At 73.2% G+C, this 228,009-nt stretch carries 213 protein-coding genes and 1 pseudogene (2 of these 214 running past the window's edge); 111 read left to right on the plus strand and 103 right to left on the minus strand.

All coding sequences use genetic code 11. The annotated features are described in order from the left end of the window. Positions 1–506: the 5' portion of a TetR family transcriptional regulator gene (locus FHU28_RS18525; protein WP_184685811.1), read on the minus strand. 211 nt of this gene lie to the left of the window's left edge; 506 of the gene's 717 nt are visible here — the first part of the coding sequence; its start codon is at positions 504–506; the stop codon falls past the left edge of the window. A gap of 48 nt (positions 507–554) precedes the next feature. Between FHU28_RS18525 and FHU28_RS18530 the strand changes: the two genes are divergently transcribed. Then, positions 555–1,457 carry an AurF N-oxygenase family protein gene (locus FHU28_RS18530; RefSeq protein WP_184685812.1) on the plus strand — a complete coding sequence of 301 codons (903 nt, stop codon included), beginning with the start codon at positions 555–557 and terminating at the stop codon, positions 1,455–1,457. 44 nt (positions 1,458–1,501) lie between these two features. Here the strand turns inward: FHU28_RS18530 and FHU28_RS18535 are convergent, their stop codons facing one another. The 5 genes from FHU28_RS18535 to FHU28_RS18555 all read right to left on the minus strand — a co-directional run bounded on the left by FHU28_RS18535 (position 1,502) and on the right by FHU28_RS18555 (position 4,625). After that, positions 1,502–2,953: a cellulase family glycosylhydrolase gene (locus FHU28_RS18535; RefSeq protein ID WP_184689689.1), complete on the minus strand. Its 1,452-nt coding sequence runs from the start codon at positions 2,951–2,953 to the stop codon at positions 1,502–1,504. A 139-nt stretch (positions 2,954–3,092) separates the two neighbouring features. Next, the gene (locus tag FHU28_RS18540; RefSeq protein ID WP_073829645.1) at positions 3,093–3,383 is read right to left on the minus strand and encodes a BON domain-containing protein; all 291 of its coding nucleotides are present in this window, start codon (positions 3,381–3,383) and stop codon (positions 3,093–3,095) included. Between the two features lie 22 nt (positions 3,384–3,405). Further along, on the minus strand, positions 3,406–3,942 hold the full coding sequence (locus FHU28_RS18545) for an STAS domain-containing protein (RefSeq protein ID WP_184685813.1): 537 nt from the start codon (positions 3,940–3,942) through the stop codon (positions 3,406–3,408). Then, positions 3,939–4,250 carry a hypothetical protein gene (locus tag FHU28_RS18550; RefSeq protein ID WP_073829643.1) on the minus strand — a complete coding sequence of 104 codons (312 nt, stop codon included), beginning with the start codon at positions 4,248–4,250 and terminating at the stop codon, positions 3,939–3,941. Before FHU28_RS18550 ends, FHU28_RS18545 begins: the two co-directional genes overlap by 4 nt. A gap of 9 nt (positions 4,251–4,259) precedes the next feature. Beyond that, on the minus strand, positions 4,260–4,625 hold the full coding sequence (locus tag FHU28_RS18555) for an STAS domain-containing protein (protein WP_184685814.1): 366 nt from the start codon (positions 4,623–4,625) through the stop codon (positions 4,260–4,262). 150 nt (positions 4,626–4,775) lie between these two features. Between FHU28_RS18555 and FHU28_RS18560 the strand changes: the two genes are divergently transcribed. From FHU28_RS18560 to FHU28_RS18575, 4 genes are all read left to right on the plus strand, one after another. Continuing rightward, on the plus strand, positions 4,776–5,450 hold the full coding sequence (locus tag FHU28_RS18560) for a response regulator transcription factor (RefSeq protein WP_073829641.1): 675 nt from the start codon (positions 4,776–4,778) through the stop codon (positions 5,448–5,450). Beyond that, the gene (locus tag FHU28_RS18565) at positions 5,447–6,796 is read left to right on the plus strand and encodes a HAMP domain-containing sensor histidine kinase (protein WP_184685815.1); all 1,350 of its coding nucleotides are present in this window, start codon (positions 5,447–5,449) and stop codon (positions 6,794–6,796) included. Before FHU28_RS18560 ends, FHU28_RS18565 begins: the two co-directional genes overlap by 4 nt. Next, positions 6,793–7,356, plus strand: a complete 564-nt coding sequence (locus FHU28_RS18570; RefSeq protein ID WP_311773614.1) for a GerMN domain-containing protein — start codon at positions 6,793–6,795, stop codon at positions 7,354–7,356. Before FHU28_RS18565 ends, FHU28_RS18570 begins: the two co-directional genes overlap by 4 nt. 142 nt (positions 7,357–7,498) lie before the next feature. Further along, a complete protein-coding gene (locus tag FHU28_RS18575) occupies positions 7,499–8,308 on the plus strand; it encodes a SigB/SigF/SigG family RNA polymerase sigma factor (RefSeq protein WP_184685816.1) in 810 nt (269 codons plus the stop codon). Positions 8,309–8,361: 53 nt separating this feature from the next. Here the strand turns inward: FHU28_RS18575 and FHU28_RS18580 are convergent, their stop codons facing one another. Continuing rightward, a complete protein-coding gene (locus FHU28_RS18580) occupies positions 8,362–10,359 on the minus strand; it encodes a glycosyl hydrolase family 28-related protein (protein WP_184685817.1) in 1,998 nt (665 codons plus the stop codon). A gap of 199 nt (positions 10,360–10,558) precedes the next feature. On the opposite strand from FHU28_RS18580, the gene FHU28_RS18585 reads away from it, so the two are divergent. The 7 genes from FHU28_RS18585 (at position 10,559) to FHU28_RS18615 (ending at position 24,014) form a co-directional block, all read left to right on the plus strand. Then, the gene (locus FHU28_RS18585; protein ID WP_184685818.1) at positions 10,559–11,560 is read left to right on the plus strand and encodes a LacI family DNA-binding transcriptional regulator; all 1,002 of its coding nucleotides are present in this window, start codon (positions 10,559–10,561) and stop codon (positions 11,558–11,560) included. A gap of 519 nt (positions 11,561–12,079) precedes the next feature. Continuing rightward, the gene (locus FHU28_RS18590; protein WP_184685819.1) at positions 12,080–13,456 is read left to right on the plus strand and encodes an ABC transporter substrate-binding protein; all 1,377 of its coding nucleotides are present in this window, start codon (positions 12,080–12,082) and stop codon (positions 13,454–13,456) included. Between the two features lie 60 nt (positions 13,457–13,516). After that, on the plus strand, positions 13,517–14,476 hold the full coding sequence (locus tag FHU28_RS18595) for a carbohydrate ABC transporter permease (protein WP_184685820.1): 960 nt from the start codon (positions 13,517–13,519) through the stop codon (positions 14,474–14,476). Between the two features lie 3 nt (positions 14,477–14,479). Next, on the plus strand, positions 14,480–15,367 hold the full coding sequence (locus FHU28_RS18600; RefSeq protein ID WP_184685821.1) for a carbohydrate ABC transporter permease: 888 nt from the start codon (positions 14,480–14,482) through the stop codon (positions 15,365–15,367). 74 nt (positions 15,368–15,441) lie between these two features. After that, positions 15,442–17,067: a glycoside hydrolase family 13 protein gene (locus tag FHU28_RS18605; RefSeq protein WP_184689695.1), complete on the plus strand. Its 1,626-nt coding sequence runs from the start codon at positions 15,442–15,444 to the stop codon at positions 17,065–17,067. Positions 17,068–17,219: 152 nt separating this feature from the next. Further along, a complete protein-coding gene (locus FHU28_RS18610) occupies positions 17,220–19,628 on the plus strand; it encodes a discoidin domain-containing protein (RefSeq protein ID WP_184685822.1) in 2,409 nt (802 codons plus the stop codon). A 99-nt stretch (positions 19,629–19,727) separates the two neighbouring features. Next, complete coding sequence (locus FHU28_RS18615; RefSeq protein WP_184685823.1) at positions 19,728–24,014, plus strand: discoidin domain-containing protein; 4,287 nt, start codon at positions 19,728–19,730, stop codon at positions 24,012–24,014. Between the two features lie 244 nt (positions 24,015–24,258). Here the strand turns inward: FHU28_RS18615 and FHU28_RS18620 are convergent, their stop codons facing one another. Next, a complete protein-coding gene (locus FHU28_RS18620; protein ID WP_184685824.1) occupies positions 24,259–25,650 on the minus strand; it encodes an aminotransferase-like domain-containing protein in 1,392 nt (463 codons plus the stop codon). A gap of 40 nt (positions 25,651–25,690) precedes the next feature. Between FHU28_RS18620 and FHU28_RS18625 the strand changes: the two genes are divergently transcribed. Continuing rightward, positions 25,691–26,686, plus strand: a complete 996-nt coding sequence (locus FHU28_RS18625) for a DMT family transporter (protein WP_184685825.1) — start codon at positions 25,691–25,693, stop codon at positions 26,684–26,686. Here the strand turns inward: FHU28_RS18625 and FHU28_RS18630 are convergent. Continuing rightward, positions 26,624–27,838 (minus strand): hypothetical protein, encoded by a 1,215-nt coding sequence (locus FHU28_RS18630; RefSeq protein WP_184685826.1) that lies wholly within the window; start codon positions 27,836–27,838, stop codon positions 26,624–26,626. The two genes, FHU28_RS18625 and FHU28_RS18630, sit on opposite strands and share 63 nt — an antisense overlap. 329 nt (positions 27,839–28,167) lie before the next feature. Here FHU28_RS18630 and FHU28_RS18635 point away from each other — a divergent pair, with 329 nt between their 5' ends. Further along, positions 28,168–29,748, plus strand: a complete 1,581-nt coding sequence (locus tag FHU28_RS18635) for a pectate lyase family protein (RefSeq protein ID WP_184685827.1) — start codon at positions 28,168–28,170, stop codon at positions 29,746–29,748. Positions 29,749–29,809: 61 nt separating this feature from the next. Here FHU28_RS18635 and FHU28_RS18640 read toward each other — a convergent pair whose 3' ends face one another. The 5 genes from FHU28_RS18640 to FHU28_RS18660 all read right to left on the minus strand — a co-directional run bounded on the left by FHU28_RS18640 (position 29,810) and on the right by FHU28_RS18660 (position 36,380). Beyond that, a complete protein-coding gene (locus FHU28_RS18640) occupies positions 29,810–31,540 on the minus strand; it encodes a cellulose binding domain-containing protein (protein ID WP_184685828.1) in 1,731 nt (576 codons plus the stop codon). 27 nt (positions 31,541–31,567) lie between these two features. Then, positions 31,568–32,998: a non-reducing end alpha-L-arabinofuranosidase family hydrolase gene (locus FHU28_RS18645; RefSeq protein WP_184685829.1), complete on the minus strand. Its 1,431-nt coding sequence runs from the start codon at positions 32,996–32,998 to the stop codon at positions 31,568–31,570. A gap of 281 nt (positions 32,999–33,279) precedes the next feature. Beyond that, positions 33,280–34,347 carry an SRPBCC domain-containing protein gene (locus FHU28_RS18650; protein ID WP_184685830.1) on the minus strand — a complete coding sequence of 356 codons (1,068 nt, stop codon included), beginning with the start codon at positions 34,345–34,347 and terminating at the stop codon, positions 33,280–33,282. A gap of 21 nt (positions 34,348–34,368) precedes the next feature. Then, positions 34,369–35,700: a low temperature requirement protein A gene (locus tag FHU28_RS18655; protein WP_184685831.1), complete on the minus strand. Its 1,332-nt coding sequence runs from the start codon at positions 35,698–35,700 to the stop codon at positions 34,369–34,371. Between the two features lie 89 nt (positions 35,701–35,789). Next, positions 35,790–36,380 carry a TetR/AcrR family transcriptional regulator gene (locus FHU28_RS18660; RefSeq protein ID WP_184685832.1) on the minus strand — a complete coding sequence of 197 codons (591 nt, stop codon included), beginning with the start codon at positions 36,378–36,380 and terminating at the stop codon, positions 35,790–35,792. A 123-nt stretch (positions 36,381–36,503) separates the two neighbouring features. Between FHU28_RS18660 and FHU28_RS18665 the strand changes: the two genes are divergently transcribed. Together FHU28_RS18665 and FHU28_RS18670 are read left to right on the plus strand one after the other, a co-directional pair. Further along, on the plus strand, positions 36,504–38,144 hold the full coding sequence (locus FHU28_RS18665; RefSeq protein ID WP_184685833.1) for an MDR family MFS transporter: 1,641 nt from the start codon (positions 36,504–36,506) through the stop codon (positions 38,142–38,144). Between the two features lie 74 nt (positions 38,145–38,218). Further along, positions 38,219–39,067 carry a phosphatase PAP2 family protein gene (locus FHU28_RS18670; protein WP_184685834.1) on the plus strand — a complete coding sequence of 283 codons (849 nt, stop codon included), beginning with the start codon at positions 38,219–38,221 and terminating at the stop codon, positions 39,065–39,067. 7 nt (positions 39,068–39,074) lie between these two features. On the opposite strand, the gene FHU28_RS18675 is transcribed toward FHU28_RS18670, so the two are convergent. Continuing rightward, positions 39,075–41,132: a cellulose binding domain-containing protein gene (locus tag FHU28_RS18675; protein WP_184685835.1), complete on the minus strand. Its 2,058-nt coding sequence runs from the start codon at positions 41,130–41,132 to the stop codon at positions 39,075–39,077. A 246-nt stretch (positions 41,133–41,378) separates the two neighbouring features. Here FHU28_RS18675 and FHU28_RS18680 point away from each other — a divergent pair, with 246 nt between their 5' ends. The 5 genes from FHU28_RS18680 to FHU28_RS33090 all read left to right on the plus strand — a co-directional run bounded on the left by FHU28_RS18680 (position 41,379) and on the right by FHU28_RS33090 (position 46,119). After that, a complete protein-coding gene (locus FHU28_RS18680) occupies positions 41,379–42,128 on the plus strand; it encodes a lytic polysaccharide monooxygenase (protein WP_184685836.1) in 750 nt (249 codons plus the stop codon). Then, the gene (locus tag FHU28_RS18685; protein ID WP_184685837.1) at positions 42,113–42,745 is read left to right on the plus strand and encodes a DUF305 domain-containing protein; all 633 of its coding nucleotides are present in this window, start codon (positions 42,113–42,115) and stop codon (positions 42,743–42,745) included. Before FHU28_RS18680 ends, FHU28_RS18685 begins: the two co-directional genes overlap by 16 nt. Before the next feature lie 311 nt (positions 42,746–43,056). Further along, on the plus strand, positions 43,057–44,646 hold the full coding sequence (locus FHU28_RS18690; RefSeq protein ID WP_184685838.1) for a DHA2 family efflux MFS transporter permease subunit: 1,590 nt from the start codon (positions 43,057–43,059) through the stop codon (positions 44,644–44,646). A 127-nt stretch (positions 44,647–44,773) separates the two neighbouring features. Further along, positions 44,774–44,998: a hypothetical protein gene (locus FHU28_RS18695; protein WP_073829615.1), complete on the plus strand. Its 225-nt coding sequence runs from the start codon at positions 44,774–44,776 to the stop codon at positions 44,996–44,998. A gap of 35 nt (positions 44,999–45,033) precedes the next feature. Continuing rightward, complete coding sequence (locus FHU28_RS33090) at positions 45,034–46,119, plus strand: NYN domain-containing protein (protein ID WP_184685839.1); 1,086 nt, start codon at positions 45,034–45,036, stop codon at positions 46,117–46,119. Between the two features lie 185 nt (positions 46,120–46,304). Here the strand turns inward: FHU28_RS33090 and FHU28_RS18705 are convergent, their stop codons facing one another. Beyond that, positions 46,305–47,543: a hypothetical protein gene (locus FHU28_RS18705; RefSeq protein ID WP_311773615.1), complete on the minus strand. Its 1,239-nt coding sequence runs from the start codon at positions 47,541–47,543 to the stop codon at positions 46,305–46,307. A 91-nt stretch (positions 47,544–47,634) separates the two neighbouring features. On the opposite strand from FHU28_RS18705, the gene FHU28_RS18710 reads away from it, so the two are divergent. Next, entirely contained in the window at positions 47,635–48,108 is a 474-nt protein-coding gene (locus tag FHU28_RS18710; RefSeq protein WP_184685840.1) for a molybdenum cofactor biosysynthesis protein, read from the plus strand. 152 nt (positions 48,109–48,260) lie between these two features. After that, positions 48,261–48,827: a sigma-70 family RNA polymerase sigma factor gene (locus FHU28_RS18715; RefSeq protein WP_184685841.1), complete on the plus strand. Its 567-nt coding sequence runs from the start codon at positions 48,261–48,263 to the stop codon at positions 48,825–48,827. Positions 48,828–48,946: 119 nt separating this feature from the next. Here FHU28_RS18715 and FHU28_RS18720 read toward each other — a convergent pair whose 3' ends face one another. Then, positions 48,947–49,684, minus strand: coding sequence for a zf-HC2 domain-containing protein (locus FHU28_RS18720; protein WP_116505560.1), 738 nt, complete (start codon positions 49,682–49,684; stop codon positions 48,947–48,949). A 49-nt stretch (positions 49,685–49,733) separates the two neighbouring features. After that, positions 49,734–51,134, minus strand: coding sequence for an acyl-CoA synthetase (locus tag FHU28_RS18725; RefSeq protein ID WP_184685842.1), 1,401 nt, complete (start codon positions 51,132–51,134; stop codon positions 49,734–49,736). A 116-nt stretch (positions 51,135–51,250) separates the two neighbouring features. Here FHU28_RS18725 and FHU28_RS18730 point away from each other — a divergent pair, with 116 nt between their 5' ends. Next, positions 51,251–52,378: a CaiB/BaiF CoA transferase family protein gene (locus FHU28_RS18730; protein WP_184685843.1), complete on the plus strand. Its 1,128-nt coding sequence runs from the start codon at positions 51,251–51,253 to the stop codon at positions 52,376–52,378. Between the two features lie 25 nt (positions 52,379–52,403). Here FHU28_RS18730 and FHU28_RS18735 read toward each other — a convergent pair whose 3' ends face one another. Both FHU28_RS18735 and FHU28_RS18740 read right to left on the minus strand, forming a co-directional pair. After that, entirely contained in the window at positions 52,404–52,820 is a 417-nt protein-coding gene (locus FHU28_RS18735) for an ASCH domain-containing protein (protein WP_184685844.1), read from the minus strand. 60 nt (positions 52,821–52,880) lie between these two features. After that, positions 52,881–53,756: an alpha/beta hydrolase family protein gene (locus FHU28_RS18740; RefSeq protein WP_184685845.1), complete on the minus strand. Its 876-nt coding sequence runs from the start codon at positions 53,754–53,756 to the stop codon at positions 52,881–52,883. 108 nt (positions 53,757–53,864) lie between these two features. On the opposite strand from FHU28_RS18740, the gene FHU28_RS18745 reads away from it, so the two are divergent. Then, positions 53,865–54,401, plus strand: coding sequence for a GNAT family N-acetyltransferase (locus tag FHU28_RS18745; protein WP_184685846.1), 537 nt, complete (start codon positions 53,865–53,867; stop codon positions 54,399–54,401). Between the two features lies 1 nt (position 54,402). On the opposite strand, the gene FHU28_RS18750 is transcribed toward FHU28_RS18745, so the two are convergent. Next, positions 54,403–54,813, minus strand: a complete 411-nt coding sequence (locus tag FHU28_RS18750; RefSeq protein ID WP_184685847.1) for an MmcQ/YjbR family DNA-binding protein — start codon at positions 54,811–54,813, stop codon at positions 54,403–54,405. Positions 54,814–54,977: 164 nt separating this feature from the next. Between FHU28_RS18750 and FHU28_RS18755 the strand changes: the two genes are divergently transcribed. The 3 genes from FHU28_RS18755 to FHU28_RS18765 all read left to right on the plus strand — a co-directional run bounded on the left by FHU28_RS18755 (position 54,978) and on the right by FHU28_RS18765 (position 58,384). Beyond that, positions 54,978–56,093 carry a WD40/YVTN/BNR-like repeat-containing protein gene (locus FHU28_RS18755; RefSeq protein WP_116505569.1) on the plus strand — a complete coding sequence of 372 codons (1,116 nt, stop codon included), beginning with the start codon at positions 54,978–54,980 and terminating at the stop codon, positions 56,091–56,093. Then, a complete protein-coding gene (locus tag FHU28_RS18760; protein WP_184685848.1) occupies positions 56,090–56,386 on the plus strand; it encodes a MoaD/ThiS family protein in 297 nt (98 codons plus the stop codon). Before FHU28_RS18755 ends, FHU28_RS18760 begins: the two co-directional genes overlap by 4 nt. 84 nt (positions 56,387–56,470) lie before the next feature. Continuing rightward, positions 56,471–58,384, plus strand: coding sequence for a beta-propeller domain-containing protein (locus FHU28_RS18765; RefSeq protein ID WP_184685849.1), 1,914 nt, complete (start codon positions 56,471–56,473; stop codon positions 58,382–58,384). A gap of 49 nt (positions 58,385–58,433) precedes the next feature. Here FHU28_RS18765 and FHU28_RS18770 read toward each other — a convergent pair whose 3' ends face one another. The 9 genes from FHU28_RS18770 to FHU28_RS18810 all read right to left on the minus strand — a co-directional run bounded on the left by FHU28_RS18770 (position 58,434) and on the right by FHU28_RS18810 (position 67,111). Beyond that, on the minus strand, positions 58,434–59,048 hold the full coding sequence (locus FHU28_RS18770; protein ID WP_184685850.1) for a hypothetical protein: 615 nt from the start codon (positions 59,046–59,048) through the stop codon (positions 58,434–58,436). Then, positions 59,045–60,394: a hypothetical protein gene (locus FHU28_RS18775; protein WP_184685851.1), complete on the minus strand. Its 1,350-nt coding sequence runs from the start codon at positions 60,392–60,394 to the stop codon at positions 59,045–59,047. The genes FHU28_RS18770 and FHU28_RS18775 overlap by 4 nt, the downstream gene beginning before the upstream one ends. Further along, on the minus strand, positions 60,394–61,188 hold the full coding sequence (locus FHU28_RS18780) for an ABC transporter ATP-binding protein (RefSeq protein WP_184685852.1): 795 nt from the start codon (positions 61,186–61,188) through the stop codon (positions 60,394–60,396). Before FHU28_RS18780 ends, FHU28_RS18775 begins: the two co-directional genes overlap by 1 nt. A 74-nt stretch (positions 61,189–61,262) precedes the next feature. Beyond that, positions 61,263–62,078: a zf-HC2 domain-containing protein gene (locus FHU28_RS18785; RefSeq protein WP_184685853.1), complete on the minus strand. Its 816-nt coding sequence runs from the start codon at positions 62,076–62,078 to the stop codon at positions 61,263–61,265. Continuing rightward, positions 62,075–62,659, minus strand: coding sequence for an RNA polymerase sigma factor (locus tag FHU28_RS18790; RefSeq protein ID WP_311773616.1), 585 nt, complete (start codon positions 62,657–62,659; stop codon positions 62,075–62,077). The genes FHU28_RS18785 and FHU28_RS18790 overlap by 4 nt, the downstream gene beginning before the upstream one ends. A 64-nt stretch (positions 62,660–62,723) precedes the next feature. Further along, entirely contained in the window at positions 62,724–63,890 is a 1,167-nt protein-coding gene (locus FHU28_RS18795) for an SGNH/GDSL hydrolase family protein (protein ID WP_184685855.1), read from the minus strand. A gap of 73 nt (positions 63,891–63,963) precedes the next feature. Further along, the gene (locus FHU28_RS18800) at positions 63,964–64,803 is read right to left on the minus strand and encodes a sugar phosphate isomerase/epimerase family protein (protein WP_184685856.1); all 840 of its coding nucleotides are present in this window, start codon (positions 64,801–64,803) and stop codon (positions 63,964–63,966) included. Continuing rightward, entirely contained in the window at positions 64,800–65,963 is a 1,164-nt protein-coding gene (locus tag FHU28_RS18805; protein WP_184685857.1) for a dihydrodipicolinate synthase family protein, read from the minus strand. The genes FHU28_RS18800 and FHU28_RS18805 overlap by 4 nt, the downstream gene beginning before the upstream one ends. Further along, the gene (locus FHU28_RS18810; protein ID WP_184685858.1) at positions 65,960–67,111 is read right to left on the minus strand and encodes a Gfo/Idh/MocA family protein; all 1,152 of its coding nucleotides are present in this window, start codon (positions 67,109–67,111) and stop codon (positions 65,960–65,962) included. The genes FHU28_RS18805 and FHU28_RS18810 overlap by 4 nt, the downstream gene beginning before the upstream one ends. A gap of 104 nt (positions 67,112–67,215) precedes the next feature. Here FHU28_RS18810 and FHU28_RS18815 point away from each other — a divergent pair, with 104 nt between their 5' ends. Further along, on the plus strand, positions 67,216–68,238 hold the full coding sequence (locus tag FHU28_RS18815; protein ID WP_184685859.1) for a LacI family DNA-binding transcriptional regulator: 1,023 nt from the start codon (positions 67,216–67,218) through the stop codon (positions 68,236–68,238). A 39-nt stretch (positions 68,239–68,277) separates the two neighbouring features. Next, on the plus strand, positions 68,278–68,787 hold the full coding sequence (locus FHU28_RS18820; RefSeq protein ID WP_184685860.1) for a pyridoxamine 5'-phosphate oxidase family protein: 510 nt from the start codon (positions 68,278–68,280) through the stop codon (positions 68,785–68,787). Between the two features lie 72 nt (positions 68,788–68,859). Here FHU28_RS18820 and FHU28_RS18825 read toward each other — a convergent pair whose 3' ends face one another. Together FHU28_RS18825 and FHU28_RS18830 are read right to left on the minus strand one after the other, a co-directional pair. After that, positions 68,860–69,480, minus strand: coding sequence for a class I SAM-dependent methyltransferase (locus FHU28_RS18825; protein WP_184685861.1), 621 nt, complete (start codon positions 69,478–69,480; stop codon positions 68,860–68,862). Between the two features lie 107 nt (positions 69,481–69,587). Continuing rightward, a complete protein-coding gene (locus FHU28_RS18830; RefSeq protein ID WP_184685862.1) occupies positions 69,588–70,532 on the minus strand; it encodes a sugar phosphate isomerase/epimerase family protein in 945 nt (314 codons plus the stop codon). A gap of 160 nt (positions 70,533–70,692) precedes the next feature. On the opposite strand from FHU28_RS18830, the gene FHU28_RS18835 reads away from it, so the two are divergent. Next, positions 70,693–71,103, plus strand: a complete 411-nt coding sequence (locus FHU28_RS18835; protein ID WP_184685863.1) for an NUDIX hydrolase — start codon at positions 70,693–70,695, stop codon at positions 71,101–71,103. On the opposite strand, the gene FHU28_RS18840 is transcribed toward FHU28_RS18835, so the two are convergent. The 3 genes from FHU28_RS18840 to FHU28_RS18850 form a co-directional block, all read right to left on the minus strand. After that, a complete protein-coding gene (locus FHU28_RS18840) occupies positions 71,100–71,990 on the minus strand; it encodes an arginase family protein (RefSeq protein WP_184685864.1) in 891 nt (296 codons plus the stop codon). The genes FHU28_RS18835 and FHU28_RS18840 overlap by 4 nt on opposite strands. A 37-nt stretch (positions 71,991–72,027) precedes the next feature. Further along, complete coding sequence (locus tag FHU28_RS18845) at positions 72,028–72,759, minus strand: class I SAM-dependent methyltransferase (RefSeq protein ID WP_184685865.1); 732 nt, start codon at positions 72,757–72,759, stop codon at positions 72,028–72,030. A 230-nt stretch (positions 72,760–72,989) separates the two neighbouring features. Beyond that, positions 72,990–75,986, minus strand: coding sequence for an N-6 DNA methylase (locus tag FHU28_RS18850; RefSeq protein ID WP_221453239.1), 2,997 nt, complete (start codon positions 75,984–75,986; stop codon positions 72,990–72,992). A 348-nt stretch (positions 75,987–76,334) separates the two neighbouring features. On the opposite strand from FHU28_RS18850, the gene FHU28_RS18855 reads away from it, so the two are divergent. Genes FHU28_RS18855 through FHU28_RS18865 form a run of 3 tightly spaced genes read left to right on the plus strand, consistent with a single transcriptional unit; the run spans position 76,335 to position 81,005 of the window. Next, positions 76,335–76,925, plus strand: coding sequence for a DUF7019 family protein (locus tag FHU28_RS18855; RefSeq protein WP_184685866.1), 591 nt, complete (start codon positions 76,335–76,337; stop codon positions 76,923–76,925). Between the two features lie 32 nt (positions 76,926–76,957). Beyond that, the gene (locus FHU28_RS18860) at positions 76,958–80,389 is read left to right on the plus strand and encodes a WD40 repeat domain-containing serine/threonine protein kinase (protein ID WP_184685867.1); all 3,432 of its coding nucleotides are present in this window, start codon (positions 76,958–76,960) and stop codon (positions 80,387–80,389) included. Positions 80,390–80,393: 4 nt separating this feature from the next. Further along, the gene (locus FHU28_RS18865) at positions 80,394–81,005 is read left to right on the plus strand and encodes a hypothetical protein (protein ID WP_184685868.1); all 612 of its coding nucleotides are present in this window, start codon (positions 80,394–80,396) and stop codon (positions 81,003–81,005) included. 70 nt (positions 81,006–81,075) lie between these two features. On the opposite strand, the gene FHU28_RS18870 is transcribed toward FHU28_RS18865, so the two are convergent. Genes FHU28_RS18870 through FHU28_RS18880 form a run of 3 tightly spaced genes read right to left on the minus strand, consistent with a single transcriptional unit; the run spans position 81,076 to position 83,722 of the window. Beyond that, on the minus strand, positions 81,076–81,735 hold the full coding sequence (locus tag FHU28_RS18870; RefSeq protein WP_184685869.1) for a response regulator: 660 nt from the start codon (positions 81,733–81,735) through the stop codon (positions 81,076–81,078). Further along, positions 81,732–82,886: a sensor histidine kinase gene (locus FHU28_RS18875; protein ID WP_184685870.1), complete on the minus strand. Its 1,155-nt coding sequence runs from the start codon at positions 82,884–82,886 to the stop codon at positions 81,732–81,734. Before FHU28_RS18875 ends, FHU28_RS18870 begins: the two co-directional genes overlap by 4 nt. Further along, positions 82,886–83,722 (minus strand): CPBP family intramembrane glutamic endopeptidase, encoded by an 837-nt coding sequence (locus FHU28_RS18880; RefSeq protein WP_184685871.1) that lies wholly within the window; start codon positions 83,720–83,722, stop codon positions 82,886–82,888. Before FHU28_RS18880 ends, FHU28_RS18875 begins: the two co-directional genes overlap by 1 nt. Positions 83,723–83,914: 192 nt before the next feature. Between FHU28_RS18880 and FHU28_RS18885 the strand changes: the two genes are divergently transcribed. Then, complete coding sequence (locus tag FHU28_RS18885) at positions 83,915–84,721, plus strand: class I SAM-dependent methyltransferase (protein WP_184685872.1); 807 nt, start codon at positions 83,915–83,917, stop codon at positions 84,719–84,721. Positions 84,722–84,731: 10 nt separating this feature from the next. Here the strand turns inward: FHU28_RS18885 and FHU28_RS18890 are convergent, their stop codons facing one another. The 5 genes from FHU28_RS18890 to FHU28_RS18910 form a co-directional block, all read right to left on the minus strand. Then, positions 84,732–85,016: a hypothetical protein gene (locus tag FHU28_RS18890; RefSeq protein ID WP_184685873.1), complete on the minus strand. Its 285-nt coding sequence runs from the start codon at positions 85,014–85,016 to the stop codon at positions 84,732–84,734. A 190-nt stretch (positions 85,017–85,206) separates the two neighbouring features. Then, positions 85,207–85,527, minus strand: a complete 321-nt coding sequence (locus FHU28_RS18895; RefSeq protein ID WP_184689702.1) for a hypothetical protein — start codon at positions 85,525–85,527, stop codon at positions 85,207–85,209. After that, positions 85,527–86,723, minus strand: coding sequence for a WXG100 family type VII secretion target (locus FHU28_RS33095; RefSeq protein ID WP_184685874.1), 1,197 nt, complete (start codon positions 86,721–86,723; stop codon positions 85,527–85,529). Before FHU28_RS33095 ends, FHU28_RS18895 begins: the two co-directional genes overlap by 1 nt. Continuing rightward, on the minus strand, positions 86,720–87,043 hold the full coding sequence (locus FHU28_RS18905) for a type VII secretion target (protein ID WP_184685875.1): 324 nt from the start codon (positions 87,041–87,043) through the stop codon (positions 86,720–86,722). The genes FHU28_RS33095 and FHU28_RS18905 overlap by 4 nt, the downstream gene beginning before the upstream one ends. Further along, complete coding sequence (locus FHU28_RS18910; protein ID WP_184685876.1) at positions 87,027–87,431, minus strand: YbaB/EbfC family nucleoid-associated protein; 405 nt, start codon at positions 87,429–87,431, stop codon at positions 87,027–87,029. Before FHU28_RS18910 ends, FHU28_RS18905 begins: the two co-directional genes overlap by 17 nt. A gap of 164 nt (positions 87,432–87,595) precedes the next feature. Between FHU28_RS18910 and FHU28_RS18915 the strand changes: the two genes are divergently transcribed. Genes FHU28_RS18915 through FHU28_RS18935 form a run of 5 tightly spaced genes read left to right on the plus strand, consistent with a single transcriptional unit; the run spans position 87,596 to position 90,159 of the window. Then, a complete protein-coding gene (locus FHU28_RS18915; protein ID WP_184685877.1) occupies positions 87,596–88,423 on the plus strand; it encodes a hypothetical protein in 828 nt (275 codons plus the stop codon). 19 nt (positions 88,424–88,442) lie between these two features. Next, positions 88,443–88,769, plus strand: a complete 327-nt coding sequence (locus tag FHU28_RS18920) for a hypothetical protein (RefSeq protein ID WP_184685878.1) — start codon at positions 88,443–88,445, stop codon at positions 88,767–88,769. Between the two features lies 1 nt (position 88,770). Next, positions 88,771–89,265, plus strand: coding sequence for a WXG100-like domain-containing protein (locus tag FHU28_RS18925; protein ID WP_030502360.1), 495 nt, complete (start codon positions 88,771–88,773; stop codon positions 89,263–89,265). Positions 89,266–89,293: 28 nt separating this feature from the next. Next, the gene (locus FHU28_RS18930; protein WP_184685879.1) at positions 89,294–89,743 is read left to right on the plus strand and encodes an EndoU domain-containing protein; all 450 of its coding nucleotides are present in this window, start codon (positions 89,294–89,296) and stop codon (positions 89,741–89,743) included. A 2-nt stretch (positions 89,744–89,745) separates the two neighbouring features. Next, positions 89,746–90,159: a hypothetical protein gene (locus FHU28_RS18935; protein ID WP_128136620.1), complete on the plus strand. Its 414-nt coding sequence runs from the start codon at positions 89,746–89,748 to the stop codon at positions 90,157–90,159. 6 nt (positions 90,160–90,165) lie between these two features. On the opposite strand, the gene FHU28_RS18940 is transcribed toward FHU28_RS18935, so the two are convergent. Continuing rightward, positions 90,166–91,533, minus strand: coding sequence for a pyridoxal phosphate-dependent decarboxylase family protein (locus FHU28_RS18940; RefSeq protein ID WP_184685880.1), 1,368 nt, complete (start codon positions 91,531–91,533; stop codon positions 90,166–90,168). A gap of 200 nt (positions 91,534–91,733) precedes the next feature. Here FHU28_RS18940 and FHU28_RS18945 point away from each other — a divergent pair. Then, positions 91,734–92,611 (plus strand): IS5 family transposase gene (locus tag FHU28_RS18945; protein WP_376700818.1). Its coding sequence is split into 2 segments (ribosomal slippage): positions 91,734–92,099 and positions 92,102–92,611, totalling 876 coding nucleotides; the frame shifts between segments, so codons are not numbered across the junction. A gap of 18 nt (positions 92,612–92,629) precedes the next feature. Here FHU28_RS18945 and FHU28_RS18950 read toward each other — a convergent pair. Then, a complete protein-coding gene (locus tag FHU28_RS18950; protein WP_184685882.1) occupies positions 92,630–94,585 on the minus strand; it encodes an AfsR/SARP family transcriptional regulator in 1,956 nt (651 codons plus the stop codon). Between the two features lie 97 nt (positions 94,586–94,682). On the opposite strand from FHU28_RS18950, the gene FHU28_RS18955 reads away from it, so the two are divergent. Then, positions 94,683–95,561 (plus strand): alpha/beta fold hydrolase, encoded by an 879-nt coding sequence (locus FHU28_RS18955; RefSeq protein WP_184685883.1) that lies wholly within the window; start codon positions 94,683–94,685, stop codon positions 95,559–95,561. A gap of 50 nt (positions 95,562–95,611) precedes the next feature. Here FHU28_RS18955 and FHU28_RS18960 read toward each other — a convergent pair whose 3' ends face one another. Together FHU28_RS18960 and FHU28_RS18965 are read right to left on the minus strand one after the other, a co-directional pair. Further along, positions 95,612–96,583, minus strand: a complete 972-nt coding sequence (locus FHU28_RS18960; protein ID WP_184685884.1) for an ABC transporter permease subunit — start codon at positions 96,581–96,583, stop codon at positions 95,612–95,614. Continuing rightward, positions 96,580–97,413 (minus strand): ABC transporter ATP-binding protein, encoded by an 834-nt coding sequence (locus FHU28_RS18965; protein ID WP_184685885.1) that lies wholly within the window; start codon positions 97,411–97,413, stop codon positions 96,580–96,582. The genes FHU28_RS18960 and FHU28_RS18965 overlap by 4 nt, the downstream gene beginning before the upstream one ends. 118 nt (positions 97,414–97,531) lie before the next feature. Here FHU28_RS18965 and FHU28_RS18970 point away from each other — a divergent pair, with 118 nt between their 5' ends. The 4 genes from FHU28_RS18970 to FHU28_RS18985 all read left to right on the plus strand — a co-directional run bounded on the left by FHU28_RS18970 (position 97,532) and on the right by FHU28_RS18985 (position 101,137). Next, entirely contained in the window at positions 97,532–98,650 is a 1,119-nt protein-coding gene (locus tag FHU28_RS18970; RefSeq protein ID WP_184685886.1) for a sensor histidine kinase, read from the plus strand. Continuing rightward, on the plus strand, positions 98,650–99,297 hold the full coding sequence (locus FHU28_RS18975; RefSeq protein ID WP_184685887.1) for a response regulator: 648 nt from the start codon (positions 98,650–98,652) through the stop codon (positions 99,295–99,297). Before FHU28_RS18970 ends, FHU28_RS18975 begins: the two co-directional genes overlap by 1 nt. A 65-nt stretch (positions 99,298–99,362) precedes the next feature. Further along, positions 99,363–100,331 carry an ATP-binding cassette domain-containing protein gene (locus FHU28_RS18980; protein WP_184685888.1) on the plus strand — a complete coding sequence of 323 codons (969 nt, stop codon included), beginning with the start codon at positions 99,363–99,365 and terminating at the stop codon, positions 100,329–100,331. Next, positions 100,328–101,137, plus strand: coding sequence for an ABC transporter permease (locus FHU28_RS18985; RefSeq protein WP_184685889.1), 810 nt, complete (start codon positions 100,328–100,330; stop codon positions 101,135–101,137). Before FHU28_RS18980 ends, FHU28_RS18985 begins: the two co-directional genes overlap by 4 nt. A gap of 42 nt (positions 101,138–101,179) precedes the next feature. On the opposite strand, the gene helR is transcribed toward FHU28_RS18985, so the two are convergent. Then, complete coding sequence (gene helR, locus FHU28_RS18990; RefSeq protein WP_184685890.1) at positions 101,180–103,351, minus strand: RNA polymerase recycling motor ATPase HelR; 2,172 nt, start codon at positions 103,349–103,351, stop codon at positions 101,180–101,182. A 221-nt stretch (positions 103,352–103,572) separates the two neighbouring features. On the opposite strand from helR, the gene FHU28_RS18995 reads away from it, so the two are divergent. From FHU28_RS18995 to FHU28_RS19015, 5 genes are all read left to right on the plus strand, one after another. Continuing rightward, complete coding sequence (locus FHU28_RS18995) at positions 103,573–104,364, plus strand: TetR/AcrR family transcriptional regulator (RefSeq protein WP_184685891.1); 792 nt, start codon at positions 103,573–103,575, stop codon at positions 104,362–104,364. A gap of 107 nt (positions 104,365–104,471) precedes the next feature. Next, the gene (locus FHU28_RS19000) at positions 104,472–104,618 is read left to right on the plus strand and encodes a hypothetical protein (RefSeq protein ID WP_184685892.1); all 147 of its coding nucleotides are present in this window, start codon (positions 104,472–104,474) and stop codon (positions 104,616–104,618) included. Next, complete coding sequence (locus tag FHU28_RS19005) at positions 104,618–105,838, plus strand: YeiH family protein (RefSeq protein WP_184685893.1); 1,221 nt, start codon at positions 104,618–104,620, stop codon at positions 105,836–105,838. The genes FHU28_RS19000 and FHU28_RS19005 overlap by 1 nt, the downstream gene beginning before the upstream one ends. Before the next feature lie 36 nt (positions 105,839–105,874). Then, positions 105,875–106,414, plus strand: coding sequence for a flavin reductase family protein (locus tag FHU28_RS19010; RefSeq protein WP_184685894.1), 540 nt, complete (start codon positions 105,875–105,877; stop codon positions 106,412–106,414). A gap of 33 nt (positions 106,415–106,447) precedes the next feature. Continuing rightward, positions 106,448–106,759: an NIPSNAP family protein gene (locus FHU28_RS19015; protein WP_184685895.1), complete on the plus strand. Its 312-nt coding sequence runs from the start codon at positions 106,448–106,450 to the stop codon at positions 106,757–106,759. 32 nt (positions 106,760–106,791) lie between these two features. Here the strand turns inward: FHU28_RS19015 and FHU28_RS19020 are convergent, their stop codons facing one another. After that, the gene (locus FHU28_RS19020) at positions 106,792–107,802 is read right to left on the minus strand and encodes a helix-turn-helix transcriptional regulator (protein WP_184685896.1); all 1,011 of its coding nucleotides are present in this window, start codon (positions 107,800–107,802) and stop codon (positions 106,792–106,794) included. Between the two features lie 86 nt (positions 107,803–107,888). Here FHU28_RS19020 and FHU28_RS19025 point away from each other — a divergent pair, with 86 nt between their 5' ends. Together FHU28_RS19025 and FHU28_RS19030 are read left to right on the plus strand one after the other, a co-directional pair. Then, positions 107,889–108,467 carry a DinB family protein gene (locus FHU28_RS19025; RefSeq protein WP_184685897.1) on the plus strand — a complete coding sequence of 193 codons (579 nt, stop codon included), beginning with the start codon at positions 107,889–107,891 and terminating at the stop codon, positions 108,465–108,467. A 7-nt stretch (positions 108,468–108,474) separates the two neighbouring features. After that, positions 108,475–109,566 carry a winged helix DNA-binding domain-containing protein gene (locus FHU28_RS19030; RefSeq protein WP_184685898.1) on the plus strand — a complete coding sequence of 364 codons (1,092 nt, stop codon included), beginning with the start codon at positions 108,475–108,477 and terminating at the stop codon, positions 109,564–109,566. Between the two features lie 8 nt (positions 109,567–109,574). On the opposite strand, the gene FHU28_RS19035 is transcribed toward FHU28_RS19030, so the two are convergent. Next, a complete protein-coding gene (locus FHU28_RS19035) occupies positions 109,575–110,783 on the minus strand; it encodes a MalY/PatB family protein (protein ID WP_184685899.1) in 1,209 nt (402 codons plus the stop codon). A gap of 34 nt (positions 110,784–110,817) precedes the next feature. Here FHU28_RS19035 and FHU28_RS19040 point away from each other — a divergent pair, with 34 nt between their 5' ends. Then, positions 110,818–111,372: a GNAT family N-acetyltransferase gene (locus FHU28_RS19040; RefSeq protein WP_184685900.1), complete on the plus strand. Its 555-nt coding sequence runs from the start codon at positions 110,818–110,820 to the stop codon at positions 111,370–111,372. Positions 111,373–111,381: 9 nt separating this feature from the next. On the opposite strand, the gene FHU28_RS19045 is transcribed toward FHU28_RS19040, so the two are convergent. Both FHU28_RS19045 and FHU28_RS19050 read right to left on the minus strand, forming a co-directional pair. Further along, the gene (locus FHU28_RS19045) at positions 111,382–112,206 is read right to left on the minus strand and encodes an MOSC domain-containing protein (RefSeq protein ID WP_184685901.1); all 825 of its coding nucleotides are present in this window, start codon (positions 112,204–112,206) and stop codon (positions 111,382–111,384) included. 7 nt (positions 112,207–112,213) lie between these two features. Continuing rightward, a complete protein-coding gene (locus tag FHU28_RS19050; protein WP_184685902.1) occupies positions 112,214–113,842 on the minus strand; it encodes an acyl-CoA dehydrogenase family protein in 1,629 nt (542 codons plus the stop codon). A 177-nt stretch (positions 113,843–114,019) separates the two neighbouring features. On the opposite strand from FHU28_RS19050, the gene FHU28_RS19055 reads away from it, so the two are divergent. The 6 genes from FHU28_RS19055 to FHU28_RS19080 are packed head-to-tail and all read left to right on the plus strand — an operon-like array spanning position 114,020 to position 121,232. Beyond that, the gene (locus tag FHU28_RS19055) at positions 114,020–115,558 is read left to right on the plus strand and encodes an ABC transporter substrate-binding protein (RefSeq protein ID WP_184685903.1); all 1,539 of its coding nucleotides are present in this window, start codon (positions 114,020–114,022) and stop codon (positions 115,556–115,558) included. Next, positions 115,558–116,502, plus strand: coding sequence for an ABC transporter permease (locus FHU28_RS19060; protein ID WP_184685904.1), 945 nt, complete (start codon positions 115,558–115,560; stop codon positions 116,500–116,502). The genes FHU28_RS19055 and FHU28_RS19060 overlap by 1 nt, the downstream gene beginning before the upstream one ends. Beyond that, entirely contained in the window at positions 116,499–117,380 is an 882-nt protein-coding gene (locus FHU28_RS19065; protein ID WP_116505649.1) for an ABC transporter permease, read from the plus strand. Before FHU28_RS19060 ends, FHU28_RS19065 begins: the two co-directional genes overlap by 4 nt. Then, positions 117,377–118,399: an ABC transporter ATP-binding protein gene (locus FHU28_RS19070; RefSeq protein ID WP_184685905.1), complete on the plus strand. Its 1,023-nt coding sequence runs from the start codon at positions 117,377–117,379 to the stop codon at positions 118,397–118,399. The genes FHU28_RS19065 and FHU28_RS19070 overlap by 4 nt, the downstream gene beginning before the upstream one ends. Then, on the plus strand, positions 118,396–119,433 hold the full coding sequence (locus tag FHU28_RS19075; protein ID WP_184685906.1) for an ABC transporter ATP-binding protein: 1,038 nt from the start codon (positions 118,396–118,398) through the stop codon (positions 119,431–119,433). Before FHU28_RS19070 ends, FHU28_RS19075 begins: the two co-directional genes overlap by 4 nt. A gap of 11 nt (positions 119,434–119,444) precedes the next feature. Next, entirely contained in the window at positions 119,445–121,232 is a 1,788-nt protein-coding gene (locus FHU28_RS19080; protein WP_184685907.1) for a gamma-glutamyltransferase family protein, read from the plus strand. Between the two features lie 127 nt (positions 121,233–121,359). Here FHU28_RS19080 and sthA read toward each other — a convergent pair whose 3' ends face one another. Together sthA and FHU28_RS19090 are read right to left on the minus strand one after the other, a co-directional pair. Continuing rightward, entirely contained in the window at positions 121,360–122,763 is a 1,404-nt protein-coding gene (sthA, locus tag FHU28_RS19085) for a Si-specific NAD(P)(+) transhydrogenase (protein WP_184685908.1), read from the minus strand. A gap of 81 nt (positions 122,764–122,844) precedes the next feature. Further along, entirely contained in the window at positions 122,845–124,206 is a 1,362-nt protein-coding gene (locus FHU28_RS19090; protein ID WP_184685909.1) for a glycosyl hydrolase family 18 protein, read from the minus strand. A 144-nt stretch (positions 124,207–124,350) separates the two neighbouring features. Here FHU28_RS19090 and FHU28_RS19095 point away from each other — a divergent pair, with 144 nt between their 5' ends. Further along, positions 124,351–125,595 carry an ROK family transcriptional regulator gene (locus FHU28_RS19095; protein WP_184685910.1) on the plus strand — a complete coding sequence of 415 codons (1,245 nt, stop codon included), beginning with the start codon at positions 124,351–124,353 and terminating at the stop codon, positions 125,593–125,595. Positions 125,596–125,622: 27 nt separating this feature from the next. Here FHU28_RS19095 and FHU28_RS19100 read toward each other — a convergent pair whose 3' ends face one another. From FHU28_RS19100 to FHU28_RS19140, 9 genes are all read right to left on the minus strand, one after another. Beyond that, positions 125,623–127,035, minus strand: coding sequence for a GH1 family beta-glucosidase (locus FHU28_RS19100; RefSeq protein WP_184685911.1), 1,413 nt, complete (start codon positions 127,033–127,035; stop codon positions 125,623–125,625). A gap of 38 nt (positions 127,036–127,073) precedes the next feature. Beyond that, positions 127,074–128,081 carry an ABC transporter ATP-binding protein gene (locus tag FHU28_RS19105; protein ID WP_184685912.1) on the minus strand — a complete coding sequence of 336 codons (1,008 nt, stop codon included), beginning with the start codon at positions 128,079–128,081 and terminating at the stop codon, positions 127,074–127,076. Next, entirely contained in the window at positions 128,078–129,145 is a 1,068-nt protein-coding gene (locus FHU28_RS19110) for an ABC transporter permease (protein WP_184685913.1), read from the minus strand. Before FHU28_RS19110 ends, FHU28_RS19105 begins: the two co-directional genes overlap by 4 nt. Positions 129,146–129,148: 3 nt before the next feature. Then, positions 129,149–130,126 carry an ABC transporter permease gene (locus FHU28_RS19115; RefSeq protein ID WP_073829545.1) on the minus strand — a complete coding sequence of 326 codons (978 nt, stop codon included), beginning with the start codon at positions 130,124–130,126 and terminating at the stop codon, positions 129,149–129,151. Beyond that, positions 130,123–131,229, minus strand: a complete 1,107-nt coding sequence (locus FHU28_RS19120) for an ABC transporter ATP-binding protein (RefSeq protein WP_184685914.1) — start codon at positions 131,227–131,229, stop codon at positions 130,123–130,125. The genes FHU28_RS19115 and FHU28_RS19120 overlap by 4 nt, the downstream gene beginning before the upstream one ends. A gap of 88 nt (positions 131,230–131,317) precedes the next feature. Next, positions 131,318–132,994 (minus strand): ABC transporter substrate-binding protein, encoded by a 1,677-nt coding sequence (locus tag FHU28_RS19125; RefSeq protein WP_184685915.1) that lies wholly within the window; start codon positions 132,992–132,994, stop codon positions 131,318–131,320. A gap of 118 nt (positions 132,995–133,112) precedes the next feature. Further along, positions 133,113–134,183 carry a LacI family DNA-binding transcriptional regulator gene (locus FHU28_RS19130; protein ID WP_184685916.1) on the minus strand — a complete coding sequence of 357 codons (1,071 nt, stop codon included), beginning with the start codon at positions 134,181–134,183 and terminating at the stop codon, positions 133,113–133,115. Positions 134,184–134,411: 228 nt separating this feature from the next. Beyond that, positions 134,412–135,134 (minus strand): FkbM family methyltransferase, encoded by a 723-nt coding sequence (locus FHU28_RS19135; RefSeq protein ID WP_184689704.1) that lies wholly within the window; start codon positions 135,132–135,134, stop codon positions 134,412–134,414. A gap of 468 nt (positions 135,135–135,602) precedes the next feature. Beyond that, positions 135,603–135,983 carry a YccF domain-containing protein gene (locus FHU28_RS19140; RefSeq protein ID WP_184685917.1) on the minus strand — a complete coding sequence of 127 codons (381 nt, stop codon included), beginning with the start codon at positions 135,981–135,983 and terminating at the stop codon, positions 135,603–135,605. Positions 135,984–136,075: 92 nt separating this feature from the next. Here FHU28_RS19140 and FHU28_RS19145 point away from each other — a divergent pair, with 92 nt between their 5' ends. The 5 genes from FHU28_RS19145 to FHU28_RS19165 all read left to right on the plus strand — a co-directional run bounded on the left by FHU28_RS19145 (position 136,076) and on the right by FHU28_RS19165 (position 140,246). Continuing rightward, positions 136,076–137,080 (plus strand): FUSC family protein, encoded by a 1,005-nt coding sequence (locus FHU28_RS19145; RefSeq protein ID WP_311773617.1) that lies wholly within the window; start codon positions 136,076–136,078, stop codon positions 137,078–137,080. Positions 137,081–137,209: 129 nt separating this feature from the next. Then, a complete protein-coding gene (locus FHU28_RS19150) occupies positions 137,210–138,319 on the plus strand; it encodes a M24 family metallopeptidase (RefSeq protein ID WP_184685918.1) in 1,110 nt (369 codons plus the stop codon). After that, entirely contained in the window at positions 138,316–139,458 is a 1,143-nt protein-coding gene (locus FHU28_RS19155) for an acyl-CoA dehydrogenase family protein (protein WP_184685919.1), read from the plus strand. The genes FHU28_RS19150 and FHU28_RS19155 overlap by 4 nt, the downstream gene beginning before the upstream one ends. Before the next feature lie 9 nt (positions 139,459–139,467). Further along, the gene (locus FHU28_RS19160) at positions 139,468–139,683 is read left to right on the plus strand and encodes a DUF433 domain-containing protein (RefSeq protein WP_030502405.1); all 216 of its coding nucleotides are present in this window, start codon (positions 139,468–139,470) and stop codon (positions 139,681–139,683) included. A 59-nt stretch (positions 139,684–139,742) separates the two neighbouring features. Next, positions 139,743–140,246: an Lrp/AsnC family transcriptional regulator gene (locus tag FHU28_RS19165; RefSeq protein ID WP_184685920.1), complete on the plus strand. Its 504-nt coding sequence runs from the start codon at positions 139,743–139,745 to the stop codon at positions 140,244–140,246. Here the strand turns inward: FHU28_RS19165 and FHU28_RS19170 are convergent. Next, positions 140,179–140,790, minus strand: a complete 612-nt coding sequence (locus FHU28_RS19170) for a histidine phosphatase family protein (protein WP_184685921.1) — start codon at positions 140,788–140,790, stop codon at positions 140,179–140,181. The genes FHU28_RS19165 and FHU28_RS19170 overlap by 68 nt on opposite strands. 161 nt (positions 140,791–140,951) lie before the next feature. Here FHU28_RS19170 and FHU28_RS19175 point away from each other — a divergent pair, with 161 nt between their 5' ends. Further along, entirely contained in the window at positions 140,952–141,146 is a 195-nt protein-coding gene (locus tag FHU28_RS19175; protein WP_073829538.1) for a CsbD family protein, read from the plus strand. A 64-nt stretch (positions 141,147–141,210) separates the two neighbouring features. Here the strand turns inward: FHU28_RS19175 and FHU28_RS19180 are convergent, their stop codons facing one another. Continuing rightward, positions 141,211–142,617: a KamA family radical SAM protein gene (locus tag FHU28_RS19180; protein ID WP_184685922.1), complete on the minus strand. Its 1,407-nt coding sequence runs from the start codon at positions 142,615–142,617 to the stop codon at positions 141,211–141,213. A 143-nt stretch (positions 142,618–142,760) separates the two neighbouring features. Between FHU28_RS19180 and kdd the strand changes: the two genes are divergently transcribed. The 6 genes from kdd to FHU28_RS19210 are packed head-to-tail and all read left to right on the plus strand — an operon-like array spanning position 142,761 to position 149,482. Continuing rightward, entirely contained in the window at positions 142,761–143,822 is a 1,062-nt protein-coding gene (kdd, locus tag FHU28_RS19185) for an L-erythro-3,5-diaminohexanoate dehydrogenase (RefSeq protein ID WP_311773618.1), read from the plus strand. A 4-nt stretch (positions 143,823–143,826) separates the two neighbouring features. Next, entirely contained in the window at positions 143,827–145,398 is a 1,572-nt protein-coding gene (locus tag FHU28_RS19190) for an amidohydrolase (RefSeq protein ID WP_184685923.1), read from the plus strand. Then, positions 145,395–146,954: a lysine 5,6-aminomutase subunit alpha gene (kamD, locus tag FHU28_RS19195; RefSeq protein WP_184685924.1), complete on the plus strand. Its 1,560-nt coding sequence runs from the start codon at positions 145,395–145,397 to the stop codon at positions 146,952–146,954. The genes FHU28_RS19190 and kamD overlap by 4 nt, the downstream gene beginning before the upstream one ends. After that, positions 146,951–147,706: a lysine 5,6-aminomutase subunit beta gene (gene kamE, locus FHU28_RS19200; protein ID WP_184685925.1), complete on the plus strand. Its 756-nt coding sequence runs from the start codon at positions 146,951–146,953 to the stop codon at positions 147,704–147,706. Before kamD ends, kamE begins: the two co-directional genes overlap by 4 nt. After that, the gene (gene kal, locus FHU28_RS19205) at positions 147,703–148,095 is read left to right on the plus strand and encodes a 3-aminobutyryl-CoA ammonia lyase (protein ID WP_184685926.1); all 393 of its coding nucleotides are present in this window, start codon (positions 147,703–147,705) and stop codon (positions 148,093–148,095) included. Before kamE ends, kal begins: the two co-directional genes overlap by 4 nt. Before the next feature lie 52 nt (positions 148,096–148,147). Further along, positions 148,148–149,482: a glutamate mutase L gene (locus tag FHU28_RS19210; RefSeq protein WP_184685927.1), complete on the plus strand. Its 1,335-nt coding sequence runs from the start codon at positions 148,148–148,150 to the stop codon at positions 149,480–149,482. Positions 149,483–149,899: 417 nt separating this feature from the next. Here the strand turns inward: FHU28_RS19210 and FHU28_RS19215 are convergent. The 3 genes and pseudogenes from FHU28_RS19215 to FHU28_RS19225 form a co-directional block, all read right to left on the minus strand. Then, positions 149,900–150,652 (minus strand): annotated as a pseudogene (locus tag FHU28_RS19215) (ABC transporter permease); the annotation flags it as partial. A 23-nt stretch (positions 150,653–150,675) separates the two neighbouring features. Further along, the gene (locus FHU28_RS19220; protein WP_184685928.1) at positions 150,676–151,644 is read right to left on the minus strand and encodes an ATP-binding cassette domain-containing protein; all 969 of its coding nucleotides are present in this window, start codon (positions 151,642–151,644) and stop codon (positions 150,676–150,678) included. 68 nt (positions 151,645–151,712) lie between these two features. Then, positions 151,713–154,823: an ATP-binding protein gene (locus tag FHU28_RS19225; protein ID WP_184685929.1), complete on the minus strand. Its 3,111-nt coding sequence runs from the start codon at positions 154,821–154,823 to the stop codon at positions 151,713–151,715. A gap of 129 nt (positions 154,824–154,952) precedes the next feature. Between FHU28_RS19225 and lnt the strand changes: the two genes are divergently transcribed. Genes lnt through FHU28_RS19240 form a run of 3 tightly spaced genes read left to right on the plus strand, consistent with a single transcriptional unit; the run spans position 154,953 to position 157,962 of the window. Then, entirely contained in the window at positions 154,953–156,551 is a 1,599-nt protein-coding gene (gene lnt, locus FHU28_RS19230) for an apolipoprotein N-acyltransferase (RefSeq protein ID WP_184689708.1), read from the plus strand. A 26-nt stretch (positions 156,552–156,577) separates the two neighbouring features. Beyond that, on the plus strand, positions 156,578–157,369 hold the full coding sequence (locus FHU28_RS19235; protein WP_184685930.1) for a polyprenol monophosphomannose synthase: 792 nt from the start codon (positions 156,578–156,580) through the stop codon (positions 157,367–157,369). Positions 157,370–157,422: 53 nt separating this feature from the next. After that, on the plus strand, positions 157,423–157,962 hold the full coding sequence (locus FHU28_RS19240) for an FxsA family protein (RefSeq protein ID WP_184685931.1): 540 nt from the start codon (positions 157,423–157,425) through the stop codon (positions 157,960–157,962). Positions 157,963–158,885: 923 nt separating this feature from the next. Here FHU28_RS19240 and FHU28_RS19245 read toward each other — a convergent pair. Further along, complete coding sequence (locus FHU28_RS19245) at positions 158,886–159,227, minus strand: RNA polymerase-binding protein RbpA (RefSeq protein ID WP_007070998.1); 342 nt, start codon at positions 159,225–159,227, stop codon at positions 158,886–158,888. A 224-nt stretch (positions 159,228–159,451) separates the two neighbouring features. Between FHU28_RS19245 and FHU28_RS19250 the strand changes: the two genes are divergently transcribed. Then, on the plus strand, positions 159,452–160,933 hold the full coding sequence (locus FHU28_RS19250; RefSeq protein WP_184685932.1) for a peptide MFS transporter: 1,482 nt from the start codon (positions 159,452–159,454) through the stop codon (positions 160,931–160,933). A 6-nt stretch (positions 160,934–160,939) separates the two neighbouring features. Here FHU28_RS19250 and FHU28_RS19255 read toward each other — a convergent pair whose 3' ends face one another. The 3 genes from FHU28_RS19255 to FHU28_RS19265 are packed head-to-tail and all read right to left on the minus strand — an operon-like array spanning position 160,940 to position 164,182. After that, complete coding sequence (locus tag FHU28_RS19255; RefSeq protein WP_184685933.1) at positions 160,940–161,530, minus strand: pyridoxamine 5'-phosphate oxidase family protein; 591 nt, start codon at positions 161,528–161,530, stop codon at positions 160,940–160,942. Positions 161,531–161,590: 60 nt separating this feature from the next. Next, a complete protein-coding gene (locus FHU28_RS19260) occupies positions 161,591–162,817 on the minus strand; it encodes a hypothetical protein (RefSeq protein ID WP_184685934.1) in 1,227 nt (408 codons plus the stop codon). Between the two features lie 12 nt (positions 162,818–162,829). Next, complete coding sequence (locus FHU28_RS19265; RefSeq protein WP_184685935.1) at positions 162,830–164,182, minus strand: MFS transporter; 1,353 nt, start codon at positions 164,180–164,182, stop codon at positions 162,830–162,832. Positions 164,183–164,261: 79 nt separating this feature from the next. Here FHU28_RS19265 and FHU28_RS19270 point away from each other — a divergent pair, with 79 nt between their 5' ends. Genes FHU28_RS19270 through FHU28_RS19285 form a run of 4 tightly spaced genes read left to right on the plus strand, consistent with a single transcriptional unit; the run spans position 164,262 to position 167,666 of the window. Further along, positions 164,262–164,906, plus strand: a complete 645-nt coding sequence (locus FHU28_RS19270; protein ID WP_184689710.1) for a TetR/AcrR family transcriptional regulator — start codon at positions 164,262–164,264, stop codon at positions 164,904–164,906. Positions 164,907–164,960: 54 nt separating this feature from the next. After that, positions 164,961–166,268 (plus strand): flavin-containing monooxygenase, encoded by a 1,308-nt coding sequence (locus FHU28_RS19275; RefSeq protein WP_184685936.1) that lies wholly within the window; start codon positions 164,961–164,963, stop codon positions 166,266–166,268. Next, positions 166,265–167,146 (plus strand): SDR family NAD(P)-dependent oxidoreductase, encoded by an 882-nt coding sequence (locus tag FHU28_RS19280; protein WP_221453244.1) that lies wholly within the window; start codon positions 166,265–166,267, stop codon positions 167,144–167,146. Before FHU28_RS19275 ends, FHU28_RS19280 begins: the two co-directional genes overlap by 4 nt. Positions 167,147–167,156: 10 nt before the next feature. After that, the gene (locus tag FHU28_RS19285; protein ID WP_184685937.1) at positions 167,157–167,666 is read left to right on the plus strand and encodes an NUDIX hydrolase; all 510 of its coding nucleotides are present in this window, start codon (positions 167,157–167,159) and stop codon (positions 167,664–167,666) included. Here FHU28_RS19285 and FHU28_RS19290 read toward each other — a convergent pair. The 5 genes from FHU28_RS19290 to FHU28_RS19310 form a co-directional block, all read right to left on the minus strand. Next, a complete protein-coding gene (locus FHU28_RS19290; protein ID WP_184685938.1) occupies positions 167,663–169,840 on the minus strand; it encodes a glycoside hydrolase family 95 protein in 2,178 nt (725 codons plus the stop codon). The genes FHU28_RS19285 and FHU28_RS19290 overlap by 4 nt on opposite strands. Further along, complete coding sequence (locus FHU28_RS19295; RefSeq protein WP_184685939.1) at positions 169,837–170,856, minus strand: LacI family DNA-binding transcriptional regulator; 1,020 nt, start codon at positions 170,854–170,856, stop codon at positions 169,837–169,839. Before FHU28_RS19295 ends, FHU28_RS19290 begins: the two co-directional genes overlap by 4 nt. Next, the gene (locus FHU28_RS19300; protein WP_184685940.1) at positions 170,853–173,261 is read right to left on the minus strand and encodes a beta-glucosidase family protein; all 2,409 of its coding nucleotides are present in this window, start codon (positions 173,259–173,261) and stop codon (positions 170,853–170,855) included. The genes FHU28_RS19295 and FHU28_RS19300 overlap by 4 nt, the downstream gene beginning before the upstream one ends. 237 nt (positions 173,262–173,498) lie before the next feature. Continuing rightward, positions 173,499–174,698 carry an ROK family transcriptional regulator gene (locus FHU28_RS19305; protein WP_184685941.1) on the minus strand — a complete coding sequence of 400 codons (1,200 nt, stop codon included), beginning with the start codon at positions 174,696–174,698 and terminating at the stop codon, positions 173,499–173,501. A 48-nt stretch (positions 174,699–174,746) separates the two neighbouring features. Further along, positions 174,747–177,110: a TIM-barrel domain-containing protein gene (locus FHU28_RS19310; protein ID WP_184685942.1), complete on the minus strand. Its 2,364-nt coding sequence runs from the start codon at positions 177,108–177,110 to the stop codon at positions 174,747–174,749. A 115-nt stretch (positions 177,111–177,225) separates the two neighbouring features. On the opposite strand from FHU28_RS19310, the gene FHU28_RS19315 reads away from it, so the two are divergent. Continuing rightward, positions 177,226–179,235: a beta-galactosidase gene (locus FHU28_RS19315; protein WP_184685943.1), complete on the plus strand. Its 2,010-nt coding sequence runs from the start codon at positions 177,226–177,228 to the stop codon at positions 179,233–179,235. 54 nt (positions 179,236–179,289) lie between these two features. Here the strand turns inward: FHU28_RS19315 and FHU28_RS19320 are convergent, their stop codons facing one another. Further along, entirely contained in the window at positions 179,290–179,940 is a 651-nt protein-coding gene (locus tag FHU28_RS19320) for a LysE family translocator (RefSeq protein ID WP_184685944.1), read from the minus strand. A gap of 152 nt (positions 179,941–180,092) precedes the next feature. Between FHU28_RS19320 and FHU28_RS19325 the strand changes: the two genes are divergently transcribed. Then, positions 180,093–180,629: a GNAT family N-acetyltransferase gene (locus FHU28_RS19325; RefSeq protein ID WP_184685945.1), complete on the plus strand. Its 537-nt coding sequence runs from the start codon at positions 180,093–180,095 to the stop codon at positions 180,627–180,629. Between the two features lie 37 nt (positions 180,630–180,666). Here the strand turns inward: FHU28_RS19325 and FHU28_RS19330 are convergent, their stop codons facing one another. Beyond that, positions 180,667–181,056, minus strand: a complete 390-nt coding sequence (locus FHU28_RS19330) for a YkvA family protein (protein ID WP_184685946.1) — start codon at positions 181,054–181,056, stop codon at positions 180,667–180,669. Between the two features lie 132 nt (positions 181,057–181,188). Here FHU28_RS19330 and FHU28_RS19335 point away from each other — a divergent pair, with 132 nt between their 5' ends. Beyond that, complete coding sequence (locus FHU28_RS19335; RefSeq protein ID WP_184685947.1) at positions 181,189–181,659, plus strand: DnaJ family domain-containing protein; 471 nt, start codon at positions 181,189–181,191, stop codon at positions 181,657–181,659. Between the two features lie 6 nt (positions 181,660–181,665). Here FHU28_RS19335 and FHU28_RS19340 read toward each other — a convergent pair whose 3' ends face one another. Beyond that, positions 181,666–182,196, minus strand: a complete 531-nt coding sequence (locus tag FHU28_RS19340; protein ID WP_184689714.1) for a hypothetical protein — start codon at positions 182,194–182,196, stop codon at positions 181,666–181,668. 47 nt (positions 182,197–182,243) lie between these two features. After that, complete coding sequence (locus FHU28_RS19345) at positions 182,244–183,020, minus strand: class I SAM-dependent methyltransferase (protein WP_184685948.1); 777 nt, start codon at positions 183,018–183,020, stop codon at positions 182,244–182,246. 70 nt (positions 183,021–183,090) lie between these two features. Here FHU28_RS19345 and FHU28_RS19350 point away from each other — a divergent pair, with 70 nt between their 5' ends. Then, complete coding sequence (locus tag FHU28_RS19350) at positions 183,091–183,948, plus strand: MBL fold metallo-hydrolase (RefSeq protein ID WP_184685949.1); 858 nt, start codon at positions 183,091–183,093, stop codon at positions 183,946–183,948. Between the two features lie 28 nt (positions 183,949–183,976). On the opposite strand, the gene FHU28_RS19355 is transcribed toward FHU28_RS19350, so the two are convergent. Then, positions 183,977–184,957 (minus strand): HEAT repeat domain-containing protein, encoded by a 981-nt coding sequence (locus tag FHU28_RS19355; protein WP_184685950.1) that lies wholly within the window; start codon positions 184,955–184,957, stop codon positions 183,977–183,979. Continuing rightward, positions 184,951–185,622, minus strand: coding sequence for a HEAT repeat domain-containing protein (locus tag FHU28_RS19360; RefSeq protein ID WP_184685951.1), 672 nt, complete (start codon positions 185,620–185,622; stop codon positions 184,951–184,953). Before FHU28_RS19360 ends, FHU28_RS19355 begins: the two co-directional genes overlap by 7 nt. Positions 185,623–185,854: 232 nt before the next feature. Between FHU28_RS19360 and FHU28_RS19365 the strand changes: the two genes are divergently transcribed. Next, positions 185,855–186,601: an SDR family oxidoreductase gene (locus FHU28_RS19365; RefSeq protein ID WP_184685952.1), complete on the plus strand. Its 747-nt coding sequence runs from the start codon at positions 185,855–185,857 to the stop codon at positions 186,599–186,601. Here the strand turns inward: FHU28_RS19365 and FHU28_RS19370 are convergent. Next, positions 186,581–187,174: a TetR/AcrR family transcriptional regulator gene (locus tag FHU28_RS19370; RefSeq protein WP_184685953.1), complete on the minus strand. Its 594-nt coding sequence runs from the start codon at positions 187,172–187,174 to the stop codon at positions 186,581–186,583. The genes FHU28_RS19365 and FHU28_RS19370 overlap by 21 nt on opposite strands. A gap of 126 nt (positions 187,175–187,300) precedes the next feature. Here FHU28_RS19370 and FHU28_RS19375 point away from each other — a divergent pair, with 126 nt between their 5' ends. Further along, positions 187,301–188,488, plus strand: coding sequence for a macrolide family glycosyltransferase (locus FHU28_RS19375; RefSeq protein ID WP_376700874.1), 1,188 nt, complete (start codon positions 187,301–187,303; stop codon positions 188,486–188,488). 69 nt (positions 188,489–188,557) lie between these two features. Here the strand turns inward: FHU28_RS19375 and FHU28_RS19380 are convergent, their stop codons facing one another. Next, a complete protein-coding gene (locus FHU28_RS19380) occupies positions 188,558–189,094 on the minus strand; it encodes a DUF1062 domain-containing protein (protein WP_311773620.1) in 537 nt (178 codons plus the stop codon). A gap of 333 nt (positions 189,095–189,427) precedes the next feature. Between FHU28_RS19380 and FHU28_RS19385 the strand changes: the two genes are divergently transcribed. Together FHU28_RS19385 and FHU28_RS19390 are read left to right on the plus strand one after the other, a co-directional pair. Beyond that, positions 189,428–190,045, plus strand: a complete 618-nt coding sequence (locus FHU28_RS19385; RefSeq protein WP_184685956.1) for an acyl-CoA-like ligand-binding transcription factor — start codon at positions 189,428–189,430, stop codon at positions 190,043–190,045. A gap of 63 nt (positions 190,046–190,108) precedes the next feature. Next, a complete protein-coding gene (locus FHU28_RS19390) occupies positions 190,109–191,677 on the plus strand; it encodes an MDR family MFS transporter (RefSeq protein ID WP_184685957.1) in 1,569 nt (522 codons plus the stop codon). Positions 191,678–191,735: 58 nt separating this feature from the next. On the opposite strand, the gene FHU28_RS19395 is transcribed toward FHU28_RS19390, so the two are convergent. The 3 genes from FHU28_RS19395 to FHU28_RS19405 form a co-directional block, all read right to left on the minus strand. Next, complete coding sequence (locus FHU28_RS19395; protein WP_184685958.1) at positions 191,736–192,044, minus strand: hypothetical protein; 309 nt, start codon at positions 192,042–192,044, stop codon at positions 191,736–191,738. A gap of 147 nt (positions 192,045–192,191) precedes the next feature. Next, positions 192,192–193,010 (minus strand): TIGR04222 domain-containing membrane protein, encoded by an 819-nt coding sequence (locus tag FHU28_RS19400; protein ID WP_184685959.1) that lies wholly within the window; start codon positions 193,008–193,010, stop codon positions 192,192–192,194. A gap of 12 nt (positions 193,011–193,022) precedes the next feature. Continuing rightward, entirely contained in the window at positions 193,023–194,564 is a 1,542-nt protein-coding gene (locus FHU28_RS19405) for an ArnT family glycosyltransferase (RefSeq protein WP_184685960.1), read from the minus strand. A gap of 107 nt (positions 194,565–194,671) precedes the next feature. On the opposite strand from FHU28_RS19405, the gene FHU28_RS19410 reads away from it, so the two are divergent. The 4 genes from FHU28_RS19410 to FHU28_RS19430 all read left to right on the plus strand — a co-directional run bounded on the left by FHU28_RS19410 (position 194,672) and on the right by FHU28_RS19430 (position 196,991). Continuing rightward, complete coding sequence (locus FHU28_RS19410; protein ID WP_184685961.1) at positions 194,672–195,160, plus strand: GNAT family N-acetyltransferase; 489 nt, start codon at positions 194,672–194,674, stop codon at positions 195,158–195,160. A 289-nt stretch (positions 195,161–195,449) separates the two neighbouring features. After that, a complete protein-coding gene (locus FHU28_RS19420; protein ID WP_184685962.1) occupies positions 195,450–195,977 on the plus strand; it encodes a DUF2087 domain-containing protein in 528 nt (175 codons plus the stop codon). Then, positions 195,974–196,483 carry a GNAT family N-acetyltransferase gene (locus FHU28_RS19425; RefSeq protein WP_311773621.1) on the plus strand — a complete coding sequence of 170 codons (510 nt, stop codon included), beginning with the start codon at positions 195,974–195,976 and terminating at the stop codon, positions 196,481–196,483. Before FHU28_RS19420 ends, FHU28_RS19425 begins: the two co-directional genes overlap by 4 nt. 73 nt (positions 196,484–196,556) lie before the next feature. Then, positions 196,557–196,991, plus strand: a complete 435-nt coding sequence (locus FHU28_RS19430) for an Hsp20/alpha crystallin family protein (RefSeq protein WP_184685963.1) — start codon at positions 196,557–196,559, stop codon at positions 196,989–196,991. A 4-nt stretch (positions 196,992–196,995) separates the two neighbouring features. Here FHU28_RS19430 and FHU28_RS19435 read toward each other — a convergent pair whose 3' ends face one another. After that, positions 196,996–198,009 carry a helix-turn-helix transcriptional regulator gene (locus FHU28_RS19435; RefSeq protein WP_184685964.1) on the minus strand — a complete coding sequence of 338 codons (1,014 nt, stop codon included), beginning with the start codon at positions 198,007–198,009 and terminating at the stop codon, positions 196,996–196,998. A gap of 82 nt (positions 198,010–198,091) precedes the next feature. Here FHU28_RS19435 and FHU28_RS19440 point away from each other — a divergent pair, with 82 nt between their 5' ends. Both FHU28_RS19440 and FHU28_RS19445 read left to right on the plus strand, forming a co-directional pair. Continuing rightward, positions 198,092–199,081 (plus strand): tyrosine-type recombinase/integrase, encoded by a 990-nt coding sequence (locus FHU28_RS19440; RefSeq protein ID WP_184685965.1) that lies wholly within the window; start codon positions 198,092–198,094, stop codon positions 199,079–199,081. A 30-nt stretch (positions 199,082–199,111) separates the two neighbouring features. Then, positions 199,112–199,957: an LLM class flavin-dependent oxidoreductase gene (locus tag FHU28_RS19445; RefSeq protein ID WP_184685966.1), complete on the plus strand. Its 846-nt coding sequence runs from the start codon at positions 199,112–199,114 to the stop codon at positions 199,955–199,957. A 7-nt stretch (positions 199,958–199,964) separates the two neighbouring features. Here FHU28_RS19445 and FHU28_RS19450 read toward each other — a convergent pair whose 3' ends face one another. After that, positions 199,965–200,336 carry a VOC family protein gene (locus FHU28_RS19450; RefSeq protein WP_184685967.1) on the minus strand — a complete coding sequence of 124 codons (372 nt, stop codon included), beginning with the start codon at positions 200,334–200,336 and terminating at the stop codon, positions 199,965–199,967. Between the two features lie 122 nt (positions 200,337–200,458). Here FHU28_RS19450 and FHU28_RS19455 point away from each other — a divergent pair, with 122 nt between their 5' ends. Continuing rightward, a complete protein-coding gene (locus FHU28_RS19455) occupies positions 200,459–200,917 on the plus strand; it encodes an Rv0361 family membrane protein (RefSeq protein WP_184685968.1) in 459 nt (152 codons plus the stop codon). A 60-nt stretch (positions 200,918–200,977) separates the two neighbouring features. Here the strand turns inward: FHU28_RS19455 and FHU28_RS19460 are convergent, their stop codons facing one another. From FHU28_RS19460 to FHU28_RS19470, 3 genes are all read right to left on the minus strand, one after another. After that, positions 200,978–201,664 (minus strand): thymidine kinase, encoded by a 687-nt coding sequence (locus FHU28_RS19460; protein ID WP_370013478.1) that lies wholly within the window; start codon positions 201,662–201,664, stop codon positions 200,978–200,980. A gap of 83 nt (positions 201,665–201,747) precedes the next feature. Then, on the minus strand, positions 201,748–203,139 hold the full coding sequence (locus FHU28_RS19465; RefSeq protein ID WP_184685969.1) for an MFS transporter: 1,392 nt from the start codon (positions 203,137–203,139) through the stop codon (positions 201,748–201,750). A 20-nt stretch (positions 203,140–203,159) separates the two neighbouring features. After that, entirely contained in the window at positions 203,160–203,927 is a 768-nt protein-coding gene (locus FHU28_RS19470) for a glycerophosphodiester phosphodiesterase family protein (protein ID WP_184685970.1), read from the minus strand. 88 nt (positions 203,928–204,015) lie between these two features. Here FHU28_RS19470 and FHU28_RS19475 point away from each other — a divergent pair, with 88 nt between their 5' ends. Both FHU28_RS19475 and FHU28_RS19480 read left to right on the plus strand, forming a co-directional pair. Continuing rightward, positions 204,016–204,459: a helix-turn-helix domain-containing protein gene (locus tag FHU28_RS19475; RefSeq protein ID WP_260413065.1), complete on the plus strand. Its 444-nt coding sequence runs from the start codon at positions 204,016–204,018 to the stop codon at positions 204,457–204,459. Between the two features lie 4 nt (positions 204,460–204,463). Further along, positions 204,464–204,820 carry a DUF4180 domain-containing protein gene (locus FHU28_RS19480; protein WP_221453246.1) on the plus strand — a complete coding sequence of 119 codons (357 nt, stop codon included), beginning with the start codon at positions 204,464–204,466 and terminating at the stop codon, positions 204,818–204,820. A 135-nt stretch (positions 204,821–204,955) separates the two neighbouring features. Here the strand turns inward: FHU28_RS19480 and FHU28_RS19485 are convergent, their stop codons facing one another. Then, positions 204,956–205,606: a flavodoxin family protein gene (locus tag FHU28_RS19485; RefSeq protein ID WP_184685972.1), complete on the minus strand. Its 651-nt coding sequence runs from the start codon at positions 205,604–205,606 to the stop codon at positions 204,956–204,958. A 62-nt stretch (positions 205,607–205,668) separates the two neighbouring features. Beyond that, entirely contained in the window at positions 205,669–206,439 is a 771-nt protein-coding gene (locus FHU28_RS19490; protein ID WP_184685973.1) for a lysophospholipid acyltransferase family protein, read from the minus strand. 195 nt (positions 206,440–206,634) lie between these two features. Here FHU28_RS19490 and FHU28_RS19495 point away from each other — a divergent pair, with 195 nt between their 5' ends. Both FHU28_RS19495 and cydB read left to right on the plus strand, forming a co-directional pair. Next, positions 206,635–208,047 (plus strand): cytochrome ubiquinol oxidase subunit I, encoded by a 1,413-nt coding sequence (locus FHU28_RS19495; protein ID WP_184685974.1) that lies wholly within the window; start codon positions 206,635–206,637, stop codon positions 208,045–208,047. A 17-nt stretch (positions 208,048–208,064) separates the two neighbouring features. Beyond that, the gene (gene cydB / locus FHU28_RS19500; protein WP_184685975.1) at positions 208,065–209,063 is read left to right on the plus strand and encodes a cytochrome d ubiquinol oxidase subunit II; all 999 of its coding nucleotides are present in this window, start codon (positions 208,065–208,067) and stop codon (positions 209,061–209,063) included. A 70-nt stretch (positions 209,064–209,133) separates the two neighbouring features. Here the strand turns inward: cydB and FHU28_RS19505 are convergent, their stop codons facing one another. After that, positions 209,134–209,820 carry a hypothetical protein gene (locus FHU28_RS19505; RefSeq protein WP_184685976.1) on the minus strand — a complete coding sequence of 229 codons (687 nt, stop codon included), beginning with the start codon at positions 209,818–209,820 and terminating at the stop codon, positions 209,134–209,136. Between the two features lie 65 nt (positions 209,821–209,885). Continuing rightward, positions 209,886–210,350 carry a peroxiredoxin gene (locus FHU28_RS19510; protein WP_311773622.1) on the minus strand — a complete coding sequence of 155 codons (465 nt, stop codon included), beginning with the start codon at positions 210,348–210,350 and terminating at the stop codon, positions 209,886–209,888. A 90-nt stretch (positions 210,351–210,440) separates the two neighbouring features. Here FHU28_RS19510 and FHU28_RS19515 point away from each other — a divergent pair, with 90 nt between their 5' ends. Then, entirely contained in the window at positions 210,441–210,833 is a 393-nt protein-coding gene (locus tag FHU28_RS19515; RefSeq protein WP_184685977.1) for a YciI family protein, read from the plus strand. 19 nt (positions 210,834–210,852) lie between these two features. After that, positions 210,853–212,073: an RNA polymerase sigma factor gene (locus tag FHU28_RS19520; RefSeq protein ID WP_184685978.1), complete on the plus strand. Its 1,221-nt coding sequence runs from the start codon at positions 210,853–210,855 to the stop codon at positions 212,071–212,073. 18 nt (positions 212,074–212,091) lie between these two features. On the opposite strand, the gene FHU28_RS19525 is transcribed toward FHU28_RS19520, so the two are convergent. Then, positions 212,092–212,925 carry a patatin-like phospholipase family protein gene (locus FHU28_RS19525; protein WP_184685979.1) on the minus strand — a complete coding sequence of 278 codons (834 nt, stop codon included), beginning with the start codon at positions 212,923–212,925 and terminating at the stop codon, positions 212,092–212,094. Between the two features lie 75 nt (positions 212,926–213,000). Here FHU28_RS19525 and FHU28_RS19530 point away from each other — a divergent pair, with 75 nt between their 5' ends. Next, positions 213,001–213,729, plus strand: a complete 729-nt coding sequence (locus FHU28_RS19530) for an SDR family NAD(P)-dependent oxidoreductase (protein WP_184685980.1) — start codon at positions 213,001–213,003, stop codon at positions 213,727–213,729. A 49-nt stretch (positions 213,730–213,778) separates the two neighbouring features. Here FHU28_RS19530 and FHU28_RS32755 read toward each other — a convergent pair whose 3' ends face one another. Both FHU28_RS32755 and FHU28_RS19535 read right to left on the minus strand, forming a co-directional pair. Then, positions 213,779–213,904, minus strand: coding sequence for an MFS transporter small subunit (locus FHU28_RS32755; RefSeq protein ID WP_260413066.1), 126 nt, complete (start codon positions 213,902–213,904; stop codon positions 213,779–213,781). Beyond that, positions 213,901–215,319 (minus strand): OFA family MFS transporter, encoded by a 1,419-nt coding sequence (locus FHU28_RS19535; RefSeq protein WP_184685981.1) that lies wholly within the window; start codon positions 215,317–215,319, stop codon positions 213,901–213,903. Before FHU28_RS19535 ends, FHU28_RS32755 begins: the two co-directional genes overlap by 4 nt. 180 nt (positions 215,320–215,499) lie before the next feature. Between FHU28_RS19535 and pdxY the strand changes: the two genes are divergently transcribed. From pdxY to FHU28_RS19560, 5 genes are all read left to right on the plus strand, one after another. After that, positions 215,500–216,351: a pyridoxal kinase PdxY gene (gene pdxY / locus FHU28_RS19540; RefSeq protein WP_184685982.1), complete on the plus strand. Its 852-nt coding sequence runs from the start codon at positions 215,500–215,502 to the stop codon at positions 216,349–216,351. Positions 216,352–216,448: 97 nt separating this feature from the next. Beyond that, a complete protein-coding gene (locus FHU28_RS19545; protein WP_184685983.1) occupies positions 216,449–216,913 on the plus strand; it encodes a helix-turn-helix transcriptional regulator in 465 nt (154 codons plus the stop codon). A gap of 5 nt (positions 216,914–216,918) precedes the next feature. Beyond that, a complete protein-coding gene (locus FHU28_RS19550; protein WP_030503949.1) occupies positions 216,919–217,329 on the plus strand; it encodes a VOC family protein in 411 nt (136 codons plus the stop codon). A gap of 8 nt (positions 217,330–217,337) precedes the next feature. Next, positions 217,338–217,787 (plus strand): pyridoxamine 5'-phosphate oxidase family protein, encoded by a 450-nt coding sequence (locus FHU28_RS19555; RefSeq protein ID WP_184685984.1) that lies wholly within the window; start codon positions 217,338–217,340, stop codon positions 217,785–217,787. A gap of 28 nt (positions 217,788–217,815) precedes the next feature. After that, the gene (locus FHU28_RS19560; protein ID WP_184685985.1) at positions 217,816–220,191 is read left to right on the plus strand and encodes an ATP-binding cassette domain-containing protein; all 2,376 of its coding nucleotides are present in this window, start codon (positions 217,816–217,818) and stop codon (positions 220,189–220,191) included. A 15-nt stretch (positions 220,192–220,206) separates the two neighbouring features. Here FHU28_RS19560 and FHU28_RS19565 read toward each other — a convergent pair whose 3' ends face one another. From FHU28_RS19565 to FHU28_RS19575, 3 genes are all read right to left on the minus strand, one after another. Further along, the gene (locus FHU28_RS19565) at positions 220,207–220,914 is read right to left on the minus strand and encodes a response regulator (RefSeq protein ID WP_184685986.1); all 708 of its coding nucleotides are present in this window, start codon (positions 220,912–220,914) and stop codon (positions 220,207–220,209) included. 98 nt (positions 220,915–221,012) lie between these two features. Next, the gene (locus tag FHU28_RS19570; protein ID WP_184685987.1) at positions 221,013–222,275 is read right to left on the minus strand and encodes a sensor histidine kinase; all 1,263 of its coding nucleotides are present in this window, start codon (positions 222,273–222,275) and stop codon (positions 221,013–221,015) included. Positions 222,276–222,282: 7 nt separating this feature from the next. Continuing rightward, the gene (locus tag FHU28_RS19575; RefSeq protein ID WP_184685988.1) at positions 222,283–222,852 is read right to left on the minus strand and encodes a hypothetical protein; all 570 of its coding nucleotides are present in this window, start codon (positions 222,850–222,852) and stop codon (positions 222,283–222,285) included. A gap of 285 nt (positions 222,853–223,137) precedes the next feature. Here FHU28_RS19575 and lanKC point away from each other — a divergent pair, with 285 nt between their 5' ends. The 3 genes from lanKC to FHU28_RS19590 all read left to right on the plus strand — a co-directional run. Continuing rightward, complete coding sequence (lanKC, locus tag FHU28_RS19580; protein ID WP_184685989.1) at positions 223,138–225,747, plus strand: class III lanthionine synthetase LanKC; 2,610 nt, start codon at positions 223,138–223,140, stop codon at positions 225,745–225,747. A gap of 335 nt (positions 225,748–226,082) precedes the next feature. After that, positions 226,083–227,348: an MFS transporter gene (locus FHU28_RS19585; RefSeq protein WP_184685990.1), complete on the plus strand. Its 1,266-nt coding sequence runs from the start codon at positions 226,083–226,085 to the stop codon at positions 227,346–227,348. A 134-nt stretch (positions 227,349–227,482) separates the two neighbouring features. Next, positions 227,483–228,009 carry the 5' portion of a hypothetical protein gene (locus tag FHU28_RS19590; protein ID WP_184685991.1) on the plus strand. The gene runs 214 nt beyond the window's last position, so 527 of the gene's 741 nt are visible here — the first part of the coding sequence; its start codon is at positions 227,483–227,485; its stop codon lies beyond the right edge, outside the window.

The following is a 228,009-nucleotide window of genomic DNA, read 5'->3' on the forward strand; positions in this document are numbered from 1 at the left end:
AGGCCGAGCGCGCGCAGCCGGTCGCCGATGACCCGGGCCAGTCCGGTGGCGACCTGCCGGCTGGTGCCGGTGACCACCTGCTGGATGCCGGGGTGGCCGGACTCGTGCACCAGGAACCGGTAGAGCGAGGGCTCGAACTCCACCACGCTCAGGTACGCGTCGATGGTCGCCTCGACCAGCGCCCGCTCCTCGCGGACCTGCTCCACGGCGGGCGCGACCGCGGCCACCACGCGCTCGGCGACCATCTCGCTGACCGCCAGCCAGAGCTGCGCCTTGTCGGCGAAGTAGCGGTAGAGCACCGGTTTGCTGACCCCGGCGGTGGCCGCGACCTGGTCCATGTCGACGCTCGGGCCGTGCCGCAGCAGCGCCTGGACGGCGGCGGCGATGAGTTCCTGCCGGCGCTGCTCGCGGTGGTCCGCCCAGCGGTCGCGCCGCCCACCGGAGCGGGGCGGGGACGGCTCGCGGGGAGCGTCGGGGCCATTGACATCGGTGGTGGTGCGTCGCATGCTACCACTCGTAACAGTTACTGGAAGTTACGTCAACATGGAGGGGCCATGGAGCGGACGACGGCCGGATTCCCGCGCGAGGCGGTCGCCGATCGCCTCCTCACCGCCTCCGTGCGCACCAGCTACGACCCCATGGTGGACATCGACTGGTCGGCGCCGCCCGCGCCCGGCGCGTACTGGCTGCCGCCGGAGCGCAGCAGCCTCTACGGCACGCCCCTGTGGGACGCGATGACCGAGGAGCAGCGGATCGAGCTGACCAAGCACGAGGTCGCCAGCGCCGCCAGCGCCGGGATCTGGTTCGAGACGATCCTCATGCAGATGCTGATCCGGCAGTACTACGACGCGGATCCGACCAGCCGGCACGCCCAGTACGCGCTCACCGAGGTCGCCGACGAGTGCCGGCACTCCATCATGTTCGGCCGGCTCATCGAGGCCACCGGCGCGCCCGTCTACCGCGCCGAGCCCGTCGACCACCTGCTCGGGCGCTGGCTCAAGGCCACGGCGACCGGCCCGCAGATGTACGCGGCCATCCTCATCGCCGAGGAGATCCTCGACGCGTTCCAGCGCGAGATCATGGCCGACGAGTCGCTGCAGCCGCTGATCCGGATGGTGTCCCGCATCCACGTGGTCGAGGAGGCCCGGCACGTGCGCTTCGCCCGCGACGAGCTGGCCCGGCAGGTGGAGGCGTCCGGGCCGGTCGCGCTCGCGTACGCACGGCTGGTGATCGGGCGGGCCGCGTACTCGATCACGCGGCGGCTGGTGCACCCCCGGGCGTACGCGGCGGTCGGGATCGACCCGGCGGCCGGTCACGCCGCGGCGCGGGCCAACCCGTACTGGCGGGCCACGCTGCGCTGGTCGGCCCAGCGGATCGCCGACCACCTGACCGAGCTGGGCCTGGTGGCCGGGCCGGGCCGGCTGCTGTGGCGCCGGGCCGGGCTGATCGAGGGCTGACCGGCGGCGACCCGAAGGGGAAAGGATCGCCGCCGGTCGCCCGGTCAGGAGGTCGGGAAGTTGTCGGGGGTACGGATGCGGTCGCGCATGTACGCGCCGGACTGCGTCAGCACCGACGTCCCGCTGAACGAGCCGGACGCGCACGTGCCCGGCCGCAGCGCGGCCGAGCCCTCGGGGGCGTCGGAGAACGTCCAGTTGGCGTAGCTGATCTTCAGACGGTCGAGCAGGTCGAGCCAGGCGTTGCTGCTGGCGGTGTCGACAGCGCCGTCGCCGGTGTAGGTGACGGTGCCGAACTCGGTGACGAACAGCGGCAGCCGGGAGGCGGCCCGCTGCACCTCGTTGCGGTAGTTGTCCTGGTGCGAGGCGGCGTAGAAGTGGAACGTGTACATGATGTTCTGCGCCCGCACCGGGTTGTTCACGATCTCGTCGGAGTTGCTGCCGTCGGACACGCCCAGCGAGGACCAGCCGCGGGTGCCGACGATGACCACCGCGTCCGGGTCGTTGGCCCGGATCACCGGGATGACCTGCTCGGCGTAGTTGCGGATGGTCGACCAGCTGACCCCGTTGGGCTCGTTGGTGATCTCGTAGATCACGTTCTTCTTTGCCGCGTTGCGCGCCGACACGTTGGCGAAGAACGTCTTGGCCCGGTCCAGGTTGTACATCGGGTCACCGGGAGTCAGGGTGTGGAAGTCGATGAGCGCGTACATGCCGCGGGCCTCGGCCTTGTCCACGAGCGTGTTCACCTGGGCGGTGAAGGCGGCCGGGTTGGTCTCGTAGCCCTGCTCCTGCACGTACATCGAGATGCGCAGCAGGTCCGACTGCCACTCGTCGGCCAGCACGTTGAGCGAGGTGTCGGTGTAGCAGTTGGCGAACCACTGCAGGCCGTGGGTGCTCATGCCGCGCAGCTGGATCGGCCGTCCGTACTGGTTGCAGAGGTTGACCCCGCAGACCTGGAGCTGGCCGTTGATCGCGACCGGGGTGGTGCCGGTCGGCGGCGGCGTCGTGGGCGGGGGAGTGGTCGGCGGCGGGGGCGTGCTGGGCGGCGGGGTGCTCGGCGGCGGCGTGCCGGTGCCGCCGGTGCAGACCGTGCCGTTGAGCGTGAACGAGGTGGGGCTCGGGTTCGACCCGGTCCAGGAGCCGTTGAAGCCCACCGTGGTGCTCGCGCCGGTGCCGAGCGCGCCGTTGTAGTCGACGCTGCGCGCGGTGACCGAGGAGCCGCTCTGCTGCCAGGTCGCCGACCAGCCCTGCACCACGCGCTGGCCCCCGTCGGGGAAGGTGAAGCCCAGCGTCCAGTTGCTCACCGGGTCGCCGAGGTTCTTCACCGCGACGGTGGCGGTGAAACCGCCGGGCCACGAGTTGGTGGTGTAGGTGACGGCACAGCCGGTCGCGGCCATCGCGTTCGCCGACGGCAGGACGGCCGTCGCCGCCAGGGCGAGCGCGCCGACCGCGCCGCCGACGAGCAGGTGCCGCCGCGACGGCCGGGGAATTGAGAACATGCGGGAAGGTCCCATCTGGTGGATGGTGATCGGACGATGCCCGTCGTGAACCTGCCCGGAAAGTCCGACGCGGCGACCTGGGGAGCGCTCCCACGGCCGAGCGTAGAGGCGGATGCCGATGCGTGCAACCGCCGGCGGCTCAGCGGCCGCCGCGCCGCCCGCCGTAGAGCCGCAGCGCGTTGCAGACGTCGAACACACCCGGCACGTCCCAGGCCAGCTCGGCGGCGACCAGGCGGGTCTCCGGGTCGGCCACCAGGCCGGCGAGGATCACCACGCGGTTCTGCACGGTGACGGTGATCTGCTGCCGCCGGGTGGTCCAGTCGGCGCTGAGCCGCTGGGCGACGAGGGAGGCGAGCCGGCTGTCCGCGTCGTCGGGCTCGGGTCCGCGGCCGGTGTACGGGAACTCGGGGTACGGCCAGGGCATCACCACGGGGAGGGCTCCTTCTGTTCGGTCATGACCGCGCGCCGGACGCGGATCGCGGCGCCGGGACGCGGCCGTCGACGACTGTGAAGACGCCGTCGAGCCGCATGGTGTGCAGCACGGTGAGCACGAAGCGCGACGGCGACAGCAGGCACAGCCGGCGACCGTCGCGCCGGGCGTCCTGGTGCGCGCGCACCAGCAGGCCGAGACCGGCCGAGTCGATCACCTCGAGCGCGGACAGGTCGACCAGCTCGCGGTCGCCGCGTACGGAGCGCTCCGCGAGCGCGCGGCGTACCGCCTCGGCGGGATCGACGTCGGCGACGGCCGGGCTGCCGCCCACCTGCTCCAGGTCCTCCGTGCCGAGGCCGTCCTCGGCGACCGTGGCCCGGACGCTGCACCGGGGGCAGTGGTGCGGGCCGGACGCGAAGGGCGAGCCGACCCAGTCGTGCTCGAACACGAGCGTCCACACCACCTCGGCGTCGGGCAGCGTGGCGCCCGCGCCGGTGACGCTGTCGCCGCAGCCGTCGCAGATGAGCATCATCAGGTGGTCCGCGGGGACGACTGTCACACCTCCTCCTTCCGTCGGGCGCCCGGATCGGGCGCCTGCCCGTCCGTCTCCGTGCGGCCCGCCGCCACCACGGCCAGCACGACCGCCACGGCGGCGAACGCGGTCTGCGTCATCAGGGACAGCAGCGGCGAGGTGTCGGGACGGCGGTCCACCAGGCCGACCACGATCGCGCCGAGGAGCGCGGCGGCCACGCCGAGCGCCAGCGTCAGCCAGACCGGGACGGCCTTGCGTCCCGGCACGACGAGACGGCCCACGCCGCCGACGGCGAGGCCCACCACGAGCGCTCCGACAAGCGTGCTTCCGGTCACGGCCCCTCCTCAGCGGGGTGCGGACGCGACCCGGGCCCGGCCGCGCGCGGCCGGACGGGGCGTGTCGACGACGGGTACGGCGCCCAGCCCGGAGGTCTGCAGGATGCGCCGGATCCGCGGGTGCGGGTTGCTCAGCGTGAGCACGCCGTCCTGCCGCGCCAGCCGCCGGTGCACGTCCAGCAGCAGCGCCACCGCGGCGGCGTCCACCTGTCGGCACTCGGCGAGGTCGATCGTCAGCTCGCGGGGACGGAGCGCGAGGATGCGGTCCAGCACGTGCGCGACCTCGGGCAGCCCGGCGAGGTCCAGCTCGTCGGTGATGTCCACCCGCACGTGCGGCACGGCGGACTCCGGCGGGGACGGCAGGGTTGCGGGCATCAGGTCGCTTCCGTGGTGGGATCAGTGTCGATCCCCACTCTGCGCAGCGATCTTGGAGGTCGCCGGACGGTTGTATGACGGTTCGATGACAAAAACCACGAACGGCCCACGCGATTGGGCGACCCGTGACCGGCCGGTCATGATGCCCATATGACGGCCGTACTGGTGATCGAGGACGACGACCGCATCCGGCTCGCGCTGCAGCTCGCCCTGGAGGAGGAGGGCTACGAGGCGTACGGCGCCCCGACCGCGGAGGACGGGCTGCGACGGCAGCGGGAGAAGCCGGCGGACTACGTGCTCGTCGACCTGATGCTGCCCGGCATGAACGGGTTCGACTGCATCCGTCAACTGCGCCGCGACGACGACGTGCCGGTCGTGGTGATCAGCGCCCGCGACGACACCCACGACATCGTCGCCGCGCTGGAGGCCGGCGCCGACGACTACGTGGTGAAGCCGGTCGCGATCAAGGAGCTGTCCGCCCGGCTGCGGGCGCTGCGCCGGCGGGTACGCACCGTGTCCGGGCCCGCGCCCGCCCAGTTCTTCGGCGACCTGGAGATCAGCGCCGAGGCCGGCGAGGTGCGCCGTTCCGGACGGCCGGTGCCGGTCACCCGGACCGAGTTCCGGCTGCTCTGCGAGCTGGCCGAGCACGCCGGCCGGGTGCTGTCCCGCCAGCAGCTGCTCAGCCGGGTCTGGGGCTACGAGACCGGCGACGAGCGGCTCGTCGACGTGCACGTCGGCCGGCTGCGGCAGAAGATCGAGTCGGACCCGGCGAACCCCCGCCACCTGGTCACCCTCCGCGGCCTCGGCTACAAGCTGCAGCGATGACCCGTCCCGGACTGCGCGCCCGCGTCACCGCGGCGTTCGCCGTCGGCGCGCTGCTGCTGTCCGCGCTGATGGCCCTCTTCTCGTACGACCTGACCCGGCGCTCGCTGCTCGACGAGCGGGAGCGCACCGCGGTGCGGGCCGCCTACTACGACGCGGCGGTGGTCCGCTCCGGGCTGGACACCGGCACCCCGGACGTGGTGGCGGTGCTGCGCTCGCTCGACACCGGCAGCGCCCGCCGGCCGCTGCTGCACCTGCCCGACGGCTGGTACGCCCGCACCGCCGACGTGGGTGCCAGCTCGGTGCCGATGGAGTTGCAGCGCATGGTCGCCGAGGGCAAGCCCGCGGTGCAGCGGATCCGGCTCGACGGTCAGCCCGCGCTGCTGGTCGGCGTGCCGCTGCCCGGCGCGCTCGGCTACTACGAGCTGACCTCGCTGCGGGAGGTGGAGGAGACCGTCCAGGTGGTGGGGCTGGCGCTGATCGCCGTGGCGATCATGGTCGCCGGGGCCGGCGCGGCGCTCGGCTGGTATGCCACCCGGCACAGCCTGCGGCCACTCACAGCGGTCGCCGACGCGGCGGAACGCATCGCGGGAGGCGACTTCGCCACCCGGCTCGACCCGACCACCGATCCGGATCTCACCCGCCTGTCCAGCTCGTTCAACGAGATGGTCGACAAGCTGGTGCAGCGCATCGACCGGGACCGCCGCTTCGCCGCCGACGTGAGCCACGAGCTGCGCTCGCCGTTGCAGACGCTGGCCGCGGCGGCGAGCGTGCTGCACCGCCGCCGCGAGCACCAGGACGAGCGCACCGCGACCGCCGCCGGCCTGGTGGCCGACGAGGTGACCCGGTTCCAGCGGCTGGTCGACGACCTGATCCAGCTGGCCCGCACCGAGCAGCCCGCGCACCGCGAGACCGTCGACGTGGTCGAGCTGGCCCGGGCCACCTGCCGGGAGCGGTCGCTGCCGGTGAGCCTGGTGGAGGTGGCCGACGGCGTCCCGCGCGAGTGGTGGGTCGACCGGCGCCGGTTCGCACAGACGCTGCTGAACCTGGTGGAGAACGCCGAGCGCTACGGCGGCGGTCCGGTCGCCGTACGCCTGGGCGGGCGCGACGGCGTGGGCGTGCTGGAGGTCGACGACGACGGACCGGGCGTGCCGCCGGGCGACCGGGAGATCATCTTCGACCGGTTCGTGCGGGGCCGGGCGGCGCACGATCGGGCCGGCACCGATGGCACCGGTCTCGGCCTCGCCCTGGTGGCGCAGCACGCCGACGCGCACGGCGGGTCGGCGCGGGTGCTGGACCGCGGGCCCGGCGCCCGTTTCCGGGTCGAGTTGCCCGGAGCGCTCCGGTGAGCCGGCGGCGGCTCCTGCCCGGCCTGCTCGCCGTGGCGCTGCTCGTCGGCTGCGGGGTGCCGGTGGACGACGAGCCCCGGCTCGTGCAGACGCCGCCCGGGGCGTTCCCGACGCCGGCGGTGTCCTCGACCGTCGACGGGGACGGGCGGGTGGACGAGCCGTTCTGCTTCGTCCGGGACGACGGACTGGTCGTGGTGAACCGCCGGGTGGACGGCCTGCCGGGGGTGGACACGCACCTGCAGCACCTGCTTGCCGGGCCGGGTCCCGGCGAGCGTCGTCAGGGGCTGGCCACGGCGCTGCCGGGCACGGTGGCGGTGGCCGGGGCCACACTGGCCGGCACCGTGGCGACAGTCGACGTGCGCCAGGCCGGGGAGGAGACCGGCCGCAACGACGAGGTGCTGGCCTTCGGGCAGATCGTGTGCAGCCTCACGCAGCGGCCGGACGTGTACAGCGTCGCGTTCCGCCGGGGCGGGCAGCCGCTCGAGGTGCCGCGCGCGGACGGAAGCCTCTCGGTGTTGCCGCTCACCGCTGCCGACTATCGGCCGTTGATGCCACGCTGATCGCCGTTGCTCGCCCCTATGTCCGGATATGAGGGTAAAACTCCATCGTCCGTTCGGTTGATTTGGCCATGGCCTTTGGTCTAGTGTGGCTGGCACGACCGGTGTGGGAGGCCACCCGTTCTCCGAGGACAGGAAGGGCAGCATGACCACGATGACCATGGCACCGACCGCGACCGAGGTGCAGCGCGCGCCGCAGACCGGTGAGGAGTCCCGTGCCAGCGAGCTGATCGCGGCGCTCGCCGCGCTGCCCGCCGGCCACCCGCAGCGGGCCGCCCTGCGCAACCAGGTCATCGAGGCGTGGCTGCCGCTGGCGAACCACCTGGCCGCCCGCTACAGCGGGCGCGGCGAGCCGGCCGGTGACCTGGCGCAGACCGCGGCGCTGGGCCTGATCAAGGCGGTGGACCGGTTCGACGCCTCGCGCGGCGTCGACTTCGCCGGGTTCGCCATCCCGACCATCCTCGGTGAGATCAAGCGGCACTTCCGCGACCGCACCTGGAACATCCGGGTTCCGCGCCGCCTCCAGGAGCTGCGGCTGCGCATCTCCGAGGCGAACAGCACGCTGACCCAGACGCTCAACCGGGCCCCGACCGTCGCCGACATCGCCGCCCACCTCGACGTCACCGAGGAAGAGGTGCTCGAAGGTCTGGAAGGCGCCCGCGCCTACAACGCGGTGTCGCTGTCCACCCCGATCGGCGACGGCGACAGCGCCACCGAGCTGGGCGACACCCTCGGCGCCGAGGACAACGAGTACGAGCTGGCCGACCTGCGCGCCTCCCTGGGCCCGGCGCTGGCCACGCTCGACGAGCGCGAGCAGAAGATCCTCACGCTGCGCTTCTACGGCAACCTGACCCAGAGCGAGATCGCCGCTCGGGTCGGCGTCTCCCAGATGCACGTGTCCCGGCTGCTCGCCCGCGCCCTGACCAAGCTGCGCGGCCAGCTCACCGAGGCCTGAGCCACACGTACCGCGACCCCCACCGGCCCGGCCGGTGGGGGTCGCGTCGTGTGTCACCAGTGCGAGGGCGGGGGCGGCGGTACCACCGGCGGGCGGTCGTCGCACGTGATGGTGTTCGGCAGCAGCCACGGGGCCAGCCAGCCGCCGTCGTTGCCGCCGAGGTCGGTCAGGGTGAACTCCGACCCGGCCGGGGTGAAGTGGAACGACCCGCAGTTGTTCACGCCGACCGCGCCCACGTGGCGGGCGTCGACGTCGGCGAAACGCGCCCCGCCGGCCGCGCGCGCGCTGACCACCGACGTCCCGGCGCCGTCGACCCGGATGCCGCGGAAGCGGACGTTGTCGATGCGGACCCGGTCCTTCACCGGCCAGTCGCTGACCAGCATGATCGCGTTGTAGGTGCTGTCCAGGTACGCGTCGCCGCTCACCAGGACGTCCGCGTCGATGCTGCGGTCGAGCGCGTAGAACCAGATCGCGCCGAGGCCGATGTTCCAGTTCAGGTCGTACGTGCCGGCCCGCACGGTGGTGTTGCCGGTGATCCGCAGCCGGCCGGCGAACGGCTCCGCACCGAAGCGGGCGCCCACCTGGATCGCGCTGCCCTCGCGGACCGGATCGGCGATCAGGTTGTGCGCGACGGTCAGGTCCGTGCCGCCGTACAGCGCGATGCCGTTGGCGAGCACCGGTGACTGCACGGTGTTGTACGCGAACGTGTTCGACGCGTTCGCCGTCCCCTCCGACCACATCGCCAGCGCGTCGTCGCCGCTGTTGCGGACCACCGAGTTCGTCACCGAGGAGTGGGTGACGCCGGTGTGGAAGTTCAACCCGTCCGCGACCTGGTCCGCGATCACGGTGTTCGTGACCCGCAGCCCGGTCATCGGCCCGTCGAACCACATGCCGACCTTCGTGTGGTGCAGGTAGAGGCCGTCGATGGTGCTGTGGCTGAGCGCCCCGCCGATGGCGTTGACCTGGTCGGTGTCGATCCGCTCGCGTACGTCGCCCTCGATCGCGAAACCGGACAGGTGCACGTTGCTGCTGCCGCCGTCGGCGGCGTCGCGGCCGTAGAAGCCGACGCCCGTGTGCCGGGAGCCGTCGGGCGCGGGCGTGTCCAGCGCGACCTCACGCCCCCGCACGATCGTGTGCCAGCTGCCCGCCCCGGCGATCGTCACGTCGTCGACGACGATGTGCCGGTTGACCTGGTAGGTACCCGGCGGCAGGTAGAGCGGGCGGTCCACCCGTCGGGCGTGCGCGATCGCCCGGTCGAACGCGTCGGCGGACTCCCGCCGGCCGGTCGGGTCGGCGCCGAACGACAGCGCGTTCACCGCGCGGGGGACCGCCCGGGGCGGCGCGACCAGATGCGCGTCCACCAGGTCGATCACCGTCCAGGCGGCGGCCGTGCCGCGCGGCGCGGTCAACCGGACCACCTCACCGGCCCGGTGGGTACGGCCGAGCAGCAGCCGCTGCTCCTCGTAGAAGTGGTGCGGCCGGAACGGCTTGGTGATCACCGGCGCGGGCGTGGTGGCCGCCGGGACGCAGGAGCACTCGGTGATCCACCAGTCCGGGTGCAGCAGGTCGGCGCCGGGGTCGTTGGTGAACGGGTACTGGTTGTAGAGCCAGGCGTACTGCGAGGTGAGCGTCACGGTGCGGGCGGGCGAGCGGCCGACGGAGACCCGCAGCGGCGCGGTGATCCCGCCGCCGCCCGGCGCGTCCGGGATGCTGTACCGCACGGTGAGCGCGTTCGTCGGCCGCGGGAGTGTCAGCTCGACGTACTGGCCGGGCAGCAGGCGCACGGCCCGGCGGCCGGACGCCTCACCTGCGAGTGCGTACGCCGACCGGTCCGGCCCGATCACGACGCCGGTGGTCCGGCCGTGCTCGGCCTCCTGCTCGACGTAGTCCACTGTGGCGCCGCGACCGGCAACCAGCGCGGGGTCGAGCCCGGCGCGTGTCACCACCGGGGCCGGTCCGCGCGGCGGGCCCGCCGCGGCGGCGCCGGGCGGGATGAGCAGGGCGGCGGTGACCAGCGCCGCCGCGAGGATCCTCGGCACGCTCCGCGACATCGGAGCACCCACTTTCTCGGGGGACGGGTGGCCTCGGCGGCGCAGGCCATCGACAAGGGTCCTCATGTTATTCCGGCGCTCTGTTCCCTTTCAAGCATCAATCTGCTCGCATCTTTCGGGCCGGTTGCCGCCCTTCGGGGCAAGAAGTGACCCGTCCGGTTGTTCATTTCTTGCAAGAATCCGACGTACGATTGCCGCCGTGACGAAGCGCCTGACCGAGGTCGCCCGCAAGGCGGGTGTCAGCGAGGCCACCGTGAGCCGCGTACTGAACGGCCGCGGCGGCGTGTCCGAGGCGACCCGGACCGCCGTGCTGACCGCCCTCGACGTGCTCGGCTACGAGCGCCCGAGCAAGCTGCGCGGCGAACGCGCCCGCCTGGTCGGCCTGGTGCTTCCGGAGTTGCAGAACCCGATCTTCCCGGCCCTGGCCGAGGTGGTCACCGGATCCCTCGCCCAGCGCGGCTTCACCCCGGCGCTGTGCGCCCGCACCATCGGCGGCGTGCCGGAGTCCGGGTACGTGGAGATGTTGCTCGACCACCAGGTCAGCGGCGTCATCTTCGCCGGTGGCTCGTACGCGCTCGCCGACGCCTCGCACGAGCACTACCGGCGCCTCACCGACCGGGGCCTGCCGGTGGTGCTGGTCAACGCCGGCGTCGAGGAACTGGGCTTCCCGCGCGTGTCCACCGACGACGCGGTCGCCGTCGAGCAGGCGTACGGGCACCTGCGCTCGCTCGGCCACGACCGGATCGGCCTGGTGCTCGGCCCGGCTGACCACGTGCCCTCGCGCCGCAAGCTCGACGCGATGGTCCGGGCCGCCGGCTGGGGAGACGACCGCTCCCTGGTGGAGCGGTCGAGCTTCTCGATGGAGGGGGCGCGGGTCGCCGCCACGAAGCTGATCGAGCGCGGCGTGACCGGCATCGTCTGCGCCAGCGACGTGCTCGCGCTGGGCACCATCCGGGCCGCCCGGCGCCTGGGCTGCGCGGTGCCGGCCGACGTCTCGGTGGTCGGCTTCGACGATTCGGCGTTCATGACCTGCACCGACCCGCCGCTGACCACTGTGCGGCAGCCGATCGAGACCATGGGACAGGCCGCTGTGGACCTGCTGGTCACCCAGATCGAGGGCGCCGGGGTGCTGCACGACGAGCTGCTGTTCGAGCCCGAGCTGGTGGTACGCGGCTCCACCGCCCCCGCCCTCCGCCGCTGACCCCCGGGCCTACTCACTCACCCACCTCGGCCGGCTACGCCCCGTCGGGCGGTGCCCGGCACTGCCGCCCCGGCGCCGGCGGCCCTCGACCTCTCCGGTGTCCCGTCCCTCGTGGAGCCACACAAACGCCGCATCCGTCGATCTTGGAGTTGTGGCGCCCGGAATGTGGCCCTAATCCCGGTATCTGAGGTGCCACAACCCCAAGATCGACGGTTTCCCGACGGCGACTGCGGCGTCGGGAGGCCGTGCACCAGGGCTGAGGCCGTATGGCCGCGCTCCCACGGTGGCAGCTGGCCGCCTCCGGGCTTTCCGTCGTCGAGTTCATTTCTTGCATGCAAGCGTCCGCATCTTGCTGCGATTCGTTCGCGTCGCTACAGTGACTCCACTCACACCTGACCCGGGCCGCGGTTTCCGGAGGCAGGGCGCGTGCCGGCTGCCGTTGCACCACCAGAGGCAGCCGCGCGGTCACCGCACATCAGTGAAGGCCATGGATACACCCGTTCCCGAAGGGATGGACAGATGTCCGTACCGCAGTATCGGAAGGTCGCGGCGCTCGCGCTCGCGACCGGCCTCGGGCTCAGCCTTGCGGCGTGCTCCACCAAGAGTGACGACAGCAGCGACGCCGGCGGCAAGGTCACCATCACCGTCGACTGCCAGCCGGTCGGCGCGCAGAAGGAGCTGCTGAAGAACTGGAACGACGACGTCGCCGAGTTCCAGCGGCAGAACCCGGACATCGTCGTCAAGAGCGTCAGCGTCGGCGAGCAGTGCAACAACCCGCCGGACTTCACCGCCCGCCTCGCCGGCGGCACCGTCACCGACGTCTTCTACGGATACATGACCGACGTGCAGCAGGTGCTGGACTCCGGCCAGGCGATGGACATCGGCCAGTACGCCACGAAGGACACCATCCCCACCTGGGACAGCGTCGACCCGGCGCTCAAGGAGGTCTTCACCGACGGCGGCAAGCTGTACGCCGTACCGGTGAAGAACTACTCGATGGGCCTGATCTACAACAAGGCGCTGTTCCAGCGGGCCGGGCTCGACGTCGACAACCCGCCGAAGACCTGGCCGGAGGTGCGGGCCGCGGCCAAGAAGATCGCCGCGCTCGGCGACGGCATCGCCGGGTACTCCGAGTACAGCGCCGGCAACACCGGCGGCTGGCACTTCACCTCGCTGCTCTACTCCCAGGGCGGCCAGGTGCTCAGCGCCGACGGCAAGAAGGCCGACTTCAACAACGCGATGGGCAAGCAGGTCCTGCAGAACCTCAAGGACATGCGGTACGGCGACAACAGCATGGGCAGCCGGCAGCTGCTCCAGTGGGGTGACCTGCTCACCAACGCCGGCGCCGGCAAGGTCGGCATGTTCATCGGCGCGCCGGACGCGACCCAGGCGATCGTCAGCCAGTTCCAGGGCAAATACCAGGACTGGGCGATGGGCCCGCTGCCCGGCCAGGACGGGCAGGCCAAAGCCACGCTGGGCGGCGGCGAGGGCTACTTCTTCAAGGAGGGCCTGAGCCCGGAGCAGGTCAAGGCCGGACTGAAGTGGCTCGCGTACCAGAAGCTGACGCCTGGTAAGGGCCAGTTCGACTACGTGCGCGCCAAGCCGCAGAACTATCCGGTCGGCCTGCCCCAGCCACTGCTGTTCACGAACGGCAGCGACGCGCAGAAGCAGGAGCTGGACCTGCGCAAGGCAAACGCCAACGTGGACACCACCAACTTCGCGGTCTTCGAGGCCAACCCGGTGCCGATCAAGGGGGAGCCGCGCAACGCGCAGGCCGTCTACGCGGTGCTCGACGCGGCGATGTCCGGGGTGCTGACCAACCCGAACGCGAACATCGACGCGCTGCTCAAGACCGCCGAGGACAAGGTCAACCAGCTGCTGGCCGCCGGCAGCTGACCCGACCGGAGGTGGGGCCGGCGAACCGGCCCCACCTCCCCGAGCACCGCAGGAGTCGCCTTGGCGCTCACCACCGCCCCCGGCGCCACCCGCCGTACCGGCCCGGTCGCGCCGACGCCGTCGCGTACCGCCGCACGCCGCGCCGGCCTCGGCCGCAAGGTACGGGACAACCTCACCGGGCACGCGTTCCTCATCGGCGCGGTCGCGTGCTTCGCCGTCTTCTCCTGGTACCCGATGGTCCGCGGCGTCGTGATGAGCTTCCAGCGCACCCGGCGCGGCGAGACCACCTGGGTCGGCTGGGACAACTACAGCCGGATCATCGCCGATCCGAGCTTCTGGACCGCCTGGAAGAACACGTTCGTCTTCACCGGCCTGGCGCTGGTGCTCGGCTACGCCGTGCCGTTCTTCGTGGCGATCCTGCTCAACGAGCTGCGCCACGCCAAGGGCTACCTGCGGGTGCTCGTCTACCTGCCGGTGATGCTGCCGCCGGCGTCCGCGTTGTTCCTGTTCAAGTTCTACGCGTACGACCCGAGCGAGGCGGGGCTGTTCAACGCGATCCTCACCGCGCTGGGACTGCCCACGTCGGAGTGGATGCAGTCGCCCACGATGACGATGCCGGCCATGGTGATCGCGTCGACCTGGATGAACATGGGCGGCGCCGTGCTGATCTACCTGGCCGCGTTGCAGAACATCCCCGGCGAGCTGTACGAGGCCGCCGAGATCGACGGCGCCGGGGTGTGGCGGCGCATCCTGCACGTGACGATCCCGCAGACCCGGCTGATCCTGGCGCTGCTGGCGATGCTCCAGATCGTCGCGACCATGCAGTTGTTCATCGAGCCGTTGATCCTCGCCAACGGCGCCGGCACGCAGGACTCGGCGACCTCCGTGGCGTACCTGATCTACCAGCACGGGTTCTTCCAGAACGACCTCAACGGCGCCGCCGCGCTCGGCGTGATCATGCTGGTGGTGCTGGCCGGGTTCTCCGCCGTCTACCTGCGACTGACCGCGAGACAGGACTAGGACATGGCCGCCGACAGCACCACCCGCACCCTCATCTCCCACGCCCAGCTACGCCGTGGTCGCGGCCGCGTCCTCTACTGGGCGGTGCTCTCCGTGGTCGTCGCCGGGTTCACGCTGGTCTTCCTCGGCCCGCTGTACTGGATGGTCACCGGCGCGCTGAAGTCCGGCCAGGAGATCGCCCAGACCCCGCCGACGCTGTTCCCGCGCGATCCGCAGCCGCGCAACTACGTGGACGCCTGGACCAACCTGGAGCTGGCGAAGCTGCTGTTCAACACGTTCTACTACGCGACCGGGGCGGTGCTGTTCCAGCTCGTGTTCGACACCGCCGCGGCGTACGCGCTGTCGAAGCTGCGCCCGGTGCTGGGCAAGCTGATCCTCGGCATGATGCTGGCGACGCTGATGATCCCGGCGATGGTGCTCATCGTCCCGCAGTACGTCACGGTGATCGACCTGCCGATCGTGCACGTCAACCTGCTCGACTCGCCGTTCGCGATCTGGCTGCCGCTGGTGGCGAACGCGTTCAACATCTTCCTGCTGAAACGGTTCTTCGACTCGATCCCGGAGGACCTGATGGCCGCCGCCGTGATGGACGGCGCCTCGCCGCTGCGCACGCTCTGGTCGATAGTCCTGCCGATGTCCCGCCCGATCCTCGGCGTGGTGGCGATCTTCGCGGTGACGGCGGTCTGGAAGGACTTCCTCTGGCCGAAGCTGGTCATGCCGTCGCCGGAGACGCGGACCGTCAGCGTCGGCATCTACGCCTTCGCCGGCGGCACCCCGATGAACGTGGTCATCGCCGCGTCGGTGATCGCCGCGATCCCCACTGTCGTGCTGTTCCTGATCTTCCAGCGCAACATCATGTCCGGCCTGACCACCGGCGGCCTCAAGGGCTGACCGGGCGCCGCCGCAAGCCCGCCGCATGCCCGCCGCCGCAGTACCGACCCCGCAGAAAGCAGGTGCCCGTGTCCATGGCCGACAACAGCCCGTGGTGGCGCTCCGCGGTTATCTACCAGGTCTATCCGCGCAGCTTCGCCGACGGAAACGGCGACGGGATCGGCGACGTCGCCGGCATCCGGTCCCGCCTGGAGCACCTCGCCGCGCTCGGCGTCGACGCGATCTGGTTCAGCCCCTGGTACCCGTCGCCGATGGCCGACGCCGGCTACGACGTGTCCGACTACCGCGACATCGACCCGGTCTTCGGCACGCTCGCCGAGGTGGAGGCGCTGATCGCCGAGGCGCACGCGCTCGGCATCCGCAGCATCGTCGACGTGGTGCCCAACCACTGCTCCGACGCGCACCAGTGGTTCCGGGCCGCCCTGGACGGCGGGCCGGGCGCGCCCGAGCGGGACCTGTTCTGGTTCCGCCCCGGCCGGGGACCGGGCGGTGAGCTGCCGCCCACCGACTGGACCGGCGAGTTCGGCGGACCGACCTGGACCCGCACCACCGACCCGGACGGCACGCCCGGCGACTGGTACCTGCACCTGTTCGCCCCGCAGCAACCCGACTTCAACTGGGACCACCCCCGGGTACGCGACGAGTTCGAGGACATCCTGCGGTTCTGGTTCGAGCGGGGCGTGGACGGCATCCGCATCGACTCGGCCGGGCTGCTGGTCAAGGACGGCGCGCTGCCGGAGGTCCACCCGGACCGGCCGCACCCGTTCCGCGACCGGGACGGCGTGCATGACGTCTACCGCGCCTGGCGGCGCATCGCCGACTCCTACCCGGGCGGGCGGGCGCTGGTCGGCGAGGTGTGGCTGCCCGACCGGGAGCGGTTCGCGAACTACCTGCGCCCGGACGAGCTGCACACCGCGTTCAACTTTGACTTCCTCGGCTGCGCCTGGGACGCCACGGCGCTGCGGGACAGCATCAACGGCACGCTCGCCGCGCACGCCCCGGTCGGCGCCCCGGCCACCTGGGTGCTGTCCAACCACGACGTGACCCGCCACGTCACCCGGTACGGCCGCGCCGACACCCGGTTCAGCTTCGCCGCCAAGCGTGAGGGCATCCCCACCGACCTGGAGCTGGGTACCCGACGGGCCCGCGCCGCCGCGTTGCTGTCCCTCGCGCTGCCCGGCGCAGCCTACGTCTACCAGGGCGAGGAGCTGGGCCTCTGGGAGGTCGAGGACATCCCGTACGAGCTGCGGCAGGACCCGATGTGGGAGCGGTCCGGGCGGGTCGACCCGGGCCGCGACGGCTGCCGGGTGCCGCTGCCCTGGCAGGGCGACACGCCGCCGTTCGGGTTCAGCCCCGATGGCGCGGCCGCCGCGCCCTGGTTGCCGCAGCCGGCCGACTGGAAGGACCGCACCGTCCGCGCCCAGACCGGCGACCCGCACTCGATGCTGGAGCTGTACCGGGCCGCGCTGGCGTTGCGCCGTGCCGAACCCGCGCTCGGCGACGGCACGCTGGCCTGGCTGCCCGCACCGGACGGCGTGCTCGCGTTCGCCCGCGAGCCCGGCTTCACCTGCCTGGTCAATTTGCGCGACGCAGCAGTGCCGCTGCCCGGGCACGACGAGCTGCTGCTCGCCAGCGGGCCACTCGACGACGACCGGCTGCCGCCGGACACCGCGGTCTGGCTGCGTACCCGATCGGCCTGACCGCGGCGCCGGCGGCCCCGTCCCGCCGCCGGCGCCGCAGCGACACCCGGCGGCCCGTCCCGGCCGCCGCCACGCCGCACACCTGGGGAGGAGGAAGGAGAGGCAACGCCGCACGGGGGATCTGGCCACCGACGAAAGGGAGCACACCCCGCATGGCCGAGCACCGCACCGCCCACCGCCACCGCACCACAGGCGTGGCCGCCCTGGCCGCCGCCGCGCTCGCCGCCTCGACACTCGTCGTGGTGGCGCTGACCACGACCGCCACTCCGGCGTCCGCCGCCGGACTGTCCCCGTTCGACATCGCCGGCCGCGGCGCCACCGTGCCGTTCCGGGAGCAGGAGGCCGAGCAGGCCGCCCACAACGGCACGAAGATCGGCCCCGACCGGCGCTACGGCACGCTGCCGTCCGAGGCGTCCGGCCGCGAGGCGGTCACCCTCGACGCCGTCGGCGAGTACGTCGAGTTCACGCTCACCGCCCCGGCGAACGCGGTCACGTTCCGGTACAGCCTGCCGGACAACGCCGCCGGCACCGGCCGGGACGCCACCATCGACCTGCGCGCCAACGGCACGCTGGTCAAGGCGGTGCCGGTCACCTCCCGGTACGGCTGGTACTACGGCGGCTACCCGTTCAACAACAACCCGGGCGACACCAACCCGCACCACTTCTACGACGAGACCCGCACCATGTTCGGCGCCACCTACCCGGCCGGCACGAAGATCCGCCTCCAGGTCTCCTCGACCGCCCAGTCACCCACGTTCACCATCGACCTGGCCGACTTCGAGCTGGTCGGGGCGCAGATCACCAAGCCGTCCGGCGTGCTGGACGTGGTGACCGACTTCGGCGCCGACCCGACCGGCGCCACCGACTCGACGGCGAAATTCCAGGCCGCAGTGGACGCCGGCAAGGCGCAGGGCCGGGCGGTGTGGATCCCGGCCGGCACGTTCACGCTCTGGGACCACGTGGTGGTCGACGGCGTGACGTTGCGCGGCGCCGGCCCCTGGTACTCGGTGCTCGGCGGCCGGCACCCCACCGACCGCAAGCGTGCCGCCGGCATCTACGGCAAGTACGTGCCGGGCGGCGGCTACTCCGGCGAGATCCGGCCGCACGAGGCCGGCGGGCCCAGCCGCAACGTCACGCTGCGGGACTTCGCGATCATCGGCGACATCCGCGAACGCGTGGACGAGGACCAGGTCAACGCCGTCGGCGGCGCGATGACGAACTCGGTGGTGGACAACCTGTGGTTGCAGCACACCAAGGTCGGCGCCTGGATGGACGGCCCGATGGACAACTTCACCATCCGCAACAGCCGCATCCTCGACCAGACCGCCGACGGGGTGAACTTCCACTGGGGCGTCACCAACTCCACAGTCACCAACACGTTCGTCCGCAACACCGGTGACGACGCGCTGGCCATGTGGGCGCAGAGCGTGCCGAACGTCGGCAACTCCTTCACCCGCAACACCATCGGCGTCACGATCCTGGCCAATCACCTGGTCACCTACGGCGGGCGGGACATCACCATCGCCGACAACGTCACCGCCGACTCGGTCACCAACGGCGGCGGCATCCACGTGGCCAACCGCTACCCGGGCGTCACCGGGCCGACGGCGGTGGCCGGCACGATCACGGTGGCCCGCAACACGCTGATCCGTAACGGCAACTCCGACTACAACTGGCAGTTCGGCGTGGGCGCGATCTGGTTCTCCGCGCTCAACGAGCCGATCCAGGGTGCCACCGTCACCGTGACCGACACCGACATCCTGGACAGCTCGTACGCGGCGCTGCACTGGATCGAGGGGCAGACCAGCGGCATCTCGTTCGACAACGTGCGCATCGACGGCGCGGGCACGTACGCGCTCCAGGTGCAGGCGCCCAGCCAGGTCCGGTTCACGAACGTGCGGGCCACCGGCATCGCCCAGTCCAACCCGATCCACAACTGCGTCGGCAGCGGCTTCCAGATCACCCAGGGCACCGGTAACTCCGGCTGGTACACGTCCACCCCGTACTGCGGGCCGTGGCCGCAGCCGCAGTGGGGCAACGGCCCGTCCAGCCCGCCGCCCACCAGCCCGCCGCCGCCCACCACCGCGCCGCCGACGACAGCGCCCCCCACCACGGCACCACCGACCACGCCGCCGCCGGCCGGCGGGAACCTGGCCCTGGGCCTGCCGGCGACCGCCACCAGCACCACCCAGACGTACGCCGCCGGCAACGCTGTCGACGGCAACGCCGCCAGCTACTGGGAGAGCGCCAACAACGCGTTCCCGCAGTCGGTGACGGTCGACCTGGGCAGCGCCCGGCCGGTGGCCCGGGTGGTGCTGAAGCTGCCCCCGTCGGCGGCCTGGCAGACCCGTACCCAGACAGTGGCGGTGCTCGGCTCCACCGACGGCTCGTCGTTCTCGACGCTCAAGACGGCGGCGGGCTACACGTTCGACCCGGCGGGCGGCAACAGCGTGTCGATCGCGCTGCCCGCCGGTGACAGCCGCTTCGTGCGGCTGACCTTCACCGGCAACACCGGCTGGCCGGCCGGCCAGCTGTCCGAGTTCGAGGTGTACGCCTCCTGACCCGGCGCGGCGGGGGCCACCGCCGGTCCCCGCCGCGCCACCGCACCCCCACCCCCGAACGCCTCTCCACCTCCCCCGGGAAGAAGGTGTCCGTCCACCATGTCCAGACTCCGTACCGGAATCGTCGCGGTGCTCGCTGCGGTCGGCCTGGTCGTCACCGCGGCCCCCGCCCCACCGGCCCTCGCCGCCGGCGGCCCGAACCTCGCCGCCGGGCGCACCGCCGCCGCCAGCAGCGTCAACGGCCCCTACGTCGCGGCCAACCTGACCGACGGCAACCAGGGCAGCTACTGGGAGAGCAGCGGCGCGCTGCCGCAGTGGGCGCAGGTCGACCTCGGCACCGGCCGCGCCGTCGACCAGGTCGTGCTCAAACTCCCGGCCGCCTGGGAGGCCCGCAACCAGACGCTGTCCGTGCAGGCCAGCGCCGACGGCAGCGGCTTCACCACTGTCGTCGCGTCCGCCGCCCGCACGTTCAGCCCGGCCGCCGCCAACACCGTGACGCTCGGCTTCACCGCCACCGACGCCCGCTACCTGCGGGTCGTGATTACCGCGAACACCGGCTGGGCCGCCGCGCAGCTCGCCGACCTGGAGGTGTACGGCGCGGCCACCTCCTCGACCAACCTGGCGCTCGGCCGGACCATGACCGAGAGCGGCCACGCCGACGTGTACGGCGCGGGCAACGCCAACGACGGCAACGCGGCCACCTACTGGGAGAGCCCGAACAACGCGTTCCCGCAGTGGATCCAGGCCGACCTGGGCGCCGCCACCAGCGTCAACCGGCTGGTGCTGCGGCTGCCGTCCGGCTGGGGCGCACGCACCCAGACGATCACCGTGCAGGGCAGCACGAACGGCTCCACGTTCGGCACGCTCGTCGGCTCCGCGTCGTACGCGTTCGACCCGGGCGGCGGCAACACGGTGACGGTCACCGTGCCCACCGCCTCCACCCGCCACCTACGGCTGCTGTTCACCGCGAACAGCGCCTGGCCCGCCGGGCAGCTCGCCGAGCTGGAGATCTACGGCCCGGTCACCGGCGACACCCAGGCGCCCAGCGCGCCGGGCAATCTCGCGTTCACCGAGCCGTCCACCGACCAGGTGCGGCTGACCTGGACCGCGTCGAGCGACAACGTCGGCGTCACCGGTTACGACGTGTACGCGAACGGCGTGCTGCGCACCACTGTCGGCGGCTCCACGCTGACGTACACCGACACCCAGCCGGCCGGGACCACAGTGGCCTACCACGTGCGGGCGCGGGACGCGGCCGGGAACGTGTCGGCGAACAGCAACACGGTGACCCGTACCGGCAACACCGGTGACACGGTTGCCCCGACCGCGCCCGGCAACCTGGCCTTCACCCAGCCGGCGAGCGGGCAGGTCCGGCTGACCTGGACCGCGTCGAGCGACAACGTCGGCGTCACCGGCTACGAGGTGTACGCCAACGGCACGCTGCGCACCACAGTCAGCGGCTCCACGCTCACGTACACCGACAGCCAGCCGGACAACGCCACCGTCTCGTACCACGTGCGGGCCCGTGACGCCGCCGGGAACGTGTCGGCGAACAGCAACACCGTCACCCGTACCGGCAGCAGCACGGGCGGCACCAACCTGGCGGCCGGCAAGCCCGCCACCGCGTCGTCGATGGTGCACGTGTTCGCCGCCGCCAACGCCGTCGACAACGACGTCACCACGTACTGGGAGGGCGCGCCCGGCGCATACCCGAGCACGCTCACCGTCGCGCTCGGCGCCAACGCCGCCATCAGCGCGGTAGTGGTGAAGCTGAACCCGGACCCGGCGTGGGGCGCGCGCACCCAGACGTTCCAGGTGCTCGGCCGGGAACAGTCCGCGTCCGGGTTCACCAGCCTGGCCGGCTCCGCCACGTACTCCTTCAACCCGAACAGCGCCAACACGGTGACCGTCCCGGTCTCGGCGACCGCCGCCGACGTCCGGCTCCAGTTCACCGCGAACTCCGGCTCCTCCAACGGCCAGGTCGCCGAACTCCAGGTCATCGGCGTCCCGGCGCCGAACCCGGACCTCACCGTCACCGCCGTCACCGCCGCGCCGTCCGCGCCGGTGGAGACAGACGCGATCACGCTGTCCGCCACCGTGCGCAACGCCGGCACCGCGGCCTCCGCCGCCACCACTGTCAACCTCTACCTGGGTACGACGAAGGTCGGCACCGCCGCCGTCGGCGCGCTCGCCGCCGGGGCGTCGAGCACCGTCTCGGCGACCATCGGCGTACGCGACGCCGGCAGCTACCCGCTCACCGCGAAGGTCGACGAGGCGAACGCGGTGATCGAGCAGAACGAGGCGAACAACTCGTACACCAGCCCGACCCCGCTGACTGTCAGCCCGGTCGCCAGCTCCGACCTGGTCGCCTCCGCCGTCACCTGGTCACCCGGCACGCCGAGCGCCGGCGCGGCCGTCTCCTTCGCGGTGACGCTGCGCAACCAGGGCACCATCGCGTCGGCGAGCGGCGCGCACGGCATCACGCTGACAGTGCGCGACCAGTCCGGCGCGGTCGTCCGCACGCTCACCGCCTCGTACAGCGGCACGATCGCGGCCGGGGGCACCGCCGGCCCGGTGTCGCTTGGTACCTGGACGGCCGCCAACGGCCGGTACACGGTGCGGGTGGTGCTCGCCGACGACACCAATGAACTGCCGGTGAAGCGGCAGAACAACACGAGCGAGCGCGCGCTGTTCGTCGGCCGCGGGGCGAACCTGCCGTACGACGCCTACGAGGCCGAGGACGGCACGACCGGCGGCGGCGCGCAGGTGATCGGCCCGAACCGCACCATCGGCGACCTCGCCGGGGAGGCGTCCGGCCGCCGCGCGGTCACGCTCAACACCACCGGCGCGTACGTCGAGTGGACCACCCGCTCGGCAGCGAATGCGCTGGTCGCCCGCTTCTCCATCCCGGATGCCCCGGGCGGCGGCGGGATCGACTCGACGATCAACGTCTACGTCAACGGGGTGCTGCACAAGCCGATGAGCCTCACCTCGAAGCACATCTGGCTGTACGGCGCCGAGGCCGGGCCGAGCGACTCGCCGAGCGCGGGCGCGCCCCGGCACCTGTACGACGAGGCGAACGTGCTGCTCGACGCCACGGTCCCGGCGGGCAGCCGGATCCGGCTCCAGAAGGACCCGGCGAACACCACCACGTACGCGATCGACTTCGTCAACACCGAACTGGTGTCGCCGCGCGCCAACCCCGACCCGGCCCGCTACAAGGTGCCCACCGGGTTCAGCCACGCCGATGTGCAGAACGCGCTCGACGCGGTACGGATGGACACCACCGGCACGCTGATCGGCGTCTACCTGCCCACCGGCACGTACGAGACGGCGCAGAAGTTCCAGGTGTACGGCAAGGCGGTGCAGGTCGTCGGCGCCGGCATGTGGTTCACCCGGTTCCAGACGCCACGCAACCAGCAGAACACCGACGCCGGCTTCCGGGTCGAGTCCTCGGCGAGCGGGTCGACCTTCGCGCACCTGGCGTTCTTCGGCAACTACACCAACCGGATCGACGGTCCCGGCAAGGTGTGGGGCGAGCTGAAGGACGTGGACGACCTGACGCTGGACAGCGTCTGGGTGGAGCACACCGTCTGCGCGTACTGGGGGGTGAGCGTGGACGGGCTGACCATCCGGGACAGCCGGTTCCGCAACACCTTCGCCGACGCCGTGAACATGACAAACGGCAGCACGAACAACCTGGTCACCAACTCGGAGGGCCGCTCCAACGGCGACGACGCGTTCGCGTTGTTCTCCGCCACCGACCAGGGCGGCTCCGGCGGCAACCACGGCAACGTGTTCGAGAACCTGACCGCCACGCTGACCTGGCGGGCGGCCGGGCTGGCGGTGTACGGCGGCCACGACAACGTGTTCCGCAACCTGTACATCGCCGACCAGCTCACGTACTCGGGCATCACGATCAGCTCGCTGGACTTCGGCTACCCGTTCGTCGGGTTCGGCGCCAGCCCGCCCACCCGGTTCGAGAACATCTCGCTGATCCGCTCCGGCGGGCACTTCTGGGGGGCTCAGACGTTCCCCGCGATGTGGTTGTTCTCCGCGTCGAAGGAGTTCCGTGGCATCCGGGTGAGCGATGTGGACATCGTCGATCCGACGTACTCGGGGATCATGTTCCAGACCAAGTACAACGGCAGCCAGCCGGAGAACCCGATCACCGACACGGTGCTGACGAACGTGTCGATCTCCGGGGCGCGGCGCAGCGGTGACGCCTTCGACGCGAAGTCCGGCTTCGGTATCTGGGCAAACGAGATGCCCGAGGCGGGCCAGGGCCCCGCTGTCGGCGCGGCGACCTTCACCAACCTCCGCTTGACCGACAACGCCCAGGACATCAAGAACACCACAACAACCTTCACCCTCACCCGCAACTAACCCCACCCCCGCCCCGCCCCTTCCCACCCCCGCGATCTTGCACTTCCGGCCCCGGCGATGCCGGATTGCTCCTGGTATGAGGGGCACCAAACTGCAAGATCGCGGGCTTGGGGGCGGGGTGGGCGTGAGGGCGGGCGGGCCGAACGCCGATCTTGGAGTTGTGGCACCTCTGATAGCGGGGCGAAGTCGACAATATGAGGCACCACAAGTCCAAGATCGACGGCGGTGTGAGCCGTCGCCGCGGTCAGTGGGGGAGGGTGGTGGAGAGGCGGCGGATCGCCTCGTCCATCTGCTCGGGTGGGGCGGCGGCGTAGGTGAGGCGCAGGTGCGGGGCGGGGGGTTCTGCCGCGTGCCAGGGGCGGCCGGGGAAGACGGTGACGCCCGCCGCGGCGGCCGCCGCTGTCACCGCTACGTCGTCGGCGCCGTCGGGCAGGCGTACCCACAGGTGCAGGCCGCCGCGCGGGACGTCGCGCGGGGTCAGCGACGGCAGATGTCGGTCCAGCGCGGCGAGCAGCGCCTCGCGGCGGGCCCGCAGCTGCACGCGCAGGCTGCGGCGGTGCCGGTCCCAGGCCGGCGCGGTGAGGAACTCCACTGTGGCCTGTTGCAGCGGTCCGGCGACGAAGAGGTCGTCGAGCAGGCGGGTGGCGCGCAGCCGTACCCCGGCGGGTCCGCGCGCGCCGATCGCGGCGATGCGCAGGCCGGGCGCTGTGGACTTGGTCAGCGAACGCAGGTAGACGACGTGCCCGTCCGGGTCGTCGGCGGCCAGCGGTGGCGGGGCCTCGCCGTCGATGGTCAGGTCGCGGGCGTAGTCGTCCTCGATGAGGAACGCCCCGGCCTCCCGCGCCGCCTCGGCGACCTGGGTGCGCCGTGCGGGGGAGAGCGTCGCGCCGTGCGGGTTGGCGTACAACGGCTGGCAGTAGAATAGGCGGGCGCCGGTGCGGGCGAACGCGGCGGCGAGCTGGTCGGGGCGTACCCCGTCGGCGTCGGCGGGCACGGGCACCACCCGCAGCCCGGCGGCGCGCGCGGCGGCGAGCGCGCCCAGGTAGGTGGGGGACTCGACCAGCACCGTGTCGCCGGGAGTGGTGAGCGCCCGCAGCGTCGAGGAGAGCGCGGCCTGCCCGCCCGGGCAGATCACCATGTCCTCGGCGCGCAGGCCGCCGCCTGCCTCGCGGGCGAACCAGGCGCGCAGGTCGAGGCGCCCCTCGACCGGGCCGCGCTGCCACGCGGCCGGCTGCCGGGCCGCGCGGGCGAGCGCAGCACCGAGCGCGGCGGCCGGCTGGAGGTCCGGGTCCAGGTAGCCGCCGGTCAGCGGGATCGCGCCGGAGGGCGGTAACGCCAGCAGGGCCTGCATCTCGTCCTCGCCGCCCCGCCGCGAGCCCAACGCGACGGTCTGCCACGACAGGTCCGCCCGTGGCGGGTCGGCGCGGCGGTTCGCCACGTACGCGCCACGGCCCGGCCGTGTCTCGATCAGGCCGTCGGCGACGAGCCGCCGGGTCGCCTCGGCGACGGTGACGGGGGAGACGCGATGGTGCGCCGTCAGCTCCCGTACCGACGGCAGCCGCGTGCCGGGGGCGGCATCCGAAGCCAGCGCACCCAGATGCCGGACGACACGCTCGATAGCGCTACCATCATTCATGACGGCACAGAGTAGCGCTACTGCACCAACGACGGTAACGGTGAGGCCGGGCGCCGGCGTCGTCCTCGGCGCGCTGGGTGTGCTGGCCTTCAGCATGTCGCTGCCGGCCACCCGCGTCGCGGTGCACACGCTCGACCCCTGGTTCGTCGCGTTCGGACGGGCGGTCGGCGCGGCGCTGCTCGCGTGGGCCTACCTGCGGGTGACCGGCGCCCCACGCCCCACCCGGGACCAGTGGCGACGGTTGTCGATAGTCGCGCTCGGCGTCGTGGTCGGCTTCCCGCTGTTCACCTCGCTGGCGCTCACCACACAGACATCGGCGCACGGCGCGGTGGTGGTCACCGTGCTACCCGCCATGACCGCGGTGTTCGCGGTGCTGCGGGCCGGGGAACGGCCGCCGCCGCTGTTCTGGATCGCCAGCGCCGCCGGACTGGCGCTGGTGCTCGCGTTCCTCGCCGCCGGCGGCTCGATCCGCGGGACGCTGGCGCCCGCCGACCTCTTCCTGCTCGCCGCCGTGGTGCTCTGCGGACTCGGGTACGCCGAGGGCGGCCGGCTGGCCCGCGAGCTCGGTGGCGCCAGGACGATCTGCTGGGCGTTGCTGCTGTCGCTCCCGGTCACCGTGCCGGTCACGGCGGTTGCCGCGTTCGTCCACCGGCCGCAGGGCGGCGTCGCCGCCTGGACCGGGTTCGGCTACCTCACAGTGGTCTCGATGTTCCTCGGCTTCTTCGCCTGGTACGCCGGGCTGGCCCGGGGCGGCATCGCCCGGGTGGGTCAGATCCAGCTCGCCCAGCCGGTGCTCACGCTGATCTGGTCGGCAGTGCTGCTCGGTGAGGCGGTCACGCCGGGCGCGCTCGTGGTGGCGGGTGCGGTGCTCGCCTGCGTCGTGCTCATCCAGCGCACCCGCAGCGGCGCGACGCCGGCGCGCGCCCGGGGCGGGTCGTCCTCAGCAGGCCGGCCTACCCCGGGCGGGGCGTCGTCAGCAGGGCGCGATGGTGCCGGTCACGCTGGAGACGTACGCGTGGCTGACGAAGTGTCCTGACGCGAGGCGGTTCCACTGGCTGGTGGTCCGGTACGGGCCGCTGACCGACTGGCCGGTGACGGAGCACTCGATCGGCACGTTGGCGTAGGTGGCGGCCAGGCCGACGACGGGATTGCCCGTGCCGGGGCCGGAGCGGATGTTGAGCGGGCCGCTACCGATCCGGCCCCGGGGGCCGGTGCCGGTCCACAGGTAGGCGACGTCGACCCAGGCGTTGTCGGTCAGCAGCAGACCGTCCCAGAACGTGCCGTCGGCGAGGTCGATGCCGGCCGGGCTGCCCACCACGCGTCCGAACTGGTCCCGGCCGCCGTTGTAGCCGCTCTGGTACGCCGCCTGCGCCTCGGGCCGGCCCTGCGGCAGGTCCTTCCACATCTCCCGGACGCTGCCCGGGTTCCAGTAGTCGTCCTTCGTGTTCCACGGCCCCATGTCCCAGACCGGGGCGTACTCGCAGCGGCTGCGGGTCGTGGTGCAGACCCGCACGGTGTAGTCGCCGGTGTTCTTCGGCGCGAGTCCGCGGGCCGAGGGCAGCGCGACGAAGTGGTCCCGCGAGACGATGACGTGCCCGTTGGCGGTGGTGCCGCCGACGAGCCCTTCGCGGGTGGCGTACACCCGGTAGGTGAGGCCCGGTGTGGCGGCCGTGACGGCGGCGACCGAGTCGGCGGTGAGCCGGACCGTGCGCAGGCTGGGCGTGGCGGACGGCCGGTCGGCGGTGAGGACCACCCGGATCTGCACCAGGGTGACCGGCTGGTCGAAGACGGCCGCTCCGGTCACCGTCCGCCATTCGGTCCACGCGCCGGATCGCCAGCCGCGCGCCGCCACCTCGACGGCGCCGTCGCGGGCGGGCCCTGCGACGACGTCGGCCCGGACCCGGTTGGCCGGGGCGGCGAGTGAATGCGGCGCGACGACGAGCGTGCCCTCGGCCGCGATGCCGCGCCGGGCCGCGGGCCGGTGCGCCGCGTCGGCGAGGCGGAGCTCCGTGCCCGTCCAGCGGACGTTGACGTCGTCGGAGTCGATTCCGGCCAGGTCGGCGCTCCAGGTGTTGCCGGCGGCCGCCGCGGTCTCCAGGGGCGCGGCGAGGGCCGGCGAGGCGGCCAGGACGGCGGCGACCGCGCCGGCGACTGCCGCCGACGTACGGGTCCTGCGGGATCGGGACATGGCGCTCCTCGTGGGGGCATGAGTAGACAAACGTCGATGCGAGGGTGAGGTGCAGGCAACCATCGATCTCGCATCGCGTCAAGGTGGCGCCCCTGGCGTCCGGCCGCCCTGAGCAGTGCAAAAAACCTGCAAACGCTACCTCTTGCCCTGAGCGAAAGCGCTTTCATACGATCGCGTTACATCGATGTTTCGTTTGCGACCCGGGCATCGCAGATGACGACATCCGCCGGCGACGCGCCTGATCGCGTCGCGGCTCCTCGCTATCCCATTCGGTGACTAGCCGCTGCTCGGCGGCAATTCCCGCGTGCTCGAAAAAGGAATGAGGCGACATGAGAAGACCAGTCGCGCTGCGACTCCACGCGGCACTGGCCACGGCGGTCGTCGGGATCGCCGTCGCCGTGGCGCTCCCGTCCCCGCAGGCGTCGGCGGCGGCCGGCAGCGCCACCGGCTACGCCACCCAGAACGGCGGCACCACCGGTGGCGCGGGCGGGCAGACGGTACGCGCCACCACCGGCACCGCGATCCACGCGGCGCTGTGCGGGCGGGCCAGCAGCAGCACCCCGATCATCATCGAGGTGACCGGGACCATCAACCACGGCAACACCAGCAAGGTCTCCGGATCGAGCTGCAACACCGCCGACGGCGTGATCGAGCTGAAGCAGATCAGCAACGTCACCATCATCGGGGTGGGCAGCGGCGCCGTCTTCGACCAGCTCGGCATCCACATCCGCGACTCCCGCAACATCATCATCCGCAACGTGACGGTGCGCAACGTCAAGAAGTCCGGCTCGCCCACCTCCAACGGCGGTGACGCGATCGGCATGGAGAGCAGCGTCCGCAACGTCTGGGTCGACCACGTGACGCTGGAGGCGTCCGGCGGGGAGTCGGAGGGCTACGACGGCCTGTTCGACATGAAGGACGACACCCAGTACGTGACGCTGTCGTACAGCATCCTGCGCAACTCCGGGCGCGGCGGCCTCATCGGGTCCAGCGAGAGCGACCGCGGCAACGGCTACATCACGTTCGAGCACAACCTGTACGAGAACATCGACTCCCGTACGCCGCTGCTGCGCGGCGGCATCGCCCACATGTTCAACAACCACTACACCGGGCTGCACGAGTCGGGCATCAACTCCCGGGCCGGCGCGCGGGCCAAGGTGGACAACAACTACTTCCGCAACTCCAAGGACGTGCTCGGCACGTTCTACACCAGCGAGCGTGGCACCTGGCAGGTCAGCGGCAACATCTTCGACAACGTGACCTGGTCCTCGCCCGGGAGCGACAACTACCCGGCGGGGCCGAACGTGACGTCCACGACCACCGTCAGCGTGCCGTACTCGTTCCGTCTGGACGCGGCGAGCTGCGTGCCGGACATCGTGCGGCAGACGGCGGGCCCGAACACCGGCCTGCGCGTCTCCGACGGCAACTGCACGCCGCAGTCCCCGGCCCCGACCACGCCGGGGCCGACCACGCCCGCCCCGACCACGCCCGCACCCACCACGCCGCCGCCCGGGACGACCACCCCGCCCCCGTCCGGCGGGACCAACCTGAGCCTCGTCTCCGGGGCCGGCGCCGACGGGTCCAGCAAGGCCGACGGCACCAGCTACGGCAACGTGCGCGACGGCAACCTGAGCACCTACTGGTCGCCGTCCGGGTCCACGGGCACCGTCTCGATCAAGTGGGGGTCGGCCACCACTGTGTCCCGCGTGGTCATCCGCGAGCCGTCCGGCACCTCGGGCTCGATCGGGTCCTGGCAGCTCGTCAACAACGACACCGGCGCGGTACTGGCCTCCGGTAACGGGGCCGGCCAGATCACCTTCGGCGCGATCTCGCTGAAGAAGATCAACTTCAAGATCAACAGCTCCAACGGTACGCCGAGGGTCGGCGAGTTCGAGACGTACGCCAGCTAGCAGTCACACACGAGCGGAGGGCGGCCGATCCGGCCGCCCTCCGCCCTTCTTCGTGTCCCGGTCAGAGGGTGAGCACGACGGTGGAGATGCTCCGCGCGCCGACGTTCACAGTGACCTGGTTGCCGTTCACGCCGACCGGCTGGCTCGCCGCGCTGGCGTTCTGAGACGTGGCCACGTACTCCGCCCGGCTGACGTTCTGCGGCGCCTGGATGATCGCGTTGTTCACCGCGCTGGTGGACCGGTTGAGGATCACCAGCGTGACCTTCCCGTCACCGGAGTAGGCGGTCACCTCCAGCGGCGACGCCTTGGAGCTCTTGGTCAGGGCGACCCGCTGGTAGCCGGGCCGGACGTACTTCGAGTACTGCGAGAACGCGTACCCGCGCTTGAGCGGCGCGCCCGCCACGGTGCCGTACGCGGACTCGCCGTCACCGATGAACGAGTAGTAGCGCTTGCCGTACCACCAGACGTACGCGCTCCAGTTCGACTCCATCGACTTGTGCACGGTGCGCATGATGTCGTCGAGCGTCTCGTTCCAGGCCGCGGCGTTGGCCGGGTTGCCCCAGATGTTGGAGCCGCCGCCGTCGGCCTCGTGCAGGTTCCACTCAGTCATCCACACCGGCTTGTTGTACTGCTGCGCCAGCGTGTACGGCTTCAGCCGGCCGGACGCCTCGGTGCCGTACAGGTGCCCGCCGATGTAGCCGATGTTGTTGCGGGCCGCCGCGTCGTTGAGCGTCGGGTCGGTGTAGCCGTAGTTCAGGTTCACCGCCTCGGCGACCATCAGCTTGGTGTTCTGCACCTTGGCGCCCTGTTCCCGGACGAAGGTCTGCAGCTCGGTGCCGCTCCAGTCCATCGAGTCGTAGTCCGGGTGCCAGTCCGGCTCGTTCTGCACGGACGTGACGTCGATCGTCACGCCCTGGTTGCGCATGTACTGGACGTAGCTGTTGAGGTGGTTGGCGTAGTCGTCGTAGTAGTCGGTGCGCAGCTTGCCGCCGTTGACCCGGCTGTTGTTCGTCTTCCAGGCCGCCGGAGCGGTCCACGGCGACGCCATGATCTTCACGTTCGACCCGTACGACTTCGCCGTCCGCAGCGCGCTGGCCTGGGTGCCCCACTCGCCGGACACCGGCGAGATGCCGGTGCGCACGATGGACAGGCCGAGCTGGTTGGGGCCGAGCCCGACGAGCGTCTGCGTCTCGGCCGTCGACCACGCGCCGCCCCAGATCGACACGGCGGCGCCGAACCCGTCGATCGTCTGGTAGCGGCTGGTGGTGTTGACGGTGATGTCCGCCGCCCCGGTGGGCGGCGGGCTGGTGGGCGAGCTGGTCGGCGAGTTCGTCGGTGAGGTGGACGGCGACGTGGACGGCGACGTCGGCGTCGTGCCGCCGGTACAGGTCACGCCGTTGAGCGCGAAGCTCGTCGGCGCGGGGTTGCTGCTGGTCCAGGACCCGTTGAACCCGAACGACGTGTTGCCGTTCGTCGGGATGGACCCGTTGTAGTCGACGTTGCGGGCGGTCACAGCCGCTCCGCTCTGGGTAACAGTGGCGTTCCACGCCTGGGTGACGGTCTGACCGGCGGCGTAGGACCAGGTGAGCGTCCAGCCGTTGACCGGGTCACCGAGGTTGGTGACCGTGACGTTCGCGCCGAAGCCGCCCTGCCACTGCGACGACACGGCGTAGGTCACCGCGCATCCGGCGGCGGCCGCCCCGGCCGGCAGCGCCGCGGCCATCGCGGTGGACGCCAGCAGGACCGCACCGGCCGACAACACCGCGGTACGGGTCGTTCTGTGCCTTCTCATTCGACCTTCTCTCCTCGACGGTCCGGCTCAGTGCTGGAGGGTGAGCAGTCCGGGGCGGTAGGGCAGGAGGCCGTAGTCGCCGCCGGAGTTGGGGGAGCGGCCTTGGTAGAGCAGTTGGAGGTTGCAGGGGTCGACGGTGAAGGTCTGGTCGGCGGTGGTGCGGATCAACTCGCCGTGGCTGATGTCGTTGGTCCAGGTGGCGCCGCTGTTGGCCTTGCCGGCGAACGGGTTGGACTCGGTGGCGGCCTGCGGGGTCCAGGAGCCGCCCAGGCTGGTGGCGGTGAAGGACCGGAAGTAGCGGCCCTGGGAGCCGATGGCCTCGACGATCATCAGGTAGCGGGTCTGGCCTTGCAGCTTGTAGACCTGCACGGCTTCGAACAGGTTGTTCGTGGTGTCGCTCATGATGGTGGTGTAGTTGGAGCCGAAGCTGCCGGGGAAGTTGCCCAGGGGCATGCTGGAGCGGTAGATCTTGCCGTTGTCACCGGCGAAGAACAGGTACATGTTCTGGTCGTCGGCGATCAGGGTCTGGTCGATCGGGCCGGTGCCGGAGCCGGAGATGCTGCCGGTGAACAGCGGCTGCGCCGAGGACCATCCGTTGGGGTTGGTGGGGTCGTTGGAGGTGCGGTAGGAGAACGCGGTCGGTCCCCACTGGTAGGCCAGGACCCAGATGTTGCGCGGCGCGAAGTAGAACAGCGTCGGCGCCACGGTGCCCGAGGACATCGCGTTCTGGCTGGCGGAGGCCATCTGCGACCAGTTGGAGAACAGGCCGAAGTTCATCGACCCCCACCTCGTCCCGGTGTCGTGCGTGGTGGCGTAGACCAGGTGCTGCCCGTTGTAGGGCACCACTGTGAAGTCCTTCAACGACACCCAGCCCGAGCGCGGCTGCGCCAACACGCCGGAAGACGACCACCGGTACGACGACGGCAGGTTGCAGGTACCGCCCGGCGGAGGCGTCGTGGGAGGCGCAGTGGTCGGCGGCGCCGTGGTCGGCGGCGCCGTGGTGGGTGGCGCGGTGGTCGGTGCGCCGGTCGGCGTCGTGGTGCCGGTGCAGGTCACGCCGTTGAGCGCGAAGCTGGTCGGCACCGGGTTGCTACTGGTCCAGGAACCGTTGAATCCGAACGACGTGTTGCCGTTCGTCGGGATCGACCCGTTGTAGTCGACGTTGCGCGCGGTGACCGCGGACCCGCTCTGGGTCAGGCTCGTGTTCCACGACTGGGTCACCGTCTGCCCGGCACCGAACGACCACGTCAGCGTCCAGCTCGACACCGGGTCGCCAAGGTTCGTGATGGTGACGTTGGCGCCGAAGCCGCCCTGCCACTGCGACGAGATCGCGTAGTTCACCGAGCAGCCCGCGGCGGCGGCCCCGGCGGGCAGCTGCGCCACGGCGACCGACGCCGACGCGAGCAGCGCGGCGCCGGCCGATGCCAATATGGCATTGACTGACCTGGATCTGTACATGAATTTACCTCCTGCGGGGGCGGCGGCTCTGGCATTGGCGGTGGCGATTGTTTTGTGAGCGTTAACAGCCGCGTCAGGGATGTTACGGGAGCGCTCCCATGCACTCAACAACTCATTTCCGCACCCACCGCATCAAGGCCCGCGCCCCCACGCGCCGGAAGCCACGCCCGCCCTCGCCCGGACCGACGATCATGAAGTTGGCCGCCGTCAATGCGGACGGAACCGCGGTTCAACCTCATGATCAGCGCGGTGAAAGGGGGGTGGGGCGGGGAGTGTGAGGGTCAGGCGGGGGTGCAGGGGGTGCTGTCGGCGGCGCAGCCGGCGGGGGCGTTGTGCGACGGGTCGGGGTCGCGCACGTCGAACCGGATGGTGACGGACCCACCGCCCGGCAACGCGGCCCCGGTGAACGTGACCACGCTGCCGTCCTGTGCCGCCTCGGCCCCGTTGACGCTGCCCACCGTCGCGCCGCCGTGCAGGGTCACGGTGACCGTCCACTCCGGGCGCGGCGCGGGACCCGGATTGCGCAGCACCACCTCGCCCCGGTAGCCGAACAGCCGGTCGTTGACCGTCTCGTACGTGGCGCTCAACGGAGCCGTCACCACAGTGGAGGGCGTCGGGCTCGGCGTACGGCTGGGGGTGGGCGACGGGGACGAGGAGGGTGAGGCGCTGCGGCGGCTGGCGCTCGGCGTGGGCCGGGCCGTGGTGGGCCGGGCGGCGGGCTCGGCCTCCGACGGCACGGCGAGCGGGGCCGACGGCGGCAACGCGGCCGGCGCGCTCGGGTTGTCACCGGTGGCCCACAGCGCCGCTGCGGCGCCCGCGGCGGCGAGCAGCGTCACCGCGCCGGCCGCCAGCAGCACCGGGCGTCGCCGGGAGCGGCGGCGCTCCTCGCCGAGCAGCCGCACCACAGGCAGTTCGGCGGTCAGCCCGCCCTCGGCCCGGCGCAGGTCCACGTTCTGGAACGCCAGCCAGTCGAGAATGGCCGGCAGCCGCCCGGTGACCGCCTGCTCGTGCTGCTCGGCTCGGGCGTCGGCGTCCCAGTCGCCCTCTTCGAGCACTTCGCGCACGGACAGTCGGGTGCCGTGTGCCGTGGGGGTCAGGTCGCAGGCCAGGCGGGTGGCCCGGCCGGCCTCCCGGCAGCGGACGACCAGCCGGTGCGGCGCGCGCAGTTCGACGGTCTCGACCTCGGTGTCGGTGTCGTACCCGGGCAGCGCGGCGGTGGCCAGCACCCACCGGTCGGACCCGGGCGAGCTGTCGGCGAACCACTTGGCCAGCAGCGCGCGTTCCGTCAGCGCCCGCCAGGTCCGGGCGGGCGGGTGGAACAGGTCGACCTCGGTGACGATCTCGATCACGCGGAGACTCTAGGGCCTGTGTCAAGGTCGGTGCGGGGCGCTGTCACCGTCGTCGCGCCAGCGGGCCCGCCAGGCAGCTTCGCTCTCCTCGGCGCTCGCCTTCTCCTCGTGCATCAGCCGGCGCAACGCGACCCGGGAATCGGCGAAGATCACCAGTTCGGCCGCGACGAGGGCCACGCAGATCGCGGTGAGCAGGCCCAGCGCGCCGAGCGCCGGCAGGTGCTGCCCGACCGGCAGCACAGCGGCGAGCAGGAGCAGGGTGCCGAGCCGGGTCCAGGACAGCGTCCGCAGCGCGCGCCACTGGAACGCCATGTTGGCGGCGAGGTAGACGAGCACACCACCGAAGAGCAGCGGCACCGCCGGCCCGTGGCCGCGCTCCATCGCTCCGCCGGCCGGGTCGGTGACGATCCGCACCAGCTCCTCGGCGCCGATCGCGAACAGGATCACGCCGGCGATCATGGGCAGGTAGAGGTAGGCGTACGCGTCGCGGGCCAGCGTCACCCGCGCGTGGCCCTGGGCGGCGTGCAGCGCGATCCGGGCGGCCGGGCCGATCATGTCGAAGTGCGCCCACCAGAGCGCGGCGGTGAACAGGATGCCGAAGATCGCCGCCGGGATCGCCGGCCAGGTCACGGGCTGACCGAGCAGGTTGCCGCCCACGCCGACCGAGATGACCGACTCGCCGAGCGCGATGATCAGGATGAGGTCGTACCGTTCGGTCCAGTGCTCGGCCGAGGTGATCTTCCAGCCGTCGGTGCCGGCGAGCAGCCCGCTGCTGTACTGGATGGCCACCACGGCGATCCACAGTCCGTCGCGCAGCCACGGGCCGACGTCCGCGGGTACCCGCGGCGGCAGCAGCGCCGCCACCAGGAGCAGGGCGGCCGAGATCAGCGCCTCGGGCAGGAACAGCCGCAGCTTGCGGCGGGCCGGCGGGTCGTCGCCGGTGGCGTACCAGTACAGCGCGGTGTGCACGGCCCTGATCACCACGTAGCTGACCGTGACCAGGATCGGCCCGGCGCTGCCCTTGTCCAGGTCACCGAACGTCTGCGGCAGCGCGAGCGCGAACGTGAACAGCGCGATCATGCCGACCACCATGAGGATCGGCACGAAGCCCTCGCCGAGGCGCAGCCGGGCGGCCACCGCGCTGTGTACCACCCAGCACCACCACAGCACGGCGAGCACCAGCAGCGCGTGCAGCAGCTCCCGCAGCGTCACGTTGGCGGCGGTGGCGCGCGTGATGATGAAGAAGGACACCACGAAGACGAGGTCGAAGAAGATCTCGAACCGGTCGACCCGGGTGGCGGGGGCGACGCCGGTCGCCGGCCCGAGCCCCTTGCGCCACCGGTCGCCACCCACCGGGCGAGTGTGTCAGCCCAGGTCAGGCGGGGTGCGGCATTCGCCGGCCATTCCACCGCTCCGACCGGGTGCGGCGGACGGGGGTGCGCTCAGCCGGCCGCCGGAGCGGCGTGCGCGAGCACGTCGCGCAGCACGTCGCGCAACGGCCGCCCGGGGTGCTCCAGCCATTCCTGGGCGGCGATCCGCAGGGACGCGAGGAACGTCGCGGCGATGATCCGGGCCCGCAGCGCCGCCTGGGGTCCGTCGAGACGGCGGGCCAGCTCCGCGGCCATCTCCCGCTCCAGTGCGGCGTACGCGGCGACCTGGTGGGCGGCCAGGCTCGGCTGGCCGTGCAGTCGCCGGCGCCGGTTGAGCCAGGGCTCGGCCGGGTCGTCGTAGCCGTCCTCGGCCTGGGTCAGGGCGGCCCGGGTCAGCGCGGCCCACGGTGGCAGCTGCGCCGGTTGCTCCGCGACCAGCGCGAGGAGCCGGCGCAGCCGCAGCGTGTCGCCGTGGAAGAGGGCCTCCTCCTTGCCGCTGAAGTAGTTGGAGAACGTGCGCCGCGAGACGTTGGCGGCGTCGGCGATCGCCTCGACGGTGATCCGGTCGGGGCCGTGCTCGACGGCGAGGGACAGCGCCGCCTCGTGCAACGCCTGACGCGTCGCCGCCTTCTTCCGTTCGCGCAGCCCGGTGCACTCCTCCATGGCGACAAGCGTAGGTGAGCCATTTCTCAATGGGCAAACTTGCCCGACGGGCAAGGTTTGGTGTTGATTGCTTTAGGCAACGAAGCGGCCAAACCCGCATCGACACACCTGGAGGACGCGCGCATGAGCGCACCCACCGCGACGGCCGAGGCCGCGCCCATGAGCAAGCGGCAGACGCTGGAGGCGCTCAGCGGTCTGCTGCTCGTGCTCTTCGTGGCCATGCTGAGCAGCACCGTGGTCTCGACAGCTCTGCCGAAGATCATCGGAGCGCTCAACGGCTCGCAGACCCAGTACACCTGGGTGGTCACCGCCACCCTGCTCACCGCGACCGCGACCACCCCGATCTGGGGCAAGCTGGCCGACCTGTTCAACAAGAAGCTGCTGATCCAGGTCGCCATCGTGGTGTTCCTGGTCGGGTCGGTCGCGGCCGGCTTCGCGCAGAGCGCCGGGCAGCTCATCGGCGCCCGGGCCTTCCAGGGCATCGGCGTGGGTGGCCTCCAGGCGCTGGTCCAGGTCGCCATCGCGGCCATGATCCCGCCGCGCGAGCGGGGCCGCTACAACGGCTACCTGGGCGGCGTGATGGCGCTGGCCACCGTCGGCGGCCCGCTGCTCGGCGGCCTGATCGTGGACACCTCGTGGCTCGGCTGGCGCTGGTGCTTCTTCGTCGGCGTGCCGGTTGCGGTCGTCGCGCTGTTCCTGCTCCAGGTCACCCTGAACCTGCCCACCGCGCGCCGGGACAACGTCAAGATCGACTACCTGGGCGCCGCGCTGATCGCCGCCGGGGTCAGCGTGCTGCTGATCTGGATCTCGTTCGTCGACGACTCGTTCGCCTGGGCCTCCTGGCAGACCGGCGCCATGGTCGGCGGCGCGGTGCTGCTGCTCGCGCTCGCCGTCTGGGTGGAGTCGCGGGCCGCCGAGCCGGTGGTGCCGCTGCACATCGTCCGCGAGCGCACCACCGCCCTGGCGATCCTCGGCAGCCTCGCGGTCGGCATGGCGATGTTCGGCGGCGCGGTCTTCCTCGGCCAGTACTTCCAGATCGGCCGCGGCTACAGCCCGACCGAGGCCGGTCTGCTGACCATCCCGATGATGGTCGGCGTGCTGATCTCCTCGATCGTGGCGGGCCGGATGATCACCGCCACCGGGAAGGTCAAGCCGTACATCGTGTTCGGCGCGGTCGTGCTGGTCATCGGGTTCGCCATGCTCGGCACGATCGACCACGACACGTCGCTGGTCTTCGTCGGCATCGCGATGTTCATCGTCGGCGTGGGCGTCGGCATGACCATGCAGAACCTGGTGCTCGCGGTGCAGAACACCGTGGCGCTCAAGGACATCGGCGCGGCCAGCGCCAGCGTGGCGTTCTTCCGCTCGCTCGGCGGCACCATCGGCGTGTCGGTGCTCGGCGCGGTGCTGGCCCGCCGGGTCACCGACCGGATCACCGGCGACCTCGCCGCGGCCGGCATCCCCGCCTCCGGCGGAGGCGGCGGCAGCACGCTCAACCTCGACGCGCTGCCCGAGCCGGTACGGCAGATCGTGCGGGCCGCGTACGGGGACGCAACCGGGCATATCTTCCTGATCTCGGCCGCCATCGCGGTGGTGGGTATCGTGGCGGCGCTGCTGCTGCGCCCGGTCACCCTGCGTTCCAGCCTCGATCTGCCGGACAGCGGCCGGTCGGTGGCGGTGGGAGCGGACGCCGTCGACGGCGCGCCCGCCTTCGACGAGGTGAGCGTGGACTCGGCCGGCCGGGAGGAACGCGCCCGCCGCTGAGCCCGTACCCCCAGGGCCGTCGCCGACCCCGGCGGCGGCCCTGTTCCGTGCCGGGAGGCACCGAAGGAGGAGTCGTGGACACCACGCGGGCCGTGCCCCCGCGCCTCGCCGCATGGCGGCGGGCCGCGCGTGAGCTGGCGCTCGTCGCCGTGCTCTTCCTCGTCTACAAGGCGGGCCGGCAGGTGGTGGCCGACCACGCCGACCTGGCCCTGGCCAACGGCGAGTGGATCTGGCGGCTGGAGCGGCTGCTGCGCCTGCCGGACGAGGCGGCGGTGCAGGCCCCGCTGCTGCCGCACGAGGTGCCGGTGCGGCTGGCGAACGTCTACTACGCCTACGTCCACTTCCCGGCCACGGTGCTCTGCCTGGTCTGGCTCTGGCTGCGCCGCCCGGCCCACTACCTGCGGCTGCGGCGGGCCCTGGCGGCGCTGACCGCCGTGGCGCTGGTGCTGCACGTGTGCGTCCCGCTCGCCCCGCCGCGGCTGACCGCGCTCACCGGCATGGTCGACACCGGCACCCGGTACGGCCCGAGCGTCTACGGACCGCCCGACACCGACCAGCTCAGCAACCAGTACGCGGCGATGCCGTCCCTGCACGTGGGCTGGGCGCTGGCGATCGCGCTGGCGCTGATGGCGGTCACCGCCGGACGCCGCCGCTGGCTCTGGCTGGTCCATCCACTGGTGACCGCGTTCGTGGTGGTGGTCACCGGCAACCACTACTGGCTCGACGGCCTCGTCTCGATGGCGCTGCTCGTGGTGATCCTGGCCGTGCTGCCCCGGCCCGCGCCGGACCGGCCCGCGCTCCTCGAGGCGGCCGGACCGGTGCGTCCGCACCTGGTCCCCGCGCCGCGCCGCGCCGGCCACCGCCGGAACCCGAGGGTCCCGGCGGCGGCCGACGTGCGGCTCCGGCCACCCGGCCGGGGCTGACCGCCGGTCAGTGCAGGGTGCAGACGGTCCCGTTGAGGCGGAACGCGCCCGGCGGCACGTTCGGTCCGCTGTACGCCCCGACGAACCCGACGGTCGTGCTCCCGCCGTCGGCGGCGAGCCGCCGGTTGTCGTCGGTGGGCGTCACCCGGACCTGTCGGCCCTCCTGGTTCCAGGTGGCGCTCCACCCGCTGTTCACCTGCTGCCAGGCCGTCGGCCAGGTCCAGGTGAGCGTCCAGCCGTCCAGCGCCTTCGCGCCGGTGTTGATCACCTCGACGTTGGCCACGTACCCGTTGCCCCAGTCGTTGTCGTCGTTGAAGCGCACCGCGCAGGAACTCTCGGCCGGGCTGCCGGTGGCGAAGGTCAGCGGCGGCGACGACCACGAGACCCGCCCGGCGGTGTCCCGGGCCAGCACGTTGACCGTGTAGCGGGCGCCCGGCTCGAGGTTGCCCACCGTCAGCGACGTGCCGGCGGTCTCGCCGAGCTGCTCGCTGACCGCGCCGTACTGCCTGTGCACCTCGTACTTGGCGATCGGGGACGCGCCCGGCGTGGCCGCCGGCCAGGAGATGGTCGCCGCGCGGTCGGTCACCGCGCTCGCCGTCGGCCGGCCCGGGGCGCCGGGCCGCCCGGCCGAGCTGCCGGCCGGTCGCAGCACGAGCGTGGTCAGCGAGTACGGCGGCAGCGTGCGCACGGTGGCGCTGCCCGAGCGGCCGGTGCTGATCCCGGTCGCGCCGTTGGCGAGGGTGTGCACGGTCGGCGCCTCGTCGGCCGGGGTGAACCCGGCGTAGTCGAGCGCCACCGGGTACGCCGTGTCCGGGTCCTTGTTGAGCAGCAGGACCGCAACGGTGCCGTCCGGCCGCCGGACCGCGTGCGCGGCGACGAGCGGCTGGTCGGTCCCGGCGCGGACGAGCTGGTCACCGGGCCGGGCGAACAGGTTCATCATGGACATCGCGTGGTACGGCGCGAACGGGGTGTTGAACGGCGGCTGGCACACCTCGCCGTCGCTCGTGCAGTTGCCGCTGGACAGCATCCCGAAGTCGCCGTAGTCGGTCTGCCCGGCCACCTCGGAGACCGTGCCGATGCCGTTGTGCACGTTCCACCACTGCACGGTGAAGACGCCCTGCTCCAGCAGGCCGCTGTAGGCGTCGGCGAGGAACAGCGCGCCGGGCGCGGTGGTGCGCCCGGCGTCCACGTTCAGCTCGGTGAAGCTGATCCCGATCCGGTCGGCGCCGGGGCCGGCGTACCGGGCGATCTGCTGGCGCAGCAGCCAGGCCGCGTCGGGCAGGTGGTTGGTGCGGGCCAGCGAGTCGGCGGCGTTGCCGCCCGGGTACCAGTGCACGTCCACGAAGTCGATCTTCGGGCCGGCGAGGGAGAGCACGGTCTGGTTCCACGGTCCCGGGTCGGACCCGGCGGTGATCCCGTCGGGCCAGTTGCCGGGCATGGTGAGCACCGCGCCGACCTTGATGCTCGGGTCGACCGCCTTCATCGCGTCGGCGTACTCGATCACCAGCCGCGCGTACTGGGAGGCGCTCTTGTCCGGGTGGTCGTCCGCCTCCCAGGCCGAGCCGTAGTGGCCGTTGCCGTAGTTCTCGTTGCCGACGGTCCACCACTTGGCGCCGTAGCCCTTGGTGACGTTGGCGTAGCGGACCCAGGCCGCCGCCTCGGCGGGCGTGCCGGTGCCGTAGTTCGCGATGATCATCGGCTCGGCGCCGACGCGCCGGGCGCCGGCCATGAACGTGTCGAAGTCGGTGTTCGGCGCGACGTAGCCGCCGGGCGCGGTGTGCGTCTCCCAGTGGTAGATGTCGGCGTACGAGCCGCCGGGGTAGCGCAGCATCTTCACGCCCGCCGCCTTGAGCAGGTCGGACGTCTCGGCGCTGCCGAGCTGCGCGTCCCAGATGGCGTGGTTGACGCCGAGCGCGGTGGCCGGGACGGTGGCCAGCCCGGCGCGGGTGTTCACGGTGACGGTGACCGGACCGGTGGGGTCGGCGGCGGCGACCGGCCCGCCGACGGTGCTGAGCGCGGTGGCGAGCAGCAGCAGGCTGGCCGCGAACGCAGTGGGTCTTCTCATCCGGGGAAGTCCTTCGGGGGAGTGGAACGACGGGGAGATGCCCGGTTCTGCGTCGTCCTCCCGGAGCCGTGACGGCGGCGGGATGCCCACGAACGACGATCGGCTCCGCGCGGCGAGCCATCGACGAGGATCATACGCCCGGCGTTGGGGAGTGCAGGGCTTAATTTATAGACAGGAGTCTTTACTGTTAACAATGTTTAATTTATGTTCGGGGCACCTTCCGTTTCCCCTGAAGGAGTTGCCACCATGCGCCGAAGAATCACCCTCCCGCTGCTCACCGCCGGCGCCGTGACCGGCACGCTGGCGCTCGCCGCGCCCGCGCAGGCCCACGGCTACGTCTCGTCGCCGCCCAGCCGCCAGGCGCTCTGCGCGCAGAACCGGGTGCCCGACTGCGGCCAGATCAAGTACGAGCCGCAGAGCGTCGAGGGCCCCAAGGGCCTGCGCAGCTGCCACGCCGGCATCGCCCAGTTCGCGGTACTCAACGACGACAGCCGCAACTGGCCGGCCACCTCGGTGGGCAGCACCGCCACGTTCACCTGGGTCAACACGGCCCGGCACGCCACCGCAAACTGGGAGTACTGGATCGGCGGCACCCGGGTCGCGGTGGTCGACGGCGGCGGCCGCCAGCCCGGCGCGACCGTGTCGCACACGGTCAACCTGGGTGGCTTCTCCGGCCGGCAGAAGCTGCTCGCCATCTGGAACATCTCCGACACCGCCAACGCCTTCTACTCCTGTGTCGATCTGCAGATCGGCGGCGGTGGCGGCAACCCGACCCCGTCGCCCACCCCGACGGCGGCGCCGACCACCCCCGCGCCCTCACCCACGCCCACCCGGACCAGCACGCCGGCGCCGGGCGGCACGTGGACGGCCGGGCGGACGTACCAGGTCGGCGACACGGTGACCTACGACGGCCGCACCTACCGCTGCCGCCAGGCGCACACCGCCATCGCCGGCTGGGAGCCGCCGAACGTGCCGGCGCTGTGGCAGCAGGTCTGAGGCCGCGTACCCGCGCGGCGGAGCCGGCCGGTCCCCGGCTCCGCCGCGCGTCCGCCGCCGCCCTGCTCGGCGTGGTGCTGGCCCTGCCCGGGTGCGGCGGGCCGCCCGCCGCTGATCCGTCCCCGCCGGTCCCGTCCGCCACGGCCTCGGTCCCGCCCGGCGCGGACGCCACGGTCAGCGGGATCGACGCGCTGTTCCTGGCCATGCTGGTGGCCCACACCGAGCAGACGCTGGAGATCGTCCGGCTCGGCCTCGACCGCGTCACCGATTCGCACATCCGCACGCTGATCGCCGCCGTGCGGGCCACCGAGACCGACGAGCTGGTCACCATGCGCGAGTGGCTGCGCGACGCCGGCCCGTCGGCCGCCGCCGCGGCCGCCCGGCACGACCACTCCGGGCACAGCGACGCCGCCGCCGGACTGGCCCGGCTGCGCGCCGCCGCGCCCGCCGACGCCGACCGGGTGCTGCTCGACGTGCTGAGCCGGCACCAGCGCGCCGCGGCCGAGCTGGCCCGCGCCCAGATCACCGCCGGCACCAGCGAGCGGGTACGCGAGCTGGCCCGCCGGGTCGAGCGCTCCCGGACCGCCGAGATCGAACTGATGGGTCAGATGGGCTGAAACGGCGCGTCGGCATGCACCCCGAGCTGCCCGGACGCGTGATGACCTTCGTCACGTCGCCGTTGCGCCCGCCGTCCCGCCCAGCCGCCCGAATCGGCGCGCAACCACCCTTTTCCGTGAGCCGCCGGCCCGCCGTGCGGCCGTGCGCAGGTCCGGGACGTTCGTCAGTCGGCAAAACCCGCCGCGGCGCGTCACCGGTCGTGGTTAGGCTTCCCGCCGGACGTCGCCCCGCCGCGCGTTCCGCCCGCGCCCGGACGGTGCGTGGCGACCCCCGCCTTCCCCGCAGCCGAACCGGATCCAGGAGACCGTAAGTGACCCAGCAACCCGTCGCGACGTCGACGAAACTCGACGCCGCGGTGCTCAAGGTGGCCGGCGTCGTCGTGCTCGGCGCGATCATGTCGATCCTCGACGTGACAGTCGTCAGCGTGGCGCTCCCGACGTTCCAGAGCGACTTCGACGCCTCGTACGCGCGCGTCGCGTGGACCATGACGGGCTACACGCTCGCGCTGGCCACCGTGATCCCGCTCAGCGGCTGGGCCGCCGACCGGTTCGGCACGAAACGCCTCTACATGGTGGCGCTGGCGCTGTTCACCATCGGCTCCGGGCTGTGCGCCACGGCCGACTCGATCGGTGAGCTGATCGCCTGGCGTGTGGTCCAGGGTCTCGGCGGCGGCATGCTCATGCCGCTCGGCATGACGATCATGACCCGGGCCGCCGGCCCGCACCGCATCGGCCGCCTGATGGCCGTGCTCGGCATCCCGATGCTGCTCGGCCCGATCACCGGCCCGATCCTCGGCGGCTGGCTGATCGACGTCGCCAGCTGGCACTGGATCTTCCTGATCAACCTGCCGATCGGCGTGGTCGCGCTGATCTACGCCCAGCTCGCCCTGCCGAAGGACAACGCCGAGCCGTCCCAGTCGTTCGACTTCCTCGGCATGCTGATGCTCTCGCCGGGCCTGGCCCTGTTCCTGTACGGCATCTCCACGCTGCCGGAGACCGGCACGATCGCCGACACCAAGGTCTGGCTGCCGATGCTGGCCGGCGGCGCGCTCGTGGTCGCCTTCGTGGCCTACTCGTTCCGGCCCCGGCACCCGCTGCTCGACCTGCGGCTGTTCCGCAACCGCAACCTCACCGTCGCCGCGATCACCATGTTCGTGTTCATCATCGCGTTCATGGGCGCCGGCCTGCTGTTCCCGAGCTACTTCCTGCAGGTACGCGGCGAGACGACGCTCGCGGCGGGCCTGCTGATCGCGCCACAGGGCATCGGCGCCATGCTGACCATGCCGATCGCGGGCATGCTCGCCGACCGGGTGCCGGTCGGCCGGACGGTCCCCTTCGCGCTGGTGCTCATCGCAGCCGGGTTCTTCACCTTCACGCAGCTCGGCACCGACACCTCGTACTGGCTGCTCTGCGGCTCGCTGTTCGTGATGGGCCTCGGCATGGGCGGCACGATGATGCCGATCATGACCTCGGCGCTGAAGACACTCAGCGCCGCCGAGGTGGCTCGCGGCTCCACGCTGGTCAACATCCTCCAGCAGATCGGCGGATCGATCGGCGCCGCGATCATGTCGGTCATCCTCACCAGCGAGCTGAACGGCTCGCGGCCGATCCCGGGCGTGACCGACCCGGGCACCGGCGCCCCGCTGACCGAGTCCCAGCTCGCCATCGCCGCGCAGCAGCGGCCCGAGCTGATCCAGCAGTTCCCGGTGCCGCCGTCGCTCATCGAGCGAGGGCTCGACTACGCCGCGGGCGCCTTCTCGACCACGTTCTGGGTCGCGTTCGGGCTGGTGCTGCTCACCTTCGTCCCGGCCGCCTTCCTGCCGCGCCGGCGCGAGCCGTCGCACCTGCTCGACGGCGAGACGGGCGAGGACAAGCGCCCGATGGCGGTGCCGATCCACTGACCGCCGCCGTGGCACGGGGCCGGACGCCCAGGCGTCCGGCCCCGTGCCGTGTCCGCGCAGCCAACCCGCCACCCGGGCCGCGACGAGCGCCTACGATCGGCACAGGAGCAGGGGAGAGGCGGGCAGCGTGAGCGCAGACGACGCGCAGCGGTCGGCGCGACGGCGTAACCGCCTGCTGCTCGCGGGTCTGCTCGCCGTCGTCGGGATCATCCTGCTGCTGCTCGGCCTCACCGTCGCCACCGGCACGGTCGCCGGCGTCGAGGTGGTGCTGGCGCTGCTGCTCCTGGTGAGCAGCTACGCGATCCAGCGCCTGGCCCGCCGCGAGACCGTGTACCGCGACGAGCGGCGCTGACCGGCGCGGCGGCCCGGCCGGGCTAGGCTGCCAGTGTGGATCACGAAGACCGCATCGCGCTTTTCCTCGACTACGAGAACCTGGCCCTGGGCGTACGCGACCACCACGGTGGCGGAGCGTTCGACTTCCGGCCGATCGCCGACGCCCTCGCCGAGCGAGGGCGGGTGGTGGTGCGCCGGGCGTACGCGGACTGGTCGTACTTCGACGAGGACCGGCGGATGCTCACCCGTTCGCACGTCGAGCTGATCGAGATTCCGCAGCGGATGGGCGCCTCCCGGAAGAACGCCGCGGACATCAAGATGGCGGTGGACGCGGTCGAGCTGGCGTTCGAGCGCGGCTACATCTCCACGTTCGTGATCTGCACGGGTGACAGCGACTTCACCCCGCTGGTCCACAAGCTGCGCGAACTCAACAAGCGGGTGATCGGCGTCGGGGTGGAGAAGTCCACCTCCGCGTTGCTGCCGCCGGCCTGCGACGAGTTCCTCTACTACGACCGCCTCGAAGGCGTCGACGTACCGCCGCCGGCCGCCCGCCGGTCGCGTCCGGCCCGGACGACGCCGCCCGGTCCGGCGGCGGAACCGGCAGTGGAACCGCTGGCGGAGGCCGCGCCGGCCGAGGAGGGGCGGGCACGGGACGTCGACACACTCGCCGTCCAGCTCGTGCAGACAGTGGCCGGTATGCAGGGCAGCTCGAGCGGCGACGTGACCGCCTCCGCGCTCAAGCGCGCCCTGCTGCGGAAGGACCCCACGTTCAGCGAGTCCGACTACGGCTTCCGTACGTTCGGCGAGCTGCTGCGCCACCTCGCCGCGCGCAACGTGGTGGAGCTGGCGGCGGGGCCGGCAAAGGGTGACCCGGAGGTGTCGCTTCCGGAGCAGGGAGACCGGGACGTCGCGTTCGGGCTGCTGCGTTCCGTGGTGGTGGACCTGGCCGGCGAGGGCGGCACTGTGGCGCTGTCCGGGCTGAAGGACCAGCTCCGGCGCGCCCGGCCCGACTTCAGCGAGAAGAAGCTCGGATATCGCGGCTTCCTGCAGTTCTGCAAGGCGGCCGCGACGGGCGGCGTCGTGGAGCTCCGCTGGAGCCCCGAAGACGGCGACTACCTGCTGACCCCCCAAACCCCCTGACCCCACCCACCCACCCGCCCCTCGGTCCCGCGATCTTGCACTTTCGGCCCGCCTGAAGCGGGATGAATCCGGCATGTGCGGGGCGTCAAGTGCAAGATCGACGGCGTGGGTGAGGCGCGGTGACCGCGAGGGCGGGCGTGGCGACTGCGGGCGAGAGGGCGCGGGAGAACGGCGTGGGGACGGCGTCAGGGGAGCGTTGCGTCTGCCTGGGCTGTTGCGCCGGAACTGACGTCCAGGCCGAGGGGCAGGCCCATCAGGTCCAGGATGCTCGGCTCGGCTGATGCGGCGGACGGGCTCGGCTCCGCTGTCGGACCGGGCTCCCCGGTCGGAGCCGGATCAGCCGTCGGGCTCACGCTCGGCGCCGGGATCCCCGGATCGGCGGGTGGGCCGGACGATTCGACGATCACGGGCGTACGGCCGCTCAAATGGGTCGACGGGGAACCGGCGGCAGGTGGCGCGGTGGTGAGGACTCGATCACCCGAACCGGCGGCCGGAGGTCGCGGCGCGGGCCGGGGCGGCCGGGGCGCCGGGGGAGCCGACGGGCCGACCGGAGTCGCCGCGGGCGGCGCTGACGAGACGGCCGGCGCGGGAGCAGTCGCCGGGTGGGTCGCGGTTCGGCCTGCCGGATGGGTCTGCCCGGCGGTCGCCGTCCAGGTGCCGGCCGAGGTGACGCCCAGCAGCACGGCCACCGCCGTGACGCCCGCCGCCGCCAGCCGTTGGTTGAGCGCTCGTTCGGCAGGGGCGTCGTACGGCCCGAGCGGCCGGGGCGGCCGGGGCCGGGCGGCCCGGTGGGCCGACCACAGCGCCTCGACGTCCTCGACCACCGCCTTCCGCGTGCCGGTGGCGTCGGCGTGGGCCAGGGTGAGGTAGAACCGGGCGTTCGCCGCGCCCGGCGCCGGCACGCGCAGGCCCGCCGGTGCGCCGCCGTCGGCGCCGTGCAGCAGGGTGACCGGACGGCCGGGGTGGTGCCCGGGGCCGCGCAGACTCCGCAGGGGCCACTCCCGCCCGACGTCGGGCCCGGCGAAGGCCACCCGCCGGTCGGTCACCACCGCGGCGCCGCTGGCGACCACGCGCAGCCCCGCTGGTAGCGGGCCTTCGGCCGGGTCGAGACAGCCGGCGAGCGTGCCGCCCGGCACCGACAGTCCGGGCAGGTGCCGGGCCGTGGCCTCGACCAGGTCGACGGTGGGCAGGATGCGGTAGACGACCTCGCCGTCGTCCAGCGGCACCGGTAGCGCGGTGCCCGGCAGGACGCATCCGCGGAAGTCTGCCGCTTCGATCCGCAGCCGGTCGAGGTGCTCCGCGCGCCGCCGCCAGGCCCGCGCCGCCGCCTCGTACGCCTGGCGCCGGCGCTCGTTCTCGCGCCGCGCCCAGGCCAGCCGCCGCCGGGGATGAGCCCCGATCGCGTCGGGTCGCCTCGCCGTCACACCTGGTACAACGGCCTGCTCGCGGCACGGATACGTGAGCGCGGCTATCGTCCGGTTTGGCGATGGTATGCCCACGATTACACTTCGGGGCATGCCGCGGATCGTCCAGTTGCTGGCCTCGCCCGTGCACCGGTACGTGGGCCGCCCCGCGGACGGGCCCGCCCCCGCGCCGCCGGGTGAACTGGTCGAGCGGGTGGAGGTGCGCGCCGGACTCGGCATCGTCGGTGACCGCTACTTCGGCCGCCCGGCGCACCGGCAGGCGAGCGTCACGCTGATCGCGCGGGAGTCGCTGCCGCCCGGCGCGGACCTCACCCAGTTGCGGCGCAACGTGCTGACCGACGGCATCCCGGTGGACGAACTCGTCGGCCGGGTGCTCACCCTCGACTCCGGCGACGGTCCCGTCCGCCTGCGGGTGCACCGGGCCGCGCCGCCGTGCGCCTGGCTCGACGTGGTGGTCGCGCCCGGCACCTGGAAGGCGATGCGACGCCGGAGCGGCGTGCGCTGCGCGCCGCTCACCGACGGCGTCCTGCGGGTCGGGCCGGTCACCGTCTGCGTCGACGACTGACCGGTTCGGGAACTTTTCCGGGCGGCCGGCCGACCAACCGGTGGTCGCCGACAGTCAGGCCCGGTGGCAGGAGGGACGCCAGGGATGAACCGAGCGGGCTGCGGATCCGTACCGTCCGGCATGACCATGTCGGGCCTTGGGGCCGGCCGCCGATGAGCCCGGACGCCGACGACGAGCAGGTGACCGGGTGGGCCCGGCGCGCCGCCCGCGGCGACCGGCTGGCCGCCGCCGCGTTCGTCCGTGCGCTCCAGGCGCCGGTGTGGCGGTTCCTCGCCCACCTGGCCGGACCGGCCGAGGCCGACGACCTGGCCCAGGAGACGTTCCTGCGCGCGCTGCGCAGCCTGCCCGGATTCGCGGGCCGGTCGTCGGCGCGTACCTGGGTCTTCACCATCGCCCGCCGGGTCGCTGTGGACCACGTCCGGGCGGCGACCGCGCGGCCCCGGACGGCCGCGCTGGCGGACTGGCAGACCGCCGCCGAGGCGGCCGGGGCGGTGACCCGCGGCGGGGAGGACGGGGTCGTGTTGCGCGGGCTCATCGCGGCGCTCGCCCCGGACCGGCGGGAGGCGTTCGTGGCCACCCAGGTGCTGGGCCTGTCCTACGCCGAGGCCGCCGAGGTGTGCGGCTGCCCGGTCGGCACCATTCGGTCCCGGGTCGCCCGCGCCCGGGAGGACCTGGCCGCCGCCTGGTCCGGCGACGTCCGCGACCGCCGGGCCCGCTGACACCCGCGCGGCGTCACCGGCCGCCCGCGCCGCGCCGCCGGCCCGGTGGCGCAGACCCCGCGCGGCATCACGTCAGGCGGCGCCGAGCCGGTGGCTCAGGCCCCGCGCGGCATCGCGCGTCAGGCGGCGCGCCGGTCGCGGGCCTGTGCGGGGTACGGGCCGGGGCGTACCAGCCGCAGCGGCGCCGGCGCGGCCGGTTCCTCGGCGCGCAGCGCCCACCGCGATCCGCTCGACCGGCCCCGCCCGGGTGGCGTGTCGCCGGGGCGCCAGCCCGGCCGGGACAGCACCAGCATCACGGCCCAGCCGACGAGCAGGAAGCCGTGGCTGACCAGCCGGGTCATCGCGACCTGACCGGTGATCAGGTCGTTCACCGACAGCAGCACCAGCGTGGCGACGAACGCGCTGAGCATCGGCAGCAGGCCGGACGGCGTGGACCGGCGTGCCGCCACGTAGAGGAACCCGGCGCCGACTGCCACGTTCCACGCCGCGGACTCGTGCCACAGGTGCTGGCCGGAGGCGTGCGCGTGCGCGACGACCGCCTCCCGGCCGATCTGGGCCAGGCCGAGCACGAGCTGCACCGCACCGAGCAGCCCGAGCGCCCCGCGCAGTCCGAGCGCGATCCGCTGGCGGCGGCTCGGCCGGGGCGGCGGCGCGGCGGCGAGCACCGCGTCGACCAGGTCGGGTACGCGCGGGGCGAGCTGCGTACGGGCCCGCCGGGTGACCGCCGCGGCCGAGTCGAACCAGCCCCGGCAGCCGGCGCACCCGGTCAGGTGCGCCTCGGCCGCCTCGATCTCCGAGCGGGACGCCTCACCGTCCAGCTGTGCCGACAGGATCTCCCGCCACTGCTCACACGCCATGTAGGGATAGTCGTCGGGAGGGGCGCGCTGGTTCCCGGCGGGGTACGGGTCACGTCTCGGTCAGCAGGGTCTTCTGCACCTTGCCCATCGCGTTGCGGGGCAGCGCGCCGACCAGCCGCACCTGCCGGGGGCGCTTGTGCGCGGACAGGTGCCGCGCCACGAAGTCGATCAGCTCCGCCTCGGTCACGCCGTCGCCGACCACGTACGCGGTGACCTGCTGCCCCAGGTCGGGGTGGGGCGTGCCGACCACCGCCGCCTCCCGCACGCCCGGATGGGCCAGCAGCGCGTCCTCGACCTCGCCCGCCCCGATCCGGTACCCGCCGCTCTTGATCAGGTCGGTGGCGGCCCGGCCGACGATGCGGTGGGCGCCGTCCGGGTCGACCGTCGCGACGTCGCCGGTGCGGAACCAGCCGTCGGCCGTTCGGGTGGCCGCGTCGGCGTCCGGCCGGTTCAGGTAGCCGTCGAAGAGCGTGCCGCCGCGTACCTGAAGCTCACCCATGGCCGCGCCGTCGGCCGGCAGCGGGCCGCCGTGCTCGTCGCGCACCCGCGTGTGCACGCCGGGCAGCGGCACGCCCACAATGCCGGGCCGCCGGGGACCGTCCGCGCGGGCGCTCACCGTCACCAGCGTCTCGGTCATGCCGTACCGCTCCAGCGGCCGGTGCCCGGTCAGCCCGGCCAGCGCCGTGAAGACCGGCTCGGGCAGCGCCGCGCTGCCGGACACGAGCAGCCGGGCGCCGCGCAGCGCCCGCGCCGCCGCCGGTTGCGCCGCGATCCGCGACCAGATGGTGGGTACGCCGAAGTACAGCGAGCCGCCCGCGCCCGCGTACCGCTCGGGGTGCGGACGGCCCACGTGGCGCAGCCGGCTGCCGACGCGCAACGGGCCGAGCACGCCGAGCACCAGCCCGTGCACGTGGAACAGCGGCAGGCCGTGCACCAGCAGGTCGTCCGGCGTCCACGCCCAGGAGTCGGCGAGCCCGTCCAGGCAGGCGGCGACCGCCCGTCGGGACAGCACCGCGCCCTTGGGCGCGCCCGTGGTGCCGCTGGTGTAGAGGATCAGCGCGGTGGCCGCCGGGTCGGGTTCGGGGTGCCTGGTGTCCGAGCGCCGGGCCAGGTTCAGCGGCACGAGCGGCGGCGAATCGGCTTCCCGCGTGCCCGGCACCGCCAGCAGCAGCTCCGCGCCGGAGTCGCGCAGGATGTGGTCGCGTTCCATCGGGCCCGCGTCGGGCGGCACCGGCACCACTGCCGCGCCGGCGAGCAGCCCGCCGACCACGCCGACCACCGTCTCCAGGCTCGCCGTGGCGGGCACCGCCACCCGGGTCGCGCCGCGCAGGTCGTCTGCGACCGCGGCGGCCGCCCGGCGCAGCTCCACCCAGGACAGCGACCGGTCCTGCACCCGGATCGCGCCCGGACGCTCGTCGGTGGCCTCGGCGAGCCGGCTGAGCAGCGGCACGGGCACCCCTTTCCCGGTACGTCCCGACGTACCGTGACCGTAGCCGGACGGGCCACCCCTGCCCGGTCCGCCGTCAGGAATGTGTCATCGTGGTCGGCGGCGAGGGAGGGATGGGCATGTCGGGTCCGTTGCACGGGGTGCTGGTCGCCGACTTCTCCCGGATCCTCGCCGGGCCGTACGCGACGATGCTCCTGGCCGACCTCGGCGCGGACGTGGTCAAGGTGGAGTCGCCGGGCGGCGACGACACCCGGGGCTGGCGGCCCCCGGTGCGCGACGACGTCTCCACCTACTACCTGGCGGTCAACCGCAACAAGCGCTCACTGGTCCTCGACCTGACCGACCCCGGCGACCTGGCGCTGGCGCACCGGCTGGCCGACCGGGCCGACGTGCTGATCCAGAACTTCCGCCCGGGCGCGCTGCGCCGCTTCGGCCTCGACCACGACACGGCCACCGCCCGCAACGCCCGCCTGGTCTACGCCTCGATCAGCGGCTTCGGCGCCGCCGGGGGCGCCGACCTGCCCGGGTACGACCTGATGGTGCAGGCCGCCGCCGGGCTGATGAGCCTCACCGGGGACGCGGACGGCCCGCCCTACAAGGCCGGCGTCGCAGTGTTCGACGTGATCGCCGGGCTGCACGCGGCGGTCGGGATCCTGGCCGCCCTGCGGCACCGCGAGTCGACCGGGCGCGGGCAGCACGTCACCGTCGACCTGCTCTCCTCGGCGTTGTCCGGGCTGGTCAACCACACCAGCGCGCACGTGGCCGGGGCAGCGCAGCCGCACCGGATGGGCAACGCGCACCCGAGCATCGTGCCGTACGAGCCGCTGCCCACCGCCGACGGCGAGCTGGTGGTGATCGCCGGCAACGACGCGCAGTTCCGTACCCTCTGCCGGGTGCTGGGCGTGCCGGAGCTGGCCGACGACGAGCGGTTCCGGCGCAACGCCGACCGCACCGCGCACCGCGACGAGCTGCGGCCGCTGCTGGTGGCGGCGCTGTCCCGGCGCGGCAGCGCGCAGTGGTTCGGCGAGCTGCGCGCGGCGGGCGTGCCGTGCAGCCCGATCAACTCGGTGGCCGAGGGCGTGGCGCTGGCGCAGGGGCTGGGCCTGGAGCCGGTGGTGACGACCGGCGGGGTGCCGGGGATCCGGAACCCGATCGGCCTGTCCGGGGCGCCGCCCCGCTACGACCTGCCGCCGCCGGAGCTGGACGAGCACGGCGACCAGCTGCGCGCCTGGCTCGCCGGCCCGTGAGCCGGCCCGTGAGCCCGGCACGTGGTCAGAGCGTCTCGACCAGGCGGAAGCGCTCCAGCACGGCCAGGGTGTCGTCGTCGACCGTGAACGCGGGGTCGCCGAGCCAGCCGCGGTAGTCGTCGCCGTGCCAGAACCGCTCGTGACCGGCCCGCCAGGCGGCGACAGTGTCGAACCCTTCGCCCTCGTCCCGCGCGTGGTCGAGATCGACGTCGCCGAGGCGGGCGACACGGACCTCGACCAGCTCGATCACCGCCACCGCCCGGCCGTCGGAGTCGATCACCGCCGACCGGGTGCCGACTGCCGGCAGCGGCTCACCGTCGATCTCGTAGTCCTGGAGCAGCCCGGTGGTGGTGGTCTTGCTGCCGTCGAGCACGGCGGCGACGAGCTGGTCGCGCAGCGGGCCGGGAAAGGCGAACTCGAAGGTGGGCAGATCGGCGTCCATGCGCGGCAGCGTAGCCGGGTCACGCGGGGTGGGCGACCGCCTGTTGCGGCGCCCGGCCGCTCAGCCCGGCGGCAGCGTCCGGTCCAGCCAGTCGAGCAGCAGCCGCTCGTACTGCGGGCTGACGCCGTCCAGATCCTCGCTCTCGCCGAGCGTGGGGGCGTGGTCGCAGCCGGCCAGCCGGGCCACTGTCAGCTCGATGTTCCGGGCCGTCCGCCGCCACACCGCGAGGCTGTCCTCGATCGGGATCCAGGCGTCCGTCTCGCCGTAGCAGAGCAGCACCGGGCCGGTCAGCCGCGCCAGCACCGGCGCCGGGTCGTGGTCCATGTCGGTCCAGGCGCCGGGCCGCTCCGGCAGCTCGTCGGGCAGGAACGTCAGCGGGAACCACCGCCGCCGCGCCGCCGCGTCCAGCGCCGCCTGCGCCGCCGGGCGGGACACCTCGCCGCGCTGGTAGCCCTCGGCCAGCCGGCGCAGCTCGGCCAGCTCGGCCAGGTCGGCCGGCCCGTAGCCGTGGCGGCGGAGCTGCTCGGCCGTCGCGTAGCGCATCTGCGCGGCCGGGCTCACAGCACTGCACCCGACCAGGACCAGGAAGTCGACCGGACAGCGGGTGGCGGCGAGCGTCGCCGCCCACGCGCCCTGGCTGAACCCCCAGAGCCCGACCGGAACCGCCCCGACGTGCCGGCGCAGCTCGGCGAGCGCGGCGCAGGCGTCCTCGGCCTGGTCGGCAAGTGGCACGTCGTGCCCGTCGACGCGGGGGCGGCGGTCGTAGCGCAGCACCGCGATCCCGGCCGGAGGCAGCAGCCGGGCCAGGTGCGCGTACAGGAAGTGGGAACGCTGCCCGGCGTGCGAGCCGTGCAGCACCACCAGGCCGCCGCGTACCGGCCCGGCCGGCAGGTCCAGCATCCCCGGCAGTCCCGCCGCGCCGATCGTCGTCTCCATGCCGGGCAGTGAACCACCAGCCGTCCCGCCCGGTGGTCCCGGCCGCCGTCCGCGACGCCCGCGTGCGTACCCTGACCAGGTACGCAGTCGCGACCGTGGAGAACCGCCATGACCAGCCCCGCATCCCGTGCCGTCCGGGTCGCCCGCCCCGACGACGTGGCCGCCCTCGTCGACCTGATCGAGTCGGCGTACCGGGGTGAGCGCAGCCGGCAGGGCTGGACCCACGAGGCGGACCTGCTGGCCGGGCAGCGCACCGACCCGGACATGGTCGCCTCGGCGGTCACCGCCGCCGACGGCGTGGTGCTGGTCGCCGAGCAGGACGGCGACCTGCTCGCCTGCTGCCAGCTGGAACGCCGCGACGACCACGTCTACTTCGGGATGTTCGCGGTCAGCCCCGGCCGGCAGGGCGGTGGCCTGGGCCGGGAGTTGCTGGCCGAGGCCGAGCGCTACGCGGCCGAGCAGTGGCACGCCGGGGAGATGCGGATGACCGTGATCGTCCAGCGCGACGACCTGATCGCCTGGTACGAGCGGCGCGGCTACGTCCGCACCGGCGAGCTGAGCCCGTTCCCGTACGGCGACGAGCGCTTCGGCCTGCCGCTGCGGCCGGACCTGGCGTTCGAGACGCTGCGCAAGAAGCTCGGCTGACTCAGCCCGGCCGGTCGACGAGCGCGACCAGCTTCTTCGGGGCCAGCACGCAGTAGCTCTCGGTGAGCAGCTCGGCGACCTCGGTCCAGTCCGTGTCGGCGTCCAGCCGCAGGCCGACCACGTCGGCGGCCCAGTCCGGCTTGAAGAAGTGCGGCCCGGCCGCGAGCAGCCCGGCGATCTCGTCGCCGGGGGAGCGGAACGTCATCACACAGACCGGTTCGTCGGTCGCCGCGGCCCGCGCGTACGCGGCCTGGTGGCCGGGGTCGACGGTGAGCACGTGGGCGAACGTCCGGCCGCGGACACGCCACCGCACGCCCACCCAGGCCGGCTCCTCGTAGGCGTCCGGCAGGCCGAGGCAGACCGGGCGCAGGTGGTCGAGGTGCTCGGGCGGAACGTCTCCGGGGCCGGTCATGCCCGCAGGCTAGCCGCGGCCCCCGACAATCCCGCCGCTCCGGCGTGGCGCGCGGGCCCTCGCGCGTGCGGCGGAGAAATGTCACAGCCGGGGAGTACCACGACGATGAGTTTCGGCAGGGCGCGCGGTCAGTGCAGGGAAGACACCTGGATGGAGGACGAGACATGAGCGGCGTACGGGTACTTGTCGGCACGCGCAAGGGCGCGTTCATTCTGACGTCGGACGGCAAGCGCGACGACTGGACGGTCGACGGACCGCACTTCGGCGGATGGGAGATCTACCACCTCACAGGTTCACCTGTCGAACCGGACCGGCTCTACGCGTCCCAGTCCGGCGGCTGGTTCGGGCAGCTGATCCAGCGCTCGGACGACGGCGGCCGGAACTGGACGACAGTCGGCAACGACTTCGCCTACAGCGGCGAGGTGGGGCAGCACCTCTGGTACGACGGCACCCCGCGCCCGTGGGAGTTCAAGCGGATCTGGCACCTGGAGCCGTCCCGCCACGACCCGGACACCGTGTACGCGGGCGGTGAGGACGCCGCCCTCTACCTGTCCACCGACGGCGGCCAGAAGTGGTCCGAGCTGACCGCCCTGCGGCAGCATCCGACCGGCCCGTCCTGGCAGCCCGGCGCGGGCGGGATGTGCCTGCACACGATCATCCTCGACCCGGCCGACCGGGACCGGATCTACGTCGCGATCTCGGCGGCCGGCGCGTTCCGCAGCGACGACGGCGGCGCGAGCTGGCTGCCGATCAACAAGGGACTGCGTTCCGGCGAGATCCCCGACACCGACTCCGAGGTCGGGCACTGCGTGCACCGCCTCGCCCAGCACCCGTCCCGGCCGGACACGCTGTTCATGCAGAAGCACTGGGACGTCATGCGCACCGACGACGCCGGCGGCAACTGGCGGGAGATCAGCGGCGACCTGCCGACGGACTTCGGGTTCCCGATCGCGGTGCACGCGCACGAGCCGGAGACGGTCTACGTGGTGCCGATCACCAGCGACTCGCTGCACTACCCGCCGGAGGGCAAGCTGCGCGTCTACCGCAGCCGCACCGGCGGTGAGCACTGGGAGCCGCTGACCGAAGGGCTGCCGCAGTCGCACTGCTACGTCAACGTGCTGCGCGACGCGATGGCCGTCGACACGCTCGACCCCTGCGGAATCTACTTCGGCACCACCGGCGGTCAGGTCTACCACTCGGCCGACGGCGGCGACACCTGGGCGCCGATCGTGCGTGACCTGCCGGGAGTGCTCTCGGTCGAGGTCCAGGTGCTGCCGTGATCCGGGTGGTGTTACCGGCGCACCTGAAGAACCTGGCGCACGTCACCGGCGAGGTACGCGTCGAGGTGGCCGGGCCGCCCACCCAGCGGGAGGTGCTCGACGCGCTGGAGGCGGCGTACCCGATGCTGCTCGGCACGATCCGCGACCGGCACAGCGGGAAGCGCCGGCCGTTCGTCCGCTTCTACGCCTGCGAGCTGGACCTGTCGAACGAGTCGCCGGACGATCCGCTGCCCGAGGAGGTCGTCACAGGCAAGGAGCCGTTCATCGTGCTCGGCGCGATGGCCGGCGGCTGAGCGCATGCGGCCGGGAACCGTGCTCGCCGCGGCCGCGTCTGACGGTCCATGACGTGTCGCAGATCCCGGACGATCGGATGGACGATGGCCGCCGCGCTGGCCCTCGGTGGCTGCACCGCGTCACCGCCGGCCGATCAGCCGCCCACCGGCCGGCCCGTTCCGGCCGGTGGATTACGGCTCGTCGCCTTCGACTCCTGCGACGAGGCGCTGCGGCAGATCCGGGCGGCCGCGCGGGCCGCGGTGGGACCGTGGGGTCTCGGGCCGAACCACGACATGCTCCGGTTCAGCGCGGAGTCCGGGGTCGACGGCGGCGCCGCGAAAGCGGCCGGGCCGGCGTCCACGCCGGACTTCTCCGGCACGAACGTGCACGAGGCGGGCGTGGACGAACCGGACCTGGTCAAGACCGACGGCCGGCGCATCGTCACGTACGGCCGGGGCGTGCTGTCGGTCGTCGACCCGGTGACCCGCCGGCAGACCGCCCGGCTGGCGCTCGACCCGGCCGCCGAGCGGTTCTCCGGTCAGGAGGGCAACCTGCTGCTGCACGGGGACCGCGCGCTCGTGCTGCTGCGCGCCGGAACGGTCCCCAAGTCCGCGGTGCCTGGTCGGCGTCCCGCACCCGGCATGGTCGGGCAGGCCCGGCTGGTCCTGGTCGACCTCGCCGCAGCGCCGCGCGTCGTCGGCGAGTACTGGATCGACGGCCGGATGGTCGACGCCCGGCAGGTCGGCGCGACCGCCCGCATCGTGATCAGTTCCGGTCACCGGCTCGAATTTCCGCAGCCTTCGGGAAAGCGTACCGACGCGCAGCGGACCGCCGCGAACCGCGCGGTCGTCGACAAGGCCACGCTCGACGACTGGCTGCCCCGGTACGAGGTCCGCGACAGCGTCCGCACGGTCGGCAGCGGTCGGGTCGGCTGCGACCGGGTCAGCCGGCCGGCCGGCTTCTCCGCCGCCTCGATGCTCACCGTGCTCAGTTTCGACCTGGCCGCGCCCGCGCTCGGTGCCGGTGACCCGGTCACCGTGTTCGCGGACGGCGACACCGTGTACAGCAACGGTCAACGCCTCTACATCGCCAACGACCAGCGCTGGCGGGCGTGGCGCGCTCCGTCACCGGCGGCGCGCGACGACGGCACCGAGATCTACCAGTTCGACACCGCTGCGGGCACGCCGCGCTACGTCGCCGCCGGATCAGTGCCCGGCTGGCTGATCAACCAGTACGCGCTGTCCGAGTGGGACGGTCACCTGCGGGTCGCCACCACCATCGGCGACAGGTGGGGCCGGGGGAACGCCTCGCAGTCCGGCGTGTACGTGCTGCGCGCCGACGGTCCCACGCTCAAGCGGGTCGGCGCGGTCACCGGCCTCGGCAAGGGCGAGCGGATCTACGCGGTCCGGTTCATCGGCGGCACCGGGTACGTGGTGACGTTCCGGGAGACCGACCCGCTGTACGGCGTGGACCTGCGGGACCCGGCCAAGCCCCGGGTCACCGGCGAACTGAAGATCAACGGGTATTCGGCGTACCTGCATCCGGCCGGCGACGGCCGGCTGATCGGGGTCGGGCAGGACGCGACCGACCGAGGGCGGGTGACGGGCACCCAGGTGTCGTTGTTCGACGTCGCCGACCCGGCCCGGCCGGCGCGGATCGCCCAGCACCACGTCGCCGGCGGCTGGTCCGAGGCGGAGCACGACCCGCACGCGTTCCTCTACTGGCCGCCCGAGCGGCTGATGGTGATCCCGGTACGGCAGCCGGGCGTGGACACCGATCGGCCCGACGGCACGAAGCGCCCGCCGTCCGGTGGTGTGCTGGCGTTGCGGCTCGGCGACAAGGGCTTCACGGTGGCCGGCGCGGTGGACCATCCGGGGAGCGTGGCCGACGGCGGCGAGTGGGTGGCGATCCGCCGTTCGCTGATGATCGACGGTGTGCTCTGGACGGTCTCCGAAGCCGGGCTCAAGGCGACCGCCCTGTCCGGCATGACCACCCTGGCCTGGGTGCCGCTGGCCTGACGTCGGCCGGGCCTCGCCGCGCGGTGGACGCGCGACGAGGCCCGGCACGTCACTGTTCCAGCGCCGCCTCGGCCGCCGCGACCTGCGGGCCCACCCGCAGCGCGTACGCGACGACGCCGCCGAGAAGGAACGTCGTGGCGGTGACCGCGGCGATCCGGTTGCCCGGCTCCTGCGCCATCCACAACGCGACCTGCCGCCATTGCGGTCCGCCCGGCGCGGCCAGGAACGCCCCCAGCGCGGCCCAGGCGGTGGGCACCTGCCAGGCGGCCCGCGCGCCGGCGAGCGCGGCGCCGAGTCCGACCAGCCCGATCAGCCCGGCCGTGTTGCGGGCCAGCACGGACAGCGGCCCGAAGTCGGCGCCGAGGGCGCGGGCGGCGGCCAGCAGCCCGACCACCACCACGCCGTACGCGAGCAGGTGCCCGGCCCGGCGCGGCGCCCACTGCCACGCGGCGGTCCGCTCCAGCGCCGGGTCGGTGCCGGCGAGCGTCGGCCCGAGCGGCGCGACCGCCAGCGCGGTGGTGAGCACGGCGAGGCCGGCCGGCACCTCGGGCCGGTCGGTGAAGGCGGCCCAGGAGACGGCCATCACGGCGACGGCGACCGCGGATCCGGCCAGGGCGGCGGGCAGCCGGCGGGACCGCACGTACAGCGGCAGCCAGCGGGTCACGGCGCGGCCCGTCCGGTGAGCGCCGGCATCAGGTCCGGCTCGCAGCGCGCGGCCGCGTCCCGCAGCGCGGTGACCCGCCGCAGTTGCTCCGGCTCGGGCAGCGCGCGCAGTTGCCGCACCCCGGCCCGGATCTCGTCCTGCTGCTCGTCGGCGTACCGGTATCCGGTCCAGGAGTCCCAGAGCCGTACCGTCTCGGCGTCCAGCAGCCAGGCCGCGGCGATCGCCGGGGCGATGTCGTCGCCGCTGCGCCCGCAGCCGGACCACATGGTGCCGCCGCCCAGGGCGATGCGCTCGGCCACGTCGGCGGCCCGGCCGGTGTCCGGGTCGACCTCCAGGAGGAACTGCACGGTGCCCGGTGCCGGCTTGGGCCGGTGCCACTGCTCGCTGTCGTTGCTGCCGATGGTGTCCAGCCGCAGTTCCACCGCGCGGGTCGGCGCGTTCGGCAGCTTCGCCAGCGCGCGCAGTCCCCGGCGGGCCTCGGTGGTGACCTCGGGCAACAGGTGCGCGTTGACGGCGGTGACGCACACCTGCGGCGTGCCGTCGGCGCAGACGTAGCGGCGCGCTCCCGCGTCGAGCTGCCAGATTCCGGCCGGGCCGGGCACGCCGATCAGCACGAGACCCGCCACGCCGCCGGCGAGGCTCGCGAACGCGCCGGCCCGGGTCAGCCACGACCCGCCCGCCGCCAACAGCAGCCCGGCGAGCACCAGCCCGGCCCCCAGCGCCAGCCGGCTGAGCAGCAGCCGGTCCGACAGCGTCTCCCAGGGCGTGTCCGGCGGCCAGTTGATCATGAGCGACGGACTCGACAGCGTGCTGTCGACGCCCGCGATCAGGGACGTGCCCTCCTGCGCCACCAGCGCGGCGGCGGCCAGCAGCGGGGGCAGCAGCGGCGAGGACCACAGGCGGCCAACGGCCGTGCCGCACCAGGCCGCGCCGACGAGCACCAGCACGTCGACCAGGGGCCCGGCGAGCCCGCGTACGCCGAGGTAGGCGCCACCGGTGGCGACCAGCGCCGCGCCGCCGGCGAGCACGAGCAGGTGCGCGGCCGCGACGGCGACGCCGAGCGCGGTCATCGCGGGCAGCGCGCGTTGCCAGCGGGGCCGGCCGGTGCTGTTCATCAGCTCGTCGGCGCGGGTACGCCGGTCCCGGCGACCGAGTACCGCGCCGCCGGCCAGCGCCAGTGGCATCAGGAAGAACATGGCGGAGGAGTGCACGTAGCCCAACCGCAGCCACTGTCCCTGCCAGAAGCTGTACATGCTCGCGACGCCGAGGATCCCGATGGCGAGGAGCAGCACCGCCACGGCCGGGGCGTTCGAGCGGCGCAGTTCGACGCGTACCTGTCGGATCATCAGGCGCCCCGGTGCTGCTGGAGGAGGTACGAGTAGCCGCGCTCGGCGGCGCTGTCGCCGACGCCGCCGGTCTCGCCGTGGCGGATCAGGTCGGCGGGCAGACCCTGGAAGACGCGGGCGCCGTGGTCCATCAGGATGACGTCGGAGCAGGCCGCCACCACGTCCTCCACCAGGTGGGTGGAGACCAGCACGCAGGCGTCCGTGCCGAGTTCGCGGATCAGCTCACGGAACTCGACCCGCTGCTCCGGGTCCAGGCCGACAGTCGGCTCGTCGAGCAGCAGCAGGTCCGGCTCGTTGACGATCGCCTGCGCGATGCCGGCGCGGCGCAGCATCCCGCCGGACAGCGACTTGAGCTTGGCGTCGGCCCGGTCGGTGAGGCGTACCCGGTCGATTGCCCGCTGGGCCGCGGCCGGCACCGCCGAGGCCGGCATCTCCCGCAGCCAGGCCACGTACTCGACGTACTCCCGGACGGTGAACCGCGGGTAGTAGCCGAACTGCTGCGGCAGGTAGCCGAGCCGGCGGCGCACCGGCCGCAGCTCCCGGCTGGCGGTGGCGTCCGCGCCGAGCAGCCGCAGCACGCCGCCGTGCGGCTTGACCACAGTGGCCAGCGCGCGCATCAGCGTGCTCTTGCCGGCGCCGTTCGGGCCGAGCAGCCCGTGCACGCCGGCGCCGAGCGTCAGGCCCAGGTTGTCGACGGCCAGGTGTCGTCCGGCCTTCACCGACAGTCCCACCGCCTCGATCCGCCAGGCGTGCCGGGTCGGCGCCACCTCGTCGGCGCTCACTGCGCGTACCAATGTCGTCTCCTTCTCGGGCACTGTCGGTCGCGGCGCCGGGCGGGCGCCGTGTGGTCGTTTCATGGGGTGCGGAGTCAGCGCCAGCCGGGTCGTCGCAGGTGGTCGGCGCGCAGAACGGACAGCACTGTGAGCACGACGGCGGCCGTCGCCCAGACGGGCATGGTCGCGGGCCGGATCAGGGCCTCGGTCGCGGCGGCCGCGCGGGCCAGGTCGGGCCCGCCGGCGAACGACAACGCGGCGACCGCCGCGAGCCAGCCGCCGCCCAGCACGGCGGCCGCCAGCGGCACGCCGACGCGGCTGCCGAGCAGCAGCGTCGCCGCGACGAACGTCAGGCACGGCAGCAGCCACAGCACGGGGTTGCGGCCGACCGCCAGCCCGGCCACCGCCAGCACTGGCGCCACCAGGAGCAGAACCGCGAGGGTACGGCGCAGCAGCAGTTCCAGTCCGGCGCGGGCGGTGCCGGCGACCACCTCCCAGGCCGGGTTGGCCCGGTGGGACCAGGCCACCGCGAGCCCGGCCAGCGGCGCGACAGGGGCCAGCAGCAGCACCGCCGAGGGGCGGTCCGGGTAGTTGCGGTCCAGCAGCACCGCGGCGAGGATCGCGGTGCCCGTCAGGGCGGCCCAGGCCAGCAGCGACCAGTCGGTCCAGCGCAGCCACCACCGCCGCAGCGGTCGCCGGGGCGTCGGTCGTGGCCCGGTGCGGGCCTGTTCCAGGATCGCCTCCCGGGCGTCGCCGAGCAGCGTCCGCAGCGGCGGGGCGGCCAGCTCGCCGAGCCGGTGACGGCACTCGGCGCAGCCCTCCAGGTGCACCTCGACCGTCCAGGTGGCGGCGTCGTCAGGGCTGCCCGCGGCGTACGCCGCCAGGGCCGACTGTGGTACGTGAGCGGTCATGCCAGCGCCTCCCGTAGCGCGTTGCGGGCACGCCGCGCCCGGCTCTTCACGGTGCCCTCCGGCACCCCCAGCAGGACCGAGGTCTCCCGGACCGTCAGCCCGTCCAGGACCATCGCGGCCAGCACCGCCCGCAGTTCCGGGGCCAGCGCGTCCAGGGCGGCGCCCAGTTCCAGGCTCATCGACCCGGCGAGCGCCTCGTCCTCGGCGGCGGGCGCGCTGCGTACCGGCAGCACGTCGGTGGGCACCTCCTGGACGCGGGCGCGGCGGCGCAGCGCGTCGACCAGACGCCGGGCCGCGATGGTCCAGATCCAGCCGGCTGCCGAGCCGCCCGGCGCGTCCGACCCACCGGAGCGCCGGATGCCGGAGAACGAGCCGGCGGCCCGCCACACGGTGAGGTACGTGTCCTGGAGGACCTCGGCGACGATGCCGTCGTCCGCGCAGCGTCGTCGCAGCCGGATCGCGAGCCACGGCGACGTACGCCGGTACAGCTCGTCGAACGCGTCCAGATCGGCCCGCGCGACCCGCCGCAGCAGCCGCTCCTCGTCCTGTTTGCTTCCTCCCACGCCTAGATGGTCGTCCACGGCCCCTCCGACGGATCACGGCGCGGCGTGACCTGGGTCACACCGCGCCGTGTGTGGGTGTCCGTCACTCCGCTGCGGCGAACGGTCCCTTCGGTCCGAACGCCAGTGCGGCGAACCGTTCGCCGATGCGCCGGTCGGTGGCCGGGTCGGGGTGCAGCTCGTCGGGCAGCGGCAGCTCGGCGTAGTCGGCCTCGCCGTACAGCTCCAGCCCGTCGAGGTAGTGCAGGTTCGGGTCGGCGTCGGCCCGGGACGCCACGATCCGGGCCAGCTCGGCGCGGATGACGCGCAGCGTGAGCCGGCCGGACGCCACGTCGGCCGGGTCGCCGGTGGCCCGGAACCGCACCCTGCCGTCGACGAACTCGACGGCGCCCGGGCCGGGCGTGTCCTCCTGGATCGGGCACAGAATTGACGACACGACAAGCAGCGGGGTCCGCGGATGCCCCTCCCGGATGGTGTCCAGGAAGCCGTGCACGGCCGGGCCGAACGCGCGCAGCCGCATCAGGTCGCTGTTCACCACGTTGATGCCGATCTTGACGCTGATCAGGTCGGCCGGGGTGTCGCGCATCGCCCGGGCGGTGAACGGGTCGAGCAGCGCGCTGCCGCTGAACCCGAGGTTGACCAGCTCCACGCCGGCCAGCGTGGCGGCCACCGCCGGCCAGGTGCCGGTGGGGCTCTCCGCGTCCGAGCCGTGGCTGATCGAGCTGCCGTGGTGCAGCCACACCCGGCGGCCACCCGTGTCGGCCGGCTCGACCGGCGCGTCCGTGCGCAGCGCCACCAGCTCGGTGATCTCCCGCTGCGGCAGCCAGATCACCACCTCCTTGTCGGTGGCGGGCAGGTCGGTGAAGCGCACCGTGCCGACCGGCCCCGGCTCGATGCCGGACGTGCCGGTGGCCAGGTCGATGGTGAGCACCTTGCCGCCACCGGCGGTGGCCTGCCCGGCGAGGCGACCGTCGACAACCAGGTCGTAGCGGCCGTCCGGACGTGGCCCGGTGCCCCGGTAGACCATCTTCATGGGCAGCACGTCAAGCTCGACTGTGGTGGCGCGGGTGCGGAACACCAGCCGTACGCCCGAGGGCATCGCCTCCGCCGTCATCAGCTGCGGGTCGATGTTCTGCGCCCGGGCCCACGCGGGCAGCCGGTGCGGCAGCACCCCGTCGGCGGTCTGTTCCAGGTCGAGCGCGCCGCGCAGCAGGTCGGGAGTGATCGGAGTGGTGAGGTGCGGGGATGCCATGATCCCGATCCTGCCCCCGGGTCGGGGGACCGGCCACCTGATTTATCCGACAGGCCGGACTCGTCACGCCCGGTCAGTCGGTGAGCACCAGATCCACATACCGGGCGATCATGGTGGCGAGGACCCGGTCCGGGTCGGTGGCCCACACCTCGGCGTTGAAGATCTCCACCTCGACGTCGCCGGTGTATCCGGCGGCCTGCACCGCGCGGCGCAGCGGCGGGAAGTCGATGTGCCCGTCGCCCATCATGCCGCGCCCCAGCAGCACGTCGGCCGGGAGCGGGGTGAGGAAGTCGCAGATCTGGAAACTCGCGATCCGCGTCCCGGCGCGGACGATCTGCCGCCACACGTCCGGATCCCACCAGACGTGGAACGTGTCCACCACGACGCCGACCTGCTCGGCCGGGAACGCCTCGGCCAGGTCGAGCGCCTGCCCGAGCGTGGACAGCACCGCCCGGTCGGCGCAGTACATCGGGTGCAGCGGCTCCAGCGCGAGGCGTACCCCGCGCTCGCCCGCGTACGGCGCCAGCTCGGCCAGCGCGTCGGCGACCCGCTGCCGCGCGCCGCGCAGGTCGCGGGAGCCGGGCGGCAGGCCGCCGACGACGAGCACCAGGCAGGCGGCGCTCAGCGCGGCGGCCTCGTCGATCGCACGGCGGTTGTCCGCGAGGGCCGCGGCCCGTCCGGCGTCGTCGGCGGCGGTGAGGAACCCGCCCCGGCACAGCGACGACACCCGCAGCCCGGCGTCGGTGACGAGCCGCGCCGCGGCCGGTACGCCGATCTCGGCCACCGGCTCGCGCCACAGCCCGATCGCCGGGATGCCGGCGCGCACACAGCCGTCGACCGCCTGCGCCACCGACCAGCGCTGCGTGGTGCGCTGGTTGAGCGACAGCCGCGCCAGCCGTGGGTCGACGGTCATCCGGGCACGCCCGCGACGTCCAGGTACGCGCGCATCCGCCGTGCCGCCAGGCCGGGGTCGAGCAGCAGCCCGGCGGCGTCGGCCAGCCGGAACGCCTCGACCAGGTGCGGGACGCCGCGCCCGCCGTGCAGGCCGCCGACCATGGTGAAGCCGGGCTGCCGCCCGTTGAGCCAGGACAGGAACGCGATGCCGGTCTTGTAGTAGGGCGTCGGCGGGCCGAACAGGTGCCGGGACAGCGGCACCGTCGGGTCGAGGATCGCCCGGAACCCGGCCCTGTCGTCCGCGTCGAGCCGGCTCAGCGCGGCCGACGCGGCCGGGGCGATCGCCGCGAACGCGCCGAGCAGCGCGTGGCTGAACCGCTTCCCGTCGCCCTCGATCAGCTCCGGGTAGTGGTAGTCGTCGCCGGTGTAGACCTTCACCGTCGGCGGCAGCAGTTCCCGCAGCCGCACCTCCCGGCCGGCGTCGAGCAGCGACACCTTCACGCCGTCGACCAGGTCGGCGTGGGCGTGCACCAGCGCGGCGAACGTCGCGGTGGCCTCGTCCAGGTCGGTCGAACCCCAGTAGCCGGACAGCGCCGGGTCGAACATGTCGCCGAGCCAGTGCAGCACCACCGGCGCGCCGGCCTCCCGCAGCACCTTGTCGTAGACGCGCAGGTAGTCCTCCGGGCCGGTGGCGAGCGCGGCGAGGTGCCGGCTGGCCATCAGCACCGGCGTGGCGCCGTACTCCTGCACGACCGCGAGCTGCTCGGCGTACGCGGCGACGACCTCGTCGAGCGTGCCCGGCACGCCGGTGAGCTGGTCGGTGCCCACCCCGGCGACGATGCGTCCGCCGCAGGAGGCGGCCTCGGCGGCGCTGCGCCGGATCAGCTCGCGGGTGGCCGCCCAGTCCAGCCCCATCCCGCGCTGCGCGGTGTCCATCGCCTCCGCCACGCCGAGCCCCCACGACCACAGGTCGCGCCGCACTGCGAGCGTCGCGTCCCAGTCCAGGCCCGCCGGGCGGCCGGGGGAGTTGTCGGCGTACGGGTCGGCGACGACGTGCGCGGCCGCGTACGCGATCCGGCTGGCCGGCGGTGCGGCCGGCCGCTGCCAGGCGGGCGGTTCCCGAAGTGTCAGCTTCTTGGTGCCGCCGCCCGGCGCCGGCAGCGTGATCCGCGTGCTCACCGGGGGATCTCCTCGATCGTCACCCGCCGCCCCTCGCGGGCCGAGCGCAGCCCGGCCTCGGCCAGCTGCACGCCCCGGGCCCCTGCGAGGAAGTCCCACGGGAACGGCTCGTCGTCGACGACGTGGCGCAGGAACGCCTCCCACTGCACCTTGAACGCGTTGTCGTGCTCGCCGTTGTCCGGCACGATCTGCCACTGGTCGCGGAACGGCTCGGTGACCGGCAGGTCGGGGTTCCACACCGGCATCGGGGTGGCGCCCCGGTGCTGGATGCGGCAGTCGCGCAGCCCGGCGACCGCGCTGCCGTGCGTGCCGTCGACCTGGAACTCGACGAGTTCGTCCCGGTGTACGCGGACCGCCCAGGAGGAGTTGATCTGCGCGACGACGCCGCCGGCCAGTTCGAAGATGCCGTACGCGGCGTCGTCGGCGGTGGCACGGTAGCGGGCGCCGTTCTCGTCGACGCGCTCGGGGATGTGCGTGGCGGTGACAGCGGTGACGGCGGTGACCGGGGCGATGATCTGTTCCAGCACGTAGTGCCAGTGCGGGAACATGTCGAGCGTGATGCCGCCGCCGTCCTCGGCGCGGTAGTTCCAGCTCGGACGCTGCGCGTGCTGCCAGTCGCCCTCGAACACCCAGTAGCCGAACTCGCCGCGCACAGACAGGATCCGGCCGAAGAAGCCGCCGTCGACCAGCCGCTTGAGCTTGCGCAGGCCGGGCAGGAACAGTTTGTCCTGCACGACGCCGTTGCGTACCCCCTTGGCGGCGGCGAGCCGGGCCAGTTCCAGCGAGGCGAGGAAGTCCTCGGCGAGCGGCTTCTCGGTGTAGACGTGTTTGCCGGCCTCGATCGCGGCCCGGATCGCCTTCTCCCGCGCGGCGGTCACCTGGGCGTCGAAGTAGATCTGGTTGGCGTCGTCGGCGAGCGCCGCGTCCAGGTCGCATGTGTACGCCGACAGCCCGTGCCGTTGCGCGATCGCGGCCAGGCGGTTCTCGTCGCGGCCCACGAGTGTCAACTCGGGCCAGATGCGGCTGCCGTCCCGCGCGGGCACGCCGCCCTGTTCGCGGATGGCGAGCAGGGACCGAACGAGATGCTGACGGTAGCCCATCCGCCCGGTGACGCCGTTGAGGATGATCCCGACGGATGTGCGCTCCACTGTGCCCCTCCCAGCGGTGAATGCGCTTTCAGTAAGCGCTTTCAGGGTGTTACCGTAGCCACGCCGGAACACCGGGTCAAGACGTTCCGCAGGGAGACTCATCGATGCCGCACGTGACGCTGGAAGACGTGGCCAGAGCGGCCGACGTGTCCCTGGCCACCGCCTCCCGGGCGCTCAACGGGCGACGGGTCACCCCGCACCTGCACGACCGCGTGCTGGCCGCCGCCGCGCGGCTCGCGTACACCCCGAACGCCCACGCCCGCGCGCTGGCCGGCGCGTCGCACCGCAGCGTCGGGGTGATCTGCCACGACGTCACCGACCCCTACTTCGCCGCCGTCGCCGGTGGCGTCATGCGGGTCGCCGCCGACAACGACCTGCTGGTCATGCTCGCCAGCACGTTCCGTGACCCGGAACGCGAGATCGCGTACGTGTCGATGCTGCGCGCCGAACGCGCCCCGGCCATCCTGCTCATCGGCTCCGGCTTCGAGGATCCGCGTTGGGACCGCGCCCTGGCCGCCGAGCTGACGCCCTACCTCGACGGCGGCGGCCGGGTCGCCGTGGTCAGCCGGCACCGCACCCTGAAGGTCGACAGCGTCCTGCCGGAGAACCGGGCCGGGGCCGCCGAGCTGGCCCGCGCGCTGCTCGGCCTCGGCCACCGCCGCTTCGCGGTGCTCTCCGGCCCGTCCGAGCTGACCACCGTCGCCGACCGGTTCGGCGGGTTCCGCGACGAGCTGGCCGCCGCCGGCGTGACGCTGGCCCCGGCCGCAGTGGCCGAGGCGGAGTTCACCCGCGACGGCGGCTACCAGGCGATGACCGAGCTGCTCGGCCGTGGGCTCGACGCCACCTGCGTGTTCGCGCTCACCGACGTGATGGCCGTCGGCGCGTACGCGGCGCTGCGCGACCACGGGCTGTCGGTGCCCGGCGACGTCTCGGTGGCCGGCTTCGACGACATCCCGATCGTCCGCGACCTCACCCCGCCGCTGACCACCGTGGCGCTGCCGCTGCGGCAGCTCGGCGAGAAGGCGATGGAGCTGGCGCTCACCGAGAACCCGGGCCGCCGCCGGCGGATCACCCGCCTGCCCGCAGAGGTGGTGCTGCGGGCCAGCACCGCGCCGGCCCGCTCCTGAGCCCGGCCGGTAGGGTGCCGCCATGATCGAGGACGCCACGTGCCGTTGACGAATCCCTGGCTGACCGGGCCGGCGCCGACGAGGAAGCTGGACCGGGACCGCCTGGAGGAACGCATCCTCAACCTGCTGTCGTCGCAGAACATGTGCGTGCTCGCGACCGCCGGGCCGGACGGCCCGCTGGCCACGTCGGTGCGCTACTACCCGCTGGACTTCACGCTGATGTTCACCGCCGCCCCGCGCTCGCCGAAGATGCGCAACATCGCCGCCGACCCGCGCGTGTCGGTCGGCGTCTTCGCGCCGCTCGTCGGGCTGGCCAGCAGCCGCGGCGCGCAGGTGTTCGGCACCGCCCGGGTGCTCGGCCCGGAGCACCCCGACCGGGCCCACCACTGGGCGGCGTTCCGCTGGGAGAACGAGCACGCGGAGCGCGGCCGGTCACTGGCCGAGCCGCCCGAGGACCCGCTCGTCGTGATCGAGGCCGACCGGATCGTCTACACCGAACACTGGCTGCGCCGCGAGGGCTACGCCCCACGTCAGCACTGGCGTCGCTGACGCCGCTCGCCGCGTCACGGCGGGTAGAGCGCCACGTGTGTCATCCGGGCCCGGGGCGTTCCACCGGGCGCGCTACGGGCCGGCGGGGGAGCGGGTGGCGCGCAGCAGGTTGCCGGCCAGCCGCAGGTCCCCGCCCTCGACGCGGGCCAGCACGTCGATCCGCTCCACCGTGACGTGTGACCACAGCGGCTCCGGGAACGCCGCGCGCAGGGCGTCGGCGTCCAGGCCCCAGCCCTGGCCCGCCTCCGGCGACACCGCCAGCACGAACACCGCCCCGCCGGGCGCGGTCAGGCGCGGCAGCAGCGCCAGATAGTCGCGGACGGCAGCGCCCCGCCGGTCCAGCGAGTGCAGCAGACCGGAGTCGAACACCGAGTCGTACGGCGCCGGCGGCACCGGGATCGCCGTGGCGTCGCACACCTCGAAGCGCACCGGAAGTCCCGCCTCGGCGGCCCGGGCCCGCGCCTGACCGATCGCCACCGGCGAGATGTCGACACCCGTCACGTCGAGGCCGCGGCGGGCCAGCGCGAGCGCCAACTCCCCGGTGCCGCAGCCGACGTCGAGCACGCGCGGCCCGCGTACCCCGGTGTCGAGGACCGCGGCGAGCGCCGGCTGCGGACCGCCGATCTCCCACGGCGGACGCTCGGTGTCCCGGTAGAGGTGGTCGTAGTGGACGTCGTCCGGCTCGTCGGTCATCGCGTACCCCCTCGGTCGTGACAGATGCCGAGCGTGTCACGTCCGACGGCGGTCCGTGCGCCCGCCGGGCCCGGCGGTGAGCCGGCCCCGGCGGTCACGCAGGCGCGTCAGAACCGCAGCCGGCGCAGGTAGCGGTAGCCGACCTCGGCGGTCTGCTGCGGCGTCACGTCCGGCGTGTCGTTCTCCACGATGTACTCCAGCACCTGGTGCCCGCGGAAGATCCGGGCGAAGTCGATCATCCCGGTGCCCAGGTCGGCCATGTCGCCGGTGGCCGGGTCGCGGTCCTTGACGTGGTACTGCAGGACCCGCTGCGGAGCCGAGCGGATCACGTCGAGCGTGAAGCCCTCCGGGTCGGCGACGCCCTCGCCGGAGTTGATGCCGCCGGTCACCGCCCAGTAGATGTCGATCTCCAGGTGCACCAGGCGCGGGTCGAGTTCCTCGGTCAGCACGTCCCACGGCCGCCGGCCGTTGCCGAAGTCGATGGTGAACTCGTGCGCGTGGTTGTGGTAGCCGTACCGCAGGCCCGCCTTGCGCGCCGCGGCGGCGTCCACGTTCATCTGCTCCGCCCAGCGCTTCCAGTCGTCCTCGCGGTCGGAGTTCAGGTACGGCACCACCATGAACCGCTGGCCCAGCGTACGGGCGTTCGCGATCTTCTGCTCCAACCCGGCGGCGTCGGCGGCGATGCCGTCGTGGCTGGAGCTGGCCTTGATGCCGATGCGGTCCAGGAACCGGCGCAGCTCCCGCGCGGTACGCCCGAAGTAGCCGAGCGCCAGCTCCACCCGTGGATAGCCGATGCGGGCCAGGTGCGCCAGCGTCGCGTCGTAGCCGGGGGAGCCGTTGAGCGCGTCACGGACCGTCCAGAGCTGGAGGCTGATCATCTCCTTCGGCACCGGACGCCGGCCGTGGTGGTGCCCGCCGCCGGCCTGCGCGGCAGTCGCGCCCAGCCCGGTGGCCAGGCCGACGCCGGCGAGCGCGGCGAGGGAGCCGCGCAGCAGTCCACGCCGGTCCAGCGACTGCTCCAGCGCGGCGTGCCCGTCATGTCCGTAGCACATCGTCGTACCCCTTCCGAGGCCAGGCAGGTGGTGGGGCTGGGCCGACGCTACAAAAGACATGTCGATATGTCTATAGCTTCCGTCGTTACTGATAGGACTTTCGTCGTATCCGAGCAAAAGTGAGGAGATGCGTGGCCGCGCCCCATGGCATGCTCGGGCCGTGGCCAACTACGACGTCGCTCTCGTCCTGCTCGTCGACCCGACCGGCGCGATCCTCATGCAGCACCGCGACGGCAACGCACCGGTCTCCCCGTACCAGTGGAGCCTGCCCGGCGGCAGCATCGAACCCGGCGAGACACCGGAGCAGGCCGCCCGCCGCGAGCTACTGGAGGAGACCGGGCTGACCGCCGGGGAGCTGCACCTGCTGTGGAGCGGTCCGCGCCCGCACGAGAACGGCTTTGCGCACACGGTCACCGTGTACGTCTTCCGCGGCACCACGCAGGCGCGGCAGGAGGATGTGATCCTCGGCGAGGGACAGGCAATGGTCTTCGTGCCCCGCGACGAGGTGCTCGACCGCGACCTGGCGGTGAGCGCGGCGAAGGTGCTGCCGCTGCACCTCGCCGGCGCCTAACCGGCCGTCAGCGCCCCGGCCAGCGCGCGGACGAACCGGGGGAGCACCTCGTCGTCCGGCAGATGGTGCGGGTTGATCTCGGTGACCGACAGCCCGGCGAACCGCGGGCTCGCCACCAGCTCGGCCAGCGTGGCCGCCGCCTCGTCCAGGCTCAGCCCGAACGGCTCCGGCACGTCCGCCAGCGGCGCGTCCACGAAACTCAGCACGTCCACGTCGAAGTGCACCACGAACCCGTCGCCCGCACCCTCGGCCACCGACCGAGCCCGCCGCGCCGCCGCCCGCGCGTCGGCGTGCACCTCATCGGCCGGCACGTACGCCAGCCCCAGCTCCGCCACCAGATCCCGCTCGTGGTCACCAGGGGGCAGCGAGTCCCCGTACACCACCACCCGCTCCGGGGACAGCAGCGGCGTCACCGGCCCGACACCCGCCACCTCGTGCAGTGTCCCCGGCAGGCCCAGCATGTGCGCCAGTCCCATCGCGTCCAGATTGCCGTTCGCGCGGGTCACCGGCGTGTAGAGATCCGGGCCGCCGTCCACGTACACCAGCGCGGGCGACATCCCGGCCCGCGCGCACCCGGCGACCAGGCCGACAGTCACTGTGCAGTCGCCGCCGAGCACCAGCGGCACGCGGTCCCGGCTCAGCGCGCCCGCGACCCGGTCGGCCACCGCCGACGCGACGGCGGCCACCGCGCCCGCGTTCTGCCCCCTCGGGTACGCCGGATCGGGCCGCCACCGGAAGCCCGGCACGTCACCGGAGTCCTCGACGTCGGCGCCCAGCAGGCCGAGCAGGCCGGCGGCGCGCAGGGCGGCCGGGGCGCGCTCGACACCCGGGGTGTGCGCGCCCGCGCTCGACGGGGCTCCAACAACCGTCCACCGACGAGGATCCATCGCCCCACCCTAACCTCGGGTGGGCCTGACACCGGGATCAGCGCAGCACCAGCAGGTCCAGCGCGTCGATCACCGGCCCGGTGTCCGCCTGTGCTGCCTCGCGTAGCCGCTGGACGCCGGCGGCGTACTCCGCATCGGTGATGAGCTGAAGCGGCGTGTGCGCCTCCCGTCGCAAGCCAGCCGCCGCCTCCCACAGCGAGGAGGCGGTGACCTGCGGGACCTGCTCGACCGTCGCGGCGCCGAAACCGGCGTCGGCGAAGGCGGACGCGACGTCGGCGACACCGGGATACGTGTCCAGCACGCGGACCGCCTCGGGGAAGTAGTCGAACAGCGTGATCGCCTCGTGCCGTCCGGCGAACGCGGACCGGATCAGCACCGGGGCGCCCGGCCGCAGCACCCGGCGCAGCTCGCGCGCCGCGGCGGCCAGATCGGGTACGTGGTGGATGACCGTGGACAGCCATGCGCCGTCGAGGCTCCCGTCGGCCAGCGGGATGTGCCCTGCGTCGCCGGCCACGAGCGGCGCGAACGCGCAGCGGGCGCGCATCGCCGCCGACGGCTCGACGGCGACCACCTCGACGTCGGGGAACCAGTCGGTGAACGCGCGTGCCCAGGCGCCAGTGCCGGCGCCCAGGTCGAGCAAGCGCATCCCCGCGCGCGGGGCGAGGTGCCGGGCGACGGCGGCACGCCAGGCCGTGAGAGCGTCGTCGGTGAGGTGCCGGGTCGCGGCGAACGCCTCGGCGTCGACGTCGTGGTACGCGATGCGGGCCATACCGACAGCCAACTCCCCGGCGGGCTGCCGAGGCAAGCACTGTGACGCGTTACCTGCGGACCTCGGAGAGGGGTAGAGAGTGCGGTATCGGATCCACTTCGACGCTGAGCTGCCGGCGGATGCCCTCGCGCGTTCCTGTTGTTGGAGTACGGCGTCGCGCCGGAACGGACTACCCGAGTGTGCGTGGCCATCCCGTCGACCCGCAGCTCGACGGCGATCAGAAGCATCCATCAGCTGAGCATCTCCATGACCGTGGCTTCGATCTCTGCAGTGGCCGAATGGCCTGCGAGTGCGACTCGGATGCGTCGACGCAGGGTCACGAAGCTTCGCCCCTCCTCAAGGTCGAGTCCAGCCACGAACTGACACTGGTCCTGGCCGAGCTCGGCGAGGCGTCGGTGCGTCCGGTCTGCGTCGTCGTACCGGGGGATGGGTAGTTTCCACACGTGTTTGTCGATATGCCGTTCGTCCTTGCTGTATGACATCAGCGGACGGGCGAGCGTGGTAAGAGCCGGGCTGTTCAGGATCGCGCTGAGATAGTGACCTTCCGCCCGGCTGTCGATCGTGCAGTAGTAGAGAGCATGCTCGATGACCGCGGCCGGGTCGTCGACGATGGCGGCGGCGACGTGCATCCCGGAGGCGGAGTAGGCCAACCGAAGGGGCGGCGCGGGAAGCTGCGCGGTCAGCTTGCGTCGGAAGTTGAGTTGCTCACCCAGAGTTAGTCGCGCGCTGCTGCGATGCGCCTCCCAGGTGGCTTCCGCCTTCCGCCACCATTCGGCCAGACCGAAGTAGTAGTCGAGTCGAGAGCCGGACCCGGTCATCAGGGTGGAACCGTCGAGCGGAAGCACCGCCTTCTTCGCGGGCAGGATCCGGTACGGCAGCAGCGTCTCGCCGAGCAGCACGGGGCGGATGAACTCGCTCTCCACGACGCCTTCGAGAGCGGGCAGATCCTTCCACGGAGGATTCTCCATGTTGCTGCGGGCCGAGCGAACGGCGTGGCGGCCGACGCCGAGGCCGAGCCGCCCGCCGGAATCTACCTCGACGAAAAAGAGGATCTTGGGAAAGATGGTCGCACCGTTGTGCACGTGTGCCTTGTACGGTGACTCGGCGAGGTACGCCCCACCCAGGGGGACAAGTTCCCGGTTGATGGACGGCGCCGCCTGTTTCCATCTCCTGGCATCGGTGCCGAGGCGCCCCGTCCATTGCTCGGTGACCGAGGGAAGGCGGCGAGGGCTGCCGGTGGCCGCCTTATTGCCGAAGACGACACTGGCGCCCCGGGGAAAGGGATGGGGACGCAGGCGGCGCAGGTCCCAGGAGCCGGTGAAGGCAACGTCTGTCGGCTCGGTCTCGTCCGTGTACCGCCCGCTGCGGAAGGCCTCGAAGTGCTCGCGGTCGAGCACGGCGTTGGGCAGGACGAAGGCGAACGCGCCACCATCGCGGAGATACTGCTGGATGGTTCTGACGACAAAAAGGCTGGAGAGGTCCTGCTGCGTCGCGAACTGACTACCACGCCACAGCCCGCGTTCACTGCAGAGCTTCTTGAACATTGCCTGCATACCGGTAGGCATGTGACGGTACGAGAGCCACGGCGGGTTGCCGATGAGAATGTCCACCCGGTTGTCGTCCATCGCAAACCAGACGGGCCGGGCCAGGTTGCGCAGGTAGTAGCTCCAGATGTGGTCGCGGCCCTCGTCGTGCAGTCGGCACATCGCCTCGAAGGTGCCGCGAATCATCGGCTGGTCGTCAGCCCTGATCTGCAGGTGGTGGAAGAACGCCGCCAGCGACGGCGGGTTGTTCGGGTCTCGCGGTTTTGCCGCGATGCCGGCGAGTCCGGAGACGATCTGGTCGAAGCGGCTCGGCTCGTCGAGCAGGGTTTTGGGGAAGCGGAGCCACTCCTCGACCGCGCTGGCGTTGTAGCCGGCACTGATTCGTACGTGCTCCTCCGTGAAGAGGTCACGGCGCTCCCGCCACTGCATGCTGTCGCCGAGATAGACCGGGATGGTGATGGCGCCTCGCTGGTCGGTCAGCCGCTGGTGGCCGATGGCGAGCAGGTAGGTCACGCGCGCGAGCGCCACGGCGACCGGGTGCAGGTCGACGCCAACCACGTGCTGGGTGAGTTGCGTCAGCGCGGCATCGAGCGGCACGTCCGCCGTCTCGGCAGCGGCGAGATACCGGCGGACCGCGTGGAAGAGAAAGGTGCCGGAGCCGCAGGCGGGATCCAGCACACGTTGCCGCAGCGGATCGGTGACGACGGTGTCGATGAGGTGCTCGGCGAGCCAGTCGGGGGTGTAGTACTCGCCCATCCGCTTGCGCGTCTCCGGGCCGATCATCGACTCGTAGAGCACCTTGAGGATGTCGTGGTCGGCCCGCAGCCAGTCGAACCGGGCCAGTCGCCGGGTGAGCCCATGGATGAACTCGCGACCGCCGGGCACCTCCGTGGTCCACCCGAAGAAATCGTGCTCGACCACGCCCAGGATGCGGGCCTGGTCGAACCGTTGCCCAGTGATGAGGTCCTGCGGCTGCAACTCCAGGGCGTCGATGCCGACGACCAGGTGCGCGATGATGTATGCGCTGTTCATCAGCAGGGTGTGCTCGACGAACAGGTCCGGGTCGTCAACGAACTGGGTGCCCAGGGCGCTGTCGAGCAGCTCCGCCCACAGCTTCCGCTTCAACTCCACGGTCGGCAGCCGTTCATGCTCGGCGTAGAGCGCGGCGAGCGCGGCACGATCCAGCTTGTGGGAGGTGCTCTGCGCGCCGAGGCGGCGAGCCACCTCGGCGGGAGCCGGGCGGACCCGCTGGCTCGTCGCCAACACACCTTCCAGCCAGTAGAAGAGGGCCAGACCGTCGGGGCGGGTGGCAGCGACCGTATGGGTGTCGACGAGAGTCAGCTCGTCGCCGGTCAGCTGATATGCCCGCCATGTGGCGCCGTCGGTGAGGATGCCGACGTACCTCTGGCCACTCTCCATGCACCGCGACCACACGTAGCCAGCGAGCTGGCGCTCAGCATCCCGGAGTGGGCGACCGGTCTGGAGCCCTCGCTTGACCTCGATGATGGTGTAGCCGACCTCGATGTCGATGCGCCGGCCACCGCCGGCCGGGGCCTCGAGATCGATGTCGTTGAGGTGGTAGCCAGAGAGCCCGAAATCGCCAGCCAGCAGCAGCTGGCGGATGTCGGACTGCAGGGTCGCCTCGCTGCGGGCGGCGCGCCGGTCGGCGATCCGCGCCAGCAAGGGCTGCAGTGACGGAGGGAAGCCGTCGGACGCGCGTACCTGCGGCCGGGGTGACGAGTGGCGGCTTCGGCTTACATCTGGCATACCGTCCGAGCGGGCCATACGCCAGTGTGGATATTGTGACTCGCTGAAGCCAAGCGATTACGAATGACTGTCGGATTAAGGACAGCTCACATCAAGGTCTCCACAGAACCCAGGGCGGTTCAACCCGTTGAGGACGGGCCGTGTTGCGCGGGATCGCGCGCGATGTCACGCACGGACACCGATCATCATCGATCGAGGGCGAGCGGCGTGAGCGTGCGCCACGTAGGGTGGGCTTCGGACGTCTCCCCGTAACCGGAGTGCATCTTGAGCCTCAAGTACTACCTCTACCTGTCGCATCTCAAGATCGGACTCCTGGCGGCGCAGGTCGCCTCCTCCGCGCAGCACGAGACCGAGCTCGCCGTGGACCTCAAGGTCGTCCGCTACAGCCGCAAGGCGGTGCTACCCGAGCGCCACGACCTCGACAAGCTGGAGAAGGTCATCCGGCACCTGCAGGACGCCGACCAGATCGGCGCCGCGGACGAGGAGCGCCCCTACGTCCAGGCCTGCCTGGAGATGCGCTGGCAGGTCTTCCCGACCGTCGGCATCGTGGTCTTCGCTGGGACGCTCGACGACCAGGTCATCGTGCTCGGCGGCTCGGCGTCGCACGTGGTCGGTGGCGGTGACGCCGAACCGGTCGGATCGGTCCCGCCGTATCTGTTCCGCAAGCTCCAGGAACTGCGAGCCGACCCGGGCGAGTTCGACGACGAGCGTTTCCACGAGTCGTTGGCGCAGATCGGGGCCGCGCTCCCGGGGCCGGCGCAACGGGTCGAGTTCATCGCCAAGCGGCTGGCCGAGAAGCCGGGCCCGAACGGCACGCTGCTGGGCAGCCCGATCTACGTGGCGCTCGTCGACTAGGGCCTCGGCGTGGACGCGGGGAAGGTCATCCGGTGGCGGCCGGGGAGACCGTCCTCGACACGTTCCGCATCGAGGAGGTCGTCGAGACGGGCGGCACGGGGTTCGTCTACCGTGCGCATCACCTCGCCTGGGGCGTCGACCTGGCGGTGAAGACGCCGCGCCCCGACCTTGCCTCGGCGCCCGGGATCCTCGATCTGCTCGCTCAAGAGGCGCAGGCCTGGACCGACCTCGATCCACATCCGAACGTGGTGGGCTGCAACTACGTGCAGCGCGTCGGGGCGTACCCGGTGGTGTTCGCCGAATGGGTCGCGGGCGGCGACCTGACAGCGGCGGTGCGGGACGGGCGGTGCCGCGACCTCCCGCGGGCCCTGGACGTCGCGATCCAGATGCTGCGCGGCATCGGCCACGCGCACGCGGCAGGTCTGGTGCATCAGGACATCAAGCCCTCCAACGTCATGTACGACGGTGAGACCGCACGGGTGACCGACTTCGGAACGGCCAAGGCGAAAGCGTCCGTGTCGCACAGCGCAGAGGGTGGCGTCGAGACCTCGTACGCGACACTCGGCGGATTCACACCGCAGTACTGCTCCCCGGAGCAGGTCGATCCGGACGGAAGGATCGGCCGGACCAGCGACATGTGGTCCTGGGCGCTGACGGTGATCGAGCTGCTGCACGGGCGCCGGCTCTGGAAGTGGGGACACGACGGTGCGGATGCGCTGGCGTCGCTACGCGGCGATCTCCCGCGGCCGCTGCGCGATCTCCTGTCCGGCTGCCTGGTGCGCGACCCCCGGTCGAGGATCGGCGACACCGCCGAGGCGGAGGCCGTCCTGCTGAGCGTCTACGCGGACTGCGCATCTGGTCCCTACCCGCACCCCGACCGGGTGTCGCCGTCTCTCAAGGCCGACGGCTTGTCGAACAAGGCGCTGTCCCTGTGGGACCTCGGCGACCAACGCCGGGCGATCGAGATGTTCGAGCGGGCCAAGGCGATCGACCCGCACAACGTCCGCGCGGTCTACAACCACGGGCTCGTCAGATGGGCCGACGGCCTGGTCACCGACGAGACCCTCCTGTCGGAACTGCGCGCCACGGGCGACTCCTGGGAGGCGGACTACCTGGCCGCGATGGTGCACATGGAACGCGGCGACGGCGTCCTCGCGGCCCGGCACCTGGCGGAGGCGGACCGCAAGCATCCGGGTTCGCCGGAGATCGCGGCCGCGCGGGAGCGCTGTGCCCGGCTGGAGCCGCGGGGCACGCTCGAGGTGTTCGGGCAGTTGTCCGGCCAGGTCGTCGCGATGGCCTGCGATCACGACGCGACACACGTGGTGGTGGCCGAGAGGTCAGGGCGGGTGCGGGTCTGGGACGCCTTCGCGGGCCGGGTGGTCGCGGAACTCGCCGCCTCCGGCCCGGCTCCCGTCGACGTCGCGATCGACCACGCCGGAGCGCGGGTCCTCGTCTGCTACCAGGATTCCCGCGTCGAGCGGTGGCTACTCGCCGACGGCACGGCCCACCTCGAAGGCCGGCTGGACGGAGGAACAGCCGTGGCGCTCAGCCCCGAGGGTGGCTTCGCGGCTGTGGGCACGGCCGACGGCCGCGTCCTCGTCTTCCGCACCGATGCGTGGGAGCCGGTCGCCCGCATCCGGCCCCACGACGGCACTGTCACCCGGGTGATCCTCGGCCCGGACGCCGAGGTGTGCGTCTCCGCCTCACTGGGCCGTCCCGGCTCCGCCGTCGACCACCGGGTGGAGCAGTGGTGGCCCCTGCGGGACACCAGGATGCGGGGCCTGCACATACCCGCCGACGAGATGGACGGCGGCGGCCAGAAAATCGCCCTGGCGCCGGACGGGTCGACCGTCCTGAGGATCGGCTACCAGTCCCTGACCATGGTGGACATGCGGGTCTGGGACGAACCGCGACGGTGGGAGATCCCCTGGCTGACCGGATACCGCATGCTCGGCGTCTCCGGCCGGGCCGGCTGGGCTCTGCTCGACCCCGGGACCGGCGAACTTCAGGTCCTCGAACTCGCCATCCGCCGATGCGTCCGCACCTTCCCGAAGGACTGGGCGCGGGGTTCACGTCGCGACGCGACGGCGTTCAGCGGGGACTGCGGCTACGCCGTCATCGCCGAATCGCACGGCTACAGTGGCCAGACCTCGCTCTCCCGACTCCCCATGCCGCTCCGCGGACACCTCGCACCCTGGTCGTACGCGCCGCCCCGGCCGGTCGGTGCCCTCGCGCGCGACGAGCGGGCGTTCGACCAGGTCATGGAACGCGTCGAGGCGATGATCGCGGCCGGAGAGGATCGGCGCGCGGCAGACGCGATCCGCGAGGCGCGTGCCGTTCCCGGCCACGAACGTCACCCGCGGCTACGCCGGGCCTCCGGGGCCCTGGGCCGGAACCTGCGGCGCACCGGACTGACCGGCATCTGGCTGGAGCAGGAGCTGTCCGACGTCATGCTCGCCCATGGCACCTTCGACATCGGCGCCTCCGGCCGCTTGTTCGCCTTCCCGGCCAACATCGACGAGGTCGAGATCTTCGACCTGGAGACACTGGAGAAGGCAGGCGGGGTCATCGAGCGGCGGAACCCCGCCACCAGCCTGTCCTTCGCCAGGGGCGGCCGGGACGTGATCATCGGCTACTCGGACGGATCGGTCGCCTGCCATGACACCAGGACGTTCCAGCCGCGGTTCAAGGTGGCCGGCGCCCTGCCTCGCGACGACGGGAACACCACGCTCGACATCACGGGCGACCTGTTGGCGGTCGGCTTCGGCCATGGATTGGCGACGGTGTGGTCGCTTGAGGCGGCTGCCTGCGTCGCGACGGTCCGCACCGGACCCGGCACGATCGTCGGCGTCACCGCCGACGAGGCGTCCCGCTCGATCGCCGTGCAGCTGCGAACCCCCGACGCGGCCGCCGTGGAGGTCCGGTCGATGGACACCGGAAAGCCCGTGAAGACCTTTGCGGACGTCGACCCGCACACGGAGATCCGGTTCGCCTCCGGGATGCTGCTGCTGGCCGAGATGACCCGCCTGACCGCGTGGCGACCGGGTGACAGGCGCCCGTCGTACCACCTCGACCGGGTCAAGCACAGCTCGTCGGCGGCGTTGGCCTTCACGGACTCCCGTCGGCTCGCCGTCATCGCCGGGCAGACGGGCTTCGTCGTCTGGGACGCCGCGAGCGGAGAGCTGGTGTTCGACGGGAGAGCCCTCGACGACCCGGATGGACGCCTCTCCGGGGTCGAGGAGGTGGTGGTGTCGCCCGACGGGAGGTTCGCGGTGGCCGGAGACCCGGGAGAGCAGACCGTCGACGTCTGGGACCTGCGCGCCGGACGCCGGATCCGCTCACTGCACGGTCACCACGTCCGGGTCAACGCGATACGCGCCGACGCCGCGTTCGGCACCGTCGTCACCGGCGACCACCAGGGCAATGTCCGCATCTGGGGCCTCGATTGGGACTACGGAGAGTGATCCGATGACCGAACGCCGCCAGCACGATGAACTGCGAGCCGCGTTCCTGGCCAACCGGGAGCGCGTCAGAACCTGGCTCGACGCCTGGGAGATTCCCGAAGTGGTGTGGACCGACGAGTTCAACGAGATCCCTCTGCCCTGGATCGTGCCGCAGCAGGAAAGGGAGATCTGGCTCAAGCGCCACGCACCCTTCCTGGACGCGTACGACTGGTTGTTCGTCGGACGGCCGCTGACCCCGGGGGTCCGCGAGGTGCGGGCATTGTGGCACTTCGGGCCGGCTCACCGGTTCGCGGAACTTGATCTGATGATCACCAGCGTCTGTGACCCCGAGTACCTGGCCGAGAAGCTGACCCTGGCGGTTCACCACGCCGGCTTGAAGGGCTGGCGTGACGCGGACGCGCAGCCGCTCTATCAATGGCTCGTCGAGGGTGTGCATACGATGCCCCTCGGCAACGGCGTGCGGGGCAGCAACCGTTCGGGGTTCGTCCTGTTGCGTTTCACCCGCTTTCCGACCTCCGACGGCGACGTGATCGTGCGTCTGACCGTCGCGGAGACCGATAGCGCCCTGGACGGCTCACCTCTCGACGACGACGGGGTGTCGGTTCCTGGCGGCTAGACCAGCGGCTCTGCTCGGCATGGCCGTGATCGGCAACTGAGCTGGGCTGACCGCGTCTGCGACCCGCGAATCAGGTGACCAGCCCGGTGCGGTACGCGTACACCACCGCCTGCACCCGGTCCCGCAAGTCCAGCTTCGTGAGAATCCGCGACACGTACGTCTTGACCGTCTCCTGGCTGATCACCAGCCGCGCCGCGATCTCGCTGTTCGACAGACCGTCGGCGATCAGCCGCAGCACCTCCAGCTCACGGGGCGTCAGCCCCACGTCCGCAGGTGCTCCCTCGGCCGGGCGGATGCGCGCGGCGTACCTGCCGACGAGCTGCCGCGTCACCTCGGGCGCCAGCAGCGCGGCGCCGGAGGCGACGGTGCGGATGCCGTGCAGCAGTTGCGCAGGTGGAGCGTCCTTGAGCAGGAATCCGCTCGCGCCGGCGCGCAGCGCCTCGTAGACGTACTCGTCGAGGTTGAACGTCGTCACCATCAGCACCTTGACCGGCTGGGCGACGTCCGCGCCGGCCAGCAGGCGGGTGGCCTTGATGCCGTCGAGCACCGGCATGCGTACGTCCATCACCACCACGTCGGGCCGCAGGCGGCCGGCGAGGTCGACCGCGGCGCGGCCGTCGCCGCACTCACCCACCGCCTCCATGTCCGGCTGCGCGTCGATGATGGTGGCGAATCCGGTACGGATCAGCGCCTGGTCGTCGCAGACGAGCACCCGGATCGGCGCGGTCACGACGCGCTCCCGGTGGGGATGCGCGCCCGGACGACGAAGCTCTCGTCCGCCCGCCGTTGCGCGTCGAACTCGCCGCCGAGCACCGTCACGCGCTCGCGCAACCCGGCGAGGCCGCGTCCGCTTCCGCCCGGACCGGCGGCGCGCGCGCCGGGGCCGTCCGTGCTGATCTCCACCGTGATCTCCCGGTCTCCATGGTGTACGTGGACAGCGGTGGGACGGCCGTGGGCGTACTTGAGAGCGTTCGTCAGCGCCTCCTGCACCACCCGGTACGCGGCCACCTCCGCGCCGCCGGTCACCTCCGCCGGGCTGCCCTCCTGCGTGAACTCCACCGGCTGCCCGGCCTGCCGGGTCTGCTCCACCAGGGCGTGCAGCTCGCCGACGGACGGGGCGCGTGCCTCCGTACCGTGGTCGGGGTTGAGCACGTCGAGCAGCACCCGCAGGTCTCCGATGGCGCGGCGGCCGGTGTCGGTGACGGCGGTCAGGGCGGTGTCGAGTCGGTCGGGGGCGGCGGTCAGGTAGCGGGCCGCCTCGGCCTGCACCACCATCGCCGTCACGTGGTGGGTCACGACGTCGTGCAGCTCACCGGCGATGCGGGCACGTTCGGCGGCGCGGGCGGTCTCGGCGACGTGCCGGCGTCGCTCGGCCTCGGCGGCGCGGTTCTGCCGCAGCCATGACCCGGTGCCCCAGGCGAGCGCCAGCAGCAGGTAGAACGTGGCGAAGCCGGTCACCCCCTCGGTCGACCCCTGCCGGTCGAGGGCGACGGCTAGTCCGACGTACGCGAGGGAGCCGACCAGCACCGTGGCACGGCGGCCTCGGTCCAGGTGAGCGCCCGCGCTCACCAGCGCGACGGCGAGCGCGGCGCCCGCGAAGGTGTGGTACGCGCGTACCTGGTCGATCGCGAAGCCGAGGGAGACCAGGGCGAGGGACAGCGTCGGCCGGCTGCGGCGGAGCGCCAGCGGAAGACATTCCAGCGCGATCACTACCAGGGTCAGCGCGTCGAACGGCCGGGCGGGCAGGTCGCCGAGCTGCGTGCCGATGCCGCGCAGCGGTGGTGTCACGGACGCGAGGGCGATCACCAGCGCGAGCGGGAGATCCCGGACCGTGACGGGCCAGCGCCGCCACGAGTCCGGGAGCATCCGTCGTGTGATCATCAGGAGACCGTAACGCTCTCCGCCGGGACCTCGGCCGCGCGGCGGCGCCGCGTCACGATGTGGCCGCGGCGGTGCGCCAGCCACAGGAAGACCACTGTCAGCGCCGCCCCGGCCGCCACCGTGTAGAGGCTGCCCTCCGGCCCGAAGTCGCCGCCGCTGAGCAGCGTCGAACCCGACGTGCTGGCGTCCAGCAGCCCCACCGACTCGCCGTTGCCGGACACGACCACGCCGAAGATGCCGCCGGCGGCGAAGTTCCAGCCGAAGTGCAGACCGATCGGCACCCACAGGTTGCGGGTCGCGGCGTAGCAGGCCGCCAGCATGAACCCGGCCTCGATCGCGATGGCTGTCGCACCCCACAGGCTGGCGTCCGGGTTCAGCAGGTGCATCAGGCCGAACAGTACGCCGGTGAGCAGCAGCGAGAGCCACGTACCGAGCCACTCCTCGACCAGGCGGAAGAGCAGGCCGCGGAACATCAGCTCCTCCGTCACCGCCGCGGCGGCCATGAGCCCGAAGATGCCGACCGCGCCGGACACCGACCCGATGCCGTGCACGTGGTAGCCGCCCATGAGGGCGATGTTGACGATGACTGCCGCGAACATGGCGAACCCGATCAGCACCCCGCGGTTGAGCCGGGCCGCAGCGCCGTGCCGGGCCAGCTCGATGACCTCGCGACCTTCGGTGCGGCGCACCACCCACCCGTACACTCCGATCGCGGCCACTGCTGTCGCGACGCCGAGGATCAGGCTGAGCCAGGCGTTGTCCTGTGCCGCGACGACCGCCCGGCTCCCGACGAGACTGACCGCGACGACGGCCAGGAACTGCTTCACCACACGCATGACGATTCCTTCGGGATTTCCGCGGCCCGAACGCCGCGGTTCACCTGGAACGCTATGGATTCGCCAGCCGGAAATCGTCACCGTGCGGTGGACACTTGCGGGTAGCTCGCACGGGGGACGAGCGCGGCGTTCGGGGCGTGCCCTGAGCAGAAAGGCTGGCTTCGAGACGGCCTCGGCGGGCAGGCTGCCGGCATGGCGACGGGCTTCGGCGGTGAGGTGGCGACCTACTACGCACGGCATCGGCGCGGCTATCCGCCCGCCGTGGTCGACGCGCTGGCGGCAGCCTTCCGTCTCGGCGGCGACGACACGGTGGTCGACCTCGGCTGCGGTACCGGCCAGTTGAGCATTCCGCTCGCCGACCGGGTGGGCGCGGTCATCGGCGTGGATCCGGAACCGGACATGCTGGCGATCGCCCGGCGTGCCGCCGTGGACCGGGGGACTGCCAACGCCACATGGGTGCTCGGCAGCGACAGCGATGTGCCCGCGTTGTCCCGGCTGCTCGGCAGGGGGAAGGTCGGCGCGCTGACCGTTGCCGTCGCCATTCACTTCATGGACCGGGACACCCTGTTCGAGGCGGCCCGGCCGTTGTTCCGCCCCGGCGGTGGCATCGCCGTCGTCACCAACGGCGAACCCCTGTGGACGCAGGACACCGAATGGTCGCTCGCGCTGCGCGGATGCCTGGAACGGATGCTCGGCCACCCCGTCACCGGAAGATGCCAGACCGACGAGGACGGGCGCCGGCGCAACCGCGAGGCGCTCGTGCGTGCCGGATATCGGTACGAGGAGACGTCGGTGCGGTACGAGGCGCCGCTCACCGTCGACGACATGGTCGGCGGCGTCTACTCCGCCATGTCCGCCGAACAGATGCCGTCCTCGCGGCAGCGGGCGGCGTTCGCCGCCGACGTGCGCGACGCTCTCGGCGGAGTGGACGTGGTGACCGAGCCCGTCGTTGTCCGGCTGCAGTACGGGATCGCCGGCCAGGGCGTGGGTTCAGGCTGACCAGCGCCAGCTACGTCACCAGGCGGCAGTTGGGAATGCCCCTGGTGCGTTCCTCGATCGGTGCGGCAGTGGACAGGGCCGTCACCCCGGCGGGAACCGGAGCCCGCGAGACGTGGATGCCCTCCAGGCAGGTGTCGCACCAGAACGAGACGTAGCCGTACCCGGCGCCGGGCGGTGCGGTGAACACCATCCGCAGGGTCCGTTGACCGCAGTTCGGGCACTGGTGGTCGGACTCGGCCGGCAGGGTGCGGTAGACGACCTCGTACGCGTCGAGCCACTCGTCGAATGAAGCCACCAACTGCTCCTCGGGCCTGACCGGTGGTGACCGGCCATCGGTTTCGTGAACACCGGATCACCCCTGAAGGTCTGAGGAGCGGATCTCGATGAGCTGTCCGCGGTGAGTACGCCGCTGCTAAGCGTGCGACCGTTCTCCTCGGGCAGGGCCTCCTTGATCTCGACCACGTCGCGCAGACCCAGGGCCACCGCTACTCCACCGGTAACCTGTAGGTCGCGGCGACGAGTTCTCGAAGGTGTGCCACCACGTCGGGTTTCTGGTCCGTCTCCGGCAGGTCCCGTTCGCCCTCCGCGACCAGAGCGGCACGCCAGTGGCTGACGACTTCTCGCTGGGCCTCCGGTGACAGGTCCTCGAGCCAGAACGAGCCGAGGTTGTTGTCGATGATCTCCTGAAGGTGCTCGGCGGCGCGTCTGTCCGACAGCCGGGACACGAGAAAATCCAGCGTCCAGTCAAACAGGCCCCCGGTCGCTGTCCAGTCGATCCCGGGCCGGAGGACGATGAGACCGGCCATCACTTCCTCACGATGAAGACGCGCGGGCCGAGCCCGCGATCGGCTATGAACTGTTCGACCATGGCTGTCTGCTGCGCCGAGAACCTGGAGACGTCGACCGGGACGAGATCGGCCTTTTCCAGGTGCCGTTCGATCTGGTACTGAAGTTGTGGCCACTGCCGGTCGAAATACTGGCCGGGGAAGTTGCCCACCGCATCATAGGTGCGTCCCGCGCCGTCCACCCAGTCCGCCGAGGAGTCCGGCGGCGCCCGCCGCAGCCGTACCCCGACCTGCTGCTCGATCCGGCCGGCCGTCTCGGCCTCGGCCGGCCGGAACCTGCCGGTCGCAGGATCCATGCCCAGATCACGAACCCGCTGTTCCTCATCCACTTTCGGGATACGGGAAGGGTCCGTATCCCCGCTGGGTTTCGACGGGCCGGGCGGCGGCTCCGGTGAACGGTGTGTCAGTCGGCGCAGCGCCTCCCTCAGCTTCTCGATCAGGTCGCCGAGCCGGCGCACCTCCGGCATCAGCCGCCGCAGACTCGCCAGCAACCCCCGCAACAACCGCCCGATCCGCGCCGCCCACGACGCCACGGTCGTTGTCACCTGCTCCACCACCAGCGGCGTCGCCAATCCCGCCGTGGCGACCAGTTCGGCCGCGTACACGATCAGGCGGGACACGCAGGCGGCGATGGCGTCGCGGACCAGCAGCCGCACGGCCGCGACCAGGCCGGCGGCGCCCTCGGTGATCGCGGCCATCGCCTCGGCGCCCTGCGCCAGCCCGGTGACGGCCTGCTGCTGCTCGGCCGCCCAGCGGCGGTAGCCGGTGGCGGCGGCGCCCGTCCACCCGGCGACCTCGGCGCGGACGGCGTGGGCCAGTTCGGCGGCGTCCTCGCGCAGGGACGCGGCGACGTTGCGCCAGGTCTGCGCGTGCGCGGTGATCTCGGCGGGGTCGCCGGCGAGCCAGTCGAGGGCCTCGCTGAGCGGCTTGACGTGCTCGATGAGCCAGGCGATGCCGTACTGGAGAAGCACCCCTGCCGGGTCGGACACGAGGGCGAGCGCGTCGAGGCCGGCGCTGACGACGCCGAGGCTGCCGTCGATCCAGCTACCGGTGCGTACGCCCTGGGCGATGAGTTCGATGTCCTCGCAGATCCACACGCCCGCCCAGGCGCTCGGCGCGGTGTCCGCCGCGGCGGCGACGAGCGGGTTCGTGGTCACCGACGCTGCCGTACCCGGTCGAGCAGGTCCGCGGCGTGCGCGTCGGAGGAGCGGTAACGCTCGGCGCTGGACCGCAGCTTCCCGGCGGTGTCCCGGACCGAGGTGGCAGCGGTGCCGATGCCGTCGGTGAGCGTCCGCTGAAGACCGTCGAGGAGGATCGGCATGACCGCGCAGAGTTGCCCGTACGCGTCGGCGCCGAGCCGGACGTGCTGTCCGGCCTGCCGTGCGGTGTCGATGCTGTCGGCGCAGCGGCCCAGGTGGGCGGCGTGCGCGGTCAGGTCGTCCGGGTCGACCTGGAGGCCGTCACCGGGCGGCGGCATCCGGCGCGTCCGGGTCGGGGCCGAGCCGCCGCTGGTGGGACTCGACGACCGCTCGCGCGGCCGGGTCGTCCGCGCCGAGCGTCTTCGTGGTGGCATCGGTGAGCTGTCGCAGCAGGTCGGTGTGGGCGTCCCGGGTGACCGCCAGGATCTGCCGGGCGGTGTGTGCGGCGGAGTGCTGCCGGACGCGTTCGTCGAGTCGCAGGCCGGTGAGCAGCCCGGACGCGTCGACGGTGACCTCGACCAGCCCGTCGGCGCTGCGGGCGGTGCCGGTCAGCGCCTGTGTACGGGCGGACAGGTCCCGGGCGCGCACCGCCCGGGCGGCCAGCGACGACTCCCACTCGTCGAGCCGGCGTGCCGCCGCGTCCAACGCGGTCTCGTCCGGCCACATGACGACCCTCCCCAGGGGACAGCGGTGCCCGACACGGTAGCAACCGGTCGCGCTGCGTGTGGGCCCCGTGACGTCACGGCGACAAACGCGATCCCCTGTGGAGGGACCTCCGGGCGTGCCGGGCGTTGCTAGGGTCTGGTTGACCGTGACGGGGAGGCAACGGGATGGCACAGGACGCCGCCGCCGACGACTACGCGCTGCGCGTCTCCGGCTACCGCGAGGAGCTGGCGGCCCTGCGCGCCGGCGGGCGGCCTGCCGGCGGCGTGACCGCCGAGGCGCACGGCCGCGCCGCCGACGGCCAGGTCGAGGTGACGGCGGAGGACGGGCGGCTGCGCGCCGTCGAGCTGGCCGCGCCGTTGATGCGGCTGTCCGAGGACGAGCTGGGCGGCCTGGTCGAGCAGGCGGTGAACGACGCGCTGACCGCGTCCCGCGGCAGCCTGGCGAGCAGCGAACCGGTGGCCGACCTGTCCGCGCTGACCGGAAGCCTCGGGGCCGTCCTCGCCGAGAGCGAGGCGGCGATGCGCCGGCTCCACGGCGCGATCGCCGATGCCGTCGCCACGGCCGGGCCGGCGACCGGGCTCGGCGGGGACGTCCCGGCGAACGGCCCGGCGGACCTCCTGCACCAGGTCATGGACGTGCTGGGCACGGCGACAGGTGGGACGCCGCCCGACGACGACGGGGACGAGCGGTGGAGTGGGTCCGATGACGCGGGGACCGTGCGCGCGGAGGTCGACGGCTCGGCTCGGCTGACCCGGCTGGAGGTCATCCGCCGGCCCCGGCGGCTGTCCTCGGCCGAGCTCGGCGAGTCGGTGGTGGTCGCGGTCAACCGCGCGCTGGAGGAGATCCCTCCGGTGGCGGCGCCGCAGGGGCTCGGCTCGGCCGCGCTCGACGCGCGGCTGCGCGAGTTGCAGGAGGCCAGCGTCCGCCAGATGTCCGCGCTCACCGGCGCGCTGACCGGCGTGATGCAGACCATCCGGGAACCGGGACGATGACCGACGGAGGGGAGCGCTGATGGCCCGCGAGATCGAGATCGATCCTGAATCGATCATCGGTGCGGGTGACGACATCGTCGCCTCGGCGCAGCGCATGCGTTCCGCATTGTCCGCGTTCGACGCCGAGCTGGCGGCCTTCGGCACGCCGTGGGGCAACGACGATCTCGGCTCGCTCATCGGGATGGTGTACGAGACGATCCGCGACCTGGCGCTGGAGAGCTACGACGCGAACCTCGTCGAGATCGAGGACATCGGGAAGCTGAGCCGGGTGATGGGCCTCAACTACCAGGAGACCGAACGCATGATCACCGAGAGTCTCGACCGTTTCCGTGAGGTGCTCGGCTGACATGGGAATGACCCTGCCTGGAGAGCTGGTGTCCCTGCTCGGCATGCTCGGCTACACCTGGCCCGAGGCCGACGAGACGAAGCTGCTGGAGATGGGCCAGGCGTGGCTCGCCTTCCCGGACCGGCTCCGGACGCCGGTGGCCGACGCCGACCGGTCGGCGCAGCAGATGTGGACCCGGAACCGCGACGACGCCATCGAACGTTTCCAGAAGAGCTGGCAGGCCGCCGACTCGGCGAAGACCAACCTGGACGACGGGGCCTCCGCGGCGGCGCTGATCGGAACCGGGCTCATGGTGTGCGCCGGGATCGTCCTGGCGTTGAAGATCAACGTGATCGTGCAGCTGACGCTCCTGGCCATTCAGATAGCGCAGGCCGTCGCCACTGCGGCGGTCACCTTCGGTGCCTCACTGCTGGAGATCCCGATCTTCAAGTTCATCACCGGTGTCCTCATCGACCAGTTGCTGAACATGGCCACCGAAGCGGTGCTCGGTGGGTAAGCGGGGAAAGGCCGGTCTCTTCACGCCGGTGGAGAGGTGGCTCCGGGCCCGGATGCGGCACCGCCGTTACGCGCACATCTTTCGCGGTCACGTGAACACCAACGCCAATCCGCCCCGGGGCACCGGCTTCCACCACCGGTTCATGGGGGAGAACCCGCCCGGTGCCCGGGTCCGCGTCGACGCCGACGGCCGCGAGATGATCCTCGAACGGCACGCCGACGGCACGTACCGCGCCCGCGTCGACGTGCAGGACGACGGCGGTGCCTGGCGCCAGAAGCGCGGTTCGAGCACCTTCTTCCCGGACAACTGGACGCCCCAGCGGGTCGACGAGACGATCGAGGGCGCGTTCCGGTCCGGCGGCCCGCACCCGGACGACCCGAACAAATGGCAGGGGAGGGCGAACGGGCTGCTCGTCGAGGGCTTCTACAATCCCGGTGGCACGACGTGGTACTCGGCTTGGCCGGTGGGGGGACGCTAGCTGTGGGTGACATCCAGTTCGGGCGCAATCAGAACGGCGCGCCCACCATGACCAGCGGTGACGCGCGTTTCCGCCCGTTCGCCTCCCAGCTCGTCAGCGACATCCAGACGTACGCCCCGGACTGCCTCGAGCTGCTGCAGTGCATCGACGACGTGATGTCCGGCCGCTCGGACTACGAGGAGTACGAGGGCAACTCCGCCGTGGTGCGCTGCACGCCGACCGGCGTCAGCGTGGACAGCCTCGGGCCGGTGCCGTCGGGGGCGTCGTACACCGTCGACGAGGCCCGCACGGTGATCCTCGCCTACTTCGACTTCCTCGCCCCCTCGCCGGAGGAGAAGAAGCGCCACCTCGCCACCTGGGAGCGGGAGCACGGTGGCCCGTTCCCCGGGCGGCACCTGCTGCGTCTGCCGGGCTGACGCCGCTCAGCGGGCCAGCCGGGCGATCGCCGCCACCGACCGGTCCACGTCGGCTTCCGTGGTGGTCGCGTTCGACACCGAGATCCGCATCAGCCGCCGTCCCCGCCACGTCGTCCCGCCCACCCAGCACGTCCCGTCGGCCTGCGCCGCGGCCACCACCCGGTCGGTGCGCGCGTCGTCGCCGAAGCCGACGAGCACCTGGTTGAGCACGACGTCGTTCACCACCTCGAACCCGGCCTCGGCCAGCCCGTCGGCGAACCGTCGCGCCAGCGCGCAGCACCGCTCGACCAGCGCGGCCACGCCGTCGCGGCCCAACTCCCGCAGGGCCGCCCAGACCGCGAAGCCACGGGCGCGGCGGGAGGACTCCGCGGTCAGGTCCGCGCCCGCGGGCACACCACCGGAACCCACGAGGTACGCGGCCGCGAGCGACATGGCCGCCGCGTGCGCGTCGGGCCGGGCGCAGAACGCGAACGCGCTGTCGTACGGCAGGTTCAGCCATTTGTGGCCGTCGCAGGCCCACGAGTCGGCGTTCTCCAGCCCGTCGACCAGATGCCGGGTGGCGGGACTGGCGGCGGCCCACAGTCCGAACGCGCCGTCCACGTGCGCCCACCCGCCGTACCGGTGGACGAGGTCGCAGGCCCGGCGCAGGTCGTCGCACGCGCCGGTGTTCACGTTGCCGGCTTGCAGGCACACGATGGTCGGGCCGGGACCGGCGTCGCGCAACGCTGCGGCGAGCGCGTCCGGGTCGACGGCGCCCTGCGGGCCGGTGGGCACCGCGTGCAGCGCGTCGGTGCCGAGGCCGAGCAGGCGAAGCGACCTGTCGATGGTGGCGTGCCGTTCGGCCCCGGCGTACACGCGGACCGTTGGTGCGCCGATCAGGCCGCGCCGTTCCACGTCCCAGCCGGCGTCGGCGAGCACCTGGTGGCGGGCGGCGGCGAGCCCTGCGGTGTTCGCCGCCTGCGCGCCGGTGACGAAGCCGACTGATGCGGTCGCCGGGATGCCCAGCAGGTCCTTCAGCCAGGTCCCGGCGGCCGTCTCGGCGGCCACCGCGGCGGGGGAGGTGACCGCGTTGAACGCGAGCTGGTCCCACCCGACGGCCAGCATGTCGGCGGCGGTGGCGGCGGGGGAGGCGCCACCGACGACGAAGCCGAAGTAGCGAGGGCCGGCGGTGGCGACCAGGCCCGGCTCGGCGGCGGCCACCAGTTCGGCGAGGACCTGCTCGGGCGGGGTGGGCGCGTCCGGCAGCGGGACGGCGAACGCCTCGGTCAGCGCGGTCTGGTCCACGGGTACGCCGACCGGCCGGTCCGGCAGCGACAGCCGGTAGTCGGCCGCGTGGTCGGCGGCCCGCCGCAACAGGTGCCTCAGTTCGTCCATCGCCGCACCCTAGCCGCAGGCAGGGTGTCACGGGAGCCACGTCGGGAGCGCCCTAGGGCCTGTGTCGAAGTCGGTGCCAGGGCTTGAGCCGGCTTGAGGATCTTCGGCGTGTCGGAGATCGAAAGTAGGCGAGGTCTCCGGTAGATGGTTCAGCGACCAAGCAGAACCTGAAAACCGGAGACCTCGTGGACACCCTAGCGGTGACGAGGCGGTTCGACCTGACCGACGTGCAGTGGGCGGTGCTGGAGCCGTTGCTGCCGACGCCGAAGCGGCCGGGTCGACCGTCGTTGTGGAGTAGGCGGCAGTTGATCGATGGGATCCGGTGGCGGATCCGGGTGGGTGCCCCGTGGCGGGACGTGCCACCGCAGTACGGGTCCTGGTCGGCGGTGTATGCCCTGTTCCGACGGTGGCAGCGCGATGGGACCTGGAAGCAGGTGCTGACTGCGTTGCAGGCCGTGGCTGATGCGGCCGGGCGGATCACCTGGGACGTGTCCGTGGACTCCACCATCACTCGGGCCCATCAGCACGCTGCCGGAGCGCGGAAAAGGGGGATCTGCAGGTCGAACCGCCTGGCGGGGTCAGCGTCGAGCCGGCAGACCACGCGCTCGGACGGTCCCGCGGTGGGTTGACCACGAAGCTGCATCTGGGCTGCGAGCAGGGACAGAAACCCCTCGCCATCGTGCTGACTGCCGGGCAGCGCGGCGACAGCCCGCAGTTCATCCCGGTCCTGACCGCCATCCGCGTTCCCCGCCTGATCCCCGGCCGGCCGAGAACACGACCGGACCGGGTCCTGGCCGACAAGGCGTACACCTCGAAGGCCAACCGGGCTTACCTGCGCCGGCGGGGCATCGCCGCGACCATCCCGAGCAAGGCCGACCAGGACGCGAACCGGCGGGCAAAGGGATCCAAAGGCGGCCGGCCACCGGCCTTCGACCCGCACATCTACCAGCAACGTCACGCCGTGGAGTGCGGCATCAACCGCCTCAAACGCAACCGAGCCGTGGCCACCCGCTTCGACAAACTCGCCGTCCGCTACGAGGCCACCATCCACCTCGCCGCCATCAACGAGTGGCTGTGACCGACTTCGACACAGGCCCTAGCCGCCGGTCACCTCGAGGGCGGCGTCGAGCCGGTCCAGGTGTGCGGCCACCGGCCCCACTGTGAGCAGGCCGCTTTCCGCCCCGGCCACCTCGCCCGCCGCCGGGGCGAGCGCGTTCCGGGCCCGCAGCATCGCGTCCCGGTCGCCGAGGGACACGGCAGCCCGGCCGGTGAGGCACCACAGCGCCTCCAGCAGCAGGTCACGCGGTGGCGCCGGGGTGCGGCGCAACGCCCGGGCGGCCTCGTCCCGGCGGTCGGCGGCGAGCAGGACCAGCGGGCGGGCCCAGGGCGCGTACGGGCCCCAGTCGGTGTCGGGGGGAAAGTCGGCCGGCAGGTCGTGCCACACCCGCAGGCAGAGCAGCGCCAGCGGCGCCAGCCCGCGTTCCACGCCGGGCATGCCGCAGCCGGCCAGCCCGGTCGCCCACGACCGGTACGCGGCCTCCGCGTCCGGGTACGCGGCGCCGGTGGCGGCGGTCCGCATGGCCCGGTAGCCGCCGGTGAACACGCCGACGAGCGGGCTCTCGTGCCGGGCGGCGAGCCGGTCCGCCGCCTCGGCGTGCGTGTCGGCGGCGGTGAAGTCGGCGAGCGCGCCGCGCGCCTGCACCCGGATCAGGTGCCCGAGAATCTCCACGGTGGCCAGGCCGTGCCGGGCCGCGAGCGCCACCAGTTCTGCGCCGATCCCGTCCCGCTCGGCGGCCAGCCCGGCGCGGTGGAACGTCTGCATGAACACGCCGTTGAGCGACTGGGCCAGCAGCGCCGGGTCGGCCACCCGGCGGGCGATCGCCTCCGCCTCCCGCGCCGCCTGCGCCGGGCCCGGCGACGCCGTACCTCGGGACTCGATCGCGACGGTGGCCAGCAGCCGGGCGCGGGTCGCCTCCGGCGCGTCCGGGCCCAGCCCGGCCAGCGCCCGCTGTGCCGCCGCGACGACCCGGGCGGCCTGCGCCGGGTCGTCGGAGCGGGTCCAGATCGCGGGTACGTCGTACCCGCCGATGACGCGCGCGGTGAACTCGGGGTCGCCCAGTTGCTCGGCGGCGGTGATTGCCGCTTCGCGCTGGTCCCGGGCCGCCTCCAGTCCGCCCGGCCCGGTCACCGCGAGGCTGCGCAGCATCCCGACAGTGGACTCCAGCCGGGCCCGCGCGCCGGGCACCACGCTGCGCTCGTACGCCGCCGCGGTGTCGGCCCAGACCCGTGCCGCGCCGGTCGGCTCGGGTTCGGCCTGCCGCAGCAGGTCGGTCTCCAGCCGCCGCAGCCGCGGCCCGGGATCCAGGCCGAGCTGGTCGCGCAGCATCTCGCGAGCGCGGCGCAGCACGGCGAGCGCGTCGGCCTGCCGCCCGGCCCGGTACAGCGCCGAGGCCAGCAACGCCCACCCGTCCTCCCGCCACGGGTGCGCGGCGACGTGGGCGTCGAGATCGGGTACGGCGTCGGCGGCCCGGTCCAGCGCCAGCAGCGCCTCGGCCCGCCGCTCGACAGCCGTCAGCCGGATCTGGTCGAGCCGGGACCGTTCGGCCTGCGCCCACGGGCTGTCGAAGTCGGCGTACGCGGGTCCGCGCCACCAGCCCAGCGCCTCGTCGAGCCGGTCGAGCGCGGTGCGGGGCAGCGCGTCGGCGACCTCGTTGACGGTGTCCTCGAACCGCCACGCGTCGACGGCGCCCGGTTCGGCGCGCAGCGCGTACCCCGGTCCGTCGGTGACCAGCAGCCGGGCCGGCTCGCGTGGCGGACGGCGCGGTTCCAGGCGGCGGCGCAGCGCCGCGACGAACGTGCGGACCGCGCCCACCCCGCCGGCCGGCGGGTCGTCCCACAGGTCGTCGACGATCTGCCCGACCGGCACCACCCGGCCCCGGGCCGCGACCAGCCGGGCCAGCACGGCCCGGTGGCGGGGCCCCTTCAAGTCGACCGGCTCACCCGCGTCGTCCCAGGCCGTCACCGGACCGAGCACACCGAAACCGACAGGCACCGACCCTCCTCGACAGGGGTCACCGTATCGCGCTCATCGGTTGCTCATCGGGCGCCGCCACGCTGGTCAGGTACGACGAGACGAAAGAGGGATCGAGATGAGCACCACCATCGCGGGATTCGACTACCAGCGCGTTCCGGTCGCCGGAGGTGTGGCGCTGAACGTGGCGGTGGGCGGCTCGGGCAGCCCGGTAGTGCTGCTGCACGGCTTCCCGCAGACGCACCTGATGTGGCGGCACGTCGCCGCCGACCTGGCCGCCGAGCACACGGTGATCTGCCCGGACCTGCGCGGCTACGGCGCCAGCGACAAGCCGGCCGCGGACACCGAGGACACGTACAGCAAGCGGAGCATGGCCGCCGACGTGGTGGCGCTGGCCCGCGCGCTCGGACACGAGCGGTTCGCGCTCGCCGGGCACGACCGGGGCGCCCTGGTGGCGGTCCGGGCCGGTCTGGACCACCCGGACACGGTCACCCACCTGGCATCGCTCGACGTGCTGCCGACCCTCGACATGTGGGACGTGCTGCACGGTGTGTCCGCGTCGGTGGCGTTCCACCTCTACCTGATGGCCCAGCCGCCCGGCCTGCCCGAGAAGATGATCGCGGCCAGCGCCGACGCCTTCTTCGGGCACTTCCTCGACGCCTGGGCCGGTGACCCGGCGGCCATGCCCGCCGCGGTGCGCGCCGAGTACCTGCGGGCCTCCCGGGAGGCGGTCGACTCGATCGTCGCGGACTACCGGGCGTCGGCCGGGATCGACGTGGCGCACGACCGCGCGGACCGGGACGCCGGGCGGCGGCTGACCATGCCGGTCGCCGTCATCCAGCAGGACTGGGGCGCGGCGCTCGGCTACGACGCGGCGGCGGTGTGGCGGGCCTGGGCGCCGGACCTGGAGCACCGCACCACCACGGCCGGGCACTTCATGGCCGAGGAGGCCCCGGGCGAGATCAGCGAGGCGCTGCGCGCGCTGCTCAAGCGGTAGGTACGGCGGTCCGGGCGCGCGCCGCGCCCGGACCGTCCGCCCCCGTCCGCTCAGCCGGCCCGTCTCCGGACGTGCCACAGGCCGAGCGCCGCCAGCAGACCGGCCGCGCCGAGGTGCAGCGCCAGCTCGATCCACTGGAACGTCCAGAACCGGCGGTTCGGCTGGTAGGCCAGGTCCACGTGCAGGTTGAGCTTGCCGAGGCAGACCGCGGTGTCGCCGAACGTGCCGGTGGCGCCGGTACGCGGCGGGTCGCGGAAACAGGTGCCGAACGCGGCGTCGGAGAGCTGCCGCCCGTCGGCGGTACGCAGCGGGCTGATGTCGGTGACCCAGGCGCCCGGCACGTCCAGTCCGCCGACGACCGGCGAGCCGGTGATGCTGCCGAGGTTGCGGGCCCGGTTGACAGTGTCGGCGGTCATCGGCACGGTGACCCGCTCCGGCGGCAGGTAGTGCGGGCGCAGCAGGTTCGGCACCGCGAGCTGCGCCAGCACCACGGCCAGGAACACCACTGCCATGGCTGGGAGGGTGCGGCGCAGCAGCAGCCCGGCGACGACGCCGAGGACGAGGCCGAACACGGCGTACCCGACCGGCGCGACGCCGCGCGCGCCGAACAGCACGGTGCTGAACCGGTCGCCCGCGACCCGGTCGACGGGCGCGGCCGCCCAGGTCAGCAGCGCGCCGAGCAGCCCGGCGACGAGCGCGGCGGCGGCCGACAGCACGGCGAGCTTGACCGCCAGCCAGCGGCGGCGCGGCACGCTCTGGTTCCACACCAGCCGGTGCGTGCCCTGCTCCAGTTCCCGTGCGACCAGCGGCGCGCCCCAGAACGCGCCGATCAGTGCGGGCAGCAGCGCGAACCCACCGGCGAGGAACAGCATGGTCTGCGCGTACCGGTCGGGCAGCCGGGCCGGGTCGGGCACGGTCCGGATGTCCGCGCCGAGGCGCAGCAGGTAGGCGCCGGCCAGCACCAGCAGGACCGCGCCGGCGAGCGCCGGGAGGCGGAACTGCCGCAGCGTCATCCGGATCATCCGGTCACCGCCGGGTGGGCGGCGGCCCGGGACAGGTACGCCAGGACCAGCTCCTCCAGCGTGACCGGCGCGCCGTCGCGTACCGCCGGGCCCCGGGCCACGACGCGGCCAGGCTCGGCCCAGACCACCTCGGTCCCGGCGGGCGCGGCGGCGGCCCGGTGGTGCGTGGCGAGCAGGTCAGTGACCGGCCCGGCTACCTGGACCCGGGCGGCGCAGAGCACGACCAGGTGGTCGCAGACCTGCGCCACGTCGCCGAGCAGGTGCGAGGAGAGCACCGCGCCGGCGCCGAGTTCCCGCACGAAGCCGGCCAGGCCGTGCATGAACTCGCGGCGCGCGAGGGGGTCCAGCGCGGCGGCCGGCTCGTCGAGGATCAGCAGCTCGGGGCGTTTCGCGGCGGCCAGCGCCAACGCCAGTTGGGCGCGCTGGCCGCCGGAGAGCCGGCCCGCCTTCTGCGCCGGGTCCAGGCCGACCTCGTCGATCCGCCGCCGGGCCAGCGCCGCGTCCCAGGACGGGTTGAGCCACGCGCCCATCCGCAGGTGCTCGGCGACGGTGAGGGAGGCGTAGACCGGTGTGTCCTGGGCGACGAATCCGACCCGGGCCAGGTGCGCGGCGTCGGCTGCAGGTGGTGCGCCGAGGACCGTCAACGTGCCGGAGGTGGGTGCGATCAGCCCGCAGGCCAGTTGCAGCAGCGTGGACTTGCCGGCGCCGTTGGGCCCGACCAGGCCGATCACGTGCCCGCGCGGAACGCTCAGGTCGCAGTCGGCAAGCGCGGTGCGGCGGCCGTACCGTTTGGTCAGCCGCTCGGCGTGCAGGGCGAGTGGTGGATGCATGCGGCTCATCCTGGGCACGGCGGGACCGGCGGGCATCGGTCCGGAGCAGGGCCCGGCGCGCGGCGGACCCTCCTTTCGGCCGGTTCGGCCCGGCCGCCGATCTCCTAGCGTGCTGGGCATGGCTACCGAACGGATCCCCCGGGTGGCGGCGACGGCGGGGCTCGCCGTGGTGCTGCTCGCGGCGATCGGCGTCCAGGCGGTGGCGATCGCCGCGAGCTGGGGCCTGCGGTACTGGCTCGTCGGCGGCGCGGCCGCCGTCGTGGTCGGCGTGCTCGCTCTGGTACGCGACAGGCAGCGCGTCGTCACGGCCACTGCCGGGCTCGTCGTCGCCGGGGCGGCCGTCGTCGCCGCCCGGTTGTTCGACCTGCCGACCGAGCCGGGGCCGGCGCTGGCGCTGGCGTCGGCGGTCCTGGTCGGATCAGCGGTACGCGCGTTGCCGCCGCTGCCCGCCGGGCTGATCGCCGCCGGTGGTCTCGTGGTGGCGGCTGGGGCGTGGGCGGTGGCCCGGCCGGGCGCGGGCGGGTCCGGGGTGGTGGCGCTCAACTGTCTGTGCTGGCTCGGCGGGGTCGCCACCGGGCTGACGCTGCGGCTGCTCGACGAGCGGGCCCGGGCCACCGCCGAGCGGGTACGCCGCGACGAGCGACTGGAGCTGGCTCGGGAGCTGCACGACGTGGTGGCCCACCACGTCACCGGCATCGTGGTGCAGGCGCAGGCCGCCCACCTGGTCGGGCGGCGGGATCCGGCGCGCGCCACGGAGTCGCTGGCCGGGATCGAGGCGGCCGGCGGTGAGGCGCTGCGGGCCATGCGCCGCGTGGTGGGGGTGCTGCGCGACACCGCTGACGCGCCGCCGGCCTCGGCCGGTACCGAGCAGATCGAGGAGCTGGTCGAGCGGTTCCGCCGGCAGGGCCCGCCGGTGCGGCTGCGGCTGCCAGGGGCGACGACCTGGCCGCCGGAGGTCACCAGCACTGTGCACCGGGTCGTCCGGGAGGCGCTGACGAACGTGGCCCGCCACGCGCCGCACGCCGGGCAGGTCACTGTGGACGTGGCGCAGGAGCCGGACGCGGTGGTGGTCGAGGTGACCGACGACGCGTCCTCCACGCCCGCCGAACACCGGGGCGGGTACGGCCTGGTCGGCCTGCGCGAGCGGGTCGAGGCCCTGGGCGGCACGCTGCACGCCGGTCCCCGCCCCGAGGCCGGGTGGTCGGTGCGGGCGGTAGTGCCGACGGGGAGGGCGTGATGACGATCCGCGTGCTGCTCGCCGACGACCAGGCGATGGTCCGCGGCGGGCTGCGGCTCATCCTGGAGGACCAGCCCGACATCACAGTGGTCGCCGAGGCGTCCGACGGCGTCGACGCGGTCGCCCAGGCCCGCCGGCTGCGCCCCGACGTCTGCCTGGTGGACATCCGGATGCCGCGGCTCGACGGCCTCCAGGTGACCCGGGCGCTCGCCGGGCCCGAGGTGGCCGACCCGCTGCGCGTCGTCGTGGTGACCACGTTCGACCTGGACGAGTACGTCTACGGCGCGCTGCGCGGGGGAGCGGCCGGGTTCCTGCTCAAGGACGCCGGCCCGGCGCTGCTGGTGGAGGCGGTCCGGGCGGCGTACCAGGGCGACGCGCTCGTGTCCCCGTCGGTGACGGTACGGCTGCTACGGCATCTGAGCCCGCCCGCCCCGCCCCGCGACGAACGCCGCCCGGCGCTGTCCGAGCGGGAGATCGAGGTGGTACGCGAGATCGCCCGGGGGCGCACCAACCTGGAGATCGGCGCCGAGCTGTTCATCTCGCTGAGCACCGTCAAGAGCCACGTATCGGCTATCCAGACCAAGCTCGGCCTGCGCAACCGTACCGAGATCGCGGTCTGGGCGTGGGAGCACCGCGTGGTCGGCTGAACCGTTGGCGGACGGCCTACCGTACATTGTACGTTAGTGGCCGTCGTCAACGGAGGGGGACAGACGTGGAACACGCGATCCTCGCGGAGGGCCTGCGCAAGCGGTACGGGGACAGCGTCGCGCTGGACGGATTCGACCTGCGCGTGCCACCGGGCACCGTGTGCGGGCTGCTCGGCCCGAACGGCGCGGGCAAGACCACAGCCGTACGCATCCTGGCCACGCTGCTGCGCTTCGACGCCGGGCGGGCCGAGGTCGCCGGCTTCGACGTGGCCGGGCAGCCCGACCGGGTGCGCCACCGCATCGGCCTGGTCGGCCAGCACCCGGCCGTGGACGAGGCACTGAGCGGCCGGGAGAACCTGGTCATGTTCGGCCGCCTGTTCCACCTTGACCGGGCCGGGGCGAGACGGCGGGCCGGCGAACTGCTCGACCGGTTCGGGCTCGCCGACGCCGCCGGGCGGCCGGTACGCACGTACTCCGGTGGCATGCGCCGCCGGCTCGACCTGGCCGCTGGGATGATCCTCGCGCCCTCGGTGCTGTTCCTCGACGAGCCGACCACGGCGCTGGACCCGCGCGGACGCAACGAGGTGTGGGAGGCGGTGCGGGACCTGTTACGCGGTGGCACGACTGTGCTGCTGACCACTCAGTACCTGGACGAGGCCGACCAGCTCGCCGACCGGGTCTGCGTGCTCGACGCCGGGCGGGTGATCGCCGAGGGTGCCCCGGACGCGCTCAAGTCCCGGCTCGGCGGCGACCGGATCGAACTGGTCGTCCGCGACGCCGCCGACCTCGCCACCGCCGTGCGGCGGCTGCGCGCGGTGGCCCGCGCCGAACCGGCGGTCGATCCGGACCGGCGGGCGGTCAGCGCCCAGGTCGGCGACCGGGCCGGCGCGCTGACCGAGGTGCTGCGCGCGCTGGACGCCGACGGCGTGGGCGTGGCTGACGTGGCGCTGCGCCGACCCACACTGGACGAGGTGTTCCTCCAGCTGACCGGCGCGCCGTCCGCCGCCCGTCCCGCAGTGGAGGTGACCGCGTGACCGCGACAGTGATCTCGGCCCGGCGTGCGTCGCTGGCCGGTGACGGCCTGACGCTGACCGGGCGCGCGCTGGCGCACTGGCGGCGCGAGCCCGGCCCGCTGATCGGCTCGCTGGGCTTCGACATCCTGATGGTGCTGATGTTCGCGTACCTGTTCGGCGGCGCGCTCCAGGTGCCGGGCGGCGGCAGCTACCGCGAGTTCCTGATGCCGGGCATGTTCGCCATGACCATGGTCTTCGGTATCAGCATGACCACCATGGCGGTGTCGGCGGACCTGGACCGCGGTGTCACCGACCGCCTGCGGTCCATGCCGGTGTCCCGGCTGGCCCCGCTGCTCGGCCGCGCGGTCGCCGACCTGATGTTCGCGGTGGTGACGCTCACCGTCATGCTTCTCGTCGGCCTGGCCGTCGGGTGGCGGGCGCGCGGCGACCTCGGCGACACGCTCACCGCGTTCGGGCTGATCCTGCTGCTGCGGTTCGCGCTGGTCTGGGTGGGCGTCTTCCTCGGCCTGACCGTCAAGGGGCAGAGCGCGGTGACCGCAGTGCAGACGCTGGAATTCCCGCTCGGCTTTCTGTCCAGCGCGTTCGTGGCGCCGTCCACGATGCCCGCCTGGCTGGGCGCGATCGCCGAGTGGAACCCGCTGTCCGCCACGGTCGGGGCCACCCGGGAGCTGTTCGGCAACCCCGGCTGGGGCGGCGACTCGTGGGTGGCCGCGCACCATCCGCTGCTGGCGGTGCTCTGGCCGCTGGCGCTGATCGCGGTGTTCCTGCCGCTGTCGCTGCGCCGCTACCGCGCGCTGAGCCGCTGAGCCGGACCCCGGGGGTGGCCGTGCGCCGCCCCCGGGGCACGGTCACGGCCCGGTGAGGACGACCAGCTCGCCGGTGGCCCGGGTCATCGCGACGTACCGGTCCACGGCGCCGGAGATCCCGTGACCGAAGGACTCCGGGTCGACCAGCACCACCAGGTCGAACTCCAGTCCCTTTGCGAGTTCCGGGGTCAGCGACCGGACCCGGTCCGAGGCCGGGAACGCCGGATCGCCGATGACGCACCCGACGCCGTCGGGATGGGCGGCGAGCCACCCGTTCACCACCGCGCCCAGCTCCGCGCGGACGCCGTACCGTACGGGGGCGCCGTCGCGGATGGACGTGGGCACGTTGGCGTCCGGGAGGACGGCCCGGATCACCGGCTCGGCCGCCGCCATCACCTGCGCCGGGGTGCGGTAGTTGACTGTCAGCGTCGCCACCTCGACCCGGTCGAACCCGGCCCGGGCCAGCCGCTGCGGCCACGACTCGGTGAACCCGTGCCGCGCCTGCGCCCGGTCACCGACCACAGTGAAGCTGCGCGACGGGCAGCGCGCCAGCAGCATCTGCCACTGCGCGTCGGTCAGTTCCTGCGCCTCGTCCACCACGACGTGCGCGAACGGCCCAGCCAGCAGGTCCGGATCGGCCACGCTCAGCGCGCTGGAGTCGACCAGGCTCGTGCGCATGTCCTCGCCGTACAGCATGGTCATCAGGCCCTCGCCGTCGTCGTAGGCGTGCGACGCGATCAGCGCGTCGACCACCGTGTCCATCTCGACGCGCTGCGCGGCCAGCACCGCCTCGTCGCGGCGCCGCCGCAGCGACGCCTCCGGGTCGCCGACCCGCCGCCGGGCCGCGTCCAGCCACGGCAGGTCCGCCACCGTCCAGGCCCGGGCGTCGGCCCGCCGCAGCGTACGGATCTCCTCGACGCTCAGCCAGGGTGCGCACCGGCGCAGGTAGGCCGGCACCGACCACAGGTCGGCCACCACGTCGAGCGGGTCGAGCAGCGGCCACGCCCGGCCGAACGCGGTGACCAGTTCCCGGTCGCGCCCCAGCTCGCGGCGGACCGCCTCCTCCGGCTCGTCCCCGTGGTACTTCTCCACGAGGATCGTGAGCAGTTCCTCCCACACGTCGTCGCGGGCCTCGTTGTGCGGGACGCCCGGCCCGGCCGCCTCGAACGCCGTCGCCCAGTCGTCGGCTGTGAGCCGCAGCTCGGCGTCCCCGACACCGACAGTCATCCCGGTTGCGGGCGGCTCCTCGTAGAACCGGACCGCGGCGTCGACCGCCCGTACCAGGTCCGCCGACGCCTTCAGCCGGGCCACCTCCGGGTCGGGCTCGGGCGCCGCCGCGGCGCCCTCCGGCACCAGGTCGGCCAGCGTGCAGATCTGCACGTCCTCCTCGCCCAGGCTGGGCAGCACGTCGGAGACGTAGTTCAGGTACGGCTGGTGCGGCCCGACCACCAGCACCCCGCCCCGGCGCTCGCCGAGGCGCGGGTCGGCGTGCAGCAGGTACGCGGTGCGGTGCAGCGCCACCACCGTCTTGCCGGTGCCCGGACCGCCGTCGACCACCAGCGCGCCCCGGGAACCAGCACGGATGATCGCGTCCTGGTCGGCCTGGATGGTGCCCAACACGTCACGCATTCGCGCCGACCGGGTCGCGCCCAGGCTGGCGATGAACGCCGACTGGTCGTCCAGCGCGGCGTGCCCGGCCAGAGCGTCGGCGGTGAACACCTCGTCCCAGTAGTCGGTGATCCGGCCCGCGGTCCACCGGTACCGGCGGCGGCTGACCAGGCCCATCGGGTCGGCGTGGGTCGCGCCGAAGAACGGCTCGGCGGCGGGGGAGCGCCAGTCCAGCAGCAGCCGGCCGCCCGCGCCGTCGGTCAGGCCGAGCCGGCCCACGTACACCGGCGCCGCGCCGTCCGCGCCGACCATCCGGCCCAGGCACAGGTCCAGACCGTAACGGCGCAGCGTACGCAGGCGCGCGCTCAACCGCCGGACCTCCTGGTCCCGGTCGACCGCCTGCCGGCCCCGGCCACCCGCGGCCCGGCGCGTCGCGTCGAGCCGGTCGGTCAACTCGGCGATCGAACGGCGCAGGCTGTCCGCGATGGCGGCGAAGTGCCGCTCGTCGGCGGCGATCAGGTCCGGGTCGGCCTTCGCCGACAGACGCTCGGGAAGATCGAAAACGCTCGTGGCAGGCAGATTCAACTCGTCTCCGATCACGGGCACGGCCGAGCCTCCGCTCTTCGCGGCTTTTCGAATGCCTCGGCAATGGGTTACGGCCGGCAATTCTGCGCCACCACCCGGGGCTTGCCGCAAGACCGGGGGTGCGCTATATGTTGGTAGTGGCGGGAGAACCCGCCATTCTTTTTGCCCGAACAATTCTCGTGGCTCTTTCCTGCGTCCCGCCGACGGCCCGCGACCGGCGTGGCCGGTAGGATGACGGCACCATGTCGAAGGAGCGCCGGCGCAAGGCCGATCCCGCCCGCAGCCTGGCCCTTCTGTGGCGCACCCGGGAGCCGGCCAGCCGTGGCGCCGGTCCCGGTCTCAGCGTCGACCGGATCGTGCGCACCGCGATCGAGATCGCCGACGCCGAGGGCATCGATGCGCTCACCATGCGCCGGGTCAGCGAGGCGCTCGGTGTGGGCACCATGTCCGTCTACACGTACGTGCCGGGAAAGGCGGAACTGCTCGACGTCATGGTGGACGCCGTTCTCGGTGACCTCCCGCGCCCGCCCGACGTGCCGGGTGGCTGGCGCGGCCGGCTGGAACGCATCGCGCGGGACAACCTCGCGCTCTACCGGGCCCACCCGTGGCTGCTGCGCGCCGAGACGACCCGGCCGGTGCTCGGCCCGAACGTGCTCGCCAAGTACGACTACGAACTGCACGCGGTCGCGGACATCGGGCTCGACGACGTGGAGATGGACGCGGTGCTCACGCTCGTGCTGGGGCACGCCAAGAGCGCGGCCCGGGTCGCGCTGGACGTGGCCGAGCTGGAACGTGAGACCGGGATGACCGACGACCAGTGGTGGCAGACGCACGGCCCCTGGCTGGAGAAGTTCATGACCGCCGGCAGTTTTCCGCTCGCCGCGCGGGTCGGCACGGCCGCCGGGATGGCGCACGGCGGGGCGTACGGGCCGGACCACGCCTTCGAGTTCGGTCTCCAGCGGGTGCTCGACGGCGTCTCGGTGGTGGTGGCCGCCCGCGCCGCGGGTGAGCCGGAGCGCGGGAAGACCTTGTAATCCTACTAGTTAAGTAGGAAACTCTCCCCATCGACCGGCTCCGGCCGGTCGATCACCCTCGCCTCCGGCTGCCCTCCGTCGCCCGCGCGTACCCGTAGGAGCCCCTCATGAGCAACGAGCCCACGCCACCCGAACCGCCCACCGCAGGAACGTCCCGGCTCGCCTTCAACGAGGACTGGGCCGCCACCGCCCTCGGCCTCGCGCTGCTGCTCCTGGTGCTGGCCGGCGCGATCCCCGCCGGGCTGGTGCCGTGATGGCCGCCGCCCCGGAACCCGCCGTCCGCAGCACCGCCGCCGGGCCGCCCGCGGCCTCCACCGCGGACGCCCCAGCCGCCGCCACCTCAGTGGACCGACCGGACGGTGCGCCCTCGGACGCCCCACCCCGGGCCGACCTGCGCTCCGGCGCGTTCTGGGCCTGGACCGGCCTGGGTCTGCTGGTGGTGCTCGGTCTCGCCGCGCTCACCCGGTACCTCGAACAGAACGTGCCGGTCTGGGCCGAGGGCAGCGCGGTCGAGGACGTGGCCGGCGCCGTCGAGTACCCGGTCTACGCGATCCTGCTCGGCCTGCTCGGCAATCTGATCGTCACCGTGACCGGGTTGCGGGACCGGATCTCCGCCGCGTTCCGTACCGAGTTCTTCATCAAGACCGGTCTGGTGCTGCTCGGCGCCTCGATCAACCTCGCCGTCATCGCGAGCGCCGCCGGACCCGCCATCGCCCAGGCGCTGCTGCTGATCAGCGGCGTGTTCCTGTTCACCTGGTGGCTGGCCGGGCGGTTCGGCCTGGACGAGAAGCTGCGGGCGCTGCTCGCCTCGGCGGTGTCGATCTGCGGAGTCAGCGCCGCCATCGCCGCCGCCGGTGCGGTACGGGCACGCCGGGAGCAGCTCGCGTACACGGCCAGCCTGGTCATCGCGTTCGCGCTGCCGTCGATCTTCCTGCTGCCGTGGCTGGCCGACGTGCTCGGCCTCTCCGACGCGGTCGCCGGCGCCTGGATCGGCGGCAACATCGACACCACCGCCGCCGTCACCGCTGCCGGCGCGCTCGCCGGTGAGGACGCGCTCCAGATCGCCAGCATCGTCAAGGTCACTCAGAACGCGCTGATGGGCGTGGTCGCGGTGGCTCTCACCGCGTACTTCGCGCTGCACGTGGAGCGCCGCCCGGACGCGCCGCGCCCCGGGCTCGGCGAGCTGTGGCGCCGGTTCCCGAAGTTCGTCCTCGGGTTCGTCGCCGCCTCGGTGATCGCCACCTGGTACCTCGACGCGGCCGGCGCGGACGGCAAGGCCACCATGGCCGTCGTGACCGACCTGCGTGTCTGGTTCCTCATCCTGGCCTTCGTCAGCATCGGCCTGGAGGTCCGGGTGTCGTCGCTGCGGGAGGCCGGCTGGCGGCCGGTGGCCGTGTTCGGCGCCGCCACCGTGTTCAACCTCGTGCTCGCGCTCGGGTTGGCGTCGGTGCTGTTCCACGGCTTCACGGTCTGACCGCCGTCCCGCCCCCGTACACGTTGGAGGAACGCCGTGCCCGAGCCCGCCGACACCCCGGTCGACGCCGACGCCGACGTCGACGCGCTGCGGACGCTGCTGCGCCACCAGGCCAGCACCGTCACAGTGGTCACCGCCGCCGGTCCGCCCGCGGCCGGGTTCACCGCCACCTCGTTCACCGCGGTGTCGCTGCGACCGCCGATCGTCTCGTTCTGCCTGGACCTGGGCTCGTCGAGCTGGCCGGTGGTGTCCCGGGCCCGGCACGTCGGTGTGCACCTGCTCGGGCACGGCCAGCACGAGGTGGCCCGGAGGTTCGCCACCAGCGGGATCGACAGGTTCGCCGGGCCGACCCGCTGGCGGCCCGGCCCGGAAGGGGTGCCGGCCCTCGACGACACACTGGCCTGGCTGCTGTGCCGGGTGGTGGACCGGGTCGTCGTCGGGGACCACGCGGTCGTGCTGGCCGAACCGGAACTGCTGCGGCACGCCGACGTGGGCTCGCCGTTGCTCTACCACCGGGGGCGGTACGCCGGCCTGGCCGACACGACCGACCCCGGCGACCGCCGCTCCGCCGCCTGAGCGCCGGGGACCGGGCGTCGCTATCGTGGCCGCGTGATCACCTGCGTCGTGCACTACACGATCGATCCCGCGCAGATCGAGGCGTTCGAGCGCTTCGCCCGCACCTGGATGCGGCTGGTGGCACGGCACGGCGGCGTGCACCACGGCTACTTCCTGCCCGCCGAGGGCGCCAGCGACCGGGCCGAGGCGCTGTTCAGCTTCGAGAGCCTGGCGGCGTACGAGCAGTACCGAGCCCTTTTCGGAGTGGACCCGGAGTTCGTCGCCGCCGACCGGATCCGTGAGGAGTCGGGCTGCGTCCTGCGGTACGAGCGCACCTTCATGCGCCCGCTCCTGCCCACCGACTGACACCGGGCGCGCCGTCGTGGTGGGAGGCGCGGTCAACCGGTGCGCGGCGTGTCCGGGGCCTGTGCGGCGGCGGCGTAGCGGCGGGCCAGGCGGGCGAACGCCTCGCGTAGCTCCGGCGGACCGATCACCTCGATGTCGGCGTCGTAGCGGCCGAGCACGGCGGCCAGCCCGGGCCACGACCAGCCGCCCAGCACCAGCCGGCAGCGGTCCGGGCCCAGCTCCTCGACGATCCCGTCGCGGGTCCACCCGGACACCACACGGGCGGGCAGGTCGAGGATCACCTCGCCCCGGCAGGGCCAGTCACCCGGCCCGGTGGCGCCCTTGAACCGGCCGGCGACGTACGCGGCCACGTCCCCGCCGGGCAGCTCGCGGGGCGTGAACCGGGGGCCGGTGGGCGTACGCGGGCTGATCCGGTCGACCCGGAACGTGCGCCAGTCGTCGCGGTCGAGGTCCCAGGCGACGAGGTACCAGCGCCCACCCCAGGTGACCAGGTGGTGCGGCTGCACCCGGCGCGGTGGCCGATGCGGATCCGGTGGTGCGGTGGACACCGACTCGTAGTCGAAGCGCAGCTCCTCGCGGGCGTGCACGGCGGCGCTCAACGTCATCAGCAGCGCCGGTTCCACCCGGTGCCGGGCGGGCGTGCCGGCGCGTTGCACGTCGATCACCCGCAGCCCGTCCACCCGGTGCCGCAGCCGCGCCGGCATCACCTGCCGTACCGTGGTCAGCGCCCGCGCGGCCGCCTCCTCGATGCCGGTCACGCCGCTGGCGGCGGTCTGCAACGCCACGGTGAGCGCGACCGCCTGCTCGTCGTCGAAGAGCAGCGGCGGCAGCTCGGAACCGGCGCCCAGCCGGTAGCCGCCGTCCGGCCCTTTGGCGCTCTCGATCGGGTAGCCCAGCTCGCGCAGCCGGTCGACGTCGCGGCGCACCGTACGCGGGCTGACCCGCAACCGTTCGGCGAGCAGCGATCCCGGCCAGTCCCGTCGCGCCTGCAACAGGGACAGCATCGAGAGCAGTCGGGCGGAAGTCTTCGGCACGACACGCATTCTGCCGGGAGAAGAGGACACTTCCTGACCGCTGTGCCTGCGAGGGTGGACCCGTACCCGATCAGGACCGGAAGGAACAGATGACGATGACCGGCACCACCACGACCCCCACCACCCTGGACGCCGAGCGGGCCGACCTGCTGGCCGAGCTCGCCGAAGCCCGCAACATGCTGATCAACACGGTGCGCGGCCTCTCCGACGAGCAGGCCGGGCTGCGGCCGACCGCGAGCGCGCTCTGCCTGGGCGGCCTGATCAAACATGTGACGTCCACCGAGGAGAGCTGGCTGCGGTTCGTGGTCGAGGGCCCCTCGGCGATGTCCTTCGCCCTGCCCGAGGGCGTCACCTGGGAGGACTTCATGTCCGGCCAGGCCCGCGAGCTGCCGCAGTGGGCGATCGAGCGGGGCCGGGACTTCCAGATGCTGCCCGAGGACACGCTGCCGGCCATCCTGGACCGGTACGCCCGCGTCGCCGCGCGTACCGAGGAGATCGTCGCCGGCGTCGAGGACCTGTCGGCGACGTGGCCGGTGCCGGACGCGCCGTGGAACGAGCCCGGTTCGGTCCGCAGCACCCGGCGCGTGCTGATCCACGTCATCGCCGAGACCACCCAGCACGCCGGGCACGCGGACATCCTGCGCGAGAGCATCGACGGGCAGACCACCACCTGAGCCGGCCGTGACAGTGCTCGACCAGCGCGCGCTCAACCGGGCGACGCTCGCCCGGCAGATGCTGCTCGACCGCGCCGACCTGCCGGTGGCCGACGCGGTGGCGCACCTGTGCGGGTTGCAGGCCCAGGAGCCGCAGGAGCCGTACGTCGGGCTCTGGTCGCGGCTGCGGGCCTTCGACCCGGCGGTCCTGTCGGACCTGCTGGTGCGCCGCCGCCTGGTGCGTACCCACCTGATGCGGCGCACCGTGCACCTGCTCGCGGCCGACGACGTGCTGGCCTGGCGGACCCGGCACGACGCGATGCTGCGCCAGCGGGTGCTGGGCGTCTACCGCGGCGAGTTCGACGGGGTCGACCTCGACGAACTCGCCGCGGCGGCGCGGGAGGTCCTGGCCGACGGCGAGCCCCGCACCAACGCGGAGATCGTGTCGGTGCTCGCCGCCCGCTGGCCGGACCCGGACCGACGGGCGCTCGGCGAGATCGTGCTCGCGCTGGTTCCGACCGTGCAGGCCCCGCCGCGCGGACTGTGGCGGACCACGGCCGGCGTCCGTACCGTCGCGCTGGCCCGGTGGCTGGGCAGCGACGCCGACCCGGCCGGGCCGGACGGCGACGACCCGCCCGGGCGGGCGCTGGTGCGGCGCTACCTGGCCGCGTTCGGCCCCGCCGCGTCGGCGGACCTGCGCGCCTGGTGCGGGCTCGCCGGGCTGCCCGCGGCGGTCGCCGCGGTCCGCGACGAGCTGGTGGCCTTCCGGGACGCGCGGGGGCGGACCCTGTTGGACCTACCGGGCGCGCCCCGGCCCGACCCGGACACGCCCGCGCCGATACGGTTCCTGCCCGCCTTCGACAACGCCGTGCTCGGCTACCACGACCGCAGCCGGATCATCGACGACGCCCACCGCAACCTCTCCGTGGCCGGGGCCCGGTTCGTGCTCGTCGACGGCCGGGTCGCCGCCACCTGGACGGTCGATGAGGGCGTCGTGGTGGTCACGCCGCTGCGCGCGTTCACCCGCGCCGAGCGCACGGCCGCCGCCGAGGAGGGCGCCGCGCTGGCGTCGTTCCTGTCCGAGGGGGAGAACCATCGGGTACGCGTCGCCGCTGGCTGAGCCGCACGTCAGGCGCGTACCGCGCGGCCCATCCGGGTGACCGCCTCGGTGAGCACGGCGGGGGAGGTGGCGAAGTTGAGCCGCACGAACCCGGCGCCGCCGGAGCCGAAGACGTGCCCGGAACTGAGCGCCACCCGGGCCCGGTCGAGGAACATCCGCGCCGGACCGGCCAGGTCGCTCGCCACCCCCGGTCCGTCGCCCGCCTCCGTGGGCACGCCGAGGTCGCGGCAGTCCAGCCAGGCCAGGTACGTGCCCTCGGGCGGCCGCCACGACACCGTGGGCAGGTGCTCGGCCAGCAGCGACCCGAGCAGCGCCCGGTTGGCGTCCAGGCCGTCGAGCAGCCGGTCCAGCCACGGCCCGCCGGCCCGGAACGCGGCGGTGTGCGCGAGCACCCCGAGGTGACTGGGACCGTGGCTGACCTCCTCCGGCATCCGGGCCAGGTCGTCCGCCGCGTCCGGCCCGGCGACCGCCAGCGCCGCCTTGAGCCCGGCCAGGTTCCACGCCTTGGACGCCGACACCAGCGCGAACGCGTTCTCCGCGCCCGGCACCGTCAGGTACGGGGTGAACCGCGCGCCGGGCAGCGCCAGCGGCGAGTGGATCTCGTCGGCCACCACCCGTACGCCGTGCCGGGCGGCCAGCGCGGCGACTGTGGCCAGCTCGTCGGGCCGGTGCACCACACCGGTCGGGTTGTGCGGGTTGCAGAGCAGGAACGCCGGCCGGTCGCCGATCGCGCGGGCACGCCGGAACGCCTCCTCCAGCGCGGCCGGGTCGACCCGCAGGTCCGCCCCGAGCGGCGCCTCGAGGACCTGCCGCCCGGCGTTGGTGACGAACGCGTAGAACGGCGGGTAGACCGGGGGAGTGACCACCACCGCGTCACCAGGGCCGGTGACCAGGCGCAGCACCTCGACAGTGCCCATCATGACGTCTGGCACGAGCGTGGTGCGGCCGACCGGGAAGTCGGCCCAGCCCCAGCGCCGCGCGGCGAAGCCGCCGACCGCCTCGGCGTACGCGGTGCCGTACGAGTAGCCGGTGTCGCCCAGCTCGACCGCCCGGCGCAGCGCCTCGGCGACCGGCGGCGCCAGCGGCACGTCCTGCTCGGCGACCCACAGCGGCAGCACGTCCGGCGGGTACAGCCGCCACTTCACGCTGGTGCGCCGCCGGAGCTGGTCGAGCGTGAGCTGGGTGAGCGGGTTGCCGTCGTCGGCGGAAACGACCATGCGGTCCACCCTAGGCGCGGCCTACCATCGCCCGATGGCCCACCCGGCGTACCCGCTGCGCACACCCCGGCTGCTGCTGCGCCCGGTCACGCTCGACGACCTCGACGACGTGTACGCCTGGCAGCGCCGCCCGGACGTGGTCCGCTGGATGCTCGGAGCCTGGCCGCGTACCCGGGAGGAGTCGCGGTTGTCGGTCGCGGCGATGGCGGCGGAGGACGCGCTGCGCGCGGAGGGCGACTGCCTGACGCTCGCCGTGGTCAGCGACGCGCGGGTCATCGGCGCTGTCGAGCTGGTCTGGCGCAGCGCGGCGGACCGCACCGCCGAGCTGGGGTACGTCTTCCACCCCGATCACGGCGGCCGAGGGCTGGCCACGGAGGCGGCCGGCGCGCTCCTGGACTGGGGTTTCGGCGAGTTCGGGCTGCACCGGGTGATGGCCCGCTGCCACGCTGACAACGAGCCCTCGGCGCGCCTGATGGCCCGGCTCGGAATGCGTCGGGAGGCGCGGCACGTGCGCAGCTACCTGTTCCGCGGCGAGTGGGCCGACCAGCTCGTCTACGCGATCCTGGCCGACGAGTGGCGTCGCCGCTGAGCCGCCGGATCAGGAGACGGCGACCGGGTCGCCGACGCGGATCTCGCCGGTGGTCACCGGGACCAGCCGGATGCCGAACCAGGTCTTGCCGTCGTGGCGCCGGTGCCGGGCCAGCGTGCGGATCGGCTCGTTCCCGCTGGCGAGCGTCTCCGGGTCGATGAGCGTCACCGAGCAGCGGTCGCAGCGCTCGGAGACCCGGAAGTCGACGGCGCCGATCCGCACATGCGTCCAACCGTCCTCGGCGAACGGCTCGAACGGCCCGTCGAGCACCACCGTCGGCCGGAACCGGGCCATCGCCAGCGGCTCCGGGGCCGGCTCGCCGCGCTCCAGCGCGCCCTCGACGATCCAGTCCCGCAGCCGCCGCAGCGACGGCGCCGTGGTGAGCAGCAGCGGCCCGGCGTCGGAGAGGTTCAGCGGATCACCGGGCCCACCGCCGTGCTCGGCCGACATCGGCCGGCGGCGCGGATCGTCCAGCCAGGCCAGCCGTACGGGCCGGCCCAGCCGCGCGGAGAGCCAGTCGTGCGCCTCGTCGGCGGCGAGGCGGACCGTGTCCAGCCGGGACACGTCGGTGGCGACCGGCGGCCCGTCGACCGGTTCGGTGACTGTCAGCGACGACCCGTCGCGGGCGGTGAGCGCGATCGATCCAGGACCGAGGGCGGCGGTCAGGCCGAGCAGCGCCGGCAGGGCGGTCGAGCCCAGTTTGCCGCCGTCGGGGCGCAGCACCAGCCAGCGGCGGTCGTGACGCAACCCCCACGGCTCCACCTCGGCCCGGTCGACATCGACGCCGCCGAGGGACTTGACCGGACGCAGGTGGATCGAGGCCAGACGCGTCATCGCCCGCTCAGCCGATCTTCGGGGTGGCGCGGTCGATGATCGCTGCGAGGTCCAGTCCGCCCGGCAGCGTCCCGTACGCCTGGCCGTGGTCGCCGCCGAGCCGGGACGCGCAGAACGCGTCAGCGACCGCCGGGTGGCCGTGGCGCACCAGCAGCGCGCCCTGCAGCACCAGCGCCAGCCGCTCCACCACCCGCCGGGCGCGCAGCTCCAGGTCCGTGTGGTCGGCCAGTTCGTCGCGCACCCGGCGTACGGCGGCGTCCAGGCGCGCGTCCGCGCCGGCCGCGGCGGCCACCTCCGCCTCGTACGCGGCGAGCACCTGCGGCTCCCGGGTGAGCGCGCGCAGCACGTCCAGCGCGGCGACGTTGCCGGAGCCCTCCCAGATCGAGTTCAGCGGCGACTCGCGGAACAGCCGCGGCATGCCGGACTCCTCCACGTAACCGTTGCCGCCCAGGCACTCCAGCGCCTCGGCGGCATGCCCCGGCCAGCGCTTGCACACCCAGTACTTGCCGACGGCCAGGGCGAGGCGCTTGAACGCGGTCTCGCCGTCATCGCCGCGCGCCGACCGGTCCGTCGCGCCGGCCAGCCGGATCATCAGCAGGGTGGCGGCCTCGGACTCCACGGCCAGGTCGGCCAGCACGTTGCGCATCAGCGGCTGGTCGACCAGGTAGCTGCCGAACGCCCGCCGATGGGTGGCGTGGTGCACGGCTGTGGTCACGCCGTGACGCATCCCGGCCGCCGCGCCGATCACGCAGTCGAGCCGGGTCAGGTTGACCATGTCGATGATGGTGCGCACGCCCCGGCCCTCGTCGCCGACGCGCCACGCCGCCGCGTGCTCGTACTCGACCTCGGCGGAGGCGTTGGAGCGGTTGCCGAGCTTGTCCTTGAGCCGCATCAGCCGCATCGGGTTGCGCTCGCCGTCGGGCAGCACGCGGGGGACCAGGAAGCAGGTGAGGCCGCCGGGCGCCTGGGCGAGCGTGAGGAACAGGTCGCACATCGGCGCCGAGGTGAACCACTTGTGCCCGACGAGCCGGTAGCTGCCGTCCGGCTCGGGCCGGGCCGTGGTGGTGTTGGCGCGTACGTCCGAGCCGCCCTGCTTCTCGGTCATCGACATGCCGGCGAGCAGGCCGCGCTTGGTCTGCGGCGGGCGCAGCCCGAAGTCGTACTCCCGGGTGGTGAGCAGCGGCTCGTAGCGGGCGGCCAGGTCCGGGCTGTGCCGCAGCGCGGGCACCGCCGCGTACGTCATGGAGATGGGGCAGCCGTGCCCGGCGTCGGGCCGCCACAGGTAGAAGCCGGCGGCCCGGGCCACGTGCGCGCCCGGCCGGTCGTCGGCCCACGGCGCGGCGTGCAGGCCGTGCCCGACCGCGGTACGCATCAGCTCGTGCCAGGACGGGTGGAACTCCACCTCGTCGATCCGGTTGCCGTACCGGTCGTGGGTGCGCAGCGCGGGCGGGTGCTCGTTGGCGAGCCGCCCGTGTTCGGCGGCCTCCTCACCACCGGCGAGCCGGCCCAGCTCGTGCAGCCCGGGCAGCGCCCAGCCGGCGCTCTCCCGGGCCACGCCGTCGCGCAGCGCGGGGTCGTCGGCGGTGTCGTGGCCGACCATCGGGGGGACCTGGTTGACGACCTCGTGTGTGGTCACGGCGGCAACTCCCAGCGCGGTGGCGGATCAGGTCGGGGCCCGGATTGAACCATCGTTCACTCCGCACCGGCAACACCCGTCGACCTGTCAGTTTGGCTGGATTCGTTTGACATCATCCAGCTCGGAGATAAGACTCGCCGAAACTTTCTTTTGTCCGGGAAGTGGCAAGGGGGGCCTGTGTCCAGGAACAAGCTCGGCGCGTTCGGCGCCGCACTCATCCTCACCATCGGCGTCCTGTCCGGATGCACCGGCGGCGAGGCGGTCGACGTCGGCGGCGGGGGGAACGCCGGTGGCGCCGGCGGAGTCCTCAACGCGGCGATCGGCGGCGAACCCGACCAGCTCGACCCGCACAAGACTTCTGCCTACTACAGCTTCCAGGTGCTGGAGAACGTCTACGACACGCTCGTCGAGCCGGACGCCGACCTGAAGATGGTGCCCTCGCTGGCGACGAAGTGGACCACCAGTGACGACCAGCTGACCTGGACGTTCACCCTGCGCGAGGGCGTGAAGTTCTCCGACGGGTCGCCGCTGACCTCCGAGGACGTCGTCTACTCCTTCGAGCGGATCATCAAGGAGAAGCTGAACAACGCGTACAAGTTCGCCACCGTCAAGTCCGTCACCGGGCCCGACCCGGCGACGGTGGTGGTGACGCTGAGCGCGCCGACGCCGAACCTGCTGGCGAACCTCGGCGGGTTCAAGGGCGTGGCGATCGTGGAGAAGTCCAACGTGGAGTCCGGCAAGGTGAAGACCGCGCCGGTGGGCAGCGGCCCGTTCACGGTGGCCGGCTACACCTCCGGCGACAGCATCAAGCTGGTGCGCAACGACGCCTACTGGGGTGAGAAGCCGAAGCTCGACGGCGTCACGTTCACCTTCGTCAAGGACCCCACCGTGGCGCTGCAGAACCTGCGCAGCGGCCAGGTGCAGTGGACCGACAACCTGCCGCCGCAGCAGGTGAAGTCGCTGCAGGACGGCGACGACCCGGTGGTGAAGTCGGCGGCCTCCACCGACTACTGGTACGTGGCGCTCAACGAGGCCCGCAAGCCGTTCGACAACCCCGAGGTGCGGCGCGCGATCGGGTACGCGCTGGACCGGGAGGCGATCACCAAGGCGGCGAAGTTCGGCCTGGCCACTGTCAACCAGACCGCCATCCCCAAGGACAGCGCGTTCTACTACGACTACGCGCCCTACAGCCACGACCCGGGCAAGGCCAAGCAGATGCTCGGCCAGGCCGGCGTCGGCAACCTGACCATGGATCTGATGGTCACCAGCGAGTACCCGGAGACGGTGAGCGCCGCCCAGGTCATCGCCGCCCAGCTCAAGGACGTCGGCATCACCGTGAAGATCCGTACGCTGGACTTCGCCCAGTGGCTCGACGAGCAGGCCAAGGGCAACTTCGACGGGTTCATGCTGGGCTGGCTCGGCAACATCGACCCGGACGAGTTCTACTACGCCCAGCACCACAGCGGCGGCACGTTCAACTTCCACAAGTACAAGAACCCGGCGGTGGACAAGCTGCTGGACGACGCGCGCACCCAGACCGACCAGGGCGCCCGCAAGCAGGCGTACGAGCAGGCCGCGAAGCAGATCGTGGACGACGCCAGCTACCTCTACCTCTACAACCCGGACGTGGTGCAGGGCTGGTCGAAGAAGGTCTCCGGCTACGAGGTGCGCACCGACCGGGCGATCCGGTTCCGGTCGGTCGCCCTGGCCAAGTGATGGCCCGCTTCGTCCTGCGGCGGGCACTCCAGTCGGCGGTCGTGCTCATCGGCGTGACCCTTGTGGTGTTCCTGCTGCTGCAACTCGTGCCGGGCGATCCGGTCCGGGTGGCGCTCGGCACGCGGTTCGACCAGCAGACGTACGACGCGCTGCGGGAACGCGCCGGCCTCGACCAGCCGCTACCGGTGCAGTACGCCAGCTACCTCGGGCACGCGCTCACCGGTGACCTGGGGGTCAGCTTCCGCACCGGCCAGCCGGTGAGCCAGATCGTGCTGGAACGGCTGCCCGCCACGCTGTCGCTCGCCGTCACCGCGGTGCTGTTCGCACTGCTCGTCGCGTTCCCGCTGGGCATCGTCGCGGCGGTACGCAGCGGGTCCGCCGTCGACCACGCCGCCCGCGTGTTCAGCCAGTTCGGCGTCTCGGTGCCGGACTTCTGGATGGGCATCATGGGCATCCTGCTGTTCGCCGGGGTGCTGGGCTGGCTGCCACCCTCGGGCTACGTGGCGCTGACCGAGGACCCCGGCCGGTGGGCCACCCACGTGGCGCTGCCGGCGGTCACCGTCGGCCTGGTCACCGCCTCCATCCTCACCCGGTTCATCCGCTCCTCCGTGCTGGAGGTGCTCTCCGCCGACTACGTACGCACCGCGGAGGCGAAGGGGCTGCGCAACCGGGTGGTGATCGTGCGGCACGTGCTGCGCAACGCGCTGATCCCGGTGGTGACGGTGGTCGCCGTGCAACTGGCGTCCCTGCTCGGCGGCGTCATCGTCATCGAGGTGCTGTTCGCGTGGCCCGGCATCGGCCGGCTCACCTTCGACGCCGTGCAGGCCCGCGACTATCCCGTCCTGCAGGGCGCGGTGCTGCTCGTCGCCGCCCTGTTCCTGCTGGTCAACCTGCTGGTGGACATCCTCTATGCCCGCCTCGACCCGAGGATCACGGTCAAGTGAGCGCCACGACCGAGAGCACCGGACGCCGCGTCCTGGACGCGCTGCGCCGCGACCCGCTCGCCGTCGGCGGCACGATCGTGCTCGTGCTGCTGGTCGTGGTGGGTGTGGCCGGCCCGTGGCTGGCCCCGGCCGGCGTCAACGACGTCGACGTGGACCAGATGCTGCGCCCGCCCAGCGGCGCGCACCCGTTCGGCACCGACGAGTTGGGCCGCGACGTGCTCAGCCGGGTGCTCGTCGCCGCCCGCGTGTCACTGCAGGTCGGCGCGGTCAGCGTCGGCATCGCGCTGGTCGCCGGGGTGACGCTCGGACTGTTCGCCGGCTACTACCGGGGCTGGCTGGACAGCGTGCTCATGCGCTGCATGGACGTGCTGTTCGCGTTCCCGGTGCTGCTGCTGGCGGTGGCCATCGTGGCGGTGCTCGGCCCCGGCCTGCTCACCGCCATGGTCGCCATCGGCGTGGTCTACACGCCCATCTTCGCCCGGATCACCCGCGCCGGCGTGCTGTCGGTACGAGAGCAGGTGTTCGTCCGGGCCGCCGTCTCCATCGGCGCGTCCGACGTGCGCATCATGCGCCGGCACGTGCTGCCGAACATCGCGGCGCCGCTGATCGTGCAGACGTCGCTGTCGCTGGCTTTCGCGATCCTCTCCGAGGCGGCGTTGTCCTTCCTCGGCCTGGGCATCCAGCCGCCCGCGCCGGCCTGGGGCCGGATGCTGTTCGACGGGCGCGGGTTCGTCACCGACGCCTGGTGGCTGGGCGTGTTCCCGGGCGCGGCGATCTTCCTCACCGTGCTGGCGTTCAACCTGGTCGGCGACGCGTTGCGGGACGTGCTCGACCCGCGCCAGCTCACCCTCGCCGAGGCCCGCCGGAGCACCCCATGAGCGAGCGCACCGAACGCATGCCGAGCCAGCGCCAGCGGCCGAGGACCGACTCTTCGGTGCTGTCCGTGGACGACCTCACCGTTACAGTCGGCACCCGCCGTGGCCCGGCCCGCGCCGTGGCCGGGGTGTCCTGGCAGGTACGGCAGGGGGAGACGTTCGCGCTGGTCGGCGAGTCCGGCAGCGGCAAGAGCATGACCCTGCTCGCGGCCACCGGCCTGGCCCCGCGCGCCGCGACCGTCACCGGCCGGGTGCGGCTGCTCGACAACGAGCTGACCGCGCTGCCCGACGACCGCCGCCGCAAGCTGCGCGGCCGGCACGTCGGGTTCGTCTTCCAGGATCCGATGACCTCGCTCAACCCGGTGCTGCCGGTGGGCCGGCAGGTCACCGAGGGGGCCGAGGAACACCTCGGGCTGACCCGCCGCGCCGCCCGCGACCGGGCCGTGGAACTGCTGGAGCTGGTCGGCATCCCGTCGGCCGCGCAGCGCGTCGACGCGTACCCGCACCAGTTCTCCGGCGGCATGCGCCAGCGCGTCGCCATCGCCATGGCGCTGGCGTGCGAGCCGGACCTGCTGATCGCCGACGAGCCGACCACCGCGCTGGACGTCACCACCCAGGCGCAGATCATCGAGCTGGTCGCCGACCTGCAGACGCGCCTGGGCACCGCTGTCGTCTGGGTCACCCACGACCTGGGTGTGGTCGCCGGCATCGCCGACACGGTCGCTGTCATGTACGGGGGACGCATCGTCGAGCAGGGCCCGGTGGACGCGGTGTTCGACACGCCCACGCACCCGTACACCCGGGCGCTGTTGGCGGCCCGGCCCGACCCGTCCCGGCGCGGCGAGGACCTGGTCGCCATCCCCGGCGCGCCGCCGAGCCCGCTGGACCTGCCGCCCGGCTGCGCGTTCTGGCCGCGCTGCCCGGTACGCGCCGACCCCCGCTGCGAGCACGAGCTGCCGCCGCTGACGCCGGTCGGCGACGGGCACACGGTCCGTACCTTCTACCGTGGAGAGACCGGATGAGCGACGACACCCCGGACGTGGTCGCCGAGCTGGACGACCTCGCGGTGCACTTCCCGACCCCGGCCGGAACGGTCCGCGCCGTCGACGGCGTCTCCCTGGCCGTACGCCGGGGCGAGACGCTCGGGCTGGTCGGCGAGTCGGGCAGCGGCAAGTCCACTGCCGGGCTGGCGCTGCTGCGGCTGGTCGACCCGAGCGCCGGGCGGGTCCGGGTGGCTGGAGCGGACGTCACCCGCTGGTCCCGCCGCCGCCTGCGCGCGACGCGCCGCCACGTGGCGATGGTCTTCCAGGACCCGCAGGCGTCGCTGGACCCGCGCCGCACGGTCGGCGACAGCATCGCCGAACCCCTTGTCGTGCACCGGCTCGCCGCGTCCGGCACCGCCCGCCGGAAGCGGGTGGCCGAACTGCTGGACCTGGTCGGCCTGCGCGCCGACACCGCCGGCCGGCATCCGCACGAGCTGTCCGGCGGCCAGCGCCAGCGGGTCGGCGTGGCCCGGGCGCTGGCCGGCGAACCGGACCTGATCGTGCTGGACGAGCCGATCGCCTCGCTCGACCTGAGCGTCCAGGCGCAGATCATGAACCTGCTGCGGCGCCTGCAACGCGACCTCGGGCTGACCTACCTGTTCATCGCGCACGACCTGGCCGCCGTCGAGCACATGAGCGACCGGATCGCGGTGATGTACCTGGGCCGCATCGTGGAGACCGGCCCACCGGAGCGGATCTACCGGCGCCCGGCGCACCCCTACACCGCGGCGCTGCTGTCGGCGGTGCCGGTGGCCGACCCCCGGGTCGAACGGCAGCGCCGCCGCATCGTGCTCACCGGTGACATCCCCAGCCCGGTGGACCCGCCGAGCGGTTGCCGCTTCCGTACCCGGTGCCCGCAGGCCCGCCCCGCGTGCGCCGAGACCGACCCGGCGCTGGCCGTGGTGGGTCCGGGCCACGAGGCCGCATGCCTGTTCCCGCTCGACGGCGAGCGCGACGGCGGCGGTGTGGAGGGCAGCGCGACGGACCGCGCCGACGTCGCCGGTACGGCGTAGGGTCACCGCCGATGACGTTCACCACCCGGCCGACGCTGCGCGGCACGTTCGGCATGGCCTCCTCCACGCACTGGCTGGCCAGCCAATCCGCGATGGGCGTGCTGGAGCGGGGCGGCAACGCGTTCGACGCCGCTGTCGCCGCCGGGTTCGTGCTGCACGTCGTGGAGCCGCACCTCAACGGCCCGGCCGGCGAGGTGCCGGCGATCCTGGCCACCGCGACCGACCCGACGCCGCGGGTGCTCTGCGGGCAGGGCCCGGCCCCGGCCGCCGCCACCGTCGCGCACTTCCGGTCGCTGGGCCTGGACCTGGTGCCCGGCGCCGGCCCGCTCGCCGCAGTGGTGCCCGGCGCTGTCGACGCGTGGCTGCTGCTGTTGCGCGACCACGGCACCCGCACGCTGGCCGAGGTGCTGGAACCGGCGATCGGCTACGCCGCCGCCGGTCACCCGCTGGTCGGCGCGGCCGGGCAGACAGTGGCGCGGGTCCGGTCGCTGTTCACCGACCACTGGCCGACGTCCGCGCGGATCTGGCTGCGTCACGGCCGTCCGCCCGCGCCGGGGGAGATGGTCACCAACCCGGCGTACGCGGACACGCTGCGCCGCCTCGTCGACGCCGGACGGGCCGCCGGTACGGACCGGGTGGCGCAGATCGAGGCGGCCCGGCGCGCCTGGCGGGAGGGTTTCGTCGCCGAGGCGATCGACGCGTTCAGCCGGCTGCCGTTCCGCGACTCCAGCGGGTGCGCCCACGCCGGGCTGGTCACCGGCGACGACCTGGCCGGGTTCTCGGCCACCTGGGAGGCGCCGGTCACGCTGGACTGGCACGGGCACACGGTCGCCAAGACCGGCTTCTGGGGTCAGGGCCCGGTGCTGCTGCAGACCCTGGCCGTCCTGGAGGCGCTCGACGACCCGGCGGTCTACGACCCGTCCGGCCTGGACGGCATCCACGCGCAGGCCGAGGCGCTGAAGCTCGCCTTCGCCGACCGGGAGGCGTGGTACGGCGACACCGACGTGCCGGGTTCCGCGCTGCTGTCGGCCGACTACGCCCGTTCGCGGGCCGCGTTGGTCGGCGACCGCGCGTCGGCCGAGTTGCGTCCCGGCAGCCCGGCGGGTGAGCCGCCCCGGCTCCCGTCCCACCTGCGCGCCGACGCGGGCGGCCGGGCCGTCCCGCAGGACCCGAGCACCGGCGAACCCACGGTACGGGCCGACGGCGTGACCCGCGGCGACACCTGCCACGTCGACGTGGTGGACCGGTGGGGCAACATCATCTCCGCCACGCCGAGCGGCGGCTGGCTGCAGAGCTCACCTGCCATCCCGGAGCTGGGCTTCCCGCTGGGCAGCCGGTTGCAGATGTGCTGGCTGGAGGAAGGGCTCGCCTCGACGCTGCGGCCGGGCCGGCGCCCGCGTACCACGCTCAGCCCGACGCTGGTGCTGCGTGACGGCGAGCCGGTGATGGCCTGCGGCACGCCGGGCGGCGACCAGCAGGACCAGTGGCAGCTGCTGTTCCTGCTGCGGCACCTGGCCGGCGGGCAGGAGTTGCAGGAGGCGATCGACGCCCCCACCTGGCACACGACGAGCTTCCCGGCGTCTTTCTATCCGCGCGAGGTCGAGCCCGGCGTGCTGGTGCTGGAGGACCGTGTCGACGGCGACGTGCTGTCCGGCCTGCGCGCCCGCGGCCACACCGTCCGCCTGTCCGACCCGTGGAGCCTGGGCCGCATGTGCGCGGTGGCACGCGACCCGCGCACCGGAGTCCTCTCCGCGGCGGCAAACCCCCGAGGCGCCCAGGGCTACGCCACAGGCCGCTGACCCTCCCGCGCCCTCACTTCCTCGTTGATCTTGCACTTGCGGCCCGGGTACAGCGGTCATAACGGGCGTTCGCGGGGCAGCAAGTGCAAGATCAACGAGGCGAGGGCGAGGGCGGGGTGGCCGGGGGTCAGTCGTTGATTCGGGTTATGTTGCGGATCTTGTTGGCGGCGTCGAGGGCGGCCACCTTGTACGCCTCGGCCAGGGTGGGGTAGTTGAACACCGCGTCGAGCAGGTAGTCGACGGTGCCGCCGCAGCCCATCACCGCCTGCCCGATGTGGACGATCTCGGTGGCGCCGGTGCCGAACACGTGCACGCCGAGCAACCGACCGTCCTCGGGTGAGACGAGCAGTTTCAGCATCCCGTACGAGTCGCCGACGATCTGGCCCCGGGCCAGCTCCCGGTAGCGGGCGATGCCCACCTCGAACGGGGTGGACGCCTCGGTCAGCTCCTCCTCGGACTTCCCGACGAAGCTGATCTCCGGAATGGTGTAGATGCCGATCGGTTGCAGGTCGGACATGCCGCGGGCCGGTTCGCCGCAGGCGTGCTGGGCGGCCAGCCGGCCCTGTTCCATCGAGGTGGACGCCAGCGCCGGGAAGCCGATCACGTCGCCGACCGCGTAGATGTTGTCGACGGCGGTGCGGTAGTTGGCGTCGACGGTGATCCGGCCGCGGTGGTCGGCGGTGAGCCCGGCCGCGTCCAGCGCGAGGTCGTCGGTCTGTCCCTGCCGGCCGGCCGAGTACATCACCGTGTCCGCGACGATCTTCTTGCCGCTGCGCAGCACGCAGAGCGCGGCGCTGCGGTGCTTCTCCACGGCGGCCACCTCCTCGCCGAAGCGGAAGGTCACCGAGAGGTCCCGCAGGTGGTACTTCAGGGACTCGACGATCTCCTCGTCGCAGAAGTCGAGCATCCGCGGGCGGCGCTCGACCACTGTCACCTTGGTGCCGAGCGCGGCGAACAGGGAGGCGTACTCCATGCCGATCACCCCGGCGCCGACCACGACCATGCTGCGCGGGACGGCCTGCAGGTTGATGACGCCGTCGGAGTCCACGATGGTCCGGTCGTCGAAGTCGACGCTGTCCGGGCGGGCCGGGCGGGTGCCGGCGGCGATGACCGCCTTGTCGAAGCTGATCCGGGTCTCCCGGCCGGAGCCGGCGTCGACCCAGACGGCGTGCGGGTCGGCGAACCGCCCGGTGCCGGTGATCAGCGCGACCTTGTTGCGGGCCAGCTGGTCGCGGATGACGTCGGTCTGCCGGGTGATCACGTGCTGGGTGCGGGCGGCCAGGTCCGCGACGGTGATCTCCTCCTTGACCCGGTAGCTGCTGCCGTAGAGGTCGCGCTGGCTGAGCCCGGTCAGGTAGAGGACGGCTTCGCGCAGTGTCTTGGAGGGCACGGTGCCGGTGTTGATGCACACTCCGCCGAGCATGTCGCGGCGATCGACGATGGCGACGCGGCGGCCCAGTTTGGCCGCGGCGATCGCCGCCTTCTGTCCACTCGGTCCGGAGCCCAGCACCAGCAGGTCGTAGTCATACACGAGCGCCAGCCTGGCAGGGTCTCGCAACCCGCGCCAGCGGTGGGGCTCCGCGCCGGGGGTGGAACGCGGAGCCCCACCGGGTCAGCGGCCCTGCAGGGCCCGGACGTTGTCGCCGAACGTCCAGCCCTTCGACCCGTCCCAGTTGACCGACCAGGTCATCAGGCCCTTCAGGCGGCCCTGGTAGGGGTTCCACGCCTGCGCAACCAGCGCCGGGCTCATGTAGCCACCGCCGGCGCCGACCTGCGCGGGCAGCCCGGGGACCTGCCGGTCGAGCGGGACGCGGACGGTGGTGCCCTGGATGACCAGGCCGGCGTCGAGGCAGTTGGTCTGGGCGACGAAACCGGCCACCGTGCCGGCCGGGTACGAGTCACCGGCGCAGCCGTACATCGAGCCGTTGTAGTACTGCATGTTCAGCCACCACAACCGCCCGTTGTCGGCGTACTTCTTGATGATCGGCAGGTACGCGCCCCAGATCGAGCCGTAGGTGACGCTGCCGCCGGTGACGTACGCGGTCTCCGGCGCCATGGTGAGCCCGAAGCCGGCCGGCATCTGCGCCAGCACCCCGTCGATGATGCGGATCAGGTTGGCCTGGGAGGGGGAGAGCTGGTTGATGTTCCCGCTGCCGGTCAGGCCGGTCTCGATGTCGATGTCGATGCCGTCGAAGTTGTGCCGCTTGAGGATCGGCACGACGGTGGCGACGAACCGGTCGGCGACCGCGCTGGAGCTGAGGTCGATGCCGGCGGTGGCGCCGCCGATGGACAGCAGCACTGTCAGTCCGGCGGCCTTGGCCTGGCACACCTGCGCCGGGGTGGGCACCTTGACGCCGGCGTCCATGCCGTCCTCCCAGAGCACTGTGCCGTCGGCGCGGATGACCGGGAACGCGGCGGTGACCACGTTGTAGCCGTGCCCGGTGATCCGGGAGTCGGTGATCGGGATCCAGCCGAGGCCGGGGTGCACGCCGTTGGCGGCGCCGTCCCAGTTCTCCCAGTAGCCCTGCAGCACCTTGCCGGCCGGCCGGGACCGCAGCGCGCAGGTGTCGCCGCCCGGCGTGGTCGGGCTGGACGACACGGTCGGCGTGGGGGAGGGCGTCCGGGTGGGGGAGACGGTCGGGGACGGGGACGGCGGCCGGGTGGTGGGGCTCGGCGACGGCGTGCCGCCGGTGCAGGCGCCGAGGTCGGTCCAGAGCGCCGGTACGGCGGCCGGGTTCCAGCCCGCGCCGGCCGGCGGGGTGTGTGTGACGAGCGCCTGGTAGAGCCGGCCGGCGTAGGTGGCGCGGCTGCCGGCGGTCCAGGTGACGCCCTCGGCCCAGGCCGGCGCGTCACACGCGACGAGCGCGCCGACGGCGCCGGTCGTGGTGGCGGCGGTGGCGGGCAGGGCGGCGGCGGTGGCGGCGAGCAGTGCGACACCACCGAGCAGTGCGGTCATCCCGCGTCCGAGTCGCATGACATACCTCCTCATCGATGCGCCGGAGGCTATCAGTTAACTTTGTTAAATGTAAATGCGCAGTACGCTGTCACCGCTTGGTTCACGGCGTGAACGCGATGAACGCAGGTCGCCGTCGGCGGCCGGGAAGGGACGGCGGCGGACGTGGACGCCAGACGCACCACGGTGCGCGACATGCGCCGGGCCAACCGGTCGGTCCTGCTGACCCGGATCTGGCTGGACGGCCCGCTCAGCCGCCACGAGCTGGGCCAGTCCACAGCGCTCAGCCTGGCCAGCGTCAGCAACCTGGTCGGCGAGATGATCGCCGAGGGACTGGTCGAGGAGGCCGGCTCGGTCGAGTCCGACGGCGGCCGCCCTCGCGTGCTGCTGCGCGTCGCGCCCGGCTACGGCTACCTGGTCGGCGCCGACGTCGGTGAGACCCGCGTCCAGGTGGAGCTGTTCGACCTGAGCATGACCGCGCTGGCCAAGGCGGAGTACCCGATCACCGCGGCCGATCCCGACCCCGAGCGGGTCGCCGCTCACCTGCGGCACGGCCTCGCCGCCGTCACCGAGCAGGCGGGCGTCGACCCGGCAGCGGTCCTCGGCTTCGGCGTCGCCGTGGCCGGCACCGTCGAACGCGCCGCCGACGCCGTGGTGCACGCCCAGACGCTCGGCTGGGACGGCGTCCCGCTCGGCGCGATGCTGCGCGCCGGCACCGGCGTACCGGTGCACGTGGACAACGGCGCGAAGACGCTCGGCCAGGCCGAGATGTGGTTCGGCGCCGGCCGGGGCGTCCGGCACGCGGTGGTCGCCCTGGTCGGCTCCGGCGTCGGCGCGAGCGTGGTCGCCGACGGCGTCGGCTACCGCGGCGCGCACAGCAGCGCCGGGGAGTGGGGCCACACCACCATCGTGTACGGGGGCCGCCGCTGCCGCTGCGGCAACCTCGGCTGCCTGGAGGCGTACGTCGGCGCGGAGGCGGTGCTGGACCGGTTCCGCCAGGCCAACCGGGGCCGCCCGGCGCCGGGCGCGGACGAGGAGACCGCCTTCGGTGAGCTGCTGCGCTCCACCAGCGGCGCCGCCGCGAAGGTGATCGACGAGACGGTCGGCTACCTGGGCGCCGGGGTGGCCAACCTGGTGAACCTGTTCAACCCGGAGCGGGTGGTGCTCGGCGGCTGGGCCGGGCTGGCCCTGGGCGAGCGGCACCTGCCCGCGATCCGCGAGGCCACCGCGCGGCACGCGCTGCGCCAGCCGTACGCACAGACCTCGATCGAGCTGTGCCGGCTCGGACCGGACGCGGTGGCGATGGGCGCGGCCACCCTGCCGATGACCCGGCTGCTGCGCGACGGCGGTGTGCCCCGCGACCCGGCCGCCCGGCCGTCCCCGGCGTGGCGGCCGGGCCGCCGGCACTGACCGGCCCGGCCCTCACGCCGCGCGGCGTCAGCGCTGGCCGCGTACCCGCCGCACGGTGTCCCGGTACCACAACGCGCTGCGCTTGGGGACGCGGCGCTGCGTGTCGTAGTCGACCCGGACGATGCCGAACCGCTTGTCGTAGCCGTACGCCCACTCGAAGTTGTCCAGCAGCGACCAGGCGAAGTAGCCGCGCACGTCCGCCCCGGCCTGTCGGGCCCGGGCCACCGCCCGCAGGTGCTCGGCGAGGTAGCCGACCCGGTCGTCGTCGGCGACGAACCCGTCCGCGTCCGGCTTGTCGTCGAACGCGGCGCCGTTCTCGGTGATCACCATGGGCGTGCCCGGGTAGTCGCGGTGCAGCCGCACCAGCAGCTCGGTGAAGGACTCCGGCACGATCTCCCAGTCCATCGCGGTACGTGGCAGGTCGCGGCGCACCACCCGGCGTACCGGCTTGCCGTCGTCGTCGCGGTCGCGGCCCTGCTCGTCCACGCCGGAGTGCAGCTGCCCGAAGTAGAAGTTCACGCCCAGCACCTCGATGGGGGCGGCGATGACGTCCAGGTCGCCGTCGCGCACCGGGATCTCCACGCCCTCGGCGGCCAGGTCCGCGATCACGTCCTGCGGGTACTCCCCGCGCAGCACCGGGTCGAGGTAGAGCCGGTTGCCCAGCCCGTCGGCGGCCCGCGCCGCGTCCCGGTCGGCCGCGCTGTCGGTGGCCGGGTCGGCGGTGGACAGGTTCAGCGTGATGCCCAGCTCGATCGGCGCCGTGGCCGCCTCGCGCAGCCGCCGCGTGGCCAGCCCGTGCCCGAGCAGCAGGTGGTGGGCCGCGGCGATACCGTCGCCGAGGTTCCGCCGGCCCGGGGCGTGGTCGCCGTAGGCGTACCCGAGCATCGCCGAGCACCACGGCTCGTTGAGCGTGGTCCAGGTGCGGACCCGGTCGCCGAGCGCGGCGAAGACCAGCTCGGCGTAGTCGGCGAACCGGTACGCGGTGTCCCGGTTCGGCCAGCCGCCCGCGTCCTCGAGCTCCTGCGGCAGGTCCCAGTGGTAGAGCGTCACCCACGGCTCGACGTCGCGGCCGAGCAGCTCGTCCACCAGCCGGTCGTAGAAGGCCAGCCCGGCCACGTTCGCCGGGCCGCGCCCGCCCGGCTGCACCCGCGGCCAGGCCACCGAGAACCGGTACGTGTCCATCCCCAGGTCCGCGATCAGCGCCACGTCCTGCGGCATCCGGTGGTAGTGGTCGCACGCCACGTCGCCGTGGTCACCGTTGACGACCGCCCCGGGCACCCGGCAGAACGTGTCCCAGATGGACGGCGTGCGGCCGTCCTCGGCCACCGCGCCCTCGATCTGGTACGACGACGTCGCCACCCCCCACCGGAAGGTCGGCGGCAGCGTGTCGATCGGGTCCGGACCGGCGACTGACGACGGGCGGGTGAGGTCGGTGTCCATGCTTCTCCTCGCGGTTGCGGGTGGTGGTGTCGGGCGGGTCAGCGGGACAGGGGCGCGACGGCCGGGTGCAGATGGCACGCGACGGCCCGCGCCGGGTCGTCGACGTACGGCGCGCCGAGCGCCGGCACCTGCTCGTCGCACCCGTCGAACGCCTTCGGGCAGCGGGGATGGAACGCGCACCCGGACGGCATGGCGCGCAGGTCCGGCGGGGAGCCGGGGATGCCGGTCAGCTCGCGGCGCGGCCCGTGCAGCGCCGGGAACGAGTGCAGCAACCCCTCGGTGTACGGGTGCAGCGGCTCCCGGTACAGCCGGGCGGCGGGCGCCTCCTCGACGATCCGGCCGCCGTACATGATCGCGATGCGGTCGGAGAACTCGACGAGCAGCGACAGGTCGTGGGTGATGAACAGCACCGCGAAGCCGAGGCGTTCGCGCAGCTCGGCGAGCTGGCCGAGGATCTGCCGCTGCATCACCACGTCCAGCGCGGTGGTCGGCTCGTCCATGATGACCAGCTGCGGCTCCAGCGCCAGCGCCATCGCGATCATGACGCGTTGCCGCATGCCGCCGGAGAGCTGGTGCGGATAGCTGTCCAGCCGGTCGGCGGAGATGCCGACCAGGCGCAGCAGGTCCTTCGCGCGGGTCAGCCGGCTCGCCGCGGTGGTCTTCGGCTCGTGCGCCCGGATCACGTCGAGCAGTTGGGTGGAGACCTTGTGCACCGGGTTGAGCGAGTTCATCGCGCCCTGGAACACGATCGACGTCTCCGCCCAGCGGAACTCGCGCAGCTTCGCCGGGCTGAGCGTGAGGACGTCGACCGGCGGGCCGTCGGCCGGGTGGTAGATCACCTGACCGCCGCTGACCACGCCGGGCGGGGGCAGCAGCCGGGTCAGCCCGTACGCGAGCGTGGACTTGCCGCTGCCGCTCTCCCCGGCCAGGCCGAGCACCTCGCCGCGGTGCAACGTCAGGTCGACGTCGCGGACCGCGCGCACGGCGTCCGCGCCGATGCCGTAGTCGACGCACAGCCCGCGGATCTCCAGCACCTGGTCGCTCATGCGCGCGTCCCTCCCTGGTCGGCGTCGGCGGGCTGCCCGTCGGCGGCGTCGCGTGCCTGCATCGGCACGGTGGCGGTGACCGGCGCGAGCACCGGGGTGAACCCGACGCGCATCGCGACGGTGCGTCCGTCGGCGGTCCGGATCCGGGTCCGGCCGCCGGTGCGCAGCCGGGGGCTGACGAACTCGTCGATGCCGAAGTTGATCAGCGCGAGCGCGGTGCCGAGCAGCGCGATGGCCAGCCCGGCCGGCACGAACCACCACCAGGCGCCCTGCGCGAGCGCCTGCTGTCCCTGCGCCCAGAACAGGATCGTGCCCCAGTTCCACGACGAGACCGACGAGACGCCGATGAACGCCAGGGTGATCTCCGACATCACCGCGAAGATGACAGTGCCGACGAAGCCGGAGGCGATGATCGCGGTCAGGTTGGGCAGGATCTCGAAGCCGATGATCCGCCAGGTCCGTTCGCCGGTGGCCCGGGCGGCCTCGACGTAGTCGCGGCGGCGTAACGACAGCGTCTGGGCGCGCAGCACCCGCGCGCCCCAGGCCCACGACGTGAGGCCGATGATGAGCGCCACGAGCGTGTCGCTGGCCTGGTCGACGAGGGACGTGACGATGATGATCAGCGGCAGCGCCGGGATCACCAGGAACACGTTCGACACGGCCGACAGGCCCTCGTCGGCCGCGCCGCCCAGGTAGCCGGCGGTCACGCCGATCAGGATGGACAGGATCGTGGCGAGCACGCCGGCGGTCAGGCCCACCACCATCACGCTGCGCGCGCCGACCAGGATCTGGCTGAAGATGTCCTGCCCGAGGTGGGTGGTGCCGAACCAGTGCCGGGCCGAGGGCGCCTGGAGCACGTCGGCGCTGCGCGCGTCCGGGTCGTACGGCGCGATCCACGGCCCGATCACCGCCAGGAGCACGTACACCCCGAGGACGGCCAGGCCGGTCGCGGCCTTGCCGTTGGCGACGAAGCGGAACCGGCGGCGGCGGGCCCGGGCCGACGGCTGCGCCATCGCCCCCTGGCCGGGGATGACCTGCTCGATGCTGGACGGGGAGAGTGTCATCGTTCAGCTCTTTCGGGTCCGCGGGTCGAGGAGCAGGTACGCCACGTCGGCGAGCAGGTTCGCCACCAGCACCGAGATCGTGATGATCAGGAAGATGCCCTGCATCAGCGGGTAGTCCTTCGAGCCGACGGCCTGGAAGAGCTGGAACCCCAGACCCGGGTACGAGAAGACGATCTCCACGAGGAGCGTGCCGCCGACGATGAAGCCCAGCGACAGCGCGAACCCGGAGACGTTCGGCAGCAGCGCGTTGCGCGCGGCGTAGCTGAGCGCCACCCGGCGCTCGGAGAGCCCTTTGGCGTGCGCCACTGTGATGTAGTCCTCGCTGGCGACCGTGACCATCATGTTGCGCATGCTGAGGATCCAGCCGCTCATCGACGACACCAGGATCGTCGCCGCCGGCAGGATGCTGTGCTGGATGGCGCTGGGCACGAAGTACGCGTCGAACGCCGGCACCAGGCCCGGCTCGTAGCCGCCGGAGGACGGGAAGAAGCTGCCCGGCCCGGCGAACAGCGCGATGGCGACCAGGCCCAGCCAGAAGTACGGGATCGAGGAGAGGAACGTGGTGGCCGGGAGCAGCCCGTCGATCCAGGAGCCGCGCCGCCAGCCCGCGCCGACGCCCAGCGCGGTGCCGAGCAGGAAGCTCACGATCGTGGTGACGCCGACCAGGCCGACCGTCCACGGCAGGCTGTTCCCGATCACCTCCGACACCGGGGCGGGGAAGAACGTGAACGACATCCCCAGGTCGCCGCGCAGGAGTTGCCCCCAGTAGGCGACGTACTGCTCCCACAGCGAGCGGTCGGAGTCCAGCCCGAACAGCACCCGTAGCGACGCGATCGCGTCGGCGCTGATCCGGCCCTGGTTGCGGGAGATCAGCGACTGCACCGGGTCGCCCGGCACCATCCGCGGGATGAAGAAGTTCAGCGTGATCGCCGCCCAGGCGGTGAACAGGTAGAAGGCCACCCGTTGCAGCAGGAACCTCACCGGGCCGCCTCCGATCCGGCCTGCTCCGCGTTCTCCGCCTTCTCCGTCGCGAAGGTCTCGGCGTCGAACAGCCAGCACGCGGCCCAGTGCCCGGGCGCGTCGTCGACCGGGATGGCCGGCGGCAGGTCGGTGGCGCAGCGCGGCATCGCCGCCGGGCAACGCGGGTGGAACCGGCAGCCGGTGGGCGGGCGGATCAGGCTCGGCGGCTCGCCGTGGCCCCGCTCACCGGCCGCCGCGCCGTCGCCGCCCGCGCCGGTGATCCGCTCCGGGTCCGGTGCCGATTCGATCAGCAACCGGGTGTACGGGTGGGCCGGCCGCTGGGTGACCGTCTCGCTGTCGCCGCCCTCGACCATCCGCCCGGCGTACATGACGATCGTCTCGTCGGCGAAGTAGCGGGCCGAGGCGATGTCGTGGGTGATGTAGAGGATCGCCAGGTTGAGCCGGTCCTTGAGGTCCTGGAGCAGGTTGAGCACGCCCAGGCGGATCGAGACGTCCAGCATCGACACCGGCTCGTCGGCAAGCAGCACCTCCGGGTCCGCGCCGAGCGCCCGCGCGATCGCGACGCGCTGGCGCTGCCCGCCGGACAGCTCGTGCGGGAACGCGTCGAGGTAGCGCTCCGGCGGGGTCAGGCTGACCCGGGTCAGCAGGTCGGCGAGCGCCTTGTCCAGCCCGTCCGGCCCGGTCCCGGCGTTGCCGTGGATGCGCAGCGACCGGGTCAGGTGGTAGCGGACCGTGTGCACCGGGTTCAGCGAGGCGAACGGGTCCTGCAGGATCAACTGCACCCGCCGCACGTACGCCCGGAACCGGCGCCCGCCGCGTACCCGGGTCGAGCGGCCGTGCAGCCGGATGTCGCCGCCGGTGCGCGGGTAGAGCTGGGCCAGCAGCCGGGCGACTGTGGACTTGCCGGAGCCGGACTCGCCGACCAGCGCGGTCACCCGGCCACGGCGCAACTCGATCGATACGTCGTCGACGGCGTGCACCACCGCCGGGGTCCGGGAGAGAAGGTCACGCAGCCGCCGGCGGACGGGGAAGTGCTTGGTCAGGCCGACGGCCTCCAGCACCACCTCGTCGGCCGGCGCTGGTGCGCTCTCGGTCAACGTCATGCCGAATTCCTGTCTGGGGTTGCCGGTAGCGAGGGGCGGGCGCCGCCGGCCCGGCCCGGGCGATCGGGGCCGGGCCGGCGGCGCCGGGTCAGCCGTTGGCCGGCTTGAGGTGCAGCACCACGTCCACCGCGTTGGGCTGGGTGGGCTGGAGCGCGCCGTACGGGTTCGAGTCGTCCGGCCAGCCGACCCAGTTCTTCGTGCTGTACGCGCCGCCGATGTTGTCCGCGCCGACCGGGATCATCGGCATCTGCTCGACGAAGATCTTCTGCAGCGTGGCCAGCGCGGTGGCGCGGGTGGCGTCGTCGGTGGCGTTGGCGTACGACACCAGCGCGTCGGTGGCCTCCTTGCTCTGGAACCGGCCGAAGTTGCCCGCCGGGGAGGCGGTGCCGATCGGCTTCAGCACGCGGCCGTCCATGATGGTCCGGTAGATGTCGTACGGCGTGGCGCCGCTCTCGGTCCACCGGAACGTGGCCTCGAAGTTGCCCTGCTCGACGTTGCGGAACCAGGCGTCCTGGTTGGCCTTGTCGACGGTCGCCGCGATGCCGATCTTCGCCAGGTTGCCCTTCACGATCTCCAGGCTGGTCTGGTAGTCCGACCAGCCGGCCGGGTCGGTCAGCCGGATCGTGACGGCCTTCCCGCTCTTGTCCTTCAGCGTGTTGCCGTCCAGCTTGTAGCCGGCGCCGGTGAGCAGCGCCTTGGCGCCCTCGACGTCGACCTTGTGCTCCTGGCCCTTGTACTCGGGCGCGATGAACGAGTCACCGGCCGGGCTCGGCAGACCGGTCACGCTCTTGACCTCGGGGTGGAAGTAGCCGGCCTCGGCGGTGGTGAAGATGTCCGCCCGGTCGATCACCATGTTCATGGCCTTGCGCAGCGTCGGGTCGTCGAACGGCTTCTTCGTGGTGTTCAGGTAGAGACCGTGGATGCCGAGCACCGGGGGCGCCCACATCTTGTGGTTCTTCTGGTCCTTGGCCACGAACACGGTCTGGTAGTTCGGGATGAAGACGAAGCTCCACTCCGCCTCGCCGTTCGCGAGCGCGGTGGTCTGCGCGCTGTTGTCGGTGTAGGAGGTGTACCGCAGCTCCTTCACCTTCGGCAGGTCCTGCCAGTAGCCGCTGTCGCGTACCGCGAGCGTCATGCTCGCCGGGGTGAACGACTTGAGCGTGTACGGGCCGCTGCCGACCGGCTGCTTCACCGGGTCGGTGGCCGGGTCGGCGATCTTCTCCCACAGGTGCTTGGGCACGATCGGCACCCGCCACAGCACTTTCTGCTGGTTGACGAACTGCGGGCTGGCCATCGAGATGGTGACCTCGTTGCCGCTGGCGACGGCGTCGGTGTACGGCACACCCTGGTCGTTGATGGCCGGGAACTTCTTCACCAGGTTGTAGGTGAACGCGACGTCCTCGGCGGTGACCTTCTGCCCGTCCGACCAGGTCGCGTTCTCGCGGATGGTCACCTTCACCGACTTGTAGTCCGACGACCACTCGGCCTTGGTGGCCAGCCACGGCTTGAACGGCTCGGCCGGCTTGACCGGGTTCCACATCATCAGCGGCTCGTAGATCTGCCACCGGTAGCCCAGCGAGGCGGCGGCCGAGGTGGTGAGGAACGGGTTGTTGTTCTCGGCCTGCGGGCCGTTGGGCATGCCGACGCTCAGCACCGTCGCGGCCTGGCCGCTCTTCTTGTTCGCGTTCGGGCTGTCGCCGCACGCGGCGGCGGTGGTGACCATCGCGCCGGCCAGCGCGAGGGCGAGGAGTTGCCGTCTTCTCATGGAGGTCTCCCTCGGTGGTCCCGCATTCCACGGGCGGGATGTGGTGGATGGGGGGTGTGCGGTGGTGCCACCGGCGGGCGGGCCCGCCGGCATGGTCGCCGGGTACGGCGGGGTGGGGTCAGGTGACGCGGGCGCCCGCCGGCTCCCGCGCGCCTGTCGGGTCCTGTTCGGTCGTGCCGCTTGTGTTCCCGCCCGCGCCCGTCGAGTCGCGGGCGGTGAAGCCGGTGGGGATGACGGTCGGGGTGTCCGGCAGCGGGGTGCCGGCGAGGTGGGCGATGAGCAGCCGGGCTGCGGCCGTACCCATCTCCCGCAGGGGTTGGCGCACGGAGCTCAGCGGCGGGTGGGTGTGCCCGGCCAGCGGCAGGTCGTCGAAGCCGACCACCGCGACGTCCTGCGGGACGCGCCGTCCGGCGTCGCGCAGCGCCTGCAGCGCCCCGGCGGCCGACAGGTCGTTGTGGGCGAAGACGGCGTCGAAGGGTACGCCGTCGGCGAGCAGCCGCCGCACCGCCGCGCGCCCGCACTCGAAGGTGAAGTCGCCCTCCACCACGCGTTCCGGTTCGATTTCCAGGCCGGCTTCGGCGTAGGCGCCGGCGAACCCGGCGAGCCGTTCCCGGGTGCAGCCGAAGCGGCGCAGGCCGGTGACGACGAGCGGGCGCCGCCGGCCGAGCGCCAGCAGGTGCGTCGCGGCGGCCCGCGCCCCGGCCTCGTTCGTGGTGCGCACCGACGGGAAGCCCGGCTGGTGGCCCCGGTCGTCGATGAGGATGACCGGCAGGCCGCGCCGGTGCAGCTCGGTGATGTAGTCCAGCGTCCCCTCTGGTTCGACCACGAGCAGGCCGTCGAACGACTTGGCCGAGACCTGGGAGGCGAACCGGCGCATCGACTCGTCGCCGTGGGTGCAGGTGAACAGCAGCATGCCGTAGCCGGCGGCCTCGACCACGTCGGCCGCGCCCTGGAGCACCTCGCCCATCCACGGCCAGGTCAGCGCCGGGACCAGCATCCCGACCACCCGGGTACGCCCCCGGGCCAGCCCGACCGCGCGGGCGCTCGGCACGTACCCGAGGTCGCTGATCACCGCGCGAACCCGGTCGGCGGTGCGGAGGTGCACCTCGCCCTTGCCGTTCAGCACGCGCGACACCGTCGTCTTGCTCACCCCGGCGCGGGCGGCGACGTCGGCGATCGTGATCGGCACGTGACGCTCCTAGGTCGACGGGATGAGCGGAATGTTTCGGAACCGGTTGCGGAAGCGGTTCCGTGGCAGTCAACCCAAGTGGCGCGGGTCACGTCAATCACAGATGGGTAACGATGTATAGCTAAGTTCGAGTCGTGAAAAAAGTGCCCGGGCTGCGCCTGCGTCGATCACGGTGATGAGCAGGGTCGATGCCTTCCGGCCCGGCCGTCCTAGGTCCGAAGTGGAGGTTCAGGGGCGGGCGTACACGTCGCCGGAGTTGGCCTCGTCCGGCACCGTCCCCAGATACGCGGCCACCTCGGCGGCCGGACGCCAGCCCGGCAGCGCGAACGTCGTCTCGTCACCGATCGCCACAGTGAAGCGGGTGAAGCCGAGCGCGGTGAGCCGGTCCAGGCAGCGCGCCGCCGCCACCCGGGCGATGGTGGTGAACTCGAACGACAGCGCCGGGACCGGCCGGCTCAGCCCGGCGAGCACGGCGTCCTCGTAGCCCTCCACGTCGATCTTCACGAACGCCGGTACGCCGTACGCGGCCATCAGCGCGTCGAGCGTGGTGCCGGGCACCTCGATCCGGGCGTCCCACGTCTGACCCTCCCAGCCGGGTGCGCCGTCGGCGGCGCGGACGAACCCGGGGGAGGCGGTGGAGACCGTCGGGTTGGCCGTGTTCACGTGCAGCCGCACCGGCCCGGCGGTACGCCCGCAGGCCGCCTCGACCACCGTCACCGCGTCGTCGCCCGCGTACATCTCGCGCAGCGCCCGGGCGCACAACGGCTGCGGCTCGACTGCCACCACTGTCGCGCCGAGACGGCGGAAGCTGCCCAGCCGGTCGCCCACGTGCGCGCCGACGTCGAAGACCAGGTCACCGGCGCGGACCAGCGGGGCGTAGAACGCGTCGAGCGCGGCGTCGCGCGTCGGGTCGCCGTGGTAGAAGTCCAGCGACCGGCGCAGGCCGGACATCGCCGGGTCTGCCTTCAGCGTCTCGATCACCCCGTCCCGCACCCTCCCGACGCTAGTCAGCGTCGCTTGCCCGCGAGCCGCATTCGCATCCTTCCTGCCGCCAGGCCCGCATCACCCCATCCTCCTAGGATGCTGTAGAGGTGGTGAGGTCTGTCGCTCACCGCGGACGGAAAGCTGGCCGTTGCGGGGAGATGCCGGTCTCGCGGCGACCGCGCCGCTGACGTTCGCCCGTTCCGACGCGCACCTTCCACGCTCGCGCTCGTGACCTGCGAGATCTTGGTACGAAACGGCCCTCAGAGGGGCCACTTCGTATCCCGGTCGCCGAGATCGTGGCGGTCGTCCTCGGCTGCGAACGTCAACCCGCCGCGTAACCGTCGCGGAGTGGAACGCCATGGGTGTCTCCGGCCGTGTTTGACACCCATGGCGTTCCAGTGGCGGGTGGATCCCTCGTGGCGAGGAGGGGGCGGGTTACGGGTTCTCGACTACCTCCTGGCCGAGCGGCCACAGCGCCGCCGGGACCAGCTTGAAGTTGGCCACCCCGAACGGGATGCCGATGATCGTCACGCAGAGCGCGACGCCGGCGAGGATGTGCGACAGGGCGAGCCACCAGCCGGCCAGCACGACCCAGAGCACGTTGGCCAGTCCGGAGGGAAGCCCGGCGCCCGGCTTGCGCACGAGGGTGCGCCCGAACGGCCACAGCGAGTACGAGGCGAGCCGCAGCGAGGCGACGCCGAAGGGGATGGTGACGACCAGGACGAAGCAGATGAGGGCGGCCACGCCGTAGCCGAGGGCCAGGACGAAGCCGCCACCGAAGACGAGCCACAACAGGTTCAGCAGAAAGCGGATCACCACTCCATGGTCGCTCGCGTCCGCAAGCGCGCGTCGCGGGCATACCGGCGCGAGCCCCGGGTAGAGGAGGGCGTGGTCGAGCCCGAGCCGTCGTGCCCGTGACCCCCGTCGCTCCGGCGGCGCGCCGGGAGTTCCGGGAGGCGTTCGAGCGGCTGCGCCGGTACTTCATCGTGGCGCTCCAGGCCGGTCTGGCCGCGGGGCTGGCCTGGTACGTGGCCGCCTCCGTGCTCAAGAACCCGCAGCCGCTGTTCGCGCCGGCGGCAGCGGTGGGCACCATCGCCGCGGCGATCGGCAACCGGATCCGCCGTACCGCCGAACTGCTGGGCGGTGTCATCGTCGGTGTCCTGGTCGGCGATCTGATCATCAAGCTGATCGGGGCGGGTCCGGTGCAGACCGGCCTGGTGGTGGCGCTCGCCATCTCGCTCGCGGTGGTGATCCGGGGCAGCGGCGCCGTGATGGTGCAGGCGGGTAGTACGGCAGTGCTGCTGGGCACCGTCGAGCCGAGCGCGCCGGACCTGGCCGTGCCGCGTACGGCGAACGCGCTCGTGGGCGGCGGGGTGGCGATGGTGGTGGCGCTGCCGCTGAACCCGGTGCGGGTGGTGCATCGTGCCGCCGGGCCCACGCTGGATCTGTTCGCCAGCGAGCTGACGGCGGCGGCGAGCGCGCTCGCCGCCCGGGACGCCGGGGCGGCCGAGGCGGCGCTGACCCGGTTGGAGGCGGCCGAGGTCGAACGAAAACAGACCACCGAGAGCGTCGGTGCGGCCCGGGAGGTGACGGCGCTGTCGCCGTGGCGGTGGCGACGCCGGGCCCCGCTGCGCCGCTACCAGAACGCCGCGGCGCACCTGGAGCTGGCGTACACGAACAGCCGCAACATGGTCCGCCGGGTGGTCGCGCTGCTGGAGGCCGGTGAGCCGGTGCCACGGGCGCTGCCGGTCGCGGTCGAGAGGTTCGGGCAGTCGCTGCGGCTGCTGCACCGCGACTTCCTGGCCGGCCGCGCGCCGGACATCGCCCGGGTCCGGGCGCGGGAGGCCGCCGAGCAGGCCGGCCGGGCCCGGGCCGCTGGCCTCGGCTTCTCCGGCACGATCGTGGCGTCATAGCTGTTGATCGTGGTGGGGGAGCTGTTGCAGGCGTCCGGGATGACGAAGGTCGAGGCGGACCGGATGTCAGGTGTGTGCGAGCATCAAGCGGATTCCCACCCTGGCCCAAACGACCGTTAAGCTTCGGCTGTGGGAATCGACGATCTGTACCCCGCCGGGCGGCTGTCCGACGCCCAGCGCGCCACCGCCGCGGCGGGCCTGGACGCGCTGCTGCTCACCCCGGGTTCGGACCTGCGCTACCTGACCGGCTACGACGCCCGCGAGGGGGAGCGGCTGACCTGCCTGGTGCTGCCCGCCGAGGGCGAGCCGACGCTGATCGTGCCGGTGCTGGAGCGACCCGACGCCGAGGCCGCGCCGGGCGCCGGGTACCGGATCGTCGACCACGCCGACGGCGCCGACCCGTGGCCGCTGGTGCGCGCGGCGCTGCCCGGCCCGGTCCGCGCGGTGGGGCTGGCCGACCGGATGTGGGCACAGCAGGTCCTCGCGCTGCGCGACGTGCTGCCCGGCGCGGCCCAGCGGCTCGCCTCCGACGTGCTGCGCGAGATGCGGATCCGCAAGTCGCCGGCCGAGGTGGCGGCGCTGGCCGAGGCGGGCGCCGCGATCGACGCGGTGCACCTGCGAATGGCCGAGTGGCTGCGTCCCGGCCGCACCGAGCGGGAGGTCGCCGCCGACCTCGCCGCCGCGATCCGGACCGCCGGACACGCCACCGTCGACTTCGTCATCGTGGCCGCCGGCCCGAACGGCGCGAGCCCGCACCACGGCGTCTCGGACCGCCCGATCGGCGTCGGCGAGCCCGTGGTGGTCGACATCGGCGGCACCATGCCGTCGGGCTACCGCTCCGACTGCACACGCACGTACGTGGCCGGTGCCCCGGCGCCCGCCGAGTTCACCGACTACTACGCGGTGCTGCGGGAGGCGCAGCGCGCCGCCGTGGCCGCCGTCGCGCCGGGCGTGACCGCCGAGGCCATCGACGCGGTCGCCCGCGACGCCATCACCGCCGCCGGTTTCGGCGACGCCTTCCTGCACCGCACCGGGCACGGCATCGGCCTCGACGGCCACGAGGAGCCGTACGTGGTGACGGGCAACGCCCGGCCGCTCGAGGCCGGCATGGTTTTCTCGGTCGAACCCGGGATCTACCTCGCCGGGCGGCACGGCGCCCGGATCGAGGACATCGTCGTCTGCACAACGGACGGCGGGCAACGGCTCAACACCACCCCCACGGAGCTCATCGCGCTATGAACGTCGACCGGATCCTGCCCACCGACGAGGCCCGCGACCTGCTGGACCTCGCCACCGAACTCGCCGACCGGGAGCTGGCCCCGGCCGCCGCCGGTTTCGAGGCCCGCGCCGAGTTCCCCCGGGAGGTCCTGCGCACGCTGGGCCGGTCCGGCCTGCTCGGCCTGCCGTACGCCGAGGAGCACGGCGGCGCCGCCCAGCCGTACGAGGTGTACCTGCAGGTGCTGGAGATCCTCGCCAGCCGGTGGCTCGCAGTGGCCGAGGCGGTCAGCGTGCACACGCTGTCCTGCTATCCGGTGGCCCAGTTCGGCACCGACGAGCAGCGCAAACTGCTGCCGGACATGATCGGCGGGGAGCTGCTCGGGGCGTACTGTCTCTCCGAGCCGCAGGGTGGTTCGGACGCGGCGGCCATGACCACGCGGGCGGCGCGCGACGGCGACGCGTACGTCGTGACCGGGACCAAGGCGTGGATCACGCACGCCCAGGTGGCCGACTTCTACAACATCTTCTGCCGCACCGGCGGTCCCGGCCCGAAGGGCATCTCCTGCCTGCTGGCCGATCGGGCCACGCCGGGCATCCACCCGCAGGCCGCCGAGCGCACCATGGGCCTGCACTCCTCGCCGATCGCGCAGATCGCGTTCGACGACGCCCGGGTGCCGGCGGAACGGCTGATCGGCGGCGAGGGCACGGGCTTCACCATCGCCATGTCGGCGCTGGACTCCGGCCGCCTGGGCATCGCCGCGTGCGCGGTGGGCCTGGCCCAGGGCGCGCTGGACTACGCGGTCGGCTACGCCCGGGAGCGCCGCCAGTTCGGCCGCGCGATCATCGACTTCCAGGGGCTCGGGTTCAACCTGGCCGACGCCGCCACCCAGATCTCCGCCGCGCGGGCGCTCACGCTCGCCGCCGCGCGGCTGCGCGACGCCGGACGCCCGTACTCGATCGAGGCGGCGAAGGCGAAGCTGTTCGCCACCGACGTGGCGATGCGGGTGACCACCGACGCGGTGCAGGTGCTCGGCGGCGCCGGCTACGTCGCCGACCATCCGGTGGAGCGGTACATGCGCGAGGCGAAGGTGCTGCAGATCGTGGAGGGCACCAACCAGATCCAGCGGCTGGTCATCTCGCGCGCGCTGGCCAAGGGCTAGCCTGTCGCGGTGACCTTCCCCCGGATCACCGCCGACCCCGACGTCATGGGGGGTGCGCCCTGCGTACGGCAGTCGCGCATCCCCGTGGCCACCCTGCTGGCCATGATGGCCGAGGGCATGTCCGTCACCGACATCCTCACCGATCTGCCGTTCCTGGACGAGGAGGACATGGCGGAGGTGCTGAACTACGCCGCGGACGCGGTGCGCGACCGGACGGCGCGCTGAGCGTCACCCCGGCGGGCCGGGTACGACGTGGGAGCGCTTTTCCGGCTAGGGTGCACCGCGTGGAGGAGATCGACCGTGCCATCGTCGCCGCGCTGACCGGGGACGGTCGGCTGTCGTACACGGACCTGGCCGAGCGGGTGGGCCTGTCGGTGTCGGCCGTGCACCAGCGGGTCCGCCGGCTGGAGCAGCGCGGGGTGATCAAGGGGTACGCCGCGCGGGTGTCGTTCGAGGCGCTGGACCTGCCGCTGACCGCGTTCGTGGCGATCCGGCCGTTCGACCCGTCGCAGCCGGACGACGCGCCGGAGCGGCTGGCGCACCTGCCCGAGATCGACTCGTGCTACTCGGTGGCGGGGGAGGACTTCTACCTCCTGCTGGTACGGGTGGCCGGTCCGGCCGATCTGGAGCGGGTGCTGCAGGAGATCCGCACCTCCGCGAACGTCACCACGCGCACCACTGTGGTGCTGTCGACGCCGTACGAGAACCGGCCGCCGAAGATCAATGGCGAGCTGACCGTTCGGGGGCGTCCCCGCCCGTCGGCGGAGCCGGCAGGTTCCACCGCCTGATCACCCGCCGGCCGTGCTCGTGACCGAGCACGCTGAGCGTGGCGGTGTCCAGGCGCAGCAGCCCGCCGGCCGAGGGCGGCAGCCCGATCCAGCGCGCCCCGAGCACCCGCAGGCTGTGCCCGTGCCCGACGAGCGCGACGTCGCCCTGCTCCAGCAGCGGCGCGACCCGGTCCAGCACGCGGTCCAGGCGGGCGCCGACCTGCTCCGGTGACTCACCGCCGGTGCCGCCGTCGGTCCAGATCGACCAGCCGGGCCGCTCCTGCTGGATGTCCGCGGTGGTGCGTCCCTCGTACTCGCCGTAGTCCCACTCGGCCAGCTCCGGCTCGATCGCGTCCACGGTGAGCCCGGCCAGGGCGGCGGTGCTGGTGGCGCGCTGCCGGGGGCTGGACAGCACCCGGGCGAAGCGCCGGCCGGCCAGCAGGGGGCCCAGCGCCCTCGCCTGCCGCTCGCCGTCGGGGGTCAGCTCCAGGTCGGTGTACGAGGTGTGCTGGTGGGCGGCGCTCCAGGTGGTCTCGCCGTGCCGGATCAGCAGGATCTCGTTCACCGGCCCAGTCAACCACGGCGAAGCCGCGTCGGCCCGGGCACCGAGGCTTCAACCTATTATCCTAGGACGGCTTACGCGATGTGCGTCGGTCAACAACGTTTGACCCGACAGTCACCGGGGACGCGACAAGGGCAAGGCGTAGCCGGACGAGGGAGGGCGACATGAGCTTCACCGACAAGGCGAAGAACAAGGCCCAGGAGATGAGCGGCATGGCCAAGGAGCGCATCGGCGACGTCACCGACAACGAGCGGTTGCGGGCCGAGGGCGCCTCCGAGCAGAGCACGGCGCGCGCCCGGCAGGCCGGGGAGCACGCCAAGCAGGCGGGCCGCGACGTCAAGGACGCCTTCAACAAGTGAGTACGCGAACGGCGGGCCACCTCTTGCAGAGGTGGCCCGCCGTCGTGCGTCCCGGTGGCCGGGGTCAGTCGTCGCGGTGCGCGAGCCACCAGGCCTGGCCGGCCTCGGGCAGCGTGTCGATCGGGTCGTAGTAGGCGTAGCGCTTGTTCAGCGCCTCCAGGTCGGCCGACTCGATCGAGGTGCGGTAGTTCTTCGTCCAGTAGGAGATGCCGCGCTCACGGTCGTAGTCGGTGAGCATGTGCACCCAGCGCTTGCCGACGAACGGCACGTCGCAGACGATCCGCGGGGTGGCGTAGCCGGGCAGGTAGCCCATGATGTCGTGCTGGAGCTGCTGGGCGTGCCAGACCGGGACGCGCCAGTGCTCGGCGTTGGGGATCATGTCGCACATGTAGAAGTAGTACGGCAGGATGCCCGCCTCGCCCTGCAGCGCGAAGCACAGGTCCAGCAGGTCGGCGCTGGTGGCGTTGACGCCACGCATGAGCACGCCCTGGTTGCGCACGTCGCGTACGCCGACGTCGAGCGCGGTCTGGGCGGCCTTGGCGACCAGCGGGGTCAGCGACTGGGCGTGGTTGACGTGGGTGTGGATGGCCAGGTTGACGCCGCGGCGGGCGGCGGTGCGGGCGACCCGTTCGAGGCCCTCGACCACGTCGGGCTGGAGCCAGTGCTGGGGCAGGCCCATGAGCGCCTTGGTGGCGAGCCGGATGTCGCGGATGGTCTCGATCTCCAGCAGGCGCATCAGGTACGACTCGAGGTTGCGCCAGGGCACGTTGGCGACGTCGCCGCCGGAGACGACCACGTCGCGTACGCCGGGGTGGGCCTTGAGGTAGGCGATGTGGGCGTCGTAGCGGTCGACGGGCTTGAGGGTGAGCTTGAGCTTGTCGACGGCGGGGGTGGAGTTGCCGACCAGGTCCATCCGGGTGCAGTGCCCGCAGTACTGCGGGCAGGTGGAGAGCAGTTCGGCGAGGACCTTGGTGGGGTAGCGGTGGGTAAGGCCCTCGGCGACCCACATGTCGTGTTCGTGGAGGCTGTCGCGGCTGGCGTACGGGTGCGACGGCCAGTCGGTGCGGCGGTCGGACGCGACCGGGATCATGTAGCGGCGGATCGGGTCGGCGAGCAGCGCCTCGGTGCTCATCGGCTGATGCGGCACCATGGTGTTGAGCATCTGCGGCGGCACCAGCATGGACATGGTGGCCAGCGCCTTCTGGTCGGCCTCCAGGTCGGCGTAGAAGGTCTCGTCGACGGTGTCGCCGAGGACGGCGCGCAGTTGCTTGATGTTCTTGACGCAGTTGACCCGCTGCCACTGGGCGCTTTCCCACTGGTCGCGGGTGACGTGGCGCCAGCCGGGGAAGCGGGTCCAGTCGGGTTCGACGAGGGGCGCGCGGCGGTATTCGTAGGGCTGGCCGGCGGTCGGGACGGCGGTCGGCGTGGGGCGGGGCGTCGGGATGGTCTCCACCGGTTGGGTCTGGGTCACGGCCCCTCCTCGTCAGCGTGCGGGGTGATCAACGGATGCGTAGGCTACTGGAAAATCTGCGGTGAAGAAATTAGTCTGCCGGAAGTTTTCCCGCGACGCGAGCCCTGACCGGGGGTTCGGGCGGCTGGACATAGGGGGTCGGCGTGACGTCACCGGTGGGTCTGCACCGAGTCGTGGAACCGGCGGGGGTGCTCCCGCAGGCGGCCTGGCGGCTGGACCCGGACCCGCGGATCGCGGCGAACGAGGTACGGATCCGGGTCGAGCGGCTGAACCTGGACGCGGCGAGCTTCCGGCAGCTGGCGGAGAAGCACGGCGGGAACGGGGACAAGGTCCGCGCCGAGGTGCTGGAGATCGTGTCGACCCGGGGGAAGATGCAGAACCCGGTGACCGGTTCCGGCGGCATGCTGATCGGCACGGTGGAAGAGGCGGGGCGCCGCTCGCCGCTGGGGCTGCGGGCGGGCGACCGGGTCGCGACGCTCGTGTCGCTGACGCTGACGCCCCTGGCGATCACCGACGGGCTGGCCCGCTGGGACGGGCGCAGCGAGCAGGTGCCGTGCGACGGGCACGCGATCCTGTTCGCCCGGTCGATCGCCGCGGTGCTGCCGCCGGACCTGCACCCGGAGTTGTCCCTCGCCGTGCTGGACGTGTGCGGGGCGCCGGCGTTGACGGCGCGGGTGGTGGCCGAGCAGGTGGCGCGGCGCTCGCGGGATGGTGATCCGCGTCCGGTGTCGGTGGCGGTGATCGGTGGGGCCGGCAAGAGCGGGTCGTTGTCGCTCGCGGCGGCGCGGCGGGCAGGCGCCGCCCGTACCGTCGGGGTGGTGCCGGTGGTCGCGGAGCGGGACGCGCTGGCGGCGGCCGGGCTGGCCGACGTGGTGGCGCTCGCCGACGCGCGGGATCCGGTGGGGCTGTCGACGGCGGTGACGACGGCGCTGGGTGTGCCGGCGGACGTGACTGTGGTGTGCGTGGACGTGCCGGGGTGTGAGCACGGCGCGGTCCTGGCCACGGCGGACGGCGGTACGGTGATCTTCTTCTCGATGGCGACGAGCTTCGCGGCGGCGGCGCTGGGCGCGGAGGGCCTGGCGGCGGACGTGACGATGCTGGTGGGCAACGGGTACGTGCCGGGGCACGCGGCGCTGGCGCTGGACCTGTTGCGGTCCGAGCCGGGGGTGCGCGGTCTGTTCGAGGCCCGTCTGGCGGCAGACTGAGACCATGACGAACCCCTCGACGCTGTATCGCGGCGGAGTGCTGCACTGTCCGGCCGACCCGAGCGCGACCGCGCTGCTGGTGCGCGACGGGCGGATCGCCTGGCTGGGCACGGACGCGGACGCGCCGCGGGCGGAGCGGGTGGTGGAGCTGGGCGGTGCGCTGGTGACGCCGGCGTTCGTCGATGCGCACGTGCACGCGACGGATACCGGGTTGGCGTTGTCGGGGCTGGATCTGTCGGCGGTGCGGTCGGCGGGTGAGCTGCTGGAGGCGGTGTCGGCGTTCGCGGCGGGCCTGCCGGGTGATGCGGTGGTGCTGGGGCACGGCTGGGACGAGTCGGCCTGGGCGGACCCGTCGTTGCCGGACGCGGGGGCGCTGGACCGGGCGGCCGGTGGGCGGCGGGTGTATCTGTCGCAGGCGTCGATCCATTCGGCGCTGGTGTCGGCGGCGTTGCTGGCGGCGTGCCCGGAGGTGGTGTCGGCGGCCGGGTACGAGGCGTCGGGGTGGTTGCGGCGCGACGCGCACCATGTGGTGCGGGCGGCGGCGTTCGCGTCGGTGACGCGGGCGCAGCGGGTGGCGGCGCAGCGGCGGGCCCTGGAACACGCGGCGTCGTTGGGTGTCGCGGCGGTGCACGAGTGCGGTGGGCCGGACATCTCCGACGAGGAGGACTTCACCGGGCTGCTGGCGATCTCGGGGGCCGGGGTGCCGGAGGTGTACGGGTACTGGGGTGAGCTGCTGGGTGCGGCGAAGGCGCGGGAGCTGGGCGCGGTGGGCGCGGGTGGGGACCTGTTCGCCGACGGGGCGCTGGGGTCGCGGACGGCGCACGTGTCGGCGGCGTACCTGGACGGTGAGGCGGGGGCGTGCGGGCACGGGTACGTGTCGGCGGAGCAGGTCCGTGATCATCTGCTGGACTGTGCGGCGCACGGGTTGCAGGGCGGGTTCCACGCGATCGGGGACGCGGCGATCGGGACGGTGCTGGAGGGGTTCGGCCTGGCGGCGCGGTCGGTGGGCACGGACCGGTTGCGGGCGGCGCGGCACCGGGTGGAGCACGCGGAGATCATGAGCAAGGCGTTGATCGCCGGGTTCGTGGAGTACGGGATCGTGGCGTCGATGCAGCCGGCGTTCGACAGGTTGTGGGGCGGTGCGGGCCGGATGTACGAGTCGCGGCTGGGGTTGGCGCGGTCGCTGGAGTCGAATCCGATGGGCGCGATGCACGGTGTCGGGGTGGCGTTGGCGTTCGGGTCGGATTCGCCGGTGACGCCGCTGGATCCGTGGGGTTCGGTGCGGGCGGCGGCGGCGCATCACAATCCGGCGCAGCGGATGAGTGTGCGGGCGGCGTTCGCGGCGCACACGCGCGGTGGCTGGCGGGCGGTGCACCTGGACAACGAGGGTGTGCTGGCGTTGGGGGCGCCGGCGACGTTCGCGGTGTGGGACACCCCGGCGGGGGTGGAGCGAGGGCTGCCGGTGGTGCAGGCCGAGGATCCGGAGTTGCGGGGCGCGGACGATCCGACGCCGCTGCCGGTGTGCCGGGCCACTGTGTTGCGCGGTGACGTGATCTATCAGGAAGGGTCTTCGTGACAGGCAAGCTTGGGCTGGATCCGGCGTTGGTGGCGCGGGCGCGGGAGTTGGCGCGCCGGGCCGGGCAGCCGGTGGTGGATCTGGCGCGTAGCCACACGACGGTGTCGGTGGAGCGGGCGGTGCTGCGGCTGGCCGGGGTGACCGGCGCGGATCCGGACGGCATTCCGTGGGTGAACCGGCTCGTGGACGCGGTGGTCGCGGACGTGGGCCTGGGGCACGGGGTGGCGGCGCCGGTGTTCGACGCGCTGGCGCGGGAGGGCATCGCGGACGTGACGTTGCTGGCGCAGAAGGCGGCGGCCGGGTCGGTGCGGTTCGGGCAGCCGTCGGGCAAGGCGGCGACGGCGGCGCGGCGGGCGTCGCGCAAGGCGGTGGCGGCGGGGATCCGCAGCATCGACCGGCGGCGTGTGGAGCGGGACCGGCTCGTCAAGCGGTTCGGGGATCCGGCGCAGCGGCCGTGGATCTATCTGATCGTGGCGACGGGTGACATCTACGAGGACATTCCGCAGGCGCAGGCGGCGGCGCGGGCCGGCGCGGACGTGATCGCCGTGATCCGGTCGACGGGGCAGTCGCTGCTGGACTACGTGCCGGAGGGGGCGACCCGGGAGGGGTTCGCCGGCACGTACGCGACGCAGGAGAACTTCCGGCTGATGCGGGCGGCGCTGGACGAGTCGTCGAAGGAGCTGGGCCGGTACGTGCGGCTGACGAACTACGCGTCGGGTCTGTGCATGCCGGAGATGGCGACGCTGGCCGGCCTGGAGCGGCTGGACATGATGCTCAACGACTCGATGTACGGGATCCTGTTCCGCGACATCAACCCGATCCGGACGTTCGTGGACCAGCGGTTCTCGCGGCAGGTGCACGCGCGGGCGGGGATCATCATCAACACCGGTGAGGACAACTACCTGACCACCGCGGACGCGGTGGACGAGGCGCACACGGTGACGGTGTCGCAGCTGCTCAACGAGTTCTTCGCGCACGAGGCGGGGCTGGCGGACTGGCAGTTGGGGCTGGGGCACGCGTTCGAGATCAACCCGGATGTGCCGGAGTCGTTGCGGTTGGAGCTGGCGCACGCGTTGCTGGCGCGGGAGTTGTTCCCGGACGCGCCGTTGAAGTGGATGCCGCCGACGAAGCACATGACCGGGGACGTGTTCCGGGGCAATCTGCTCGACGGGTTCTTCAACCTGGTGGGCACGATGACCGGGCAGGGGATTCTGCTGGTCGGGATGATGACCGAGGCGGTGGTGACGCCGTGGTTGTCGGACCGGGACATCGCGTTGCAGAACGTGCGGTACGTGCTGGGCGCGGCGGGCGGGTTGCACGAGGACTTCGTGCCGGCGCCGGGCGGGTTCATCCAGGCGCGGGCGCACCGGGTGCTGGGTGAGGCGGTGGACCTGTTGGAGCGCATCGGGGACCAGTCGTTGCTGACGGCGATCGCCGAGGGCACGTTCGGGATCATGAAGCGGCCCGCGGACCGCGGGAAGGGCCTGGACGGGGTGGCGCGGCACGAGGCGGACTACTACAACCCGGCCACGGAGATCCTGGAGCAGACCCGGTGAGCGAGAAGACCGTTGTGCGGCCGTACGGGGACACCACCGGTGACGGCATGGTGCAGGTGTCGTTCACGTTGCCGGTGCCGCACGACAAGCGGGCCGAGGGCGCGGCGGTGCAGCTGGCAAACAAGATGGGCATGGACCCGGCGATGCTGGTGCACGCCAAGCCGATCGGTGACGGATTCACGTTCTTCGTGGTGTACGGGCGGGTGAACCACCTGGTGGACCTGGCGAAGGTGCAGGTGGTGGAGCGCGACTACCCGCTGCTGTCGGCCAAGGAGGTCAACGCGTTGGTGAAGCGGCAGCTGCGCCGCAAGCTGTCGGTGGTGGGCGCGTGCATCGGCACCGACGCGCACACCGTCGGCATCGACGCGATCCTCAACGTCAAGGGCATCGCCGGGGAGAAGGGCCTGGAGTACTACCGGGAGCTGAAGGTCACGAACCTCGGCGCGCAGGTGAGCGTGCCGGAGCTGGTCGAGGCGGCCCGGCGGGAACGCGCCGACGCGGTACTGGTGTCGCAGGTGGTGACGCAGCGCGACGCGCATCTGCACAACACGCGGGAGATGTCGGCGGCCTTCCGGGAAGCGATGCCGGCCGGGCGGCGGCCGCTGCTGATCGTCGGCGGGCCGAGGTTCGACGAGACGATGACCGGCGAGCTGGGCGTGGACCGGATCTTCGGCCGTGGCACCACTCCGGGCGAGGTCGCCAGTTACCTCGTCCACGCTTTGATCACTTCCAGGAAGGCGAACGTCGCATGAGCGATCCGCGTGTCGGTCTGACAGTCACCCACCGCCGGTACGTGCCGTACTCCCACGCCCACTACGCGGGGAACCTGGTCGACGGGGCGTACGCGCTGGGGTTGTTCGGGGACGTGGCCACCGAGGTGTGCATCCGCACCGACGGCGACGAGGGGTTGTTCGCGTCGTACTCGGATGTGCAGTTCCGGGCGCCGATGAAGGCCGGTGACGTGCTGGAGGTGACGGCGACGGTGACCCGGGTGGGCACGCGCAGCCGCACGATCGACTTCGCCGCGACGGTGGTGTGCCGGGGCCGCCCGGACAAGGGGGAGTCGGCCGCCGAGGTGCTCGACGAGCCGATCGTGGCGGTCACCGCGACCGGCTCGGTGGTCGTCCCGCCGTCGGCGTGAGCGCGAGGAGCGAGCCGGTGTTGCGAGCCCTGCGAACGAAGGGCAGCCCGGCGTGAGCGTCGTCGTCTGCGCCGACGTCGGGTCGACGTACACGAAGGCGGCGGTGGTGGACCTCGACGGCGGCCGCCTGGTCGCGGCGGCGTCGGCGCCGACGACTGTGGGCACGGATGTGCTGCACGGGCTGGACGCCGCGGTCGGCGCGGCCCTCGCGTCGGCCGGGGCCGGTGAGGCGCCCTGGTACGTGTGTTCGTCGGCCGGGGGTGGGCTGCGCCTGGCGGTGGTGGGTTACGAGCCGCTGGTGACCGCTCAGGCGGGCCGGCGGGTCGGTCTGTCGGCGGGCGCGAACGTGGTGCACGTGGCGGCGGGGCGACTGTCCGGGGCGGACGTGTCGGCGTTGCGGGCGGCCCGCCCGGACGTGGTGCTGCTCGTGGGCGGCACCGACGGCGGGGACGCCGAGACGGTGACGCACAACGCGACGCGGCTGGCGAAGGCCCGGTTCCGGGTGCCGGTGGTCCTCGCCGGCAACGCCGACGTGCGCGACGACCTGCACGCGTTGCTGGCCGCGGCGGGCGTGCCGGTGACGGTGGCGGGCAACGTGCTGCCCCGCATCGGGGTGCTGGAGCCGTCCTCGGCGCGGGCGGCGATCCGCGAGGTGTTTCTGCGGCACGTCATCGGCGGCAAGAGACTGTCCCGGGGTACCCGGTTCGCGCGGCTGGTCCGCGCCGCCACCCCGGACGCGGTGCTGACCGGCGTGGAGGTGCTCGCCGGCACCCTCGGCGGTGACCTGGCCGTGGTGGACGTGGGTGGCGCCACCACCGACGTGTACTCGGTGCTCACGCCCGACGAGCGGGACAGCGGCCCGAGTCAGGAGGTCGCCGGGACGCTGTGGCGGGCCCGTACCGTCGAGGGGGATCTGGGTATGCGGTGGAGCGCGCCGGGTGTGGTGCGCGCCGCGGTCGAGGAGCGGCTGCTCGACCCGGCCGACGAGGCGGAGCTGGCGGCCGCGGCGGCGCTGCGGGCCGCCGACCCGGGGTTCCTGCCCGCCGGTGACGGCGACCGGGCCGCGGACCGGCGCATCGCGGCGCTGGCGGCGACTGTGGCGTTGCGGCGGCACGCCCGGGGCGCGGCGACGGGGGAGCGGGCCGGGCGGGACCTGCGGGAGGTGAAGCTGCTCGTCGGTTCCGGTGGGGTGCTGCGGCACGCCGACCCGGGCGACGCGGCGGCGGTGCTCGACGCGGTGCTCACCGACCACGCGGGCGGGTGGGCGTTGCCGCGGGCGGCCCGCCCGGTCGTCGACGTGGACTACGTGCTGGCCGCCGCGGGGCTGCTCGCCGCCGACCATCCGGGTGCGGCGGCGGCGATGCTGCGCCGCCATCTGGGTGCCTGAACTGCGCTCGGGAATCGAGACGCGCCGACGCGACACGCCGTGTCGCAACACACGACAGGCCGGGGTAGGTTGACAGCGGCGGGGGTCCACGCCGTACCGTCTTTGAGTCCTACCACGGGAAGCGGCTGTTGTTCGCTTCGTCCCTTCGTCCGCTGGCCGAGCGACCGGAAGGTTGCGGCGGCCAGGTCCAGCGGGCGGGGGTCGGCGGGGCGGCGCGAACCGGTCGCGGTTACCGGTGTACGGGCAAGGTGAGAGGCACGGCCAGTAGACAACGGCCAGGCGGGGGCAGCCAGTCCACGTCGGGTCGGTCCGAAGGTCGGCGCCGATCGTCTTCGCCCCACCGGCCGGGAAGGGCCTGGGAGCATCGGGGCGCGGCTTCGGCCGCGCCCCGATTTCATCCCCCCGATTCCCCCGTCCGCGGCCCAGCCGCCGGTAGCGGCGCACCGCCGCCGGGGCGGCCACCGCGATCAGCGCCAGCGGCCAGGCGACCGCCAGTTCCAGCGCGTGCCGGGCCGGCCACGAGTCCCCGCCCAGGCCCGGGTTGCCGAACAGGTCCCGGGCCGCCGCCACCGTCGCCGACAGCGGGTTCCAGGCGGCGATCGCGCCCAGCCAGTCCGGCATCAGCTCCGGCGCCACGAACACGTTGGACAGGGCGGTCAGCGGGAACGCCAGCGGGAACACCACCACCGCGACCGTGTCCGGGTTCGGCACCAGCAGCCCGAACAGGATGCCCACCCAGGTCATCGCGACGCGCAGCAGCAGGATCAGCGCCACCGCGGCCAGCGCCGGGCCGACGCCGTCGCGCCACTGCCAGCCCACCAGCAGCCCGCACACCACCAGCGTGGTCATCTCCAGGCAGGCCCGTACCAGGTCGGCGCCGGCCCGGCCGGACAGCAGCGCCGAGCGGGCCATCGGCAGCGACCGGAACCGGTCCACCACGCCCCGGCCGGCGTCCACCGCGATCGCCGACGCGGTCGCGCCGAGGCCGTAGAGCATCGTCATCACGAACACCCCGGGCAGCAGGAACTCCCGGTAGTTGCCGCCGCCCGGCACGGCCATGCCGCTGCCGAACACGTAGCCGAACACCAGCACGAACATGATCGGCAGGCTGAAGTAGAGGATGATCTCCTCTGGGGCGCGGACCACGTGGCGCATGTTCCGCCCGGCCATCAACCACCCGTCGGCGAGCGCCCTCACGACGCCACCCCCACCCGCTGCGCGTCGGCGCCGGTGAGGCGCAGGAACGCCTCGTCCAGCGTCGGCCGGCGCACCAGCACGTCCTCCACCGCCACCCCGGCGTCGTCCAGGGCCCGCAGCACGGCGGTCAGCACGGCGATCCGGTCGGTCACCGGCGCGTCGACGCGGCGCAGCTCGGCGTCCACCGTCACCGCCGTGCCGGTGGCGCGTTCCACCACGGCGGCCGCGGCGGGCAGGTCCGCCGCGTCGCGGACCACCAGCTCCAGCCGGTCGGCGCCGATGCGGGCCTTCAGCCGCTCCGGGGTGCCCTCGGCGACCACCCGGCCGGAGTCGATGACGCACACCCGGTCGGCGAGGTGGTCGGCCTCCTGCAGGTACTGGGTGGTCAGCAGCACGGTGGTGCCGTCGGCGACGAGTTCCCGCACCGCCGACCACAGACCGTTGCGGCTGCGCGGGTCCAGGCCGGTGGTCGGCTCGTCGAGGAACAGCACCCGCGGCGGCACCACCAGGCTGGCCGCCAGGTCCAGGCGGCGGCGCATCCCACCGGAGTAGCCGCCGGCCGACCGGTCGGCCGCCTCGGTCAGGCCGAAGCGGTCCAGCAGCTCGTCGGCGCGGCGGCGGGCCCGGCGCGCGGACAGCCGCCGGAGCCGGCCGAACAGCACCAGATTCTGCCGCCCGCTGAGCACCTCGTCGACAGCCGCGTACTGGCCGGTCAGGCTGATCGCGGCACGGACCCGGCCCGGGTCGGTGGCGACGTCGTGCCCGGCCACCCGGGCCCGGCCGGCGTCGAAGCGCAGCAGCGTGGTGAGGATCCGCACCGCAGTGGTCTTGCCGGAGCCGTTGGGGCCGAGCACCCCGTACACGGTGCCGGCCGGCACGGCCAGGTCGAAGCCGTCCAGGGCGGTGGTTCGGCCGTACCGTTTTCGTATCCCGTCGGCCAGCACGGCCGTCGTGTCGTCGGTCATGCCGGTCAGCGTCACCGGCGCCGCTGACCGGGCGCGTACCGCGCGCGCACCGGGCCGCGCCGCGCCGGTCAGCGCCCGTCGACCAGCGCCAGCGCCCGCTGCCGGGGCAGGTTCGCGCCCCGGGCGTACGCGCTGGCGAATGCCGCCTCACCCAGGTGTTCCCGCAGCGTGACGGCGGTGGGTGTGCCGGCCGGGGCGTCGGCGGCGCCGGTGCCGGCCAGCAGCGCCGCCGCCGCGCCCAGCAGCCGGGCCGCCGACTCGGGGTCGCCGTCGCGCAGCAGCGGCCCGGCCAGCCCGTCGGCCGCCGCGGCGACCACCGGCACGTCCCACACGCCGACACCGGCGGTGAGGACCTGCCGGTAGTGGGCGCGGGCCGCAGCCGGGTCGCCGGTGGCGTCGGCGAGCTGCCCGAGCGTCACCAGCGCCGCGAGCCGCACCACATCGGCGCCGAACCAGCCCGACGGGCATTGCGCGACCGCCCGTTCGCACAACGTCCGCGCCCGCTGCGGGTCGCCGTCGCGGCGGGCGATCTCGCCGAGCCCCAGGTACGCGGCGGCGACCAGCTCCGGCGCGCCGGCCGGCCCGGCGATGCGCCGCACCCGCCCGAAGTCCTCGGCCGCGCCGGTCAGGTCACCGGCGGCGAGCCGCCCGTCGGCGCGGGTCCGCAGCAGTTCCGCCAGGTCCAGGGTGGAGCCGAGCTGCTCGGCCAGCTCCAGGGCCTCCGCCATCGGCGCGGCCGCCGACGCGACGTCACCGGTGCGGTAGGCCGCCTCGGCGTGGGTGGACAGCGTCACGATCATGCCCCAGCGGTCGTCGAGGGCCCGGAAACCGGCCAGCGCGCCGTCCAGGTCGGCGCGGGCCTGGGTGTGACGGCCGTGCAGCAGACTGACCATCGCGGTGCCCAGCATGCCCAGCGCCCGGCTCCACGGGTCGGCGCCGAGCAGCCGGTCCCGGACGGCCTGCTCGTGCAGCGCCGCCGCGTCCTGCGGCGACGGGGGGCCGCTGGCCATGCCGGACAGGTAGAGCAGGAACGGATGCCGGGGCGGCCGGGCCATGGTCCACAGGATCCGCGACGCGGCGTCGACCTCGCTGCGCTCGCCGCCACCGGCGAGCGTGGCGATCAGCAGCGTCAGCGCGTACTCCTCGGCCAGGCCGTCGGGCGGGCCGTCGAGCCGGTCGACCAGCCGCCGGGCCAGCGCCGCGCCGTCCCCGCGCAGGCCCCGCAGCCACCAGTAGAACGTCAGCGCCGCGACCAGCCGCAACCCGGTGGCGGTGTCCGCGTGCCGCAGCGCCGCGTGCAGGTCGTCGCGGGCGGCGTCGAGGCGGCGCAGCCACCGCTCCTGGCCGCCGCCGCGCAGCGCCGCGTCGCCGGCCTGTGCCAGGTCCAGGTAGTACGCGGCGTGCGCGTCGCGGATCCGTCCGGTCTCGCCGCGCTCGGCCAGCCGGGCGGCGGTGAACTCGCGGATCGTCTCCAGCATCCGGTACCGGCCACCGGTCGCCTCGACCAGCGACTTGTCCACCAGACCGGCGAGCACGTCCAGGACGTCACCGCCGTCCGGCGCGCACACCGCCTGCACGGCGGCCAGGTCGGCGGCGCCGGCGAACACGCTCATCCGGGCGGCCAGCAGCCGTTCCGGCTCGTCGAGCAGGTCCCAGCTCCACCCGACGACCGCCTCCAGCGTGCGGTGGCGGGGCGCGGCGGTGCGGTCGCCGCGGCGCAGCAGCCGGAACCGGTCGTCCAGCCGGGCCGCGACCTGCGAAACCGGCAGGGCCCGCAGCCGCGCCGCCGCCAGCTCCAGGGCCAGCGGCAGCCCGTCGAGGGTGCGGCAGATCCGCAGCACCGCCGGGGTGGTGTCGGCGTCGAGGATGAACCCGGGCGCCACGTCGGCGGCCCGGTCGGCGAACAGCCGCACCGCCGGGTACGCGGCGGCCGTCTCCGGTGTGCTCGGCGCGTCCGGGATGGCGAGGCCGCCGACCGGGCACAGCGCCTCACCGGTGAGGCCCAACGGCTCCCGGCTGGTGGCCAGCACCCGCAGTCCGGGGGCAGCGGCGAGCAGCCGGGCGGTCAGCCGGGCCGCGTCGTCGATGACGTGCTCACAGTTGTCGAGCACCAGCAGCAGGCGCCGGCCGGCCAGCGCCGCCACCAGCCGGTCGGTGAGGTCGCGGGGCCCGTCGGGGGCCCGCAGCCCGGCGTCGCGCAGGTCCAGCGCGGTCAGCACCGCCGACGCGACCGGCGAGCCGGGCGTCACCGCGGCCAGCTCCACCAGGCACACCGTCCCGTCGTGCCGGGCCGCCGCGGTGGTGGCCAGCCGGGTCTTGCCGGCGCCGCCGGGCCCGTGCAGCGTCACCAGCCGCGCCGAGGCGAGCAGCTCCTGGACGCGCCGCAGCTCCCGTTCCCGGCCGACGAAGCTGGTCAGCGGGGTGGGCAGGCGCGCCGGTGGCGCGGGGTCGTCGCGCAGCAGCGTGGCGTGCAACGCGACCAGCTCCGCGGACGGGTCGGCGCCCAGCTCCTCGGCGAGCACCCGGCGGGCGTCGGCGTACGCGGCGAGGGCCTCGGCGCGGCTGCCCGCGCCGTGCAGGGCGCGCATCAGCAGACCGTGCAGCTGCTCCCGCAGCGGATGCGCCGCCACCAGGGCCCGCAGCTCGGCGATCAGCGGCGCGCCGGGTGGCGCGAGCGCCAGGTCCGCCGCCACGCGGTCCTCGATCGCCGCCAGGCGCAGCTGGCGCAGCCGGGCCGCCTCGGCGTCGGCGAACGGCGCCCCGGTGACGTCGGCCAGCGGTTCGCCGCGCCACAGGTCGAGCGCTTCGCGCAGCAGCGCCGCCGCGCCGCGCGGATCGCCGTCGGCGAGCGCCGCCCGTCCCGCTGCGGCCAGCCGGGTGAACCGGTGTACATCCACCCGCTGCGGGTCGACGGCCAGCCGGTAACCGGCCGGGCCGAACTCGATGTGCGCGCCGGGCAGCAGCCGCCGTAGCCGCGACACCTGCGACTGCAGGGCGTTCGCGGCCTGCTCGGGGGGCCGGTCGCCGTAGACGCCGTCGATGAGCCGCCGCGGCGGCACGGTGCGGTCGGCGTCGAGCAGCAGCAGCACCAGCAGGGCGCGTAGCCGCTCACCGGCGACGGGAAGCGCGCTGCCGTCGGCCGCGTACGCCTGCGTCGCGCCGAGCACACCGAACCGCATGGGCCCGATTGTCGCCTGCCGGGGCGCGCGGCGGCACGTCCCACCCCGCCGGTGGCGCGCCCCACACCGGTTCGGCCCGGCGCCGCCGCGGGCGGGTAGCCTTCGGCCCGTGATCGTGGTGAGGTGCCGGTGACGATGCTGGACCGGGAACAGCCGCGTGCCACCGACGGGGCACGCGGCGACGGCGGCGCGCTGCCGCTGACGCTGGCCGTGCCGGCCGCCGTGCTGGCCGGGGTGGCGCTGCTGCTGGCGTTCCCGCCGTACGGGATGTGGCCGCTGGCGCCGGTGGGGGTGGCGTTGCTGGCCGCCGCCGCGCACCGGCGGCGGTTGCGCGCCGGCGCGGGGCTGGGCTTCCTCACCGGTGTGGCGCTGTTCGCGCCGCTGCTGGAATGGACGAACCTGCACACCGGCTACCTGCCGTGGGCGCTGCTGTCGCTGCTGCAGGCCGCCTACCTGGCGCTGCTGGGCGCCGCCACCGCCTGGGTGTCGCCGCTGGCCGACCGCCACCGGGCGGCGTGGCCGCTGCTCACCGGCGTGCTGTGGGTGGCGCAGGAGGCGTTGCGCGACCGGACCCCGTTCGGCGGGTTCCCGTGGGGGCGGCTGGCGTTCAGCCAGGACACGTCGCCGCTGCTGCGGCTGGCCGCGCTCGGCGGCGCGCCGCTGGTCACGTTCGCGGTAGCGGTCGCCGGCGGGATCCTGGTCGCCGTGGCCTGGCGGGACTGGCGTCGCGCGCCCGGGCAGTGGCGGCCGGTGGCCGGGCTCACCGCCGCGCTGGTCGCGCTGCTCGCCGCCGGACCGGCAGTGCCGGCCGAGGTACGCGGCGCGGGCGGCACCGTCACCGTCGCGATCGTGCAGGGCAACGTGCCGCGCCTCGGGCTGGACTTCAACGCGCAGCGGCAGGCGGTGCTGAACAACCACGTCGACGCCACGCTGGAGCTGGCCGAGCGGGTCACCGAGGGCGGGCAGCCCCGCCCCGACCTGGTGGTGTGGCCGGAGAACTCCAGCGACATCGACCCGCTGCGCAACCCGGGCGCGGGCGAGCGGATCGCCCAGGCCGCCGACGCGATCGGCGCGCCGATCCTGGTCGGCGCGGTGCTCGCCGGACCGGAACCGGGGCAGGTGCGCAACGTGGGGCTGCTGTGGCGGCCCGGCGCCGGCGTCGACCTGGACCAGACGTACGTCAAGCGGCATCCGGTGCCGTTCGCCGAGTACGTGCCGCTGCGTTCGGTCGCCCGCATGGTCAGCTCGCAGGTCGACCGGGTCAGCTCCGACTTCGTGCCCGGTGACCGGCCCGGCGTGGTGGACGCCGGCGCGGCGGTCCTCGGCGACGTGATCTGCTTCGAGGTCGCCTACGACGGGATCGTCCGGGACACCGTGACCGGCGGCGCGCAGCTGCTGGTGGTGCAGACAAACAACGCCACGTTCGACGTGGCCGAGGCCCGCCAGCAGCTGGCCATGGTGCGGTTGCGGGCGGTGGAACACGGCCGGGCCGCGTTGATGGCCTCCACGGTCGGGGTGTCCGGGTTCATTTCCCCCGACGGGCGGGTAGACGGTGCGACCGGGTTCAACACCGCCGCGGTGGTGGTGCGGCAGATGGAACTCGGCAACGGGCGTACCCCGGCGACGACGGCCGGGGTGTGGCCGGAGGTGGCGCTCACGGCGCTGGCGGTCGCGGCCCTGGTCGGCGCGGCCGTGCTGCGCCGCCGCCGGGAGGTCGCTCCCGGCTGAGCCGACGAGCGGGAGGCGGTGCGACGGTGGGTGTGGTAGCCGACAGGCGGACGGCCGGCCATCCCGGTGTGGGACGGGTCCTCGTGGTCGTCCCCACCTACAACGAGGCCGACAACGTCGGGCGCATCGTCGCCCGGGTACGCGCGGCGGCGCCGGCTGTCGACGTGCTCGTCGCCGACGACAACAGCCCCGACGGCACCGGCGCGATCGCCGACTCCCTCGCCGGGAACGACCCGCGGGTGCACGTGCTGCACCGGGCGGGCAAGGAAGGGCTGGGCGCGGCCTACCTGGCCGGTTTCGCCTGGGCCCGGGCACGCGGCTACGACGCGGTGGTGGAGATGGACGCCGACGGCTCGCACGCGCCGGAGGACCTGCCGGCGCTGCTGGACGCCGCCCGCGACGCCGACGTGGTGATCGGCTCCCGGTGGACCCGCGGCGCGCGGGTGCTGAACTGGCCGTGGCGGCGGCTGCTGCTGTCACGCGTCGGCAACCTGTACGCGCGGCTGGCGCTGGGCATGCCGGTCAGCGACGCCACCGGCGGCTACCGGGTGTACCGGCGCAGCGCGCTGGACGCCATCGACCTGGACTCGGTGCGCTCCCAGGGGTACGCGTTCCAGGTGGAGTTGTCCCGGCTGGCGCACCGCGCCGGGGTACGCATCGTGGAGGTGCCGATCACGTTCGCCGAGCGGGAACACGGCGACAGCAAGATGAGCCCGCTGATCGTGGTGGAGGCGCTGTGGCGGGTCACCCGGTGGGGGCTGCGGGACCGCCTGGCGACAGTGCAGGCCCGCCCGGACGCGCTCGCCCGCTGGCCTTGAGCCGGGGCGTGTCATGCTTGAGGGGCGTGATGACCCCGGGCGGATGAGGTGAGATGCGCCGAGGACTGAAGTACGTACCACCGGCCCTGCTGCTGCTGTCGCTGCTGGAGCTGGCCGTTTTCGTGCTGGTCGGCCGGGCTGTCGGGTTCGGCGCGGCGGTGCTGCTGGTGTTCGGGGCGTCCCTGCTGGGCCTGGTGCTGCTGCGCCGCGAAGGCATGCGGGCGTGGCGCGGATTCCGGGCCGCGGCGCAGGCCGGCCGACCGCCGGGCCCCGAGGTGACCGACGGGCTGGTGGGTCTGCTGGGTGCGCTGCTGCTGGCGATGCCGGGCCTGGTCAGCGGCGTGGTGGGCCTGCTGTTGCTGCTGCCGCCGCTGCGCCGGGTGGCCGGCGGCGGGGTGCGCCGGGCCACCGAGCGGCGCGTGTCGTCGATGGTCGCCGGTGACCTGTTCGGGCCGCGCCGGGTACGGGTGTACCGGGGCGCGCCGCAGCCGAGCCCGCAGCCCACACCGTCGCCGTCGCCCGGTCCTGCGCCTTCGCCCCAGCCGGTCACCGACCCGGGCAAGGCCATCGAGGGCGAGATCGTCGACCGCTGACGCGCGCCCCCGCGCCATTGGCTTGATCAACTCCACTTCGCCGAGGTGGCGGCATCAGACCGCGCCCGACCACGCCACCTCCCCGAACTGACGGCCCGTTCACCGACCCAACACCCGGATTTGCTCACGTGCGGCGAATCAGCCGTCCAGGGCCTCCCGCCCGTCCCATGATTGACACCATTTCGGGGAGGTGGGGACATCAGGGCACGCCCGACCCCGCCACCTTCCCGAAATGGCGGTCCGACGCTCGATTTGGCAGGGCGAGCCCCGCCCTCACCCACCGACCGGCGCGCGGGTAACGGGTCGTCGCCAAGGAGCCCGTGCACGGGTGGTCCGCTCGCATGATCAACACCAGCTTGGCGAAGTGGTGGCATCACCGCGGTCCGGATACACCCACCTCCCCGAGGTGGGCCCATTCACCGGCCGGCGGGCGAATCGACTCGACGCGCGGCGGATCAGCCGTCCGCGGTCACCCCCCGCCCCATGATCGGCACCAGTTCGGGGAAGTGGCGGGCTGACAGTGAGTTGGCACGGCGGATCGGCCCTCAGAGGGAGCCCGCCCTCACCTGCCCGACCTCATGATCGACGCCAGCTCGGCGAAGTGGTGGCATCACTGCCGCCCGGATACACCCACCTCCCCGAACTGGCGGCCGGGTTGCCGGCCAGGCGCGCGAGTCGACACCACGCGCGGCGGATCGCCGCCCATGGCGCGCGAGCCAGCACCACGGGCGGCGGATCAGCGGCCCACGCCCCTGCCGGCCCGTGCCAGCCCTGCCCGGCCCCGTGATCAAACACCGGATCGGGGGAGTGGTGGCATCACCGTGGCCCGGATACCGCCATCTCCCCGAAGTGGCGACTGTCCTCACCCGGGCAGCGAAACGCCCCCGGGTGATCCCGGGGGCGCTTTCGGTCGTGCGGGATGCTCAGGCGCGGCCGCGGCGGGTCCGGACCTCCTGGAGCCGCTCGGCGAGGATGTCCTCCAGCTCGGCGATCGAGCGCCGCTCCAGCAGCATGTCCCAGTGCGTACGCGGCGGCTTGGCCTTCTTCTGCTCCGGCTCGGTGCCGTCGACCAGGCGGGCGACGCTGCCGTCGAACTTGCACTCCCAGGTCGTCGGGACCTCGGCGTCGACGGCGAAAGGCACCTCGAACTGGTGGCCCTTGGCGCAGAGGTACTCGCGGGTCTGGCGCGGCGCGAGCTCCGTGTTGCGGTCGGATTCGTAGCTGACCGCGCCCAGCCGGCTACCGCGCAGCATGCGCTCGCCCATGATCGACTTCCCCTCGTCCGTGGTGCTGGTCTTCAGGTGTAACGGCCGGTCACCGTTCGCCCATTCCCCACCCACGACGGCAGGGCCGTACGCGGGTCGGAGGAACCAAGGGTAACCGGCCATGACAGCTGCCCGGCGGGGTCGTCCCCGGCCGGGCCGAATCGGTGGAGTGTTTCGCCTGCCAACGGGGATGTTAGCCACCTGTTTGCGTGCCGGAGGTGACGATGAGCAGTGACGCGCCGGTAGGGGCCCGACCACCCGCCGGGAAGACCTTCTTCGGTCATCCCCGTGCGCTGTCCACGCTCTTCCTCACCGAGATGTGGGAGCGGTTCAGCTTCTACGGCATGCGGGCGATCCTGGTGCTGTACCTGACCGCCGCGGTCGCCGACGGCGGCCTCGACATCGACGAGTCCAGCGCCAACGCCGTGTACGGCACCTACAACGCCATGGTCTACCTGATGGCGCTGCCCGGCGGCTGGGTGGCCGACCGGCTGATCGGCGCGCGGCGCAGCGTGCTGTGGGGCGGCGTGGTGATCGCCGCCGGCCACTATGTGATGGCGATCCCCACCGGGTGGAGCGTGTTCGCCGGCATGGCGCTGATCGTGGTGGGCACCGGCCTGCTCAAACCGAACATCTCCACCATGGTCGGTGACCTGTACGAGCGGGATTCGCCGCGCCGCGACGCCGGGTTCTCCATCTTCTACATGGGCATCAACCTGGGCGCGTTCATCGCGCCGCTGATCACCGGCTTCCTCGGCGAGAAGATCAACTGGCATCTGGGGTTCGGCGCCGCAGCGGTCGGCATGACCTTCGGCGTGCTCCAGTACGTGCTGGGCCGCCGCAACCTCGGCGACGCGGGCGCCCGCCCGGCGGACCCGCTGCTCGGCGCGGACCGGCGGCGCGCGCTGACCCGCATCGGCGTGGCGAGCGTCGTGGTGCTCGCGGCGCTGCTGGTGCTGCTGCTGGCGGGCTGGTTCACCGTCGACACGGTGGTCAACCTGCTGACCGTGGTGACGGTGCTGGTGACAGTCGGCTACTTCGCGCGGATCCTCACCGACCGGGAGATCAGCAGCACCGAACGCAGCCGGATGAAGGCGTACGTGTGGCTGTTCCTGTTCGCCGCCTCGTTCTGGCTCATCTACGACCAGGCCGGGTCGGTGCTGAACATCTTCGCCGCCGATCAGACCGACCGCTCGGTGGGCGGGTTCACCTTCCCGGCGTCCTGGCTGCAGTCGGTGAACCCGATCCTCATCATCATCGGCGCGCCGCTGGCCGCCGCACTGTGGCTCAAGCTCGGGCACCGGGTGTCCACGCCCACGAAGTTCGCGGTCGGCCTGGTGCTCAACGGTCTGTCGTTCGTGCTGATGGCCGCCGCCGCGCGGGCCGCCGTCGGCGGCGACCTGGTCTCACCGCTGTGGCTGGTCGCGGTGTACGCGATCCAGGTCGCCGGTGAGCTGTCGCTGAGCCCGGTCGGCCTGTCCGCCACCACGAAACTGGCCCCGGTCAAGTACGCCAGTCAGATGCTGGGCCTGTGGTTCCTGGCCACCGCTGTCGGCGACGCCATCGGCGGCCAGGTGGCCCGGCTGGCCGACGCCTGGTCGCAGCCGGTGTACTTCCTGACCTTCGGGCTGGCCTCGGTGGTGCTGGGCCTGGCCGCGGTGATGTTCACCCGCCAGATCCGGAACCTGATGGGCGGCATCCACTGACCGGACTCACACCACCGGGGTGGGCGGCAACGGCAGCGGCAGGCCGGGCAGCCCGTCGATGCTGGTGGCGACGTGGTCCTTGCCGGCGAAGTACGCGCTCAGCGACGTGTCGTCCTCCCGGGCGAACCGGCGTTCGTGCAGGTCCCGGTCGGCGTCGTACGTCATGAACGGCACCGCGTAGCCGCAGGTGTCGCGGATCAGCTCGGCGTGCACGACGATGACCGCGCGCAGCCCGTGCGGGCCGGGGTCGATGTCGGGGAAGTGCCGCAGCAGGCCGGCCCAGCGGCTGTCGTCGCGGAACACCGGCTCGCCGCGCCCGTGGACCCGCACGATGTTCGGCGGGCCGGTGAACGCGCACCACATCAGCGTGATCCGGCCGTTCTCCCGCAGGTGGGCGATGGTCTCGGCGTTGCTGCCGGCGAAGTCCAGGTACGCCACTGTGTGCTCGTCGAGCACCGCGAAGCAGCCGCGCAGCCCTTTCGGGGACAAGTTGACGGTGCCGTCACCGGACAGCGGGGCGGTGGCGACGAAGAACATCGGCTGCGCCTCGATGAAGTCCCGCAGCCGGCCGTCGATGCGCTCGTATGTCTTTCCCATGCCCCGATCATCGCCGCCGGCACAGGTTCGGCGCTGCCCCGTTCCCAGCCCGTGGCGCGGTCAGCCGGTGCGCGTACCGAGCCGCGCCAGCGCTGTCGCCAGGTCACTGACCTGGTCGGCGAGCTGCCCCGCGCGCCGCTGCGCGGCGTCCCGGTCCGCCTCGATCACGGCCGTGCGCGCGGCCAGTTCGGCCGCCCGGGCCTCGGCGGCGCTCACGGCCCGCCGCGCGTCGGCCAGCTCCGCGGCGAGCGCGTCCCGCTCGGCGGTACGGGCCGTAGCCTGCTCCACCGCGGCGGCCACATCGGCGCGGGACCGTTCGACGGCAGCGGCAGCCTCGGCGCGGACCGCTTCGACCGCGGCGCTCGCCTCGGCGCGGACGCGCTCCAGCGCCGCCTCCACGTCGGCGCGGGCCGCGTCGGCCCGGTCCCGCTCGGCGTGAGCCTGCCGAGCGGCGGTGGCCTCGGCGTCGGCGCGTTCGGCTGCGGTCCGGGCCGCGCGCTCCGCCTCGGTGGCCCGCCCCTGGGCGGCCTGCGCGTCGGCGCGCGCCCGGTCGGCCTCGGCGCGGGACTGCTCGGCCCGGTCCAGGGCCTCGGCTGCGGAACGGGTGGCCCGCTCGGCGTCGGCGCGGGCGGTGTCCCGTTCGGCGGTCAGCTCGGCGACGCGGCGGCGTTCGGCGTCGCGCTCGGCGCGTACCGTGCGCAGGTCGTGCCGGGCGGCGTCGCGGTCGCGTTCGGCCTGCACCCGCAGCGCCTGGGCCGCACCGGCCTCGGCGCGGGCGGCGTCGCGGGTGTTCTCGGCGGCGGTGGCCCGCTCGGCGGCAGCGGCGGCCGACGCCTCCGCCCGCTCGGCCCGGTCGGCGGCGGCGTCGCGTTCGGCGTAGGCGGCGCGGGCCTGCTGCCGTTCGCGCGCCGCCGTCGCGGCGGCGTCCTCGGCCTCGTGGCGGGCCTCGTCGCGTTCGGCGTGCGCGGCCGCCACCTGCGCCGACGTCTCCGCGCGCAGCTCGGCGAGCTGGCGTTCCACACCGGCCGGGGACAGTTCGGCGTGCAGCGCCTCGGTGAGCGTCTCCACGATCTGGTCGAGCCGGTCCACCGCCTCCCAGGTGCGCGCCACCTGCCCGGGCAGGCCGGGGGAGTTGCGGTGACGCATCCGCGAGTTGCGTGCGGCTCGCTGGCAGGTGCCGTCGTTGTCCCGGCAGTAGCGGAACGGGCGGCCCGCGCCGACGCGTTGCGGCACGTCGCGTCCGCAGTGGGCGCAGGGGCGGGTGTCGGTGGCGGGCTCGGCGTCCATCGGGGGCGGAGTCTATCCGGCGGCGTCGGCGCGGGCCGCGCCGTCGAGGGTGTAGCGGCGCTGCAGCAGCACCGCGACCACCATCACGGCGGCCGGCAGCAGCCCGAAGCCGTAACGCAGCGCGTCCAGCGCGGCCGGGGACTGGGTCACGCTCTGCCCGGCGGTCGAGGCCACGAACCCGCCGCCGGCCAGGCACAGCGCGTACGCGTACGGGCCGAGCGCCGCGCCGGTGGCCTCGGTGGCGGTCCACACCCCGGTGTACGTGCCGGCCCGCTCGGCGCCGCCTCCCGCGCGGATCACGTCGGGCAGCATCGAGAACGGCAGCAACTGCATGCCGGCGAACGCCACCCCGAGCACCGCCACGGCGGCCACCAGCACCGGCAGCCCGGCGGGACGGCCGACGGCCAGCACGAGCGACCCGGCGGCGAACGCGGCCTGCGCGGCGAGCAGGGCGCGTTGCTTGCCGATCCGCCGGGCCACGGTCAGCCAGAGCGGAGTCACCAGCAGCGCGGGCGCGACGAACGCGGCCACGAGCACTGTGGTGAGTCCGGGGCGGCCCAGCTCGTACTCGGCGTAGTAGGGCACACCGGCGAGCACCAGGTGGGTGGTGGTGGACATGGCCAGGTACGCGCCGACCAGCCAGCGGAACTGCCGGTCCCGCAGGCTCGCCGTCAGCGCCCGCCACCCGCCCGGGCCGTGCGGGGCGACCGCGTCGGCGGCGGTACGGCGCAGTCGGCCGATCCCGGCGACGCCGACCAGCATCGCGGCGAGCATCCCGGCTGCCAGCACCACGCCCATCAGCAGGTAACCGTCCCGGGTGGCGTCGTCGCCGCCGACCAGCAGCGGCGCGAGCAGCCCGGAGACCAGGATGCCGAGCGTCAGCACCACCATCCGGAACGCCATCAGCCGGGTCCGCTCGTGGTAGCCGATCCGCAGGTCCGCGGGCGTCGCCAGGTAGGGCACCTGGTACGCGGCGAAGAGCAGGTTGCCGGCGACGAAGAACACCGCGACCCAGCCGGCCGCGGCGGCGCCGGTGAGGCCGCCGGGTACGGCGAACAGCGCGGCGAACGCCAGCGGCAGCGCGCACCCGACCAGCAGCAACCGGCGGCGGTGACCCCGGCGGGCCTGCTCGACGTCGCAGAGGTGCCCGATCCAGGGGTGCAGCAGCACGTCGGCGATTTTCGGCAGCAGCAGGGTGAGTCCGGCCAGCCACGGGGCGACGGCCAACACGTCGGTCAGGAAGTAGAGCAGCAGCAGCCCGGGCACTGTGACCCAGACGCCCATGCCGAGCGAGCCGGTGGCGAACCCGGCGAGCGGGCCGCGCGGCAGGGTGAGCGCGTCGGAGCGCTGATCCAGCCCGGTCATCGCGGCCTCCTGTCCTCGGGGCACGCCGCCCCCAATCCAACGGTTGCTGGATTGTAGGGGGAACAATGGCCGGATGACCATGCCTCGCCGGCGGCCGGGCCGGCCGCGCCGCGACGACCAGCGCCCGACCCGTGACCTGGTGCTCGCCGCCGCCACCGCGCTGTTCGCCGAGCGGGGCTTCGACGCGGTCAGCGTCCGCGACGTCGCCGCCGCGGCCGGGGTGGACGCGGCCACCGTCGTGCACCACACGGGCACCAAGGCGCAGCTCTACGACGCCTGCTTCGCCCGGGTGTTCAGCGCCGAGCGGGAGGTCATCGAGGCAGCCGGGGAACGCGCCCGTGCGGCCCTGTCCGCCGGGCCGCACGACGCGCTGCGCGCGCTGCACGACCTGCTGGACGTGTTCGTGGACTTCCTGGAGGACCGGCCGGAGACCACAGCGCTGTGGCTGCGCCGCTGGCTGGAACCGCAGCGGCACGGCGAGCTGGACCGCCGCTACGCCGCGCCGCTGTACGGGCTGGTCGAGGAACTGCTCGTCGCGGCGGCCGAGGCCGGCGCGCTGACCGAGCCGACGCCGCACGTGACGGTGCGCTCCCTGGTCTGGGCGGTGCACGGGCACGTGGTGGCCCTGGCGGCGGGCAGCGGCTCCGACGCGCGGGAGCGGCGGGAGTTCCGGGCGTTCGTACACCGCTTCCTCGACGCGCTGTACGCCGGCCCCCGGCCTTGACGCCGGCCCGCGCTCCGGGGATTATCCATCAGTCGTTGGATTAAGGAGGCGGGTATGGCCACACCGAGGGTCGCGGTCGTCGGCGCCGGAGCCGCCGGGCTGGCCACGCTCAAGGCGCTCGCCGACGCCGGTGTCCCGGCCGTCGCGTTCGAGGCGGCGGACACGCTCGGCGGCCTCTGGGTGTACGGCGCACCCGGCTCGCCCGCGTACCGCACGCTGCACCTGAACACCAGCAAGGGGCGCACCGAGTTCGCCGACCACCCGATGCCCGCCGACTGGCCCGACTACCCCGACCACACCCGCGTCGCCGGCTACCTCGGTGACTACGCCGACCGGTTCGGGCTGCGCGAGGCGGTACGGCTGCGCCACACCGTCGAGCGGGTCACCCGCACCGGCGACGGCTGGCGGGTGCGGGCCACCGGCCCGGACGGCCCGGTCGCTGTCGACGTCGAGGCGGTGGTGGTCGCCAACGGGCACAACCGGTCCCCGAAGCGACCCGAGCCGTACCCGGGCGAGTGCACGGCCGAGCAGATGCACAGCCACGACTACCGCGGCCCGGAGCAGCTCGCCGGACGGCGGGTCCTCGTGGTCGGCGGCGGCAACTCCGCCATGGACATCGCCGTCGACGCCTCGTACGCCGCCACGACCACGCTGCTGTCGCTGCGCCGCGGCGTCTGGGTGGTGCCCAAGTACCTGCTCGGCCGCCCATCGGACACGCTCAACGGCGCGCTGGCCCGCCGGCTGCCCTGGCGGCTGCGGCAGCGGATCAGCCAGACCATGATCACCACCGCCGTCGGCCCACCCACCCGGTACGGGCTGCCCGCCCCGGCGCACGGCTTCCTCCAGGACCACCCGACGCTGTCCGACGCGCTGCTGTCCCGGCTCACCCACGGCGACGTCCAGGCCCGGCCCGGCATCGCCCGCTTCGACGGCGACCGGGTCGAGTTCACCGACGGCCGCCACGACGAGATCGACCTGGTCGTCTGGTGCACCGGCTACCGGGTGGAGGTGCCGTTCCTCGACCCGGCGCTGCTCGGCGACGGCCCCGACCGGCTGCCGCTGTACCGGCACGTGTTCCACCTGGACGCCCCCGGGCTGGCGTTCGTCGGTCTCATGCAGTCCACCGGCGCCGCGTTCCCGCTGGTCGAGGCGCAGGCCCGGCTGGTCGCCGCGCGGCTGGCCGGCACGTGGGTGCCACCGGATCCGGCGGGGCAGGCCGCCGCCTGCCGCGCCGAGCTGCGCGCCGCCACCGCCCGGTGGGGGCAACGCCGACCGCACATGCGCGTCGACTTCGACGTCTACCTGGCCGAGTTGGGCCGCGAACTGGCCGCCGGCCGGCGCCGCGCGGGAGCGGCACGATGAGCGCGGCAGGCCGGAACCCGGCCGCCGGCCCGCAGCGAACCGGAACCGGCGTGGTCCGCGGGCTCGCCGGACGGCGGGTGCTCGTCACCGGCGCGCGCGGCACGTTCGGGCAGCACCTGGGCGCGGCGCTCACCGCCGCCGGCGCCCACGTGGTCGGGCTGGACCTGCACGCCGACCCCGACGCCACGCCGCCGGTGCTCGGCGTCGACCTGACCGACCCGGCCGCGACGTCACCGGCGGTGGCCGCCGCGATCGACCGGCTCGGCGGGCTGGACCTGCTCATCAACAACGCCGGTGTGGGCGGGCCCGCCCCGGCCGAGCTGCCGCCGGACGAGGTGGTGCGCCGCCAGATCGAGGTGAACCTGCTCGCCGCCTGGCGTACCACCGCCGCCGCGATGCCCGCGCTGGAGGCGGCCCGCGGCCGGGTGATCTTCGTGGCCAGCCGGATGGCGGTGCTGCCGCTGCCGCTCGCCGCCGCGTACGGGGTCAGCAAGCGGGCGCTCGTCGCGTACGCCGACGCGCTGCGCCACGAGGTCGGCACACACGTGGGCGTCAGCGTCGTCTATCCCAGCATGGTCGCCTCCCCGATCCACGACAGCACGGTGGCGGCCGGGCTGTCGCTGAGCGGGGTGTCCCGCCCGGAACCCGTCGACGGGGTGGTCGCGGCGATCCTGCGCGCCGCCACCGCCCGGCGCGCACCACGCGACGTGGCCACCACCCGGCGCGGCCGCATCGAGATGGCGCTGGCCCGGCACGCCCCGGCGCTGGCCGACCGGATGGTGCGCCGTACCGTCGCCGGCAGGCTGGCCGCCGGTGACCTGGACGGTGCGGCGCTGGCCGAGGGCATGGTCCGGCGGCACCGGCAGGCCCGCGGGTAGCGTGCTCGCCATGGCCGTCTCGCCCTACATCGCCCGGCTGCGCGGCCACGTCGGCCACGACCTGCTCATGCTGTACGGCGTCAGCGGCGTGGTCACCGACGACGCGGGACGGGTGCTGCTGGCCCGCCGGGGCGACAACGGCCGCTGGTCGGTCCCGGCCGGCACCGTCGACCCGGGCGAGCAGCCCGCCGACGCGCTGGTGCGCGAGGTCCACGAGGAGACCGGCGTGAAGGTGACGATCGACCGGCTCGCCGGTGTCGCCACCCATCCGGTGGTCTATCCCAACGGCGACGCCTGCGAATACCTGAACATCTGGTTCCGCTGCCGGGCGATCGGCGGGGCACCGGCCGCCGACGGTGACGAGTCGCTGGCGGTCGCCTGGTTCGCCCCGGACGCGCTGCCCGACCTGGACGACTGGGCCCGGCTGCGGATCGGCACCGCGCTCACCGACGACGCCCCGCCGTGGTTCACCGCGCCGGGGGAGACCCACCCGGCGCTGCGCCAGCCCGACAACCTCTAGCCGAACACCACCTCGCACGGCAGGTCCGGGACCAGATCCACCGCACGGTGCCCGCCCGGCGCGTGCACGACCACCCGCTGCGCCACCGGCGACACCAGCCGCGCCCGTACCCCGGCCGGACCCCAGGTCAGCTCCTCGACGGTGACCCGGCCCCGGCAGGTGATGCCGCGCAGCGTTCCCGTCGGCAGACCCGGTAACGGCGCGGGCAGCAGCCGCAGCATCCCGCGGCGGGACTGCACGAGCGACTCGATCAGCACCGCCGGCAGCGCGTGCGCGGCGTCGGCGTTGTAGGTGGTCCGGCCCGGGTTGTGCGCGCTCATCAGCGACCGGAAGAACATGTCCGCGCCGAGGATCTTTCGCAGGTTCGCCGAGACCAGCCCGCCGTCGCGCAGCCGCGCCGCCGCCAGCGCCCGGTGCAGGCTGCCGTGCGCGGAACGGTCCTCGTCGCCGCGCAACGTCAGCGCCCGGTGCGCGGCGGCGGCCAGCCCCGGGGTGTCGTCCGGGTTGATCTCGTCCAGCGGCCACACCGGATACAGGTGGCTGACGTGCCGGTGCTCCTCGTCGCCGGTGCTGCCGGGCCACGCCCACTCGGCGAGCGCCCCGCGCCCGTCCACCAGGTAGCCGGGCAGCAGTACCCCGGCCCACCTGTCGTCGCCTGTCACTTCGGCGGCCAACCGCAACGCGTGCCGGGCGGCGGCGACGTCCATGGTGGCGTTGATCGCGACCGGCGCGGTCCGGCCGGTGTCATCGTACGGGCCGGTCTCCGGCGAGTACGACGGCACCAGCGCCGGCTGCCCGTCCACCTCGGTCAGCACGTCGGCGAAGAAGTCCGCCACCTCGGCCAGCCAGCCGGCCACCGCACCAAGCGGCTCGCCGGTGACCAGGTGGTGTTCGTGCAGCGAATGCAGCAGCCAGTCCGCGCCGGCGAGCCACGCGGTGAACGGCCAGTCGGGGTGGACGTGGAACAGGTGCCCGTGCTCGCCGTCGGTGCGGCTCGGCGCGAGCAGCCCGCGCGCGCCGTACACCGCCCGGGCGTTGGCGCGCCAGTGCTCCACCTGGGCGGCGACCAGCCGGGCGTGCGCCGCTGTCACCTCCGGCAGCGCGCCCACGTTTGCCCCGGCGAGCTGGAGGTTCAGGTTCGCGTCGGTGGTGAAGTCACCGGCCCACGCGGCGTCCCACGAGCCCAGCCACAGCCCGGTCAGCCGGGGCGGCAGCACTCCGCTGGCGCTGAACAGCAGGTACCGGCCGGAGTGGAACAGCCGTTCCAGCAGCGCCGGGTCCAGCCGGTCCGGCGCGGCGGCCTGCCGGGCCAGCAGCTCACCCACGGGCAGCGCCCGGTCGGCGCCGGGCACGCCGAGGTCCAGGCCGACCCGGGTGTACGGCCGGCGATGGCGGGGCAGGTGCCGGGCCAGCAGCTCGTCGTAGTCCCCGGCCAGCGCCGTGAGCCGCCGCTCCGATTCCCGGGTACGCCAGGGCGGCGCGTCGGGCCGGTCCACGAGCGTGGTGAGCAGCGCCGGTCCGCGTACCCGCACCAGGTCGCCGTCGACGCTCACGTCGCCGCGCAGCAGCGTCAACCCCTCGAACCCGTACGCCCCGCCCGCGTCCGGGTAGCGGGCGCGTACCCGCAGGAACACCAGCCCGTCGCGGCGGTACGCGGCGTGCTGGTAGACCACGTCGGCGGGCCGGCCGGGCAGCTCACCGGTCGCACCGACCACGCAGTCGCCCTGGTCGAGGTGGAGCACCGCCACGCCGTCGGCGCGGGAGGCGAAGCAGCGCCGCCGCCCGCGCGACCACCGCACCGTCACCTCCCCGGTGGTGAAGTCGGTGTCGCGCCGGTAGTCGCGTACCGGTCCGGGCGGCGCGTCGACGGTGAGCGCGTACCCGGGGTGGAACGACTGGGTCCACTCCAGCTCCCGGCCGCCGGTGAGCAGCCGGGCGGCCTCGGCCCGCCGCCCGGCGAGCACCAGCGCGCGGATGTCGGGCATCCGGGCGGCCAGCTCGGGCGCGCGGGCGTGCCGGGTGCCGTTCGGCAGGACGAGCCGGTGGTGGTTGACCACGATCCGCTCCGTGTGCGGCTGCCCGTGGACCATGAGGCCAAGCTCACCGTTGCCGGTGAGGAACGCGTCGGTCCAGTCGGCTGCCGGCGCGGTGTCGTGGATGCGGTGCGCCGTCACCGGCCGGCGCTGGTGTCCCGCACGACCAGGCTCGGTTCCAGCAGCGTCACCTCCGGCACCGCCTCGCCGTTCAGCCGCCGCATCAGCAGCGCCACCGCCTGGCGGCCCACGTCCTCGGCGGGCACCGGTACGCAGGTGAGACCGGACTGCTCGGCCAGCTCGTCCGGGCAGACCGCGACCACTGACACGTCGTGGGGCACCCGGCGGCCCAGCAGCGGCAGCGTGGCCAGCACCGGACCGACCGCCGACTCGTTCTGCACCACCAGGCCGGTGACATCCGGGTGGTCGGCGAACAGCGCCTCCAGGTCGCGGCGTACCGCGGCCGGTCCCTCCTCGCAGGAGCGGGTCACCGCGTCGACGCCGAGCCGCTCGGCGGCGGCGCGTACCCCGGCGCGGGTGCGGTGGGCGAACCCGGTGCCCCGGTCGTAGACGGCGGCGGGCGCGCCGAGCAACGCGATCCGCCGGTGCCCGGCGGCGGCCAGGTGTTCCACGCACAGCTCACCGGCGCGCCGGAAGTCGAGGTCCACGCAGGCCAGGCCGGTGCTGTCGGCCGGGTGCCCGATCAGGACGCCGGGTAGCGCCAGCTCCCGCAGCAGCGGCACCCGGGAGTCCTCCAGCTCGACGTCCATCAGCAGGACGCCGTCGACGAGCGCGCTGCCGGCGATGCGGTGCAGCCCGGCCGGGCCCTCGTCGGCGGTGACCAGCAGCACGTCGTGGTCGTAGCGGCGGGCGGTGGTGACCACGGCGGTGGCGAAGCGCATCACCACCGGCACCTGCATGCCGGTACGCAACGGCAGCACCAGCGCGATGACGTTGGCCCGGCGACTGGCCAGGGCGCGCGCCCCGGCGTGCGGGTGGTAGCCCAGCGCGCGGATGCTCGCCAGCACCCGTCCCCGGGTGGTCGCCGAGATGGTGCGTTTGCCGCTGAGCACGTACGACACGGTGCTGGCGGCCACCCCGGCGTGCCGGGCCACGTCGGCGATGGTGACCTGCTCGCCGGGGACACGGCCGCTCACCGGGCGGCTCCGCAGCTGCGGTCGGCCGGCTCGGCGGTGGCGTCGCCCCCGGTCACGGTGAGCGCGCCGACGAGCCGGATGTCCCGCGCGGACCGGCCGACCAGCACCGAATGGGTGGCGTCCTCCACCACCATCGCCGCGCGGGTCTCGTCCCACCAGGCCAGGTCGGCGGTACGCAGGCGCATCGTCACCCGGGCGGCGCAGCCCGGGTCGAGGGTGACGCGGGCGAAGTCGCGCAACTGCCGCAGCGGCTGCTTGACCCGGGATCGCCGCTGCCGGGTGTAGAGCTGCACCACCTCGGTGCCCGGGCGGCGGCCCGTGTTGGTGACCTCGACGCTCACCTCCACCTCCTCGCCGGCACGCGCCGCGGCGGTGCTCAACCGAAGGTCAGCGTAGTCGAACGCGGCGTAGCTGAGCCCGTGCCCGAACGGGTACAGCGGCTCGCCCCGGTGGTAGAGGTAGGTGGTGTCGGCGCCGATGACGTCGTAGTCGAGCAGGTCGGGCAGTTCGGCCGTGTCGGCGTACCAGGTCTGGGTGAGCCGACCGCCCGGGTCGGCGGCGCCGAGCAGCACGTCGGCCAGCCCGTTGCCGTGCTCCTGTCCACCGTGGGCGCTCCACAGCACCGCCGGCAGGTGCTCCTGCGCCCAGCCGACCGCGTACGGGTAGCTGCTGGTCAGCGCCAGCACGGTGCGCGGGTTCGCGGCGTGCACCGCGCGCAGCAGCTCCTCCTGGCCGGTGGGCAGCGTCAGGTCGGCCCGGTCCTCGGTCTCCCGGCCGTTGACCATCGGGTGGTTGCCGAGCACCACCACCGCCACGTCGGCGGCGGCGGCCAGCGCGGCGGCATCGGCGGCCCCGTCGGCGCGCAACGTCACGGTGAACACGGCCGGATCACCGGTGGCCACGCTGAGGGTTCCGTCCAGGGCGACGCTGACGTGCCGCCCGGTGGCCAGGTGGTGCAGCAGCGCCGTGCCGTCGGGCCGGTGGTCGAGGCGGAACGTCTCGCGTACCACCCAGCCACCCGGTCCGTCGCGGTCGGCCACCAGGGCCCCGGCGTCGTCGGCGCCGACGTACCGGCCGCCGTCCACGGCGCGCAGCGCCACCACGTCCTGACCCCAGTCGACCACCTCGAACTCGGCCGCGGTGTCGCCGAGCGCCAGCGGGCCGTCGCCGTCGAGGCGTACCGCCCGGTCGCCGACGTGCAGCGTGATCCGGTCCGTGCCGGGGTGGGTGGTCACCTCGGGCAGCCGTCCGAGCAGCCCCGCGTACGCGCTGATCGTGTACGGCGGGGTGCCGCTGTACCAGTCGGTGAGCACGGTGTCGGCGAGCGGGCCGAGCACGGCGACGCGGGTGCCGGGGCGCAGCGGCAGCAGGCCGTCGTTGCGCAGCAGCACGACCGACTGGCGGGCGGCCTCGCGGGCGAGTTCCCGGTGGGCGAGGCTGTCGAGCGTGTCGGGCGGCACGTCGTCGTGGGGATCCGGGTCCAGGTCGCCCAGGCGCGACCGCACGGACAGGATCCGCCGCACCGCCCGGTCCACGTGGGACGGCTCGATGAGCCCGCGGTCCAGCGCCTCGGTGAGCCGCTGCACGGTGAGGGCGCTGTCCTCGTCGTCCTCGGTGAAGCTGTCGATCCCGGCGCGCAGCGCGGCGGCGAACCCGGCCACGTGGTCGGGCAGGTACTCCTGCACGCCGGCGATGTTGCCGACCGCGCCGGCGTCGCCGACCACCATGATGTCGTCGTCGGCGTAGCCGCGCAGCTCGCCCTCGATGAGCGGGCTCAGGTGCGCCGGTACGCCGTCGACCAGGTTGTACGACGCCATCACCGCCACCGCCGCGCCGGCGGCCAGCGGGGCGCGGAACGCGGGCAGCTCGTACTCGTGCAGCACGCGGGGCGGCAGGTCGCTGGAGGTGGTGGCCCGGTCGGTCTCGTTGTTGTAGCCGAGGAAGTGCTTGAGCGTCGGCGCGGTCCGCAGCCGGATCGGGTGGTCGCCGCGCAGCCCGAGCGCGTACGCGGTGGCGAGCCGCCCGGTCAGCCACGGGTCCTCGGACCAGCCTTCCTCGTTGCGTCCCCAGCGGGGGTCGCGCAGCGGGTTGACCACCGGCGCCCACACGTTGAGGCCGACCCGCACCGGGTCCGCCCGGTGCTTGACCCGCACCTCGTCGCCGACGGCTGCCCCGACCGCCCGGATCAGGTCCGGGTTCCAGCTCGCGGCCAGGCCGACCGCCTGCGGGAAGACGGTGGCCGTGCCGAGCCACGCGACGCCGTGCAGCGCCTCGGTGCCGGTGCGGAACGCGCGCAGGCCGAGCCGGGGTACCGGCGCCTGCCACTGGTGCAGCAGGCCGAGCTTCTCCGGCAGCGTGAGCCGGGCCAGCAGGTCGTCGGGACGGTGGGGGACGGGGTCGGTCATGGTGGGCGCCTCCGGTCGGCGTACGGCCGCCGCTCGGCCGTCGAAGCGCTTCGACGACCGAGCCGGTGATGGGGCGGCGCGTACGCGAAAAGGGGTGGTGGTCGGTCGGCAGGGTCGGCCCGGAGCGGTGGTGAAGCGCTTCGACAACCGCCGAAAAACACGCCGCTCTCAGGGTTGCCCGGTCCCGGAACGCGGCGATACCGAGGTTGACACCTTCCGGCCGGTGCGGTCAAGGGGTCACCCGGCGGGCAGGCGCCCCGCCTCCACTGTGGCCAGCGCCGCGGTGGCCCCGCCCAGCGCCCCGGCAGCGGACCCGAGCGTGCTGGCCTCCAGCCGCACGCCGGGCGGGACCGGTGCGCGGGCCGCGAGTTCGGCGTGGGCAGCCGGCAGCAGCCACGGCGCGAGCGCCGCCAGGTGACCACCCACCACCACCACGTCCGGGTCGAGCAGCCCGGCCAGCACCGACACCGCCTGGCCGAGCAGCCGGCCGATCTCGGTGAGCCCGGTCCGTGCCGGCTCGTCCCCGGCCCGGGCGAGCGCCTGGATCCGTTCGATCTCCGGCAGGTGGTCGGTGACCGGGCCGGCGTCTGGCAACAGGCGCCCGATCACCGCGTCCACGCCGAGCAGCGCGGTGAGACAGCCGCGCCGCCCGCAGGCGCAGGGCGGACCGTCCGCGGCCAGTGGCAGGTGCCCGACGTCGCCGGCGAAGCCCCGGCCGCCGCGCAGCAGCCGCCCGCCGCTGATCAGGCCCCCGCCGATCACCGGGCCGCCGGTGAGGTGCACCAGGTCGGCCGTGCCGGCGTACGGGCCGTGCCGCTGCTCGGCCAGAACGGCGAGGTTGGCCTCGCTGTCGACGGTGACGGGGAAGCCCGGATCACGCAGGGCGCGGCGCAACGCGGCGGCGAGCGGGACGCCGCGCCAGCCGAGCGCCGGGGCCGCCGGCACGTCCCCGGCGGCGTCGACCAGTCCGGGTACGCCCACGGTGAGGCCGAGCACGGTGCGCTCGGCACCGGTGACGCGGGTGACGGCGCGCCGGGTCAGCGCGGCCAGCGCCTTCACCGTCTCCTCGGGACCGGCGGTGGCGGCGGGGAACGCGCGCCGCCAGGTGAGCACCGGGTCGCCGCCCAGCCCGGCGGCCACCGCGACCAGTTCGTCCGCACCGACGCGCAGCCCGAGCCCGACGTAGCGGGCTCCGTCGAGGACGAGCATGGTGGCCGGGCGGCCCACCCGGTTCTCGGTCAGCCCGGTCTCGCGCAGCAGCCCGTGTTCGATCAGCTCGCCGACCAGGCTGGAGACGGTGGCCTTGTTCAGCCCGGTGTGGGCGGCGACGTCGGCCCGGGAGCAGGGCGCGTGGCGGCGGACGTGCCGGAGCACCACGGCCCGGTTCGTCACCCGCACGTCGCCGAGGTCGGCCGTCGGCCGGTCGATGCTGATCACGTACTGCCCGCCTCCTGCGCCCGGCCATGGGTTCGGCTAAAGCTTAAACTAAATAGGCGCTATCCCGGCCGGGTGGGCCCGGCCGGGGAACCACGGCGCGAACGGCGCCACCGGGATCGGCTCGCCGTCGAGCACCACCCGGCGCGGCGGGTCCGTGCCGACCACGCTCACCCGCCGCACGTCCAGCGGCCCGTCCACGCGGACGCGCAGCGTGTCGCCGTCGCGCACGGCGGTGATCGTGGTGTCGCCGTCGGGGTCACGCACCACTGTCACGCCGTCCGCGCCGCCCCAGGCCACCACCGTGACGTCCTGGAACGGGCCGGTCCCGACCGTCGTCGCGGGTGCCACAGTGGGGATCAGGGCGCCGTGTCGCACGTACAGCGGCAGTCGGTCCAGCGGCACGCTGACCCGCAGGTGCCCGCCGCCGGGGTGCCGCTGCCCGGTGTACGCGTCCAGCCAGTCCTCGCCCGGCGGCAGGTAGACCGCGCGTTCGCCGGACGGGTCGAGCACCGGCGCCACCAGCAGATCCGAGCCGAGGCGGTACTGGAGGTCGGCGGTCCAGGCGGCCGGATCGTCCGGGGTGTCCACGAGCAGCGCGCGCATCATCGGGCTGCCGGTGCGGGCGCTGTCCACCGCTGCCGACCAGAGGTACGGCAGCAGCCGGTAGCGCAGCCGCAGCGCGTCCACCGCGTGCCGTTGCGCCTCGGGCGGGAACTCCCACGGCAGCCGGCTGGTGGTGCCGTGCAGCCGCACCAGCGGCGAGAGCGCGCCGAACTGGGTCCAGCGCACGTACAGGTCCGGTTCGGGGGTGCCGTGAAAGCCGCCGGTGTCGTGGCTCCAGAACGGCACCCCGGACAGCCCGTGGGACAGGCCGCCGCGCAGCGTGCTGGCCATGCCGGGCCAGGTGGCGTTGACGTCGCCGCTCCACTGGGCGCTGTGCCGCTGCCCGCCCAGGTACGACGAGCGTGCCCACACCGTGCGGTGCCCGGCCACCTCCTCGGTGACGTCGGCGACCACGTCGTTGAACATCAGCGCGTACACGTTGTGCAGTTCGACGCCGGTCATGCCGTTGTGCGCCAACGCGTCGGCCGGCACGCCCTCGGCGAAGTCGGTCTTGAACACCGCGACGCCCTGGGCGAGCAGCGGGCGCAGCAGGTCCTGGAACCAGCGCACCGCGGCCGGGTTGGTGAGGTCCACGACGGCGCAGACCGGGTAGCTGCCGTGCCAGGTGTCGGCGACGTACGTGCTTCCGTCCGGGCGGCGCAGGAAGTAGCCGGCGGCCTCGGCCTCGGCGTAGAGCGGGCTGCCGGTCATCAGGTACGGGTTCATCCACAGGCACACCCGGAAGCCCTGCTCGGTGAGGTCCTTGAGCATGCCGTCCGGGTCGGGGAAGGCGTCGGCGTCCCAGCGCAGGTCCGACCAGTGCCCGGCGACCTGCCAGTAGCAGTCCAGGTGCAGCACGTCGCAGGGGATGTCGTCCTCGCGGATGCGCCGGGCCCGGTCCAGCACGCGCTGCTGGCTGTCCGGGAAGAAGCCGGAGGAGATCCAGGCGCCGAACGCCCACCGCGGCGGCAGGTACGGCCGTCCGGTCAGCGCGTCGAGCCGGTCGAGCACCTGCGCCGGGGTGGGTCCGGCGAGCACGTAGTAGTCGAGCAGGTCGTCCGGGACGAGGATCTGCACGCTGCTGTGGGTGCTGGCGCAGACGTCGAACTGCACCGGCAGCCCGCTGTCGACGAGCACGCCGTAGCCGCGGTCGGACAGGTAGAACGGCACGTTCTTGTGCGACCGGTCGGACTCGCCGCCGAAGGCGTCGAAGTTCCACATCAGCGGCCGCTGGCCGCGCTTGTCCAGCGGGGTGAACTTCTCGCCGAAGCCGACGAACCGTTCGTCGCCGGGCGCGACGAAGCTCTCGTGCCAGGCGGCCGGCTCCCCGTCGACAGTGGAGCGGCCGAGCGGCAGTGTGCGGCGGCGACCGCTGATGTCGCGGGTGCCGGCGTCGGAGGCCAGCAGCAGCCGTCCGTCGGGGGTGCGGAACCGCAGTCCCCACGGGTCCAGGCTCAGCTCGGCGACCACGCCACCGGCCGCTACCCGGACCCGCCGGTCGGTGACGGTCACGGTGGCCGGGTGCGGCTGCGGGTGGACCAGTGTCAGCGCCCGTGCGGAACGGCTGCGTACCGAGGGGTCGTCGGCGAGGCGTACCCGGATGATCCCGTCCCCGGCGGCCTCGATGCGCGCGACGAGCGTGCGGCCGGACGCGCAGGTCGCGGTGAGCGTGACCCCGTGCGCGTCGGTCGCGGCCACCTCGGCCCGCAGCACGTCGTCGGCGCCCTCCTCGCCGGGGGCGCGGACCGGCAGGTCGGGCGGGTCGGCCACGAACGTCTCGTACGGGACCAGCGGCGGGCGGTACGGCATGGGCGTCTCCTCGCGGCGTCCACGGGCGGTCCCGCCAGTTTCTTTGGAATCCCAACTAACTGTCAATGATCGACGGCATTGACTTTCCGTCTCACCTGTTCCTACTTTGGCCGGGATGACAACTAAAGCGCCGTGGAGCGACGGGCGGCTCTGCTACGGCGGGGACTGGAACCCGGAGCAGTGGCCGCCGCAGGTGTGGCGCGAGGACGTCGCCCTGATGCGCGCGGCCGGGATCAACCTGGTCACCGTCGGCGTGTTCGCCTGGTCCCGGCTCGAACCCGAACCCGGCCGCCACACGCTCGACTGGCTCGACCGCGTGCTGGACCTGCTGCACGCCGCCGGCATCCGGGCCGCGCTGTCCACCCCCACCGCGTCACCGCCACCGTGGTTCTCGCTGCGCCACCCGGACGCGCTGCCGGTCACCGCCGACGGCGTACGCCTGACCCACGGCAGCCGCGACACCTACTGCGCCGCCGCGCCCGCGTACCGCGATGCCGCCCGCAGCATCGCCGGGGTGCTGGCCGCCCGGTATGCGCACCACCCGGCGCTCGCGCTGTGGCACGTGCACAACGAGTACGGCACCACCTGCCACTGCCCGCACGCCGAGGCGGCGTTCCGCCGCTGGCTCACCGGCCGCTACGGCGACCTCGACGCGCTCAACGACGCCTGGGTCACCAGCTTCTGGAGCCAGCACTACACCGACTGGGCGCAGGTCGGCGCGCCCCGTGCCACCCAGTACCTGGCAAACCCCGGCCAGCTGCTCGACTTCCGCCGCTTCTGGTCCGACACGCTGCTGTCCGCGTACACCGAGCAGCGGGACCTGCTGCGGGCGGCGAACCCGGCGGTGCCGGTGACCACCAACTACGTGCTCGGCGACTGGGTTCCCGTCGACCACGCCCGCTGGGCGCGCGAGGTGGATCTGATCGCGATCGACCACTACCCCTCCACGGCTGACCTGGGCGCGGAGGAACAGACCGCGTTCGCCGCCGACCTGGCCCGCGGCTGGGCCCGTCACGGCGCCGGACGGCCGGCGCCGTGGCTGCTGGCCGAGAGCGCGCCCAACCAGATCCACACCGCCGGGCGGATGCACACCAAGGAACCCGGCCGGATGACCCGGCACAGCCTCGCCCACGTGGCACGCGGCTCGGCCGGGGTGATGTTCTTCCAGTGGCGCGCCCCGGCCGGCGGCGCGGAACGCTTCCACTCCGCCGTGGTGTCGCACGCCGGCGCCGACACCCGCGTGTTCCGCGAGGCCGCCGCCCTGGGCGCCGCGCTGGGCCGGCTCGCCGGGACCGCGCCGGGCCGCGTCGAGGCAGGCGTGGCCATCGCGTACGACGCGGCGAGCGGCTGGGCGCTGCGGCACCCGGGTATGCCCCGCGCCGGACTCGACCACCCCGGCGAGGCGGCCGCCGCGCACCGGGCCCTGTGGCACGCGGGCGTCACCGCCGACGTGGTGCCGCCCGGCGCCCCGCTCGACGGCGCCCGGCTGCTCGTGCTCCCGGCCCTCTACCTGGCCTCGGACGCCACGATCGACTGGGTACGCCGGCACGTCGACGCCGGCGGGCACCTGCTGGTGACCTGGCTCAGCGGTGTCGCCGACGAGCATGCGCGGATACGCCTGGGCGGCTACCCGGGCGCGTACCGGGACCTGCTCGGCGTGCGGGTGGAGGAATTCCACCCCCTCGCCGACGACGAAGAGGTGCCGCTGACCGGCGGCGGGACCGGCCGGATCTGGTCGGAGACGGTGCATCTGGCCGGTGCGGAGACGGTCAGCGTGTACGCCGGGGGAGCGCCGGCCGGCCGGCCCGCGATCACCCGGCACCGGGTCGGCGACGCGTACGCCTGGTACGTCTCCACCCGCCCCGACGACGACACGTACCGGCGGCTGCTCACCGAGGCGGCCCGGCTCGCCGGTGTCACCCCGACGTGCCCGGACGCGCCGCCGGGCGTCGAGGCGGTACGCCGTCACGACACCGACGGCAGTCTGCTCCACCTGCTCAACCACACCGACCGGCCGCAGCGGGTACCGGTTGCGGGGTTCGAGCTGCTCACCGGCGCAACGGTCGACGGCGTGTTGACGGTGGCACCGGGTGGCGTGGCTGTCGTACGCGAGGAGCCGTCGTGACGCCGCCCTGGCGGTGTGCGTCCGTGCCGGACGGCGTGGGTGCGCGTACCCCGGTCAGGGGGTGGCGACGGCGGCGCGGGAGCGGTCCGCGGCGATGCGGACCGCGAGCGCTGCCAGCACCGTGCCCATCACCCACCGCTGCAGCCGCGCCCAGCCGGGCCGCCGGGTGAGGAACGCCGACACCGAACCGGCGCTCAGCACGATCATCGCGTTCACGGTGAGCGCCACGACGATCTGGGTCAGGCCGAGCAGCAGGCTCTGCAACGCCACGTGCCCGCGCGCCGGGTCGACGAACTGCGGCAGCAGCGACACGTACAGGATGGCGATCTTGGGGTTGAGCAGGTTGGTGACCAGGCCCATGGTGAACAGGCGCCGGGGCCGGTCCGGTGGCAGCGGCGTCGGGGTGAACGCCGACGTGCCGCCCGGGCGCAGCGTCCGCCAGGCCAGCCACAGCAGGTACGCCGCGCCGGCCAGCTTCACCGCCGTGTACAGCGGCGGGACCAGCACGAACACGGTGGCGATGCCGGCCACCGCGGCGGCCAGGTAGACCAGGAATCCGACCGCCACGCCGAGCAGCGACACCAGCCCGGCCCGCCGGCCCTGGGTCACCGACCGGGAGACCAGGTAGACCATGTTCGGCCCGGGCGTGAGCACCAGACCGAGCGCCACCAGGGCGATTCCCGTCACCGCGCCGACCGTGACCACGTCGCCTCCCCGTTGCCGACCGTGAACCGGACCCTACGCCCGTTCCCGCCCCGGGCGAGGCCCGGAACCGTGGGCCGGTCCGGTGACCCGCGACACTTCCGCGCCGGTTCCGGGGACCCCGACGAGCGGGCACAACGGTGATACTTGGCCGCATGTCGCTCGTGCTGTCCGCGCCGGCCACCCCGACCGCGCCCGGCCTGCTGTTGCGCCCGTGGCGCGACGGTGACGCCGACGCGCTGATCGAGGCGTACCGGGACCCGGTGCTGCGCGCCTGGACCAGCTACCCGGTGAGCACCCCGGCGCAGGCGCGCGCGTTCCTGCGCCGCAGCCGGCAGGGCTGGGCCGCCGCCGACTGGTTCAGCTTCGCCGTGCTGGAGGGGGAGCGGCTGGTGGCCTGCGTGGTGCTCAAGGGGGTACGCCCGGGACGTCCGGCCGCCGAGGTCGGCTACTGGACGGCTGCGCCGGCACGCGGCCGTGGCGTCGCGCCGCGGGCCGTGGAGGCGGTCACCGGGTGGGCGTTCGCCCGGTTCGCCGCCGCCGGCCTGACTCATCTGGAGCTGCTGCACCAGGTCGACAACCCGGCGTCCTGCCGGGTGGCGGAGAAGAGCGGGTACGCCTTCGCCGAGGTCCTGCCGGCCCGCGCGCCGTACCCGCGCGACGGCCACCGCCACGTCCGCCACCTTCCCTGACGTTCCTCGGGTGCGAAACGCCCTCCCCGGGGGTGTTTCAAGGACTGCCGAGCAGGCGCAGCAGTAGCCGCGGCTCGCCCGGCCACGCGTCGAACAGCACCTGCCGGGGCACCTGCCGAGCGGCGTAACGCAACGCGAGAGCCACCACCACGATGTCGTCCAGCGGGCCGATCACCGGCAGGAACTCCGGGATCAGGTCGATCGGGCTGGCCAGCCAGACACCGGCGACCACGATCGCGACCCGGGCGCGGCGGGGCACCCGCGGGTCGCGGCGCAGCCGCCGCACCGCGGTCACGCAGTCGGGCACGAACGCGGCCAGATCGCGCAGGATCCCCGGAGGCAGCCGCCGCGCCAGCAGCACCAGCACCGCCCAGCTCGCGACCATGCAGACCGCAGCCACCCCGAGGCCGATGAGCCAGTCGCGCACGCCGACACCCCTTTCCCGTACCCGGGCACGCTACGCCCAGGCCCCGCCCGCCGCGCGGGAACAGCCCAGCTGCGTCCGACGCTGACCCTTGTCGGACGGCGGCGGATACCGTGGGTACGGGAGGTGACGGCGGTGACGACAGCGTGGGAGGCGGCGGTCGAGGCGCAGATCCGCTCGGCCCAGGAGCGCGGCGAGTTCGACAACCTGCCGGGCGCCGGCAAGCCCATCCCGGGGCGTGACCTGCCCTACGACGAGGGGTGGTGGATCCGCAGCTTCATGGAGCGCGAACAGATCCCCTCCGATCTGCTGCTGCCCACGCCGCTGCAGTTGCGCCGCCGCATCGAGCAGCTCCCGGCCGAGCTGCGCGACCTGCCCACCGAGGAGTCCGTGCGGTCGTACGTGGCCGCGCTCAACACCGAGGTGGTGGCCTGGCTGCGAACCCCGACCGGGCCGCGCGTGGTGGTCCGCCCGGTGAACGTCGAGGAGGCGGTGAGCCGCTGGCGCGCCGATCGGGAACGCGCCGCGCCGGTCGTCACGGCGCCGGAGTCGCCCGGTTCCGCCTCGTCCCGCCCGCGCCGTCGCTGGCGCTGGTGGCGCCGCTGAGAGCGGTCAGGGGCGCGCCGCCTGCCAGGTCCACGCGGTACGTCGTGGCCGCTCGCCGAGCGGCGCCCGGCCGGTCAGCCACAGCAGCACCGGCGCCGGGTCGCCGCCTGGCGCGTCGGGGAACAACCGGCGTACCACCCCGGCACACAGTCCGGCCGGTGGCGACCAGTCCAGATCGAGTCCTCGGGTCAGGTCGTGGGTGTGCAGCAGGATCTCGGCCACGCCCATCGCGGCGAATCCGCCCGGGTCGCAGGGGCCCCAGTGCCACGCCCGGTCACCCGGCTCCGCGGCGTCGACGGTGGCGGCGAGCATCCCGGCCGCGGCCGCCGCGACAGTGAGCACCTCGGCGGGCGGGGCGTCGGCGCGTACCCGCAGGTCGAACGGGAGGTAGCGGTCGTCCGGGCGGCCGGCCACCTGACCGGCGTACGCGACCAGGTCGTGCGCGATGTGCGCGGCGGTGGTCCAGCACGACCAGTCCAGGTCTCCCGCGCGTACCGTCCAGTCCCGACCGACGGCGGACCGCAGCACAGCGGTCATCGCCGCTGCGGCGGCGCGGACGTCCGCGCCGGTCGTCGTCGCGCGGTTCACAGTCGCCGCACGCGCAGCGCGCACGTGAGCATCGGCAGCGTGAACTCCCCGTCGGCCGTCTCCGGACGGCTCGCCAGGTACGCGCGGATGCGGTCGAGCGTCTCCATGCGTTCCCGCTCCGGCATCACCAGCATGCCGGCCCTCGTGGCGAGCGTCGCCACCAGCGAGTCGGCGGTGCGGCGCTGCCCGTGCGGGAACTGCTCCTGCTCGGGCGAGCCGAACCGGACCTCGCCGATCTTCGGCAGGTGCATGGTCGCCGTGGCGGCGCGCCAGCTCGCGGGCGTGTCCCGAGGGCCGATGGCGGCGCTGCCGCTGACCACCGCGAGCCCGGCGACCCAGTCGACCCGGTCGTCCACAACGTTCCACAGTCCGCCCAGGACGCCACCGGGCGCGAGGACGCGGGCGATCTCCGGCCCGGCCACGGCCATGTCGAACCAGTGCATGGCGTTGCCGGCGACCACAGCGTCGACGGTGGCGTCCGGCAGCGGGATCGCCTCGGCGCTGCCGGACAGCGCCCGGACCTCCGGCGCCGCGCGACGCAACTCGGCGAGCATCGCCGGGTCCGGCTCGACAGCCGTCACGTCGCCGCTCACCTCGGCCAGCGTGGTGGTGAGCTTGCCGGTGCCCGCGCCGAGGTCGAGCACACGCGCGCCCGGTGCGGGTTCGAGCGCCCACATCACCGCGGCGCGCGCGTAGTCCGGGCGGTGCTCGGCGTACGCGGTCGCCGCCGCGCCGAACGACGACGAGTGCCGACGTCGTGCGTCTTCGTCCATCCGGCCACCCTATCGACGGCCCGCGATCGTCGTTGTCTCTCGTCGTCGGCCGGCTCACTACCATCTGCGCATGGCCGCCAGCGAAGCATCTGTCGAAGCCACCTTCTTCGGAACGTCGTCCGTCCACGTGTCCGACGGCACGTCGGGAGTCCTGGTCGACGGCTTCTTCTCCAGGCCTTCCCTGCGCCGCGTCGCGTTCGGCCGGATCGCCCCCGACCTGGGACGGATCACCAGCGCCCTCTCCCGGGCACGGGTGAGGCGCCTCGACGGGCTTCTCGTCGCCCACTCCCATTACGACCACGCCATGGACGCCCCCGAGGTCGTCAAGCACCTCGGAGGCAAGCTGTTCGGTTCCGACTCGACTCTCCACGTGGGGCGCGGCTCGGGCCTCGACGAGCAGGCGATGACGCGTATCGCGGACGGAGACGAGCACACCGTCGGATCGTTCACAGTCCGTGTGCTCGGCGGCCTCCACAGCCCGGGCAACAGGTTCCCGGGCGTGATCGAGGAGCCGCTCGTCGCGCCGACCCGGGCGAGCAGCTACCGCGACGGCGGATGCTTCTCGTTCCTCGTCTCCCATCCCACCGGTTCGATGCTCATCCACCCGAGCGCCAACTTCGTGCCGAACAAGTTCGACGGACTCGACGTCGACTGCCTCTACCTCGGCATCGGTGCCCTGGGGGCGCAGTCACCGCGGTTCCAGGACGACTACTGGCGGCACGTGGTGGAGGCGACGCGACCCGGCCTCGTCGTGCCGATCCACTGGGACAACTTCTTCGTCGCGCTGGACCAGAAGTTGCGCCCGCTGCCTGCCCTCCTCGACAAGTTCGCCAGGACGAAGGAGTTCCTCGGCCGCAAGAGCGCGGAGAGCGGCATCCCGGTGCGGTTCCAAGACGCCTTCGAGGTCATCAGACCGTTCGTGCGCTAGGTCGCCGGTTACGGCGCGAGTGCCCCGGTCAGGGCCGAGGCGACCAGGGCAACGTGGGGTCGTCGTCCTTCGCCAGTCGTTCCAGCGCGTCCCGCGCGAGGGCGGCCGGCATCTCCGCGAGTGCCTGGGCCAGGCGTATCCGCACGGCCGGGTCCGCGCCGCGCTCATGCAGCCGGCCGGTGAGCCCGTCCATGATCCGCTCACCGCAGCCGGCCTCGCGTGCCAGCTTGCCCAGGATCTCGCCCGCCTCGACGTCGTTCACCCCGTCGGCCACCATGGCGACGAGCGTCGGCACGGCCGTGGTCTCACCCCGCGTACCCAACGACAGGGCCGCGTGCCCGCGTACCCCCGGATCCTGGTCGTCGAGCGCGGCCGCGAGCAGCGCGCTCGCCTCGGCGCCGGGCATCGCGGCGATCGCGCGCACCGCCCGGCGCCGGACCTCGACGTCCTCCGAGTACGCCCCGGACGCCACACCCGCCAGCGCGTCGTCACCCGCCCGCGCGAGGGCCCACCGCAGGGTGTCGGCGACGTGCGGGTCGGATTCGGCGAGGACCGCCTCGGCAAGCATCCGGCCGGAAGCCGGTACGTCGCCGGCCGGCGACAGGACGGCCTGCTGCCGGCGTGCCGCGTTGGGCGAGGTGAGTCCGTGCAGAAGCGCGACGATACGCAGGACGTCGTGCCAGCCGGCCGGTGCGGAGTCGTCGACCGCGCGGAGGCGTTTGAGCAGTTCCTGTTCCCGTCCGAGCCGGTCCTCGGACTGCCGGATCAGGTCACCGACCAGAACGGACGGTGCGAAGTCCGGGTCCGCCAGGGCACGCCGGATCTGCCCCAGCGACAGCCCCAGCGAGCGCAGGCTCTCCACGTGGAAGATGCGGCGGACGTCCTCGGCGGTGTACTCGCGGTAGCCGCCGCTGGTGCGGCCCGTCGGCCGCACCAGCCCCAGCGAGTCGTAGTGGCGCAGCATCCGGGCACTCACCCCGGAACGGCGTGCCACCTCGCCGATCAGCACCCGGCCTCCGCGGCCGGTTCCGGGCCGAGCGCGACGATCCGTTTCGCCTCGTCGACGGCGGCGTCGAAGCCGGCGTCCGGGTCGCGCCGCAGCAGGTCAGTGGCCCGGGCGTGCGCACGCACCGCCGGGTCCGCGCTGGCCATCGCCGTCCGCAGCACCGGCTCGATCGCGTCTCCCAGCGCGACGAGGGCCCGGCTGAGACTCATGGTCACGTCACGGCCGCCCCGGCCGAGCTGCGACGCAAGCTCGGCCGCCAGGGCATCGCGCTCGTCGTCGGGCACCAGGACGACGGCGGCCCGCCATGCGCTGCGGGCGACCTCGTCGTCGGCGTCGCGCAACGAGCGGGTGACAGCGGGGTACGCGCTCACGTCGCCGATCTTGGACAGCGTGTGCAACGCCTGGCTCCGAGCCTGAGCGCGTTCGGACCGAAGCTCCGCGCACAACCTGGACACAGTGATCTGCGCCGGCAGCCGGGTCAGCGCCCAGGTCAGCATGTCGCGGACGAAGAAGTTCGGTTCGATCGCGCATCGGGCCACGAGCGCGTCGACGTGAGCGGGGTCGGCGCGCGTGCCCACCGCCAGGGCCGCCTGGAGTCGTGCCGACGAGCTGGCGGCGTTCAACGCCTCAAGGACACGCGTGCCCGGGGTCGTGTTGACGGGGACCACCTCCTGCGCCCCAGTGAAGACCTTGCCACGGTGTCAGGGTCAAGCGGCGACGTCCACTCGGATTACTGGATTACCGATAACGGCATTCCGTTAATCTGTACCGGCAAATCAGTCCAAATCGGTGCTACACCATAATGACAGTTATGTGCGCGCGAGGGCGGAGCCGCGAAGGACCCTGCCTCTGTCCTCAACCGACTACCGTGAGGCGGGTACGTCCGAGAGGGGGATGGCGATGCGGATCGCGGTTGCCGGGGCGACAGGCCGCATCGGGGCGCTCACCGCCGCCGCGCTGGAGCGGCAGGGCCACGACGTCGTACGCATCAGCCGCTCGCAGGGTGTGGATCTCCTGACGGGCGACGGGCTGGACGAGGCGCTCGCCGGCGTCGAGTCGGTGGTCGACACGACCAATGTGGCGGCACGCGAGCGTTCCGAGACGGTGGCGTATCTCGGTGCCCTCACGCGCAACCTGCTGGCGGCCGAACAACGCGCCGGCGTACGGCACCACGTGCTGCTGTCGATCGTCGGCATCCACCGGGTCGACGACAACGCCCACTACGCGGGCAAGCGGGAGCAGGAGCGACTGGTGGCAGGCGGGCCGGTGCCGTGGACGATAGTCCCGGCCACCCAGTTCCACGACTTCGCCGCGATGGTCACCGGCTGGACCGAGCGCGACGGCGCCGCCACTGTCGCGCCGCTGCTGGTGCAACCGATCGCACCCCGGGACGTCGCCGACATCCTCGCCGAGGTCGCGGTCGGTGAACCGCAGGGACGCCACGTCGACATCGCCGGACCCGCGACGGAGGATCTCGTCGACATGGCTCGGCGTACCCATGAGGCGCGGGGTCGCCGGGTCCGGCTTGTCCCGACGTGGTCGGGCGTGTTCGGCACGTCGATGGCAGGCAACGTGCTGCTGCCCGGCGACGACGCGCGTATCGCGCCGACCAGCTTCGACGACTGGCTAGCGGCCGGTGCCCGCTGACGGGGTGACCGCGGCGACGACCAGGTCGACGATGCCGCCGGCGTAGTCGTCGGTCAGCGGGCCGTTGCGCAGCAGCCAGCGGTGGTAGAGCGGGCCGAACAGCAGCTCCACCACCAGGTCCAGGGAAGCGTCGGGGCGTACCTGGCCGGCCTCGCGGGCGGCCTCCAGGCGGGCGCGGACCGCGTTCAACTGGGGGCGGAGCAGCCGGTCGCGCGCCTGACCGGCCAGGTCCTCGTCGGCGAGTGTCTCGATGGTGATGGCACGGGTGGTGGCGGACAGCCGTGGATCGGCGAACTCGGCGACTGTGGCCCGGAGAACCTCACGCAGATCAGCCCGCAGGTCACCGGTGTCGGGCAGGGCGATGACCTCCGGCATGTCGTCGGCGAGCGCGTCCAGGATGACCGCGCCCTTGCCACGCCACCAGCGGTAGATGGTCTGCTTGCCGACCCCGGCACGGGCGGCGATCGCCTCGACGGTCAGGGCCTGGTATCCGGTCTCGGTCAGCAGCTCCAGCGCGGCGGCGAGGATCGCGCGGCGGGACTGCTCGTTGCGGCGGGTGGGCTGTGGGGTCACAGCGGCAGCCTACAGCGAGACGAGACGTATCGTCTTGACGGCGCGGTCGCGCCGTGCTCTGCTGGGCAAGCGAGACGGCACGTCTCGTCTCAGCAGAGATCGGGAGATCACTTGCCGCACATCGCCATGGTCAGCATTCCGTTCCACGGCCACGTCAACCCGAGCCTGGACATCATTCGTACCCTCGTGCGGCGCGGCCACCGGGTCACCTACGCCAATGACCCCGCCTTCGCCGAGGTCATCCGGTCCACCGGCGCGGAGCTGAAGCCGTACGCCTCGACGCTGCCCGCCGACGGCGGCGCCGGAACCGACGACCCGATCGCGCAGCTCACGCTCTTCCTCGACGACGCAGTCGCCATGCTGCCGCAGCTACGGGCCGCCTACGCCGACGACCGGCCGGACCTGTTCCTCTACGACATCGCCGGCGCGCCGGCCCGGCTGCTCGGCGAGCAGTGGGGGATCCCGGCCGTCCAGCTCTCCTCGACGTTCGTCGCCTGGGACGGCTACGAGCAGGAGATGGCGCCCGTCGTGGAGGCGATGCGGGCCGATCCCCGTGGCGCCGAGTACTACCAGCGGTTCACGGCATGGCTGACGGCGGAGGGTTCGTCGGTCACCGACAGCATGGCGTTCCAGGGCCGGCCGCCCCGCAGCCTCGTCCTGCCGCCGGAGGCGCTCCAGCCGAACGCCGACCGGGTGGACCGGTCGGTCTACAGCTTTGTCGGCCCGGTCCTGGGCGACCGCGCCGACCAGGGTTCCTGGGTACGACCGAAGCACGCCGGGAAGGTGCTGCTCGTCTCGCTCGGCTCCGCCTTCACCCAGCGGCCCGAGTTCTACCGCCGCTGCGTCGCCGCGTTCGGCGACCTGCCCGGCTGGCACACCGTTCTCCAGATCGGCAAGTACGTCGACCCGGCCGAACTCGGTCCCGTCCCGGACAGCGTCGAGGTCCACCGGTGGGTGCCGCAGCTGGCCGTACTGGAGCAGGCGGATGCCTTCGTCACCCACGCCGGCATGGGCGGCAGCAGCGAAGGTCTCTACTGCGGGACGCCGATGATCGCCGTACCGCAGGCGGCCGACCAGTTCGCCAACGCCGAGCAACTGGCCGCCCTCGGCGTCGCCCGGGTCGTCGACTCGGCCGGCGTCACCGCCGCGGAGCTGCGTGCGGCGCTGCTGGCCCTCACGTCGGACCCCGCAGTGGTGGCCCGCAGCGCCGAGCTGCAGCGGCAGGCGCGCGCCGCCGGGGGCGCGGACCGGGCCGCCGATCTGATCGAGGCCGAACTCGCCGTCGCGCTCGGCGGTGCCGGGCCTCGATCGTGAGTCGTACGGGGCAGCCCCGCTGTCACGCGGGCGTGGTCGCGGCGGGATGCCGCCGCGACCACGCCCCGGTCAGTCCTCCGCCAGCACGGTGAAGGTGAATGCGGTGCTCGTCGGACGGTTCAGCGGGATGTCGCACTTGACCCGGCGCAGCACCTCGGACCGGGTGAGGCCGAACCGGTGGGCGATGAGCCGGTCCGGGCGTACCGGCGCCGGGTCGTCGAACGTGACGTTGACCTGCACCGGCCACCCGTCGAGCGGCACGACCGGCGCGTCCAGGCGCCACGCGCCGGTCCAGTCGAGGGTGAAGCGGCAGCGCCGGGCGAACGCCGGGTCCAGCAGGGTGGCCGCCACCAGGTCTGGGTCGTTGAGTTGGTGGCCGTGCAGATCGTTGGGATCGAACGAGCTGACAGTCGCCCGCTCGCGGACGGTGAGCTTGCTGGTCCGGCCGCAGGACACGCAGTGCACCAGCAGCCAGACGTCCAGCAGCTTGCCGTTGGCGTTGACCCGGAACCGGCCCCGGGCGGCGGTGGCCGACTCCGCCCGGCAGGTGACGCAGCGCAGCGACAGCAGCGGAAGGCGGGTCCGGCGGACGACCCAGGGCAGCACGATATGAGGTTGGGATGACATGGAGACCTGATCTCTGAAGACCTGACGCGAGGCCGATTACGCGCGGCCTCGGACGCTGTGGCCGGGCGCGCGAGGGCAGCCCGGGGAGCCGGCGCGCAGGCGCCGGCTACAGGCGTGGGGAACGTGTCAGGTTCTAGAGAGCAGGAGGGGTCACGCGGGATCGTCCTTCTTCGCTGCGACAGAGGTGCGAGGAACGTACGGGACGGCGGAAACCGCGCTCAACCCGTTTTCCGGCGCCGCCGCGGTGCGTCGCGGGTCACTTCACTCACTAAAAGTTTGCACTCTCTGCAAGATTGCTCGTAAGGTCGTGGCGTGACCACGGATCAGAGCCGCCCCGGCCTGCGTGACCGCAAGAAGCGGCAGACCCGCGCCGCCCTCAGCGCGGCCGCGCTGCGCCTGGTCGCCGAGCGGGGCCTGGACCAGGTGACGGTGGAGGAGATCAGCGAGGCCGCCGACGTGTCGGCCCGCACCTTCTTCAACTACTTCCCCAGCAAGGACGAGGCGCTGCTCGGCGACCAGCCGACCGACCGCGAGGTGCTGGCCGCCCGCATCGTCGCCGCGCCGCCGGAGGTGTCCGCGTTCGACGCGCTGCGGCTGGCCTTCGACGACGTCGTCGAGGCCATCGAAGCCGATCGGGACGTGTGGCTGCTGCGCCTGCGGGTGATCGCGGCGAACCCGTCGCTGCTTCCGCGGCTGATCAGCGGCAACGCCGAAACGGAACAGGTGATCGTCGCGGCGGTGGCCGCCCGGCTGGGGCTCGACCCGTGCCACGGGCACCCGACGCTCGTCACCACTGTCGCCGGCGCGGTCTTCCGCACCGCCCTGATGCAGTGGGTCGAGCAACCCGACACGACGACACTGCGCGAGCTGACCGCCCAGGCGTTCGCCGCCGTCGCCGCCGGCCTGCCCGATCCGCACGCCTCGACCTGAGCCGTTTCGTACCGGCCGCCGCCGTCGCGCGGCCGCTCGCCCGTGCACACGACAAGGAGTTCGATGACCACCGCCACTGTTCCGCCCGCCGAGACGGGTACGCGGATGTCACGCCGGGAGGTGCTCCAGGCGCTGTCCGGCCTGATGGTCGGCATGTTCGTGGCGATCCTCGCCTCGACGGTGGTGGCGAACGCGCTGCCGCGGATCATCGCCGACCTCAACGGCAGCCAGACCGTCTACACGTGGATCGTCACCAGCGAACTGCTGGCGATGACCGCGACGGTCCCGCTGTGGGGCAAGATGGCCGACCTCTACAGCAAGAAGCTGCTGATCCAGTTGTCCCTCGGCCTGTTCGTGGTCGGCTCGCTCGTCGCCGGCTTCACCCCGAACGTCGAGGTGCTGCTGCTCAGCCGGGTCATCCAGGGCATCGGCGCGGGCGGCATGACCGCGCTCGCCACGATCGTCATGGCGGCGATGATCCCGCCGCGTGAGCTGGGCCGGTACGCCGGCATCTTCGGCGCAGTCTTCGGTGTCGGCACCATCGCCGGCCCGCTGATCGGCGGCGTCCTGGTCGACACGTCCTGGCTGGGCTGGCGCTGGTGCTTCCTGATCGGCGTGCCGTTCAGCCTGCTGTCCATCACGCTGCTGCAGAAGACGCTGCACCTGCCGGTGGTCCGCCGCAAGGTCCGCATCGACTGGCTCGGCGCCCTGCTGATCACCTCGGGCGTGTCCACGCTGCTGATCTGGTCGTCGCTGGCCGGGAACAAGTTCGACTGGGCGTCCGGGTGGACCGCGCTGCTGGTCGGTGGCGGACTGGCGCTGCTCGCGCTGGCCGTGTTCGTCGAGGCCCGGACCGAGGAGCCGATCATCCCGCTGGGCATCTTCCGCAACCGCACGGTCAGTCTCACCACTGTGGCCAGCGTCCTCGTGGGCGTGGCGATGTTCGGTGGCACCGTGTTCCTGTCGCAGTACTTCCAGACCTCGCTCGGCAAGTCGCCGACAGCGGCCGGCCTGATGAGCCTGCCGATGGTCCTCGGCCTGCTGGTCTCCTCGACAGTGGCGGGCCAACTGATCACCAAGTACGGCCGGTGGAAGATGTTCCTGGTCGCCGGCGCCGCGGTGATGACCGTCGGCATGCTGCTGCTGAGCACCATCGACGCGAACACGAGCGTGCCGGTGCTGTCGGTGCACATGGCGGTGCTGGGTGTCGGCGTCGGCATGCTGCTGCAGAACCTGGTGCTGGCCGCGCAGAACGACGTGCCGGCCGCCGAGCTGGGCGCGGCGACGTCGGTGCTGACGTTCTTCCGCAGCATGGGCGGCGCGGTCGGGGTCAGCGCGCTCGGCGCGGTCCTGGCGAACCGGGTGACGTCGCTGACCACCGAGAAGCTCGGCCCGCTGGCCGGCGGCGGTTCGGCCGAGGTGCCGGACCTGTCGGCCCTGCCGGAGCCGGTGTTGCGGATCGTGCAGGAGGTCTACGGCACCGCCACGTCGGAGATGTTCCTCATCGGCGCGCCGTTCGCGCTGCTCGCCCTGATCGTCGTGCTGTTCATCAAGGAGAAGCCGCTGAACACGCTCAGCGGTGACGAGCGCCGGGCCCGTGAGGAGGCGGAGGCCGCCGCCGGGACGCACTGACCCCGCCCGATCGAGGGACGCCCCCGGGATTCGCCGGGGGCGGCCCTCGTGCGTACGGTCAGCGTTCCGTGCGGTCGTTGATCTCGGTTTCGGACTCGCCCGGCATGGCGCCGATCGACTCCTCGGCGGCCCGGCCGCCGGTGCTCTCGTCGCCCTGCGTCAGCGAGCTGCGGGGCAGCCCGGCCAGGTGTGCCGGGTCCTCGATGGGCTGGGGTGGCCACTGGTCCTGCGTACCGTCGGTCACCCCGGCGCGGCGCAGCGCCTCGACCAGTTGGTCCGGCGACAGGCGGTCGACCTCCTGTATCCCGGCCCCGCGCGCAATCGCCTGCAGTGTCTTCAGGTCTTCGCTCACGAATGTCTCGGCCATGCCCGAGCCTTCCCGGCGCCCAAGACAAGGAAACCCGTCCCGCGCTCCGGCCTGTCCGCCCATCCTTCGCCGATCATGAAGTTGTACCGGGCAAACCGGACACCGAGCGCCGTCAACTTCATGATCGACGCGAAATGGGAGGTCTGGTCAGCGGCGGGCGGGTTTGCGGTCGGGGCGCGGGCGGTCCCGTTCCGGGTCTACGCCCACCTGGACGGCGAAGGCCGGGTCCACGGCGAGCAGCGGCCGGGGGCCGAACAGCGCCATCGCCGTCAGCAGCGTGTCGGTGTCCCGGCCCTGCCAGGTGGGACGGCGTTCCGGGTCGAGTTCGGCGTGCTCGCGGCGCAGCCGCCGCAGCAGTCGGCGGGCGGCGGACCCGGTCTCCGGCACCTCGGTCAGCCACCAGCCACCGAGCGCGGTGGCCAGGCAGCACAGCAGCAGCCCTGCGACCGAGGCGGGACCACCGGCGGAGCGCCCTTCGACGGCGCTGTCCACGAGCCGGGTCAGCCCGACCGCGGCGACCGCGAACAACGGCACCGTGCCCAGCGCGATCCGCCGCCGCTGCGCGCGGGTGAGCAGCCAGCCGTCGCGGACCAGCCGCCCGACCGTACGACGCAGCGCCCGGCCCACGTCCGGGTCGGCGAGCACCGCGGCCCAGGTCTGCGGGCGGCGCAGCGCGCTGTGCAGGGCGCGCACCAGCGCGGGCGAGCCGGCCGGGGGCGGCCCCTGCGCGTGCAGGGTGGCGAGCTCACCGATCTCGACCCCACCGGCGCGGCGCAGCGCGGCCACCCCGACCTGGCAGGCCAGCAGCGCCCGGTCGGTCAGGTACGCCAGCTCGACCCGGTCGGGCGTCGCGCCTTGGGCACGGCGGCCGGTCAGTTCCCGTGCTGCGACCGCGATCACGACGGCCACGGCGACCGCGCCGAGGTAGTCGAGGAGGAAGATCGGCCCGCTGACTCCCCAGAGCATGACGACAAGTATTCAGGAGCCGTGGCGTACCTCGGTGTCCCAGATCTGCGACCACGGACGGCGCAGTCCTCGGGCGACGAAGATCGGCTCGCCGTTCTCGTCGTTGTCGACGTCGACCCGCTGGTCGACCCGGCCCGCCTCGGTGACCTCGGTGAACCAGGCACGCAACCGGTCCGGGCGGGACCAGCCGACGACGATCACCACGTCCGCGCCGTCGGGCGGCCGGCCGAACGTGGCCATGCTGTTGTGCCCGGAGTACGCGCGCGGCAGTCCCCGTCGCGGCCCGTACCGGGCCAGCGCGCCGGCCTCGCCGTAGTTGCCGGTCAGCACCACCGCCCGGTCGCGCTCGGCCGCGGGCAGGGCGCGGTGCACGGCGGCCACCGAGTCGGCGAACTCCGGCCAGCCGATGGTCTCGCCCGCGTCGTAGTTGGCCGCCACCACGAACCCGGGCAGCCGGTCGGCGGGCAGCGTGGGCAGCAGCAGCACCGCGCTGCTCGCGGCCATCAGCACGGCGGCGGTGACCAGCAGCGCCTGCCGGACCCGGGGCGCGCCCCGCCGCGCCCACGCTACGGTCGGCACCACCCCGGCGGCGGTGAGCACCAGCAGCAGCGGCGCGTCGTAGTAGCCCTTGCCGCCGGCCACCAGCACGATCGCGACCACCACCAGCCAGGCCCAGGCCAGCGACCGGTACGCCGCCCAGGACGGGCGGCGCAGCAGCGCGACCAGCCCGGCGACCCACACCGGGACCGCGAACGGGCTGATGATCAGGAACTGGAGCACCACCGCGTCGATCCGGCCGCTGTAGGAGCTGTCGCCGTCGGCGATCGACGCGGCGACGTCGAGCTGCGGGAAGCCGTGCGCGGCCTGCCACGCGGCGTACGGCACGGCGAGCAGCACGGCGACGCCCGCGCCCGCGAGCACCCACCTGTCGCGCAGCAGCCGGCGCGGACCGGCGATCAGCACCCCGGCGACCAGCCCCACGCCGAGCAGGGCGGGCAGCGGCTTGTTGAGCAGGCCGACGCCGAGCGCCAGCCCGGCGCCGAGCGCCCACCGGGTGTCGCCGGTGCGCAGCATCCGCACCACGCACAGCGCCGCGGCCAGCCACACCAGCAGGTCGACGCTCGTGGTGCTGAGCAGGTGGCCACCGGCCAGCACGATGCCCGAGGCGGCGGCGAGCACCGCCGCGGCCGTCTGGGTGACACGGTCGGCGCCGAACTGCCGGGCGATCGCGGCGACCAGCATCACCGCCGCGCCGCCGATGAACGCCGACGGGGTACGTAGCACCACCAGGTTGCCCGGCGCGATCGTGTCGGCCAGCCGCGCCAGCGCCGGCACGAGGGGTCCCTGGTCGACGTAGCCCCAGTCGAGGTGCCGGCCGCACAGCAGGAAGTACAGCTCGTCGCGGTGGTAGCCGTAGCGGCCGGCGAGCGACAGCAGCACAACGGTCAGGACCGCGCCCACCACCAGGGGCGCGCGGGTACGCGGACCGGCGGGCGGCGGGCCACCGGGCGCGGCGGCCTGGCTCCGATCGAGGTCGGCGACTGATTCGGCCACCTGCCCATGATGGACCGGACCGGCGGGCCGCCGATGCCCCGCGACCCTCGGCCGGGTGGACGGAAACCGGTGGCCGGACGGCCGGGCGGCGGCTAGCGTGCCCGGCGATGAGGATCCGTGACTGCACCGACGCCGACTGGGACCAGGTCTGGCCGATCTTCGCCGGCGTCGTCACCGCCGCGGACACGTTCGCGTACGACCCCGCGTGGCCGCCGGACGTGGCACGCGAGGTGTGGGTGGAGCGCCCGCCGGGGCGTACCTCGGTCGCGGTGGACCACGACGGCACGGTGCGCGGCACCGCGAAGATGGGCCCGAACCGGCCCGGGCCGGGCTCGCACGTGGCGACCGCGAGCTTCATGGTGGCGGCGGACGCGCGCGGCCGGGGCGTGGGCCGTGCGCTGTGCGAGGAGGCGCTGGACTGGGCCCGGCGACAGGGCTTCGCCGCGATGCAGTTCAACGCCGTGGTGGAGACCAACACGGCGGCGGTGGAGCTGTACCGGCGGCTGGGTTTCACGGTGATCGGCACGGTGCCGGAGTCGTTCGCCCACCCGACGCTGGGGCTGGTGGGGCTGCACGTCATGCACCGTCGGCTGTGAGACGGCAGCGCCTTCCTGTCGGGGGTCGAGGCGCTGGTGCACAAGGCGTACGGCGACTCGTTCGAGGGCACCAACCTGTACTGGAGTTTTCAGACCGCGCCGGGGCGCACGGCCGGCACCGCCGAGGCCGCCGAGGTCGACTTCGCGGCCTGACCCGCGGCGTGTGCCGGTCGCGTCGGTCGGGTGTCGCCAACCGCCGGGCCACCGCCGCCCGTCGCGGCGGCCCGGGGCAGCGGCGGGCCGGAAAACGCCTCGCCGGATCCGGCGGATTGCTGACAGGCTGCCCGCCATGACCGCTCATGCCCTCGCCGGGGCGCTCGCCGACGAGCGTCGCCGGACCGTGTTCGCCGCGATCGTGCTCGGCGCCCGGGACGTGCCGACCGTGGTGGCCCGTACCGGGCTGCCGGCCCGCGACGCCGCCGTGGCCGTACGCCGCCTCACCGACGCCGGTTTGCTGGCCGACGACGGGGATGGGTTGCGGGTCGACGCCGAGCGGCTGCGCGAGTTCGCCCGGGCCGGGGCGGCCTCCCCGGCGGCCCCGGCGGCGAATCCGCGCGAGACGATCCTGCGCACGTTCCTGCGTGACGGCGCGCTGACCCGGCTGCCCGCGCAGCGCGGACGCCGCCGCGTGCTGCTGGAGCACATCACCGAGCGCACGTTCGAACCCGGGCGGCGCTACCCGGAACGGGAGGTGGACGACGCGCTGCGCCGGTGGTGCGAGGGCGGCGAGGCCGACCACGTGACGCTGCGCCGCTACCTGATCGACGACATGCTGCTGACCCGCGAGCACGGCGTCTACTGGCGGACGGGCCCGTGACCGGCTGGAGCACGGGCGTGGCCCGGCCGGACGATCCCGACGCGGTGCTGCTGCTGCGCGAGTACATGGCGGAGATGGTGCGCCGCTGGTACGGCCGCCCGGAGCGGCCCGGTGAGGTGGACGCCGCGCTGGCCGAGGACCTGAGCGACGACCTGGCCCCGCCGGCCGGGCTGCTGGTGCTGGCCCGCCGCGACGGCCGGCTCGCCGGGTGCGCCGGGCTGAGGTGGCAACCGGGCTGGGCCGAGCTGACGCGGGTGTACGTGCGCCCGGAGCACCGGGGCGCCGGGGGCGGGGCGGCGCTCATAACGGCGATCGAGGCGTACGCGGCCGAGGGCGGGGCGCGGCGGATCCGGCTGGACACCCGTTCCGACCTGGTGGAGGCGCGTGCCCTGTACGCCCGGCACGGCTACCGGGAAATCCCCGCGTTCAACAGCGGCCCGTACGCGCAGCACTGGTTCGAGAAGTCACTGCCGGCCCGAGTTGACGACGCGGCGGCGACGCGTTAAAACAGAATCAGAAGTTGAGTCACCCGGGCTCAACTTGAGACCTTGGGCCAGGAGAACCGAGGAGGCAAGAGCCATGTTGATGCGTACCGACCCGTTCCGCGAGATCGACCGGATCGCCGAGCAGTTCTTCGGCACCGCAGCCCGGCCCGCCGTGATGCACCTGGACGCCTACCGCGACGGCGACTACTTCTACGCCGCGTTCGACCTGCCCGGCGTCGACCCGGACAGCATCGACTGCACCGTCGAGCGCAACGTGCTGACCGTCCGCGCCGAGCGCCGCCGCCCCACCGGCGAGAACATCGAACTTGTCGCCGCCGAGCGGCCGATGGGCACGTTCACCCGGCAGCTCTTCCTGGGCGACACGCTCGACACCGACCGGCTGGAGGCCGGCTACGACAACGGCGTGCTGACGCTGCGCATCCCGGTCGCCGAGCGCGCCAAGCCGCGCCGGATCACCGTGGCCACGCCCGCCGAGGGCAACGGCCACCGCCAGCTCACCACCGCCTGACCGGTCACGCCGACGCGGGGGAGGCCGGAGCGCCGGCCGACCCCGCGTCGCCGTAGAGCCGGGTCAGGGCGTGCGCGGTGGCGGTGAACCGGTCTCGCAGCTCCGCCGGGGCGAGCACCTCCACCTCGGCGCCGAGCTTCAGCAGCTCCGCGTGGGCGTGCCGGACCGACTCGATCGGCACCGTGGTCTCCAGCCACCCGTCCGGGCCGGGCTCACCGGCCGCGGCCCGGGCGGCCCGGCTCATCTCCGGCGGGAAGACGTACGGCATGAACTCCAGCGCGGCCACGGTGAGCCGGATGCGCGCCTGGTCGCGGTAGACGTCGCGCTCGTACCGGGCGGTCCACTCCCGCCAGTAGGCGGCCAGGTCGAACCCGTCGTCCCGCTCGTACCGCTCGCCGGTGACCTCCGCGTCGAGCACCGCGCCGACCCGGAAGGTGCGCACCTGCTCCCCGCACCGGCCCACGAGATACCAGCGGCCCGCCTTGAGCACCACGCCCAGCGGCTCGACCAGCCGGGTCACCTCGCGCGGCGCGCGCCAGCGCCGGTACCGCAGCCGCACCAGCCGGTCCTCCCACACCGCGCCGGCCAGCGTGGCCAGGTGCGGGGTGGCTTCGGGGTGCCGGAACCAGCCGGGCGCGTCCAGGTGGAACCGCTGCCGGATCCGGCCGCTGCGGTCGGCCAACTCGTCGGGCAGCGCGGCGCGCACCTTCAGCTCGGCGGCGGCCACCACCGACGCCAGCCCCAGCTCGGCGGCGGGTCCGGGCAGGCCGGCGAGGAACAGCGCCTCGGCTTCCGGGCCGGTCATCCCGGTCAGCCGCGTCCGGTAGCCCTCCAGCAGCCGGTAGCCGCCGGCCGGCCCCCGGTCGGCGTACACCGGGACACCCGCGGCGCCGAGCGACTCGACGTCGCGGTAGACGGTCCGCACCGACACCTCCAGGGCGTCGGCGAGCTCGTGGGCGGTCATCCGCCCCCGGGTCTGCAGGAGCAACAGCAGGGAGACCAGCCGGCTGGCACGCACCCGGTGACGGTAACCCGCTGCGGAAAATCGGGCCGGGCGCGCCTCGTCGCCAAACCCCCCGCCTACTGAGAGCCTTTCTCACATGCTTCGCCCCGAGGTGCTGCCCCGCGCCCGTACCGCCGCCCTGCCCGCCGGCCCGACCGACGTCACCGAGGCGTGGCTGCGCAACCGGCGCCTGTCCGAGCACACCCGTGACGCGTACCGGCGGGACGTCACCGGCTGGCTGAGCTGGTGCGCCGAGCGTGGGCTGGACCCGCTGCGGGCCACCTTCCTCGACGTCAACGCCTACGGCCGGGAGCTGGAGTCCACGCCGCGCGGCCGCGACGGCCGCCCGCTCACCCCGGCCACCGTGGCGCGACGGCTGTCCGCGCTGTCGAGCTGGTACGACTTCCTGGCCAAGCTGGGCGCGGTGACCGCCAACCCGGTGTCGGCGGCCGACCGGCCCCGCGTCGACCGGGACCACTCCGCCACCGTCGGCCTCACGCCGGAGGAGGTCGACGCGCTGATCGCCGCCGCCGAGGCCGACACCGGCCCGACCGCCGCCCGCAACCGGGCCGCCGTCGCGCTCCTGGCCGACCTGGGGTTGCGGGTCGGGGAACTGGTCTCGCTGGACCTGTCCGACCTGGGCACGGAACGCGGTCACCGCAGCGTCCGTTTCGTCGGCAAGGGCGGCAAGGTACGCCGGCGTGCGCTCACCCCGGGCACCGCGTACGCCCTCGACGCCTACCTGGCGGTCCGGGCCGAGGCGCAGGGCGTGACGGTGCCGGAGCTGACCGGGCCGCTGCTCGTCACCGCGACCGGTGGCCGGATGGACCGGCACGCCGTGTTCCGCCTGGTGCGCCGCCTCGCGCAGCGCGCCGGGATCGCCGCCTGGGCGAAGCTGTCGCCGCACTCGCTGCGGCACGCGTTCGCCACCACGGCCCGCTCGGAGGGGGTGCCGCTGGAGGACGTGCAGGACGCGATGGGGCACGCCGATCCGCGTACCACCCGCCGCTACGACAGGGACCGGCACAACCTGGACCGCGATCCGGCGTACGCGATCTGGGCGGCGCGGGCCCGCCGCCGCGGGTAACCGGTCGTACCCGTGTCTTAGGGTGCCCGCGTGCGACACGGACTGGAGATCGCCTGCGGTGGCGGCACGCTGACGGTGGCCGAGCTCGTGGCGCTCGGTGAGCTGGCGGAGCGGTCCGGCTGGGACGGGGTGTTCCTGGAGGACTACCTCGTCCATCACGCCGGGGACGAGCCGCACACCTGGGATCCGTGGCTGGTGCTGGCGGCGGTGGCCGGGCGCACCGAGCGGGTGCGGCTGGGCACCACCGTGACCGCGCTGCCCCGGCGTCGCCCGGCCAAACTGGCGCGAGAGGTGCTCACCCTCGACCACCTCTCGCAGGGCCGTGCCCGGGTCGCGGTCGGGGTCGGCGATCCCGCCGACCGGGGCCTTGCCGCGTTCGGCGAGCCGACCGACCTCAAGACCCGCGCCGCGATGCTCGACGAGGGCCTCGACCTGTTGGTCGGGTTGCTCGGCGGCGAACCGGTAACGCATCACGGCGTCCACTACCGGGCCGAGGGCGTGGCGCTGCGGCCCGCGCCGGTGCAGTCGCCCCGGGTGCCGGTCTGGGTGGGTGGCAGCACCCAGGCGAAGGCGGTGCTGCGGCGCGCCGCCCGGGCGGACGGGATCGTGCCCTACAAGCTGACCGACACCGACGGCTGGTCGGACTTCACGCCCGACGAGGTGGCCGACCTGGTCGCCGCGTTGCCGGACCGCCGTGCGGACGGGCAGCCGTTCGACGTCGCCGTCGGCGGGCGGCGCAGGCGTCCCGACGAGCGTGTCGAGCGGACCTACCTGACGCAGTTGGCGGCGGCGGGCGCCACCTGGTGGCTGGAGTACGTTCCGGCCGGTGATCCGGCCGCGATGCGGGCCGCGGTGGCCCGCGGCCCGCTGCGCTGACAGCCGGTCAGCCCTGAGGGCGGGGGCAGAGGCAGAACGGCTGCCCGACCGGGTCCAGGAGCACGGTCCACCGCTCGCCGCCGGGCTGGAACTCCGGCCGGGTCGCCCCGGCCGCCAGCAGGTCCTTCTCGGCGGCGGCCACGTCGTCGACGACGAGGTCGAGGTGGTAGCGCTTGGCGCCGGACTCGTCCGGCCAGGCCGGCGGCGCGTAGCCGGGCACCAGGCCGAAGCCGATCGACGTGCCGTCGGCGACGATCATGGCGTACTCGGCCTCGCTGTGGGTGGTCTCCCATCCGAGCGCGTGGGCGTAGAAGGCGGCGTGCGTGGCCGGGTCGGAGCTGTCGAGGTTGACCATGGCGAGGTCGGCGTGGGTTGTCATGCCCGCAGTCTGCCGCCGGTAGCTGCCACCTCCTGTCAGGTACGCGCGGCCACCTCAGACGACGGGCGACAGGCGGCGCAACCGGCTGCGGCCCGACCGCCGGTTGCCTACCGTCGGGGGTGATGGGCAGGCAGCGGGAGTGGCAGCACGCGACTCGGCGGCGCCGGCCGCTGCGCGCCGGTGTGCTGATCGCCGGGCTCGGCGTGGGCACCTGCCTGATCGGGGTGGCAGGTCTGGCGGCGTGGAACGCCCAGGTGGTGCTCCAGGCGGACGGGCCCGTGCGGGAGACGGCCGACGGTTTCTTCCGCGACGTCGCGGCCGGTGACACCGACGCGGCGTACGAGCGGCTGTGCGCCGAGGCGCGCGGCCGGTGGAGTCAGACCGGGTTCGGTAGCTGGGTGCGCACGCCGCCGCAGGTCAGCGGCTACGAGATCGTCGACGTGTCGGTGGCGACCCGGTCCGGCCGGCCGCGCGGCACGGTGGTGGTACGGATCAACCGAGACGGTGGCGGCAGCGAGGAGCGTGAGCTGCCGGTGGTACCGGAGGACGGCGGCTGGCGGGTCTGCGGGGATCCGTTCTGACCGTCGGGGTCACCACAGGAGGGGTCACGCCGACGCCCTGGGGGGTCAGGCGCGTGCCCGTCAGGCACGCGGGCCGAGGTCCCCGGAGCGGTAGTGCCGCCGGCACAGCACCTGGTAGCGCACGTCGGCGCTGTCCACGGTGTCGCCGATGACGACCTGCGCGCCCTCGCGGACCACCGCGCCCTGCACGACCCGGGCGTTGAGCAGCCCTTCCCGGCCGCACCAGCACAGCACCTCGACCTGGATGCGGGCCACCTCGTCGGCCAGTTCGAACAGCCGCTGCGCGGCCGGGAACAGGCAGGAGCGGAAGTCGGTGGCCAGTCCGAAGGCGTAGACGTCGACGTCGAACCGGTCGACCAGCTCGGCCATCTGCTCGACGTGTTCGAGGTTGTAGAACGACGCCTCGTCGCAGATCAGGTAGTCCACCCGTACCCCTTCGGCCCAGGCGTCGCGGACCAGGTCGCGCAGGTCCAGGTCGTCGGTGACCTCGACGGCCTCGTGGGCCAGGCCGATGCGGGTGGTGACCTGCGGGCCGAGCGAGCGGTCGATGCGGGTGGTGACCAGGCCGCGGCGGCCCTGGCGGGCGTGGTTGTGGTTCATCTGCAACGCCATGGTGGACTTGCCGCAGTCCATCGGCCCCCAGAAGAACTTCAGCGCGGCGGCGTGCAGCGGCCGGCCGTCGACGCCGCGGGCGGCGGCGCAGCCGGCGGCTCGGTCGTCGCCGGGCCCCGGCAGGGGACGGGCCAGGCAGGTCAGGGCGGCGTCGTCGGTCACGTCGGGGCAGCCTAGTCCATCGACACCACTGGATCAGGTCCGCGATGATCCACCCGTCAGAGCACCCGGGGCGGGGTGTTGCCGGCGGCGATGATGGCCCGGCGCATCGGCACGGCGGCCAGCAGCGCAAAGCCGACCACGAAGAAGATCAACAGCGACACCAGGCCCACCCGGTACGACGAGGTCAGCTGGAACACCAGGCCGAACGCCAGCGGGCCGAGCCAGCTGGTGCCCTTGTCGCTGATCTCGTAGAAGCCGTAGTACTCGCCTTCCTTGCCGGCCGGGATGAGCTGGCTGAACAGGGAGCGGCTCAGCGCCTGGCTGCCGCCGAGCACCAGGCCGATGCAGCCGCCGAGGATCATGAACGGCACGGGCGCCTCGGCGGGCAGCCGGAACGCGGCGATGATCACGCCGGTCCAGAGCACCAGTGACAGCAGCACGGTCTTCCAGGCGCCGATGCGCTTGGCGAGCGCGCCGAGGGCGAGCGCGCCGCCGAAGGCGAGGAACTGCACCAGCAGGATGGTCACGATCAGGGTGCTCTGCTCCAGCCGCAGCTCCTCGGTGCCGTACTGGCTGGCGAGGGTGATGACGGTCTGGATGCCGTCGTTGAAGACCAGGAAGGCGAGCAGGAAGTAGAGCGTCAGCGGGTACGCCTTGATTTCGCGCAGGGTGCGCCCGAGCTGCCGGAATCCGTCGGTGAGCACGTTGCCGCCCGCCTGCAGGGCGGCGGCGGTGGGGCGTTCGCGCAGCCAGCGCAGCGGGACCAGGGTGAACGCCGCCCACCACACGCCGGCCGACACGATCGACCAGCGGGCCAGGTCCAGCGTGCGCTGGGCGTTGCCCTCCTCGCTGAGCATGGTGACCGCGACCAGGTTCAGCGCGAGCAGCAGACCGCCGCCGAGGTAGCCGATGGCCCAGCCGCGGCTGGAGATGCCGTCGCGGTCGTCCGGGCCGCCGAGTTGCGGCAGGAACGAGTTGTAGACGACCACGGCGGCGCCGAAGGAGATGTTCGCGATCAGGAACAGCGCGCCGCCGAGCAGGTAGCGCTCGCCGGTGACGAACGCGAACGCGATGGTCGCGCCGGCGCCGGTGAAGGCCGCCGCGGCGAGCAGCCGCTTCTTGTGCGCCGACCGGTCGGCGATCGCGCCGATCACCGGCAGCACGAACACGGTGAGGAAGACCGACAGCGAGATCAGGTACGGGTAGAACGAGCCGGCGGCGATCTTGATGCCCAGCGGGTACACGGCGCCGTCGCAGCTGTCCGCGCCCAGTTCGCAGCCGGCGGCCAGCTCGGTGACTGTGGTCAGGAACGGCCCGAGGAAGACCGTGATGACTGTGGTCTGGAACGCGGAGTTCGCCCAGTCGTAGAAGTACCAGCCGGTGCGCTCGCGGCGGGTGCTGCCCGGTCCGGCGGGGTCGGCGACGGCGGGGGTGACCGTATCGGCCATCGGGGGTCGTCCTCGGGGGGTCAGGCGGCCCAGTGGCCGCGGCTGCGGTAGACGTCGCGGAGCACGCTGACGTGATCGGTCATGATGCCATCCACACCAAGATCAAGTAAGTGGTGCATCTGGGCAGGTTCGTCGATCGTCCAGACGTGCACGTGCAACCCGATCCGGTGGCAGTACGCGAGGAAGCGCCGGTCCACCACCGGCACCCGGCCGTAGGTGGCCGGCACCTGGGCGGCGACCACGGAGGGGGGCAGCCGCACCGGCCGTCCGTGCAGTGACGCCAGCCGCAGCCGGGCCACGCCGCGCATGCCGAGGCTGGTGGCGACCTTCGGCCCGGCCAGCGCCCGCAGCCGGGTCAGCCGGGCGTCGCTGAACGAGGCGAGCAGCACCCGGTCGCCCGCGCCGGCCCGGGTGACGGCGGCGACTGTGGGCGCCACGCCGCCGTCGGCCTTGACGTCGATGTTGAACCGCACCTGCGGCCAGGCGCCGAGGACGTCGTCGAGCCGGGGCACCAGGGCGGCTCCGCCGACGCGCACCGAGGCCAGGTCGGCCCAGCGCAGGTCGGCGATGCGGCCGGGTTCGCCGGTGACCCGGCGCAGCGTCGGGTCGTGGAAAACCACTGGTACGCCGTCGGCGGTGGCGTGCACGTCGGTCTCCACGTACCGGTAGCCCAGCGCGACGGCACGGGCGAACGCGGCGGCGGTGTTCTCGTCGCCGTCGGCCGCGCCACCGCGATGGGCGAACGCCAGCGGCGCGGGCGCGTCGAGGTAGCCGTGACGGGGCTGCACGCGGGCAGTATGCCCGGCCTAGGTGGCGCACACATGGCCGGCCGGTGACATTACCTATCGCTCCCTATCATCGCTAAGATAGGGTGCGATGAGTAATGACATGTACTCGGTGGAGCAGGTCGCCGACCTGCTCGGGCTGCACGTACGCACCGTGCGCGGCTACATCCGCTCCGGTCGGCTGCGGGCCACCCGGATCGGCAAGCAGTACCGGATCGCGCGTGCGGACCTGGACGCGCTGACCGGCCGGCCGTCCGTCGCGGCGACGGGACCGGCGGCGGAGGTGTCGAGCGTCCTGCGGCTCGACGGCGTCGACCGGGCCGCCGCTGACCGGCTCGGCACGCTGGTGCTGGCCGGCGTGAACACCCACCACGACCCGGACCGTCCGCTGCGGGTGCAGACGGTCCACGACGAGGAGCGGCAGCGCATGACCATCATGATCCTGGGTGACCTCACCGCCACCGCCGACCTGCTGCGCCTGGTCGACGCTGTGCTGGGCGGCGGCAACGACCTGCTCGGCGGCGGCCGTGGCTGACCAGATGCAGGACCGCGCCGGCGTGGCGGTGCTGGTCTGCGACCCGGACGGCCCGCCGATCGCGACCGAACGCGACGCGCTGGACCTGGTCGGCGCGGCGTTCCTCGGCGCGACAGTGGTGGCGGTGCCGGCTACCCGGCTCGACCCCAGCTTCTTCACGCTCGGCACCCGCTTCGCCGGCGAGGTGATGCAGAAGTTCGTCAACTACCGGCTGCGCCTGGCGATCGTCGGCGACATCTCCACTTACCTGGAGCGCAGTGGCGCCCTGCGCGCGCTGGTCGCCGAGTCCAACCGGCACGACCAGGTGTGGTTCGTCCCGGACCTGGCCGCGCTCGACGACCGGCTGCGCGCCACCACCTGACCCCGCCCCGGCCTCGCCCCGCCGATCTTGCGCTTGCGGCCCTCGTGCGAGGTGTTTTGCCGGGTTTGCCCGGGCACCAACTGCAAGATCAGCGGCGGAGCGCGGCCGGCGCGGTGAGGGCGGGGTGGCGCCGGGTCAGGCCGACTGGTCGCTCGGTCCGGCGCCCGCGTCACGGGTTCCGGGCGGTGGGTAGGGCCGTTCCGCGAGCAGCCGGGCCAGGTGGGCACTGTTGAGCGCCAGCGCGGCCGTGGTGCGGCCGGTCGTGTCGGGTTTGGGGCGGGCGTCGACGTAGTCGGTCTTGTGCAGCGCCTCCCCGACCCAGTAGGTGGCCCCGGCGGCCGGGCAGGTGAACCCCACCTCGTTGAGGGCCTGCTGCACCTCGGCGATGGTGTGGTGCGCGCCGTCCTCGTTGCCGACCACGGCCACCCCGCCGACTTTGCCGTAGGTGCGCAGGCGGCCCTGGTCGTCGGTCTCGGACAGCTCGGCGTCCAACCGTTCGAGGACCATCTTGGTCACCGCCGAGGGCTGACCGAGCCAGATCGGCGTGGCGATGATCAGGATCTGGGCGGCGAGCAGTTTGGCGCGGATGGCGGGCCAGCCGTCGCCGTCGCCCTCGTCGACGGAGACCCCGAAGCGCACGTCGTGGTCGACAACCCGGACGATCTCGCCGTTGACGCCCTGATCGGCCAGCGCGTCGAGCACCTCCTGACCGAGCACCTGCGAACTGGACGTCGCCGGTGAGCGCTTCAGGGTGCAGTTGAGCACGAGTGCTCGGACAGCGGTCATGACCAGGTCCTCTCCGCCTCGGGAGTGCGGGACTTGATACCCGCGACCGGGGCCGGGATGCGTCAGCCGGCGCGGTGGCGGCGGTGCGCGCGGGCGGTGTCGACCGGCCGCCCGGGGTCGACGTGGCGCGGCAGGTCCGGCTCGTCGGGGCGCAGCGGGACCAGGCCCTCGGTGATCGCGTCGATGATCCGGTCGGTGGCCTGCCGGGCCGAGCCGGGGGAGCCCGAGCGCAGGTCGTCGATCGCCACCGGGGCGCCGAAGTGCACCCGGATGACGGGCCGGCGCACGAGCGCCCGGGCAACGCCGCGCAGCATCCCCTTGGGCGCGTGGTACGGCAGCACCTCGTGCGAGCCCCACTGGGCCACCGGGACGACGGCGGCGCCGCTGGCGAAGGCGAGCCGGGCCGTGCCGGTCTTGCCCCGCTCGGGCCACATGCCGGGGTCGAGTCCGATGCGTCCCTCCGGGTAGACGAGCACCACCGAGCCGCCGGCCACGGCCTGGGCGGCGACCTCCAGCGAGCGGTGCACGGCGGCGGTGCCGCGGTCGACGCGGATGTGCCCGGCGTGGCGCATCAGCGCCCCGATCACGGGAGTGCGGAACAGGCCGCCGGTGGCCATGATCCGGGGCGCGACGTCGCGGACCCGGCACGCGGCGGCGAGCACGACCGGGTCGAACGGGCTGATGTGGTTGGCCGCCAGGATCAGCGGGCCGCGGCGCAGCGCGTCGGGCACGTCGCCGGTGACCTCCAGCCGGCCGACCAGCCCGACGGCGACGCGGGCGAGCGTCTGCGCGCCCCGCCAGAACAGCGGCGCGCGCCAGAGGGTGCTGTTCATCAGTGCTGGATGGTCGCACGAGCCGGGGCGACCCCGGCACCCGGCACGGTGATCCCGGGACCGGCAGGTCCTCCGGCAAGGGTGATCAGGGTCATTGGTCCCGGGTCGGGTGAGGCCCTGCGGCCCTGCTGCCGCGCCTACGACGACGAGTAGTATCTACTACGTCTCGTAGTATGCGCAGCTGGGGGTTTACTGGTGGACGCGTTGGACGTCGCCCGCTGGCAGTTCGGTGTCACCACCGTCTACCACTTCTTGTTCGTGCCGTTGACCATCGGCCTGTCCGTGCTGGTGGCGATCCTCCAGACCATGTGGCACCGCACCGGCAACGAGCGGTACCTCAAACTCACCAAGTTCTACGGCAAGCTGTTCCTGATCAACTTCGCGATGGGTGTGGTCACCGGCATCGTGCAGGAGTTCCAGTTCGGCATGAACTGGAGCGACTACTCCCGCTTCGTCGGCGACATCTTCGGCGCGCCACTGGCCATCGAGGCCCTTGTCGCGTTCTTCCTGGAGTCCACGTTCATCGGCCTGTGGATCTTCGGCTGGGACCGGCTGCCCAAGCGCCTGCACCTCGCCTCGATCTGGGCCGCCGCGATCGGCACCAACCTGTCGGCGTACTTCATCCTCGCCGCGAACTCGTTCATGCAGAACCCGGTCGGCTTCCGGATCAACCCGGAGAGCGGCCGTGCCGAGCTGACCGACTTCGTCGCCGTGCTCACCAACAAGGTCGCCCTGATCACCTTCCCGCACACCCTGGCCGGCGCGTTCCTGGTCGCCGGGTCGCTGATGGTCACCGTCGGCCTGTGGCACGTGATGCGCAACCGCGACAGCGCCGACACCGGCGCGTACCGCTTCGCCACCAAGCTCGGCTCCTGGGTCGTACTGGTCTCCTCGGCGCTGGTCCTCCTCACCGGCGACATCCAGGGCAAGATCATGACCGACGTGCAGCCGATGAAGATGGCCGCCGCCGAGGGCCTCTACACCACCGAGAGCCCCGCCTCGTTCTCCGTGCTCACCGTCGGCAGCCTCGACGGCAGCCGCGAGCTGTTCGCCATCAAGATCCCGTACCTGCTGTCGTTCCTCGGCACCGGCGACCCCAACGGCACCGTGCAGGGCATCAACGACCTGCAGGCCCAGTACGCCAGCCAGTACGGCCCCGGCAACTACGCCCCGATCATCCCGGTCACCTACTGGAGCTTCCGCTTCATGATCGGCTTCGGGCTGGCGGCCGCCGCGATCGCGCTGCTGGTGCTCTGGAGCCAGCGCAAGGGCCGCACCCCCACCAGCAAGTGGCTGCTGCGCGCCGGCCTGGTCATGCCCGTGCTGCCGCTGCTGGCCAACTCCTTCGGCTGGATCTTCACCGAGATGGGCCGCCAGCCCTGGATCGTCTTCGGCGAGATGCTCACCCGCGACGGCGTGTCCCGCAGCGTCTCCCTGACCGAGGTCCTCACCTCCTTCACCGCGTTCACACTCATCTACGCCGTCCTCGCGGTGGTCGAGTTCAAGCTGCTGGTCCGCTACGCCCGCGCCGGCGTCCCGGACGTCACCCCGCAGACCGACGACGACGACACCGACGACGCCGAGCGCCCGCTGGCGTTCGCCTACTGACACCCCGGAGCCCAACCGTGGAACTGACGACCGTCTGGTTTCTCCTCGTGGCCGTGCTCTTCACCGGCTACTTCATCCTCGAAGGCTTCGACTTCGGCGTCGGGATGCTGCTGCCGGTGCTCGGCCGCGACGACCGGCAGCGCCGTGTCATGATCAACACCATCGGCCCGGTCTGGGACGGCAACGAGGTGTGGCTGATCACCGCCGGCGGCGCCATGTTCGCCGCCTTCCCCGAGTGGTACGCCACCCTGTTCTCCGGCTTCTACCTGCCGCTGCTGCTCATCCTGCTGGCCCTGATCGCCCGCGGCGTCGCCTTCGAGTACCGCCACAAGCGGCCCGAGGCGTCCTGGAAGCGCCGCTGGGACCAGGCCATCTTCTGGGGCTCGGCGATCCCGGCCGTGCTGTGGGGCGTGGCGTTCGCCAACATCTTCCGCGGCGTGCCGCTGGACGCCGACCACGAGTACGTCGGCGGGCTGTTCGACCTGCTCAACCCGTACGCGCTGCTCGGCGGCCTGACCACGCTGGGGCTGTTCCTCACCCACGGCGCGGTGTTCCTGGCGCTCAAGACCACCGGCGACATCCGGGAGCGCGCCGGCGCCCTCGCGGTGAAGCTCGGCGTCGGCACCGCGGTGGCCGCCGTGGCGTTCCTGAGCTGGACGCTGACCATCCGCTCCAGCGCCGCCGCCGTCGTGCTCGCCGTCGGCGCCGCCCTCGCGCTGCTCGGCGGTCTGGCCGCGGCCAAGGTACGCCGGGAGGGCTGGGCGTTCACCGGCACCGCCGTGGCCATCGCCCTGGCCGTGGCGACCCTGTTCGCGGCGCTGTTCCCGAACGTGATGCCGTCCACCCTCGACGCGGCCGGCACGCTGACCGCCACCAACGCCGCGTCCACCCCGTACACCCTGAAGATCATGACCTGGGTGGCCGTGGTGTTCACCCCGATCGTGCTGGCCTACCAGGGTTGGACGTACTGGGTGTTCCGCCGCCGGATCGGGGTACAGAACATTCCGCAACACTGATCGACCTGTGGGCGCAGGGGCGCGGGGCCGGTGCGAGGGGGTCGCACCGGCCCCGCGGGGCGTTCCGGGGTCAGCGCGCCTCGCGCAGCTCCGCCAGCCGCGCCTCGATCTCGGCCAGCTCCGCGCGCAGCTTCTCCGCCTGCTGCTCCGCCTCGGCCCGCTCGGCGGCCAGGATCTGCTCCACCGCCTCCTGCACCCCCGGCACGTCCACCAGCGCCACCATCCGCAACGCCTCGGCCGGCTTCACCACGTACGGCCGGGCCAGCGCCTTCGTGCCCTGCTGCGCGGCGACCGTCCACTCGCCCTCGGCGTACGCGAGCGTCACCGTCAGCCCCGGCGGGGTCTTCGGCTTCGCCGCCTTCGCCGCCCGCTTGGCCGGCTTCGGTTCCGCCGCCGGCTGTTCCACCTTCGGCTCCTCCCGCCGTGGCGCCGGCACCCGCGGCGTGTCCAGCACGAACTCCGGCTCCGGTGGCGCCGGCGGCTGCTCCGGTTCCGGCTTCGGCTCGGCGGCCGGCCGCCGCCCGGCACCCTTCGGTGCGATCGCCACGTCGGCGGGGGAGAACGGCAGCTCGTCGCGGCCGAAGCGGACCACCACGAACTCCTCCGACGCCTCCGGGTCGGTCAGCTCCACCACCTGCCCGATCTGCCCGGCGATCTGCCCGGCCGTATCGGTGAACACCACCCGGGGCTTGCGGCCAGCCGCCAGCGCCTCCCGGATCCCCTGAACCTCGTCAGTGGACAAACCCTGACCCGCCATCACGCCCTCTTCCGTACACCTGTTTGACGCAGCCTTGATACCAGCCGGCTGCGACACCTCGACGATCAGCCCCCGAGGGCCCGCAACGCCGCGTCGGCGTGCTCGTTCATGCTCAGCTCACTGCGCACCACCGCGAGCACCCGCCGGTCCGTGCCGATCACGAACGTCATCCGCCGCGTGCTCAGCGGCCCCAGCGGCAGCCGCCGCCGCACCCCGAACGCGTCCGCCACCGCGCCGTCGACGTCGGAGAGCAGCGGATAGTCGAACCCGTGCAGGCGGGAGAACTCGGCCTGCCGCTCCACCGGATCGCGGCTGATCCCCACCCGAGACGCGCCCACCGCCGCGAACTCCGCCGCCAGGTCCCGGAAGTGGCAGCTCTCCGCGGTGCAGCCCCGCGTCATCGCCGCCGGGTAGAAGAACAGCACCACCGGCCCGGCGGCCAGGAACTCCGACAGGCGCCGCGGCGTTCCCGTCTCGTCCGGCAGCGTGAAATCCTCGACCAGGTCACCGACACCCATCGCGTTACTCATGACGCGAGGATATGTAGACATCGGCGATCCGGCTCCGTCGTACCCGGCGAGCGGCGGAGAGGCACCGCCGCACGACGCGAAGGACCAACAGTGAAGTACGTAATCATGATCCACTCCAACCCGGAGCCGTGGGGTCACCCCACCTCCGAGTATCTGGCCTCCTACCAGGAGCTGCCCGCCGAGGTACGGGACCGGCTCAACGCCGACTTCGAGCAGGTGCTGACCGAGCTGCACGCCAACGGCGAGCTGGTCGTCGGTGAGGCGCTCGCCGACCCCGGCACCGCACGGCTGTACCGATGGAGCGACGGCGCGCCGCTGGTGACCGACGGCCCGTACTCCGAGGCCAAGGAACACCTCGCCGGTTTCTTCCTGATCGACGTGGAGGACCAGGCCCGCGCCGAGGCCGTCGCCGCGAAGTTCGCCGGCCCGGGGGAGACCGTCGAGCTGCGGCCCCTGATGTGGCCGGGCGGCTCCGATCAGTAACGCCACGGCACTGGCGGACGTGTGGCGCCGGGAGGCACCGCACGTCCGCGCCGCGCTGCTGCGCCGCTACGGGCACCCCGACACCTGCGAGGACGCCCTGCAGGACGCGGCGGAGGCGGCCGCCGCCCACTGGCCGCGCACCGGCGTCCCCGACGACCCCCGCGCCTGGCTCATCCGGGTCGCCGCCCGACGGCTGATCGACCGGATCCGCGCCGACGCGGCCCGTACCCGCCGCGAGCGGCTCGACGCGGCCCGGCAACCCGACGCCGGCGTCGTACCGCCCGTCGACGACACGCCCGTGACCGGCGCCGACGACACGTTGCGGCTGCTGTTCCTGTGCTGCCACCCGGCGCTGAGCCGCCCCTCCCAGGTCGCGCTGACCCTGCGCGCGGTGGCCGGCCTGCGCGTGGAGCAGATCGCCGCCGCCTACCTGGTCCCGGCCCGGACCATGACCCAGCGGCTGAGCCGGGCCCGCGCGACGCTGCGCGAGGCGGGCGCCCGGTTCACCATGCCGCCGCCGCACGCGCTGCCCGGCCGGGTGGCCGCCGTGCTCGACGTGTGCCACCTGGTGTTCAGCGAGGGCTACACCCGCACCTCCGGCGACCAGCTCCTGGACGTCGAACTCGCCGAGGAGGCGATCCGGCTCACCCGCCAGGTCCACGCCGCGCTGCCCGAGCACCACGAGGTGACCGGCGCGCTGGCGCTGATGCTGCTCACCCACGCCCGGTCGCCCGCCCGCACCGACGCCGCCGGTGACCTCGTGCCGCTCGCCGAGCAGGACCGCTCCCGCTGGCGCGCCGACCTCGTCGACGAGGGCGTCACGCTGCTCGGCCAGGCCCTGCCCCGGGGCCCGGTGGGCCGCTACCAGCTCCAGGCGGCCATCGCCGCCGTCCACGCCGAGGCGCCGACCTTCGACGACACCGACTGGCTGCAGATCAGCGTCCTCTACGACATGCTGGGCCGGGTCGCCCCCAGCCCGTTCGTCACGCTCAACCAGGCCGTCGCCGTGGCCATGGCGCACGGCCCCGACGTCGGGCTGGCGCTGCTCGGCCCGCTGCACGCCGACCCGGCCATGCGCGGCCACCACCGGCTGCACGCCGTCCGCGCCCACCTGCTGGAGCTGCACGGCGACCCGCAGGCCGCCGCCGAGCACTACCGGCTGGCCGCCCGGCTCACCGGCAGCCTGCCCGAACAGCGCTACCTCAACCGGCGCCTGAGCCGCCTGACCAGCGCCTCCTGATCGGTCAGACGGCTGCGGTCACCGCCACACCCCGGCCACCTCGCCGGCCACCGCGTCGGCCTGGGCGAACCCGGCCCGCGCCGACGCCGCCCGCCGCGCCGGATCCAGCACGTTGCGGCCGATCGCCGTCCGCGCCGCCCGGTCCGGCGACACCACGGCCACCCGCGCGCCCGCCGCCCGCAGCGCCGCCACCTGCGCCGACAGCCGCGGCATCGGTCCCACCGCCGCGCGGGTCGGCGCCAGCACCACCACCCGCTCGCACCCGGCTGCCAGATCCGCGTTCACCGGGGAGCGGACGCCGCCGTCGACGAACCGCCGGTCACCGATCGTCACCGGCGGCCAGACCCCCGGCACCGCGCAACTGGCCCCCACCGCGTCCACCAGCGACGCCCCGCTGTCGGCGTCGAACACCACGAACTCGCCGGAGGCCGCGTCCACGGCGGTCACCAGCAGCCGCGCCGCCGGCCACTGCGGCGACGGCAGCCGCGCCGCGATCACCGCCCGCCGTGACTGCTCCGACGGGGTACGCGCCGACAACGCCAGCGCGCCGATACGTGCCCGGGCCCGCGCCGCGTCCCGGCCCCGCCCACCGGCCCACGCCCAGCGCAACAGCACCGCCGTCCCGAGCCGCGCCGACGCCTCCTCGCGTGGCGGCCGCAGCTGCGCCTCGTACAACTGCGTCAGCGGCGTGCCCGAGCGCACCTGCGCGCCGACCACCGACCCGGCGGAGGTGCCCACCACCAGCTCCGCCTCGTCCAACCGCAGGCCGTGCCCGGCCAGCCCGGCCAGCAGACCCAGCTCCCAGGCCACTCCGGTGACACCGCCGCCACCCAGCACCAACGCGCGCCCCATGTGACAGTCCTCTCCACCCCGGATGGTCCCGCCCACGGTAACGTCGCCCCCACCACGAGGCAGGGGAGAAGGGCATTGACCTCCGTCACCATCGTCACCGGGGGAGGGCGGGGCATCGGCGCGGCCACCGCCCGCCGGCTCGCCGCCGAGGGCCACGACCTGGTGATCGGCTACCGCGCCGACCACGCCGCCGCCGAGGCGGTGGCCGCCGACGTTCGCGCGGCCGGCCACCGGGCCGTCACCGTCGCCGCCGACACCACCGACCCCGACCAGGTACGCCGGATCTTCGACGCCGCCGACCGGCTCGGCCCGCTCACCGGCCTGGTCAACAACGCCGGCGTCACCAGCCCGATCGGCCCGTTCACCGACCTGCGCGTCGACGACCTGCGCGAGGTCGTCGACGTCAACCTCATCGGGTACGTGCTCTGCGCCCAGCAGGCGGCCCGCCGGCTCACCCACGGCGGCGCCATCGTGAACGTCTCCTCCGTGGCAGCCACGCTCGGCTCACCCGGCGAGTACGTCCACTACGCCGCCGTCAAGGCCGCCACCGACACCCTCACCGTCGGGCTGGCGAAGGAACTCGCGCCGCGCGGCATCCGGGTCAACGCTGTCGCTCCGGGCATCATCCGCACCACCATCCACGCCCGCTCCGGCGCGCCCGACCGGCCCGACACCGCCGCCGGACGGATCCCGCTGGGCCGCGCCGGGGAACCCGAGGAGGTCGCCGGCGCGATCGCCCACCTGCTCGGCCCGGACGCCTCGTACACCACGGGCGCGGTTCTGCGCGTCGGCGGCGGGCTCTGACACGACGGCGGCCCGGGGTGTACCGCCCCGGGCCGCCGCGTCGCGTCTCCTACTGGGTGAACAGCTTCGCCGCCGTGATCACCGTCTGCACCACGCCGTAGCCCAGCAGCGCCGACACCACCAGCCACGACAACACCAGGCGAACCAGCTGCCCGCCACCGCTGTGCTCGTTCACGATCCGCTCCTCTCCGTCGACCCCGGCTGTCCCTGCCCCGTCTCGCCCCGCCCGGACGCGGGCTCGTGGTAACGCTCCGGCACCGGCCGCACCAGCAGGTTCGCCACCAGCCCCACCGCCAGCACGCCGACCATCGTGAACAGCGCCGGCCGGTACGCCGCCGCGGTCAACGTGCCCGGCTCGCCCTGCGCGTCGAGGAACCCGTTGACGATCAGCGGCCCGGCCACGCCCGCCGCCGACCACGCGGTCAGCAGCCGGCCGTGGATCGCGCCCACCTCGAACGTGCCGAACAGGTCCCGCAGGTACGCCGGAATGGTCGCGAACCCGCCGCCGTAGAACGACAGGATCACGGACGCCAGCAGCACGAACAACGCCGTCGAGGTCTGCCCCACCAGCGCCAGCACCAGGTACAGCACCATGCCCACACCCAGGTACACCACGTAGATCGGCTTACGGCCGATCACGTCCGACGTGGACGACCACACGAACCGGCCCGCCATGTTGAACAGCGACAGCAGTCCCACGAACCCGCCGGCCGCCGCCACCGACACCGCCGAGGTCCCGTTGTCGCGGAAGAAGTCCTGGATCATCGGACTGGCCTGCTCCAGGATGCCGATACCCGCCGTCACGTTGCAGAACAGCACCACCCACAGCAGCCAGAACGACCGCGTCCTGACCGCGTTGGCCGCCGACACGTTGGCGGTGGTCACCAGCGGCTTCTCCGCCACCTTCGACGGGTCGAACCCGGCCGGGCGCCAGTCCGGCGCGGGCACCCGCACGTTGAACACCCCGAACATCATGATCACGAAGTAGCCGATGCCGAGCGTCACGAACAGCCACACCAGCGCCGACCCGGACGCCGTGGAACCGCTGTCCGACGGGTCGTAACCCGCGTCGTAGAACGACAACAGCTGCCGGGACAGGGGAGAGGCCACCATCGCCCCACCACCGAACCCCATGATCGCCAGCCCGGTCGCCAGACCCGGCCGATCCGGAAACCACTTGATCAACGTGGAGACGGGGGAGATGTAGCCGATACCCAGACCGATGCCGCCCAGCACGCCGTACCCCAGATACAGCAGCCACAGCTGCCCGGTCGCGATGCCCAGCGCACCGACCAGGAACCCCGCCGCCCAGAAACACGCCGAGACGAACATCGCCTTACGCGGCCCGTTCGCCTCCACCCACGTACCGGCCACCGCGGCCGACAGCCCCAGCATCACGATCGCGATGCTGAAGATCACTCCGATCGCCGTCTGCCCCGTGTCGAAATGCGCGATGAGCGAGTTCTTGTACACGCTCGTCGCGTACACCTGTCCGATGCACAGATGGATCGCCAGCGCCGCCGGAGGGATCAGCCAGCGGCTGTACCCCGGCGGCGCGACGGTGTGCCGACGATCGAGTGCGGAAAGCATCGTTGCTTCCTCCGTCCAGATGGCGAGAACACAGGCGGTTCATGCCCCCACCGCACGCTGCGCCCAAACCCGCTCCGCGCCGGGCGGTCGAAACGCTGAGCCGAACGGTCACCGCCGCAGCCACACGTCATCACGCCACCACCGCCCGTCACCCCCGACCCGGGATGCGACCATGGCCAGGTGAAGATCCTGTCCATCCAGTCGTCGGTCGCCTACGGTCACGTCGGCAACTCCGCCGCCGTGTTCCCATTGCAACGCCTCCGACACGAGGTCTGGCCGGTTTTGACCGTGCACTTCTCCAACCACACCGGCTACGGCGCCTGGCGCGGCCCGCTGCTCGCCCCCACCGACGTCGCCGACGTCATCGCCGGGATCGAGGACCGCGGCGTGCTCGGCACCGCCGACGCCGTCCTCTCCGGCTACCAGGGCGACCCCGCCGTCGGCGCGGTCATCCTCGACGCGGTCGCCCGGGTCAAGGCCGCCAACCCGGCCGCGCTCTACTGCTGCGACCCGGTCATGGGCGACGTCGGCCGCGGCATGTTCGTCCGCCCCGGCATCCCTGAATACCTGCGTGACACGGTCGTGCCCTGCGCCGACATCGTCACCCCCAACCAGTTCGAGCTGGAGTTCCTCGCCGGCCGCACCACCGACACCCTCGACGACCTGCTCGCCGCCGTCGACACCGTCCGCGCCGCCGGCCCACGGCACGTCCTGGTCACCAGCGTCCTGCACGGTGACCTGCCCGCCGGGCACCTGGAAGTCGTCGCCGTCTCCGACGAGGGCGCCTGGGCCGTCACCACCCCGCTGCTGCCGATCGCCCCCAACGGCGGCGGCGACGTCACCGCCGCCCTGTACCTGGCGCACCTCGTCACCACCGGCTCACCGCAGACCGCGCTGGAACACACCACCAACTCGATCTACGCGGTACTCGAGGCGACCCTCGAAGCCGGCACCCGGGAGCTGCAACTCGTCGCCGCCCAGGACGCCATCGCGCAGCCGCCGACCCGGTTCACCGCCCGCCGGCTGCGCTGACCGCCGCCCGGGTGCACCTGCCGCGCGGGTGCACCCGGCGACGACTCGCCGCCTGAACTGGTGGACGACACCACCGCCCAGCAGGCAGGATGCGGACGTGTCACCGCACCAGGGCACCGACGACCCCGCGTTCGCCCAGCGCCTGCGCGACCTGACCCGGCTACGCCGCGTCCGCGACCGCATCGACCGCGAGTACGCCAACCCCCTCGACGTCGAAGCCCTCGCCCGCGGCGAGCACATGTCCGCCGGCCACCTCAGCCGCCAGTTCCGCCTGACCTACGGCGAATCCCCGTACGCGTACCTCATGACCCGCCGCATCGAACGCGCCATGGCCCTGCTGCGCCGCGGCGACCTCAGCGTCACCGATGTCTGCTTCGCCGTCGGCTGTCAGTCCCTGGGCACCTTCAGCACCCGGTTCACCGAACTCGTCGGCGAACCACCCAGCGCCTACCGTGCCCGCCACGCCCCCGACACCGCCGAGCCGCCCCCGTGCCTGACCAAGCAGGCGACCCGACCGGTCAGGAATCGAGAAGCCCGCACCGCCCGACCACCGCTAGCGTGACCACCATGACGATCACCATCCACTACACGTTCCTGCCGCACACCGACGCCGACGCCGCCCTCGCCTTCTACCGCGACACCCTCGGCTTCGAACTGCGCAACGACGTCGGCTACCAGGACATGCGCTGGCTCACCGTCGGCCCACCGAACCAGCCCGAGACCGGCATCGTCCTGCACCCGCCGGCCGCCGACCCCGGCATCACCGACGACGAACGCCGCACCATCCTCGAACTCATCGCCAAGGGCAGCTACGGCGCGCTCACCCTCGCCACCGACGACCTCGACGGCCTGTTCGACCGCCTCCAGGCCAGCGGCGCCGACGTCGTCCAGGAACCCACCGAACAGCCCTACGGCGTACGCGACTGCGCCTTCCGCGACCCCACCGGCAACCTCATCCGCATCAACGAGCGGCGCTGACCCCGCCCATGGCCGACGCGCCCCGCACCCGCGCCCAGCGCCGCCACGACACCACCCACCGCCTCGACCACGACGTCGACTGCTGGGTCGCCACCGCCGACCCCGACGGCACCCCGTACCTCGTGCCGCTGTCCTTCGACTGGGACGGCCACACGGTGCTCGTCGCCACCCCGGCCGACAGCCCCACCGGCCGCAACCTCGCCGGCGGCCGCGCCCGAATCGGCCTCGGCCCCACCCGCGACGTCACCATGATCGACGGAGACGTGGAAAGCCTCGCCATCGACGCCCTGCCCACCGCCCGAGGGGACCGCTTCGCCACCCGCACCGGCTTCGACCCCCGTACGCTGACCACTTCCTACCGCTGGTACCGCCTCACACCACGCCGCGTCCAGGCCTGGCGGGAGGCCGACGAGCTGCCCGGCCGCACGCTGATGCGCGACGGACGCTGGCTCGACTAGAGCATCACCCGACCCGGACGGAGAGACCATGAGCGAGGCCACCGCCGGCCTGCACCGCGCCGACAGCCACGACGTCATCCGCGTCCTCGGCGCCCGCGAGAACAACCTGCGCCACGTCGACGTCGAACTGCCCAAACGCCGCCTCACCGTCTTCACCGGCGTCTCCGGCTCCGGCAAGAGCTCACTGGTCTTCGGCACCATCGCCGCCGAGTCGCAGCGCCTGATCAACGAGACCTACAGCGCCTTCGTCCAGGGCTTCATGCCCACCCTGTCCCGGCCCGAGGTCGACGTCCTGGAGGGCCTCACCACTGCCATCATCGTCGACCAGGAACGCATGGGCGCCGACCCGCGCTCCACAGTCGGCACCGCCACCGACGTCAACGCGATGCTGCGCATCCTGTTCAGCCGTCTCGGCGATCCCCACATCGGCCCGCCCAACGCCTACTCGTTCAACGTCCCCTCCGTACGCGCGGCCGGCGCCATCACCGTCGAGCGCGGCCCCGGCAAGACCCAGACCAAGAAGGGCACCTTCAACCGCCTCGGCGGCATGTGCCCCCGCTGCGAGGGCCGCGGCGCGGTCACCGACTTCGACCTGACCGTCCTCTACGACGAGAAGTTGTCCCTCAACGAGGGCGCCATCACCATCCCCGGCTACAGCATGGAGGGCTGGTACGGCCGTATCTTCCGCTCCAGCGGACTGTTCGACCCGGACAAGCCGATCCGCGACTACACCAAGCGCGAGCTGAGCGACCTGCTCCACAAGGAACCCACTAAGATCAAGGTCGACGGCATCAACGTCACCTACACCGGCCTCGTCCCGGCCATCCAGAAGTCGATGCTCGCCAAGGACGTCGACGCCATGCAGCCGCACATCCGCGCCTTCGTCGAACGAGCTGTCACGTTCACCTCCTGCCCCGAATGCGACGGCACCCGCCTGAGCCCCGAGGCCCGCTCCTCGAAGATCAACGGCATCAGCATCGCCGACGCCTGCGCCATGCAGATCAGCGACCTCGCCACCTGGGTACGCGACCTGCGCGAACCCTCCGTCGGCCCGCTGCTCACCGCGCTGGGGGACACCCTCGACTCGTTCGTCGAGATCGGCCTCGGCTACCTCAGCCTCGACCGGCCCGCCGGCACCCTCTCCGGCGGCGAGGCCCAGCGCACCAAGATGATCCGCCACCTCGGCTCGTCCCTCACCGACGTCACCTACGTCTTCGACGAACCCACCATCGGCCTGCACCCGCACGACATCGCACGCATGAACAACCTCCTGCTGCAACTGCGCGACAAGGGCAACACCGTCCTCGTCGTCGAACACAAACCCGAGACCATCGCCATTGCCGACCACGTCGTCGACCTCGGCCCCGGCGCCGGCACCGCCGGCGGCACCATCTGCTACGAAGGCACCGTCGCCGGCCTGCGCGCCAGCGGCACCACCACCGGCCGCCACCTCGACGACCGCGCCACCCTCAAGGACAAGCTGCGTACGCCCACCGGCGCCCTGCCGATCCGCGGCGCCCGCACCCACAACCTGCGCGACGTCGACGTCGACATCCCCCTCGGTGTCCTGGTCGTCGTCACCGGCGTCGCCGGCTCCGGCAAGAGCAGCCTCATCCACGGCTCACTGGCCAAACGCGAGGACGTCGTCAGCGTCGACCAGACCGCCATCCGTGGCTCCCGCCGCAGCAACCCGGCCACCTACACCGGACTGCTCGACCCGATCCGCAAGGCGTTCGCCAAGGCCAACGGCGTCAAACCCGCCCTGTTCAGCGCCAACTCCGAGGGTGCCTGCCCGACCTGCAACGGCGCCGGCGTCATCTACACCGACCTGGGCATGATGGCCGGCGTCGCCAGCACCTGCGAGGACTGCGAAGGCAAACGGTTCCAGCCCGCCGTACTCGACTACCACCTCGGCGGACGCGACATCAGCCAGGTCCTCGCCATGTCCGTCGACGAGGCCGAGACGTTCTTCAGCGACGGTGAGGCCCGCACCCCGGCCGCCCACGCCATCCTCGACCGGCTCGCCGACGTCGGCCTCGGCTACCTCACGCTCGGCCAGCCGCTGACCACGCTGTCCGGCGGGGAACGCCAGCGGCTCAAGCTCGCCACCCGGATGGGGGACAAGGGCGGCGTGTACGTCCTCGACGAACCCACCACCGGCCTGCACCTGGCCGACGTCGCCCAACTGCTCGGCCTGCTCGACCGGCTCGTCGACGCGGGCAAGTCCGTCATCGTGATCGAGCACCACCAGGCGGTCATGGCACACGCCGACTGGATCATCGACCTCGGGCCGGGCGCCGGTCACGACGGCGGACGGATCGTCTACGAAGGCACCCCGGCCGACCTGGTGGCCGCCCGGTCCACGCTCACCGGCGAACACCTCGCCGACTACGTCGGCGCGTGAGCGCCACACCGGACCTCAGCGGGACAGGCCGGCCATCCGGGCCGGCGGCGCCGTACCGGGCTCCACCAGGCCGCACTGGTACGCGGCCACCACCGCGTGCGTCCGGTCCCGCATCCCCAGCTTCGTCAGGACCCGGCTGACGTGGGTCTTGACCGTCGCGTCGCCGAGCACGAGATGCTCGGCGATCTCCCGGTTCGACATCCCGTACGCCATCAGCACCAGCACCTCCCGTTCCCGCGGCGTGAGCCCGCGCATCTGCACCGGGGTGGGCAGCCCCGGGTCGGGCCGGGCGGCGAGGTCGTCGAGCAGCCGCCGGGCCACCGCCGGATCCAGCCACGCCTCCCCGGCGGCCACCGCCCGGATCGCCGACACCAGCTCGGCGGGCGCGGCGTCCTTGAGCACGAAGCCGGAAGCGCCCGCCCGCAACGCGGCGTGCACCGCCTCGTCCACGTGGTACGTGGTCAGCATGATGATCCGTACCGGCCGCTCCGGGTCGTCGATGAGCTGCTCGTCGGCCATCAGCTTCGTCGCGGCGAGTCCGTCGGTGCCGGGCATCCGCACGTCCATCAGCACCACGTCCGGGCGCAGCCGGCGACTGATCTCGACGGCCTGCGCCCCGTCGTCGGCCTCGGCGACGACCTCGATGTCAGGCTCGTTGGTGAGCAGCATCGCGAGTCCCGCCCGTACGAGCGGCTGGTCGTCGGCGAGCAGCACCCGGATCATGAAGGCTCCCGTCGTCGGCGGCCGTGACAGTGGCCCCACCACATGATCATCGACGTCGACGCCGTCGGCCAGCCCGATGTCGCACAGCGGACACGCGTTCACCCGACAGCCGGCGCCCCGCCGTCACCGGAGGCCGCCACGAGGTCGCCGCGCTGCGCGACCGGCAGCGTCGCGCTCACCCGGAACCCGCCCTCGGGACGCGGCCCGGCGACCAGGCGACCGCCGACGCGCTCCAGCCGTTCGGCGAGGCTGGCCAGCCCGTTGCCGGTGGACAGTCCCGCCGCCGACGCGCCCGGGTCGCGGTCCGTGCCGTCGTCGTCGACGCGCAGCAACAGCACCCGCTCCTGCCAGCCGAAATGAACAGTCGCGCAGGCCCGCCGGCCGACGTGCTTGAGCGTGTTCGTCAGGCTCTCCTGCACCGTCCGGTACGCCGCCAGCTCGATACTCGGATCCAGCGGCCGGGCACTGCCGGACACCGACATCGTCACGGTGAGCCCCGCGCACCGCATCGACGTCAGCAGCACCTCGATGTCGTCCAGCCGCGGCTGCGGGCCAGGCTCACCGTCGGCCGCCGGGCCCGACTCGGCGCGCATCACCGCCAGCAGCCGGCGCAACTCCGCCATCGCCTGCTGCCCGGCCTGCTGGATGTGCAGCAGCGCCTCCCGGGTCCGCTCCGGATCGGACGCGCTGATCCGCGCCGCCCCGGCGGCCTGCAGCACCATCACGGTCACCGAGTGGGACACCACGTCGTGCAACTCCGCGGCGATGCGGCGACGCTCCAACGCGACCGCCTCCGCCCGGGCCACACGCCGCTCCCGTTCCAGCTGGGCCACCCGCCGCCGGTGCCGCCGCACCACCGACCCGGCGGTCCACGCGGCCGCGTAGATGAGCGCGAACATCAGCGCGGTGACCACGAACTCCCCGGCCCGCGCGCCCGGGTTCGGCTCCACCCGGAACGAGTCGAACGCGCTGAGCAGGCTCCGCGCGCACGCCGCCGCGTACGCCGCCGCCGACACCACCAGCGGCCGCAACGCCGCCACCGTGTACAGGGCCACGATCAGGCCCACCCACGGCCGGTAGTCGTGCACCAGGAACCACATCGCCACGCCGTGCACGCACTCGAAGGCGAACACCGTGACCGGCGCCCGGGCCCGCCACCACAGGGCGCCGACCGACAGCACCGCGGCGAGCACCTGCAGCCACTGCCGGGCCGGGCCGACCGGCTCGCTCTGGATCACCACGGACGACGCCGTGAACAGGTCGAGCAGGCCCAGCACCGGCAGCAGCAGAAGATCGTGACGCCACCAACTCGCCGCCCGCGCCGGGGCAGACGGCGCCACCGCACCGGTCACCGAGGTCATCGGCGGGCTAGGAGTTTTCGGCGGGGCAGCCGATCCCGAACAACCGGCACGTCCAGGACAGCGGAGAACCGTCGTCGTCACCGCCGCCGTCACCGTCGGGCGGCGGCGTGGCCGCGCTCACCCGGTGCGTGGTCACCGGCACCGCCGGCCGCCCCGGCTCACCCGCGCGGCCCGCCCCGGCCAGCACCACCGTCGCCACGACGTCGGCCGCGGCGTCCGCGGCCACCCGCCACCGCCCGTCCGCGTCGTCGGCGAGCATCGCCAGCACCCGCCGCACCGCCGAGGCGTCCGTGCCGTAGCCACCCGGAACCGTCGCGCCGGCGAGGGAAACCATCAGCAGGTCCGCCTCGTCACGGTGCAGCACCGACACCTCCGCGACAGTGAGTGACCGCGCATCCCCGCCGGCCACACCCACCAGGCGCACCGCGTCACCGGACCGGGCCCGGCCCGCACCGACTGTCCTCAGCAGACAACGCCGACCGTCCAGCGGCACCCCACGCGCGACTGTCACCCACCCGGCCGGCCGCTCCGCCTGCAGGAACACCACCACCGGCGGCGACTGGACCTCGGTTCTCATCACGGACCTCCACAGAAGGAATTGCGGGCGAACAGCCCGCGTACGCGAGAAATTCTGGCCCACACCGGCCCGCCGGACGTCCCCGTACCGGGTGACATCCGGTGTCCACTTCCAGACGGACCCCCGGCGCCCGGCACCGAGCCGGGACGGACCCCGAACCTCGCCCCACGGCCGGACGCCAGGACCAGCCGGTGACCACCACGATGGAACCAGTCCGGACGACGGCGGCAACACACCGAACGCCCCGGACACCCTTCCCAACCCGTCACGGCCACGAGGTTTGCCATGCCCACGCCCGGTGCGTTCCTGATCGCCGACCCGGTCCACGTCGACTCACCGGCGCACGTCGCCGACACGGCGAGCCGGTTCCCGCTGGCCGACCAGACCCCGCCCGACGGCTGGCGCGTCGCCGAACACGGCGGCTGGATCATGTGGCACCCGCCGCAGGCACAGCTGCCCCAGCAGGGCTGGAAGGTGCACGTCTCGGTGAACCTCGACGACGCCGCCGACGCCCTCGACCTGGTACGCGAGCACTGCGTCCGCCACCGGGTCGCCTTCAAGTTCCAGCGCAGCCGCCGCCTCGCCCTGGTCAACAACGAGAAGTACGCCCACCGCGCCGGCAGCGGCAAACTCGCCGCCCTCTACCCGGCCGACGACACCGCCCTGCGCCGCATCCTCGACGACCTCGGCGCCCAACTCGCTGGCTACCGCGGCCCGTACGTCCTCAGTGACCTGCGCTGGCACGACGGCCCCCTCTACCTGCGCTACGGCGGATTCGCCGAACTCTGGTGCGTCGACGGCGACCAGCCCGTCCCCGCCGTCACACGCCCCGACGGAACCCTCGTCCCCGACCGCCGCGAACCCGTCTTCACAGTGCCCGACTGGGCACCCGTACCCGACTTCGTCGCCGAACACATCGCCGCCGTCGACGCGCAGACCGACGACGAACCGCCCTACCGCATCGAGGAAGCCCTGCACCACTCCAACGCCGGCGGCGTCTACCGCGCCACCGACCTGCGCGACGGCCGCACCGTCGTCCTGCGCGAAGCCCGCCCGCACGCCGGCCTCGACGGCGCCGGCACCGACGCGCTCACCCGCCTACGCCGCGAGGAGACCATGCTGCGTCGGCTCGCCGGCCTCGACTGCGTCCCACAACTGCTCGACCGCCTCACCTGGTGGGAACACCAGTTCCTGGTCGAGGAGCACATCGAGGGCGACACCCTCCAGCACCACCTCGCCATGCGGCACCCGCTGATCCACCCCGACCCCACCCACCAGGACCTGACCGACTACACCACCTGGGCACTCGACGTCATCGACCAGGTCGAAGCCGCCCTTGCCCAGGTACACGCCAGGGGAGTGGTCTTCGGCGACCTGCACACCGCCAACGTCATGATCCGCCCCGACGGCCGCGTCGTGCTCGTCGACTTCGAACAGGCGTACCTGACCGACGAGGACTTCACCCCGTCACTGGGCGACCCCGGCTTCGCCACACCCCGGATCCGCCGCGGCCCCGCCGTCGACACCTACGCGCTCGCCTGCCTACGCCTCGCCGTCTTCGTACCGCTGACACCACTCGCCGCGCTGTGCGACGAAAAGTTCGACGACCTCCTCACAGTCGCCCGACGCTTCCCACTACCGCCCGGCTACCTCGACCGCATCCGCGACGACCTGCACACCGCACTGAACCCGCCCACGTCCGCACCCGACCGCCGCCGCGTCACCCGCTACCCCTGGCCCGCCGACCAACGCCGCCTGATCGAATCACTGGCCGCCGGCATCCGCGCCACCGCCACACCACACCGCACCGACCGGCTCTTCCCCGGCGACCCCGGCCAGTTCCCGCACGGCGGCGCCACCCTCGCGCACGGCGCCGCCGGCGTCATCTGGGCACTCGTCAACACCGGCGTCGACTACCCCGAACGCGACGAACACCTCGACTGGCTCACCCGCGCCGCCCGCCGCCTGCCCACCGCCCACCTCGGCCTCTACGACGGCCTGGCCGGCATCGCCGCGCTCCTGGACCGCACGGGACGCCACGACGACGCCGGTGAACTGCTCGACCGATGTCGCACCGGCCTCCACCACCGCTACGGCCCCGGCCTGCACAGCGGCCTCGCCGGCATCGGACTCGCCCTGCTCCGCCCCGGCAGACCCGCCCCCGACGACGCCCTGCACATCGGTGACCGACTCGCCCGCACCCTCACCGGCGACACGAAGCAACCCGTGCCCGAACCCGCACGCCCCGGCCTGCTCCACGGCTGGTCCGGCCCCGCGATCTTCCTCACCCGCCTCCACGAAGCCACCGGCGACCCCGCCTGGCTACGGGCCGCCCGCACCGCCCTGCGCCGCGACCTGCAGCACACCGTCCGCGACGACAACGGCAACCTCCACGTACGCGACGGCGCACGACGGCTGTTCTACCTCGACGAAGGCAGCGCCGGCATCGCCGTCGCCGCCCACACACTGCTCCGCCACGGCGAACGCCAGTGGCTTCGCGACGTCGTCACCACCGTCCGCCGCACCATCGACGTCGAGTTCGTCCTGCTGCCCGGTCTCTTCCATGGCCGCGCCGGACTGCTCGCCACCACCGCCCTGCTCACCGACGGCCCGCCGCGCACCACCCCGCACGGTCCCGTCGGACTCGTCCGCGACGACGCGCCCCACCACACCCCGGCCCACCTGGCCCGGCTCGCCTGGCACGCCTACGCCCTCGACGGCCGGCTCGCGTTCCCCGGCGACACCCTGCTGCGCATCTCCACCGACCTCGCCGCCGGCGGCGCCGGAATCCTGTCCGCGATACACGCCGCGCTGCACCACACCGCAGTGACGCTGCCCTTCCTCGACGCCCCCACCCACGTCGCGCCCACCGGCCACCTCCTCGCCGCGAGCTGAGACCCGGCCGGCGCCCACAGACCCCGTCGGAACCACCGACGGCCAACCCCACCACACCCGAGAAGGAGGTGAACCCCCATGACGAAGCTCCTCAACCTGCAGGCCATGGCCACGCAGAACGGCACCCGCCACGCGGTCCCGCCGCAGTCCAGCAGCATCAGCATCGCCTGCTGCAACGGCTGAGACGGCAGTGGCGAACGGGCCACCGGCCCCGGCCACACCTGATCCGCCTGGCGACCCGGGCGGGCGGCCACCGCCCGCCCGGGTCCGTCGTCAACCCGCCCCACAGCCGGTGGAGCCGACCTCCCGCCCGCCACCACGCCCACGGAGCCCTCATGCCGCCCACCGGCCTGCGACACAACCGCGACTTCCTCCTCATCACCGTCGCCCGCACCGCGTCGAAACTCGGCACCCAGGTCACCGCCGTCGCCACGCCGCTCCTCGTGCTGCTGACCACCGGCTCCGCCACCGACGCCGGCCTCGTCGCCTTCGCCGAAGGAATCGCCCTGGTCCTCGTACTCCTGCCCGCCGGCCTGCTCGCCGACCGCCGCGACCGGCGCATCCTCATGCTCTGCTGCGACGGCGGCGCGCTGCTCGCCGTCGCCGGCGTCACAGTGCTCGCCCTCGTCGGACACGCGCCAGTCCTGCTGATCGCCGTCCTCGCCGCCGCCACCGCCGGTCTCGGCGCCGCCCTGCAACCCGCCGCCGCGGCGGCCACCCGCGCCGTCGTCCCGGCACGGGACCTGCGTACGGCCACCGTGTTCAACGAAACCCGCAACGGCGTCGTACACCTGGCCGGCCCGCCGCTCGGCGGCTTCCTGTTCGGCCTCGCCCCGGCGCTGCCGTTCCTCGTCGACGCGATCTCGTACGCCGTCTCCCTGGTCGCTGTGGCCCTGCTACGCGGCCCGCTCGGCCGGTCCCTGACCACGCCGGGGGAGTCCCTGCCCCAGCAGGCCGTCGCCGGGGTCCGGTTCCTGTGGCGACAACCGTCGCTACGGTTCACGCTGCTCTGCGGCGCCGTCCTGAACTTCGCGTTCGCAGGCGTCCTGCTGGCGATCATCGTCGTGCCCGTCCGCAACGGCGCCTCCGGACTGTCCGCCGGTACCGTCATGGCATGCGTCGGGCTCGGCGCCGTCGCCGGATCACTCGTCGCGTCCTGGCTGACCGCCCGGGTACCCACCCGCTGGCTGATCCTCGCTGTCGTCTGGGCCTGCGCTGTGCTGACCGCCGCGATGGCCACCACCGACAACGGACTGATCCTGGGCGCGCTGGCCGGCGCCTCCGTCCTGGTCGTACCCGCCGCGAACATCAGCATGCTGACTCTCCAGACCCTGCTGACCCCCGGCGACCTGCAGGGGAGAGCGAACGCCGCGACCAGCTTCATCGCGCTGATCGTGGCGCCGTTCGGCCCGGCGCTGTCCGGCCTGCTGATCGACCGCGTACCGGCGCCGATGGTGTTCGGCAGCTTCGCGGCCGTCATGCTGACGCTCGCCCTGGGCGCGGCCGTCGCACCCGCCGTGCGCGCAATGCCCGACCTGCGCGCCGTCGAGGACGTCCCGGAGCCCGGCGAGGCCGAGCGCCGCGACCCGCAGCCGGTCTGAGTCGATCTCCGTACCGGCAGGCAGGGGAGAGGCGCCGGTCTTTCCTGGGACGTTCGGATGATCACGACAGCGCACCGCCCGTGCCACCATGTAGGGCCCCTCCCGGAACAGGCCACAAGGGACGAGGTGCCGGCATGGAGCTGAACAGGAGCCGACAGACGCTGTGGAAGGGCCTCACGGTCTTCGGAGTCGGCGTGCTTCCGCTGCTGTACCTCACATCCGCGTCGACCGTACGATGGATCGCTCTCGGCCTGTGGCTGGTGTCGGCCGGGGTGTTCGTCGCCTACCAGCTCAGGCCGTTCCGGTTCCGCATCGCAGCCGACGGACTTGACCTGCGGATCGCCGGGCTCAACCGGCTGGTGGCGTGGGCCGAGATCGAGGCCGTCGTCCTGCACCAGCCGCTACCGTCCGGTGGCCGGAAGCAGAGAGCCGCGTCGGTGCTGCTGGTGCCGGCCACCGCCTCGACCATCGATCGTCGGCTCACCGGCCGCAGCCCCGTCGACGGCCGGGCGGCCCTGGTGCTGCTCGACCTCGATCAGGTACAGCAGCCGCCGGGAGAGGTGGCAGCCGCCCTGGCCCACTTCGGAGGAAGCCGCTTCGCGGACGTCCGGCAGCGAGCCCCGGAACGGTCCGACGCCCCGGGCGCGCCGGACATGGAGGC

The sequence above is a fragment of the Micromonospora echinospora genome, from assembly GCF_014203425.1.
GTDB lineage: Bacteria > Actinomycetota > Actinomycetes > Mycobacteriales > Micromonosporaceae > Micromonospora > Micromonospora echinospora_A.

Bases quoted from the DNA above. Each gene is read 5' to 3' on its own strand.
- FHU28_RS19240 (WP_184685931.1), top strand. From the start codon at position 157,423: ATGCGCCGAGGACTGAAGTACGTACCACCGGCCCTGCTGCTGCTGTCG.
- FHU28_RS18730 (WP_184685843.1), top strand. From the start codon at position 51,251: ATGTCGGGTCCGTTGCACGGGGTGCTGGTCGCCGACTTCTCCCGGATC.
- FHU28_RS19375 (WP_376700874.1), top strand. From the start codon at position 187,301: ATGGTCAGCATTCCGTTCCACGGCCACGTCAACCCGAGCCTGGACATC.
- FHU28_RS19430 (WP_184685963.1), top strand. From the start codon at position 196,557: ATGTTGATGCGTACCGACCCGTTCCGCGAGATCGACCGGATCGCCGAG.
- FHU28_RS19270 (WP_184689710.1), top strand. From the start codon at position 164,262: ATGCCTCGCCGGCGGCCGGGCCGGCCGCGCCGCGACGACCAGCGCCCG.
- FHU28_RS19310 (WP_184685942.1), bottom strand. From the start codon at position 177,110: ATGCCGTACCGCCCGCCGCTGGTCCCGTACGAGACGTTCGTGGCCGAC.
- FHU28_RS18675 (WP_184685835.1), bottom strand. From the start codon at position 41,132: ATGAGAAGACCCACTGCGTTCGCGGCCAGCCTGCTGCTGCTCGCCACC.
- FHU28_RS19075 (WP_184685906.1), top strand. From the start codon at position 118,396: ATGAGCGACGACACCCCGGACGTGGTCGCCGAGCTGGACGACCTCGCG.
- FHU28_RS18795 (WP_184685855.1), bottom strand. From the start codon at position 63,890: ATGGCATCCCCGCACCTCACCACTCCGATCACTCCCGACCTGCTGCGC.
- FHU28_RS18590 (WP_184685819.1), top strand. From the start codon at position 12,080: ATGTCCGTACCGCAGTATCGGAAGGTCGCGGCGCTCGCGCTCGCGACC.
- FHU28_RS18955 (WP_184685883.1), top strand. From the start codon at position 94,683: ATGAGCACCACCATCGCGGGATTCGACTACCAGCGCGTTCCGGTCGCC.
- FHU28_RS18830 (WP_184685862.1), bottom strand. From the start codon at position 70,532: ATGTGCTACGGACATGACGGGCACGCCGCGCTGGAGCAGTCGCTGGAC.
- FHU28_RS18740 (WP_184685845.1), bottom strand. From the start codon at position 53,756: ATGGAGACGACGATCGGCGCGGCGGGACTGCCGGGGATGCTGGACCTG.
- FHU28_RS18915 (WP_184685877.1), top strand. From the start codon at position 87,596: ATGGCACAGGACGCCGCCGCCGACGACTACGCGCTGCGCGTCTCCGGC.
- FHU28_RS18925 (WP_030502360.1), top strand. From the start codon at position 88,771: ATGGGAATGACCCTGCCTGGAGAGCTGGTGTCCCTGCTCGGCATGCTC.
- FHU28_RS19250 (WP_184685932.1), top strand. From the start codon at position 159,452: ATGAGCAGTGACGCGCCGGTAGGGGCCCGACCACCCGCCGGGAAGACC.
- FHU28_RS18920 (WP_184685878.1), top strand. From the start codon at position 88,443: ATGGCCCGCGAGATCGAGATCGATCCTGAATCGATCATCGGTGCGGGT.
- FHU28_RS19555 (WP_184685984.1), top strand. From the start codon at position 217,338: ATGGCCGACGCGCCCCGCACCCGCGCCCAGCGCCGCCACGACACCACC.
- FHU28_RS18975 (WP_184685887.1), top strand. From the start codon at position 98,650: ATGACGATCCGCGTGCTGCTCGCCGACGACCAGGCGATGGTCCGCGGC.
- FHU28_RS19480 (WP_221453246.1), top strand. From the start codon at position 204,464: ATGCAGGACCGCGCCGGCGTGGCGGTGCTGGTCTGCGACCCGGACGGC.
- FHU28_RS19510 (WP_311773622.1), bottom strand. From the start codon at position 210,350: ATGAGTAACGCGATGGGTGTCGGTGACCTGGTCGAGGATTTCACGCTG.
- FHU28_RS19260 (WP_184685934.1), bottom strand. From the start codon at position 162,817: ATGGACGCCGAGCCCGCCACCGACACCCGCCCCTGCGCCCACTGCGGA.
- FHU28_RS19105 (WP_184685912.1), bottom strand. From the start codon at position 128,081: ATGAGCGACCAGGTGCTGGAGATCCGCGGGCTGTGCGTCGACTACGGC.
- FHU28_RS19155 (WP_184685919.1), top strand. From the start codon at position 138,316: ATGAACGTCGACCGGATCCTGCCCACCGACGAGGCCCGCGACCTGCTG.
- FHU28_RS19005 (WP_184685893.1), top strand. From the start codon at position 104,618: ATGGCCGCCGCCCCGGAACCCGCCGTCCGCAGCACCGCCGCCGGGCCG.
- FHU28_RS19060 (WP_184685904.1), top strand. From the start codon at position 115,558: ATGGCCCGCTTCGTCCTGCGGCGGGCACTCCAGTCGGCGGTCGTGCTC.
- lanKC (WP_184685989.1), top strand. From the start codon at position 223,138: ATGCCCACGCCCGGTGCGTTCCTGATCGCCGACCCGGTCCACGTCGAC.
- FHU28_RS19285 (WP_184685937.1), top strand. From the start codon at position 167,157: ATGGCCGTCTCGCCCTACATCGCCCGGCTGCGCGGCCACGTCGGCCAC.
- FHU28_RS19225 (WP_184685929.1), bottom strand. From the start codon at position 154,823: ATGCGGTTCGGTGTGCTCGGCGCGACGCAGGCGTACGCGGCCGACGGC.
- FHU28_RS18535 (WP_184689689.1), bottom strand. From the start codon at position 2,953: ATGTTCTCAATTCCCCGGCCGTCGCGGCGGCACCTGCTCGTCGGCGGC.
- FHU28_RS19255 (WP_184685933.1), bottom strand. From the start codon at position 161,530: ATGGGAAAGACATACGAGCGCATCGACGGCCGGCTGCGGGACTTCATC.
- FHU28_RS18665 (WP_184685833.1), top strand. From the start codon at position 36,504: ATGAGCGCACCCACCGCGACGGCCGAGGCCGCGCCCATGAGCAAGCGG.
- FHU28_RS19125 (WP_184685915.1), bottom strand. From the start codon at position 132,994: ATGAGAAGACGGCAACTCCTCGCCCTCGCGCTGGCCGGCGCGATGGTC.
- FHU28_RS18560 (WP_073829641.1), top strand. From the start codon at position 4,776: ATGACGGCCGTACTGGTGATCGAGGACGACGACCGCATCCGGCTCGCG.
- FHU28_RS18885 (WP_184685872.1), top strand. From the start codon at position 83,915: ATGGCGACGGGCTTCGGCGGTGAGGTGGCGACCTACTACGCACGGCAT.
- FHU28_RS18910 (WP_184685876.1), bottom strand. From the start codon at position 87,431: ATGTGGCCGGACGAGACCGCGTTGGACGCGGCGGCACGCCGGCTCGAC.
- FHU28_RS18555 (WP_184685814.1), bottom strand. From the start codon at position 4,625: ATGCCCGCAACCCTGCCGTCCCCGCCGGAGTCCGCCGTGCCGCACGTG.
- FHU28_RS19490 (WP_184685973.1), bottom strand. From the start codon at position 206,439: ATGAACAGCACCCTCTGGCGCGCGCCGCTGTTCTGGCGGGGCGCGCAG.
- FHU28_RS18605 (WP_184689695.1), top strand. From the start codon at position 15,442: ATGGCCGACAACAGCCCGTGGTGGCGCTCCGCGGTTATCTACCAGGTC.
- FHU28_RS18750 (WP_184685847.1), bottom strand. From the start codon at position 54,813: ATGACCGGCCCCGGAGACGTTCCGCCCGAGCACCTCGACCACCTGCGC.
- FHU28_RS19275 (WP_184685936.1), top strand. From the start codon at position 164,961: ATGGCCACACCGAGGGTCGCGGTCGTCGGCGCCGGAGCCGCCGGGCTG.
- FHU28_RS19100 (WP_184685911.1), bottom strand. From the start codon at position 127,035: ATGGACACCGACCTCACCCGCCCGTCGTCAGTCGCCGGTCCGGACCCG.
- FHU28_RS18815 (WP_184685859.1), top strand. From the start codon at position 67,216: ATGCCGCACGTGACGCTGGAAGACGTGGCCAGAGCGGCCGACGTGTCC.
- kal (WP_184685926.1), top strand. From the start codon at position 147,703: ATGAGCGATCCGCGTGTCGGTCTGACAGTCACCCACCGCCGGTACGTG.
- FHU28_RS19110 (WP_184685913.1), bottom strand. From the start codon at position 129,145: ATGACACTCTCCCCGTCCAGCATCGAGCAGGTCATCCCCGGCCAGGGG.
- FHU28_RS19390 (WP_184685957.1), top strand. From the start codon at position 190,109: ATGACCACCGCCACTGTTCCGCCCGCCGAGACGGGTACGCGGATGTCA.
- FHU28_RS19575 (WP_184685988.1), bottom strand. From the start codon at position 222,852: ATGAGAACCGAGGTCCAGTCGCCGCCGGTGGTGGTGTTCCTGCAGGCG.
- FHU28_RS19070 (WP_184685905.1), top strand. From the start codon at position 117,377: ATGAGCGAGCGCACCGAACGCATGCCGAGCCAGCGCCAGCGGCCGAGG.
- FHU28_RS18825 (WP_184685861.1), bottom strand. From the start codon at position 69,480: ATGACCGACGAGCCGGACGACGTCCACTACGACCACCTCTACCGGGAC.
- FHU28_RS18715 (WP_184685841.1), top strand. From the start codon at position 48,261: ATGAGCCCGGACGCCGACGACGAGCAGGTGACCGGGTGGGCCCGGCGC.
- FHU28_RS18865 (WP_184685868.1), top strand. From the start codon at position 80,394: ATGACCGAACGCCGCCAGCACGATGAACTGCGAGCCGCGTTCCTGGCC.
- FHU28_RS18905 (WP_184685875.1), bottom strand. From the start codon at position 87,043: ATGCCGCCGCCCGGTGACGGCCTCCAGGTCGACCCGGACGACCTGACC.
- FHU28_RS19220 (WP_184685928.1), bottom strand. From the start codon at position 151,644: ATGACCGACGACACGACGGCCGTGCTGGCCGACGGGATACGAAAACGG.
- FHU28_RS18610 (WP_184685822.1), top strand. From the start codon at position 17,220: ATGGCCGAGCACCGCACCGCCCACCGCCACCGCACCACAGGCGTGGCC.
- FHU28_RS18840 (WP_184685864.1), bottom strand. From the start codon at position 71,990: ATGGATCCTCGTCGGTGGACGGTTGTTGGAGCCCCGTCGAGCGCGGGC.
- FHU28_RS19525 (WP_184685979.1), bottom strand. From the start codon at position 212,925: ATGGGGCGCGCGTTGGTGCTGGGTGGCGGCGGTGTCACCGGAGTGGCC.
- FHU28_RS19340 (WP_184689714.1), bottom strand. From the start codon at position 182,196: ATGACCGCTGTGCTGCGGTCCGCCGTCGGTCGGGACTGGACGGTACGC.
- FHU28_RS19045 (WP_184685901.1), bottom strand. From the start codon at position 112,206: ATGACGCGTCTGGCCTCGATCCACCTGCGTCCGGTCAAGTCCCTCGGC.
- FHU28_RS18635 (WP_184685827.1), top strand. From the start codon at position 28,168: ATGAGAAGACCAGTCGCGCTGCGACTCCACGCGGCACTGGCCACGGCG.
- FHU28_RS19565 (WP_184685986.1), bottom strand. From the start codon at position 220,914: ATGATCCGGGTGCTGCTCGCCGACGACCAGCCGCTCGTACGGGCGGGA.
- FHU28_RS19315 (WP_184685943.1), top strand. From the start codon at position 177,226: ATGACAACTAAAGCGCCGTGGAGCGACGGGCGGCTCTGCTACGGCGGG.
- FHU28_RS19265 (WP_184685935.1), bottom strand. From the start codon at position 164,182: ATGACCGGGCTGGATCAGCGCTCCGACGCGCTCACCCTGCCGCGCGGC.
- FHU28_RS18720 (WP_116505560.1), bottom strand. From the start codon at position 49,684: ATGGCGTGTGAGCAGTGGCGGGAGATCCTGTCGGCACAGCTGGACGGT.
- FHU28_RS18765 (WP_184685849.1), top strand. From the start codon at position 56,471: ATGGCCGCCGCGCTGGCCCTCGGTGGCTGCACCGCGTCACCGCCGGCC.
- FHU28_RS19325 (WP_184685945.1), top strand. From the start codon at position 180,093: ATGTCGCTCGTGCTGTCCGCGCCGGCCACCCCGACCGCGCCCGGCCTG.
- FHU28_RS19020 (WP_184685896.1), bottom strand. From the start codon at position 107,802: ATGCGTGTCGTGCCGAAGACTTCCGCCCGACTGCTCTCGATGCTGTCC.
- FHU28_RS18960 (WP_184685884.1), bottom strand. From the start codon at position 96,583: ATGATCCGGATGACGCTGCGGCAGTTCCGCCTCCCGGCGCTCGCCGGC.
- FHU28_RS19400 (WP_184685959.1), bottom strand. From the start codon at position 193,010: ATGCTCTGGGGAGTCAGCGGGCCGATCTTCCTCCTCGACTACCTCGGC.
- FHU28_RS18775 (WP_184685851.1), bottom strand. From the start codon at position 60,394: ATGATCCGACAGGTACGCGTCGAACTGCGCCGCTCGAACGCCCCGGCC.
- FHU28_RS19585 (WP_184685990.1), top strand. From the start codon at position 226,083: ATGCCGCCCACCGGCCTGCGACACAACCGCGACTTCCTCCTCATCACC.
- FHU28_RS19535 (WP_184685981.1), bottom strand. From the start codon at position 215,319: ATGCTTTCCGCACTCGATCGTCGGCACACCGTCGCGCCGCCGGGGTAC.
- FHU28_RS18575 (WP_184685816.1), top strand. From the start codon at position 7,499: ATGACCACGATGACCATGGCACCGACCGCGACCGAGGTGCAGCGCGCG.
- FHU28_RS19025 (WP_184685897.1), top strand. From the start codon at position 107,889: ATGACCGGCACCACCACGACCCCCACCACCCTGGACGCCGAGCGGGCC.
- FHU28_RS19120 (WP_184685914.1), bottom strand. From the start codon at position 131,229: ATGACGTTGACCGAGAGCGCACCAGCGCCGGCCGACGAGGTGGTGCTG.
- FHU28_RS18965 (WP_184685885.1), bottom strand. From the start codon at position 97,413: ATGCATCCACCACTCGCCCTGCACGCCGAGCGGCTGACCAAACGGTAC.
- FHU28_RS19000 (WP_184685892.1), top strand. From the start codon at position 104,472: ATGAGCAACGAGCCCACGCCACCCGAACCGCCCACCGCAGGAACGTCC.
- FHU28_RS19570 (WP_184685987.1), bottom strand. From the start codon at position 222,275: ATGACCTCGGTGACCGGTGCGGTGGCGCCGTCTGCCCCGGCGCGGGCG.
- FHU28_RS18640 (WP_184685828.1), bottom strand. From the start codon at position 31,540: ATGAGAAGGCACAGAACGACCCGTACCGCGGTGTTGTCGGCCGGTGCG.
- FHU28_RS18580 (WP_184685817.1), bottom strand. From the start codon at position 10,359: ATGTCGCGGAGCGTGCCGAGGATCCTCGCGGCGGCGCTGGTCACCGCC.
- FHU28_RS19505 (WP_184685976.1), bottom strand. From the start codon at position 209,820: ATGGCGGGTCAGGGTTTGTCCACTGACGAGGTTCAGGGGATCCGGGAG.
- FHU28_RS19280 (WP_221453244.1), top strand. From the start codon at position 166,265: ATGAGCGCGGCAGGCCGGAACCCGGCCGCCGGCCCGCAGCGAACCGGA.
- FHU28_RS18645 (WP_184685829.1), bottom strand. From the start codon at position 32,998: ATGTACAGATCCAGGTCAGTCAATGCCATATTGGCATCGGCCGGCGCC.
- FHU28_RS19485 (WP_184685972.1), bottom strand. From the start codon at position 205,606: ATGACCGCTGTCCGAGCACTCGTGCTCAACTGCACCCTGAAGCGCTCA.
- FHU28_RS19175 (WP_073829538.1), top strand. From the start codon at position 140,952: ATGAGCTTCACCGACAAGGCGAAGAACAAGGCCCAGGAGATGAGCGGC.
- FHU28_RS18565 (WP_184685815.1), top strand. From the start codon at position 5,447: ATGACCCGTCCCGGACTGCGCGCCCGCGTCACCGCGGCGTTCGCCGTC.
- FHU28_RS19420 (WP_184685962.1), top strand. From the start codon at position 195,450: ATGACCGCTCATGCCCTCGCCGGGGCGCTCGCCGACGAGCGTCGCCGG.
- FHU28_RS18970 (WP_184685886.1), top strand. From the start codon at position 97,532: ATGGCTACCGAACGGATCCCCCGGGTGGCGGCGACGGCGGGGCTCGCC.
- FHU28_RS19440 (WP_184685965.1), top strand. From the start codon at position 198,092: ATGCTTCGCCCCGAGGTGCTGCCCCGCGCCCGTACCGCCGCCCTGCCC.
- FHU28_RS19300 (WP_184685940.1), bottom strand. From the start codon at position 173,261: ATGACCGACCCCGTCCCCCACCGTCCCGACGACCTGCTGGCCCGGCTC.
- FHU28_RS18940 (WP_184685880.1), bottom strand. From the start codon at position 91,533: ATGGACGAACTGAGGCACCTGTTGCGGCGGGCCGCCGACCACGCGGCC.
- FHU28_RS19365 (WP_184685952.1), top strand. From the start codon at position 185,855: ATGCGGATCGCGGTTGCCGGGGCGACAGGCCGCATCGGGGCGCTCACC.
- FHU28_RS18710 (WP_184685840.1), top strand. From the start codon at position 47,635: ATGCCGCGGATCGTCCAGTTGCTGGCCTCGCCCGTGCACCGGTACGTG.
- FHU28_RS19090 (WP_184685909.1), bottom strand. From the start codon at position 124,206: ATGCGACTCGGACGCGGGATGACCGCACTGCTCGGTGGTGTCGCACTG.
- FHU28_RS19345 (WP_184685948.1), bottom strand. From the start codon at position 183,020: ATGGACGAAGACGCACGACGTCGGCACTCGTCGTCGTTCGGCGCGGCG.
- FHU28_RS19035 (WP_184685899.1), bottom strand. From the start codon at position 110,783: ATGGTCGTTTCCGCCGACGACGGCAACCCGCTCACCCAGCTCACGCTC.
- FHU28_RS19135 (WP_184689704.1), bottom strand. From the start codon at position 135,134: ATGTCCGGCCTGCGCCGGTCGCTGGACTTCTACCACGGCGACCCGACG.
- FHU28_RS18660 (WP_184685832.1), bottom strand. From the start codon at position 36,380: ATGGAGGAGTGCACCGGGCTGCGCGAACGGAAGAAGGCGGCGACGCGT.
- FHU28_RS18530 (WP_184685812.1), top strand. From the start codon at position 555: ATGGAGCGGACGACGGCCGGATTCCCGCGCGAGGCGGTCGCCGATCGC.
- FHU28_RS18600 (WP_184685821.1), top strand. From the start codon at position 14,480: ATGGCCGCCGACAGCACCACCCGCACCCTCATCTCCCACGCCCAGCTA.
- FHU28_RS18630 (WP_184685826.1), bottom strand. From the start codon at position 27,838: ATGTCCCGATCCCGCAGGACCCGTACGTCGGCGGCAGTCGCCGGCGCG.
- FHU28_RS18735 (WP_184685844.1), bottom strand. From the start codon at position 52,820: ATGGACGCCGATCTGCCCACCTTCGAGTTCGCCTTTCCCGGCCCGCTG.
- FHU28_RS18745 (WP_184685846.1), top strand. From the start codon at position 53,865: ATGACCAGCCCCGCATCCCGTGCCGTCCGGGTCGCCCGCCCCGACGAC.
- FHU28_RS18875 (WP_184685870.1), bottom strand. From the start codon at position 82,886: ATGATCACACGACGGATGCTCCCGGACTCGTGGCGGCGCTGGCCCGTC.
- FHU28_RS19040 (WP_184685900.1), top strand. From the start codon at position 110,818: ATGGCCCACCCGGCGTACCCGCTGCGCACACCCCGGCTGCTGCTGCGC.
- FHU28_RS19455 (WP_184685968.1), top strand. From the start codon at position 200,459: ATGGGCAGGCAGCGGGAGTGGCAGCACGCGACTCGGCGGCGCCGGCCG.
- FHU28_RS18880 (WP_184685871.1), bottom strand. From the start codon at position 83,722: ATGCGTGTGGTGAAGCAGTTCCTGGCCGTCGTCGCGGTCAGTCTCGTC.
- FHU28_RS19350 (WP_184685949.1), top strand. From the start codon at position 183,091: ATGGCCGCCAGCGAAGCATCTGTCGAAGCCACCTTCTTCGGAACGTCG.
- FHU28_RS18845 (WP_184685865.1), bottom strand. From the start codon at position 72,759: ATGGCCCGCATCGCGTACCACGACGTCGACGCCGAGGCGTTCGCCGCG.
- FHU28_RS19190 (WP_184685923.1), top strand. From the start codon at position 143,827: ATGACGAACCCCTCGACGCTGTATCGCGGCGGAGTGCTGCACTGTCCG.
- FHU28_RS18755 (WP_116505569.1), top strand. From the start codon at position 54,978: ATGAGCGGCGTACGGGTACTTGTCGGCACGCGCAAGGGCGCGTTCATT.
- FHU28_RS18680 (WP_184685836.1), top strand. From the start codon at position 41,379: ATGCGCCGAAGAATCACCCTCCCGCTGCTCACCGCCGGCGCCGTGACC.
- FHU28_RS19550 (WP_030503949.1), top strand. From the start codon at position 216,919: ATGACGATCACCATCCACTACACGTTCCTGCCGCACACCGACGCCGAC.
- FHU28_RS18615 (WP_184685823.1), top strand. From the start codon at position 19,728: ATGTCCAGACTCCGTACCGGAATCGTCGCGGTGCTCGCTGCGGTCGGC.
- FHU28_RS18895 (WP_184689702.1), bottom strand. From the start codon at position 85,527: ATGGCCGGTCTCATCGTCCTCCGGCCCGGGATCGACTGGACAGCGACC.
- FHU28_RS19410 (WP_184685961.1), top strand. From the start codon at position 194,672: ATGAGGATCCGTGACTGCACCGACGCCGACTGGGACCAGGTCTGGCCG.
- FHU28_RS19450 (WP_184685967.1), bottom strand. From the start codon at position 200,336: ATGACAACCCACGCCGACCTCGCCATGGTCAACCTCGACAGCTCCGAC.
- FHU28_RS18995 (WP_184685891.1), top strand. From the start codon at position 103,573: ATGTCGAAGGAGCGCCGGCGCAAGGCCGATCCCGCCCGCAGCCTGGCC.
- FHU28_RS19560 (WP_184685985.1), top strand. From the start codon at position 217,816: ATGAGCGAGGCCACCGCCGGCCTGCACCGCGCCGACAGCCACGACGTC.
- FHU28_RS18800 (WP_184685856.1), bottom strand. From the start codon at position 64,803: ATGACCGTCGACCCACGGCTGGCGCGGCTGTCGCTCAACCAGCGCACC.
- FHU28_RS19475 (WP_260413065.1), top strand. From the start codon at position 204,016: ATGAGTAATGACATGTACTCGGTGGAGCAGGTCGCCGACCTGCTCGGG.
- FHU28_RS19395 (WP_184685958.1), bottom strand. From the start codon at position 192,044: ATGGCCGAGACATTCGTGAGCGAAGACCTGAAGACACTGCAGGCGATT.
- FHU28_RS19245 (WP_007070998.1), bottom strand. From the start codon at position 159,227: ATGGGCGAGCGCATGCTGCGCGGTAGCCGGCTGGGCGCGGTCAGCTAC.
- FHU28_RS18620 (WP_184685824.1), bottom strand. From the start codon at position 25,650: ATGAATGATGGTAGCGCTATCGAGCGTGTCGTCCGGCATCTGGGTGCG.
- FHU28_RS18785 (WP_184685853.1), bottom strand. From the start codon at position 62,078: ATGACCGCTCACGTACCACAGTCGGCCCTGGCGGCGTACGCCGCGGGC.
- FHU28_RS19080 (WP_184685907.1), top strand. From the start codon at position 119,445: ATGACGTTCACCACCCGGCCGACGCTGCGCGGCACGTTCGGCATGGCC.
- FHU28_RS19465 (WP_184685969.1), bottom strand. From the start codon at position 203,139: ATGGCCGATACGGTCACCCCCGCCGTCGCCGACCCCGCCGGACCGGGC.